This is a genomic window from Pseudoalteromonas undina (assembly GCF_000238275.3).
GTDB lineage: Bacteria > Pseudomonadota > Gammaproteobacteria > Enterobacterales > Alteromonadaceae > Pseudoalteromonas > Pseudoalteromonas undina.
In genome coordinates, this window is the sequence record NZ_AHCF03000003.1 from 173,015 (window position 1) to 403,700 (window position 230,686).

Genomic DNA, 230,686 nt, shown 5'->3' on the forward strand with positions numbered 1-230,686 from the left:
GGGTTAAAGTCGACTTGCTTTAACAATAAACTAAATTCGTTAAAGCAGCCTTGTAAATCACCTATTGCGTAGTCAGCCATTAGTCGCTGTTTTAATCAGTGTAAGATATTAGGGCAAGCTAAACGGAACACATTTATGGGTGCTTCAAACTCAGCACCAAACTCGTTTCGTAAAGTGTAATGCCCTTGCATGGTGCCTACGGGAGTGTCTAATATTGCACCACTGGTGTATTTGTAACTTTCACCAGGGGCTATATCTGGGGTTTCACCCACCACACCTTCGCCTTGCACTTCTACTTCTTTACCGTTGGCATCGGTAATTAACCAATAGCGGCTAAGTAGTTTTGCACTACATAAACTGTGGTTTTTTATAGTAACGGAATAAGCAAATACAAATTTATCAAGTTCAGGTTGCGATTGCTCTTCTACATAAAATGTTTCTACAGATACCTTTACAGGTGATCCCATATTACTGCTTGTTGTCATAAATCCAGTTAGCTATATCAATAAATTGTTGTAACGACAGGCTCTCAGCACGCAAGGTAATATCAATGCCAATGCTGGTTAACTCTTCAGCGGTTAAAAGGTTGCCTAGGCTGTTGCGCAGTGTTTTACGACGTTGATTAAACGCTTCTAAACAGACTGTATTTAGTATTTTAACGCTTTTAGCTGTGCGCTGTTCTGCCTTTTTGGGGATTAAGCGAATAACCGCAGAATCTACTTTAGGTGCAGGTTTAAAGCACTCTGGTGGTACTTCTACTACAGGCATCGCATTACAGTAGTATTGAGTCATTACACTCAAGCGGCCAAAGGTTTTGCTGCCTGGGCCTGCAACCATGCGTTTTACCACTTCTTTTTGCAGCATAAAGTGCATGTGCTCAATATGATCGGCAAATTCAAAAAGGTGAAACAACAAAGGAGTAGAAATGTTGTACGGTAGGTTACCAAATACTTTTAGCTTTTTGTCGTCTTTAACTAGGCTTGCAAAATCAAACTTCATTGCATCGCCTTGGTTTACGGTTAATTTAGGCCCTAAAAAAGGGTGTTCAATTAAACGTTGGGCTAAATCTTTATCTAGCTCAACAACCGTTAAATGGCCACTTAAATCGGCTACAGGCTCAGTAATAGCGCCAAGGCCTGGGCCAATTTCGACTAAATTATCTTGCGGCTTGGGATCAATAGCGGTGACAATTTTATCGATGATTGATTCATCGAATAAAAAGTTTTGGCCAAAACGTTTACGGGCGCGGTGTCCTAAATGTACTTTATCGGTCATTGATTCTGTGCTTTTTCATGGGCGAGCTTAATTGCTTCGCGGATCGCTAATTCAAAACTGCCAACATCAGCATCGCCTGTACCGGCTAAATCAAGCGCAGTACCGTGGTCGACTGAAGTGCGGATAAATGGAAGGCCAAGAGTTATATTCACTGACTTACCAAATCCTTTGTATTTTAGCACAGGTAATCCCTGATCGTGATACATAGCCAGTACTGCATCGGCTTCATTTAGGTATTTATCTTGAAATAATGTATCTGCTGGTAAAGGACCGATTAAGTTCATCCCTTCAGCTCTTAGTATGTCAAGTGTAGGCGTTATCGTGTCGATTTCTTCGCGGCCTAAATGGCCATCTTCACCAGCGTGCGGGTTTAAGCCACAGACTAAAATACGCGGTTGCTCAATACCAAACTTGGTTTTTAAGTCATGATTAAGAATATTAGCCACTTTAACCAGTCGCTCTTGGGTAATAGCACGAGCAACATAAGCAAGCGGGATATGCGTTGTTACTAATGCAACTCGCAGCCCTTCGGTAGCTAATAACATAACAACATCAGCGGTGCCCGACTGTTGAGCAAAGTACTCAGTGTGGCCACTAAAAGAAATACCGGCTTGGTTAATAATACCTTTATGAACAGGGCCAGTAACAACGGCATCAAAAGTGCCGTCCATATTCTTCTCACTGGCGATACGCAGTGTATCTAGTACGTATTGACCGTTTGCGTCATTTAGCTCACCCAGTTCAACTGACTCGGCTAAATCAATCTGTTTTATATATAAGCTGCCAGCCGCTGTAGGCATGGCTTCGGCGCTTTCATCAAATTCAATTAACTTAATGTTTAAACCTAAATGTTTAGCGCGCTGCTTTAGTAGCGATGCATCTGCAATCGCTACTAGCTGTGCATCCCAGCTGTGCTGTGCCAGTTTTAATAGCAAGTCAGGGCCAATGCCAGCAGGCTCACCAGGGGTTACCGCAATTCTTAAGGTCATAATTATTCGTCTGTTGGGAAAATTTCAACATGGGCTTGTTCGCGCATTTCTTGCTGCCAGTTAAAGCTTTCTTCTTTAAATTTACGATTAAACAACATGCCATGTGCACGATTACGTTTAGCTTGCTCGGTTTTATCAGCAACGCGTGTATCTAATAACTGTACAATGTGCCAACCATACTGAGTTCTAAATGGTTCGCTGATTTCGTTTTGATCAAGAGATAGTAATGTATCTCTAAACGCAGGTACGTAGGTAGTTGGATCAGTCCAGTCGTATTGTCCGCCTTTAAGTGCTGAGCCTGGATCTTGCGAGTGCTCTTTAGCTAGTTCTGCAAAGTCAGCATTTCCAGCACGTAAATCCTTAACAAAGCCAGTTAGCATAGTGCGGGCTTTTTCTTCGCTTAAAATAATTGAAGGCTTAATAAGAATATGACGAGATTTAACTTCTGTGGTTTCTACTACTTGGCGACCACGTACGTCTTGCACCTTAATAATGTGAAAACCTGCGCCAGAGCGAAGCGGGCCAATAATCGCATCTTTCTTTTGACCTTTTACAGCTTCTGCAAATAAAGATGGCATTTCGTTAATGCCCATCCAGCCTAATTGACCTCCCTCAAGCGCTTTTGAGCCACTTGATGAAGAAATAGCAATACGCTTAAATTCTTGGCCGTCTTGCAGCAGCTCAATTACTTTGTCTGCGCGTGTTTTTGCAGAGCTTACGTCGTCTGCACTTGCCCCGCTTGGAATATCGATAAGAATATGACCAATATCGTATTCTTCGGCATTTTGGCCTTGGCTATCCATAATTTTTAGTAAGTTATCAATTTCTTGGTCACTTACATATATACGGCGGTCTACGTTTGCACGCGTTACTTGTTGCGTGGTTATCTCTTTACGAATTTCTTCACGGTAAGCTTGAAAGCTCTCACCCGACGCTTCAATAGTACGACGTAAATCAGCAATTGTACCGCCTTGCTCTTTGGCCATGTTGGCAAGTGTTTGGTCAAGCTGGCTATCTGAAATCTCTAAGCCCATGCGCTCAGCCATTTGCATCATTAGCGTTTGATTAACTAAGCGCTCAATTGCTTGTACACGTAGTGTTTCGTCTTTTGGCAGCTGTTGATTTTGTTCTTCTGCTTGCTTTTTAACACGATCAACAATGGTATCTACTTCACTTTTTAAAATAACGCCTTGGTTTACAATACCAATCACTTTATCTATTTCGACCGGTGCGGCGAATGCACTTTGGCATAAGCTAAACGTTAAAACTGCTGATGTTAATAATTTTTTTAAATTCATATTCTTTTTACTACTCTTACTAATAGTACTGTTGTAATGCTAAAAGCGACTAGATTGATATAGTTATTTGTAAATTTTTACTATACAAAATGCAGCTTAGTCATTAAGAAAATACGGCCTACGATAACCAAAAATACCTTGTTGTAATAATTTTTGAGCATCATAACGGCTTTTACTACCAAGCCCTTTTAATACAAAATTCAAACGAATGCTTGAATCAAAAGTGGCTTGGGGTTGCCCAATTGACTGATTTAAATCAGTTTCAATTTGGCGGTGGCCAGTAATTTGGAACGCCCAACAGCACGATTCATACTGTAATCCACTAAATACTTCAATACTGCGGTTATTATCAAGGTCGCGATGGTAACTTGCAATAAATTGCCATTCGTCACTAATAGGGATGCTTGTAAATAAGCCCGCTTGTTCGATTGTATTTCCTGAGACATCATTTGCATAGCGATGGTTCAATTGAACCAGCTGATTATCGTCACCTTTATAATCTAAGGTTAAATTTGACTGGATAATTTGCTTGCCATCCGTGTCGTACTGAATTCCACCCGATAAATACCAGCGGCGATGCCAATGTAACATGGTTTGCGCTGCAAACAAGGCATTGTAGTTACTGTCGCTATTCAGCCCTTGCTCTGTGGGCTTGGCTGAATCACTTAAATAAAATATTTGGCCAGCACTGAAATTAAATACTTCTTCATTTTTATTATCAAATAAACGGGTGGTTGCCCCAAGCGTAAACTGATTTGCAGCGGCAATACGGTCAACACTTGAAAAACGCGCATCTCTAAATAAGCCAAAAAAGTCATCTTGTAATTTAGTGGTATCGTATAAGCCAATGTCAGATTGATCTTTGTTAGGCGTATATAAATACTGAATTTGTGGCTCTAAGGTTTGAATACCATCGTCGATAAAAATTGAGGTATCACGCTCAAAGTTAAGCTGAGAATATAAGCGCACTTTTGGCAATGTGCGCGAAACATTATCGCTATACTGTGTACCCTGTAAATCACCGTCTTGTTTATAGTTAGTTTGCAATAAGCTCACTTCAGATAAAAACGACCAGGCATACTCTTTGTAATCAAAGCGTGCTTTAGGTTCTATATGCACGCGAGTTGCTTGATCAATAACCGCTGAGCTATTAGTAAAGTGGCTCAGCTCCCCTGAAACAGTAAAATCGAAGTAATCAATTTTCCACGGCGTAGTTTGTGTAAAGTTAACTTGCGGTAAGGCTGTATATGACTCTAAGTGGTCACCGAGTACTTCAAAGTTTTGTATTTTTATATCAGTACGCCACATCTCGCCCATATGAGTTAGTGAGCCGGTACGATAAAGCTGAGTATCGGTTTTACTTGCATAAGTTGAGTTTAAATCAGTGAGGTAGTTATCATCACTGACATTGGTAATATCAATACTGGCTCGCCAGTCTTCGCCTATATAGCTTTTTTGTTGCCAATGAAACAAAAAACGCTCGTCAAGCTCAGGCTCTGAGTCATCTTTATTTAAGTATTCGACAGCCACTAAACCTTGGTGTTCTGGAGTTAGATATCTAAATTCAGTTTGTAGCTGTAAACCTTTACGTGACATATAACGCGGCGTAATGGTTGCATCATAGTTTGGAGCAATATTCCAATAATAAGGCGTAATAGTCTCTAACCCATAACGATCTGAACTTGAAAAGCTGGGCGTTAATAAGCCTGACTTACGGCGCTCATCGAGTGGGAAAGTAAAATAAGGTAAATAGAGTACTGGCGTGTCTAAAATACGTAGCACCGCATTGTAGGTTTCACCCCAGCCTTCTTCTCGTGATAAATTAATTTCGTCGGCTTCAATCGCCCACACAGGCGTATTACCAGGGCAAGCAGTAAAGCTTGCATTCATCAGCATTAAGCCAGACTTGTCGATGGTGAGTTTTTCCGCGCCGCCTTTGCCTTGCTGTTGTGTTAGGCTGTATTGTGCGCCTAATAAGCTAAAGGCTGAGTTATTTAAATCGGCGTTTAAGCCCGCACTTTGAACTTTGCTCACATAATCGCGATAGGTAATAGGGCCGGTGGCATTGAGTAAGCCGCGTTGTTTATCAATCAGTGCTGATTGTGCGGACAAACTCATGTTAACGGTGTTAATATCAACATTACCAGTAAATTCAGCGCTTTGTGTGCCTAAAAGCTCAACGTCATCAGCGCTGATATCAACCGTTCCAAGCTCAAGGCCAGCTAGCGGTTGCCAAGCTCTGGTTTGCATTGAAGTGCCACAAAAGTTGTGTGTCAGTTCAGTTTCGGCAAGCGATGGTGCGCTCAGTACGCTTAGCATCAAAATGCCCCAGGTTTTGCTCATTTATCGACCTTTATGCTCTGTGATTAGTTACAAGCTATACATAATAAAGGAAAACAATAGCAAAGTAATTAGTGAAAAATAGATAGCTTATAAAATGACACGTTTTGAGAGTTTACAACAGTTTATTAATACTCACTTTAGTGAGCAATCCTGCGCGCTTAATGCAATAACCGCAGATGCCAGTTTTCGCCGTTATTATAGGTTAAGCGCTGAAAATAAAAGCTTTATTGTGATGGACTCAGATCCAAAAAAAGTTAACAACGTCCCTTATATTGCATTAAATAAGGTGTTTTCTGAGCATGGGTTTTTATTACCATCCATTATTCATAGTGATGAGCAGCAAGGTTTTTTTATTTTAAGTGATTTGGGTAACACCCATTTAGCTGACTTGCTTGATGATGCCAATCGCAGCGAGCATTACCAGCAGCTGATCAGTTTAAGTGCCAAGTGGGCTAAAACGCCTAAAGCTCCGTCAATGAATCCGTATGACCATGACTTTATTGCACTTGAGCTGGATATTTTTAAAAATTGGTTAGTTAATGATTTTATTAGTACAGAGCTCAGCGCTGAGCAACAAAATATATGGCAAACAAGTGCTGCGCTGCTAATCAATACACTGCTTGAACAACCCACAGTGACTATGCATCGCGATTACCACAGCCGTAATATTATGCGCTGCGAGCAGCAATGGGCAATTATTGATTATCAAGACGCGGTACAAGGTCCGTTATGTTATGACTTAGTCTCGCTTTTAAGAGATTGTTATTTTAAATTGCCCAACGACGAGCTGACTCATTTACTTGAGTTTGGTTATGACGAATTTAAGCGCCAAAGTTTAATAACTAACGAGTCATTCGCACAATTTAAGTATTGGTTTGATTTAACCGGCTTGCAGCGCCATTTAAAAGCAGCGGGTATTTTTTGTCGCTTGTTTTTACGGGATGGCAAAAAAGGTTACTTAGCGAATATACTACCGACACTAACTTATATTGTTGAAGTGGCGGCAGAGTACCCAGAGCTTAGTGGTTTGTCTGATTGGGTAAAAAGTTACGTGGTGCCAAAGGTACAGCAGCGGTTAAAAGAGGAACAATTATGAAGGCCATGATCTTAGCTGCTGGACGCGGTAAACGTATGATGCCGCTCACCGCACAGTTGCCAAAACCTATGTTATGTGTAGCAGGTAAACCACTTATTGAACATCATATTATGCGCTTAAAAGCGGCTGGTATAACGCAAATTGTGATTAACCTTGCGTGGCAAGGAGATAAAATAAAAACCTACTTTGCAGATGGCAGTGCATGGGGTGTAAGTATTACCTATAGCCAGGAAGCAACTGGCGGGCTTGAAACTGCAGGCGGTATTATTCAAGCACTTCCTTTATTAGGTGAGTCATTTATTGTTATTAATGGTGATGTTTACAGCGACTACGATATTAGTGCATTAATGCAGCTGCATTTACAGCCAAAAGAAGCGCACATTGTATTGGTTGAAAATCCTGCGCATAACCCAGAGGGTGATTTTACCCTAAGCCACTTACCTAATAGTGAACAGCGCTATACTTTTTCTGGAATTGGCCGTTATCAGGCTGATTTCTTTGAAGGGCTGGCCCTAGGTACCCGCCCGTTAGGGCCTTTACTGCGTGAAAAAATAAATGAACATTTAGTCTCCACTGAACTCTATATTGGCCAATGGGACGATATAGGCACACCAGAGCGTTTATCGACTCTTAACCAACAATTAGCGCCATAAGCTAAATATAAAACACTAGAGGTAAGTTTTAAAATGTGGGGAAAAATTCTCGGTTTCTGTTTTGGTTTTATGTTTGGCAAAATATTTGGCGCCATTTTAGGCTTATACCTAGGTCATATGTTTGATAAAAGCCTAAAGAAAGACTTTGATCAGGCTGGCGGCTTCTCTAACCTTTTTAAGGGCGATGATGTTAACGAGCGCCAAGCACTGTTTTTTTCTAGCTGCTTTGCAGTAATGGGGCATATCGCCAAGTCAAATGGACGAATAAGCGAAACCCATATTAAAGCTGCGACGCTATTTATGGATGAAATGGGCTTAAAAGGCGAAGAGCGCCGTGAAGCTCAACAAGCGTTTCAATCAGGTAAAGACAGCGACTTTTCACTCAAAGACACAGTTTATGACTTTAAAGAACGTTTTGCTAAACGTTACGATTTACTGCAGTTATTTTTAGAAATTCAAATTCAAATGGCGTTTTCTGATGGCGTGCTTGCCGCGCAAGAAAAGCAATTATTACAAGAAGTCAGCAAGCAGTTGGGGGTATCTAAAGCACACTTTGCCTTTGTACTAAAACGTTATCAAGCAGAGTTTAATTTTAGGCAGCAACAACAGCGCTTTAGGCAGCAGCAAAGTCAGAGCAGTAGTTACCGAGAAGGCTCAGGACATCATGTACCGCCAAGTAATGATATGAATCGCTCGCAGGCATTGGCCTTATTGGGATTAAATAAAGACGCGTCGCAACGTGATATTAAAGTAGCGTACCGAAAGCTTATGGCTCAGCACCATCCTGATAAACTGGTATCGCAAGGTTTACCTAAGCATATGATGGAAGTCGCGGTTAAAAAAAGCCAAGATATTCAAGCCGCTTACGAGTATTTAAAAAAGGCGGCGTAAAAAACCGTCTATTTCTTTGCTCAAGCGTGCATGTTGCTGCGGCGCGTCGCGCAATCCAAACAGCTGGCGCTGGCGGTAATCAAACTTTGCATTACGGTTAACCCAACGCTGACGGTTTTTAAGGTTCATTAAAATATCGTTACTGTCTGTAGCAAAATAAATATCCAACAAAGCAGGGGTGACCAAGGATGTTATTTGGCTTAACTTGGCATTGCGTTTTGTATTAGGAAGGTAACTACTCAAACTAATGAAGGCGTTTATTTTTAAGTCTGCAAATTCAGCGTAGTGCTCCAACAACACCCCAGAACTGGTGCCTTGTGCAATAACAACAATATTGTCAGACTCCATTGCTGCCTGCTGATACAAGGCTTCGTAGCGAGCGAGCAGCTTTAACTTGTAGTTATCCACGACCTCGGTATTTACTTGCTCAACATAGTCGGCATGATGAGGCTGTTTTTGTGTGCTGGTGTCAGGCTCAGTATTTGCGTTGGCTGTTTCATTATTTGTGCCCACAGAATCATTAATCGTTTTTGCTGTGTCATCTTGGGCTGCTTGCCAATCTACATCAGGAACTGTCATCGCATAAGAAGTGTACCCATGATTATTCAGCTCTTTACGCAAAAAGTTCATGCCGGAATTGTTTGTGGGCGTTGATTGCCAGTCAGGAATGAGTATGACTACCCCTCTAAAGTCGGCGCTCATATATTCACTGTATAAAGTTAAAAACTCAGTATCACCAACTAAAATAGACTTTACTTCATCACTTTGGGCTAGGCGAGAGATATCCGCATCAATATTTTTTGAAAAGGGAGGAGGAGCGATATACTCAGCACTAAGCACTTGAAAACTGATTAATGCACAGCCAAGCGAAAGAGTAGTAATAATGACTTTAAACATCTGCGTAATAAACATAATAAGCTTTTAATTTAAATCTTATTTATGTATCGGCGTAGCACTCTTAAAGTTTAGCTATTTACTGCAAATAACTAAAAGATTAATCCGTATTAAAAGTCGGGTTCAGCTTCAAAAGTAAGTACTTGCTCCGTTACAGGGTGTTTGAGTTGTAGCATTTGTGCATGCAGCTGTAGGCGAGGAGCCGCAGCAAGTGCGTCTTTGTGGGCATATAAACGATCGCCTAAAATAGGGTGGCCTAAGCTTAGCATATGTACTCGCAGCTGGTGGGAACGCCCTGTAATCGGAGTAAGCTCTACACGGGTTGCCTGTGCTTCACGTTCAAGCACTTTAAAATGCGTGAGTGAAGGTTTGCCATTGTCGTGATCAACCATTTGCTTAGGACGGTTCGGCCAATCACAAATAAGCGGTAAATCAACGGAGCCGGTTTCACTTTCAAGTTGCCCATAAACTCGCGCAATGTAACGCTTTGCCGTTTCACGCTCTTGAAATTGCATACTTAAATGGCGGTGAGCGGCTTTGTTCATTGCCAAGCAAAGTATCCCTGAGGTAGCCATATCTAAACGGTGAACAATTTTAGCCGTAGGAAAAACACGGTTGACGCGATTAATTAAGCTATCGGCATGTTTTGGGTCTTTACCTGGTACGGTGAGTAACTCGCTAGGCTTATTTACAATAAGTAAATCATCGTCTTGAAACAGTATAGTTAAATACGGGCTCATAGGGGGATTGTAATTAACTAACACGGCAGACCTCAGTGATTTTGAAGTGCGCTATTTTAGTGGAGCGAGCGCAAAGGCTCAAGTAAAAAGCGCGATATAAATATCGCGCTTTTTTCAATACACACGCTAGTTAATCTTTAACTAACGACTGACAGCTTATAGCTCACAGCAAGATCCCTTAGTGCGAAACCACAATTAAACGAATGGCATCGAGTTTTAACTGCGCTTTTTCAATATGTGCGGTTAGCTCATTGCGCTGTTTATCGTAAAAGGTAATTTCTTCTTGGCGAATATTTGGGTTTATTTGTTTAAGTGCCTCTAAACGCTGCTGCTCTTCACTCAACGATGTTTGCATTTTAGTTAATGACTCTGCACGAATAACATCCAGCTTTTGTTGAGCCATGTCTTTTGCTGTGTTGATCATTGGATGAACCGCACTTTGTAATGCACCGGCTAATTTACTTGCTGTTTGGCGACCTACCGCAGATAACTGTTGATTAAAGCCATCAAAGCCAACGTTTTCGCCTAAGTTATTACTGCTCTTATCGAGTAAAATACGAATAGGCGTAGGCGGTAAAAAGCGGCCCACTTGCAGTACTTTTGGTGCCATTGCTTCGGCAACAAAGATTAGCTCAACAAAGAATGTTCCTGGTGGTAACTTTTTGTTTTTAAGTAACGCCACTGACGCACTACCAAAGTCATCATCGCAAATCATGTCCATAGTGCCTTGCACCATAGGGTGATCCCAACTAATAAAGTGAACATCTTCTTGTGAAAGAGCGGTATCACGGTCAAATGTCACCGTCATGCCATCTTCTTTTAAAGCTGGGAATGAGGCATTAAGCATATGCTCAGTGGGTTTTAAAATAATGGTGTTTTCACCTTTATCTTCTTGGCTTACGCCAAAGGTGTCGAACACATTGATCATGTAACTTGGTAGCTCAAACTGATTATCGAGTTTTTCAATGTCAGCTACAAGTGAATCAGCAGCGCCTTGCCCTGATGAATGCAGTTCTAGTAGGCGATCTCGGCCACTTTCCATTTGCTTACGTAATACTGCATTCTTTTGTGCTACTTGCTCAAGCAATGGGTCTAGCTCATCTTCGTCACAATTATGAGCTGCAATATATTCAAGTAAGTCTTCGCTAAACTCTTTATATAATAACTGCCCTGTGGTTGAAGTGCTTTCAAATGCATCTAGGCCTTCGTTGTACCAACGTAATAACACTTCCTGAGCCGTATTTTCAAAGTAAGGCACATGAATGTTCACATCTTGTGTTTGTCCTATGCGGTCTAAGCGACCAATACGTTGCTCAAGTAAATCTGGGTTGAGCGGTAAATCAAACAACACTAAATGATGTGAGAATTGGAAGTTACGACCTTCTGAACCAATTTCAGAACACAATAATATTTGAGCATTATCGTATTCATCGGCAAAGAATGCCGCGGCGCGGTCTCGTTCAATTATCGACATGCCCTCGTGGAAAACCGAGGCTTTAATTGCTTCGCGTTCACGTAATATTTGCTCAAGGCTGATTGCGGTTTCGGCTTTAGCACAAATGAGTAATACTTTTTCACGTTTGAGAGTTTTTAGCGTTTCGATTAGCCAATCTACACGGGGGTCAAATAAACCCCAGCTGGCGCTTTCACCTTCAAACTCTTGAAATATTTTTTCAGGGAAAAGTGCACGTTGTGCACTGAGTTCAGCATTTTGAATGCCGCTCATATTACCTAGTACAGTCATTGCTGTTTTGTACTGCTTAGGTAAAGCCATAGGGTAGGCGTGTAATTTACGACTTGGGTAACCATCAATACCACTGCGACTATTTCTAAATAAGATGCGGCCAGTACCGTGACGGTCTAAAAGCATATTTAAAATTTCTTTACGTGCTTCAAGGTCGCCTTGTTGTGCTGTTTCAAGAATATCGGTGATATCCGTTTCTTTTAATAGCTCAATCAAGGTTGCTTTAGCGTTATCATCTAATGATTGCTCTTGCAGTAGTTGGTTAGCAGCTTCGGCTACATCTTTGTAGTTTGCTTCTTCTTCTTTAAATACGTCGTAGTCGTAAAAGCGATCTGGGTCGAGCAGTTGTAAGCGTGCAAAGTGGCTACGATGACCCAGTTGGTCTGGCGTTGCTGTTAATAGAATTAACCCCGGAATGTCTTGGCTTAGCTCAGCCATACGTTGGTATTCGGCACTAGGTTTATTGTTGTTAATGCTTAAATGATGGGCTTCATCAATGACTAATAAGTCCCAGTCGGCCAAAGTAGCTTGTTCAAACCAACGTTTTTTCTTAGTTAAAAACTCAAGACTGGTAAGCACCAGTTGCTCGGTATCAAATACGTTAGGTGAATCAGCAAACGCTTCGTCGCAGCGCTCTTCATCAAAAATAGAAAAACGTAAATTAAAACGGCGTAGCATTTCTACTAACCATTGGTGCTGCAAGTTCTCAGGTACCACAATGAGCACACGGCTGGCGCGACCAGTAATAATTTGTTGATGTAAAATCATGCCAGCTTCGATGGTTTTACCCAAACCTACTTCATCAGAAAGTAATACACGTGGCGCAAAACGTTTACCTACTTCTTGGGCAATATAAAGCTGATGCGGAATAAGGTTGGCACGTTGGCCAATTAAACCTTTAATAGGTGACTGTTGGCGTTCAAATTGGTGTAACCAAGTTTGGTAGCGCAAAGTGTATCGATCAAAGCGGTCTACTTGGCCTGCAAATAAACGGTCTTGTGGTTTATTAAATTTAATAAAATGGTCTAAAAAGGTTTCTTTTAATTGTACTTTTTCACCGTTATCAATACGTTCACCGTGATAGCACAGTAATTCGCCTTGTACTTCAATTGACTCAACTTGTAATTCCCACTCCTCAACGCTTCGGATCACATCACCAGGATTAAATGCTACGCGGGTTACCGGAGCTTCTGCAGAAGAATAAACACGGTTTTCACCACTGGCAGGAAATAAAATGCTGACCTGGCGGCCATCAATGGCAACAACGGTGCCCAATCCTAAATCTGACTCTGTATCACTGATCCAACGCTGACCTAAGGAAAAATTCATGTATGTCTCGTCTATGAAGAAAAAGGCGGCTATGTTACCTGTTAGATAACACCACTGCAAGGCGCTATTTGCCTGACTTTTAATTAATTTTATAAGTGTGAATTATTCCTATCTATAAGCACTGATTAGTGCGCCGATTTTGTAGGAAATTCAAACTAAATGATATTTGTCATAAAACAGACTTTTATGACAAATAGACTAAACTCAAATTATACCTAAGTAATTAATCAAGTTTATTAGTCACACTGATTAGTTTATTGGGTATAGCATAAAAATCATAAAACGTAAGGAAAGTGCTATGGAAAAAGCTTCGAACCTTGATAGTAAAATGTATGTGCTAGATACCAATGTATTGCTTCATGAACCCCTCGCGTATTTGTCATTTCAAGAACACCAAGTGGTTATTCCAATGACGGTATTGGAAGAGCTTGATCACATTAAAGATAGAAAACACGATGTAAGTCGCGATGCCCGAGTGGCCATTCGTGGACTTGATGGAGTGCTCAGCCAGGCCTCTCCCGAGCAAATGTTACAAGGGGTTGCGCTACCAAGTAATAAACAAGGCGGATTAACGGGAAGCTTACTGATTGTAAATGACCATTTATTTGCCGATTCTATTTCCGGCTTACCGGGCAATGAAAACGACCACCGCATTATTAATTGCGCGGTGCACTTACAAAATCAGCACAGTGATAAAAAAGTCATACTGGTTACTAAAGATATCAACATGCGCTTAAAAGCCAAAGGGGCGGGGCTTAAATATGTTGAAGATTACCGTACCGATCAGCTTATTGACGATATCGCCTTACTTACCAGCGGCTATAAAAAAATTACTGGTGATTTTTGGCAGCATGTTGGCGAGTGTAACACTGAGCAACACGGGCGTGAAACAGTCCATCATATCCCTAAAGATTTAATCCCAGATGTGTTTTGTAATGAGTATTTACTTGATGATGGCGATCAGTTTGCCGCTAGAGTCAAATCTTACGATGGTGAGCATATTACCATTAAAGATATTGGAGCAGAGCGACTAATGCATCAAAGTGCTTGGGGAATAAAGCCAAAAAATATTTACCAAGCAATGGCACTAGATGCACTGCTCGATACCTCTATTGAACTTGTTATTTTAACCGGCCCTGCGGGGTGTGGTAAAACCTTACTCGCGCTTGCTTGTGCACTTGAGATGGTGATTGAAAAAGGTGTTTACGATAAAGTGATTGTAACCCGAAACACCCCTGAAATTGCCGAATCGATTGGCTTTTTACCTGGCACCGAGGAAGAGAAAATGGCGCCTTGGCTGGCTGCCATAACCGATACCTTAGAGGTGCTGCATAAAGGAGATGAGAACCCTGTTTCAAGCCGTAATTACATTATGGAAAAAGCCAATGTTCAGTTTAAATCGGTAAACTTTATGCGTGGGCGAAGCATTCAAAATGCGGTGGTGATTTTAGATGAAAGCCAAAACTTAACGGCTTCTCAGCTCAAAACCATAATTACCCGCTGTGGTGAAGGAACTAAACTTATTTGTACCGGAAATTTAGCACAAATAGACAGTAATTATTTAACCGCTGTTACCTCAGGGCTTACCTATATTGTGGAGCGATTTAAGCACTTTGAAGGCGGCGCTACTGTTAATCTTAATGGTGTAGTAAGAAGTCGACTAGCGTCATTTGCAGAGGAGAATTTATAAGTGTTCTTTGGCTCGATAATCTACTATTTTATTATCGAGCCAAAAATTAAGTATTTAATCTAGGTGATTCATCGCTTATTAAAGCGCTTAATTACACGTCAACAGTTTGACGTTTAATTAATACGTATATCTAGCTTGTCAAATATCTACACATCGATCTTCAGAAAAAAGATATGAATTTATTTAAAGCTATGCCAGGTCTATTTAAGTTCATTACTTGTTCATATCTCGTTAGGCATTTTTGATAAATAATAAGCTTTGACTGTATTAAACAGTAATTGATACATTCTTTTTATAGGAGCGTACGTTATTAAATGTGAAGGGGTAACCATACTAGTGAAATGGTACGCTTAGTGCATAGTTTAAAAGGGATAGCAGGAAATTTAGGTTTTAACCGATTATTATTGTGTGCTCAACACACTGAGCAAATATTAAAAGCGGATGGCAAGCACGCTGCAGCTGCAATTAAATAATTAATAATACAGTTAGAGCGAGTGCAAATTTATATAAAAAGTTTAGATGTAAGCAATGATAAATAAAGCAAAAATATTAATTGTAGATGACGATGCGCTTAACCGAATCATTTTAGAAAGAACTTTAAGTGATGAGCATGAGGTTTACTTAGTGGCAAGTGGCGAAGAGGCGTTGACATTTGTTAAGCATACGCAAGTAGATTTAATTATTTTAGACATCATGATGCCTGGCATGAATGGTTACGACGTGCTGGTGGAACTTAAAGAAAGTAGCCTTAGCCATGCGATCCCCATTATTTTTATCTCAGCGAACAGCTCTCATGAAGACGAAGCAAAAGGTTTAGAATTAGGCGCAATGGATTACATTGTAAAGCCATTTTGTGCCTCAATTGTTAAAGTGCGTGTACGCAATCAACTACTTATTAAGCAAAAAAACGATTTATTAGAAATGCTTGCGTCTATTGATGGTTTAACAGAAATACCTAACAGACGTTATTTAGATGAAAATTTGGAGCGAGAGTGGCGAAGAAGTAAGCGTAATAACTCTTCCATGTGTGTATTGCTTATCGATATTGACCACTTTAAGCGCTATAACGATTGTTACGGTCATCGTGCTGGCGATGATTGTTTAAAAGCTGTGGCGCAAACTCTAGCGGCGCAATGTGAGCGCGGCAGTGATTTTGTTGCCCGTTATGGTGGTGAAGAGTTTGTAGCCGTATTACCAGAAACCAATCAGCAAGGGGCTATTGCATTTGCTAATAAGTTACGTGAAGCCATTAATGATTTGAATATAGAGCACAACGCATCGTTAAATGCTTCACACATTACTATTAGCATTGGTATTGCCTCAAGTGAGAGCAGTCAAGCATACACAGAGAAGGCATTGCTAGAAGAAGCTGACTCAGGTTTATATAATGCTAAAAAGTCAGGGCGCAATGCGATTGAATTGGCGCCCATAGGAACATGTGAGCGTTTAGTTTGTCAGCATTGATAGTGCTGAGCTGCCAATCCCCACTAATTTGTCATTTTTAAATACTAATGGTGTGCATTCATCCTTGGTCATTTTTCCATCTGAATGAATGCTGTGTGTTGCGTAAAACAACACTTGGTAAACATCATCCTGTTTTTTTAATAATTCAGTGAAATTAGGTGTTTTTAGTTGGTTTAATACTGACTGATACGAGCTATCCATTGCCAGACCTGAAATGATTTCACGATTGTTTTTATGTGTGGCCTGCCAGCTTGAAGAACTATTGCCTGCCCAATGACCTTCTGCTTCACCATCAGATACAGCGATTACACAACCCGTTAAAAAAGGAGCAGTTAGTGCAGCGATTAAAAGTGTTTTTTTCATTTTGTTATTCCCTAGATGATTAATTAAAAACAATATAGCAAAGACCAAGCCAGTTTTTAAATTCTTAAAAATCAATGGGTTGTTTTTGTTGTGTTTGGTGGGGTGGTGGCTTTTTTAAAATATAAATCTAAAAAGCCACTTTTTAGTAATTTTGACTAAGTTACTTTTATGGCATTAAACCAAGCGGTTACGCGACTCGTGTTGACTAAATGCTGCAATATTTAAACCCACTTCTTTTACTAAGCGCACGATAGATTCAGTGCTCGCCCACGCGATATGTGGGGTAAGTAGTAAATTATCACCCGTATAATTAGCCAGAGGATTGGTCAGCTCAGCGGGCTCTTTGGTCAGCACATCAACGCCGGCACCGGCAATAATATTGGCTTTTAATGCTTCTACTAAGTCAGCTTCATTGATAATCCCGCCGCGTGCGGTATTAATAATTAGCGCAGTTGGTTTCATCATTTTTAATTCATTAAGTGTAATTAAGTCGCGTGTTTCATCATTAAGTGGGCAGTGAACGCTAATAATGTCTGCTGTTTTTATTGCTATTTCAAATGGGGTGCGTCCGTCGCGACACGCTTCGCCTTTGCGCTCTGCAATAATCACCTCAGCGCCAAACGCTTCAGCTACTTTAGATACTGCCTTACCCAAAGTACCTCCGCCAATAATAGCCAATGTTTTACCTTGAATGTCATTAAAGCTGTAATCAAGTCGACAAAACATGTCACTTTTTTGCCATGCGCCTTGCTGGCAATCCGCTTGATAGCGGTGAGTATTACCTAATAAGTTAGTAATCAACGAAAAGGTATGCTGAACAACAGAAGGGGTTGAATAACCGGCAACATTGGTAACTGCAATGCCTAAGTCTTTCGCGGCATCTAAATCAACATTATTAGTGCCAGTTGCACTGACACAAATGAGTTTCAATGATTTTAATTGTGTCATAGTGTCACGATTAATCACTACTTTGTTAGTGATTAACACCTCGGCATTTTGGCTATGTGCCAACACTTGCTCTGGGCTAGTTAGCTGATGCACGGTAAGATCTCCAAGTGCTGAGATACCATCAAGTGAGGTGTTTGCCAGTGTGGCGTTATCAAGAATTGTTATGTTCACGATGTGTCCTAATAGTGTATGTGTAAAAAGAATGATAATCCCAGTACGCGAAGTACTTGTGTTAAAAAGAGTATCATCTATTTGAATATTATTGGGTTTATCAGATTGCGTTTACATTAGCAGTTGTAGAGCTATATTTAAATGTGGTCTGCCCACTGAGGGTTAACTTGCATGTTATTATGGCCAACTGCCTTGCTAAGTTAACTTGAACAAAGTGCAATTAGTAAGGTCTATCCATTTGAATTAATAATTAATAGCTATAGTTTATACACATGAGGCAGTTAGTCTGACAATAATGCTCAGTACTAAACTATAACGCTATGAAAACTCAGTAAATCGAACTTTAGTATTGCTAGTTTCGTACTTTTGCTTGAGTTATAATCAAAATCAGACATAACGGGACGTTTTAACGTGTCGTTTTTAACTTTGTAGATGCAGTAAATGATTGAATTAGAAGATAAGTACGCAGATATAAGACCTTACAATGACGATGAAGTTGCCGCCTCATTAACGCGATTAATTAACGATAATGCGTTTCTTGATGTGATAGCAAAGTACAATTTGCCACGCTTTATATCCGCAGTTGGGTTTTTAGCACGCGCTATAATAAAACATCAGTTGCGTAAAAAGTGGGGCAAAGTTAAAACAGTTGAAGATGTACAAAACGAAGTGGCGCATTATTTAAATAAATTAGTAAGGCGCACCACATCAAACGTTACTTTTTCAGGTTTAGAGGCATTAGACCCTAATCAAGCCTATCTTTTTGTTTCAAATCATAGAGACATTGTACTTGACCCTGCATTAGTTAATTGGGGCCTTTATCAGCATAAAATGAAAACAGTGAGAATTGCGATTGGTGATAACTTATTGCAAATTCCTTACATTACTGAGCTTATGCGTTTGAATAAAAGCTTTATTGTAAAACGCTCAGCTAAAGCCCCAAAAGAGATGTTAAAAGCGTTGACTCAGTTATCGGCTTATATTTATGACTCGCTTACTAGTGGGCATTCTATTTGGATTGCTCAAAAAGAAGGTCGGGCTAAAGACGGTGTAGATCAAACCGATCCTGCACTGTTAAAAATGCTACAACTAAATGGACGTAAACAAAAGAAAGAGTTTGGTGAGTACATTAAAGAGCTAAAAGTGGTGCCGGTTGCAATATCTTACCAATATGAACCCTGTGCAATAGCGAAGGCAAAAGAGCTCTATCATAAACAACACCATGGTAAATACGTGAAATCGGCGGGTGAAGATATTGCTAGTATTGTTGAAGGCTTTAGTTCAGCCAAAGGGCATGTGCACTTATCGTTTGGCCAGCCTATTCAGTCAGATTGCGATAGTGCAGATGAGCTGGCAAAAACCATTGATAAGCAAATAATTGATTCGTTTTATTTACACCCAGGTAACTATATTGCAGGTGGATGTACTGAGGCGGTTATAAATAAAAATGATGCAGCACAATTTGCAGAGCGTTTAGCAAAAGTGCCAGAAGAATTAAGGCCTTTAGTACTAGCAATGTACGCTAAGCCCTACCATAGAAAAACACAAGTAGATGAACAAAGCTGTGAACATTAATTAACAGTTTAGGCGTAGATAAAAGCAGCAATTAATTTGCTGCTTTTTTTTTAAACAAAAATAGCGCTATACTCAAGCTATACTTTTTTATACTGGAGGGTTTGATGCAACAAATTGAAATATTTGATATTCCTAGCCCTTGTAAAGGTATTTGCTTGGTTAATAATCGGGGTTACTGCAAAGGATGTTATCGCAGTCGTGATGAGCGATTTTCGTGGAATTCGTTGACCAATGCGCAAAAAAAGAAAGTATTGAGCCTATGCCAACAACGCTATAAACGTTATTTACAGCAAAAAAAGAAAGCTGCGCAAGCCGCTTCGCCAGCACAACAGCAAGGCTTTGATTTTTAAAATTGTAGTTTGTACTTTGATCTGAGTTTAGCGACCGTGCCATTGTTGTGTAATTTCTTAAGTGTAGCCTCAAGCTGTTGAGCAATACTCGCATGACTGATATGTAAATAATGATAAAGCGGGTAGGTAGCAACCACTTGTTTTTCATAACAGCCTAAAGCGGGAGGAATGGTTTTATTGGCCATCGCAAAATCAATCAGTAATGCAGCTTCTACTTTTTGCTGGATCAGTAAATTTAATTGAGTGGTATTATTTTTTACCTCAATAACCTTGCCTTGAAAATCAATACTGTCTAAATATCGCTGTTGTACAGGGTAGCTGGCTATAATGGCAACGCTATCCATTGTTTTAGTAGAGCTGGGTTCACAGTGCTTATAAAGCTTAAGATTAAATTTGAATAACGGATAGTTAACCCGAATTAAGTTTTTGTATGCACTTTCAATACTAATATCACGAGCAAGCTGCCCATCTAACATGCCACTGTTTGCTGCAAATAATGCATTTTGACGATTAAAATCGATAATATTTAATTTAAAGCCCATATCTGTATACGCTAATTGTAATAGCTCAATAGTATAATTTGCTTGCTGGGTGTTCTGCGGGCGATTAAATGTATAACTGTAACTATGGCCAAATGACGGATTACTAAAAATTAAACCTATTAATACAAGCAACCCTTTACAGTATTTAAACACGTCAGCAGTTCCTGTCTATTGGGGCAAATGGATAGGCGAGTATAATAACAAATTGGCTGTCTTTTGCCCAGTTTCTAGTCATAATCTAGCAGAGCCTATCATTAACAATTATTGATACCCTTAGATTATTTAAAGTAGATTTTTTTTATTCGTTATAAAGTTAGTTTATTATAAGTTTAAACGTATAATCTAAGTTTTATTAGGCCAGTAAAAGAGGGGAATATGAGTTATAACCTGTGTGATTTACCACGAGAGCAAAAATATCAGATTCAGCTAGATTACGAAGCTTCATTTTGGGCATATCAAATTAAGCGTGGCAAGAAAACGCGTGAGCAAGTTTATGATACCCTGCACAGTCGCCCAGTTGCAGAGCAAGGTTTTTTAAAGCAAAAGTTTGAGCAATATTTGGCACTTATGCTTAGTTAGGGTCTGCTTGCTATGATTGTTATTAAACAATTAGAATCAGTGAAAGCGCCTTTAATAAATAAGTTTTATACCTTATATAAAGTCCGGGGTCGCGCCAATAAACAAGACCAATTGTGGGTTGCTTACGATAACCACACTATTATTGCTGCGTGCCGCTTACAGCACAAACCAACTTTTTTATTTTTATCGACAGTTTTTGTGGCTCCTGCATATCGTTCCACTGGTGTGGCAACAAAGCTGCTAAGCACTCTTTTAAGTCAGCAAGCCGACGCTGTTTACACCTTCGCTTACCAACACATTACTGATTTTTATCAGGCACTTGGTTTTAACCAGGTGTTAACATATACTCCTGCATTATTAACGCTATTTGATGCATATAAGCACCGAAATATTATCGCATTGAAATATCAGCAACCCTAAATCAGTAATAGGAAACACATGGGCATCAGTATTAATAGGTTTATCACAGCCATGTTTGTGCTATTTATGCTCATTAGCGTTGCTGCAACAGCGCAAGTAAAACGGCTATCACCAAGCGAAGGGTTATCTCAAAGTTACGTTAATACTATGCTTATCGATAATAATGGCTATTTATGGCTCTCTACCGAAGGAGGGTTAAATCGCTACGACGGCTATCAGGTTATTCCAATTAATGGCCCAAATGGTGAGTTAGAAGAAGCCATTATTGATCGCATATACCAAGATCCAGAAGGGCAAATTTGGATTGCTTCCTTGTTAGCAGGGCTTTTTAGGTATGACCCGCAAACAGATACCTATCAGCAGTATTTAAAAAAACCAGTTACAGAAGAGCAAATTCTTCAGCAGTCTGTTTTTACCATGTTAGCCACAGATGATAAATCCTTGTGGGTTGGTCAAGGCAGAGTGTTTGCAAAACTTGATATAGCCAGTGGCTCTATTACTCCTTTATTTAAGCTGCCTGAGCAATTTGAAAATGCGTTTGTACGTACCTTGTTTCATTACAATGGCTATATCTTTATTGGCAGTACAGATGGTGCTTATGTATTTAATATTGCAACGCAACAAGTACGCCCCTTAGAGCATTTAAGCGAAACCGATGTACACATCTATCAAAACAATGTGAAGTCATTTGCACTGGGTGATAGTAATCAGTTATTGGTTGGAGCTGTTAAAGGCTTATATGCTGTTGATATTAGTAATATAGAGACATTGTTTAATAATAGTGAGCAGGCATTTACAAGTGAAAAGCTACTGGCTGACTTGAATGTTTGGGATATTGATAATCAGCAAGGGATTGTTGATTTAGCAACCGATAAAGGCCTGCTTAGTTTTAATTTAACTACCAAAATAGTGGTTAAAAATAAACGCATTCAACAAAGTAAATACACGCTTGCCGATACCAGTATTATTGATATGGTAAAAGATAAATCAGGTGGTATGTGGCTTGCGACTAAAACTGATGGTGCTTTTTATTTATCGGGTGACAACTATAAATTTTATAATGTAGAGGGCAGTGCTTTAGGAGGGGATGGATTTTCACATCACTCAGTCTGGGCAATTAAACAATTTCAAGATAAGTTATGGCTAGGTACTCATAACGGTTTAACGGCTGTTGATATAAAAAATAACACCTCAAGGGTGTATTTAAAAGATTATAAAGTTGATTTACTAACCACAGAATTTACCGTTTTCAAAATTATGCCTTATAAAAATAAACTCTGGTTACACTCAAACCGAGGACTGTTTATTTTTGACCCGCAAACCCAGCAGCTTACCCAACCTAAAACTGCCAGCCCCAAAAACCAAATATTTATAAACGATTGGATGCATGGTATTACCTTGCTAGAAAATGGTGATTTATATTTTGTTCACCCTGATCATGGCATGTTTAAATATAATGTTGATAGCCAGGTGCTAACTCCATTAAAGGGCGAGTTTTCTCAATTTGACCCGTTTTTAGCCTATGGCTTTTTACCGCCATTACCCTCAAAGCCGCAGAGGCCGTTATTTTTTAGCGGTGGAGTGTTATACCAATTTAACCCGGATGAGCGCAGTTTAAACACCCTTTATAAAGTACCTAAACACCATGACAATGTTGCAGTGAGCATTCTTTCGTATGTTGAAGATAGGCAAGGGATTCTGTGGCTTTCTTTATCTAACTTTGGTTTGATTGGAATTGATGCCAATAGCTATGAATTAGTACATACCATTGATTTAGATAAAAATAAATTAGGCACACTATTATACGATATGGTGCTTGATGAAGAGGGAATGATTTGGATGAGTAGTCATAAAGGAATATGGCGACTAAACCCGAGCACCATCCATTTTCAGCAATTTACTACATCAGATGGAGTGCTTTCTGCTGAATTTAATAGTGGTGCTATGGCCAAATTAAATGACGGACGAATTGCCTATGGTAGCCTTAAAGGCTTTACTTACTTTGACCCTAAAGAGAATAAAAATAGCCAAGGTTTGTTAGATCACGTCAACATAACTCGCATTAACTTAATGTCTCGAGACTTGTCGCTTAACTTACAACAGCCATTAAAAAATATTACTTTAAATCATGATGATATAGGGCTTGAAATTGCATTTTCAGCGATGTCATTTAGCTTTCAAGAACGTATTATTTACGAATATCAGCTCGACAAAGGTAAAAAAAGTTATACCCGTAATAATCGCGTGGTGTTTCCTAAATTAAACCCCGGTAGCTATCAGTTAAAAGTCTGGGCAAAGGATCCGTTGACGGGTGACTATACCCCGCCAGCGACGTTAAATATTAAAGTGAAATACCCATTATGGCGCGCCCCTTACTTTTTAGCACTTTATGCTATTTTGTTATTCACAATAGTGACAGCTTGGGTAATGAGACGTAATAAAATACAGCGTATTTTATTAGCCGCACACAAAGAAAGCCAAGATAGCGAGGCACGTTTAAAGCTGGCGCTAGAGGGAAGTGAGTCGGGTGTTTGGGATTGGCAAGCAAATCAGTTAAATATTTATCAGCCTAGATTGGTCAACGAGTTAGGTTATGAAGACGACTCAGTCAGTTTAGATGACTACTTAGATAAAGTTCATCCACAAGAGCGTGCCATTTTTAGGTTGGAGTGGTTAGAATTTTTATCAACCGACAAAGGATACTTTAACTGTACTTACCGACTACGTCATGCCAAAGGTCATTGGCGCTGGTACAAAGACTTTGGCAAAGTGGTTGAATGGGATGAAACAACACCGCAAAAAGTAGCGGGTACGTATACTAATATGACACGCGAAATGGTGTTTGAAGAACACGCTCGATTATTTACCGCCGCGTTTGAACAAACCCGAGATTGGGTATTTATTTTAGATAAAAACTTTAACATACGTGCTTCAAATAAGTCGCTGCAAACGGCTTTTGCTGTATCGGCAGAGCCTCGTTCAACTCGCTCGCTTAATTTAGGTTTGACTCGCAGTAGCTATTTTGACTATTTACGCATTATGCAAAAGCTTGAAGTAGGCGAGCACTTCTCATGTGAAGACACTGTGGTACTGGCTAATAAAGAGCAGCGTCATGTGTTAGTTAAAATAAGCGCTGTAGCGGATGAAAGTAAAAGGTTGAGTAGCTATGTGGTTATTTTAACGGATATTCATGCGCAGAAATCAGCTGAGAACGAGCTGCATCTATTAACTAATTACGATTCATTAACGGGCTTGCCAAATAGAACCTTGTTTAATGACCGAGCTGTGCATGCCATAGATCAAGCGCGTCGTCATAACAGCAAAGTCGCTCTATTACATGTAAATATAAAACGCTTTAAATACTTTAATGACTCATTTGGTACAGAAAACGCCGATGAAATCATTAAGCTGGTGGCAAACCGCTTAAAAACAGCATTACGCCCCTGTGATAGCATAGCGCGTTTAGGTGGTGATGAATTTGTTATTTTAGTTGAAGACATTCAGCAAATAGAAGAAGTATTACTTATATGCACCAAGCTTATGGATTGCGTGAATATAGACATTGCTATGAATAGCCAAAATGTAAATGTGCACCTTAGTATTGGTGTGGCGCTTTTCCCTGATGACGCTGCGCATTACAAGGCGCTGTTAAAAGCATCAAATGTGGCGCTCTATTATGCTAAAGATGGTTTAGAAGGGTGTTACAAGTTCTATAAACAAGAAATGAATCAAAGAGTTGAAAGGGCCCTGCATTTAGAGTCGCAATTGATCAAAGCGTATCACGAGCACGAGTTTTGTAATTATTATCAGCCTATAATTAGTACATCTACACAAAAAACTGAGGGCTTTGAGGTATTACTACGTTGGCCTGAGAATCAACTAGCCAGTACTCAAGAGTTTGCAAATGTGGCTGAAAATATTGGTTTAATTACCAAAATTATGCTGCAAACATTTAAAAGAGCACTTGTACAGTTGGTGCGTTGGCGCAAGGTGAATCCCGATTTATATTTATCAATTAATTTATCGGCACTTGATTTTGAGTTTGCTGAGCTTATACCTGAAATTCGCCAAGCACTAAATAATGCAGCGCTGCCGCCCGAGGCTATTGTGTTTGAAATAACAGAGTCTATTTTAATGCGAGACTCAGACTATGCACTTAAAAATATGGATGCACTAAAGCAGCTCGGATGTAAGCTATACATGGATGACTTTGGGACAGGTTATGCTTCATTAACGTATTTAAAACGTTTCCCCATCGATGTATTAAAAATTGATCGGAGCTTTGTGCAAGATATTGGTATTGATTCGGATAATGAAGCGATTATTCAATCCACTCTGACTTTAGCCAGCAGTTTAGGTAAAGAGTGTATTGCTGAGGGGGTTGAAAGCGCACATCAGCTGGCCTTCTTAAAAGCTCAAGGTTGCAGCTACTTCCAAGGTTACTTATTTAGTAAAGCTGTGCCTAAAGAGCAAGTGCTTGAGCTCATTGAGCGCGATTGGCACCCTGTATTCTCACAAGCTTAAAGCGCCGTTTATTACATTGTTTTATTAAGGGCGCTTACCACAATGGCGACAAAACAAGTGTGAGCTGCGTTTATTAAGCTCCGCTTTTATCGCTTTATTAGCCTCTAACTTACTTAATCCAAGTTTGTAGCGAAGATCTTCAAGGTGATGTAATTGCTCGTCGGAGAGTTTACCATCGGTTATTTGCTCATGGGTGGCATCTTCAAATAACTGACGACGTTTACGAACTTGCTCTGAAAAGCTCGATGCTAATAAACCAGTGGGTATAGCCACCATGCCCATGCTGACTAGAGTGATGACACCGCCAAACAGCTTACCAATGGGTGTTATTGGCACAACATCACCATAGCCTACAGTCGTAAGTGTTGCCATTGCCCACCACATTGCGGCCGGAATTGAGCCAAACTTGTCTGGTTGAATGTCATGTTCTAATAAATAAATACCGCATGAAGCTAAAATAAGTACTACTGCCATAATAAAAAATGCAGCCAACAATGAACTTGATTCATCAATAAATGCCTGTAATAACAGCTGCATTGCCCGTGAATAACGAGTGAGCTTAAATACTCTTAATAAACGTAGTACGCGTAAAAAACGTAAGTCTAAAGCAAAGAAAAACATTAATAGACTTGGCAAAATGGCGATTAAATCGATGATAGCCAGTGGTGATAAAATATAGCGGATCCGCTTTTGTGTATTGGAGCAATCCATAGAGGCGTATTTTACTCTATCTACACAGGTCCAAGCACGTATTAGGTATTCAGCACTAAATATGGCAACCGATACCAGCTCTAACATTAAAAATTCGTTGTAGTACTCAGTGGCAATGCTGTGCACTGATTCGAGTACGATGGCCACCACATTTATCATAATAATAGTGATTAGTAGGGCATCTAAAAAGTGACCGGCCCGTTGGTACTTACCTGAAGACTCAAATACTTGGTTGATGGTTTGTCTAAGTTTCTGCATAATAATTATTCTAATGTGAGTAACATATTGATACTGCCTTCTTCAAAATCACGACTAATTTTAAATCCGAGTTTACGAGCCAGCTCAATCATGCCAGTGTTTTCAGGTAGGGTGATCCCCTCAACGGTTTTTACCCCTTGGCGCTTACAATGAGAAATTGCTGCATTCATTAAAATACGCCCTAATCCAAGCCCTTGGCAATCAGAACGTACTACAATAGCAAACTCTGCTTGTAAGTTATCTGGGTCCATAATCACTCGTGAAACCCCTAGGGTGTGCTGTTGCTCGTCTTGTGTTTGGGTAACAATAAACGCCATTTCGCGGTCGTAATCAATTTGCGTCATTTTCGCGAGTTGATCGTGGTTAAATTGTGGTAACTCACCAAAAAAGCGTTTATACCTATCTTCTTTGGTTAATGACTGGTCAAACGCTTGATGTGCTTGCTCATCTTCAGGTTTGATTGGTCTGAGCGTTGCTAAGGTATTATTTTTTAAAGTGACTTGTTCAACCAGCTCAATAGGGTAAGGACGAATAGATAAACGTTTTCGATGTGCTTGAGCCTGATACTGATTCAAATTCATGGTGGCATCAAGTACTAAAAACTGGCCATTACTAGCTAGAATAGGATTTAGCTCTAACGAGGTGATATCCGGTTGATCTACGACCAATTGAGAAATTCGAGTTAGTAGTGAACACAAGCGATATTTATCTACTTTTTCTGGCAGAACACGCTCTTTAAGTACGCCTTTATCATGGGCGGCGGCAATTAAATATTTAGCTAGGTTCATATTCAGTGGTGGCAAAGCGACTGCGGCTTGTGCATATTCAAGCCCTGTACCGGCTTCACCTAATAAAATAACCGGCCCAAAATTAGGCTCTGTTTTAATGGCTATACGCAGCTCGTTAGCTCCCGCTCGAGGTGCCATTTTTTGTAACGAAAAACCATCAATTATGGCATCAGGGTAGGTGTTCTTTATTCTTAACAGCATGGCAAATGCGGTTTGCTCTACCTCTTGCGCATCATTGAGGTTTAGTACGACACCGCCGACTTCAGACTTAGAGGGAATACTGGGGCTAATCAATTTCAATGCCACCGGAAAGCCCAGCTCTATTGCTTGCTCTTTGGCTTCGGTTGGAGTGTAGGCAACTTCAGTTTGAATACAGTCAATGCCGTAACTACTTAAAATATGACTTGCTTGATGGGTTGATAAGTAATGTTGTTCATCATTTAAAAACTCTTTTATAGTCGCTTTCGCTGCTGCTTTATTAATAGTGGCATCGTCAGTATTTGATTCTGGCGTTTGAGTTAAATGCTTTTGGTTACGACGGTAGCTTACTAAGTGCATAAAGGCGCCTACCGCCCCTTCTGGGGTACGATAGGTAGGGATGGCGTTATTAGCGCAGATGCGTCTTGCAGCAAAAGCAGCATCTTCTCCCATAAAATTAGTAATTACATACGGGCGTGCCATTTTCGGTAATTTATTTAGTGCCTCAACAATAACCTGAGCGTAATTTTCACTTGGGGCCAAAGCTGATGGAGTGTGGATGATCAGTAAGTTTTTAACTTCTTTAGCATTTAGTAATATTTCTAACGCATGCTTATAACGCACTGGCGCAGAATCGCCAAAAATATCGACCGGATTGGCAGCGGTGTCTGAATGCGGGATCACTTTATTAAGTGCTTCGCGAGTTTCATCACTGAGCTGAGCAAGTTTTCCTGAACTTTGAATGAGTTCATCAACCGCCATCACTCCAGGGCCGCCACCATTGGTTAATATGGTAAGTTGCTCTACTTGCAGTAACTTAGGATGCATTGCCAAGGTTTGGGTGGCGGCAAAGAGCTCACGTAAGTCGTTTACTCTTAGCATACCCGCACGTTGAAACATGGCATCATATACCGCATCTGAGCTTTGTTTTCCGCCGGTGTGTATTTCAGCGGCGAGAGCCCCTGCGCTGGTTCTGCCAGTTTTAATAGCAATAACAGGTTTAGAAAATGCGGCTGCTCGAGCGGCAGAAATAAAGCTGCGGATATCATCAATATTATCGATGTACAGTAAGATGGCTTTGGTTTTAGCATCACGGCCTAAAAAGTCGAGTATTTCGTCAAACTCAATATCTAAACAATCCCCCATAGATACAAAGTATGAAAAGCCAATTTCTTTATTTTTTGCCCAATCAAGAATAGTTGCGCAAACTGCTGCAGATTGCGATACAAAAGCCAGTTTACCTGGCGTGGCAACAGTATGAGAAAAGCTTGCATTTAAGCCTATATGCGGAATAAGTAACCCTAAGCAATTTGAGCCAAGCAGGGTGACTTTATGCTTAGCTGCGCTCTCTTTGAGTGCCTTTTTTTGAACTGTGGTTAAGCCATCCGCAATAATAATGGCACTATGACAGCCAAGTGTACCTAGCTGCTCAATAATTTTCATTAAGGTGTTTTTATTGGTACAGATAACGGCTAAATCAGGCACTTTAGGTAAGGCTTCAATACTGGGGTAAGCCAATACGCCATGTACCGCTGTATGATTTGGGGTAACGGGCATAATAGGCCCTTTAAAGCCACCTTGCAGTAAGTTACGCATTACCACATTACCCGCGCGAGTGGCGGTGTTTGATGCCCCAATAACAGCGACAGAGCTTGGGTTAAAAAACTGGTTAATACGTTTTAGACTCATTGCGTTTCCTTGGCTGATTAAGTTTTGCGTTCTGTACTGTCTCAATGTAACCTGTTTATTGTGTTTTTTCGAGCGTGAACATGCTTATTATTGATATTGGTCAAGGAGAGTGAAGTGAATAAAATATCGAATGTAACCGTTGTTATGGCAGCAGTTTGTTTAAGCATCGGCTTAATTGCATTGGGCTTTATCATCAAAGGAGCTGCGCTTGATATTAAAGGCATGGAGCGCACTGTTCAGGTAAAAGGCTTAGCAGAGCGTGAAGTGGTCGCTGATACTGTTATTTGGCCGCTGCAGTTTAATGACGCCGATAACAACCTTGAAAAGCTTGTTGAGCGAGTTGAGCAAAAAAACGATGCCGTAATTGCCTTTTTAAAGCTACATGGCTTTGACGATGAGGAAATATCGACAGGCACTCAATCTATTATTGATAAGCAAGCGCGTGAATACGCGAACGACAATCAAACGTTTAGATACGTTATTAGCTCAAATATTATTGTTTACTCTAATGCCCCCGATAAAGTTAAAAACGCACTGAGTAAAGTGAGTCAGTTAGCTAAACAAAATATAGCTATAGTCCAAGATAACTATCAAACTCGTATTGAATATATTTTTACTGGGCTTAACGATATAAAACCTGCCATGGTGCAAGAGGCCACAGAAAAAGCCCGTGAAGTAGCAAATAAATTTGCGAAAGATTCAAACTCCCTTTTAGGTAAAATTAAAACCGCACGCCAAGGGCAGTTTAGTATTAGCGATCGGGATTCAAACACACCGCAAATTAAAAATGTACGCGTGGTTACCAGCGTAGAATATTACTTATCAGATTAGTGCCGCAACTTGTTCAGTAGAGCGCTGTAAATATGCGGCGCTTAACAGCAAGGTAATTTCGCTTGGAGGGTCGTTTTTTAATGCCTCAAGCAATTGTAATTTTGCTCTAGGATTTTGTTTTTGTTCTATTTCCATTAATGCCAGTAAGGCTGAAAACTCATGTTTTACCGGTATGTTGGGCTTATGTGCATAAACGATATAGCTGGCCACAGGAGTGAGCCCGTGCTGATTGATTTGCGCCAATGCATGCAGTAGCTCTTCATTAGATTCAAATAACATTAACGAGCGAACATAGTTAAAAGGCAATTGGCTCGGCGCTGCGTGCTTGAACACATTATGTAACACGTTATTGCCATGGCTATCTGTACTAATAAAGCCTTTATTTAATTTAAGCGCAGGAGTAAAAAAGCTCAGTGCATCTAAACTGGTTAGCTGTTCAATAAACGGCGCTGGTGGCGTATTGCTCGCTAAAATTCGCACGGCAATATTTTGCATAAAATCGTATTTAATACTCATGCGTAACGCGCTTTCAAACAGATAATTAAGCTGCATCACTTTTTGTGCGTCAGTGAGCTTTTTAAAGTCGTTATCAAGCTCATCAAACTGTTGTTGTTTAATACGCGCATTGAGTAGCTGTATGCTTAGATCCATTCTGTTCTCCTTGAATACCTACTTTATCCTAGCTTAATTTTTTGCTTTATAAAACAAAAGGCCGCAATTGCGACCTTTTATATGTTTAAGTAGTTACTTGATAATTAAGCTTGTTTGCTAGCAACCCACTCATTAACAAAGTTTTCTAGTACGTTTAATGGTACAGGGCCATTTTTAAGCACTACGTCGTGGAATTGACGAATATCAAACTTGTCGCCAAGCTGCTTTTTAGCCGCTTCACGTAGTTCTAAAATTTTCAGCATACCCACTTTGTAAGCCGTTGCTTGTGATGGCATTACAATATGACGCTCAACCATTTTTACACCGTCAGAAGTGGCGTTAGGAGTGTTGTTAACGTAGTAATCAATACCTTCTTGGCGAGTCCACTTCATTGCGTGAATACCGGTATCAACCACTAGACGACAGGCACGCCATAACTCCATAGCTAAACGACCAAAATCTGAATACGGGTCTTCATAAAGGCCCATTTCTTTTGGTAGTAACTCTGAGTATAAACCCCAACCTTCAATGTAGGCTGTGTAACCACCAAACTTACGGAACTTAGGCACGCCTTCCAGCTCTTGTGAAATAGCAATTTGCATGTGATGACCCGGAATACCCTCATGGTAAGCGAGAGCTTCCATTTGGTAAGTTGGCATTGCTTCCATGTCATAGAGGTTGGCATAGTAAATACCTGGGCGAGAACCATCTGGCGCAGGTTGTTGATAAAACGCTTTACCTGCGGCTTTTTCACGGAAAGCTTCAACACGTTTTACTATCATGTCGGCTTTTGGTTTTACAATAAACAGCTCATCTAAGCGTGTTTTCATGTTATCAATTAAGCCTTTAGCTTCACTTAGGTATTGCGCTTTACCCGCTTCAGTATTAGCAAGGTAAAATTGCTTGTCGGTTTTCATAAACTGCATAAAGGCGTTTAAGTCACCCTCAAAACCAACTTTATCTTTGATGGCACGCATTTCATCATGAATACGTGACACTTCGGCAAGGCCAATGGCATGAATTTCTTTTGCAGTAAGGTCTGTCGTGGTAGTGCGTTTAAGCGCGTTATTGTAAAACGCTTCGCCATCAGGGAATTTCCAAGCACCGTCACGGTCATCAGCACGCTTTTCTAGCTGTGCAATGTAGTTAATTAACTTAGAGTAAGCAGGTTTAACTGCTGTTTTTAATGCATCAGTCGCTTTACTAATAAGTGCATCTTTTTCAGCTTGGTCGATTTCTAAGGCATTTACTTTGCGTTTAAAGTCAGCCAAAAGAGTTGAATCTTCACCTTGTTCAAACGGTGCACCTTTAATAATGTTTTTGCTTGAATCAATCACGTGTGGAAATACAAATTTAGGCGCGATGATGTTTTTATCGGCGCGAATTTCTAAGCCGGTAATCAGTTGATCGAATACACCCGGTACCCCATTTAAACGAGCAATATAATCGTTTGCTTCTTTTACGTTGCTAATTTGATGCTGGTTAATTAAAAAAGCCGGCACCATAGAGTGCGTACCAAACATTTGGTTTACTGGGTAGTTATGGTAACGCCATTTAAAATCAGCAATGCTGGCTTCTAAATCTTGCTTTTTTAAATCATAACTTACTTGAGTAGCTGCATCTAATTGCGCACGGTCAATGCTGTTGAGGGTGACCAAATCGGCTTTAGTTTGTGCCAAGTCTTTAAGCGCTTTTTCTTCGCTGTTGTCATCCCATTTATCGTAATCTTTTTTGATGCCCATGTAGGTTTGATAAACTGGGCTGCTCATTACATCACGATTAAAAGTGTCTTCAAAAAAAGCATTCGCTTTATCAATTTCACTTTGTACAGGTTGAACTTGAACAGCCGGTGCAGGCGTTGATTGTTGTGTTGCTTGTTGGCAACCGGCAAGCAGTGCCACGCTTACCGTGGCAGCAATTAGAGTAAGTTTACGCATTCGTTTCCCTTTTGTTGTTAGAAACCCATTAGGGTATTTTAATTTTTCATGTGTTTACTTTACATGCGTATAACGCCAAAAGCGTTATACGAACAATTCTAGCAGGTCATTTAAAAAGCGATGGCCTTTAAGGCTTACTTGCCAATGGCCGTCTTTTTCTATTAATAAACCTGTGTTAATAGCTTTATTCAAAGCCGCTTGTTGGCTTTGTAATGGCTGATTAGTTAGCGCACTGTAGTCTTCAATCGGGCATGGCTCTGTTAAACGAAAGCGATTCATAAAAAATTCAAACGCTAAGTCATCTTGCTCTACTTGCCAGCTTTTGTACAAGTAGGGCTTAATAATGTCCATGTAGCCCCGTGGGTGTTTAACCTTTTCAGTGCGTGTTATCACCCCTGTTTTCGCATCAGTAACCTTACCATGGGCGCCACAGCCAATACCAAGATAATCGCCAAACCGCCAATAATTCAAGTTATGTTGGCATTGAAAGCCTGGTTTTGCATATCCTGATATTTCGTATTGCTGATAGCCGGCTTGTGCTAATAATGCTTGGCCTTGTTCTTGAATATCCCATAAGGTTTCATCTTGCGGCAACGTGGGCGGTTTTGAAGCAAATTGTGTATTAGGCTCAATGGTGAGCTGATACCAAGAAATATGTGGTGGGTTGAGGGCAATAATTTGTTTTAAATCACTTAGTGCGTCATCGAGAGATTGCCCTGGTAAGCCATGCATTAAATCAAGGTTAAAGCTATTCAACCCTGCTTCAGTAGCTTGTTGTGCTGCATAACTGGCTTCATCGGCACCATGAATTCGGCCTAAGGCTTTTAACTTATCATTTTGCATGCTTTGCACGCCAATTGAGATACGGTTAATCCCTGCTTTTACATAATCTTTAAAACGGCCAGTTTCGACTGTGCCTGGGTTTGCTTCAAGGGTTATTTCACAGTTATCGCTTAAACCAATTAGGCTATCTATTTCATTGAGTAAACGGGTATATGCCGCGCCGGTTAATAGGCTTGGCGTGCCGCCGCCAATAAAAATACTGTGAATTTTCCGCCCTTGTACTAAGTGTAAATCAGCTTTTAAATCGTCAATTAAGTGCTGTACATATTCAGCTTCAGGGATGTCACCTTTTTGCCCGTGGCTATTAAAGTCGCAGTAAGGGCATTTTTGCACGCACCAAGGCACGTGCACATATAAACTCAGTGGAGGAAGGTTCACAGGCCGCCTTTGTGTTGTAACTCTTGTAGTAATTTATTAAGTGCTTGCCCACGGTGACTTAGTGCATTCTTCTGCTCTTTTGTAAGCTCTGCACTGGTACAACTTTCTGATGGTACAAAAAAGATAGGATCGTAACCAAAGCCACCTTTACCGTGTTGGCTAAGGGTAATTTCGCCCTCCCAGCTAGCACTGCAAATAAGTGGAGTAGGGTCGTCGGCATGACGCATTAGTACCAACACACACCAAAAGCGAGCGCTGCGATTAGGGTTGTTGCCTAAATCAGCCAGTAATTTATCGATATTATCTTGATCGCTTGCGCTATTTCCTGCAAAACGAGCAGAGTAAACACCTGGCGCGCCATTCAGGCCATCAACTTCTAAGCCTGAATCATCTGCAATAGCAGGCAGTCCGGTAATTTTAGCCGCATGACGCGCTTTAATTATCGCGTTTTCTACAAACGTGGTGCCTGTTTCGTCTACGTCACTGACATTAAAGTCGCTTTGCGGTACAACATTAATATTAAGTGAGCTGAGCATGTTAGCCAGCTCATTCACTTTTCCGGGGTTGCCGGTTGCAAGAACTAAGGTGTTGGTCATATTTAATCTACGTAAAATTTTTGCTTAAACTTTAATGTTTGAAACTGATTACCTTGTTGGATTTCAATTTCAAAACGTAAAATCTCTTCGTTGGTGTAATCTACTTGTGCTAGGTAATAAATTGAATCGCCTTCAACGACTTCTTTAAAGTTAAGGGTTTGCTTGTTACCTAATAAGTTTTTAGCGGTACCTTGTAATGTCGCTTTTTGAGCGGCTTTATCTGCATTATTTTTTAATATTGAAATATTAACAATGCCTTTATAGCCACTACGCTCAAGGTCATAGGCTTTAGCTATTTGCGGTTGAATAAACGTTGATGGAAAGGCTATGTAATGAACTTGCCAAGGGCCTAGTTCTTTGTATTGGGCGCCTTGTTCTTGAGCGCTGTGCGCATTAAATGCTAAAGCGAGACAAGCAATAAAACAAAACTTTATTAAACGTTGCATGGTTAACTCCTGAGTATGTAAAAAAGAGGCGCTAGGCCTCTTTTATATTACGTTGTGCTTAAGCTAAAAGGTCCATTAGCAGCATTTGTAAAAACTGAATGCCGATGATCAGTACCAATACCGATAAGTCTAAGCCTCCTAGTGGCGGTAAGATTTTACGGATTGGCTTTAGCATTGGCTCAGTAAGCTGATGGAATACCGCTTCAATTGGGTTATAGCCTTGGCTTACCCAGCTTAAAATAGCGCGGATGATTAACACCCAAAAGACTAAATTTAAACCTTCTTTTAAAACAGTTATTAGTGCCTGTATAAGCACAGGTTGAATAGCCCAAGAGCTATAAATAAGCCACATTAATGTACTTATTTTTGCCGCAGCCACTATAAATGCCAGCAACAAAGAGGCTAAATCAAGCCCGCCTAGCCCTGGAATGATTTTTCGCAGCGGGTTAACTGCAAACGAAGTGGCTTTGACCACAAATTGGCTCATCGGGTTGTAAAAGTCGGCTTTTGCCCACTGTAGCCAAAAACGCAGTAGTACCACCATTAAAAACAGATCAAACAAGGTGCTAATTAAAAATTGCATGGCATTCATAGTATAACCTTCAATAAAAAATGGTTTTAAAGTTCTTGTTCCATTTGCACTGCACGCGCAATACACGCATCCATTGCATCACCCACAGTTTGGGTTAAACCTTGCGCTTTTAAATGCTCAACAGCTGCATGCGTGGTACCGCCTTTTGAGGTTACATTGGCGCGCAGTTGCGAAATGCTAATATCTGGTTGGCTAAGTGCCATTTCAGCTGCGCCTAGCGCTGTTTGCTGTACTAAGCGACGCGCGTCTTCATCATTAAAGCCAAGTGCTTTCGCTTTTTCTTCAATCGCTTCCATAAATAAGAAAAAGTAAGCTGGCGATGAGCCTGTCACAGCAATGACATCGTTAATTTGCGATTCTTGCTCTACCCACACAACTATACCTGTACATTCAAAAACTTGTTGTACAAATTCATGTTCGCTTTGCGTTTCGCCAGCGCCATACAAGCCCGATACACCACGGCCAAGTAACGACGGTGTATTTGGCATACAACGCACCATTTTCACATCTTGGCCAAGCATTTCACGTAAGCGTTTAACGGTTAAGCCTGCAGCGACTGAGATAAATAATTTATCACTAAAGTCGATGCCTGAATCTTGAAATGATTGGCACAAGTCGCCCATCATTTGTGGTTTAACAGACAGAACAATGACATCTGCATCGCGCATAGCTTCGTTATTGTCACTGGTGGTTTGCACCTTAAAGTCGGATGCTACCTTGGCTAGTTTTTCTTGGTTGCGGTTAGTTGCAATAATATTGTTTGCGTTAAAGCCGTTTTTTACCATGCCACCAATGATGGCGTAGCTCATATTACCTGTGCCTATAAATGCGATTTTTTTATCTGACATATGTCTGTTATCACCTTTTAAGTTCGTGTTCCAAAAATATCTGTGCCGATCCTCACCATGGTTGAACCTGCCGTTATGGCAGCCTCTACATCGTTACTCATCCCCATCGACAACGTATCTATATGAGGATATTGGGTCTGTAGTTTATCAAAGCAAGTTTGTAATTGCTCAAAATATTGAATTTGCGTGTTAGCATCGTCACTTTTTGCAGGAATAGCCATTAGTCCGCGTAATTTTAACTGTGAACACTGACTTATAAATTGTGCTAGTTGGTCTATTTCCTCTGCGGCACAGCCGGATTTCGCGTCTTCTGCGCTAATATTAACTTGTATCAGTATATTAAGAGCGGGCATTTCCTGTGGGCGCTGAGCGTTTAAGCGTTTTGCTATTTTTAGTCTGTCGACGCTTTGTACCCAGTCAAAGTGGTTGGCCACCAAAGCGCTTTTATTTGACTGTATAGGGCCAATGAAATGCCAAACAATATCGCTAAATGTGGCTAGTTGCGCTATTTTATCTACAGCTTCTTGAACATAAGATTCACCAAATTGGCGTTGCCCTTGCTCATATGCTGCCATAATATCAGAGACGGGTTTGGTTTTGGATACTGCAAGTAACGTAATGTCGTTACTATTGCGCTGTGCATTTTGCGCTGCCTCTGCAATTCTAGCGTAGGCGGATGTGAGTCGTTCTGCTATTGTAACCATATATTTATCAGTTAGTTGTGGAGTCATAAATGGATATCACCGAATTATTGGCATTTAGTGTGCAACATAAAGCATCAGATTTGCACTTATCATCAGGGGTATCACCTATGATACGTGTTGATGGTGATGTGCGACGAATTAATATACCAGCACTTGGAGATAAAGAAGTCAGCAGTCTGGTTTATGACATTATGAACGATAACCAGCGTAAGGACTATGAACAAAATCTCGAAGTGGATTTTTCTTTTGAAGTCCCTAATTTAGCACGTTTTCGTGTAAATGCCTTTAACTCTAATCGTGGTCCTGCTGCCGTGTTTCGTACTATCCCGAGTGATGTATTGACACTTGAAGATTTGGGCGCGCCGGAAATATTCAAACAAATTTCAGATAACCCACGAGGCTTAGTATTAGTTACCGGCCCTACAGGCTCTGGTAAGTCGACTACACTCGCAGCCATGGTGGACTATATAAATCAAAATAAACATCATCATGTACTGACCATTGAAGATCCTATCGAATTTGTGCACGATAATAAACTCAGCTTAATTAACCAGCGTGAAGTTCACCGCGATACACATAGTTTTTCTAATGCCTTGCGAAGTGCATTGCGTGAAGACCCTGATGTTATTTTGGTAGGTGAGTTACGAGATCTAGAAACTATTCGCCTTGCTATGACTGCTGCTGAAACTGGTCACTTAGTGTTTGGCACTTTGCATACCACGTCGGCACCTAAAACCATTGACCGTATTATTGATGTATTCCCTGGTGAAGAAAAAGATATGATCCGCTCTATGCTTTCTGAATCATTGCGTGCGGTTATCTCACAAACACTGATCAAAAAGGTCGGTGGAGGGCGAGTGGCTGCACACGAAATCATGTTGGCAACGCCTGCTATTCGTAACTTAATTCGTGAAGATAAAATTGCTCAAATGTACTCATCGATTCAAACCGGTGCGTCGCAGGGCATGCAAACCATGGATCAATGTTTAACAAACCTTGTTAACAGAGGCATTATCACTCACTCTGCGGCGTATACAAAAGCACAAGATAAGACGCAGTTTAGCGCTTAAGGAATTATTATGACTTTATCTCTAAATCACTTTTTACAAATAATGATCGACAAAAAAGGCTCTGATCTATTTGTATCAAGCCAGCTGCCTATTAGCGCTAAAATTAATGGCGAGCTTATACCCCTTAATGATGACAAACTAACCGATGAGCAAGCGCTGGAATTAGTTGAATCAGCGATGAGTGAAAAGCAAAAGGCAGAGTTTCATAGCACCAAAGAGTGTAACTTTGCAATTGCAACCAGCGAAGGACGCTTTCGTATTTCGGCTTTTTGGCAACGTGACAGAGCGGGGATGGTTATTCGCCGGATTGTGACCCAAATACCTGATGTAAAAGAGCTGGGATTGCCCTCAGTACTTACTGATGTGATTATGTCAAAGCGCGGACTGGTATTATTTGTTGGTGGTACTGGAACAGGTAAATCAACGTCTTTGGCGGCGCTTATTGGTTATAGAAATCGCAATCAACGTGGGCATATTTTAACTATAGAAGATCCAATAGAGTTTGTTCATGAACATAAAAAAAGCATTATTACTCAACGTGAAGTGGGCTTAGATACTGAAAGTTTTGAGTCAGCACTAAAAAGCTCTTTACGCCAAGCGCCTGATGTTATTTTGATTGGTGAAATTCGATCGCAAGAAACTATGGAGTATGCGTTAAGCTTTGCAGAAACAGGTCATTTATGTGTTGCCACCTTACATGCTAACAATGCTAACCAAGCTATTGATCGTATTATGCACTTAGTGCCAAAAGAGAAGCACGATAAGCTTAAATATGATTTAGCATTAAACTTACGCGCTATTATTGCCCAGCAGCTTATCCCTACCTCTGATGGTGAGGGACGTGCTGCTGCTATAGAGGTATTATTGAATACGCCAATGGTGAGTGAGCTGATTAAAAACGGTAACATTGGTGGTATTAAAGAAACTATGGCCAAATCAACTGAAATGGGCATGCAGACCTTTGACCAAGCGCTGTTTGAGCTTTACAGACAGCAACGGATTAACTATGCCGATGCACTTCATCATGCAGACTCGCCAAATGATTTACGTTTAATGATAAAACTACGTAATAACGAGCAGCAAGGGGCAGGCTTTTTGCAAGGTGTAACCATTGATGGCCTTGATGATAAAGGTAATATTACCTAAGGACAATTAACTCGTTGCTGCCTACATGGATGTAAGCCAGTAGAATAACGTAGGAGCAATTATCGAACCCACTAGGTTACAAACCTCGCGCCGCGATTAAATTGCCCCTAGTTTGAACGAGTTTTAATCCGTAAAGACTAACAGACCCTAGTCAAAATCCACACGTAAAAAAAGCGCCTTAGGCGCTTTTTTTGTTAAATCAATTTATTCGCCATAACTGGCTTCAAAAAAGCTCTCTAGAATAATCACCGCAGACATATTATCTACGTTGCCTTTACCTAAGTTTTTATAACCACCACGTTCAAACAACCGTGCTTTAGCATCAGCGGTAGTTAAGCGCTCATCTTGAGTATGAACCGCTATACCGTAATGATTATGCAAACGATTGGCGAACTTTTTGGCTTTAAAGGTAACCTCTTGTGAGGTGCCATCCATATTAAGCGGTAAGCCAACCACCATTAAGTCAGGTTGCCACTCTTTTACCTGTACAGCAATGTCATCCCAATTAGGGATGCCATCTTGAGCTTTCACCGCCTTTAGGCTGGTGGCGCTGCCTGTCAATTCTTGACCAATTGCAATACCAATGCTCTTAGTACCAAAATCAAATCCCATTACGGTGCGCTCACCTTGCGCTTTTACAGTTTTTTTAGTCATGTTTGTCTTTTATGTTATTAGGCATGTCCAGCTTCGGGGCTTAATTGGCTAACATCAAAACCAAGCATAGAGACTGCCATTTCCCAGCGCTTTTCCACTGGGGTATCAAAAATTATTTTGGGGTCGGCTTTTATAATCAGCCAGCTATTATCAAGTAGCTCTTGTTCTAACTGGCCTTGCTCCCAACCTGAGTAACCTAAGGTAATTATAAATTGCTCGGGTGCTTGAGCGGTAGTTAATGTGGCTAATACATCTTTTGAGGTAGTGATCATAATATCACTGCTCAATTTTTGGCTTGCCGAGTACCCAGGTTTTGGTGAATGTAGCACAAAGCCACGATCCGTTTTTACCGGCCCGCCAGCATACACTGTCACTTGCGCGGCATGTTGCGACTTATCGTTATCAATATCAATTTTGTCGAGTAGCTCACCTACGGTAACATCAATCGGCTGATTGATAACAAGTCCCATAGCGCCTTCTTCATTGTGTTCACAAATATAAGTGACGGCACGTTTAAAAAAAGGGTCTTGCATTGATGGCATTGCGATTAAAAAATGATTTTCTAATGACTGCATAATTTTTACCCTTTTAGTTATTGAATCTTGAGTATGGCATAGTCCCATGTTTTAACACTAAAAATTTATTCAACTTTAAGCGGTGGCTATAGAAGCGCCACTGCTTAAATTTTGTTATGGCTTTAATATTATTTACTAAGCTTTCTCTCTATAGCATCAAATAAAATACCGGTAATAGAAATCTCGTAAGCGGCCTCAATCTCTTTAACACAGGTTGGGGCTGTTACGTTAATTTCAGTTAACTTATCGCCAATGATATCTAAGCCAACAAATATTAAGCCTTTTTCTTTCAATGTAGGGGCAACTGCTTGAGCAATTTTAAGATCTGACTCACTAATTGGGCGTGCTTCACCACGTCCGCCGGCGGCTAAGTTACCGCGCGTTTCGCCGTTTTGTGGGATACGCGCTAAACAATAAGGAATAACTTCACCATCAACAACCAATACGCGCTTGTCACCTTGAGTGATCTCTTCAATGTAATTTTGCGCCATCGCAAAGCGACTGCCATGCTCAGTTAAGGTTTCGCATATTACGCCAATATTGGCATCATCTGCTTTTACTCTAAAAATAGAAGCACCACCCATACCATCCAGTGGTTTTAAAATAATATCTTTGTGCTCGGCTAAAAATTCACGGATTTGCTTTTGGCTGCGCGTAACTAACGTATCAGGTGTATGCTCACTAAACCAAGCGGTAAATAGTTTTTCATTGGCGTCACGCAAGCTCTGTGGCTTATTAATAACTAAAGTACCCGCTTGCTCAGCACGTTCTAAAATATAGGTTGCGTAAATATATTCAGTATCAAAAGGCGGATCTTTACGCATTAAAATAACGTCTAAGTCAGCCAGTGCAATGGTGGTTTTTTCTTCAAGTTGGTACCACTTTTCTGCGTTATCAAAAACCTGTGCTTTGGCTGCAGTAGCGTAGGCATTGCCTTGACGCAGCGATAAATCATCCATTTCCATGTAGTAAATTTCGTAGCCACGGGTTTGCGCTTGCATCATCATTGCAAAACCGGTGTCTTTTTTAATATTAAATCCACTAATAGGATCTGAAATAATACCTAACTTAATTGCCATGCGCTGTGCCTTAGTTTATGTGTTTTTTACAACTGTAATCTTGATATGTGGGTGCTTTTAGTTATTTCAATTAGCTAAATCGCCAAATTGTAATTGCAGTGCGCTTAAAACGGTTAACGCTGCTGTTTCTGTGCGAAGTACCCGCGGGCCTAAGCGAATATCTACAAATTCTTGTTGCTTTGTTTGTGCTATTTCATCGTCAGTAAATCCACCCTCAGGCCCTACTAAAAAGCGCACGCCGTCATCGGGAACGGTAATGGTTTTAATACTGTGTTCGGCGCGAGGATGCAAAGTTAATTTAATGGCAGCTGTTTGCTGTTCAAGCCAGGTTTTTAAATCAACAGGTGAGTGTACTTTTGGCACAAAGTTGCGCCCAGATTGCTCTGCTGCGGCAATGGCTATTTTTTGCCATTGCTGGTGTTTTTTTTCTAAGCGGTCGCCACTTAGTTTTACGCCGCAGCGCTGGCTAAAAATAGGGGTGATTTCAGTGATCCCTAATTCAACAGACTTTTGAATGGTAAAATCCATTTTGTCACCACGGGATACGCACTGGCCTAAATGAATTTTTAATGGTGATTCAACGTCATGAGGATTAAATTCAAGCGGCATAACAACCACGCTCTTTTTACTCACCTCAATAATTTCACTTAGAAACTCTCCGCCTTCACCATTAAAAATAGAAACCTGCTCGCCCACTTTCATGCGCAACACACGGCCTATGTGCCCTGCAGCATCATCGTCAAGGTTTAAAGGAGTATTAAGGGCAATTGGTGATGATTGATAAATATGAGGCACTCGCATGGCAAATCACTTTTTTACATAGAAGTTATATCCCTCTATGGTAAGTAAGCAAAGGCTTGGGTGCAATTATTTATTTTTCATATTCAGGGACTGCAAGCTCTGTTAGTTCTTGTGCGGTTTGGGCTATATCGGTATCACAGGACAAATGATTTGAATGGCACTCTTCATTTATGGGGTTAATGTCATAGCCATGATTGGTTTGACTAATAATATAGCGTTTTTCATGTAATGAATTATAAATAAAGCGTTGTGTATCATCAGCGAGCAAATAATCTGTTTGGTTGAATAATACGCCTTGAACATTGTGGTGTTCGTGAAGGTAGCTGGCCAGTTCTGAAATACTGATTTCGTTCTCAATATCGCAATAGCAATAATCTTTAACGAGTTCATCAAACATCATTTTAACCAGCTTTTGCGTGTTCGCACCGGCTATTATGATGTCCTTTTTAGCAGCATCATTAGTATTTATGTAATGTTTTACAAATGCTCGGCTGAACTCGTTATCTATATCGATTAATAGATAACTTCCTGTTTTAATTGCCATATGCCTAAAGTCCCTGTTAATTTACCAAACAATTAAATAGGGACGTTAAGCAACGGCTAAATTTAATGAGTTTGGTACTAAATTGAAAACATACTTATTAATAAATAACCAATAGCACAAAATACAGCAAATTCAATACAGGCAATGCCAATATTATCCTGATGATCGACTTCAAGTGCGGTATCTATATTTGGCATTGAAATAATTTTTATAATATACGTTAAACAGTATAGTAACAGCCACATCACACCGCAATGCATTACCAAAGTAAATAAGTTCTCTACCATTTTACCGTTTTGAAACGCCGCACTCGATAAACCAGCATACGCAGCAAGAGCTAAGCCTATTGATTTACCCGCATAGCGAATACCAATGGAGGTGTTTTCTAAACCAAAGTTACTTTGCAACGAGGCCCCTTGGTTGGCTTTAGCAAAGCGGTTTTCGCGTATTTTACTGTCTAGGGCAAACATGCCTTGTAAAACAAAAAAGCTTACAGAGGCTATTAATAAATTACTAAAGCCTTGAGTGTGTGTCCACGTATATAAACCCAATACTAAAATGCAGTTGGCAATCAGCATGCCTGAATCAACCAACGCAGCACAAACGTTTTGTTTTAATATAGCTGCTTCTTCATTAAAGCGGCGTAAAATCCATTTACGGTGGATTAAATGTCCCATTTTTATAAACGAAAATAACAGCACAATTAATAAAATGACTTTCAGCGGATTTGATTGAGCGGTGCTAATACTAATTTCATCGAACAAAAATGCCATCGTGGCGATCACGACTGATATTTCAGAAGCAAAACTAATTCCCATTGCAAAGTTATCATGTTGCGCTAATTCTTCTTTAAGTGCTTGTTTTGCTTTTATTTGAGTAATAATTCTTAAACTGATGATAATAATACAAATAACCACAAAACTAATAGCAATCGCAACTAAACTAGTGTTAGATAATGACAAGTATGACATGGTGTTCCTAAATAGATTTACCTTGATAGGTTTTTAACCATTCTAGTATGGTTATTGGTGAGATAAAAGAGGGTATTGATGAGTAACGACACGCAGCTTCCTATTGAATTACAAAAACTGGGTGAAACGCGTTTTGCAGCGCTGTATCCCGAACAACAAATCCAGCAGCAAATAGTGCGTTTATTAGCGTTAAGTGATTTTGCTTGGCGCAGTTTAAGCTCTCAACCTTCGCTGTTGTCTTGGTTGCTATGCGAAGTTGAAATTAACAATAGAGAAATTTCAGATCCCTTTGCAACACTTAATATAAATGAAGTAGAAGAGCAGCAATGTCATCAATTACTGCGCCAATATCGTGAAAAGTACTGGCTAAAAGTCGCTTTTTTAGACTTATGTTGTGAAAACTCAATTGCGGATAGCATTAAATACATTAGTGAACTTGCCAATAAACTGATAGATAGTGCTAATCAATGGGCCTACAATAATGTTGCTAAAACTAATGGTGAACCATTAGATGAAGATAAAAACGCTTTACCATTAATGGTACTAGGCATGGGGAAGTTAGGAGGGCAAGAGCTAAATTACTCATCTGATATCGACCTTATTTTTGCATACCCCCGCAACGTTAAAACCCAAGGCGGTCGTCGCTCGCTCGAAGCATCTGTTTTTTATACTAAAGTGGCCCAAAAGTTAATTACAGCCCTGAACCAATGCACCGTGGATGGCCAAGTATTTCGGGTTGATATGCGTTTGCGCCCATTTGGTGAAAGTGGTCCGTTGGTGATGAGCTTTAATGCCATTGAAGACTATTACCAAGAGCAAGGGCGTGATTGGGAGCGCTACGCGATGTTAAAAGGGCGATTAATTGGCACGCCTAATCGTTATTGGCAGGAGTTTAATACCTTGCTGAGACCTTTTGTTTATCGTCGCTACATTGATTTTTCGGTGATTGAATCGCTTAGAAAAATGAAACTCATGATTGCCCAAGAAGTGCGTCGTAAGCGCTTAACTAATAACATTAAATTAGGTGGTGGCGGCATTCGCGAAGTTGAATTTATTATTCAAGCATTGCAAATGGTCAGAGGCGGCAGAGAAGCAAATTTACAAACACAATCTTTATTAACTGCATTAGAGCAGCTAACAGTTAGCCAAGTGATTGATGAGCATGAAGCCAGAGGGCTTAAAAATAACTACCTTTATTTACGTAGGGTAGAGCAATACCTACAAATTTTTGATGATCAGCAAACACAAACTCTGCCTGATGATGAGCTAAATCAGCAACGGCTGAATGTATTGTTGAAGCAAGGTAATTTTGACTCAGCTATTGAAAAAATAGAACAGGTCATGGCGCAAATTCATAATGAGTTTATTCAGGTAATTGGTGAAGAAACTGAACCACTTGATACTTGTGAAGGCGCGTTTATAAGTACTTGGGATCATGGTGATGTTAGCTTTTTGAATGAACCAAGAGAAGAGTGGCAAACACCATTACATGACTTCAAACAGCGCCTATCTAAAGCCAAAGTGGGCAACCGTGGACGCGATATTCTTGATAAATTAATGCCTGCATTACTAAAACAATTAAACGACTTTAATGCTACTGCCAGTGCGTTTACAACGGTATGCCAAATACTAAATAAAATTATTTCGCGCACCGCTTATTTAGAGCTGTTGTATGAAAACCCTGGAACGTTAAAGCAGTTAGTTTTGCTCTGTTGCCATAGCAAGTGGATTGGAGAGCATATTTCATTGTATCCCATTCTACTCGATGAACTTATCGATCCTGCAGTGCTGTATAAACCGACCCCATTAACAGCGTACAAAGATGAAATAAGACAGTATTTTTTACGTATTGAACATGACGATCTTGAACAACAAATGGAGGCATTGCGTCAGTTTAAACAAACCCATCAGTTACGGATTGCTGCCGCAGATGCCACTGGCGTTATTGATGTTATGAAAGTAAGCGATCACTTAACTGCACTTGCAGAAGCGATAGTTGATCAGGCTGTTAATATTGCTTGGTATCATTGTATTAAACGTTTTGGCATGCCACCTAATACCGACGATGAACATAAAGGCTTTGCCGTTATTGCGTATGGAAAAACCGGTGGTTTTGAGGTGGGTTATGACTCTGATCTCGATTTAGTTTTTGTGCATAACCATGACGGTACCAGCTATACCAGCGGCGACAAGGCAATTGACTCAAGGCAATTTTATTTAAAGCTAGCACAGCGTTTAATGCATTTATTTAATACTCGTACTGCTTCAGGTATTTTATATGAATTAGATACTCGACTTCGTCCAGAGGGGGCATCAGGGTTATTAGCGATTAACTTAGAGAGTTTTAATCATTACCAACAAACTCAAGCATGGACGTGGGAGCATCAAGCTTTAGTCAGAGCGAGGCTGATTTTAGGCCAAACTGAATTAGTAACGCGTTTTGCACAAATTCGTGCCGAGATATTGTGTCAAAAACGTGATGTTAAACTGCTAAAAACCGACGTAATTAAAATGCGCGAAAAAATGCGTGGCCATTTAGCTAAAGGCAACGAACAGCAGTTTGATTTAAAACAAGACGTGGGGGCGATGACCGATATTGAGTTTATCACTCAATATTTAGTATTAAAGTACGCTCATGAGTTTACCCACTTATGCGACAATTCTGACAATGTCAGAATTTTAACGGACGCGGCTAAAATTGGTTGCATTACAGACACACAGAAACAGCAACTTATTAAAGCCTATATAGATTATCGCTCACGCTATCATGTGTTGAGCTTAGATCAGCAGGGTCGCTGCGTAAAACGTGAAGATTTTAGTGAAGATATTAAAAATGTCACGTCGATATGGCAGGCTATTTTTGAATTAAATTGAATAAATACATAGGCGCTCGATTATTATTGAGCGCCTATAAAGCCAAGGGTCTGTTGAACTTTGCGGATTGATATTTGTTCAAACTAGGGGCAATTTAATCGCGGCGCGAGGTTTGTAACCTAGTGGGCTAAGTAAGAACCGAGCAACAAAGAGTTAATTGCCCCTAGGCAGAACCCTTCGGGCAGCGCCTGTTTGGCATTTATTCCACGTTATCGCCTATTTATGGGGAATAACCACACTTCATAGGCTCTGCCTTGCCTAAATACCAAACAGACAGCTGCAAATTCAACCTTGAAAGGTCAACAGACCCTAGTTAATTACTTAGCTTTAAACAGTTTGTACGTACAAATTCAGACGGTAGCTCGGTAATAACCGCTGCGCGTTGTTTAGGGCAGAAAAACGCATACACTTCATTTGAAAAATCATCATTTATAGAGCGGCTAACGCGGTATAAAGCGGAGTTAAAACTGCTATCTATTCGAAAGTGATCTTTAACAACGTAATCTTTGTCTAAGTACCACATTAAAGTAATACCTTCGTTATTAGCATATTGGGTTAGTACGGTACGCAAGGTTGAGTCACGTTGGAAGCGACGCGGGCCTACTTCTCCACTCCAATTTAAAGGCATAGGCTCTACTACAAAAGAACGCTGGTTTAGCGCTCTGTCGAGGCTAAGATCGGGTTTTTCGAGTTCAATTACAAATTTGTCATTGTCTTTATTGACAGAAATTCTATCTCGGATTGATGCATAAAACCGCGATAACCCTTCAGCCGCAGCGTTAGTGGTTTGTTGATAATTAAGTGACGACGAACCATTTAGTAGAAAGTAAATGGCTGCGCCAATTAACAATAAAGCTAAAAGTATATATCTAATCCAAAACCACATGGCTGTTACTCATCTTTGTTATTTTAATAACCCATCTTTAATAGAAAGAGGGGGCGTCTTTATCGGGTCGTGTTTTAAAACGTCTATGCAACCACATATATTGTTCAGGGGCGGCATTTATTGATTGTTCCATGCGCTGATTAACACGTGTTACATCGGCTTTATCATCGCCGCTTGGGAAGTTTTCAAGCTCAGGCATGATTTCTAAGTGATACTTTCCGTTTTCATCCCGACGAGTAATTAGGCTCATTGTTTCGCAGTTTTTACTACCTGCAAACATCAGTGTACCAGTGGTTGTTGCTGTATCGGGTACTGCGTAAAAAGGCACAAACTCACAGCGGCTACGGCCATAATCCTGATCGGGTAAGTAATAGCAAACTTTTTTATTTTTTAATGCTTTCAATAGTCCTTTAACATCTTTTTTACCAACCATGTACTCGTTAGATCGAAGGCGTCCATTGGTGGTAAAATATTCCATAAGCGGGTTATTATGTGGGCGATAAAAACCAATACCTTGGCACTTCAATCCCATTACGCGGCTTGCCATTTCAAGGTGAAGTATATGTGGAACAAGTAATAAAACGCCTTTTCCTGATTGTTGTACGCGCTCAAAATGTTCAAGTCCTTTTAGTGACCCGAGTACTTTTTCTACCCGCCACTGTGGCCACCACCAAGCCATACCGGTTTCAACCATTGCAATACCAGTATTTTCCATGTTCTTAAGTACCAGCTGTTGTTGCTCGGCTTCGCTCATTGCGGGGAAACAGCGTTTAATATTAACTTCAGCAATATGCCTTCTACGCTTCATATATTTATGAACCAAGCGTCCTAGCTGCTTACCCATAGCTAATTGTAGTTTTTGCGGTAACCATGAAATGAGATATAAAAACAAAACACCAATCCAGGTTAGCCAATAACGAGGACCTAAAAAAGAGGCTTTAAAAGGGGATGAGTTGACCACAAAAATTTTTCTCTAAAAATAAAACGTTAGTTTAACGCTATGTGTTAAAAAATACAAAAAGCCAGCAAAAAGCTGGCTTTAGTGATTATTTATAATGAAGTCGTCTGCTTAGTTAACGGTATTTAAACCTTGGTTTATACCCACTAAATCTTCACGGCTCAATGTTCCTGTTGCTTGTTTTAAGCGAAGCGTTGAAACAACATAACGATAACGTACATCAGCAAGGTTACGCTTTGCATTGTACAAGTTTTGCGTACTGATCAGTACATCAACGATTGTACGTGTACCTACTTCAAAACCCGCTTCAGTGGCTTTTAATGCGCTTTGTGCTGAGATAACCGCTTGTTCAAGCGCTTTAAATGTTGCAATGTCAGATACCACTTGATTGTAAGAAGTAATTACAGAGCGAGTGACTGCACGATAATCGGTTTCAAAATCTTGGCTAGCAGCAACGTAAAATGCACGTGCTTGATCTGTTGCAGCAACCGTTGCGCCACCTGAGTAAAGTGGGACGCTAAAGTTTAGTCCAATAGAGGTTGAATCAGAACGAGGCTGGTCGTCAAAACTAGCGCCATTTAACTCACTATCTGTTAATGAGTCGCCGTAGCTAGCATTTAACGTTAGTTTTGGGTAATGACCTGCTTTTGCGAGTTCAATTTGTTCTTTAGCTATATCAACCGTTATTTTTGATACTTGCAGATTTAAGTTTTTGTCTTTAGCTATTTTAACTAAATCAGTTGCAGGCGTACTTGGCTTAACAGTAGAAAATGTTTCGGTGTTTAACATATCCAGCTTTGCGTGGTACTTACCAGTGATCTCACGTAGCTGCTCACGGGCTGTTTCTACCGCATTATTAGCAATGATCTCTTGCGCTACTGAATTATCAAATTGTGCTTGTGCTTCATGTACATCGGTAATAGCTGTTAAACCTACAGCGTAACGCTGTTTAGTTTGTTCAAGTTGGCGCTCAATGGCACGTTTTTCAGCTTGTACAAATTCAAGGTTATCAATAGCGCTAAGTACGTTAAAATAGCCCTCAGCAACACGCACAATTAGGTTTTGCTTGGCAAAGTCGTATTGGCCGCTTGCTTGAAGTGCTTGTTTGTCGGCTATACCTAATGAATTCCATGCGCCTAAATCAAATAACGTTTGGCTTAAGCTAATACCACGAGAAAACTCGTCGTTTTCAGCATTAATTTTATCAAGAGAAGATAAATCCTCAGATTGTCTGAAGGAAGTTGAGTCAGACTTTGTGTAACTCATAGTCAAGCCAATTTGCGGTAATAGTGCGCTCATAGCGCGATCGCTTTGGTATGATTGAGCATCAGCTTGGGCTTTTGCTTTTAAAACGGTAGGATCGTTGGCTGTTGCGATTTCAAAAACTTGAAGTAAATCTTCAGCATTGGCTACGGTTGAGCCCAATGCGCATGATAAACTAACCAGTGCTGCAAGGATGTTCTTTTTCATGTGATGTTCGGTCCTTAGACAATTTTTGTACTACAGGCATGTTAACCTGTTTTACTTAATAACTAAAAAAAAAATTAGTAAAACAACGTTCTCAAGTGTAACAGAATATATACCTAACACGCCTCATTCGCTCAATTTAGCGTTTTAATAGGGCTGGTAATCAAAGCGTTGATGTATCTGCGCTTCCAAAAAGGAAATAAAAAATATGGCGAATAAAAGTCGTACTCAATTTACCCATGATGATGTGAGATTAAAACCGGTTGAAAATTTGTATAACGGTTTTTTTAAAATAAACCTTTATCAATTTCAGCATGCCCTGTTTGCTGGTGGAGAGTCTGAGGTTATTCGTCGAGAAATTTTAGAGCGTGGCGATGCGGTCGCGGTATTACCTTATGATCCAGTCACTGAGCAAGTATTGCTTATAGAACAAATTCGAATTGGCGCAATTAAAAGCAAACATACGCCTTGGCTGTTAGAATGTATAGCGGGTATGACCGATGGCAGTGAAGATTACGAAGCGGTTGTTAAAAAAGAAGCGCTTGAAGAAGCGGGGCTTAATTTAACAGAACTTGAGTTTATGTTGTCTTACCTTTCAAGCCCCGGCGGTACTACAGAGCGTTTGTTCTTATATTTAGCTCACGCCGATTTAAGCCAAATGAGTACTGGCATTTATGGGTTAGAAACCGAAGGTGAAGATATTAAAACCCATATTATGCACGTAGACGAAGCACTACAGCGACTTAATAGTGGTGAAATAGATAATGCTGCTACCGTAATTTGCTTGCAATGGTTAGCGCTAAATCGCGATAAGATACGTAAAAAGTGGACATAGTTTTTAATTTTTAATAGTAATGGCGGTATTTTGACAGCACTTTTAACCACTAATCGATACATTCAAAGCCTTCCAAAGTATTTAACGCTTTGTGAGCACAATTACGTACGCCTTTTAAAACTACTGCCTCATGAGCAAGTGATTGGCAATGTAAGAGAAATTAAATTAGGGCACAGTGAATTTGTAATTCACATAGATGATAGTGCTAAGTACACACTTGATGTGTCTATTAAACAGTTAAATGGCATGCTCGTTGGCATTGCACCGTTGTATTTAACGGTACGTTTGTACAATGATGCGAAGGTGGCTGAAATTATTCATCATGACTACCACCAACGAATTAAGCCTTCTTATGGTTACCCTAACCCAAAAATGCATCAAAAAGATGAAAAGTATCAGTTAAATGCTTTTTTGTATGACTGGTTGGTAGCGTGTGTTGAAAGAGGTCAATCAACACTTAATTGGGATGTAAATAATGGCTTGGTTTGATGACATCTATTATTTTGAACAAACTACGCTTCGAATTGCACACCTAACTGATTGCCACCTTTTTAGTGATAAAGATGCTGAATACTTTGGCGTTAATACCGCTGAACATTTTGTTAAAGCATTGGCCGATATAGCAAAGCAGCAGCCTGATGCGTTGATATTTGGTGGTGACCTAACGCAAGATCACAGCTTTAATTCGTATTTATTATTTGCAGAACTTATTCATAATAGTGAAGTTGATTGCCCCGTATTTTGGGTGCCTGGTAACCATGATGAGATTGAACAGCTTAATTTAATTAGTGGTGGGCAAATACAACACGCTAAACACATAGTGGCACAAGGGATTGAGCTGATATTAATTAATTCTAAAGGTAATACGCCTGCAGGGTGGGTCAGTGCCACGCATTTAGATGAAATTATGGCTTGCTTAGTTGATTCAAATAATCGTCACATTGCATTTTGTCATCACAACCCATTACCTATTAATGGCTACCTAGATAAACATATGTTAGAAAATGGGCCGCAACTATTAAATTTATTAGTTAATAATGGTCGCGTTGATGCGCTGTTTCATGGGCATGTCCATAATGACTATCAACAGCAGTTTAGAGGGCTCAATGTTTACGCTACCCCAGCCAGCTGCGTGCAATTTAGTAAACACAGTGCGACTTGGCAGCAAGAAAATAAAGGGGCAGCTTATCGCATGCTGTATTTAAATGCTGAGCAACAACAGGTGCATATACACTCGGACGTGGTATGGTTAAACGAGTAATTTATATTCACGGTTTTAATAGCTCTGAAAAATCATATAAAGCTGTGCGCTTTGGTGAGCTTATGGCACACTATGATGTTGATTATTGTGTGCCGCGTTTAAATCATGAGCCTGTAGAGGCTATTATAGCGCTTGAACAACTATTAACACCGAATACCGTATTATTGGGCAGCTCGCTAGGTGGTTTTTTTGCCACGTATTTATCGCAGCGTTATCAAATTCCTGCGGTGGTAATTAATCCTGCCGTTGCCCCATATACATTATTAGAGCCTATACTTGGGCCTAATTATAATCCGTATCAAGATTATAATTACCAATTACAATCTCGTCATATAGATGCGTTAAAAGCATTAACGGTGACAGAGTTAAAACACCCTGAACTGTTGTACTTATTACAGCAAACAGGGGATGAAGTGTTAAATTTTCAGCACGCAATAAAGTATTACTCACAATGTAAACAGTTAATTGAATTTGGCGGCGATCATAGCTTTAATGGCTTTGAGCGAGCTTTTTCAAGCATTGTAGATTTTCTTAAAATCAGATATTAGCGTATATAAAGATAAAAACTATGACTCAACAAAATTATAACGCCGAAGCCATTGAAGTACTAAATGGATTAGAGCCGGTAAAACGCCGCCCTGGCATGTATACAGATACCACAAGGCCAAACCATTTAGGCCAAGAGGTTATTGATAACAGTGTTGATGAGGCAATGGCTGGGCACGCAACACGTATTGATGTCATTTTACATGAAGATAATTCGCTTGAGGTGAGTGACGATGGCCGAGGTATGCCAATTGACATTCACCCAGAAGAAGGTATTCCAGGAGTTGAGTTAATATTTACTAAGCTGCATGCCGGCGGTAAGTTTTCAAACAAAAACTATCAATTCTCTGGTGGCTTGCATGGCGTAGGTATCTCGGTTGTTAATGCGCTATCTACCCGCGTGGAAGTAACGGTTCGCCGTGATGCGCAGCAATTTAGAATGGCTTTTGAGCATGGCGATAAAGTTGAAGATTTAAATGTTATTGGCTCAGTGGGTAAACGCAACACTGGTACTACGGTACGTTTTTGGCCAGATACCAGCTATTTTGACTCTGCTAATTTTTCTTTGACTAAGCTTAATCACTTATTAAAAGCTAAAGCGGTTTTATGTCCAGGTTTGCGTATTAAGTTTGTAAATAAACAAACGAAAGAAACCCAAGAGTGGTTTTATGAAACAGGCTTAAAAGATTACTTAATTGAAGCCGTTAAAGGTTACGAAATACTACCTAAAGACCCATTTGTGGGTGAGTTTTCAAGTTCTATTGAAGGCGCTGATTGGGCGGTAGTATGGATGCCTGAAGGTGGTGAGTCGATAGCCGAAAGTTATGTAAACTTAATTCCTACCGCGCAAGGGGGCACCCATGTAAATGGTCTGCGCCAAGGGCTTTTAGAGGCGATGCGTGAATTTTGTGAGTTTAGAAATTTATTACCACGTGGCGTAAAGCTGACCCCAGATGATATTTGGGAACGTTGTAGTTATGTGTTGTCGGTTAAAATGCAAGACCCACAATTTGCAGGGCAAACCAAAGAAAAACTCTCATCACGTTCATGTGCTGCGTTTGTATCGGGTGTAGTAAAAGATGCCTTTAGCTTATGGCTAAATGAGCACACTGACACCGCAGAGCTACTTTCTGAACTATGTATTTCAAATGCACAGCGTCGCTTACGTGCGGCTAAAAAAGTAGTACGTAAGCGAGTTACATCAGGCCCAGCATTACCAGGCAAACTGACCGATTGTAGTGCTGCTGATAATGACCGCACAGAATTGTTTTTAGTAGAGGGTGACTCAGCAGGGGGCTCAGCTAAACAAGCGCGAGATCGTGAATTCCAAGCAATTATGCCGTTAAGAGGTAAAATTTTAAATACTTGGGAGGTTGAGTCAGGGCAAATTTTGGCCTCTCAAGAAGTGCACGATATTTCAGTTGCGCTAGGTATAGACCCAGACTCAGCCGATATGTCGGGACTACGTTATAATAAAATTTGTATATTAGCGGATGCTGACTCCGATGGACTGCATATTGCCACCTTACTGTGTGCCTTATTTGTTCGCCATTTCCCACAATTAGTTAAAACCGGCCATGTGTATGTTGCTATGCCACCGTTATTTAGAATTGATATTGGTAAAGATGTTTACTACGCGCTGGATGAAGATGAAAAAACCGGTATCTTAGCGCGCATAGAAGCAGAAAAAAAACGTGGAAAAGTAAACGTACAACGCTTTAAAGGTTTGGGCGAAATGAACCCGCTACAATTGCGTGAAACAACCATGGACCCTAATACTCGTCGTTTAGTACAGCTTACTCTTGATGAAGAGCAGCAAACAATGGAAATGATGGATATGCTACTCGCTAAAAAGCGCTCATCAGATCGCCGTCAATGGCTAGAGGATCATGGTAACAAGGCACAAGTTTAATAAGCCTTTGGGCTTTAAAACAGGAGAGGCAAATGAATAAATTATTTAGCACACTGTTGTTACTGGGCTTAATATCATCGCCAGTGATGGCGAAAAATATACTCGACAAGCTGACCGCTGCACCGGGTTTTGAAATCAGCTTATTTGCTGATGATGTTGAAAATGCACGGCAAATTGCAGTATCAAGCCGAGGTATTGTGTATGCAGGGTCTCGTAAAGCGGGCAATGTGTATGCACTGATTGACCATAACAGCGATGGTGTGGCAGATAAAAAAATAGTGATTGCAGAGGGATTAAATATGCCCTCGGGTTTAGCAATTAAAGGCGGTGACTTATATGTTGGTGAAGTGCACCGTATTATCCGTTTTAAAAATATCGATAAACACCTCAAAAACCCTGAGTATGAAGTGTTTTATAGCGATTTACCGTCAGAGCGTCATCATGGTTGGAAGTTTTTGCGTTTTGCACCAAACGACGAGCTGATAATTCCCGTTGGCGTACCGTGTAATATTTGTGAGGAAGATGCTCGCTTTGGCCGTATTTTTTCGTTAAATACCGATACCAAAGAAATAACGACTTTAGCCAAAGGTGTACGTAATACGGTGGGTTTTGACTTTCATCCTAGTACGCAAATGCTATGGTTTAGCGATAACGGCCGCGACATGATGGGGGATGATATTCCACCTGATGAGCTAAACCGCATTACTAAGGAAGAAGAGCACTTTGGTTTTCCATACGTGCATGGTGGCGTTATTGTTGATCCTGAGTTTGGTGAAGGCAAAAATATTGCTGATTACACTCAACCTGCATTGGCATTGGGGGCGCATGTTGCGCCATTAGGTATTCATTTTTATACCGGCAAACAGTTCCCAGATAGCTACAAACAACAGTTATTTGTTGCTGAGCATGGTTCATGGAATCGCTCTAAAAAGGTTGGTTATAAAGTGGCTGTGGCAACCATAGAAAATGCCAAAGTAACTAAATATACGCCACTGATCACCGGCTTTATGCAAGACGAAACGACATTTGGACGCCCTGTTGCATTTGCACAATTAAATGATGGCAGTCTATTGGTAAGCGATGATTACGCTAACGTAATTTACCGCGTAAGCTATAAGAAAAACTAGGTAAGCTTTAATGAGTGATACAGATACCTTGCTAATGCAAGGAATTGAACAGCAAACAATGGGGCGTTTTACCGAAGACGCCTATTTAAATTATTCAATGTACGTGATCATGGATCGTGCCTTACCGCACGTTGGTGACGGCTTAAAACCCGTTCAGCGTCGTATTATTTATGCGATGAGTGAACTGGGGTTATCGGCAAGTGCTAAATACAAAAAATCAGCCCGTACCGTGGGTGATGTATTAGGTAAATACCATCCTCACGGTGATAGTGCCTGTTATGAAGCCATGGTACTTATGGCGCAGCCGTTTTCTTATCGCTACCCGTTAGTTGATGGTCAAGGTAACTGGGGTGCTGCAGATGATCCGAAGTCGTTTGCGGCAATGCGTTATACCGAAGCGCGTTTATCTAAATTCTCTGAAGTATTACTTAAAGAGTTAGGCCAAGGGACTGTTGATTGGACGCCAAACTTCGACGGCACCATGGATGAACCATTAGTATTGCCATCGCGCTTACCGCATATATTACTTAATGGTGTCACCGGTATTGCGGTAGGTATGGCAACCGATATACCGCCCCATAATGTGCGTGAAGTAGCCAGTGCCTGTTGTTTATTACTTGATAAACCAAAAACAGAACTCGAAGAGTTATTGGATTTAGTGCATGCGCCTGATTATCCAACTGATGCTGAAATAATTACTCCAAAAGCTGATATTCACAAAATTTATAAAACCGGTCGTGGCTCAATTAAAATGCGCGCTGTGTATTGTGAAGAGCAGGGCGATATAGTTATTACTGCGTTACCGCATCAATGTTCGGGTGCAAAAGTACTTGAGCAAATTGCAGCGCAAATGAATGCTAAAAAGTTGCCGATGGTGGCCGATTTACGTGATGAATCTGATCATGAAAACCCGACCCGTATTGTGATTGTGCCGCGTTCAAATCGAATTAAAGCTGAGCCATTAATGGCGCACTTATTTGCCACCACCGATCTTGAAAAAAATTACCGCGTAAACTTAAATATGCTCGGCTTAGATGGTCGTCCACAGGTTAAAGACTTACGTAGTATTTTGACGGAGTGGCTAACCTTTAGACGCGAAACGGTTCGTCGTCGTTTGCAATATCGACTTGATAAAGTACTGGCTCGATTACATATTTTAGAAGGTTTACTGGCTGCCTTTTTAAATATTGATGAAGTTATAGAAATCATCCGCTCTGAAGATAAGCCTAAACCAATATTGATGGAGCGCTTTGATTTAACCGATATTCAAGCAGAAGCCATTTTAGAATTAAAACTTCGCCATTTGGCAAAACTTGAAGAGTTTAAAATTCGTGGTGAGCAAGACGAATTGGCAAAAGAGCGTGACAAATTAGAGCAAACATTGGGCTCAGATCGTCGCATGTCGACCTTATTGAAAAAAGAAATTCAAGAAGCTGCAGAAATGTATGGTGATGATCGCCGCTCGCCTGTGATTGAGCGTGTAGAAGCCAAAGCACTGAGCGAAAAAGATTTAATTCCATCAGAGTCAGTCACCGTGGTGCTATCAGATAAAGGCTGGGCACGGGTTGGTAAGGGTCATGACTTAGATGTGGAAGGATTAAATTACAGAGCTGGTGATGGTTATAGAGCATCAGCGAGAGGTAAAAGTAATCAGCCTGCGGTATTTTTAGATTCAGCTGGACGTGCATTTGCCACTGATGCTCATAGTCTTCCTTCAGCGCGAAGCCAAGGCGAGCCAATGACAGGGCGCTTTAATCTAACCTCAGGCGCCAGCTTTGAGCACGTAGTAATGGGTGAGGATGCTCAAGTGTTGTTAATGGCCTCCGACGCTGGTTATGGTTTTATTACTGACTTTAAAGATTTAGTGAGCAAAAACAAAAACGGTAAAGCGTTAGTGAGTGTGCCAAAAGGTGGTGTGTTACTTTCGCCAATTCGCGTTAACGACGTGGCTACTGACTACTGTATGGCGATTTCTAACGAAGGGCGGATGTTGTTATTCCCACTGCGTGACCTACCTAAGCTAGGTAAAGGTAAGGGTAATAAAATTATTTCTATTCCGGGTGCGAAAGTACAAGCCCGCGAAGAGTTTGTAAAAGTATTAGCTGTTGTGCCGCAAGGCAGCAGTGTAACGCTGCATGCAGGTAAGCGTAAGCTGACCCTTAAACCAAGCGACCTTGAGCATTACCATGGCGAGCGAGGCCGCAGAGGGAATAAGTTACCTCGTGGTTTACAGCGCGTAGATGAAGCTGTGGTAGAGTTAACACCGCAACAAGTTGATGAGCCAAGCTCAGACGCAGAGCCAAGTTAATCTTGAGATAAAATTAGATAAAATTAGAAAACGGCTTACTCAGGTAAGCCGTTTTTTTATGACTGTTTTATTTCAGCGCACGCTTGTGCGCTATTTTCTCGTCTGCGTAACAAAATAACGTTATAATAAAACAATACATGATTGTGGTTATATTGGAGAGGCGCACTTGCTAGCTGTTATACGTATTTTAATAATGCTGTTGTTTATATTATTAAGTTGTTTTTTTGGTTTGTTGTTATCAATATTTAGACCATTTCATCCTAATAATGTGCACGTTATTGCAAGTTGGTTTGGCTCAATGGCTAAAATGCTTGGGGTTAAATTAGAACTAAAATATCATCCCGATGCGCTTAAGGTGGGGCCCGCTGTGTATGTAGCGAATCACCAAAATAGCTATGATTTATTTACTATTCCAGCTATGGTGCCAAAAAATTGTGTGAGTGTTGGCAAAAAAAGCCTGAAGTGGATCCCGTTTTTTGGTCAGCTTTATTGGTTATCGGGTAATATTTTAATCGACAGAGCAAATCGCTCTAAAGCGGCAGGCACTATTTCTAAGGCAGCGGCTAAAATAAAACAAAAAGGCTTGTCGGTGTGGATGTTCCCTGAGGGGACGCGTAGTTATGGTCGTGGTTTACTCCCTTTTAAAACCGGTGCTTTTCATACAGCAATGAGTGCAGAGGTACCTGTTGTGCCAGTATGTATGAACACAACCGATAAAACCATTAAACTAAATCGCTGGGATAATGGTACAATTTACATTGAAATGTTAGCCCCCATAGCACTTGATAACAGTATCAGTGCCCGTGAACATGCTAAAAGTGTGCACAGCATTATGGCTGCTAAAATAACAGAATTAGATGCTCAAGTGAGAGAGAAATAATGGAAAACTGGCGTGAAATAAGTGAAGACATCGTAACTTCATTACTTGAAGATGGTTCCGATCCGGAAATCCTTTATGAAGTAGAGCACCACTTTGTATGTGAAGATTTTACTAAGTTAGAACAAGCTGCACTTGCTGCGTTTAAACTAGGTTACGATGTAGAAGAGCCAGCAGAACTTGAGCTTGAAGACGGCGAAAAGATTTGGAGTTTTGACATTGTTGTTGAAGCCGAATTAGATGTTGACGTTATAATGGAAGACGTTGATAAGCTTGCACAGCTTGCGGTTGAATGCGACGTAGAATACGACGGTTGGGGCACTTACTTTCAAGAGTAAGGGTTACCAATGCAAAAGGCGAACAATTATGTTCGCCTTTTTTGTGTCTTATTGGATCTGTATTGTAATTACAGCCACTTTTTATTTTTAAAGTAAATACCAATCCCACCAGTCAAAACAACCAAAAACACCACAAATGCGGTAAATGCATAGGGACTATCTGTGCCAGGTATACCGCCAACATTGACCCCCAATAACCCAGTTAAAAATCCCAGTGGTAAAAATAAAGCAGCCACCACCGACATCACATACATACGCTGATTTAATTGCTCAGACACTTGGTTAGTAATGGTTTGCTGAATAACGAGTGCACGTTCTATTGAACTATCGAGCTCTTCTAAATAGCGAATAAGTAAATTGGTGGTTTCATTTAGCTTGGCTTTATCATCGTCAAACAGCCATGGGTAATGATTATTAACCATGTTGCTGAGCGCTTCTTTTTGCGGTTTTAAGTAACGTTTTAGCGCGATTGTTTGGCGGCGAAGTTGCGACAAGCCTTGGTTATCAAACTTTTTACTAGGCTCATCAATTTCTTCTTCAAAATCATCTAAGCTTTCATCTAGTTCATCTATTACCGTTTGCATACGTGAAGTGAGCTTTTGCGCTAAGCTACACACTAGTTCAGAAATACTGCTTGGTCCCTCATTATTATTTAACGAGGTTAGAATATCTTGCACTGATAATAACCGGCGCTTACGGGTAGTGATCACCACGTCTTTATTAATAAATAGGCGAATAGACACCATGTCTTCAGGGCTTTGCGCTGGGTTTAAATTGATTCCACGTAAAAACAGCATATGGCCATTCATTGTAGGAGTAATGCGAGGACGTGTTTCATCTGCGGTGAGTGATTCAAGTTCGTAGTCGTTTAATTGGCCGCAGTTTTTTAACCAATCAACGGCTTCTTTTTGACTGTAATCCATATGCACCCACAGCTTTCCATCAGTAGGTTGCCATTGGTGTAACTGTTTACTGTTTTCTATTGGGCGAGCCCCGCCTTGTTCATCAAGAATAAGCGCATGAAGTAAGCCATTGATCATAATAATTTCTCATAGATAGTATATTTTTAATACAGTTGACTGTAGTGTATTTAACTTAGCTTTACTTTGTAGAGTTAATCAACAAAAAATTGTTTTTTAGCCTATGGTTAAGTGCATACGTTAGGGGTGCATTGTTAAACGAGTTAACTTAAAAGGTCAATCAAATCGGCTTATCGAGTAGATGAATTTATTTTGTTGGTGTTTTGTTGGCTGTAGCGTATAAAACACTTTTTTTACTAAGGGCACATTTATGACGACAAAAATAACAGTTGGTTGGCGTGAGTGGTTAAGTTTACCCGAGCTAGGCATCGAGCAAATTAAAGCAAAAATAGACACTGGTGCGCGTACTTCCTGTATTCATGCAATTAATATTGAAGAATACGAAGTCGATGGCGAAAAATGGGTTAAATTTACAGCCCAACCATTGCAAGAAGACGAGCAAACGCAAATTACCTGCAATGCCAAAGTTAAAAAGATGAAGTACGTTACCAGCTCTAGTGGCCAAAAAGAATTGCGTTACTTTATTGAAACTACATTACATGCCGGCGAATTTAGTTGGCCAATAGAAATTACATTAACAAGTCGTGCGTCTATGAAGTTTAGAATGTTGTTAGGGCGCACAGCAATGGAAAATCGCATAGTCGTTGATCCGGCTTTATCACATTTATTATAAGAATTCGTTGAGTAGCAAACATAATTATATCTGCTTGCTCAACATCATTTAGTTAAGGCTTTAATGATGAAAATTGGTATTTTATCTCGTAACAAAAAATTATATTCAACGCGTCGCCTAATCGAAGCTGCTGAGGCGCGCGGACATGAAGTGAAAGTAATTGATGCGTTACGCTCTTACATGAACATAAACTCAGAGCAACCTGAAATTCATTATCGTGGTGAAAACCTAAAAGATTTCGACGCTATCGTGCCACGTATTGGTGCATCGGTTACATTTTATGGTTGTGCTGTATTACGCCAATTTGAAATGATGGGGGTGTTCCCTGTTAATGAATCAGTAGCTATTTCTCGCTCTCGCGATAAATTACGTTCTTTGCAGTTACTATCGCGTAAAGGTGTGGGTATGCCGGTTACAGGCTTTGCCAGCAAGCCCGATGACGTAAAAGATTTATTAGAAATGGTAGGCGGCGCACCGGTCGTTATTAAGTTACTTGAGGGTACTCAAGGTATTGGTGTGGTATTGGCTGAAACACGTAAAGCAGCTGAAAGTGTTATTGAAGCATTCATGGGTTTAAAAGCCAATATCATGGTGCAAGAGTACATTAAAGAAGCCGGTGGTGCAGACATTCGTTGCTTTGTATTGGGCGATAAAGTGATTGCTGCGATGAAACGCCAAGCACAAGAGGGCGAGTTCCGCTCTAATCTTCATCGTGGTGGTAGCGCTACACTGGTACGTATTACCCCAGAAGAACGTAAAACAGCGGTTGCTGCAGCAAAAGCAATGGGTTTAAACGTTGCTGGCGTTGATTTACTCCGTTCATCTCGCGGCCCTTTGGTTATGGAAGTAAATTCATCGCCAGGCCTAGAAGGGATTGAAGTGGCAACTGGTAAAGATATTGCGGGTATGGTGATTGACTTTATTGAAAAAACGGCCTCAGTGAAAGGAACAGCAACTCGTGGCAAAGGTTAAAATTAACCGACCTTTCACCCTGTTAGGTGAAAGCATTGGTGTAGGTGAACGTAAAACACTCGCACTAGAAGCTGCAAAGCTTTATACCCATTCACCGCTTAATATTCCTATTGAAGTGGTCAACGGTGTTATGGAAGGCCCTGTATTGATGGTCTGTGCGGCAATACATGGCGATGAGCTTAATGGGGTTGAGGTTGTGCGCCAGTTACTGGCTAAGATCGATCCTAACCAGTTGCGTGGCACATTAATAGCGGTGCCGATTGTGAATGTATTTGGTTTTATTCATAAATCTCGTTACTTGCCCGATCGCCGTGATATGAATCGAAGTTTTCCTGGCTCTGAACGTGGTTCGTTAGCAGGTCGCATGGCGTATATGTTTTTTAACCAAGTCGCTGTGCATTGTACGCATATTATAGATTTGCATACGGGGGCGATTCATCGTACTAACTTACCGCAAATACGCGCTAATTTAGCCGATGAAGCTACAGCGCAAATGGCTAAGGCTTTTGGCACACCTGCGGTTATTGATGCGTCGTTACGCAATGGCTCATTGCGCAGTGAAGCGGCTAATTTGGGTATACCCGTTATTACCTACGAAGCAGGTGAAGCGTTGCGCTTTGACCCGATTGCGATTGCAGCGGGTGTACAAGGGGTTGATTATGTTATGCGTCATTTAAAAATGATGCGTGGTAAGCGCCCTAAAAAACTACCTGAGCCGGTTATTGCAGGTTCAACAAGTTGGGTACGAGCTGAGGTTGATGGCATAGTAAGAGCGCAAGTATCGTTAGGTGAACGTGTCTCAAAAGGGCAAATACTGGCATACATAAGTAGTCCGCTTGGCGACTCTGAGCTTGAATTGCTTGCTCCACGTAGTGGCATTATTATTGGTCAGCAAACCATGCCTCTAGTAAATGAAGGCGATGCTGTGTTTCATATTGCTTACTTTGCTCACTCAAATAGTTTGGTAGAGCAACAGCTGGAAAGCTTTATTGGTGAAATAAGTGATTTAGATGATGAACTGAAAACGGCTGAGCTGAATAATTAACTTCACCCGTAAGAATTAAAAAAGCCGCTTAAGTTTATTAGCTGAAGCGGCTTTTTTGTAATTGTTATTTAATTACGTGGCTTTGGGCCAATAATTCGTTTAATTTTAGGCGCTTTTGTTGGTTTTGGCTCTGTATTGAGTACTAACACGGGACGGGTAACAAATAGATTATTAGGGTAAATCACTCTATGTCCATCAACGTGTTCGAGTAATACATTCATCAGCCCCATTTCAATAATGCGCCCTTCAATGGCATTGGCCCCATCCACGATTCTAACCCAATAGCCTACACGGCAGTCATTTTGTATAAACATGAGTAAAAAAGCAGTTAAGTTGCTCAATAATGACCAAGCCGCAAACAGCGCAACGCCTAACATGGCAAATAAGGAAGAGCCTAATACCAGTAAACCACGCAGCTCTATTCCCCAAAAAACTAAAACTAAACACAACATAACAAAGGCGAGTATTATTTTTAATAGTAACTCTGCTCGGTATTTTCTGTGTAAATCGATTTTACCTCTAATGGCTTTTTCGAGTAATTTTTTAGTGAGCTTTAACAATAACGGAAAGCTCAACAGTGCAATCACGGTTACGATTAGCTTATATTGTGTGCTCACAAGCTCTAAAAGAGAGATTAATTCCAAAACGTATTCTCACAATAATGATAGGCGCAAAGTGTAACGTGTTAGCTTTGTGCGCAGTAGTGATTTAAAAAGAATTTTTAACGCTCAGTAGCCACTGTACAGAGTCAACATCGTTATATTTATTTAGTGGCGCGGCAATATCAAGGTGGATCATGGTACCTGCATTGGCGCGACTTGGCGCAAGGCGTAAACCGAGTCCAACATTTTTAAGTACAGGTGTGTTTTCAACTTGATACAGGGTATTCGAGTCATTGTTATACCATGCGCGACCTACATCTAGAAAGGCTGCGCCTCCCACTTTAAACAGTTGTAGTAAGTCATACTCCCAATAGTAGCGCTTTTCTAAGCTGACTAAAAAACTCCGATCGCCATGTTGAAACTCCATAGGGTAACCGCGTAAACCGGTTTCGCCCCCGAGGGTGAGCTGCTTATCGTTGGTGAGGTTTTTTGCGTATTGTAGCCTGGCTTTTACATACCAAGACTGATCAATGCTGGTATTTAAATAATATTGAATTTGGCTGGTGGTGATTAAGTTTTCAAGCTGTTTTTGTTCTTTATTCCAATAACCTTGAATATCTGCGTGAAAGCGCCATAGCGTATTATCACCACTAAAGTGTGCTTTGTTAAAATTAAATGAGTAAATAGCGCGGCTATCGTCGTTACTAATCGATTCATCAGAATAACCCAGCGTAGCTTTTATATTCCGGCCTAAATTTAAATCCTCGGTACGGTAAATACTGTCAAAGTTACGCACTTTTATAAAGTTATCTTCAAACCAGTGGCCGCTTACATAAGGATAACTAAGCTGCCTATTTTCAGCTAGCGGCACAGTGGTTTCATCTATGCTTTTAAATGTTTGTTGCTCATCGATATAACCTAGGCTCAAGCGCTGTGTCCAGTTATGGCTAAGGGCTTTAGAGTGACCAAAAAATACCTGATTTAGATCGGTGGTCTGTTCAAACTCACTAAATTTATCGCCCCTAAGGTACAGGGCCTCTTCTCGCTGGGTAGAGTAACTCAGGGCACCATAACTATAGGGTGTATCAATGGCGTAAAATGGGTAAGTAAGCTCAACTAAGTGACTTTTACCGTCACTGTTATCGGCATACTCTATACGACCTCTGTAGCGTGTTGATAGGATATTTGGATCATCGTAAACAAATAAATAGCCATTACGATCACTGTCGGTTTTGCGAGCAAACGATAATCGTTTGCCCCAACCAAATAAGTTAGACTCGCGAAAGCCGATACTTGATTTATTTTCGCCACCACTGCGGCTAAAGCTAAGCTCGGGTAGCAAAGTCCACAAATCGCGAGTCACCACGGTTACATCAATATCGCCATCGCAGTTTTCGTTGGCAACAATTTGTGCGTCATATAAATAGTTTTGTTTACGCAGTAGCCGCTCAGATTCAGCCAAGGTTTTTTGATTAAAAGTATCACCCGCTTTAAACAATAAAATGCTTTTAATAACCTCAGGCTCAGTTTGTATATGTGCACGATTAGCAAAGCGAAACAGTGCGTTGTTTTCAGCTTCGAGTTCGGTATTAAAAACATTAAGTTGTTTAAGATTAATTGAGGCAATTTTAGCGTTACTATTTATCGTAAGCGGTGGAGGTTGAGACTCGATTTGTCGACGCAAGTTAATTTCAGAAGTTTTCAATGAATCGTCATTTTGGCAGCTTTGGGCTAGTGGCGTTTCTTGCGCGCAAACGCTGAGCATAAACATACTCAAAATAGAAAGGCTAAAACAACTACGTGCAATCCATTTTCTATTTAGCATTGACCCTCTTTAGCGCTATTTTGCAAAATAAAACACTTACTCTTAGCTTACATCATTGTTATTAATATGTAAGTAAAAGTGCCAATTTAGTTTATTTTTTATAGCAATTATAAGGTATTAGCGATAAATAGACGTGGCCTTAGCTTAAATAAAATGTTAACGCTGCCAATAGGTTGTCGGCATCTTGACCTTCGCCGTTAATCCACACACTTTGACTGTAATGCTCAAAATTTAAATTAAAAGTGTGGTTAGCATAGTTAAAACGCAGTTGGTGACGATCAGCCCCAGCTGCAAATTCACTAATGCTAATTTCATCGCTGTGCAAAAAAAACGTTCCCCACAACTCAAAGTCTTCATCGTGCGGCAACTCTGTTGGTTTAACAATAATGCATTGATGTGTGTGATCGTATTCAAGTTCGGTCATAAGGGGCTTATTGCGTTGCTAGATAATGTCGAATTGCGGTTAAAAACTCACCGCCATATTTGTTTAATTTAGTAAAACCAACCCCCGACACTTTTAAAAATTCACTGTCGTTGGTAGGCATAAGCTGCGCCATTTCGGCCAGCGTTTTATCGTTAAATACTACATAAGGGGGTACGTCATCGGCATCGGCTAATTCTTTACGTAATGCACGTAGGCGAGCAAATAACTTTTTATCGTAATTAAACTGCGCTAATTTATCCTGATAAACGTGCTTAGCTTGTAGGCGTGGTTCAGCCAGTTGTAGCGCATACTCACTCTTTAAAATAGCGCGTGCAGCTTCGGTAAGCCGTAGTGATGCGCCTTGGGTTATATCTTGGCTTAGTAGCCCTTGGTGAATAAGTTGGCGTAAAATACTGAGCCAAAACTCACTGCTTTTATCTTTACCTATGCCATAGGTGCTGAGTTCATGATGGTTGTTATCACGAATGCGGCTGGTATTTGCGCCGCGTAATAACTCTACAATGTAACCTAAACCAAATCGTTGCTGTGCCCGATACACACACGAAAGAGCTTGTTGGGCCACCAGTGTGCCATCAAAGCTTTTTGGTGGATTTAAGCAAATATCGCAGTTACCGCACGGCTCTCGTTGGTATTCACTAAAGTAGTTTAATAATATTTGACGTCTGCAAGTCTGTGCTTCGGCAAAACTGGCCATGGCATTAAAACGCTGCTCTTCTACACGACGGCGTTGTTCATCGTCAATATCTTCAAAAAAGCGTCTAACCCGACCTATATCAGCGGGGTCAAAATACATAATGGCTTCTGCAGCGAGTCCATCACGTCCAGCGCGACCGGTTTCCTGATAATACGCTTCAATACTTTTTGGAATGTCGTAATGTAATACAAAACGTACGTTAGGCTTGTTAATTCCCATACCAAAGGCAACGGTGGCAACCACAATTTGAATATCGTCGCGGGCAAATCCAGTTTGCACAAATTGACGCTGTTCGTTACTCATTCCCGCATGATAAGCAGCCGCATTAAGGCCTGCATCGGCAAGCTTTTCAGCAATATCATCAACCCGCTTGCGGCTGGTGCAATAAATAATGCCACTTTGACTTTTTTGCTCTTTCAAATAGCGCAGTAATTGCACCATAGGTTTAAATTTCTCTTCTATGGTGTAACGAATATTAGGGCGGTCAAAGCTGCCGGTATGAATATAAGGCTGCTGTAGCTTGAGTTGCTCAACAATATCAAAGCGGGTGGCTTTATCAGCGGTGGCAGTGAGTGCCATCATAGGTACATGTGTAAAGCGTTGCTTTAATTCATTTAACCTAAAATAGTGAGGTCTAAAGTCATGTCCCCAATGAGAAACACAGTGTGCTTCATCAATAGCAAACAAACTGACATTTAAATGCGATAAGCGCTCTAAAAATTCCCTTTGTAGTACTTTCTCTGGGGCAACATAAAGTAATTTTATTAGCCCCTGATGCAACTGCTGATAGACTAACTGCTGTTCTTCACGGGCTAAGCTGTTATTTATATAAGCGGCTTTTACGCCTAGAGCTTGTAACTGAGTTACTTGATCTTGCATTAAAGAAATGAGCGGAGAGATAACAATAGTTACCCCCTCTAATACTAGTGCGGGTATTTGGTAACACACCGATTTACCACCACCGGTAGGCAATAATACTAACGAGTCTTGGCCGTTAATCGCAGCATCAATTACTGCACTTTGACCGTCGCGAAATTCGCTGTAGCCAAACACTTGTTTGAGTACAGTTTCAGGTTTACGCACCAGCGTATTTGGAGAGGGAGTTAGTGTATTCATCGGCGCTATTTTAGTGGTTTTTTATCAGGATGTCTTTAGCTTTCATTATTTGGTGTAAACATCGGTAATGATAATCGAGGAGGTTACAACAGCTTTAAGTTGTGCTTTACTCATCGTACCACCTTAAAACATAGAGAATAATAATGAATAAAGAAATGTTGATTGAACAAGTTGGGGCGTTGTTTGTTAATAATATGCCTTTTAACCAATTTTTAAAAATAGCGGTGGAGTCACTTAGTACTGAACAAGCTAAAATCTCCTTTCCTTGGCAAGATGTATTAATAGGCAACCCCGCGCAAAAAATTCTCCATGGCGGAGTTATTTCGGCGGTACTTGATAATGTCGGTGGAATGCTTGCTGCTGCCAGTGTGATCGGAAAACTAGACGATGCAGATTTACCCAGTGTACATAAAAGGCTAGCCACACTGGGGACTATAGATTTACGCACCGACTATTTACGCCCAGGCAAAGGCGAGGTTTTTATTGCTAGCGCTAAGCTGATTCGCTCAGGAAATAAAGTATGTGTGTGCCGAATGGAGTTACACAATGAGCAGTCAGTACAAATTGCTTTTGGAACGGGCACGTATTTAGTTGGCTAAAAAGTGAGAGGGGGGTAAACTGACGGCCTTTTAAATCACCAAGTGGTTACTATGTCGATTGATACCGAGCAGCGAAAGGGCGCTATTTTTGCCTGCCTCGCTTTTTTTATGTGGGGCCTCGCACCCATTTATTTTAAGATGATCCAACATGTGTCAGCATTTGAAATTTTAATGCACCGTGTTATTTGGTCAGTGGTGTTTCTTATTGTGGTGGTGAGTGTGCTCAGCTACTGGGATAAAATTAAACGCATTTTAATCCAACCTAAACTTATTTTGATGTTAGTTGTTACCTCGACCTTACTAGGGTTTAACTGGGGATTGTTTATTTGGGCCATCAATAACAATCACATGTTGGATGCCAGCCTAGGTTACTACATTAATCCTCTATTAAATGTGTTGCTTGGTATGGTGTTTTTAAACGAGCGATTACGTAAGTTGCAAGGTGCTGCTGTTGCTTTAGCTTTTACAGGCGTGCTGTTACAGCTAATTAGTTTTGGCTCATTCCCCGTGGTAGCGTTTTCATTAGCAACATCTTTCGCACTATATGGCCTATTACGTAAAAAGCTACAAGTTGATGCTCTGCCTGGGATTTTAATTGAGGCATTAATATTGTTACCCGTGGCGCTTACCTATTGGTGGCTAATGGTACCGACTGAAACGTCAAATTTACCAGGGAATGATTGGCTAACCAATGTATTATTGGTGAGCGCGGGCATAGTAACTACGCTGCCACTGCTGTGTTTTACCGGCGCGGCTAAGCGTTTGCAATATACAACGTTAGGGTTTTTTCAGTATATAGGGCCTAGCCTAATGTTTATTTTAGCGGTGGTATTTTATGGTGAGGTGTTTGATGCTGAGCGCGTAATTACCTTTGCGTGTATTTGGAGTGCACTGGCTATTTTTAGTTGGGACTCATACCATCAATCGCGAAAACGCAGAAAAGCGGCCATTGTAGCCTCTGGTGTGGTTTAAAAACTAAACCACTTTATTACGACCCGACTCTTTGGCTTTGTAGAGCTTTAAGTCGGCTTGTTTTAATAGTTCGTCAATTTGATAGGTTTCACTGTGGCTGAAGCCTATCGATAACGTAAACTTGATGTTTGCTTGACTGAATTCATGACTGTTAAGCTCAATAAAAAGCCTGAAGCTCTCTAGTCGTTTTAGCGCTTCCTGTTCGGTTAGCTCAGTAAAAAATACCGCGAATTCTTCTCCGCCTAAACGGGCAACCAATTGGTTTTCAAAATATTTATTAAAGCATATCGCAAGCCCTTTAAGCACTTCATCTCCGGCATCATGGCCATAGGTATCATTAATAGCTTTAAAATGGTCAATATCAAGCATAGCTAACATGGCTGGTGCTTTTGCTTTTTTAAACTGCTTTAATGACTTATTAGCCTCTTCAAAAAAGTAACGGCGATTAGGGAGTTTAGTTAAATAGTCAGTATTGGCTTGGCGCTTTATAGTTTCGATATGCTCTAGCATATCGACGTTTTGGCTTAACCTGCAGTAAAATTCTTCACTATTAAAAGGTTTATACAAGTAGTCATTTGCCCCATTTTTTAAAAATAAGGCAGACAAATTAGACGATGTAGCGCCTGAGATACCAATAATAGCTTTTTCGTCATTACTATAAATGCGCCTAATTTCATTACACAGCTCAATACCGCCCATATTAGGCATTTCTTTATCTATGATAATCACAGAGATGTCAGGGGTATTTTCAAGCTCTTTAAGTGCCTCTAGGCCATCGGCTGCTTGTAATATTTGGTATTTATGACGTGTTAATAAATTACAAATATATTGGCGTGTAGACGCTGAGTCATCAACAACCAGTACTTTAACTTGCTTATTGCGAGGTAGGCGATAAAGCTGCTTTTCTAAATATTCGTAAGCTTGTTTATTGCCTTTGATAATGTAATCAATAATAGGGTACTTTTCGACGGTGTCGCGAGTTTGATTATCGATATTGCCAGTCATAACAATGGTAGGGATATCTGCTGCAATCGTGCAGGGAACCGCTTCCCCTTGCGGGGCATCAGGCAATATAAAATCAACGACTGCGCAAAAATAAGCATGTTTACTTATTAGCTCTTTAGTCTCAGCCAGCGACTGGGCAATATCAACTTCATAGCCAATTTTTTGCGCGATATGCTTTTGCACTCGCGCAATAGTGGGGGTGTCTTCAACAATAAGTATTCTGTGCGTCACGTGGCAGCCTGTTTAAATTTTGCAAAAATGTTTGCTTATACAAGTTGTAACTGCTAAAACGCCAAAAAGCAACTATTGTAATGACTTATAGATTGTCTGCCTCAGAGTAATAATCTTGACTGATTGGTGTTGGCCCTGAAATTTTTGAGCGACCAAATAATGTATGAAATTTTGTTTTGCAGGTTGTTAACTTTAAGTATTTAACCCATGCTCGCTCTATGGGGTTGCTTGGCTCTACTATGCCACTAACCGCATTTACAAATTGTTGCTGATGTTCGTTTTGTGGCTCAACTGCTTTGTTATACAAGCTTTTTAAAACAACACCGTGCTGTTCTAAAATACTTGCCTCTAACAGGGTAAAGTGTCCGCTGCGACTAAATCCGCGTGGAAAGTTTTGATCATCATAAAACTGACGTTGACTAACAAATGCTTGACGAAGTAGTGAAATATCATTGCTCATAGCTGTACCCTCATACCAATTATTAGCTGGAGTATGGTACATAATCGCTATTTTTTTAAACAAAAAATTTTTATCGTGAGGATAAAAAATTGGACATAGATTTATTAAAAACATTTGTTGAAGTGGTGCGTACTCGCCATTTTGGTAAAGCGGCAGAAAACCTATACATAACGCAGTCTGCAGTGAGTTTTCGAATTCGTCAATTAGAGCAGGGCTTAGGCGTAAATTTATTTATTCGCCAGCGCAATAATATTCAACTCACCGCCCCTGGTGAGCGCTTGTTGCCGCATGCTCAAATGATTATTACTGGAATGCAAAGGGCCAAAGTGGATGTTGCACTTGCAGATAATATGCATAAGCAAATCAGCTTGGCTGGGACTCCTAATATTTGGGATGCGTTTTTACAGTTTGGTATTACAAATATAGTATCGGCTATGCCCGGTGTATCTTTGGTGGCAGAGGTAAAAGCACAACAAGAGAGCACTCGATTACTATTAGAGCGCACCCTTGATCTAGCCATTTTATTTGATCCACCAAAAGTAGACGAACTCGTTGTTGAACGAATTTGTGAACTACCTATTATTCCGGTTAGTGGCTACGACACCGCAACAGGCGATAACTTTTTTGATAATCAATATGTTTATGTTGATTGGGGAACTACGTTTTCTCTTTGGCATGCCCGTCAATTTACCGGTAAAACGCCGCCTTATTTTAGAACCAGTACCGGACGTATAGCGCTTGATTTAATACTGCAATGTGGCGGTAGTGCGTTTATTCCACAGGTATTAGTTAAAGATCATTTAGAAAAAGGCGAACTTTTTCATGTAAAAGGGGTAGAAAATACGTCAAGAGATGTATTTGTTGCCTATCATAGAGATAACGAACAGAAAGAGTTAATAGAAACTCTGGTTAATTTGCTGTCGCAAATGACACCGAGTTTATTGAAACAAAGTAAGTAGTCGTTAAGCGGTATATTTTAGATGTTATTTTGATTTCAGATTTAATGCAGTTTTATTAACTTAAAAAGACAAAAATGTGTCCTTTGTAATATTTTTGTCATTTAGTGGTGACACACTGCTGCTGTTTTAAAAATTAGTCTATTGTGATTATCGAGGAAATAACATGAAATTTGCAAAATCGAGCTTATGCTTAGCCTTACTTAGTGGTTTATCTTTTAATGCGCTTGCAGAAGTAGACATTTACGGTAAAGCGAATGTAACCGTTCAATCATCTGACGATGGTGAAGGGTCGTTTACTGAAATTAAAAGTAATGCATCTCGTTTCGGACTTAAAGGGTCTGAAAAAATTTCAGACGGTTTAGAAGCTGTTTATAAGTTTGAATTTCAGGTTGATGTGTCGGATGCTGACTCAAAAGGCGATAAAGATAATATTTCAGCACGTAATCAATATGTAGGTTTTAAAGGTTCATTTGGTCAGGTAGTAATAGGCCGTAACGATACAGCGCTAAAGCAGGCGCAAGGTAAACTTGATTTATTTAATGACCTTGAAGGTGATATTAAAAACACTTTTAAAGGTGAAAACCGCTTAGGTAACTCAGTATCTTACGCTTCAAACTCATATGAAGGCTTTAAAGTATTAGCTTCATTTATTGCAGAAGATGATAAAGATGCCAAAAATGGTTACTCAGTGGCGTTAACTTATGGTGATGCTGGCCTTAAAAAGAGCGCTGTATATGCTGCTGTTGCTGCTGATAGTGAAGTAAATGGTTACGACGTAGTACGTGCAACAGTTCAAGGTAAAATTGAAGACTTTAGACTTGGTGCAATGTACCAAACACAAGAAAAAGTAGACGGTAGCGCTGAAGCTGACGGTTACTTAGTGAATGCAGCTTACCTAATGGGTAGCAACACTTTTAAAGTGCAATATCAAACAATGGATTTTGATGACAGCGATGATAAAAGTGCAGTATCGGTAGGTGTTGATCACAAGCTAAACAAAAATCTTAAGGTGTTTGGCTTTTACTCAAGTTTTGATATGGACAACAACGTTGACCAAGATTACCTAGGTTTAGGTATGGAATATAAGTTTTAACTAAACCTCAGTTAAAACACTCCCTTTTAACCGCACTCAGCTGAGTGCGGTTTTTTTTGCTTTAAATTATTTACTTATCTGCGCATAATAGCCAAGCATTTGGAATGAGGTGAAACTCCTCAACTATACCCGTAACTGTAATCAGTTTTACTGTAAGTCAGATACAAGTGCCTTAAAACTTCATATAACGAGCGGGTTAACTCATTTTCTTTTTGGTACTTGTGGTACTGAGTGTGGGTTTTCCCTGCCTAGGATAATTTTTTGCACACTCAAACCGCTAAAAAAACTGCACTTCTAACCGTTAATAATGTCTCTTGGCGAGTGGGTAACACCTTAATCCTTGAGCAAATTAATTTGAGTATTGAGCGTGGCAAGTTTGTTGGCTTAATTGGTCCTAATGGTGCGGGAAAATCGAGTTTACTGCGTTGCTTGTATCGATTTAATCAGCCGTCAGCGGGAGAGGTTAAATTTAATAACACCGATATTTGGCAACTAAAAAGCGAAGACTACGCCAAGCAAGTTGCCGTTGTGCTACAAGAAACACCGTCGCAATTTAACCTCTCGTTATTCGATGTTGTGGCTCTAGGGCTTACGCCACATAAAACGCTATTCAGTTCGACCACCCAAGCAGATAAACAAAAAATAGCTCAGGCTATTAGCCATGTGGGGCTTGAATCTCATAGTACTCAATTATTTGATTCGCTATCTGGCGGTGAAAAGCAACGAGCCTTTATTGCCCGCGCTATTGTGCAGCAACCGCAACTTCTTATTATGGATGAACCAACTAGTCACCTTGATGTGAAATATCAAATTCAACTGATGGAGCTGGCTAAATCTCTAGGGATCACGGTATTTGCGTCATTTCATGACTTAAATTTAGCTGCTGCTATGTGTGATGAGTTAGTGGTTATTAAAAATGGAAAAGTTGTTGATGCAGGTAAGCCAAATAAAGTGGTCACTGAGCAGATGCTGGATGAGGTGTTTGGCGTTTGTGCACAAGTGAGCACTCACCCTCAATCAGCAGCTTCGGGTGAGGCTATTCCTTATATTACTTATTATTATGGATACCAATAATATGACGGTTTTTTCTAACCATACCGTTGCATTAATCGCTGCGCTACTATGCGCACTATTAAGTTTATTTATTGCACTGAGTTTTGGTGCGGCACCCACGTCGCTCGCTGATGTTTACCAAAGCTTAACCTTTTCAAACGAGGCTTCATTTACCAGCCGTATTATTATTGAATTAAGAATGCCACGTACTTTACTGGCTTTTTTAGCTGGGAGTGGCTTAGCGATTGCAGGTTTAATACTACAAACAGTCACCCGTAACCCCTTAGCAGATCCTTATTTATTTGGTATTTCGTCCGGCGCTTCATTAGGTGTGGTTATACTAATGTCTTTTGTGGGAGCTGGGGCGGGTATAGCGCTATCTGGGGCGGCATTAACCGGTAGTTTAGTGGCGATGGGATTATTAATTTTAATTGCTGGCAGCCAGCGTAATGCCCAAGTTGAATCGATGTTATTGGCGGGGGTAGCCCTATCATTTTTATTTAGTGCTTTTACTAGTTTGCTACTTTATTGGAGCGATCCACAAGCGGTCGCGGCTATTTTATTTTGGACTTTAGGTAGTTTTGCTAAAGCACAGTGGCAGTCGCTGCTGTTACCTGTCTTAGTCATTATAGTTTGTACAATAATCATGTTGGGTTTTAGGCGCCAGCTTAATGCCATGTTGTTAGGCGATGAAAGTGCGACAACGCTTGGCGTAAGAGTACATCGTTTTAGAATTTTAATGCTTATTTTAAGCTCGTTGATCACGGCCGTGTTAGTTGCCAACTGTGGTGGTATTGGTTTTGTTGGCTTGATGGTGCCACACATAGTGCGCTTTTTTATCTCTCAAGGTAGCCGCGTTGGATTATTAATGACCGGGTTAGTCGGGGGAATATTTATGGTGTGGGTCGATGTGCTCGCTCGCTCACTATTAAGTAATCAAGAGTTGCCAATCGGGGTGATCACGGCGGCTATCGGCAGTCTATTCTTTTTAAGTATATTGTATTTTCGTAAGCGCCAGCTGGTGGTTCAATAATGAAAACACTAATGGTACAAGGCACTACCTCAGATGCGGGTAAAAGCACCTTAGTTGCAGCGCTTTGCAGAGTGTTTGCCAATCAAGGTGTTAATGTTGCGCCGTTTAAACCGCAAAACATGGCGCTTAATAGTGCCGTAACTCACGATGGCGGTGAAATTGGTAGAGCCCAAGCATTACAAGCCGTTGCAGCAAAAGTAGCACCTGAAATAGACTTTAACCCGATATTACTCAAACCCAATAGTGATACCGGCGCGCAAGTTATTATTCATGGTAGGGCTATCAGCAATATGGAAGCCGACTCTTACCATGACTATAAAAAAGTGGCTATGGAAGCGGTATTAACCTCGCATAATCGTTTAGCTAAACGCTTTGACTTATTGTTGGTTGAAGGGGCTGGTAGCCCAGCTGAAATTAACTTACGCGCAAACGATATCGCCAATATGGGCTACGCCGAAAAGGTCGATTGCCCGGTTATTATTATTGCTGATATTGATAAAGGGGGTGTGTTTGCTCACTTAGTAGGGACTTTGGCGCTATTAAGCGAATCAGAGCAAGCACGGGTAAAAGGCTTTGTGATTAATCGTTTTCGTGGTGACATTAGCCTATTACAAGGCGGGTTAGATTGGCTTGAAGAGTACACAGGTAAACCTGTGTTAGGGGTGTTACCCTACCTACACGATTTAGCACTTGATGCCGAAGATGCCGTTGCCATAGATAATAATGTGACCGAAGCCAGCATTAATATTGCGGTGCTGCTAGTGCCTCATATTAGTAACCATACCGATTTTGATGCACTGCGATTACACCCACATATAAATATAACCTATGTGCGCCATACTCAAACAATTCCTGATGTTGATTTAATTATTGTGCCTGGCAGTAAAAATGTACTTAGCGATTTGGTATTTTTAAAAAATGAAGGCTGGGATCAGCAAATAAAACGCCATTTACGCTATGGTGGCAAAGTATTGGGTATTTGCGGCGGTATGCAAATGCTAGGTAATACGATTTGTGACCCTAATGCGGTGGAATCATCATTAGGGCAAATAGCTGGGTTAGCGCTTAGCGATTTTGATACGTTATTGGGTGAGCAAAAAGTGCTAAGCCAAGTAAATGCAATACTCAATTTAAACCAGCAGCAGGTTGCTTGTCAGGGTTACGAAATACATGCTGGGATCAGTAAAGGTCAAGCGCTCAACAAACCACTTATTCGCTTTAACAAACACCCAAATGGCTTTGAAACTGATGGTTTTATTAGTGATGATAATGCTATTGCTGGTACTTATTTACATGGCTTATTTGACAACGCAGCCGCTACAGAACTGCTATTAAAGTGGCTAAAACCAGACAGTGAAATTAGTGCTATCAGCATCAATGAACATCGCGAGCGCCAGCTAGAACGCCTCGCTGAAATGTGCCAAACACATTTAAACATTGAACAAATTATTAAAATTTACCAAGGACATAACAATGACTGAATCAACAAACGACAAGCACCAACAGCGCCAGCAAAAAGTAAAAGAACAAGTTGATGCTCGAGTAGCAGCGGCACAGCAAGAAAAAGGCATTTTTCAGGTTATTACTGGTAATGGCAAAGGTAAATCAACCTCTGGTTTTGGTGTGGTTGCACGCTGTGTTGGCCATGGTAAAAAGGCCGCGGTATGTCAGTTCATTAAAGGTACATGGGAATGTGGTGAGCGTAATTTACTACAAGGTGCTGGAGTTGAATTTGCTGTTATGAACACAGGTTTTACTTGGGATACGCAAAATAAAGAGGCCGATACTGCGGCAGCACAAGCAACATGGCAAGAGTCAAAGCGGATGCTAAGCGACAGCAGTATCGATGTGGTATTACTCGATGAGCTCACCTATATGGTGACCTATGGCTATATCGACCTTGAGGAAGTGGTTGCTGCAATTAACAACCGACCTGCAATGCAATCGGTAATTATTACTGGCCGTGCTGCGCACCGTACCTTAATTGAGCTGGCCGATACCGTAAGTGAAGTGCGTAATGTAAAGCATGCGTTTGAGTCGGGCGTAAAAGCACTAAAAGGCTTTGATTACTAATGTTAAAACGCATTATTCTTGGGCTGTTATTGTTTGCTGTTTATGTACCTCAAGTATTAGCCGACAAGCCGCTTCGTATTGTGGCTTTGGCACCACACATAGTCGAAAATTTATATGCTATTGGGGCGGGTGATCTAATAGTGGGCACGCTGGATTACGCAGATTACCCACAAGAGGCGACTAAAATTGAGCGTATCGGCGGCTATAATGGCATTTCTATCGAAAAGTTACTCATGCTCAAGCCTGACATGGTCATTGCGTGGAAAAGCGGTAATCAGGCAGAAGATTTAGCACAAATTAAGCGACTAGGGATTGAATTGCATTTAAGTAATCCACGCTCTATTGAAGGCGTAGCTAAGGAAATACTAAAATTAGGTCAATTAACCGGTCATATTGAGCAAAGTAAAAAAGTAGCTGAGGCATTTACAGTTAAGCTCAACGCAATTAAAGCCGCGCAGCATAATAAAACCATGCTTACTGGGTTTTATCAGCTGTGGCCAGAGCCTATGATGACGGTATCAAAAAATACCTGGATAAATCAGTTAATCGAAACCTGCCAAGTAACCAATGTATTTGCCGACAGCGACACAGATTACCCACAAATCAGCATTGAAAACGTGATAGTGACTAAGCCACAAGTTATTATTATTCCTGATGAAAAATCAAAACGGGTAATACCTACAGTTAATTGGCAGCAATGGCCTGAAATTCCGGCGGTTAAATATGAGCAATTTATTAGTGTTAACGCGGATTTATTACATCGTTTTTCCCCTAGAATGCTTGATGGGTTAGCACAAATGTGTGACAAAATTGAGGTATCTAGAGAACTTATTAAGAGTCAATTATGAGCAACTGGTCATCTTTTTTAAATCACGAACTTAGCCAAGCATATATGCAGCAAACCCTTGAATATGTTGCGAATAAACGATCAAACGGTATTGCTGTGTATCCACCAGAACCGCAGGTGTTTAGTGCATTTGATGCAACTCCACTTAGCGATATTAAAGTGGTTATATTAGGCCAAGACCCTTACCATGGAGAAGGGCAAGCGCATGGCTTGTGTTTTTCTGTATTGCCTGAAGTTAAAAAGCTCCCGCCTTCACTTAAAAATATTTATAAAGAGTTAGTGACTGACATTAATGGTTTTATTACGCCAGAGCATGGCTATTTACAAAGCTGGGCAGATCAAGGCGTGTTTTTGCTTAATACCGTATTAACAGTAGAGCAAGGCCAAGCCCATTCCCATAAACATTTAGGTTGGGAGCAATTTACCGATAACGTAATTACTCATATAAATGAGCATTGCCAAGGAGTGGTGTTTATTTTGTGGGGCGCACATGCACAAAAAAAAGGTAAAAGCATTGATCGCCAGCGCCATCATGTATTGTCTGGACCGCACCCTTCACCGCTTTCAGCGCATCGCGGCTTTTTTGGCTGTCAGCACTTTTCAAAAACCAATGAACTGTTAATAGCGCAAGGAGCGCAGCCCATTAATTGGCAAGTATAGGGTAATTGGTATTAAAAAAGGCTTTCATAAATGAAAGCCTTTTTAGTTGCTGTTGTTGATTAAAACTCTAATTCATCAATAGCAATACTATCAGCAAAATAGTCGAGCTCCTGTAGTTCTTTGCGCAAACGTTGCTTATCTTTTATTGCTTCTATTTCGCGCCATTTTCTTTTTTTATTTTTTTGAGAGGTTTTTTTCGATGTATCAGAACCTTCTAATATCTCTATTATTTCGTTTAGGCTATCCATTGATTATCTCCTATTGACCACTTTTTGAACCTCGGCAGTATCTATACCACAGCTATTAATAAAATAGAATATAAATGTGACGAAACTGTTACTGATGGGTGGTATTTTGATGAAGATCAATACAAAAAGAACGTAAATGGGGACAAGTCGAGTATTTAAAGTAAATCGCAGACATAAAAAAACGCCGCTAAAAGCGACGTTTCTTAACTCATTAAACAGCTGTTAGTTACATCGCTTTAAAGCGTGCCTCTAGTTGCTCTTGCGCATCTGCAAATGAGCGAATACCTTCAGCTAGTTTCTCAGTGGCCATAGCATCTTGGTTATGTAACCAACGGAACTGTGCTTCGCTAAGTGGCTCTGGTTTTGGCTCTTTAGCAATGTCGCTCTCTAGTAAGTACTCTTGTGCGTCTTCTAAATTACCTAGCTCTTCTAAAAGATTAGGACTAATTGTTAGCTTATCGCAGCCTGTAAGGGCAATAATTTCACCGGTGTTACGAAAGCTTGCGCCCATAACAACCGTTTTGTAATCGTGACGTTTGTAAAACTCAAAAATACTACGCACCGATTGTACGCCAGGATCTTGTAGCGGGTCGGTTGGTTTTTCCATACCGTTTGCTACGTGCCAATCTAAAATTCTGCCAACAAATGGCGAAATTAAAAATACGTTTGCATCAGCACAGGCACGAGCTTGAGCATCACTAAATAAAAGCGTTAAGTTACATTTAGTGCCTTCTTTTTCTAACTGTTCTGCGGCTTTAATGCCTTCCCAAGTAGAGGCAACTTTAATTAAAATCTTGTCTTTGCTTACACCTTCTTTCTCGTAAAGGCTTAGTAAAGTATGTGCTTTATTAATTGTTGCTTGGGTATCAAATGATAAACGTGCATCAACCTCAGTAGAAATATAACCCGGAACAATTTCGCTAATTTCTTTACCGAGTAACACTGCAAAATAGTCACAAGCCAGCTCTAGTTGTTTTGCAGGCTGTTGCTCGGTTTCTTTAGCGTATTGCCATGCTTTATCTAGATAAGGTTTGTAAGCTTCAATCTCGCTCGCTTTTAAAAGCAGCGATGGATTGGTAGTCGCATCTTCAGGTTGATGTTTTTTTATGGCTTCTATATCGCCCGTGTCGGCCACGATAGAAGAATGTTGTTTAAGCCTTTGTAGAGCGCTAGTCATTTGCTTTTCCTCATTCCAAGCAAGTTAAAAGAAAATCTAAACTACCTTAATATAGCTATACTGCAACAGTGTGACAATGCTTGATAGGTCTTATGTCCTTATCAATGAAAAAACGGTAACGGTTGAGTTTTAGGTAGGATAATTTTAAACAAAACGTGCTTTTCGTCTCATTTAATGTTGAAATTGACATTAAATAATTTACAAGTCAATAGCTAACTATGATCACTGTTATTTCACCAGCAAAGAATCTTGATTACGACACGCCACCCGCAACAGATAAGTTCACTCAACCTGAATTACTTGAGCACAGCGAAGCGCTCATGAAAGTATGCCGTGAACTAACTCCTGCGCAGATTGGCAGTTTAATGAAAATTAGCGATAAGCTCGCGGGCCTTAATGCAGCACGTTTTAGTGAGTGGGCGCAACCGTTTACTACGAGTAATGCTAAACAGGCTGTGCTTGCCTTTAATGGCGATGTATATGGCGGTTTAGATGCCGACACCCTAACGGCTAAGCAACTTGATTATGCTCAAGAGCATTTACGTATACTCTCGGGTTTATACGGATTATTAAAACCACTTGATTTAATGCAAGCCTACCGCCTAGAAATGGGTACAAAGCTTGAAAACAGCCGTGGTAAAAACCTATATGAGTTTTGGGGCAGTATTATTGCTAATAAACTTAACGACGTTTTAGCGGCGCAAGATGCACAATACTTAGTTAATTTAGCGTCTAACGAATACTTTAAAGCGGTAGATAAAAAATCGCTTAACGCACAAATTATTACGCCACATTTTAAAGACTGTAAAAACGGCCAATATAAAGTGATTAGCTTTTACGCTAAAAAAGCGCGCGGTATGATGGCGCGTTACCTTATCGAAAACCAAGTCACGCAGTTAAGTCAGCTTAAAGAGTTTACCGTGGCCGGTTATTACTTTAGCTCAGAGGCAACCACTAAAGAACTTGAACCGGTATTTTTGCGCGAAGAGCAAAGCTAAATTTAGCGCTATTTGCAGCTAAACACATACCCAAAAAGCTATGCACTGCATGGCTTTTTTTATACTGGCGCTATTTTTGCAAACCTTAGGTTATTAATAGAAACTAAGGTATAAAATAAATGCTCTCAATTCCCTCAATTACAGAAGCCGAAAAACTTATAGAAGAGAAGCTCGGCGGTTGGTTTGATGTTGTTATAAGTCATATCCCTAACTTTATAGTCGCGGTGATTATTGCGATTATATTTTCATTCATTGCCCGCCTTGCAGGCAAAGGAATGAAAAAAGTATTACGTCGCTCGCTCGATTCAACTCAAATTGCCGACTTAATGGCCTCCATTTTTAAAGTTATTGTTCTGAGTGTTGGGGTCTTTATTGCCCTTGATTTTATGGGCTTAAAAAGTACCGTTACGTCACTGCTTGCGGGTGCAGGTATTGTTGGTCTCGCCATTGGTTTTGCTTTTCAAGATATGACCGAAAACCTAATTGCGGGTATTGCTATGGGTATTCGTAAACCGTTCAAAGCGGGTGATGTTATCGAGACCGATAACGTATTTGGTTCAGTGCATTCAATAAACTTGCGCAACACACTAATAGAGAGCTTTTACGGGCAGTTGATACTGGTTCCTAATAAAATACTATTTAGAAATGTACTGCGTAATTACAGCACTTTAGGGGTCAGAAGAATAGAGGTACCTGTAGGTATTTCTTACGCTGATGATATAGAAAAAGCCAGTGAAGTTATTGTCGAAAAAATTAATCAATTCGACTTTGTGATCCGCAAAAATGAGACCGCGGTGTACGCAGAAGGCTTTGGTGATAGCAGTATAAACTTACTGGTATGGTTTTGGATTAAATACCCTGGTGAGCCCGATTTTATGACGGTGCGTCACAAAGGTGTTGTGGCAGTAAAGCAAGCACTCGATGCTGCTGATATAAGTATTCCGTTTCCTATTCGTACGTTGGATTTTGGTATTAAGGGCGGTGAAAAACTCGATGCCATGATAAGCGATAAAATAAGTCAGCAGTCAGCAAACAAAGAGGGTGACAATAATACTGATGCAAGCCAAGGTAAATAAATAATTTAAAACCCGATGGTAAAAGCATTGGGAAATAGTTACTGACTATCAGCGCGTTTTTACAAAGTAAAACGCGCTTTTTTATAATAATTAATTGATGATCTGAAGTAATTAAAGCCTTGCGTTAACTAAGTTAAAGCGTCTTAATTAGAAAACTATATCGATAAGGTTTCTCATCTCAAAATAGATTACTTAATTAATCGAATTTGTGCTCAAGCTTGATGCAAGCCCTATATAGTAAGTGTCTGTGAGTAATAAAGGATTCAATGGTATAAGTAGCTGCAATGAGCGTCGCGATTGGTGCGTAAACGAAAAGGCTTTTAATCAAGCTATTTAAACTGGATTGGGATTATGTCTGTATTGAATTTATATTGTGAAGGCCATAAAAAGCGCCGCTTGTGTTGGAGAAGCAAGCAGCGCTGAAGAATAAGTTAAGAAGGAGGTGTATTAAATAACACTAATTTTGTTGCGAATTACTTTAACTCCATCCATATTTTCTAAAAATTTTTGTGCAAGAGCACGTTCAAAACCGTTACTAGCTTTGCCATTAAGTTCAACGTCGCCATTTTCGACCTGTACGTTCAAATTTTCTAATTCTAAATTTGGATTAGTACGTAACTCATGAGTAATAGATTGTTGTAAATTAGGTTGTGTGGCCACACTACTTACTACTGCTAAATGCGTTGCTGCACTAACTTTAAAAGCAGAGACTAATAAAAATAAACAACAAAACGAAATAAAACCGATAGTAAATTTAATGCGACTCATAACTATATCCTTAGTGTTTTTGAAAAAGCAGCGCCGATACTCGGCGTTTTAATACTCATACACTAGCTTGGGTTACAAGTTTTATTCCAAAATTAACCATTTGAAATAATTGGATATTTTATTAAGTAGTTATTCAGCTAAGTAGTTTTTACATATTACTCTGAATTGCTTACTCACTGTTTTTAAGCCACAAAAAAGCCGACAAACGTCGGCTCAATCAAATGTATTAAAGCTAAAGCTATTTTTTCTTTTTAGCTTTGGCTTTTTTCTTCGCTTTCATTTTTACTGGATCTTTACGCTTTTTAACTGGTGGCTTAGCTTCTTTATGTTTTGGCTCTAATCCTTTAAATACACGGCGTTTTAGCTTCTGTTCTATGTAACGTTCTACTTTGTAAAGGATGCCAATATCGTGCGCTTCAATTAGTGAAATCGCTATGCCTTTTTTACCCGCGCGGCCTGTACGGCCAATACGGTGTACGTAAACATCTGCAGTGCGAGGCATATCAAAGTTAATTACGTGGCTTATATCAGCTACATCAATACCACGCGCGGCGACATCGGTCGCGACTAAAATGCGGGTTTTGCCACTGTGGAAATTTTCCATCGCTTTCATGCGTTTATCTTGTGGCATTTCACCACGTAGCCACGCAGCTTTAACGCCGTTATTGGTTAGTTCACCAATAAGGGTTTCAAGGCGCTCACGAGTTTTTACAAACACAATCGCTTTACTAACATCAGGGCCGTTTAAGGTGTTAACTAATAGCTCAAGTTTATGATGATAATCGTCGGCTAAATGAACCCATTGATGTATTTTAGCTTTTTCTTTGCGTGATGATTCGGCTTCAAGCAGAGCTGGGTCGTTTAAAATACGCTCTGCAAATAATTCTACGCTGTCACCTTCAAGAGTAGCTGAGAATAAAAAGCACTGACGACGGTTTTTAGCTTCATCACAAATACGCAGCATTTCTTTACGAAAGCCCATGTCGAGCATGCGGTCGGCTTCATCAAGAATGAGCATTTCTACGTTTTCTGCGTGGAAGTTTTCAGTTTCCAAATACTCCATTAAACGCCCAGGTGTGGCGATTAAAATGTCGTTATTATTTTCAAAAATTTCTTTGTGTGTACCGTAATTAATACCGCCGGTAACCACCCCAATTTTTAAGTGGGTTTGTTTTGCAAGTAACTCACATTGTTCATGAATTTGATAAGCAAGCTCGCGAGTTGGGGTCATAATTAATACCCGTGCAAAGCCCGGGTCACGACGCGGGAAATCCATTAAATATTGAATTGCTGGAATTAAAAATGCCGCCGTTTTACCCGTACCTGTTGGTGCAGACGCTAAAATATCACGCCCTTGCAACGCCTCAGGAATGGCTTGTTGTTGAATGCTAGTAGGGGTTTCAAAACCCATTTTATTGATAGCATTGAGTAGCTTATTATCAAGATCAAATTCAGAAAATTGCATAGAGTGTCAAAAATAGGGGACAATTGCCGTTAATTATACGCACTTAAACCTACTTGGTGAATGAAAAGGTGAAAAAATGTCTGGTTTTGCATTTAAACAATTTAAGGTTGAGCACGACCAGTGCGCCATGAAGGTATCTACCGATGGTATTTTACTTGGAGCATGGGCTGATTTAAGCGGTGCAAGTTCGTTATTAGATATTGGCACAGGTACGGGGTTGTTGGCGTTAATGTGTAAACAGCGAGTGCCAGATTTAAAGGTGAGTGCGGTTGAGGTTGATAAGGCCGCCTACCAGCAAGCTGTACAAAATTGCCAGCAAAGCCCTTGGCCAGACATTAGCATTTATCACCAGTGTGTACAGCAGTTTGCGGCTGAGACTAAATTTGATTGCGTTATATCTAATCCACCTTATTTTAATCACAGTTTAAAAAGTGATAATGCAGCACGCAATGCCGCTCGCCATACCGATGGTTTAAGCTTTGCAGAACTGATTGCTGCGTTTAAACGCTTAACGCATAAGCAAGCACGTTTTAATTTAATTCTGCCTAGTGAAGAGGCACAGTTATTTATAACCTTGGCGCAGCAGCAAGGGCTGTATTTAAGCGCGCATTGCCAAGTAAAAACCACACCGAGTAAAGTGTTCAGCCGCAGCTTAATGCGCTTTAGCTCAATCAAAACAGAATTAGAGCAATCAGTGCTTTGCATAAAAGATGAAAACAACACCTACACAGCTGATTATGTCGGGCTTTGCAAAGCATTTTATTTAAAGATGTAAGCTATTTGTTGAGCTTGGTTATTTAGGGCGTGTTGATCTTTGATGGTTGGATTTGCAGCAGTATGTTTGGTTTTTAGGCAAGGCAGAGCCTATGTAGTGTGGTTATTCCCCATAAATAGGCGATAACGCAGCATAAATACCAAACATGCGCTGCCCTCTGGGTTCTTTCTCGGGACGATAAACTCTTTGTTGCTCGGTTTTTACTTAGCCCGCTAGGTTACACACCTCGCGCCGCGATTTAATCGCCCCTAGGTTGAACAAACTTCAATCCGCAATGATCAACACGCCCTAGTAAAAAAGGATAATTTACCCATTATGCATACGTATTCAGTTTTTATTTAATCAATCACCAGACTAGTGTTAACCACTTGTAAATAACGTCGAGTATGTTGTTTAACTCGCTCAACACTTGGAACACACACTATGAAGCTGAATAAAATAATCACCACTGCAGGATTGAGCCTTGGCTTAACTTTACCAAGCTTAGCTATGGCTGCACCTACAACATTTGTGCATCTATTTGAATGGAACTGGCAAGATATAGCTCAAGAATGTGAACAGTTTTTAGGGCCCAAAGGATATGCTGCTGTACAGGTATCTCCGCCTAACGAGCATATTACAGGTAATCAATGGTGGACTCGCTACCAACCTGTGAGCTACCAACTGCAAAGCCGTGGCGGGAACCGGACGCAGTTTATAGATATGGTTAATCGATGTAATTCGGCAGGCGTAGATATATATGTTGATACCCTAATAAACCATATGGCTGCAGGTAATGGTACTGGTACCGACGGTAATAACTTTGGTAATAAACAATATCCTATTTACAGCCCACAAGATTTTCACCAAAGCTGTTCAATTAACCCTGAGGATTACGGTAATAATCGCTATCGTGTGCAACATTGCGAGCTGGTAGGGCTTGCCGATTTAAATACCGCTTCAACTTATGTGCAAAATACGTTAGCGGCATATATTAATGACTTACAAGCCTTAGGAGTTAAAGGCTTTAGGTTTGATGCTGCTAAGCATGTTGCTGCAAGTGATATTCAAAGTTTAATGGCAAAAATAAATGGCTCGCCAGTGGTTTTTCATGAGGTGATAGTTCAAGGTACTGAAGCGGTAGATGCCTCAGAGTATTTAAGTACAGGTTTAGTTACTGAGTTTAAATACAGTACACAGCTTGGTAATACATTTAGAAATGGCTCGCTTGCGTGGCTAAGTAATTTTGGTGAAGGTTGGGGTTTTATGCCAAGTTCATCAGCTGTGGTATTTGTTGATAACCATGATAACCAACGTGGGCATGGTGGTGCGGGTAATGTAATTACTTTTGAAGATGGCCGTTTATACGACCTAGCTAACGTCTTTATGTTGGCGTATCCGTATGGGTACCCAAAAGTCATGTCGAGTTATGACTTTCATGGTGATACCGATGCAGGTGGGCCAAGTGTGCCAGTGCACAACAATGGTAACTTGGAATGTTTTGCAAGCAAATGGAAGTGTGAGCATCGTTGGTCGTACATTGCTGGTGGTGTTGATTTTAGAAATAACACTGCCGATAACTGGGTTGTAACCAACTGGTGGGATAACACCAATAACCAGATTGCATTTGGGCGAGGTAGCTCAGGCCATATGGCAATTAATAAAGAAGACTCAACTTTAAATGCAACAGTTCAAACAGATATGGCTGCTGGGCAGTACTGTAACGTATTAAAAGGTGAGCTTTCGGGTGATGCTAAAAGCTGTAGTAGTGAGGTTATTACAGTTAATAGTAACGGCACGATTAATTTAAATGTGGCGCCATGGGATGCCATGGCTATTCATAAAAATGCTAAAGTACTACAAGGCTCGCTCCCTAATAACGGCGGTGATTGGCAAAGAACCGTTGTTTTTATCAATGCGCTAACACAAAGCGGACAAGATATGTTTGTTCGTGGTGGAATAGATCACACTTATGCCAATGCAAACCTTGGTAGAAACTGCCAAACAACGAACGTTGAATGTGCCATGCCTATTCGTCACAACAATTTAAAAAACAACACCACTTTGCCTTGGAAAGCAAACGATAATTACCTAGATTGGTATGGTATTGAGCAAGGTCAAAGCAGTGAGGCGCAGGGTACCGCGATGGATTGGACTACTAATATATGGCCTAGTGAATTCGGGGCGCAAAAAACGGTAGATAATGATGGTTTTGGCGTTACAGCACTTAACATATGGGGCGAACACTACTGGATGCTTGATGTTGATATGGATTGCAGTAAAGCCGTTAACGGCTGGTTTGAACTCAAAGCATTTATAAAAAATGGCCCAGAGTGGGAGGGCGATATAAATCAAGCAAGCATCCCATATGCAAGCACTAACCATATGGCCCAGTGCGGCAAAATTAATATGTTTGAATTTAATAGCTCAAGTGTAGAGGTGCGTGACTTTTAAATATGCACTTTTAATCATGTACTTTAAAACGTGATTATTATTTAAAAACCAAGTGTGTTAAAGGCACTTGGTTTTTATTTTTTACATGCACCTAATTAGCTATGTAATTTCATAGTGTGTTTATAAATCAGCTGGTATTATTGTTTTATTCGCTATTTAAAATCAAAGCAACTCAATGAAAAACTTCAATAAACTAACTTTGCTAAGCACTCTCGCTGCAGCTTTATTTATAAGCCATAGTGCGCATGCAAACATGAGTCCTGTAGGGCTTTGGAAAACCATTAATGAAGACACCAAAGAAGCAAAGTCTTATGTACGCATTACTGAACAAGATGGGGTACTGACTGGCAAAATTGAAACAATACTCAATAAAAATAAGCAAGATGCGCTTTGCAGCGAGTGTGGTGGTGATAAAAAGAATCAGCCGATGCTAGGCATGACCATTATTGAAAACGTAACTTATGCAGGTGACGGTAGTTGGGAAGACGGTGAAATACTCGACCCAAATAACGGTAAAACCTACAGCGTGCGTTTAACACCGCAGCAAAATGGCGAAAAACTTGAAGTGCGTGGTTATGTGGGCTTTTTTTACCGTAACCAATACTGGTTAAAAGTAGAGTAGTTAAATATTAAAAAGCGCTGCATAGCAGCGCTTTTTGCAAGAGTGCACAGTTACAGGGTTTCAGCGTACTCTGTCATCACCTGTTCTACCCAGGTGGCAATACGTTCGTCGCTTAGCTCGTACTGACTATCTTCATCAAGGGCTAAACCAACAAATTGTTTACCGTCTTCGGTAAGGGCTTTAGAGGCTTCAAATTCGTAATTACTGTCGTTAGGCCAAAAGCCAAGTTGAGTAATGGCTTGGGCATTTATTTCATCATGAAGCATGCCTAATGCGTCTTGAAACCACTGGCCATACCCTTGCTGATCGCCCATCCCAAATAAGGCAATGGTTTTACCATTTAGGTCAACGTCTTTTATGTCGTCCCACTTTGATTCCCAATCTTCTTGAATTTCGCCAAAGTCCCACGTAGAAATACCAAAAATGATAAAGTCATATTGCTCAGCGTTTTTAAGCGGCTCGTCTTTAATATTATGTAAGCTGACAATGTCGGCGCCAATAATATCTCGTATTTTTTCTGCCGCCATTTCTGTATAGCAGGTAGTAGAACCAAAAAATAAACCAATCTGCATCGTATTTATCACTGTGTAATTGCCTGTTATGATAGGCTCAAGTTTACCGTAAGGTATTTTTAATTGATACCTTCTCCCGTGGTATTACCAACATGAGATCACAACGTGACAACGCTATCTGACGATTTACCTGAACAAAATAATGAGCTAAGCAGCAATAGCGACTTTTTAGAAACCTTTCTTGATAGCCTCTATTTAGAGCAAGGCGTAAGTGAAAACACACTGAGCGCTTATCGCAGTGACTTAGATAAGTTTTGCCAATTTTTAAAAGGCGAAAACTTAATGACGGTAACCAGCCTCGACGTTGAAAGTTACTTAGCGCACCGTGTTGATTTGGGGTTAAAACCACGCAGTACTGCACGCAGTATTAGTGCATTAAAACGTTTTTATCTGTACTTTGTACGCGAAAAAATAATTAGCGACTCACCTATGGTTAATATTGCTCAGCCTAAAGCGGGGCAGTCGTTACCAAAAACGCTTTCTGAGGCTGAAGTAGAGGCGCTATTAAGTGCCCCCAATATTGAAGAGCCAATGGGGCTGCGCGACAAAGCCATGCTCGAGCTATTGTATGCAACGGGTTTGCGGGTAACTGAGCTGGTAGGGCTGAGAATGGAGCAAATAAATTTGCGCCAAGCTGTGGTGTTTGTAAAAGGTAAAGGAAATAAAGAGCGATTAGTGCCTTTAGGTGAAGAGGCTATGTATTGGCTGGAGCAATTTTTAAAGCTTGGGCGAGCACAAATGATAAAACATGCCACCGATTTTGTATTTCCCTCTAAACGTGGGGTGGGCATGACACGACAAACTTTTTGGCATCGGATTAAACACTATGCTATTTTGGCATCCGTTGAGTCGCCGTTATCACCTCACACCTTGCGACATGCATTTGCAACGCATTTATTAAATCATGGGGCTGACTTGCGTGTGGTGCAGATGATGCTTGGCCACAGCGACCTATCAACTACCCAAATTTATACGCATGTAGCGAATGAGCGATTAAAATCGGTGCATGCTGAGCATCATCCTCGTGCTTAAGCGAATTTTTTTGTCACTAAGCCGGTCATATAGACACGATAAGATAAGTATTTTTAGGATAGAGAACCCGTTATGAAAAAATTAATGTTAGCAGGTGCCATGTTGTGCACTAGTTTGAGCGCTTTTGCTAATGGTGTTGCAGTAACACCCGATGCCAATGATCCTATCGTGACAAAATTTGCCGCGCTAGGAGTAACTGTTAAACAAATTAACCCAAGTCCGGTTGCGGGCTTAAAAGAATTGATCACCAATAAAGGGGTGCTGTATGCAAGCCCTGACGGTCAGTTTTTAATGCAAGGTACGCTAATCGATTTAAACAACCGTAGTAATTTAACTGAGCAAGCACTTAACGGTGTGCGTCAATCAGGGTTAAAAGAATACGAAGATTCAATGATTGTGTATAAAGCGCCAGAAGAAAAACACAGCATTACCGTGTTTACTGATATTAGCTGTGGTTACTGTCGTAAATTACACCGTGAGCTTGATGACTTACTTGAGTCGGGTATTACGGTTAAATACCTAGCATTTCCACGTGGCGGCCTGCAAGGATCAGGTTATGCTGATTTAATGAATGTGTGGTGTGCTAAAGATCAGCAAGAAGCACTTACTGAAGCTAAATCTGGTGCAGATACACAAATTGTAAAAGACTGTAGCGCACCCGTTGCAGAGCATTACCAATTAGGGCAAAGCTTTGGTATTAGTGGTACACCGGCTATTATTTTAGAAGATGGCACGATGATCCCAGGCTACCAACCAGCTGCCGCATTAAGCGCTGCGCTTGAGGCCAACAAAGCAGGTTAATTAAAAACCTGAGTACCTGTTTAAAAAGGCCTTTATGGCCTTTTTTTGTCTTTTTGTTATGAATATCATAAGTTAAAAACCAGCATGAAAAAAATGATCATTGCGCGAGAACCCGTTGACGACTCTCATCTACCTAGTCATCTACATCCTGTTATTAAGCAAATTTATGCCACGCGTAACGTCTGCCATGCTGATGAATTAAATAATAGTGCGGCCACTTTGCTCGACTTTAAGCTATTTAAAGATATAGACAAAGCCAGCCAACTATTAATTGATGCACTGCATGCACAAAGTAAAATACTAATTGTTGGCGATTTTGACGCCGATGGCGCAACCAGCACCGCCACCTTAATGCAAGGGTTGGCCATGTTTGGCTTTACCCATTTAGATTATTTAGTGCCAGACCGCTTTAGTTTAGGTTATGGCTTAAGCCCAGCATTGGCTGAGCAAATAGTCACTATGCAGCCCGATTTAGTGATCACCGTAGATAACGGTATATCGTGTATTGCAGGGATTGATATTGTTAAAGCCGCAGGCATTAAAGTGCTGGTTACAGATCATCATTTACAAGGCGAGCAACTGCCTAGTGCCGATGCTATTGTTAATCCTAATCGTCATGACTGTGATTTTCCCTCTAAGTCGATAGCTGGTGTTGGTGTGGCGTTTTATTTGCTTATCGCATTGAGAAGTGCGCTGCGTGAACAAGGCTACTTTAACCAACATCCTATGCCAAATATTGCTGACTTACTCGATATTGTAGCCCTTGGTACGGTGGCCGATGTGGTGGCTCTGGATGCGAATAACCGTACGTTAGTGCATCAAGGCTTGGCACGTATTCGAAGTGGTAAAACCCGCCCAGGTATCACCGCACTGATTGAAGTGGCTAATCGCAATGCAGCTCGTTTGAGTGCCAGCGATTTTGGCTTTTCATTGGCGCCACGTTTAAATGCAGCAGGGCGTTTAGATGATATGAGCCTAGGTATAGCTTGCTTACTTAGCAACGACATAAATCAAGCAAGGCGCATAGCCGGTGAGCTTGACAGCTTAAACTTTGCCAGACGTGAAATTGAGCAAGGCATGCAAGTAGAAGCGCAAGCCGTGCTCGATAGATTGGCATTTAAAGAAGATAGTGTGCCTGATGCTATTTGTTTGTATCAAGACGATTGGCATCAAGGTGTTATTGGCATTTTAGCGGGGCGCTTAAAAGAAAAGTACCACCGCCCAACCGTGATATTTGCGGGTGGCGAAAACGGTGAAATAAAAGGTTCATGTCGCTCTATTGAAGGTTTACATATGCGCGACCTGCTTGAAGGTTTAAACACTGCGCAGCCTGGTTTAATTAATAAATTTGGCGGCCACGCAATGGCGGCAGGTTTAAGTATTAACGAGCAGCAATTTGCTGAGTTCAAACGCGCATTTGATAGTGCAGTTAGCGAGCAACTCAGTGAAGAAAGTAAACGCTGTATTGTATTTACCGATGGTGAGCTACCTAATGATTGCTTTAGCATGGATTTTGCCCAGCTTTTAAAACAATCGGGCCCGTGGGGGCAGCAGTTTCCTGAGCCGATATTTGAACACACCTTTGAAGTAATCCAACAGCGTATTGTGGGTGAAAAACACTTAAAGCTAGTATTAAAGCATCAGTCTGCACGCTTAGTGGATGCCATTGCCTTTGGGATTGATTTAAAAGCGTGGCCAGATACTGAGGCGCAGTTTGTTAAAGTAGCGTATCAGCTCGATATAAATGAATTTAGAGGTAAATTTAGCTTACAACTTATAGTTAGAGAGCTTGAAAAAGTGGGCTAAAAAATATCTTCAAACCATGCATAAAAGGCTAATAAAACGCGCGGTTTTTTGTTAAAATCGGGCGTTTTTATTATTTAATGATTTTTAATTGCGCTCGGTCTCTTTTTTAAGTGCGCAATAACCTAGCCATTTTGGAGTAATGTACATGTTTGAAGTGAATCCTGTGATTAATCAAATCAAGGAAATTCGCGAACGTACTGAACTGCTTCGGGGGTACCTTTGACTACGCTCTTAAACAAGAACGTTTAGAAGAAGTTAACGCCGAACTTGAAGATTCAGCCGTATGGAATGAGCCTGAGCGCGCACAAGCCCTTGGTCGTGAAAAGTCAGCACTAGAAGCCGTGGTTGAAACAATCGATAACCTTGTTGCTGGTACTGACGATGTTGAAGGATTAGTAGAGCTTGCTGTTGAAGCTGAAGATCAAGACACCTTTGATGAAGCACAAAGCGAACTAGCTGATTTAAACCAGCAGCTTGAAGGGCTTGAGTTTCGTCGTATGTTTTCAGGCTCTCACGATTCAAACGATGCCTACCTTGATTTACAATCAGGCTCTGGTGGTACTGAAGCACAAGACTGGTGTAATATTTTACTGCGTATGTACTTACGCTGGGGTGAAGCAAAAGGCTTTAAAGTAGAGCTTGTTGAAGCGACCGATGGCGATGTTGCTGGTATTAAAGGCGCAACGGTACGTTTTTCTGGTGAGTATGCATATGGTTGGTTACGCACTGAAACAGGCGTACACCGCCTAGTTCGTAAAAGCCCATTTGATTCAAGTGGCCGTCGTCATACTTCGTTTGCATCTGCGTTTGTTTACCCAGAAGTTGATGACAACATTGAGATTGATATTAATCCGTCTGACTTACGTATAGACGTTTACCGTGCATCAGGCGCGGGTGGTCAGCACGTAAATACCACTGAATCGGCAGTACGTATTACCCACGTACCAACCAATACCGTGGTGCAGTGTCAAAACGAGCGCTCGCAGCATAAAAATAAAGCCCAAGCAATGAAGCAGTTAAAAGCGAAATTATTTGAGCTTGAGCTACAACAGCAAAATGCTGAAAAGCAAAGTCAAGAAGACAACAAGTCTGATATTGGCTGGGGGAGTCAAATTCGTTCATACGTACTTGATGACTCGCGTATTAAAGACTTACGTACTGGCGTTGAAAACCGTAACACTCAAGCGGTACTCGATGGCGACCTAGATAAATTTATTGAAGCCAGCTTAAAATCTGGTTTATAACCACCAAGCTAAAAAAGAGCTAAAAAATGACTGATCAAATCCAAGACGAAAATAAGTTAATCGCTGAGCGTCGCGGCAAATTAGACGCTATTCGCGAAAATTGCCCAGCCAACGGTCATCCAAACCAATTCCGTCGTGAGCATTACACGGCAGATTTGCAGGCTGAGTTTGGTGATAAGAGTAAAGAAGAGCTAATCGAATTACAGCATGTGGTATCGATTGCAGGTCGTATTCTTGCTAAACGTGGTCCATTTATGTCTATTCAAGACATGAAAGGCCGTGTACAAGCATATGCCTCAAAAGACGTTCAAAAAGATTTAAAAGCAAAATATGGTCAGCTTGATATTGGCGATATTATTGGTGTTAAAGGCGCATTGAACAAATCAGGTAAAGGCGATTTATACGTAGAAATGACAGAGTACGAACTGCTGACTAAGTCACTTCGCCCATTACCAGAAAAATTCCATGGTTTATCAGATCAAGAAACTAAATACCGCCAACGTTATGTTGATTTAATTACTAACGAAGCAACGCGTGAAACATTCCGTATTCGCTCACAAGTAGTTGAAGGCATTCGTCGCTTTTTAGCAGACCGCGATTTTATGGAAGTAGAAACGCCAATGCTGCAGGTTATTCCTGGTGGCGCGACGGCACGTCCGTTTGTAACACACCACAATGCGCTTGATATCGACATGTACTTGCGTATTGCACCAGAGCTTTACTTAAAGCGTTTAGTGGTAGGTGGTTTTGACCGCGTATTCGAAATTAACCGTAACTTCCGTAACGAAGGGTTATCGACACGCCACAACCCAGAATTCACTATGATTGAGTTCTACCAAGCGTATGCTGACTACATTGATCTAATGAACATCACCGAAGACATGTTACGTACAGTTGCAACTAACGTACTGGGCAGCCCAATTGTGGTTAACACCACTAAAGATGAAAACGGCGAAGTTGTTGATTCAGTCGAGTATGACTTTGGTCAACCGTTCACGCGTTTAAGCATGGCAGATGCTATCTTAAAATATAACCCAGAGTTTGATGCAGCGGTATTTAACGACCCAGAAAACCACTTTGAAGAATTAAAAGCGTACGCTAAACAAGTACACGTTAAAATTCCTGAAAACTGCGTATGGGGTCCAGGTAAATTCTTATGTGAAATATTTGAAGAAACGGCTGAGCATATGCTTATCCAACCTACATTTATCACAGGCTACCCGTGGGAAGTATCTCCACTTGCACGTCGTAACGACGAAAATCCATTTGTAACTGATCGTTTTGAATTTTTTGTTGGCGGTCGTGAATTAGCAAATGGTTTCTCAGAGCTTAACGATGCACAAGATCAAGCTGAGCGTTTTACTCGTCAGGTTGAAGAGAAAGACGCTGGTGATGATGAAGCAATGCATTATGACGAAGACTACATTCGCGCACTTGAGTATGGTTTACCACCAACGGCAGGTGAGGGCATAGGTATTGACCGTTTAGTGATGCTATTTACTGACTCATCAACTATCAAAGATGTTATTTTATTCCCGCACATGCGCCCACAAGCTGACTAAGCTTGAAGGAATAAACTATAAAATTATTAACGCCGCTAATTAGCGGCGTTTTTTTTGCCTTATTGTTTGTGAGACATTGCCTAAACTTTATATTAGGGCTTTTAATTAATAAGTACTACACTGATAATAAAATGTAAGTACAAAGGGATATTAACCTTTAATTCAGTTTCATTATCATAAAGTTGCCTCACTGCTTAGCAACATTAAAGCAGTGCTATAACTTTTTGGTATGATTGTTTTTTAAACATTATGTTGTATTTATGTGAATTTTTTAGCTAAAATATGGCCGAAATTTGTACACGGTCATTCTTAGTCGTAAAAAATAAAAATTTCTAAAGGACTTAGATAAATAATATGAAAGTTAAACAAGTAGAATCTTTACCCGATGAGAGCACCACAGAGCAACAGCGACAAGCTTATTACCGCGCGTGTATTGCCGAGTTTCAAAAGTTGGGCTACCAAGAGCAATATCTTGCTGAACTTACGGATGAACTAGTGCCAGTGATGGGTGTAAACTCAAGCACTCCAAATACCTAACCTGATTAATTTTCAAACTAATTACACTTTAAAACCAGACATGTGTGCAATCTATAGCCATATAGTCACTTTTGTCAGAAAAGTGTTTGACATATTTTCTGAAATCTTTATTATACGCCCCACAAGACGGAGAGGTGTCCGAGTGGCCGAAGGAGCTCCCCTGCTAAGGGAGTATAGAGTTTGTAGCTCTATCGAGGGTTCGAATCCCTCCCTCTCCACCATTTTTTAAATGGCGAAATCTTGTAAATGTAAAGATGGGCGCATAGCTCAGCTGGATAGAGTACCTGGCTACGAACCAGGCGGTCGGAGGTTCGAATCCTCCTGCGCCCACCACTCTTTACACACTCTGCTTAGAGTTAAAACAAGCAAAAATGAAAGTGGGCGCATAGCTCAGCTGGATAGAGTACCTGGCTACGAACCAGGCGGTCGGAGGTTCGAATCCTCCTGCGCCCACCACTTTCAACTCTCACTTAGAGTTTAAATAAGTAAATATGAAAGTGGGCGCATAGCTCAGCTGGATAGAGTACCTGGCTACGAACCAGGCGGTCGGAGGTTCGAATCCTCCTGCGCCCACCACTTTCTATTACTATTAAAGTTAATAGAAAAGAAACCGACGAAAGTCGGTTTTTTTATGTCTGAAATAAAGTGAATATGGAAAAGTAGTAAGCTACGAACCAGACGGTCGGAGGTCCACTCTTACAAGACACGTCCTGCGCCCAGCACTTTCATAAATAAGCCGACATTAAGTCGGTTTTTTTGTGCCTAAAATAAAGTGAATATGGGAAAGTAGCTAGCTACGAACCAGACGGTCAGAGGTTCACTCTTACAAGATACGTCCTGCGTCCACCTCTTTCATAAATAAGCCGACATTAAGTCGGTTTTTTTGTGCCTGAAATTTGAGAAAGCTTTCAGGTATTAGTTAAACCCAATTATGCACACCGCTAAATTTTACATTCAGCCACTTTTCTAAAAGCGCAGCGCCTCTTAACCTCTTTGTGAATAACGGCTTTAAAAACTTAAATATACAAAGAACTTGCTTATATTAGCAGCGCAGCTTCTCATTCCTAAAACCTAAAACCTAAAACCTAAAACCTAAAACCTAAAACCTAAAACCTAAAACCTAAGCTGCTCTTTAAACTCGGCTGTGTTATTTTGAACGTCTTGTTTAAAAGGATCTTGCTGTATGTTTAAAACCGTATTTTTTATATTCTTATTTATTTTAAGCGTACTTTTTACTGTTACCGCACACGTAAATGAGGCTAAACATACAATCGCCGTAGGTGCAGAGCAGTTTGCTTTGTACTTACCGCAATTAAAAAATAAGCGTGTAGGGCTTGTGGTTAATCAAACTTCTGTAGTGGGGCAAACGCATTTAGTTGATAGCTTGCTGGCTAAAAACATCAATATTACTAAAATTTTTGCACCTGAGCATGGCTTTCGAGGCGATCATGACGCGGGAGCGTATGTTAAAAACGCCGTTGATAGCAAAACCGGCATTCCACTGATTTCTATTTACGGTAAAAACAAAAAACCAAGCGCCAAGGTGCTAAGCGATGTTGATATCATTATTTTTGATATTCAAGATGTGGGCGTACGTTTTTATACTTACATTAGCTCTATGCATTACATGATGGAAGCAGCTGCTGAGCTAGGCGTTGAATTTATAGTACTAGATAGGCCAAACCCTAATATTAGCCACATTGACGGGCCAATTTTAGAGCCGCAGTTTAAATCGTTTGTGGGTATGCACCCAATCCCTGTACTGCATGGTATGACGGTAGGCGAGCTAGCTAAAATGATCAAAGGCGAGGGCTGGCTAAATCAAGCGGCTGAGTTACAGCTGAGCGTCATTGCTGTTGATCATTACACCCGCACAACACCATATAGTTTGCCGGTAAAACCAAGCCCTAATTTACCCAACGATCAGTCAATAGCGCTTTATCCCTCGCTGTGCTTTTTTGAGGCAACCCCTGTTAGCATAGGTAGAGGTACCGACTTTGCATTTCAGGTTATTGGTTATTCACCGATAGCACTTGGGGACTTTAGCTTTACCCCTCGCTCAATAAAAGGCGCAGCGCTTGACCCTAAATTTAAAAACCAGATGGTGAAAGGGATTGATTTACGCCATAGTGATACCACTGGCTTAAACTTAAATTATTTAATTAATGCTTACCAGCAACTGACTCAGGCTAAACAGCCGTTTTTTGAACGTGCCGACTTTATGGATAAACTCGCAGGAACTGATCAGCTCAGGCTTGCCATAGAAGCGGGGCGATCAGCTGAGGAAATTAAACAAAGTTGGCAAGCGGGGCTTGAGCAATTTAAACAGCAAAGAGCGCCTTATTTGCTCTACCAATAAAGGAATGGGTGTGTATTTAAATTTTTCCGTGTTAGCAAAGCGTACTTTTTTTAACGCGCTGACAATTGCGCTTTGCTTTATTATTACCGGTTGCAGTGGCGCAAGCAGTGCAATTAAATCTCAGCGCCCGTTTATTCCTAATCAAATACAAAGCCTCGCTCATGCTCAGGTGGTTGCCACCTTTCCTGAGTCCAACCCCAGCAGCAGAGAATATGTAAATAATCGTGGCACCTTTAAAGCGTATAAAGGGCGCGGAAAATTATTACTACAAAATGAAAGTGCCTTAAGTGCTGATATTTATATTAATAATAAAAAGTTAGCGCTTGATACCCTGCAAAAAAATACTGAGTATGCCTTTAATTTAGGGCAGTACACTCACAACGGAGTTAACACTTTTAAGGTTGATAACATTCAACCTGCTGACGGCAGTTTAACTCTGCGATTTGCCTTTGCTACTCTAAATAGCTCAGTGGCTAAAACCATTGATTTTAGTGCGGTAGATAAGCTAATAGAAAAAGATGTAAGTGCGGGCTTTCCTGGTGCGGTATTAGCGGTAATTAAAGCGGGTAAGATATTAAAATTAACCGCTTATGGTGATGCCAAGCAATATCAGCAAAATGACTTAATGTTGTTACGCCCAGAGCCCATGCAAACAAATACACTCTTTGATTTAGCCTCAAACACAAAAATATTTGCTACTAACTTTGCGTTAATGAAACTAGTAAGCGAAGGGCAATTAAACATAAATAACAGAGTGAGTGATTACCTAACAGAATACCAAGGCGATGGACGAGAGCTGCGCCAAGTTAAAGACTTACTCACTCATAAAGCCGGTTACCCACCGGTGTTTGATTTTCATCGAAAAGACACCCGCTATGGCGAAGCTTTTTTTTCACAAGCCAGCGACACCACTAAACAATTACTACTTACCAGCGTACCACTAGCCAGTGAGCCAAGCGCTCAGCATGTTTACTCTGATATTGATTACATGATTTTAGGAGTTTTAATTGAGCGTATTAGCGGCCAACCGCTCGACGAATACCTAGAGCAGCATATTTACGCGCCTTTAAAGCTTAACAACACTTTATTTAACCCGCTTAAAAAAGGCTTTAATCGTCAGCAGTTTGCCGCCACGGAGCTAAGTGGAAATACCCGCGATGGCCGTATTCATTTTGATAATATTCGCACCAATGTATTGCAAGGGCAGGTACATGATGAGCGTGCTTTTTATTCACTTGATGGTGTAGCAGGTCATGCAGGACTATTTAGTAATGCCCCCGATTTAGCCGTTTTATGCCAAGTGTTACTCAACAAGGGCGGTTACGGCGATAAGCAAATTTTTAATGCCAGTAGTTTGGCGCAGTTTTTAACCCCACAAAGTACCGATGAAACCTACGGCTTAGGCTTTCGTCTTGCAGGAAATAATCAAGCGCGGCGCTGGCACTTTGGCCCGTATGCCAGCCCACAAGCTTATGGACACACAGGTTGGACTGGCACAGTAACTGTGATTGATCCCGCTTACGATTTAGCCATCATCTTACTTACCAATGCACGCCATTCACCAATTAAAGGTAGTGAAAAACGTTATCAGTTTGTAGGTAAAAACTATGAAACAGCTCAATATGGTTCTATTGTTTCATTAATTTATGAGGCGCTGTTAAATCAGTAAACTCAGTGAGTGACTTAATGGTGTAAATCTATTAAGTTAACTGCTTACTATTAACTAACCAAGGCTGTTAAAGCCGCGTTTATTATAAAAATTAAAAAGGTTTGTTTATGCATTGGTATTCTATTTTGCCACCGCTGATTGCCATTATTATTGTGTTTTGGCGCAAAGAAGTCATTATGGCACTGCTTGTTGCGGTAATTTCATCGGAATTTTTACTTGCCCTACAAGGTGAAGGAAATAGCGTATTTACTACGTTTTTAAATAGCATTGAGCGCATAGTTGCTGTGGCCAGTTCCCCCGGTAATACCCGTATTCTCATATTTAGTATTTTAATAGGTGCCTTACTTGCCTATATTCGCGAGTCTGGCGGTGTTGCTGCTACCGTTAATTTACTAATGAACAAAGGCGTTGCTAAAAGTAAGCGCCAAGTGGGCTTTTTAACTATGTTTACCGGCGTTGCGGTATTTATAGAGTCAAACTTAAGTGTGCTTACCTCGGGTATTTTATCTCGCGGCCTGTTCGACAAATTTAAAATGAGCCGCGCGCGTTTAGCTTACATAATCGATAGCACCAGCGCCCCTGTGTGTATTTTAATTTTATTAAATGGCTGGGGTGCATTTGTACTGGGCTTGTTAGGTAATTACGAATTAGGCGAGTCGGCGGTATCGGTATTGTGGGGCAGTGTAGGCTATAATTTTTACGCCATAATCACCTTGGTTATTGTTTTTTATACCATTGCCTTTGATAAAGTACATGGCCCAATGAAAGTAGCCGAGCAAAAACTAGAGCTACAAACAACCGAGCTAAAAGAAGAAGTAAAAGGTTCTAAAGCACGCTTTATGTTGGTGCCATTACTTACGCTGATTGTGAGCATGGTCGGTTTTATGTTTTACACTGGTAACGGCGTACTTGCCGAGGGCAGTGGTTCAAAATCGGTATTGTATGCCACGGTGTTGGCTATTGTTGTGGCCTATTGTTTAATGATTAGTTCGCGCCAGTTTACCCACCACCAATTAGTCGATACTGGCTTTAAAGGCATGGGCGAATTACTCCCGCTGGTAAGTATTGTATTGCTCTCACTCACCTTGGGCGCAAGCTTAAAAGAGCTAGGTACAGGGGTGTTCGTGGCATCTTTGGTTGGCGATTACTTACCAATATATTTAATAGTGCCAGTACTGTTTTTAACCGGTGCGGTTATGTCGTTTACTACAGGTACATCGTGGGGCACATTTGCCATACTTATCCCCATTGGCGTACCGCTTATTCAAGCGCTTGGTTTACCGCCATCGCTGGTGGTAGGCGCTATTTTAGGTGGTGGGATATTTGGCGATCACTGCTCCCCTATATCCGACACCAGCGCAGTATCGGCCATCGCCTCAGGTTGTGATTTACTCACCCACGTTAAAACCCAATTACCTTATGCGTTAGTGGGCGGCGGCCTAACGTTTGTAGCTTACTTAGTAACGAGCTTAATTGTTTTGTAGGTTGGCTAGAGCGTAGCGAAACCCAACAAAGTGAGTGAGTTTAAAGCCTGCAAATATGCAGGCTTTTTTGTTTGTCATAGCAGCAATAACACAGCACTCACTGATGAATTAACTTTTTATATTTGGCGGGAGTTATTTGCAAAATGGCATTGAATTCATTGTTTAGATGGGATTGATCAGCAAAACCGCATTCAAGAGCGAGTTGTGCCAAACTTAGCAGTGGGTTTTCTTTTATCAATTTTTTGGCCTGCCTGACTCTGTAAATACGTGCTAAGTGTTTGGCGGTAATGCCGCAGGTATTTTTAACGTAACGCTCTAATTGCCGTCTGCCTTTTGGGCTATCATCGTAAGCAGTAGTAAGTGGAGTAAGATTGATTATTTTATGGATCAGTGTTCGTGTATGCTCAATAGTATGATGATGTACTTCTGGTGCATTGAAGTGTACTGATAATAAATCAATAAATGAATCTAAACTCGCATGTTGATTAAGCGCTTGTGCAATACCCGTTAAAGTGGTTGGGGCAACAAGGGAATGATTAACCTTTTTTAGGTGAGCAAGCCCTGCGGGCTTAAACCTGATCCCACAAAAAATGGAGCCTGCAGTAAATGTCACTTTTTCTGATTGAGTTGATATGGTTTGCATGGAATAGGGGAGATTTAATGGTTTGCCAGCTAAGTTAAGCTGCCCAGAAATTAAAAATATCACCCCTTGGGCACCATCGCAGGGGAGCCAGCTCTCACCTGAAAATTGGGCGCGAGCAAACCAAAGTGCTTGTACATAATTTGCGATATTGCCCGTTGGACTATAAAGCTCAAGTAATAGTTTATCGTTCATTAAACTCAACAGTCGGTTTAAACATTTTCACCATGCGATTCCAGCTATTTATAGCATTGATTGCCACTGTGAGGGTAACTAAATTTGGTTGATCAAATAACTCGGCAAGAACAAGATAAAAGTCATCATCAATGTTCTGTGACAAGGTTAACTTTTCGCAAAGCGCTAATGCAGCACGCTCTTTCTTGTTATAAAGAGGCGTGTCTTGCCACGCATTGAGGGCAATAATACGGTTAATACTTTCGCCATACTCCAGCGCTTGTTTGCTATGCATTGCTAAGCAATACGCACATTGGTTTAACTGTGATGTTCTTAGTTTTAGCAGCTCCCAAATTGTTAATCCAAAGCTTGCTTCGACTTTCCGTTTGATCAGTGCTTCTTGCTTAATCAAGTAGGTCATTAACTCGGGTTCAACTGTATAGTAATTAGCTCTTTGCATAATCGTTCCTAATAGATAAATAACAGTTATCTAGTTTAGTGACGAGTAAATAAAAATAATTGCAAAAAAGCGACTTTCGCTAATAAGTTAATGGTAAAAAAGCTCTGGCAATAGCAAGGATCAGTGTATTAGTTTCTAAAGCTTACCCTTTGGCTCTATATGGTAAATACCTATGGCGTCGATCCCAAGATACAAATCACCATTTGGGTGGCTAGAGTACAACGATAAAATCACTAGGGGATTGTTTAAATTGTAGGAGGAGTAAAAGCGAATTTCACCACTGAGGGCACAGAGGCGCTTCGCTGCACAGAGGTTAAATATTGGTAGTAGGAGACGGCTTTAGCCACGAAGGGTTTAACACCCGTGATAGATTGACCATCTTAGGTACTGAGCTTTCTAGCGCGTGTTACTAACTGTGTAAAAACCTTATTCAAGGTTTTTTCGCGCTGGCGACTACAGCCAAAGAGGGGCTGCCGCTGGCCCCTCTCTGGACTCTCCCAGCGCCACCCGAGCATCACACTTAATCCTTCAAAACATAATTGATGTGAACGTAAACGGCGAAGATACGCCAACTTACACATCCTGTACGCTCCCCAGTTCGGCCATCCATGGCCTCTCGTTCAAAGCTACGCTTTTCACCCATGGCCTAGTTTCGCCTTAACGCGCATTGCCTACATGGATGTAGGTACTTAGGATTTGTCGGGAACAAAATCCTGCCATGCGCGATATTACTCATCAATTACTTATTTTCTGGACGTGATGACGGGGGAAGGGTGTTAAACGTGAGGTTGGTGTTTGGTCTTGGCAAGATGCAAGACCTGACCCTATGCATTTCTTTTGTATGCTACGGTGTTGGCTATTGTTGTAGCCTATTGTTTAATGATTGGATCGCGCCAGTTTACCCACCACCAATTAGTCGATACCGGCTTTAAAGGCATGGGCGAATTACTCCCACTGGTAAGTATTGTATTGCTCTCGCTCACCTTAGGCGCAAGCTTAAAAGAGCTAGGTACAGGCGTGTTTGTGGCATCTTTGGTTGGCGATTACTTACCGATATATTTAATAGTGCCAGTGCTGTTTTTAACCGGTGCGGTTATGTCGTTTACTACAGGTACATCGTGGGGCACATTTGCCATACTTATCCCCATTGGCGTACCGCTTATTCAAGCGCTTGGTTTACCGCCATCGCTGGTGGTAGGCGCTATTTTAGGTGGCGGGATATTTGGCGATCATTGTTCCCCTATATCCGACACCAGCGCAGTATCGGCCATCGCCTCAGGTTGTGATTTACTCACCCACGTTAAAACCCAGTTACCTTATGCGTTAGTAGGCGGCGGCCTTACGTTTGTAGCGTACCTAGTAACGAGCTTAATTGTGTTATAAACACATTTCAGAGCAAGACAGTTCCAAACATTCAAAAGCCTGCTTAATCGCAGGCTTTTTTATTTACACGTAGGTTGGGTTGAGTGACACGAAACCCAACGGAACGCCAGTTTATTTAACAGCTTTAAAGCCGAACGTATACACTGTTTTTTAGGCGCTTAGCTTGCTAGCGCGTCGGGTGTGAGCCCGAAAAGTTAAATATAGCTTAAAATCTTATCCAAGCTTGTGCTTACCATCATTGCTTGTAGTTATTGCAGTTTGTTAACGGACATAATTGTTTAAATAGTCAAAAGGCTTTTATGTAAAGTTAAAGCCTTACGTACTTTATGTTCAGTATGAATTCATATTGACAGTATTTATTAGGGTGGTAATCTAACAGGAGCAGTGGCGCATCGCCATTCCGCTTTAAGTGATTTTTTATGATAGGTACTGTTATCTTCGGATGACTGTTTTAGATGTCTTCGGATCTACTAAAACAACAAGGGGCTGCCCTGCCGCATTGTCTGAGCCGGCAAGCGACTGCAGCCAATATGGTATGCCTGGCAAGTTAGTATTTAGGTCTAAACCTTTCAATATCATCATTTATTTAAAAGCGGCTAGATATTAACTCCTATTGTATGGATTGCCAGGCCTACATCATGAAAAGGATTTTTGTGTCTTTAGATTATCAGTATTATGTAAAAAAACGAGTTTCTCGTTCAATTCCTTCATTAGGCGTATTAAAAAGAACCTTGAGTATTACTGATTCAGAGATAACACAATTTTATGCTTTACTCGAAAATGGTAAGGCGTATAGAAAAGTTGTTGGTACTTTTAAAAGCTCAGGGGTGGAGCGGTTAGTTTATGATCCTGACCCATTAGTTCGTAAAATTCAAAGAATGATTAACTCTCGAATTTTCAACCCTAAAAAACCTAAAGAAGGTCTTATTTTATGGCCAACATATCTATATGGTTCAGTGCCTAATACTTTTTATTTAAACGAGGGGAAGCTAGAGTTACAATCAAGAGATTATATATCTTGTGCGAAAACTCATTGCTTAAGAAAAAGTGTATTAAAAGTTGATATTAGTGATTTTTATGAAAATATTCATAGAGAAGATGTATTTAATATCTTTAAAAATGTTTTAAAGTATAAAGATGACGTTTCCAGCATTTTAGCTGATTTTTGTACTTATGAAGACAAAATCCCTCAGGGTGGACTCACTTCTAGCTTCATTGCTTCTGCAGCTCTTTTTGATGTTGAGCCTAAACTAGTTCAAAGACTTCATAAAAAAAAGTTGAATTACACACGTCTTGTAGATGACATTACAGTATCAAGCTTTCATAGTAATTATGATTTTAGTTTAGCAATAAGCCTAATTAAAGAGATGTTACTTAAAAAAAACCTTCCTATAAATGAAGATAAGTTAATTATCTCGAATCACAGTAACTCTGCAACGTTAGTTCACGGTTTACGTGTTAATTTTAAGGAACCAAGATTACCAGAAAATGAGATTTCAAAAATAAGAGCTTCTGTTAGAGGATTAGAGAGGTTGGCCGAATGCTCTGCTTATCGAGTAAGTAGGGACTATAGAAAAAGCCATGCTATGTGCATGGGAAGAATAAATAGAATGCAAAGAATAGGCCACAACAAAGCCAAGCAACTTCTTGTAAGGGTTCTTAAAATACTCCCTTTACCTTCACACAAAGACATTATTACATGTAATAAACTTGTTTATCGACTAGAAAAAAATCATCCTAATGACAAATATAAATACTCTTATAAACGAATTTATAACTTGGCACATTTCGAATTAAATATTTTACAGAGAACTTTTAAAGCGCAAGCAAAAAGTTTAAGAAATAGATTAAGAGAGGTAAAACCAGGTGAAATTTAAAGATATCGACCCTCTTGAGTCTTTTAAATTAATGATACAGGTATATCTAGTTGCTGCTCTAGTTATATTACTTTGTGTTTTTATCCATATATATAAACAAGAAAACTTTTCTCAAATGCCGATTTGCTTATCTCTTGAATGTATTGGTTCGTTTTTCGAGAAATTTAAGCTTGCTGTTGATGTATTTGATTACCTGATAAAAGCCTTATTAACCGGTGTTACCATTTTTAGTTTTTACTACGCACTAAAAAACTATATAAGTACTACTAAAGCAGCCAAGACTACCATCCACTTGACTAATTTAAATACCTTTAAAGATTATCTAATATCTGAATCTCAGAGTATGAAAGTACTTAATGTAAAAAAAATAGATACTCTAAAATGGTATAATTTGATTTACCCTGACTCTAGAGCTGGAGAGTTAGATATATCAGATAATTATAAAATGCTTATTAATGACATTAACCTTTTGATTGAAGAGTCGAATAATTACTTTTTGGGTGAGTCTACAAAAGCAACTTTTTTTGATTATAAAAATCACCAAACACAAATGATAAAAGTATTAAGAAAAATTGGAATTGAATTAGCTCGTTCACCAAGAAATAATCTAAAGGAAGCTGAAAAGTCTGTTTTTGATATTATTAATAAAGTTAATAAAGAATTTTGTGGTAAAAAAGGCCCTAGTTTAATTAAAAAGCAAAAATATAATTAGAGCCTATTTTAATTTAGTGTTTAAGCCCCACACATCTTAACCTCATCTCCAGCATGCTTCAGCGCAATAATCTGTCCTTTCCTGTTATGTGCCATAGCGAGTATGTCACCCGTATTTATATTACTTTCTACTGCGTGCCTTCCCTTTAAATCACTGAGCAGTGACTGCTTAATTTGTACCAGTACCTCGTCATTGCAGCTGGCTATGTACCAGTCGTTGTCGACCTTTACGAGCGTGCCGTATTCTATATGGTGTTGTTGATGGCGGCGTAAGTCGTTTGCTAGTTGGGTGTCGAGCGCGCGTTTTTGTTGCGTTATAGTGCTTGCGTAGTTACCTGTTTGATCTATTTCATGCGTTGTTATAAACGAGTAGTCGTGTATGTCTATGGTGTTTAATACGGTTTTAGGGACAGTATTTATCACGTTGTTACTGTCGAGCACTATAAAAGCCAGTAAGCCCAATGCGCAGGTAAGGCTTGTGAGTTGCAGGGCAAAGCCAAGCTTTTTAGGTTGTTTTTGGATTACGCTATGTTTTAACGCCTGTTGCTGAGCGTGCGAAAGTCTGGTGCGTGCTTTACGCTCGTTATAATGTTGTGTGAGCTTTTCATCAAACTGCTCATCAGGCTTGTTCATTATAATCTCCTAATAATTGTTTTAGGTTTTGTTTGGCGTAGCGTAGCCTTGTTTTTATGGTTTGGGCGTTGCTTTGCGTTATAAGTTCTATGTCGGCAAGGCTAAAGCCTTCTTGTTGTAAGGTGATGGCTTCGCGCTGCACAAAGCTAAGTTGCTTGAGCGCAGCATTAAACGCTTCATAACTTATGTATGTGTCGCCTATGTGTGAGTCACTACTTGTTAATTCACTTTGATTGTTATTTTGCGCAGGCAGTTGGCTGTTTTCGTCAAGCTCGACAAAATGTTGCTGTTTGCGGTATTCGTCTATCAGAGTGTTACGTGCGAGTCGAAATAACCAGGCTTTAGGCGTGGTTTGCGCTTGGTACAGATGGCGCTTTTCGATTACTTTGAGCCATGTTTGTTGGCTTATATCGTAGGCTAACTGTGTATTAGACTGGGTAACTAGGTAGTGATATAAATCGTTACTGTATAAGGCAATAAGCTGCTCTAAGTGGCAGTTGTCGCCACTTTTTGCATACCGCGCCATGCAGTCTTTGCTTGGCGCTTCAAATAACCATGACTTAATACTCAATAGCATAGGCGCTTATTCCTTTACTGCGAACTGTCTAATTTAAAATCAAGCTGTACGGTTTGACCTGTTTGTAATTGTGCCACACCTTCAATTACTTTTGGACGATATTTCCAGCGTTTAATGGCGCGAAGTGCCTCGCGATCAAATATGCGTTTTGGCTCGGAATTTACTACCGTGGCATCAATCACTTCACCAGTGGGTGAAATATTAAAGCTAAGTTGCACCCAGCCTTCTATACCATCACGAGCTGCGCTAGTTGGGTACTTTGGATTTATGCGCACAATGGGTGAAGCATCTCCCGTAGGACGGGTCAGTGTTTGCTTCATATCGTTACCAAATCCGTCAATTACTATGGGTGGTGCTGTGCTTATTGCTGTTATTGGCTCATTACTAGGTGTTACACGTGGTGGTGCTTTAGGCGGCACTTTAGGTGTGGGTGGTGGCGGTATTCTTTTAATATGCGTGGTTTGTTTATCTTCTGGTGCTTGAAAAATCTCAACAGTAATATCATCACCCAATTTTATAGGTGCTCTTTGTTCGCCACTAATTAAGTATTGCATAAAGGCAAATGCAATAAAGGTCATCACAGCACCGCCAATAACAGCTGTTGATGTTTTGAACATGGGGTTTTTAGGAAATTCAAGTGTGTGCATAAGCCGCTCCAAATTAACTTATTATGTTGTTTCAGAGCTATAACGGCTGAAAAATAGAAAAGGGGTTAAATAGTTTTAAAATTTTATTAAAAATACAGGGGTAGTATTTAACCTATATAAAAGGTCTCTTGATTTTTTTATTTTGGGTTGGCTAAAAAGAATGTAGTTAATTTAAGGTTTGCCTGTTATTTTCTATTTTATTTACTCTAGGTAGATGAAATTTAGAGCTTTAAGTTGCTTCCCTGCTGTTGTTAGATTTTACTTCTCAGTAGTGGCGGTGGCAACATTCAGGCATGCTCATTAAAAAGGATTTTATAAATGAAAAAAGCAATATTCGTTTTTTTATTATTTGTTAGTGCGTGTTCATATTTCGAAAGTGAAACAGAGCAAGCTAATCGTTTATCCAAAACACACCAAGTAGACATTCAAGCTGGTGAACCCCGTTTATTTTTCCCTGAACAATTTGCAGTTAGTGATGGAGAGCCTCCAATTCTTGAAATGGAAATGACTACGCTTGCAGATGCTTCTGAGTCACTCGATGGTATTGAGGCCGCATTAACGACCTATCCTCCAGGGTTTGTTGCTGAAGCAATTGACGCTATTTACCTTTCTGGACCTATGCTTATAGAGGGGGCTGCTGCTGGAGGAACCTATTCAAGTAATTCCATAATTCTAGTTAATCTCTCAGGATGGAATGGCACGAATTTTAATTTCGAAAATTCGTTGAAAGGGGTTCATCATGAATTAAGCTCGTTAGTTTATATACGTTCACCTTTCGTTATTTTTGCATGGCAAGCTTTGCTGCCTAAAGACTGGGAGCCCGCAGCATCTAATTTTGACGCGCTTACAAAGTATAAATCTGCACCCGATTATAACGCAGGCTTTTTGTCTGATTATGGTAAAACCTCTGTCGGAAACGACTTTAATATTTATGCTGAATTTGCCTTTGCTGAACCTGAAAAACTGCGGGAACTTGCCGCTACCTATCCAATAATAGCTAAAAAGTTGAGTTTGTTTATTACCGCGTATACGCAGTTTTCGGCTAAATATCAGCAAGACTTTGAAGATTATTTTGCGAGAACCGGTTTGAGTGATGTTGCTGTACAGCCTGATAATTTTGAAATGACTATCCATTTAGATTTAAGCGATATAAAGCCACAGATAAGCCAATAAAGTTTTGCTTTTTGAGCTGTTATCTCTGATTAGCATTATGCTAGAATCGGGCTTATCATATAATAAATAAGGATATTTTTTTGGATATTATCATTGGTCAAAATGTGCTGAAGAAAAAAGCGCAGCTAACTCAACTTTCCGAGCGCGCTATTGGGCGAGCTTTCAAAGAGCAAGCCGCTTTGGCAATCCAAATGACGCAGTGCAGCGCAGCGGTTTATCGCCGCTTACAACGCACCTATAAATCTACTGTAACTCCTAGGGATCAAAAGCGTGTTAAAGCCGGTGGCTTAACGACACAATCAGTTGTTTTTTCTACCAGCAATAATAGTCAAAAATCTTTTAATAGCTTACTTCCAGCTATGCGTGGCGGCGCTTCAGCGCCTGGTAGTGTTGCAAAAACATCTAACGATGTTGCTATTGCCTCAAATCAGCCCCAAGCAATCAATCTATTAGCTTTATTACACCCAGTGATAAACGAAGATATTATGAAAACAGGTAATAGTGTTGAGAAAGCAGCAACTATTTTAGGCCTTGTTACTACAACTGTTGGTTTTGCTGTTCCTGGTGGCAGTGTTGCTTCTTCAATTGTGAGCTGGGTTGGTAGTGGTGCTACTTATTCAGGGTTTACTATGTCGAGAATTCGCCCTGACGCCCCTGATCGTGCATATCACCAACTAACAAACTATATTACTTGCTTGGCTGCATGGAATAAAAAGGCATGCGAATTAATTGATATTGCAGATCCAAATGGGAAGTGGACTTTTCGAGATATTGAAACAGGGTTTGCTTAAAAGCTAAAACAATTAAGGGAGTATAATTACTCCCTTAATTGATGTTTGCTTAGCGTGTTTTGAAAGCATTAAAAGCAGTATAAGTTAATTTTTCACGTCATCTTCGTGAAGATCTTTAAACAGCTCCCCTTGGGGATGCACAAAAAATTCATCATCATCTTCATCTACTACCAACATTTGATCTTGCGCGGTAGTTTCTTCAATGCGCGGATCCATCGTAGCTGCAAGTGGCGAGTTGGTAACATCGGATGTACCGACCACATAATCACTGGGCTCTGGCTGTTCAACTTTTTGTTTAGAGTTAATAAAGGTTAGTAGTAAGTACATAGCCACGGTTAATAGCGAAATTGACGCATACAATGCTTGGTGACCAAAGTAGGTCATCAGCTGTGCGTTAACTGTTGAGCCTATTGCTGCACCGGCGCCAAAAGCGACTAATAATGCAGATGATACGCCTACGCGCTCTTCGTCCTCAACACGCGAATTAGCTAGCGCCGAACAAAGCGGATATAAAGTAAACGCAAATAAACCAAAGATAAAAGTGAGTATGTAAGCTATTAGTTGTGAAGTAGGCAATAAAAACAATGCCAAACTTACAACACCGATAGCTGCTGCATTAGTTCGAATTAATACGCTACGACGAACGCGATCAGAGAGCATCCCCATTGGCCACTGGGCTAGCAAACCAGCAAAAATAGTCACCGACATAAAAATAGCAATTTCTGCGGCACCAAAGCCAGATAGCTTAGCAAATATAGGCGCTAGGCCATAAAAACTACCATTGATAATGCCTGCAAAGTGCACCGCAGTAAGCGACTGTGGCACTTTTTTAGCGTAATCAAACAGGCTCATTTTTATCGGCTTTAAGGGTTTGGGGTGAATTCTGCGAGTGATAGAAATTGGAATAATACCGATAGCCAACGCCATGCACACTAAAAATAGCGGTGCATACCCTAGCTCAGGAAATTGTGCGAGCGCTAGTTGGCCTAAAATCATGCCTAAGTAAGAGGTGATCATATAAAAAGAGAAGACTCGCCCGCGAGACTCAGGCGCTGATTGTTCGTTTAGCCAGCTTTCTAGCACCATGTAATTACACATCATCCCTAAGCCAACAAAAAGCCTAAGGCCTAACCATATATATAGATTGTCGCTTACTCCGTGTGCGGCCACACAGGCAGTAACCGCCGCAGTACTTGCTGCAAAGGTTCTGATGTGACCCACCGATTTAATTAAATGATAGCCAAGTTTTGAACCCAGTAATAAGCCAAGGTAATAACACGAGGTCATTAGGCCTATCCAAAACGTAGACGTGCCTTGTTTACCTAAGTAAAGGGCTAAATAGGTTGTAAGTAAGCCGGTACCAATAATTAAAAATAAATTGGCAAAATACAGTGATGGAAATGATTTCATTAAGATGCAAATTATGAGCTAAGACAACTAGATACTAGAGCAAGCATGAAGGTTTTCCAAGCTGTAAAAAATGTGCTCTGTAATAATGAATACTCAGTATAAGAATATAGAGCGGTCGATAAATTATTTATTGATAAAAATAGCTTTGGATAAAATAGCGACCTAAAAAATCGGACGGTTAAGTGCGATGCTAGAATAGCGAGTGTATTGCGGGTATTATGCATAAAGATAATTTTCAGCATTACTTACTCTTTAGAGAGGAGCTAATGGCAGCAGTAATATTTTTTGGAATTAAAAATGACCAGTGATAATCAAGCTATAAATAAGCGTAAAAAGAATAATCCGCTTATCGAAATCGTATTTAATATCATCATACCTTCAGTCATTTTAATGAAATTTTCAGGGCCTGAATATTTAGGCAGCGTGATTGGTTTAATTGTGGCGCTTATATTCCCTATTAGTTACGGTATTTATGATTTTATAAAAGCGGGCTCATTAAATTTTATTTCACTTTTGGGCTTTTTAAGTACTTTGCTTACCGGTGGTATTGCGCTGTTTGAGCTTAATGTTGAGTGGTTAGCAATTAAAGAAGCGGCTATACCAGCAATCATTGGTTTTACCGTGCTGATGTCGGGCTTTTTTGGTAAACCCTTGCTAGCCAAGCTCTTATTAAACTCACTTTTATTTAAGTTAGACACTATTTACGATGCCCTTGATGAGCGCGGCAATACGCAAAACTTTAAACAAAAGATTACTAATGCTAATTACTTATTAGCGCTGACCTTTGTGTTTTCATCAACGATGAATTACCTCTTAGCTAAATGGATTGTTACTAGCCCAGCAGGTAGCGTGGAATTTAACGAGCAACTTGGTGAAATGACGCTATTGAGTTATCCAGTGATCGCGATTCCATCTATGATAATGCTGATTGGAATTTTTATTTATGTGATTAAAGTGCTGACCAAGCTGACCGGTATGAAGTTTGAAGATATGGTAAATGCCGAGTAGATAAAACGCATAAAAAAACCGTTGCTTAACAACGGTTTTTTTTGCTATCAATATTTACTTGTAGTGAGAGTAAAGTTGGTAATTAGTTCTGTGGTACGGAATAAGTTTATAGTTTGGTTGTAAAAAAGTGACTAAGTCGGTGAGTTCAGATACGGTCATGGTATCGTTAAATACCGTCATTTTTGAGCTGCCATCTTCATTTCTGGCGTCGGGTCTATAAGGCCTAGAAAACCGATGTGAGGGGTTTATCACTGACGTGACCAGCTCAGCATAAGTAATTATTTTGGTTTTATTACCTCCTAGCTTAATAGAAATATCGTCATGTTTTGTTACGCTGCTATCTTCAACGCCTGCAAGGGTGTGACATGCCAAGCACTTATATTTTAAAAACACGGCTTTACCTTGTTCTGCATTCCCCTCTGGCAAGCTAAAACCTCGTGGAGAATCAACTCCTTTATCACAGCCTGTGAGTGCAATTAAACACACGATTAGTGGAGTGTATTTCATTAGAGCTCCTGTATTCTCAAATTAATTTTACGCATTACTAACGCAAATTCATTTGCGTCAACAAATGCTTCTTTTAAGAAATAGCCTAATTTGAGTGTAGTCAAAGAGTGGCGAATAGCCTAATTGTTGTGCATATATGCTCAAGGAGAATAACTAAAGAATTGAATGATAATTAATGATGGAATGAAACATCACAAGCATGAAAAAGCCCAGCAACTTGCTGGGCTTCGTAAACTAAACGTTTATCTTAAATATTAACTGTTCAATTGACCCGTAGATGATTCTATATGGGCGCGAACAAACCACTGGTATTGCTCAAGCTCTGCAAGTTGCGCAATGATCATATCTTCAGATACCGGATCAAGATCACCGAGTGACTCAATAGCTTTACGGTGATCACCGTTAACGCCGTTATATACTTTATCTAAGGCGGCTAGGTGTTCAGTTACTAAACCTTTGCCGATAGCGTAATCTTCCCATGAACGACGATCGACAATTGATTTTGGTGTACCAACAGGCACGCCGCCTAAAGTGGCGATACGTTCTGCTATGGTGTCGGTCATTTCACGCACAGTTTCAACTTGTGGGTCTAGCATCTCATGTACGCCAATAAAGTTTGGACCTACTACATTCCAATGAATATGTTTTAAAGTTAGCTGTAAATCAATTAGCGCTACCATGCGATCTTCTAGAACAGATATTGCTTTATTTGCTGATTCGTTTTCTACACCGGGAGCGGTAAATTCAGCGACTTTGTTTGCATTATTACTGTTACTCATTATTCCTCCTGCTATTTTAAAATAGTGTTCGCTTTACTCAAGTGAGTGTTTTAATTGCGATAACGAACACGTCTTGTACTAATAGAAGCAATGGGCATGCCGATAGATTATTTAATTTAAGTAATTGAAATTTAAGGGTTTAATTTTTATTTAATAAACTTTTAAGGAGTGTTTAGCTAAAAGGGTATGAAAAATATGCACTTTTTTGTAAATTCTGCAAAATCGAAGTGCTAAAAATTGTTAGCAAATAGCTTGCTCTTTATAGTTGTTCTAATGGAGGTATTGTCATTGTTGATTAATGATCTGTTACATATACTCAACCCAAAGATCTATTAAAGGAGAAGTGTATGCTGAGGTTTTTTTCCATCGAGCAAGGAGTGATCAAAGAGTTAGAGCCGTTGCCCGATACTCCTGTTGAAGTATCCATAAGGAATGCACATTGGATTGATACTATTAATCCAACACCGCAGGAGCAAAATGCGCTTGCAAAAACGCTCAATATAACTTTTCCTGATTCGGTCGATGTAGAAGAGATTGAAACGTCGTCAAGGTGCTTTATCGATAGCGAAGGTTTGCATGTACATGCATTGTTTATGTCACCTAACGAAGGACGGTTCAATACTGTGACTGTAGCTTGTTTGTTGCAAAACAATTGCTTACTTACTATTCGTGATGAAGAACTGGCTGACTTTAGACTATTGCGCTTAAGAGCGCGCAAAGGTCAGGTGGCATGTGATACGGCAAAACAGTTATTAATTACTTTATTTGATCAAAAAGTTGAAAACCATGCTGATATGCTCGAAGACATGCATCATCAATTAGAGAAGCTTAGCGCATATGTACTTGAAGAAGATAACTCAGACCTAGAAGAAGCGGTTGGTCGCATAGCTCGTTTAGAAGATGCTAATGGTAAAGTGCGTTTATGTTTAATGGATACTCGACGCAATATTTCGTTTTTAATACGTCGTTTAGGCGCGCAAAATGATGAGCGCGAGTCACTTCGAGAAATCGTACTTGATATAGAAACCTTAATGTCACACTGTACCTTTCTGTTTGATAAAATAAACTTTTTGATGGATTCAACGCAGGGCTTTATTAATATTGAACAAAATCAAATTATCAAAACTTTCTCTATTGCTTCAGTGGTTTTCTTACCGCCTACAGTAGTGGCTAGTGTGTATGGTATGAATTTTAATATAATGCCAGAGTTACATTGGGAGTGGGGTTATCCATTTGCAATTGGCATTATGTTGCTGTCGGGCTTCGCCCCTTATTTATTTTTTAAACATAAAGGGTGGTTGTAATACTTTAATGTTGCAAGCTGAGCGCTCAAATCATTAACCGGGATACTGATGTGCTTTTAATACTTCAAGCGGAATAATGTCGAGCGCTTTTTGGTTTGTCGCTTCAAGTACCACAGGAGGAGCAACGTTCGCAGCAATGGCATGATACCAACGAATCGCACATAAGCACCACTTATCGCCAGCTTTTAAACCAGCAAAATCATACAAAGGATTAGGGCTAATTAAATCGTTGCCTTGCGCCTTGGAAAACTGCAAAAATTCGTCGGTCATAATGGCGCATACACTATGATTGCCAAAGTCTGAATCTGGTACATAGCAAAACCCCTCACGGGTATAGCCACCGTTACCACAGCAAAGTTGTAAGCGAGTTCCTAGTACATTTAATTGATTAGCCATATGAAAACTTACCTTGTAATAACCATTAAAAGCAGGGTGTTTACCATAACAGGCTGTTAGTGACTTAGCTATCTATGCTGTTAATTTTATATATCTGTTAAGTGAGTAAAAACTGCATTTGGCAAAGCTAAATACAGTTTTCATTAAAGAAGAATATTTACGAGAGCAGTGCTGCAGCTAAACGTACAAAATCAGAAGACGTTAAAATACCTACTAGCTGACCTTGCTCGCTCACAACGGGCATGCAACCGTGGCGATTATCTACAAAAAATTTAACGACATCTGATAGCGGCTGCTCTGGGGTTACACTAATAAAATCACTCACCATAATATCTTCTACTTTTGTGAGTTTTTCTTTGCGTTGTAATGCATTAGCACCAAACGTTGCCATGATACCCATGACTTTGGCGACCATTATTTTTTGTGTGAGCATACCGACAAATGCGCCGTCTTCGTCAATAACAGGAATATGGCGAACGTTTTTTTCTTTCATTAAATTATGTGCGTCATGCAAAGTGCTTTTTACGTTCACTGAAAATGGGTTCGGTGTCATTAAGTCTGTAACGTTTTGACTCATGTTTATTCCTTTATATTATCTGTGGTGTATCAGCTTATATTAGCGCTATTTTTAAGCTTTGCACCTTATTCAGATCAAGGTTTTTACGGATTTTATAAACTGAGGGAGAAGAGGCAACACTTAATTAAATGCCAAAAAGCATTTAATTAAGTGATAAAACTACAGGTAAATGTTATTCATAACCACGTGGTGTTTTTGTTTTAATAACAGCAATGTATCCATGCCAACTAGCGTAACTAAGTAGCGGCATAATAATAATGAATCCAGCGGCACCTGCAGCAAAGCCCAGCGCTACCAGTACAAATATACAAATTGACCACACAACCATGGCTGCAAAGTTTTCTTTAACTGCGTGGATTGAAGAAACGACTGCGGTCATTATATCAACTCGTCTTTCCATCATAATTTGCGGCGTAAATGCAGAAATTGAAAACACACTGACCAGTAAAATCCCACCGATAATGCTGCCTATAGTTAAAAACGCAGAAAGTTCTTCAAAGGTGGGGTTTACATGGTTTGGGTATAACGCATGCACAATTGCAGCTAGGCGCATCCAAATAATCATAATTACCATGAGTAATACCGCAAAACCCCACTCACCTACAGGGTTACGAAACATTGATTTTAATGAATGGCTTAATGTAGGTTTGTGGCCTTTTTCAAGTTCCCAGGCTACATCGTATAGGCCAACGGCGAATACCGGACCGATTAAAGCAAAAGCAACGGTTGCAGGTAAAATAGCTAAGTGGCTGTCGGTAAGTACAACAGAGTAAACAATCGCTACCGGAATAAGCGTGAAGATTAAACCGTAAATTAAACTCAACATGGGCGCGCGCGCCATATCTTTAAACGCTAACGAAAGCCAATGAAAAGCGGCAAATGTATTTACTTTGTTGCACTCTAAACAACGTGCGAATTTAGTGTCTTTGTCTATTGTGTTTGTAGTTGGCATAAAGATGCTCCTTTTTTAGTCACCTTTTAGGTTTAGAACATAGATGTTTTATTTACAACTCATAAACAACTTATACGATTGATTTAGTCGCATTGTTCATTTGTTAGTCATTTTTGTTGGGTTAGCTATTTTGTTTATTTAAATATATGTTTGAGCATGTACTTAAAAAGTGGGTTCGTATTTCTTTTCCACAGTGGTAATCTAAGCCCTGAAGCTAATTTTAAGAGACCGTAATGAAGGAAAATAAACAACAATTTCAGGGAGCTTTACTGGGTAGTAAACGGTTTTTACCTCTGTTTGTGACGCAGTTTTTCTCTGCTTTAAATGACAATGTTTATAAGCAATCAATCCTACTTATTTTAATTTTTCAGGCTGCTACGGTAGCTGATGGTGCCTTTTATTCTAATCTGGCGGCAGGATTATTTATTTTACCGTTTTTTCTATTTTCAGGCATGGCTGGGCAAATTGCAGAAAAGTTGGAAAAATCAAAACTAATCAGCATCGTAAAGTTTTGCGAAATACCTATTATGCTGGTGGGCGTAGTATCGATTTTAACCGAGCAGGTTTGGTTAATGTTAGGTACTGTATTTTTAATGGGTTTACAAAGCACTTTTTTTGGACCGCTTAAGTACTCTATTTTACCGCAGCATGTGGCCCCAAATGAACTAACTAAAGCGAATGGACTGGTGGAGTCGGGTACTTTTGTAGCAATTTTATTGGGCACGGTATTTGGCACCTATTATATAACCCAAGCAGCGGGCCCTATTTATATCAGTATCGCAATAGTAAGCCTTGCAGTTATTGGCTTTTTAAGCAGTCGATTTATTCCTAAAAGTGCAGCCAATGATGCTAACTTAAAAGTATCGATTAACCCTATTACTTCAACCAAAAGTGTTTTTAATGCGCTTAACGCACAAACCGAGTCGGTGGGTAAGTCAGTATTAGGGATCAGCTGGTTTTGGCTTATTGGTGCGGTGATACTAACGGCGCTCCCTAACTACGTAAAACATGTAATGGGAGGCGATGAGTTGGTGGTGACGGCTGCTTTAGTGGTGTTTTCGTTGAGTATTGCATTAGGATCTTTATTGTGTGAAAAGCTATCGCGATCACGTATTGAGTTGGGTATTGTGCCTTTTGGTGCACTGTTAATTACCTTATTTTTATATTTATTAAGTCAAGAACCTGGCATTGAATCTTATCGTTTAGTTAATGAGTTGCAGCTTACTCTTGAGCAAGTAATTAATACTGGCGATATGCTATGGCATTTTGTTTGGATGGCAGGAATTGGTATTGCCGCAGGGTTTTATACGGTACCTTTGTATGCACTCATTCAGCAGCGCACTCACCCCGATAGCCGTTCACGAGTAATTGCAGCTAACAATGTATTAAACGCATTGTTTATGGTTGGCAGCGCCGTTTTAAGTATTGTTACTTTAACGCTATTACACTGGGATATTTCACAATTACTGTTGTTATTAGCAGGGCTTAATTTACTAATATCGCTGTACATATACACCAAAGTACCGGAGTTTTTCTTACGTTTTATTATCTATATTTTAGCGATTTGTATGTATCGTGTGCGCACTAAAGGCCAGCTCAATATTCCCGATGAAGGAGCTGCGGTGGTGGTAAGTAATCATGTTAGCTTTGTTGATTGGATGTTTATTTTAGCGGCGTCACCTAGGCCAATTCGATTTGTTGTATTTGCACCTATTTATTATTCACCTGCACTTAATTGGTTGTTTAAAATGGCCAAAGCTATCCCAATTGATAGTCAAAAATCAAATCCTAAGGCGTTTAATAAAGCTTTTGATGACATTGCACAAGCATTGGAACGTGGTGAGCTGGTGGGTATTTTTCCTGAAGGAAAGCTCAGCGGTGATGGCGAAGTTGATGTGTTTCGCCGTGGTATTGAAAAAATAATTCAGCGCACGCCTGTGCCTGTTATCCCAGTTCATTTAGATGGATTATGGGGCAGTATGTTTAGTCGAAAAACTAAATGGCGACTACCTAGACCCAAATGGTCGTTGGTGAGCGTAGCGATTGGTGAGCCGGTTGCGTCTGAAAATGTGAGTGCCGATGACTTACGTGATCGAGTACTTGCTTTAAAGTAGCTTTACAATAAAAAAGCGCTGCAATTAATTGCAGCGCTGTGGTTGTGTTACTTAATGGTTATTAACGGTCTAAATTCATTACTTTAGTCCATGCTTTAACAAAGTCTTCTACAAACTTTTGTTTTGATGTATCAAAAGCATACACCTCAGCAACTGCACGTAGTTCTGAATTTGAACCAAAAATCAGATCAACCGAAGTAGCAGTGTACTTTTGCTCACCCGACTGACGATCAAAGCCTTGATAAATACCAGCATCAGACGATTTTTTCCATACCGTCGACATATCTAATAAGTTAACGAAGAAATCGTTATTTAGTGTACCTGGCTTGTCGGTAAATACGCCGTAGTCAGTGCCTTTGTAGTTTGCATCAAGTGAGCGTAAGCCACCGACTAATACAGTCATTTCAGGAACTGTTAGGTCAAGCTGATCCGCTTTATCAATCAGCATTTCAGTTGGTGATTTATAGCTTTTCTCTGCATCAAAGTAGTTTCTAAAACCATCGGCAGGCAACTCTAATAAGCTAAATGCATTAACGTCAGTTTGTGCTTGTGTAGCATCGCCACGGCCAGCATTAAACGGCACGTCTACTGAGTAGCCTGCATCTTTGGCTGCTTTTTCAATCGCTGCATTACCACCAAGCACAATTAAATCAGCAAGCGATACATGGCTTTTGCTAAATAAGCTGTCGTTAAAGTCAGCTTGAATTGCTTTTAATACTTTGAGTACTTTTGTGGTTTCTGCTGGATTATTTACTGCCCAATCTTTTTGTGGTGCTAGCGCAATACGTGCGCCATTGGCTCCGCCGCGCATATCTGAATCACGGTAACTGGCAGCCGATGCCCATGCTACACGTACTAACTCAGGTACACTTAGGTTCGAGTCTAAAATAGCCGTTTTAAGCTCTTTTACTGCACCAGCATCAATGTTTGATTTAGTCTCTGCTGAAATAGGGTCTTGCCAAATTAAGTCTTCTTTTGGTACTTCTTTACCTAAAAAGTTACGTGGTGGTCCCATATCTCGGTGAGTTAATTTGTACCATGCTTTAGCAAAGGCTAGTTGATACTCTTTAGGGTCATTTAAAAAGCGTTCAGCAATTTTGCGATATTCAGGATCAAATTTTAACGCTAAATCGGCAGTGGTCATTACCGGTGGGTTAAATTTACCTTTAACGTGCGCATCAGGTACTGACTTATGTAATGATTCATCTGTTGGGATCCACTGAATAGCGCCAGCAGGACTGCGAGTTTGTTTCCACTCAAAGTTAAGTAGGTTGCTTAAGTATAATGATGACCAGCGAGTAGGTGCTTGTGTCCATGCGCCTTCTAAACCACTAGATACGGTATCTTCAGAGTGACCTTTACCACATTTGTTTTTCCAGCCTAAACCTTGCTCTTCAATACCTGCTGCAGCAGGCTCTGCACCTACACAGTCTTTAGGTTTGTGCGCACCATGCATTTTACCAAAAGTGTGACCACCGGCGATAAGTGCTAGGGTTTCTTCATCGTTCATCGCCATGCGAGAAAACGCAACACGAATATTTTTAGCTGAGCCAATAGGATCAGGTACTCCTTTAGGCCCTTCTGGGTTTACATAAATTAAACCCATGTGAGTTGCACCTAACGGACGTTCTAGTTTGCCGCTAGCATCTTCACGGTCGCTGGCAAGCATTTCTACTTCAGGACCCCAGTAAACCATGTCTGGTTCCCAATCGTCAGTACGGCCACCAGCAAAACCATAGGTTTCAAATCCCATGTTTTCTAAGGCAACATTACCGGCTAATACGATTAAGTCTGACCATGAAAGGGCTTCACCGTATTTTTGTTTAATTGGCCAAAGTAAACGGCGCGCTTTATCCAAGCTTACGTTATCTGGCCAGCTATTAAGCGGTTCAAAACGTTGTTGACCACCGCCAGCGCCACCACGGCCATCAAGCGTACGATAGGTACCTGCACTGTGCCAGGTCATACGAATAAAAAATGGACCATAGTTACCAAAATCTGCCGGCCACCAATCTTGAGATTGGGTTAGCAGAGCGTCGATATCACTTTTTACAGTGTCTAAATCTAGGCTGTTAAATGCCTCTGCATAATTAAAGTCACTACCGTAAGGGTTTGAACGTAGAGCATGATCGCGAAGAGGAGATAGGTTAAGTTGATCTGGCCACCAAAATTGGTTGGTTCTGGTTGCACCCATTTTTGCCTCACCCATACCTACAGCACCTTTTGGCTTAGACATTTGTGGTTTTTCTTGACTAAAAGCAGAGCCAGACATAAGTGCCATACTTATAAATCCAACAAGCGCTTTTTTTGTAAATGATCGGTTTTTCATTGTCAGCTTCCTTAAAGTTAACGAATTTCGTTATATACAAAGCGTATTAAAAATAGGGTCTACTCATTTAAAAACAGTAGGCTAAAACTTCATTCAAGTTGTTTTTAAACGAACCTGAATGCACTAAGCAGTGCGAATAGTATAGTAAGGAGGCTAAAAACCGTGTGTGAAATAAAGCGATTGATACAATCTATAAAAATGATTCATTAAAGTTAAATGATTAAATAAACAAATCACTAAAGAGCTTTGAAAGTGGCAGACATAAAAAAGCCCAGCGTAGGCTGGGCTATTAGATTAAAGTGAGTGCTATTGAGTTTTCATTAATTTACTGGTGATTACACCTGAGGTCATAGAGCCCGACACGTTGAGTGCAGTGCGCGCCATGTCTATTAATGGTTCAATAGAAATAAGTAAAGCCACTACCTCTATAGGTAGTCCCATGGTTGGTAATACAACCAACGCTGCGAAGGTAGCACCACCGCCAACACCTGCAATACCAAACGAACTAATAACCACAATACCAATTAGCGGTAAAATAAACTCAAATGTAAGTGGGTCAATCCCCACGCTTGGCGCAACCATCATCGCAAGCATAGCAGGGTAAATACCAGCACAACCGTTTTGACCTATAGTGGCACCAAAAGAAGCCGATAAATTAGCGATTGCAGGTGGCACTTTTAACTGGTTAATTTGCACATCAACATTCATAGGAATAGATGCCGCTGAGCTACGTGAGCTAAAAGCAAAGGTAAGCACAGGCCAAATTTTTTCAAAGTAATTTTTTGGATTAACGCCCACTAAGCTAAGCAATAAACCATGCACAACAAACATTAGTAAAATAGCCACGTAAGAAGCCACAATAAAGGCGAGTAAATTTAAAATATCGCTACTGCTTGAGTTTGCCACAACGCTTGCCATTAGGCCCGCAACACCATAAGGCGTTAGTGCAATTACCATGCGAACTAAGCTCATTACTGTTGCTTGTAGGGCGTTTACACCGTTACGAATTGGGCTAGCAAGTTCTGTTTTTTCAAGCATTACTTTACGTGCAGCTATACCAACAAGTACACCAAATATAACCGTGGCAATAATAGAGGTTGAACGTTGATTACTTAAATCCGCAAATGGGTTTTCAGGGATAAAGCTCAGTAGCATTTGCGGCACACTTAAGTCGGCTACATTCGCGGCTTTGCTTTGTAGGGTGTCCATTCGAGCGGCTTCACGAGTACCCGAAACAAGCCCTTCAATGCTCAAGTCAAATCCATACGTTACAGCAATACCAATTAGCGCAGCAATTGCGGTGGTAAACAGTAAAACAGAGATACTAATAAAGGATATTTTTCCTAGCGAGCCTTGGTTCTCAAGCTTAACCACAGCGGCAATCATAAAGACCAATACCAATGGCATAATGATCATTTTTAGTAACCCGACATAGCCTTTACCTACTATGCTTACCCAGCTGAGTATTTCTTTAATGGTTTCTGGGGAGTGGGCAAACAAAAACTGTAGGGCTAAACCAAAGGCGCTACCAAGCACTAAACCAAATAAAACGGTACGAGATAAAGAGCTGCTTTTTTGCGAAACAAGATAGATGGCGAACAGCAAACCGACAAATAATGCCAACATTAATAATACAGCAAGCGACATGGTACCCTCTTTTATAGCTGTGAATTAGCGCGGCACTTTAACGCTTTGTAAGACGTTAACAAAATACGCTTTCGCTATGGGATAGAATTAAAATGAATATAGTAATAATATTAAAGTATAACGAATGAGCACATTATTGAAAAAAATCAGCCCATATGATTGTATTTTCTTCAAATTATGGGACTTACTATAGATCGTAAGCCTTGTTTAAAGCGTAAGTCTGATACGAATTAATTGGTCAACGTGTTCACTTTAGTTTTATTTAAAGATAGGGAGTAAAGGTATGTTAAAGGCAATAATGGCGCTGGTGATGGTTTTAGTGGTTAGCGGGTGTTCAACCCAATATCCAAACCAAGCATTACTGGGTAAGCAATTTCCCACCGTTAGCGGAGAAAGCTTAGAGCAACAGTCATTCACCATTCCTGATGATTTTAATAACCCAAATACGTTGTTATTAATTGGATATAAACAAGATAGCCAGTTTGATATTGATCGTTGGCTTATTGGTTTAGATATGAGTGCAGTTGATGTGACTGCCTATGAGTTGCCAACCATTCAGGGTATGCTTCCTCGTATGTTTAGTACCTTAATTGATAGCGGTATGCGCAAAGGGATCCCAAAAGAGTTGTGGGGTGGGGTGATCACAATTTACGAAGATGGCGATAAAGTTCAGGCATTTACTGGCAACGAAAATCCTAATAACAGCCGTGTGATACTGCTTGATGAGAGTGGCAAAATTATTTACTTTTACGACCGTGGTTTTTCTGTATCAGCATTAAATAATTTAAAAGCGGTTTTGGAAAAGCAATAAGTTGTAGTTAAATTAGCTGCTTTTGGGCACGCCATTATTAAGTTAGCGTGCCACGTTAAAAGTACTACTCGCTTACGTTATTTCTGCCTTTCTTTTTAGCTCTATAAAGGGCTAAATCGGCATTTTTTAATGCCTCATCAAAGCTTTGTTTTGCCGCTCTTTGCGCTACACCTATAGAAACCGTCACGTTTACCGTTTTATTGTCGCTTGGCTGTTTACCTTTACGAGATTTCTTATCGGTTCGTTTTGGGTTTCTGATCACCATGTCGTAGGTGGCAATATTTTCGCGCAGTGTTTCTAGTTCAGGGATTGACTGCTCGGCTGTTTTACGCGGGAACACCACCGTAAACTCTTCTCCGCCATAGCGATAAATCTTGCCACCCCCTTTAATGCCAGCCATTTTAGCCGCCACTAGCTTTAACACTTGGTCGCCAATATCGTGGCCATAGGTATCGTTGAATTTTTTAAAGTGGTCAATGTCGAGCATAGCAACGGTGTACTTTCGACCTAATGATAAAGCAAGCTGATTAAGAGCTCGCCGCGTTGGTAAGCTGGTTAAATCGTCTCTATAGGCTAAATAATAAGAATCTGTACTTACTGCTAATAAATACAAAGAAGCCATAAGCACGGCTATTACAGACCAAGGAAAATCAATAATGTGTTGCTGATTAAGGCACCACACAATAAAAGTAATTAATAAGGCGGTTTGAGTCAGGTTATGGGCTCTTAAGCTTTGCCAAATAAGCAAGCCGCCAATTATTGAAAGCGGTAAAACAATGGGTAAATAAGGAAGCAGCTGAGTATAAAAAGAAGATTGTATTGTTAGTTCTTGCAAGTGTTGGCTCAGTGCTAACCAAGCAAATGCAGCACCGCCACAGACAATAACGAGTAAACTGCGAGTTACAGTATGTATTGATAAGAGCGCTCTATCTTTTATAACTGCCAATAGCATTAATAAACTTGTAGCGCATAATAAGGTCCATTCAGGTTGCGCTTTAAGCCAGTCAGACCATGGTAAAGCGTAGTCTAATGAAGATAAATAAAGCACCCAAAATGCGCATAGTAGTGCAACTCGACTTCGATTAAACTGAGTAGCAAATACAGCAGTAATAACCAGTAATGGATAAACAAGATTATTAATAAGAGAGAGCTTACTTTGCCATTGAGCTTGAAACTGAACTAATAATAAAAATAAGCCACATAGACCTAAAAGGCTCAAAGAAGTTGATTTAACTCCTGCTAATTTTAACAACCTATGCTCCAAAGACCGATGTCTAAAAAATAAAGGCTTATTGTATTCATATTGAAAAATATTACTACTTTAATGCTTGTTAATTATTTAAAAACAATACTTTAAAACTAATTTTGGCGGCTTTTATCGACACTTTTTAGCCAAATGTATGACATTTTAGCAAATGTAAATATAGTAAGTTAATTAAACCTATTATCCAGAGTTCAGGTTATTTAATTAGTTGGCGAATATCGCTTCCTGTTGGTGCTTCATGGGCACGTAACGAAAAGGCGGGTAAAACCGCTAATATATGATCAAATATATCTGACTGAATATTTTCATATTCACCCCAATTAGTGGTATTGGTGAATGCATAAATCTCAATGGGTAAACCTTGGGTTGTTGGCGCTAATTGCCTTACCATTAAGGTCATACCTTGATGAATATGTGGGTGCTGTTTTAATAGCGCGACCAAATAGTGACGAAATGTACCCACATTAGTTAGCCTGCGGCCATTTAAAGTGCAGCTCATATCTACTTTTTTAGTGGTGTTTTGCTCCTCAATAACCAATAGCATACTTTCAAGGTACTCACTTAGTAAGTCGGCTTTTTTAAGGGCAACAACTGCGGCTTCATCTAAAAAGTGCACACTACTCATTTCAAGGTGAATGCTACGTTTTATTCGGCGTCCGCCAGAGTCTGACATACCGCGCCAATTTTTAAATGAGTCAGAGATCAAGGCATAAGTAGGAATGGTGGTAATGGTTTTATCCCAATTTCTTACTTTAACCGTGGTTAACGCAATATCAATAACATCACCGTCGGCACCGTACTTAGGCATTTCTAACCAGTCACCTACCGCCAGCATATTATTGGCAGAGAGCTGAATACCTGCTACTAATCCTAAAATAGCGTCTTTAAATACCAGTAATAACACCGCAGACAGAGCGCCTAAGCCGCTTAGTAAAATTAACGGTGATTTATTCATTAACAATGAAACGGCTAAAATGGCAGTTAATACACTGGCAATAAGCTTAATTGTTTGCAAAAAGCCGCGCAGCGGAAAGTGAGCGCTCAAGGGGCGCTTATCGGAAATTGCTTGAAATATATCCAGTAAAGAAAATAGCGAAAGTAAGGCAAATAAAATGATCCATTGATCGGTGATCATTTGAATCAAATACAAAAAAGTGGTGCCTTCGGGTACCCACAGTTGCGCCTGAATAACAACGACCGCTCCTTGTAAAACAAATGAGATATTACGAGCGAGCTTTTGTGCTGAATATAAAGGACTTTTGCTATCGGGTTGCGCAGCTTGTTCGCTAAAGCGGTTTTTAACTAAACGCTGAGAAACCAGCCTTAAAATGAGGTGTAATATTAATGCAAATAGCGCAATCCAAGCCAATACAATCAGGTCGTACCATAAAAATGGGCTTCCCGGAAAATAATCGCCAAACCATTGCAGTAAAAAATCTCGCAGCTGTGCGCGTGTTCCTGTCATTAATACTCCATAAGGACGCTATTATTAATTACTGATTGTTAGTTAAGCAGCTGCAATGTAAAAAGTCTATTTAAGACTTTTTACATTATGTAGTTACAGTTTACCATGCTCGAGTTGCTGGCTGAGTTCTTCAAAAATACTTGGATCATCTATGGTTGATGGAATTTGCAGTTCTTCACCATCAATTAACTGCCGCAGGTTTTTACGTAAAATTTTGCCAGAACGGGTTTTTGGTAATCGCTCTACACACATAATATTTTTAAGGCACGCAATAGCACCAATTTGATTACGCACGGTTTGCACCAATTGCTGTTCTACCTCTTTATGTGAGCCATGAAAATCATTTTTTAGCACCACCATCGCCATTGGGTTTTGCCCTTTTAACGCATCACTAATGCCAAATACTGCACACTCAGCCACAGCTGGGTGCGCGGCAACAATTTCTTCCATTTCACCGGTGGATAGACGGTGCCCTGCGACATTAATTACATCATCGGTGCGACCCATAATAAAGAGGTAGCCATCGTCATCAATATAACCGCCATCACCAGATAAATAGTAGCCCTCATATTCAGCCAAATAACCAGCCTTAAAACGAGCCGTATTTTTCCAAATTGTCGGTAAACATCCCGGTGGTAAAGGTCGCTTTATAACAACCGCGCCTTGTTCATTCGGATCACATTCATCCCCATTCATATCTAAAATTCGTACATCAAATCCAGGTGTTGCAACTGTTGAGCTTCCCGCTTTTGTAGGCAGGTGTTCAATGCCAACAGGGTTACACGCAATTGCCCAGCCGGTTTCTGTTTGCCACCAATGATCAAGCACCGGTAAACCTGTTTTTTCTTTGAGCCAATCGTAGGTAGGTGGGTCTAAACGCTCTCCGGCTAAAAATAATCGTTTCAGACTAGAAGTATCATACTTCTTAAATCCTTCGGCATTGGGGTCCTCTTTTTTAATCGCGCGAAACGCAGTGGGGGCACTAAATAAAGCATTCACTTTGTATTCTTCTACTACGCGCCAAAAAGCACTGGCATCGGGGGTTCTAACCGGTTTTCCTTCAAATAAAATAGTTGCGCACCGATACATAAGTGGCGCATACACAATATACGAATGACCCACTACCCAGCCAATATCAGAGGCGGCCCAAAATACGTCACCGGGTTTCATGCCGTAGACGGTTTCCATGCTGTAATGCATAGCAACCGCATGGCCGCCATTTTCACGCACCACACCTTTAGGTGTCCCTGTTGTGCCAGAGGTGTATAAAATATAAAGTGGATGATCGCCACTGACCGCAACGGGATCAACCGGTGTGGCTGTTTGCATTGCAACAGCCCAGTCAATATCACGTTCGGGCATAAGCGGTGCGGTGGCTTGCTCACGCTGATAAATAATACAGTGTTCAACTTTATAGCTAGCAGCTTCAACCGCGTTATCGAGTAATTCTTTGTACTCAATTACAGTATTAACTTCTACACCGCAGGAGGCACTGAGTACCAATTTGGGCTTGGCGTCATCAATCCGTACCGCTAATTCATGCGCTGCAAAACCGCCAAATACAACAGAATGAATAGCTCCAATTCGGGCACATGCCAACATACCAATTACGGCTTCGGGGATCATGGGCATATAAATCACTACGCGGTCGCCTTTAGTCACTCCTAAAGACTGCATTACCCCTGCAAATTTAGCGACCTCTTGCTGTAGTTGTAAATAGCTATAACTGCGTTTGCTATTGGTAACCGGTGAGTCATAAATTAACGCTGTTTCATTACCATGCCCAGCGATGACATGCTGATCTACGGCTAAAAAACAGCTGTTAAGTTGGCCGTCTGCATACCAATGGTGCAGTCCTTCTTGATCTTGTGTGTATGCTGCTTCTGGAGCCTTGTACCAAGGAAAGCGTTTACTTTGCGATAACCAAAACGCTGCCGGGTCTTGTTTAAATTCGTTGTAATGTTGTTTATATTCACCTGACATAAAGGCTCCTGAGTCAAATTTAATCTAACTAAACTAAGCGCTTTTTATCAGCAGTGATATTCGACTATGGTCGGTTAAATAGTAAGCGATGCTTTTAGTTTTTGGCCAACGTAATGATTGTATAGAACTAAAAAGTTCCAACTAATGTAAAATGTTTCAGTAATTAATGAAGAGTAAATGGATATAAGAATGAATCAAATGGTCAGAGTAGGCGTTGCAGTAATAGTAATGCATGATAATAAAATTTTACTCGGTGAACGGATAGGCGCACATGGCGCAAATACGTGGGCAACCCCTGGAGGGCATTTAGAATTTGGCGAAACGGTTGAGCAATGCGCTGTGCGTGAAGTAGTAGAAGAGACAGGGCTCAATGTCACTAATATTCGTAAACTCGATTTTACCAACGATATTTTTAGCGCAGAGAACAAACATTACATTACCTTATATGTGCAAGCAGACTATGAAGGTGGAGAGGTTATAAATAAAGAGCCTCACAAATGTTTACAGTGGCGTTGGTGCGATATTAATGACTTGCCCGCACCTTTGTTTATCTCATTAAAAAATTATCTAGCACAGAATACCTTGCCCGCTGAGTATTAAAGGTTTTTTGGCATAGGAAGTTGCCATTTATTTAAAATTTGCTGATATTCACCACTTTCCTTGATGGCATTTAACCTATCGCTAATAATTTTTGCTGTGTGTGAGTCAAGCTGATTACTGGCTGCAAAATGCAAAGAAGAGGGTAACTCATCTAAATGGATGCGTTTTGAAATTAAATTAGGGTCGAGCCCAGTACGTTTTAATTCGTTTTCAAGTGTGAGCGTATTAGTAACAACAAAGTCGATGCGATCTTTATATAGCATTTTCCAGAGTTGCTGGTAATAACTGACTAATACTAGGTTTTCATTTTCAGTAAAACCTTTGGCTTCTAAATAGGCCTGCGCAGAGTAGCCGCGGATCGTAGCTACTTTGTATTCTTTAGCGAAGTTTAAATGAATCACTTCATCTTTATGGCTGCGTAAGCTAACTAGGTATGCGTCTGCAAAGTAAACTTTACCCAACCACTTAAATTGATGATGCCTGTTTGGTGTTTTTAGCAGTGACAGCATAATGGCATTAGGATTGGCTCGTTGCTGTTGAAACATGCGCGCCATCGGCATTATTTCAAACTTTGCGGTTAAAGCGGTGCCTTTTAATACTGCTTTAGCGATATCAACTAACGCGCCCTGTGTTTCACCTTGAGGGTTTTTAAAATGATAAGGCGGTAAATCTTCAGCGATAAAGGTAACAGGGGTGGCGTTGCAGAACGCACTATAAAAAATCAATACAAAAACAGTTAACATCATACGCAAAAGCATAAATAATTGTCTTTAAAGCAATATCATGAGGCTAGTGTAAATAAAATTAGTAAAAAGGTATATGGTAAGTGTGTTTTTTAAGTAAGTAGAATGTTTAATTATTGTTTTTTATGAATTGGCGAGGTGAACAATGATACCAGCGCTTAAAAGCACGATTAAAAGAGCTTTGATCGTTAAATCCCAGCATAAATGCGATTTTATTTAATGAATAGTGGGGAATATAAGTTAATAAACGTCGTTTTTGCTCTGCTTTAAGCAACGCGGCAAACGTGGTTTTTTCTTTTTTTAGATGGCGCTGTACTGTGCGTGGCGTCATATTTAAGGCCGCAGCTGTCCTAAGTAAAGAGCAATCTTGTAAGTCGTGTTTTGACATTAAAATATGATTAATTTTTTCTGATAATAACTGCTGACTTTTAAACTGGGATAGCTGTTGCTCTGACATTTGCTTAAGCATTGCGTTGATTTGGCTATTATCGGTTTTAAAGGGCAGGATTAAGTAATTACTTGGAAACTCGATTTGATTAAAGCTAGCTCCAGCTTTTACTGGGCAATTAAACCAATTAGTTAATCTGTGTTGTTCGGTGTTTGAAAAGTGTGTTGAAAAATACACACAGCTAGGTGAAAGCTCAGGATTAAGTAGTTGGCGTACCACACTGACCCATGCGGTCATATTTCGTAAAACAGCCTGTGAACTACATTGCGGATCGGCTACCCAGGTTACTTTACACCGTGTTTTTTGTTGCTCAAACTTGGCGCGACCAATATTAGCCACTAGGCTGTCGTAATTAAGTAGTGCAGTAATAGCACTGGCTAAATTAGTACTCGATTCAATTAAATACCCCAATACACCAAAATCAGCGGTGCGTATTTGTTTTCCTAATTCAAAGCCAAATAAGGGATCGTTTAACGCCTGTTGTGCATAACCAAGCAACGCATTGTAGCTTTTTAAGCTGATACGCGGCGCCAATTTTTGTGACTGTTTATTGGTATACTCGTTAAAATCAATAGCGCTTAAAGCCACTTGGCTAGCTAAGCCCTTGGCTTCAAGATAATCCAAACAGCTACAAAAGTAATGATCGGCTAAGGTTTTCATTTGTCGCCTAAAGCTAAAAAATAGTCATCTAATCGCAAGTTTGCCACGGCATATTTTTATATGCTAGTGATCTATAAAAATAATATGGTGAAGGTCATGGTAAAAATAAAGGTTAAGCGTACTGTGGCAGCAACGCCTGAGCAAATACGCAGCGTATTACTAGCACATGCCGATTTAGGACGGTTTTTTAATGCCCACTTTACACTACTAACACCACAAGAGCCGGGTGAAATAACTGGCGGGAAAGGCACTATTAGAGAAATTAAAATGCAAGGCACTACCTTTAAAGAGCAAATAATAGCTGCAGATAACAGTCATATTAGTTACTGTATTATAGGCAGCAAGCCCGTTGCACAGCATCGTGGTGATATTTACTTAAATGCTAATAACAAAGAACCATCGCTCACTGAGGTTAATTACCATATTCGCTGCGTTGCACCTTTATGGCTACCCGATTTTATACTGGCTTTTTTTATAAAAAAAGATGTTAGTCAAGCACTTAAAAAAATAGCCCGTTATTTTCAGGAGCGTGTTGTATGAGCATTGAAATTATTTTACTTGCACTGAGCCCTATTTTTTTACTGTTTGTTGCTATTGAGTTTATTAAATTTAGGCGTTACTACGATATAAAAGACAGCTTTGCCAATGCGTTACTGGCTTTATTACATCAAGGTGCTGATGCTATTGCGTTAATTGTACTAATGCCATTTTTTTACTGGCTGTATCAGTTTCGGTTATTTGATATTGAATTGACGGCACTAACTGTATTAGGTGCCTTTGTATTGCAAGACTTTTTATATTATTGGTTTCATCGTGCATCACACCATATACATTGGTTATGGGCCGCTCATGTCGTACATCATAGCTCTACAAAAATGAATTTTACTACTGCGTTTAGACAAAGTTTAATGTATCCACTTGCAGGTATGTGGCTGTTTTGGATGCCTATGATATTACTTGGTTTTGAGCCTGTGATTGTTTTTGCTGTGGTTGCCCTTAATTTGGCATATCAATTTTTTGTTCACACCCAAGTGGTAAAAAAGCTGGGTTGGTTTGAAAGCGTATTTAATACTCCATCACATCATCGGGTTCATCACGCTATTAACAATGGCTACTTAGATAAAAACTTTGCAGGGGTACTAATTGTTTGGGATAAGTTATTTGGCACATATGTAGAAGAGGATGAAAACAAGCCTTGTAAATACGGAATTATTGGCCAACTACACAGTAATAATCCAATCAAAATTACTTTTCATCAGTGGCAACACCTCTTTAAAAGTACTTACAGGGCAAACGGGTTAAAAGCTAAATTAAAAGTGGTATTTGGTTACCCAACAAGCTCTCAAAGTAGTAATAAGTAAGCCTATTTTTGAATAAAAAAAAGCCAGGAGTAAATAGCATCACTCCTAGCTTATCTCACAGTGAAATTTAATTTATTTGGCCGTTGTGATCACTGTATCTATTAAGTGAACAACCCCATTACTTGTATAAATATCAGTAGTTGTTACATTACTACCCGCTACTTGTAATGATGTAGCCGGTAAGCTTACTTGCCACCAAATATCGTTCACAGCTTGGCCATTATTCTGACCTGCTGCCGTATCACCTGAGAAGGTATATAAAGGACGACCAAGATAAGCGACTTGCATGCTGTCATCTGAGCGAGCAATTAACGATAAACCTGGCACATTTTCAATTGATGCTGCAGTACCAAGAACCGGTGGCCACGTTGTTGCACAAGCTGCTTCACACGTGCTCATTGCCTCGCCTAAATCATTATCAAATACATAAACTGTTTTGCCTGGCATGGCGTCGGCCATACCCGTTACTAAACGATTATTAGTTGAATCGTAAGCAATGCTGTCTGTTGCTGTGTTTTCTGTGCTGGTAAAGTCTACGATGTTTATGCTTAGCATGTTATCAGCAAGGGTGGTCACCGTTTTACCATTGGCTGCAAATGCATCAGTACTGCCCACTTGAGCGCCTAAAACATGTTGAGTCAGTACACCTGTTAGTGCTGTCGTGTCAGCCAATAAAGCCTCTAAATCAGCCGTAGGAATTTTGCTAAATGCAGAATTTGTTGGTGCAAATACCGTAAATGATTGAGTGGTATCGTTAAAGGTATCTACTAGTGATGCTGCTTGTAGTGCAGTGACCAAAGTAGATAATGCGGGTGTTTCAGTAGCCACAGTAGCAATTGTTTTAGTCGGAGTCCCAACTTCTGCCGGTGGCATAATCACTTTATTTAATACATGAATAACGCCGTTACTGGCGGTTACATTTGCCTCTGTGATTGCCGAATCATTGATAAATAGTGAGCTGTCTACATAAGAAATAGCTGCCATGTCGCCATTGGCCATTTCTATCTTGTTGCTGTTGCTATTGGCAATACTTACTGCGTCATCTGATAAAACTGTTGTGTCAGGGAAAACATGGTACAGCAAAATATCACGAAGCGTATCAGTATCAGCCAGTAGCGCATTAATTGTATCCTGACCGAGTGCAGCAAATGCAGCGTCTGTAGGAGCAAATACACTAAAAGTATTATCTGGATCGGCAACTAGTGTATCTAAGCCTGTTGCTGTTAGAGCCGCGAGAAGAGTCGTAAAGTTACCATCAGCGCTCGCTATGTCAGCAATTGTATTGGTACTTTGAGGTAAAGTAACATCAGAAATAATAACCGAATCAATTACATGAATAACACCATTTGTGGTCATAATATCTTTTACTACAATATTGGCTCCGCCAAACGATAGCATGTTTGTTTCTGCGTTTATCGCCACTGGAAGGGTATTGCCAAGTAGCGTTTCTGCTGATTGACCGTTAAGAGACATTGCAGTAACAGAATCAACTGATCCTACAAGCACATGCTGCTTCAAAATATCGGCTAAAACGGTGGGATTAGCCAGTAACGTGTTTAAAAAGTTGCTACCAATTGCCTCGAATGCAGCATCCGTAGGGGCAAATACGGTAAATTCTGATGATTCATCGGCAAGTGCTGAAGTAAGGGATGCAGCATCAAGAGCTGCAAGTAATGTACTAAAATTGCCAGCTTGTTGAGCTGTTTCAATAATATTATTAGTTGGTGCTGTTTCTGGCACTGTTTTTGGCGTGAGCACCGCGTCAATAACATGAATGATTCCGTTGTCGGTCACAATGTCGGTCATTGTTACTGTGCTGGTATTTACTAATAAATTCTCACCATTTAAAGATAAAGCAATGTTTTGCCCGTTAACAGTCTCAACAGTGCTACCCGCTAAGCCAATAGCTGTTTGCGCGTCTACTCTGCCAGCGATCACATGATAAGTTAAAATAGAACTTAGGGTGTCTGTATCAGCTAATAAGCTATTAATGGTCTCTTCGCCTAATAATGCGAATGCATCATCGGTAGGGGCAAATACAGTATAGCTGGTAGTTAAATCATCGAGAGTTTCATCTAGACCGGTTGCTTCTAGTGCTGCAACAAGAGTGGTGAACTCTTCAGAGTCCTGTGCGGCGTCAAAGACTGAGACGGCAGGTTGTGGGTCTACAGTTACTGGAGCGTTGTTATCGTCATCACTACTACAGCCTTGAATCAGTAACAAGGGAAGTATGATAGCACCGAGCTTAAATACTTTATTCATAATTGTTCCTTTAATCGAATGTTACAGTGTTACAGCTTTGTGAATACTACGAAGCTATTAACAGTGTTGATCAAAAAAACATGGGTTATTTTTATACAATTTAATAGGTGTAAGATTTTATTGAATTTTTATTCAAGAAAACGTTTAAATTTTAGTTTTTTTACTGCGTGGTGCGCCAAGTAAAATAAATACATGGCAAATACACACAGATAGAAATGCACTAATTCCCAAAGCGCCACCAAAACCATCAAGAATAGGCACTAGATAGGCAAAAAACAGTGAAAATATAATTGCTGAACTGGCAAGCGTATACACACCAAAACGGTGGGGAGCACTCATTCCAATAAATGTGCCGCCAAAAAAGACGATGCTATATAGCTCAGCGTTAAGGCTCAGCTGCGCAAAAATCAAATAGGCAATAATCGATAGAGCTGCAGAGGCTCGGATCCCATCAAAGCGATTATGTTTAGCCAAGTAAAAGGTTAAAAACGCCCCTAGCAAAGCAAGTAGCGGATAAATAAGCGTCATATTACTAACTCCTTGGCCAAAACAAATAAGGCGACGCTAGCAAATGCAATGCTACCTAATCGTCCGCCAAACCCCGCAAATACATTAATGGTGAGTGTGTATAAAACAGCACCAATGGCAGAAATAATCGCAATTTCCCAGTATTCATTAATTAAACTAGTGGAGCACATACCGGCAAAACTGCCTGCATAAATAGCTGCATAGGGATGGTTTTTGTAATCTGCAGGGAATGGAATAAATGAACCGATAAGCCCCGTTAAACCTGCAGATACAACAATAGGCAATGCGAATGTGGTATGCATTAAAAAACACGACAAGCAGCCGATAAAAAAGGTGATGAATTTTAAAAGTATGAATTTAGTCATGGCGCGCACATCATAATGTATCAGTTTTAGCTTTAATAGTTAAAAACTGATATTTAAGACTAAAATCGATAAACCACAGCTAAAAGGTGAATTATTACTGTTGAAAATTAGCGATATGCAATGAATGACTAAAAATAACACTGTTAATGTTCTATAAATTGCAAATTATGTATAATGCAGCATATTTCATATATTAAAAGTTATAACCTAAGGTAATTTATGTCTAACTGTTTACATCTGGCTATCCCCGCTGGCGATCTTGAAAAAGCGAAAACGTTTTACTGTGACGTACTCGGCTGTAAAACCGGCAATAGTGAAGCGGGACGATGGGTAGACATTGATTTTTGGGGTAACGAATTAACTCTACATCAAAGTGTTGAGCGTTTACCTACGGTACGTCATGATGTTGATATGGGGGCAGTGGCTGTTCCACACTTTGGTATTCATTTATCAGAAAGTGAGTTTCAAGGACTTAAGCAACGTATTGCTGATGCCGGTCTTGAATATTTAGATAAACCTTACCGTCGTTTTGTTGGTGATGAGTTTGAACAAGAAACGTTTTTTATTGAAGATCCTAACGGTAACGTGCTCGAAATGAAAACTATGGTTAATCCTGAGGTTCTATTTAAAAAGGGTTAAGCTAAGGCTATAGCAGAGCTAGCCTTACTGGCTAGCTCTCGTTTTTATGCTTTTAAACGGCGGCTACTACTATTTTTTCAGCTTGCTTTGCCTTTCTTTGCAATTTCTGTTTATACATTGCTTCATCACCTGCTTTTAAAACTGTGTCTAAGTTATCGGGTGGCTGAGTATAGCTAGTTTGCCCAACACTGGCGTAAATAGAAATGGTATGGCCCTGATGCTCTATAGTTAACTGGTTTAATTTTTGTTCTAAGGTGTTAACTCGCTGGTTAATTTTTTCGTTGCTATTAAACAATGCCATGGCCACAAATTCATCGCCCCCTAAGCGACCAACGGCATCTTCACTGCGCATATGTTGACTAAGAGACTCTGCAACTTTGCACAGTACTTTGTCGCCCACATCATGACCATAAGTATCATTAATTGCTTTAAAACGGTCTAAATCTATGTATAAAAAGCACAAAACGCCTCCTCGTTGCTTATGCTCTGCTAGTAAGTCGTTTGCTTTTAAGCTCCATCCGCGACGATTGTATATATGGCACAAATGATCAAAGTTAGCGTGTCGTTCAGCCTGTTTTTTTGCATAACTCAATCTTTGAATTCGTCTACCGACTGCAATAGCAAGTAATAAAGATTCAATTGTAAACGCAATAACAAATCCATAGCGTTGAATGAACGGGCTGTAATCGGTTAGTAGTACCCTAAAAATCATACTAATACACACACTTGCCAGTGCTATAAATACCAAGCTTGCTTCATTAACACCGTACTTTGTTTGTATGGCGCTGAGGATAAAAATAGTGATGACAATAAATAATGATAAATAGCCTGTTACTGCAGAGGTAATATTGGTTATAAGTGGTAGATCGAGCGCTATTTTTTGTAAGCATAAAGTCAGTACGCATAAGGCGGCTACTTTTAGTGTATTACTTATCTTAGGAAAGTATTTAGGTAGCTCCAATATAGCGCTCATAAACCATGTGGCACTCACTATAGTTAAACCGATACTCAACGTATAAAAATGGCTAACGTACGCAGAGTAGTGCTGTTGTGTAAATAAATAAGGCTGTCCTTCTTGAAAGAATATAAAGCTAGCGATGCAAAAAATATAAATGCCATACAGTTTAAAAAGAGGGTCTTTTATGCCGTGACCTATAATTAGTGCATAAAAAATAAGCGTGGCGCAAAGACCATAAAAAATGCCAAAAATAAGGTTGTAGCGTTGAATTTTTTCGACAAAAGGCTGTGTATCTGACCAAGTAAAGCGTGGGGTATAAGCCGCAGAAGTGGTAATCATAAGCTGTGCAGTAAAAACGCCTGGGTCCATTAAAATTGCCATCTGATTGGTTTTTAAAGGTGTTTTATATGCTGAATTTTGCTGCCACGAAAAGTCTTTAAGTGCAGGGCGAGTAAATGAAAATACCCCGCCTTGCTTTAAGTTACAGCTTAATTCAAGATGATTAATACCATTTTTAAGTTTAATATTTGAGGCAACTTCTTTGGATAAAGACACCGAAGTATTGGTTGCTCTTGAGCTGAGCTGACAACGTTCTTGCGCATAAGTAACGCTACTAAATAGCATAGCAAAAGCGCATATAAAAATGCTAAACCTAACCACCTGAGCGCCTAACATGCTAAAAACTCCTTGTCTTTATCGTACAATATATCATTACTAAGTAGACGAATACTTTTAAGTCATATTAACAAAGTCTAATGATAAAGTATTTAAATAATGACTTGCGCAAAAGTAAGTTAGTTTTAATCACACATGTATTTCACTGGGGGCTTTGTTGAAATGGCGTTTAAACTCACGGCTAAATTGTGACGCACTGGTGTAACCTACTTTAAATGCGGCCTCATTTGCTTTACTGCCAGAGGTGGTTATTAATTCTTTTGCTTTAGCTAAACGCACTTTTTTTAAATACTGCAAAGGGGATTCAAACGTAACTTGTTTAAAGGCACGATGAAAAGATGACACACTCATGTTCACTTCTTCAGCTAAGTGCTCTACGGTAATAGGGCTTGCATAATCACTATGTAATGTTGATAAGGTACGCGCTATGCGTGCGTAATGGCCATCGTGCATTGCAAGTCCAATTAAAGTGTTGCCTTGAGGGCCACACAGCACCCTATATACTAATTCTTTAACTATATCGTCACCAAATACCTCAGCCTCAAGCGGATCGTTTAACACTGTTAACAGTCGATGGGTAACTTGCTCCATAGCTAAATCTAAAGTGGCGCTTTGTACGGCTCCGCTTTGTGTTAAAGGAGTTAAAATAGGCTTATGTTGCATCATTTGGTTAACCAGTTTGTGCAGCATGGCTGGGTTTATATCAATTGCTATACCCATTACTGGTAAATCGTTATCAGTAAACGCTTCACATTCTAGTGGTACGGGCACTCCCAGTACTAAATAATCGCCTGCACCATACTGTATTTGATGCTCAGGGAAGTGAATAATTTTATGTCCTTGGCCAACAATAATAATACCTGAATTATAAATAAGCGGCTGACGCGCTGAGCTTTTGGTGGCGCGATGAAAGTACACCCCTGGAATAATTGTTTCCATGGTACCTTCAAAGCTGAGCAACTTATTATGCTCTGCGTATTGTTGTAACAAAGTGGCGATGGTTGTCATAAGAGCGGCTTAAATTAACGGTATTTGGCGTAAAATAACAACGCTGATAGTTTTAGGCAAGCTTTTGGTAGCTATTAGGCTTTTTATATATGTGCTATGCCACTATTATGCATCCATCAACACTTTATTTATTTAAGAATTGATAAGGTGCTTAGTAATTAACCGTCCCCTTTAGGAGCAAAATAATGAAATTTAGCTACGTAAATCCCACTTTAATTCAATTTGGTCAGCAACAAATTGCCGCACTTACTGATTTGATCGCAAAAGATCAAAAGGTATTAGTTGTTTACGGTGGCGGTTCTATTAAAAAGAACGGCGTGTACGATGAAGTTGCAGCAGCACTTGAAGGTTTTGATTGGGTAGAGTTTTCGGGCGTAGGTGCCAACCCAACAATTGAAGTGTTAGACCAAGCAGTAAAAATTTGTAAAGAACAAGACATCGATTTCGTTTTAGGTGTAGGCGGCGGCTCTGTAATTGACGGCGTTAAATACATTGCAGCATCTGCTGTATATGATGGCGAAGGTTGGGATATTCCTACTGGTAAGCATACAATTACCAGTGCATTACCAATTGGTGCCGTATTAACGCTACCAGCTACAGGTTCTGAATCTAACCAAAACTCGGTGGTAAGCAAAGAAGCAACGAAGCAAAAACTACCGTTTGCATCTCCAGAAGTATTACCAAAATTTGCCATTATGGACCCTGATGTAATGAAAACATTACCGCAGCGCCAGCTTGTTAATGGTTTAGTAGATGCATGGGTACATACGTGTGAGCAGTACCTAACATTCCCAGAAGGTGCACTTGTTCAAGAAGGTTACGCAGAAGCACTGTTAAAAGCGCTTAAAACATTGGGTGATAACTTTGAAAACCAAGACGATGCATGGCGTGCAAACCTTATGTGGGCTGCAAACCAAGCACTTAACGGCTTAATTGGTTCTGGCGTATCGCAAGATTGGGCAACTCACATGATTGGCCATGAGCTTACAGCTGCTTACGGCGTTGATCATGCACGTTCACTGGCTATTGTTCAGCCTTCTTTACTGCGAAATCAATTTGCAGTTAAAAAAGCAAAACTAGAACAAATGGGTAAAAACGTATTTGGTCTTGCACAAACAGACGATTTAGCAGAGCAAACAATTCAAGCGATTGAAGCGTTTTACCACAGCCTTGACGTAGCAACTGAGCTTACTGAGCATGGCGATGATAAAGCGGCTGCTATTGATAATATTATTGGCAAGCTTGAAGCGCATGGCATGGTTGCCCTTGGTGAAAACCAAGCTATTACGTTAAAAGAAAGCCGTGAAATTTTAGAACAAGCGGTTGCTTAATAATGATTAATATTGATCCCTAACATTGGTTAGCGGTTTTTTGCAGCAAAATAAGATTGAATGAAATAAAATTTTATTTTGCTGCATTACTTTTTTTGATGTTTTCAGGTACAGTATTGAAGAAAATAATATTTAGATGAGTAATGAGCTTATCTAATCGTGTGTTTCAATAGGGAATTCGTTTAACTGTGCGTTCAAATCGTTTTTTAATTGTAATGTTACTTGTGCTTGTGCATAGCTTTATAAGCTGTGACGGCGCCGCGTACCATTTACAAGAAGACGTTGACCACGTAAATAGCTCATTATCGCAACTAGGTTCATCTGCTGATGATAGCGATAATGCCCCAACAACAGAAATACATGCTCACCAGCATTGCCACAGTGGTTATAGCCACAGCTCAAATCACTCAATAACTCCCGAGAAAAGTAAACCAACTTTAGCGATATGCTATCACGGCTTACATTATCCACCAGACGTACCGCCACCGAATTCATTTAGCTAGTTCTTAATTTAATTTCAATTAATTACTGTGCTTTTAGCTGCCTACACATAAGTGTTTTATGGGCCGTTATAGGCATGTTTAGATTGCTGAGCAATTTACACTGTCGCTATCTTTTGCGTAGGTTGTGAATGGTTTGCAAGTGAACTCTGTTTATTAAAAACGGACAAGCTATATGAATAAAAAATCAATTATGTTGGTGGTGATGCTGTGCACGCTGCCTGCTTTTAGTGCGTTTGCAAATGTTAAAACACTAACTCTAAAACAAGCGTTGATAAATACCGAGCAACAAAATCCGCTATTAAAACGCTACCCTTATCATCAAAAAATACTCAGCGCGCTTAAATCTCAAGCTGCACTTTCGCCTAACCCTATCTTAAATATAGAAGCTGAAAATCTGCTGGGGACAAACGATGCACGTGGTGTGCAAGACGCTGAAATAACCTTGGCATTTAGCCAGCTTATAGAGCTTGGGAATAAACGCCAAAGCCGTATAAATTACGCTACGGCAAACATTAAAGCCCAAGCAATACAATATCAAAATACTCGTTTAGCCTTATTGGCAACCACTGGTGAGCGGTATTACGAAGCGCTTAAATTTCAAACCTTACTTTCTCTCAATAGCGAACGACATCAGGTTGTAAGCCAAGCACTTAAAGCAATAAAGCAGCGAGCTGATGCTGGCGCTGTATCGCAAGCGGATGTAACCCGTATGCGTTATGCGCTTAGCCAAGTTGAGCTTGATAAAGCTAAGCTAAATAGCGAATTTGAGCGAGCACGTTTATCGCTCAATGAGCTGTGGAGTGAGCAACATGATTACACGGATTTAGCTGGGAATATTAATACATTAATGCCGCTTAGGTCTGAGCAAGGGTTACTTGATGCGGTTAACCAAGCGCCTGATTTTGCTATGTTACAGCAGCAATACCTACAGCAAGCGGCCAACTTAACGCTGCAAAAAGCTAATGGGCAAAGCGATATTAATATAGGTGCAGGCGTGAGCTACAACCAGCAAAACAATACCAGTTCGTTGCTGTTTTCGTTTTCAATGCCGTTGCAATTGAGTAACTCAAATAGCGGTAATATTGAAGCAGCTAACAGTCAGTTAGCATTGTTACGTGAGCAGCAAGGACTGTTACGGGTTCAATTACGTCAGCAAGTTCGTACTTTGTATACCTATTACCAAGGTAAGACATTACAGGCACAGTTGTTATCTGGGCAAGTTATTCCCCAAGCCCAAACACTCATTGAGCAAAGTTTAAAAAGCTATCAACGCGGACAAATTTCGGTGTTGCAATTGCTCGATGCTCAACAAGCTCTTTTTGACTCTAAACGCGCGTTGATTAACACATATGCAGCGTTATATCAGACCCATCTCGCACTTGAGCGTTTAACTGGCCAATCTTTAACTGAGACTTTTCAATCATGAACAACACTTTTATCGCATTATTAGTATTTCTCTCGTTTGTAGCTAGCTTAACAAGCACACATGTATTTGCCTCAGCAGAACATGACCAAACAGAGCAAACCCAAAAACAAGGTCCACACGGCGGCTTTTTATTAACTAACGAAAAGCTCACTCTTGAGTTAAAGCTGCAAGAATTGGCAGGTAAAGTTGAGCTGCGCGTATATGGTTATGAGCAAAATCAGCCGGTAGATGTAAACGATTTAAGTATAGAAATAAACTTAAAACGCTTAGTAGAAACGCCGCAAAAAATACAATTTACCCGTGAGAATGGCTACCTTGTTAGCACGCAACCTATAAATGAGCCACATTCGTTTGAGCTTTTGATTACTGCTAATTATAAAGGTGAACGCGTCAGCTTTGAGTACTCTCAGCACGAAGGCCAAACTGTGCTTAGCGAGCGAGCAATTAAAGGCGCGGGCATTAAAACAGAGATAGCACAAAGCGGCGAGGTTGATATTTCCGACACGCTGTTCGGTGTTATTACACCTACACAGCATGGCACAGTAGAAATTATGGCGCCATATACCGGATTGATCAGCGATATTTTTGTCAGTATTGGTCAAACCGTTCAAAAAGGCGATGTACTGGCCAGCGTCACCAATCGCGAAACTTTGCAAAACTACAGCATTAAAAGCCCTATTAGCGGTGTTGTAACCGAACAATATTTAAAGCGTGGCGAACTGGCAAGTACTCGTGCGCTAATGCAAGTCGTGAACCTTGATAAAGTATGGGTTAAGCTCTCAGCCTTTCCTGAAAATATTGAAAACCTAGCCATTGGTCAAAGCGCTGTCGTGTACGATTTACATCATCATTTAAATGCCCAAGGTAAGGTGTTTTTTATAGCACCTATGATGACTGGCGGGCATATTGCACGTGCTCGTATTGAGCTTAATAACCCTGATGGTCATTGGCGTCCAGGTATGCATGTTAATAGTGATGTCAGTATCGATAAGGTTAATGCTAACGTGCGTGTAAAGCCTGAGGCTATTCAAGAGTTTAACGGTATGGCGAGTGTGTTTGTGCGTAAAAATAGTGTGTTTGAAGTACGCCCTGTTACTTTAGGCGCAAAAAGTAGCGAGTGGGTTGAAGTGATCGCGGGTTTAAGCCCAGGTAGCGAGTACGTCACAACCAATAGCTATGTGATCAAAGCCGATATTTTAAAAAGCGGCGCAAGTCACGCTCACTAGGAGGTACCATGATTAACTGGATTGTTTCTTTTGCGGTTAAACGCCGCATGATGGTACTGGCACTGACATTTTTATTTGCTGGGTTTGGTGTGTATAACATCCAAAACTTAGCGGTAGATGCTGTACCCGATATTACCAATGTACAAGTGCAAATTAACTCTAAAGCGCCTGGTTTTACGCCGCTTGAAGTTGAGCAGCGTATTACTTACTTAGTCGAAACAGCGATGGCGGGTATTCCTAAGCTTGATTATACCCGTTCGCTTTCTCGCTATGGGCTTTCTCAAGTAACCATTATTTTTGATGAAGGCACCGATATTTATTGGGCGCGTCAACAAATTGGTGAGCGTATTCAAAGTATTCGCGCCGATTTACCTAATAATGTTGAGCCAAACCTTGGACCTATTGCCAGTGGTTTAGGTGAAATATTTACCTATAGCGTGCATGCAAAACCCGATGCGTTAAAAAGTGATGGTATGCCTTACAGCGCCGAAGATTTACGTACTTTACAAGATTGGGTTATTCGTCCGCAGCTTTTAAAAGTAAAAGGCGTAACCGAAATAAATAGCCAAGGTGGCTTTGAGCGCCAGTACCAAGTTGCGCCCATACCAGAAAAGCTCATCGCTTATAAGCTAACAATCAACGATGTTATTAGTGCACTTGAGCTTAATAACAGCAATCGCGGAGCCGGTTATATAGAGCGCTTTGACGGCCAATATTTAGTGCGCTCCCCTGGGCAATTAAAAACATTAGCGGATATAGCAAACACCGTTATTGCTAAGCGTGATGATGCTCCTGTGCGAATTAAGGACGTGGCAAATGTATACTTAGGAAAAGAACTAAGAACTGGCGCGGCTACCTATAATGGCGAGGAAACCGTATTAGGCACGGCGATGATGCTAATTGGTGAAAATAGCCGTGTGGTTGCCAAAGCCATGGCTGATAAGCTTATACAAGTACAAAAAAGTTTACCTGCAGGGGTTATTGTTGAGCCTGTTTATGACCGCACCAATCTGGTTGATAAAACCATCGCCACAGTACAAAAAAACCTGTTTGAAGGTGCGGTATTGGTCATCGTCATTTTATTGTTATTGCTTGGGAATATCACTGGTGCGCTTATTACCTCCATGGTTATCCCGCTGAGTATGCTATTTGCTATTACAGGCATGGTGGGCAATCGAGTCTCGGGTAACTTAATGAGCTTAGGTGCAATCGATTTTGGATTAATTGTTGATGGCGCGGTGATTGTGGTTGAAAACTGCCTTCGTCAATTAGGGATGGTTCAACATAAACATGGTCGCTTACTTACGCTCAGTGAGCGTTTAGAGGTTGTAACTTCAGCCACCAAAGAAGTGTTTAGCCCCGCAGTATTTGGTATTTTAATTATTATGTTGGTGTATTTACCGCTATTTGCGCTCAGCGGTGTTGAGGGCAAAATGTTTCAGCCTATGGCGTTTACCGTGGTTGCCGCGTTAATAGGTGCACTTATTTTTGCTGTCACCTTTGTGCCGGCGGCTATTGCCGTATTTGTGCGTGGTAAAGTAGATGAAAGCGAAAACGTAGTAATGCGTGGCGTTAAAAAAATCTACAAGCCACTGCTTAACTTATCGCTTAAATTACCGTGGGTGATGGTGAGTATTGCTACTGTTTTGGTATTAGTGCTTGGCTTTAAAGTTAAAAATATGGGCGCCGAATTCTTACCGCAGCTAGATGAAGGTGACATTGCAATGCATGCGCTGCGTATTACTGGCACCGGTATTGAACAATCGGTGCAAATGCAAAAGCAGTTGGAGCAGGCTTTATTAGAGCAACCTGAAATTGCAAACGTATTTTCAAAGATTGGCACCGCGGATGTAGCCAGCGATCCTATGCCACCTAATGTTGCCGACACTTTTTTAATGTTAAAGCCGCGTGAGCAATGGCCAGATCCGTCACTAAGTAAAGACGCGTTAGTGCAGCAAATTCGTCATCGTGTGAATGAGGTACCGGGTAATAACTATGAATTTACCCAGCCTATAGAAATGCGCTTTAACGAGTTAATTGCCGGTGTGCGTGCCGATGTAGCGCTGCGTATTTACGGTGACGATTTAGCCACACTTAAACAGTTTGGCGAAAAAGCCACTGGTTTAATGCGAAATATTACCGGTGCTACTGATGTTCGTTTAGAGCAAATGGAGGGCTTGCCTACACTGTCTGTTACCCCAATGCGAGATCATATGGCGCTATTAGGATTAACCGTAAACGACATTCAACAAACCCTTGCCGCTGCTGTTGGTGGGGTGCAAACAGGGCTAATTTATGAGGGTGATAAGCGCTTTTCGTTATTAGTACGCTTAGATAAGCGTTGGTCTGATGATGTCTCTGTGCTTGCGCGTTTACCTATTGCGTTACCTAAAAGTAGTAACCCTGAGCTTGCATTTGTACCGCTTGGAGAAGTGGCTACAATTAGTATTGAAAAAGGCCCTAATCAAATAAATCGCGAAAGCGGCAAGCGCAATGTGGTAGTAACAGCTAATGTAACAGGACGCGATTTAGCCAGCTTTGTAAGAGATGCCCAAGCGACTATGAACGCACAACTTAACCTACCCAGCGGTTATTGGCTTGAATACGGCGGTACGTTTGAGCAATTACAATCGGCGAGTAAGCGTTTATCGTTGGTAGTGCCTGTGACTTTATTGCTTATTTTTGGCTTACTTTATAGTGCTTTTGGATCGCTGCGTGATTCACTTATTATATTCAGTGGTGTACCACTGGCACTGACCGGTGGGGTATTGGCATTATTGCTACGAGATATGCCGCTTTCTATTTCAGCGGGTGTGGGGTTTATTGCGCTAAGTGGGGTTGCGGTATTAAACGGTGTAGTGATGTTGTCGTTCATTAAGCAATTACGAAATGAGGGGTTAAGCTTATATTATGCAATACATAGCGGGGCACTACAGCGGTTACGCCCAGTGCTAATGACCGCGCTTGTGGCTAGTTTAGGCTTTATACCTATGGCGCTAAATACCGGTACCGGCGCTGAAATACAACGGCCTTTGGCAACCGTGGTGGTAGGTGGAATTATGTCATCCACTTTGCTCACATTGTTAATTTTACCAGCACTTTATAAATTAGTGCATGCAAAATTTAAAAAGCAGCAAACAGCTTAGCTAATTACTAATTAGGTAATAACGTAAAAAGCAGCTGAAGTGTCAGCTGCTTTTTTGTTAAGTAAGGAGTTGCTTAGTTATATTGAAATAGGCTATCCCAGCGCTCATCTAATATGGCTTTTGCGCGCTCTAGATTTACCGCGTTATATAGGGTGTTTGTGCAAGTTACTAAATGCATACGTTCAAGCTTTTCAAGCGCGTCGCTAATTTCAAAATCTAGCTCGCATTGGTACTTGCTTTTAAACCACGTCTCTATCTGCTCATCAAGTGCGTGAGCGCTTAAGCCATTTTCAGATTTTAGTAAAAATGAATAAGCGAGTAGGGCTTCTTTAATGTCTTCTTCTTCGGCGGCGTCTATTAGTGTATGAAAAACACCCGCGTTGTTATCTAGGTTTTTAAAGTACAGATTATCGCTCAGCGCTTTCATAAATTTAATTTTACGGTTTTTAAATTTACTCCACTCTTTAAATACAAAACTGCCAAATACACCAATACCAATGGCTAACGTAATAAAGTGCTGCTGAGTCATGGTAACGACTTTATCACTAAACCCTCCCCAAAATGCAAACAAAGCAAACAATAAAAGTAATGAGGCGCCCAGTTTGGTAACTAACACCACCGCACCGCCAATAAGTGCTGACGAGCCAATAATCACTTTATCAATAGGACGCATCCGTACTTCGCTATTAGGGAATAGCATTTCTAAGTCAGCTTTTGGCACATTTTGAAATAGTTTTACTATGGTTGAGCTGGGCTCAAACCCCATAGGTAGTTTATTTTTTGATTCAAAATAGGCTTTATCTTTAAAACGGATAAATACTGCTACGCGATCGTAGTTGGTAAAATGCAGTGGCTTTTTACGTAACCCCCAAAAACTGGTTATGGTTTCGCTCAGCTGTGACTCGCCACGGCGATAAAAAACCACTTCTTCAAAATCCTCAAACTCTACCTCAAGGCGAACTTTAAAAAGCGATTCTTCGTTTAATGCATCTTGTAGGTCTTGATGGGTGATCACTTCAAAATTAGCCGCATTTAATACGTTGGCGAAATCTTTAGCAAAATCGCGTTGGCACTGGGCTTTTTGCTCATCAGTCACGCTGTTTATTAAACGAGTATCGCTATTTGGGTCAAAAGGCGCGTAATTGTTTTTTAATGACTCAAGTGTGCCATGGTACTGAAAGTGAATTAAGCTGGCTAAAAGTTCACAAAGCTGCTTAAAAGAAGTTTGTTGGTCTTTGGTAAGCTCTTTGGCGCACATTGTAATGATGTCGTGTTTTCTAAAAGGAATGTAGCGAGCAGTTTGCATATTGTGAAAATTTTAAAAGTATAATGGTATATAAAGATAATAAAGCAGTCTTTTACTGATTACTATGTTGACTGTATTTCTTCAGGTAGCATTAACCTAATTATGAGATGATTTAATCACTTACCTAATTGCTAACAGGACGTTTATGGCTATACAAAAAAAGCTCAAGCAAAAAACACGTCAGTTTATTGAGTCTAAAAATATGCTGGGTGGGATTACTATCGCCTCATTTTTAGAATCCACCATAGTTCCCATTCCACTCGAGGCGGTGCTGGTACCGCTTATGCAAGCAAGGCGGGAAAAGCTTTGGCAAATTGCCCTAATGGCAACACTAGGCTGCATTGTAGGTGCGTTATTTGGCTATGCTTTAGGCTATTACTTATTTGATATCATTGGCGATTGGGTTATCAACACATTCTCAAGCCCTGAGCAGTTTGAAAACGTAAAACAAAAAATGCAGGCACAAGGGTTTTGGTTTGTGTTAAGCCTAGGTATCGTTCCTATTCCGTTTCAAATTGCGATGCTGGCCGCTGGCGCAACTAAGTATTCGCTGGCGCTGTTTTTATTAGCAAGCGCTATTGCTCGCTCTATACGTTATTTCGGCTTGGCAATCGTGGTGTATTATGCGGGCAATCAAGCTGAGCGTATTATCAGCAAGCACAAAACTAAGACCATGATTGGGTTAACTATTTTAGTTGCGATTGGCTGGGGTGTTAGCACATTAATTTAAATTAATCAGTTTTAGTTTATGGTATAGTTTTTAGCAACAATAATAAGTTTAAATACAGCCTATGATGAATCCGGAAAAAGTGAGCCTTAAGCTCAGCCGTTTTGTAAAAATTACCAGATTAAACAAACTGTTAATTTTAGCTACGCTGGCGTTTATTATTGGCTTTTCAATTTTTTCGTTAATGCGCTTTCCTTTATTGGATTTCAAGCAAAATCTCTACGGCTTTACCACTGACTTTATTAACTTAGTGGTCATTTTTACTATTTTCTTTGTGGTGCAATGCTCACAGCTAGCTAAAAAAGCCTACGTGTATGTCAGTATCGGTTTAATGTTATGGATTGTTGGCTCTACTGCCGATGTGCTTGATGAAGTGATACGCCAGCCTTATTGGATAAGCAATTACGTAGAGGATTTATGTCGCACATTAGGTATGTTAATTACCGCTTATGGTTTATTTAAAACCATGCACTTTATGCAGCGAATGCATACCCGGTTGGCGCAAGAATTTATTATAGATGATTTAACTAAAGTATATAACCGACGCTGTTTTTATCAGCATGTGAAGGAGGTTGTTAATAATCCTTACACTATTTTAATTATAGATATTGATCATTTCAAACGTATTAATGACGATTTTGGCCATGATGTGGGCGATCGGGTGCTTAAACAGTTCGCAGATAAAGTGAACCATCTTTTTAAAAATGAAAATATTTTTGCTCGCATAGGCGGTGAGGAGTTCGCCGCTTACCTGCCTAGTTATGAGCTTGATGAAGTGCTTAACTTTGCGCAGACTATTCTAGAGACTGCTCGAACTGTTACAGTACAAAACCAACGCTCTTTAACGGTTAGTATAGGTATTGCGCACCGCAGTAGCGAACAGACCTTTGACAATGTAATGAAACGTGCAGATCAGGCATTATACCGAGCCAAAAAAGCAGGCCGTGATCGCCTTGAGGTTGCTTAAACATAGTAATTTTATAAAATAGATTTCGCTCATGCTGTTTTTGGGGACTTGTGTTGCGAGATAAAAAAGGGACTGTATGGATGAGTTAATCGGATTAGCAATTATTGTATCTATTGCGATTGTTGCAGGGGCTATTTGTGGATTAGTGGCCTTAGTGCAATTGAACACCCTTAAACAAGAGGTTGCAGTATTAAAACTAAAACTATTACAGTTCGAGTTAAGCTCAAATGCAGCAAAAAATGAAAAATCCTCCGCTGACCCTCAAGTAGATAACGCAATACCTCTAAACCGCTCAGATATTCCTGCTGCTGTTAATAAACCTGCGAGCATTAAACCTCCACCACCTCGTAAAACGATAACTAAAAAACCATCGAGTATTGAACTGCTTTTTAAACAATTACGTGCAGGCTTCGAGAAAAATTGGATGACCTGGATTGGTGCTATTGCTTTGGCTTTAGGTGGCGTGTTTTTAGCAAAATACAGTTTAGAGGCGGGGCTATTTTCACCTGCAATGAGGCTCAGTGCCGGTGGATTATTTGGCATTGGCTTAATCGCAGCAGCGTATTATTTACATTATAAACGTATCGTTTTTGAAGGCTTTAATAATTACATTCCTGCAGCCCTTGCCAGTGGCGGCTTTATGACTTGTTTTGCCTTAATGTTTTTGGCCTATAACAGCTTTAGCATGCTAAGTGCTGAGTGGGCATTTATTGGCTTAGCAGTTATTACTGTGTGTGCTAGTGCAATGGCAATAAAGCTAGGCCCTTTACTTGCTGTAATAGGCATTATAGGCGCTTACAGTGTCCCTGTTTGGGTAAATACGGGCAGTGGGCAGTTATTTTCTTTGCTTATTTATGTTGCCCTTGTGAGTGTTGCCGCAGCAGTTGTGGCACATAAAGTACAGCGAGTGTGGTTGTGGTATTTACTGTGGGTAGGGCATATTAGCTGGTACTTGGTTGGACTCACTCTATTTAACTACGACACAGTGTGGGTAATAGGCGTTTTTGCGTTGTTAAGTATTTTAGGATTAATCGCTATTGCACGTTTAGGCTTGGGCTTTAATACCCTTGAAGTACGCCCACACAGCTTTAAACGGTTAGTTAACTTATTTCCAGATCACGGATTATTAATAGCCTTTATTGCTCCTTTAATGATTGCCATGCTGTTGAGTGTGTTTAATTTACAATGGCAAATTGTGGCGTTGCTAAGCATCGCTTTACTCCTATTTTTAGTGCTAAAAAATAGCCGTTGGGATGCATGGCAGGGGGTCTCTTTATTAATTGCACTGTTATTAGTGGTCAGTGCTAAACAAACTTATGCCTTTGATGATGCGTTATTTATTTTTAAAAATGAATACGGATTAGGCTTATTACTTGCTCTGGGGCTAAGTGGCTATGGACTCTATTTTGGTAATAAATCCCCAAAACGATTAGCTTTTCATTTGCTTGCTTCATTAAGCATGTTTGCATTAGTTGGCACTTTGTATGCGATGATCCCAAACACGGCTTTAGCAACCGCTTACCCACTTTGGGCGGTGTTGCTATGTTTAATGAGTGCGGTGTTAATTAAATTTACGCAAAATAATACAACCTTATGGCAGCGCTTTAGTTATTGGGTGGGGGCAAACGCCAATATTACCTTAGCAATTACGATGTTACTGAGTGATAGCGGCCTTACCATTGCACTGGCTGTTCAAGTATTACTGCTGAGCTTACTGATAAAAAAATACAATGTGGCTATGCCACACTGGCCAATAAAAGCCCTTGTGGCAGCATTACTTTTACGCCTTACCTTATCGCCGTGGACGCCTAGTTATGATGAGCTAAGCATATTTGGTTTGCATTGGAGCTTAGTTGTTTACCCGCTGTGTATTGGGTTATTTTTTGCAGCGGCTAAATGTTTTAATACTTCAAAACTAAAAATATGGCTTGAAGGAGCAGCACTGCATTGTTTAGCGTTATTTGTGACAACCGAGACCAGTTATCAACTGGTAGGGCACTACCCTCAGCTGTTTTCTTTAAGTTTTTATGAGCAAGTTTTGCTCAGTTGTAACTTGCTTGCTTTAGGCTGCGTTTATTTATATCGCGCGCAAAGTGCTGGGCAGCTGGGTAAGTTATACCGCACTGCAGGTTTGATTTTATCAGCGTTAGCTGGCTTGTTATTAATCAGTACAACGCTGGATAATAATCCGTTATTAATGCGTCTTTATGTTGGTGAAACGCCAATATTTAACTGGGTGATTTTAATTTGGTTGGTACCGAGCCTACTGGCGTTATGGTTAGCGAGTTTAGTTAAATCGTTAAATGCTAAATTGAGTCAAATTACACTCGGAGTGTCTGGTTTATTAGCCCTGTTAGCTATCAATACCTTGATCCGCCAATATTGGCAAGGTGGCTTCATTTATCTTGATAAAGCAACCAGTGACGCCGAACTATATAGCTATTCGGTTATTTGGTTGTTACTCGGCGCACTGGTCGTGATAGCCGGGCATTTAAAACAGCAACGGTTACTGCAAAATGTTGGTCTTGGTATTCTTGGCGCTGTAATTGTTAAGGTATTTTTAATTGATATGGCAAACTTAACGGGACTTCTAAAAGCATTGTCCTTCATTGGTTTAGGGCTGTCGCTGGTAGGGCTAAGTTGGTTGTTCCAAAAACTCAGAAAGCGCAGTCATAGTTAAGTTTAAGCCCAGTACTTACTGGGCTTAAACTCTTATTAATCGTCAAGTACTGTGATTCAGCAGTGCTTTAAGTTTGCCTGGTTTTACTGGCTTACTCAGGTAATGAATATTTTCGGCTTTGGTGGTTTGTTTTAGCTCGGTGTCACGCACAGCGGTAATTAAAATAGCCGGAATATCGCTTTGCCAAATCTCGCGTAGCGCTTTAATTAAAGTAATCCCATCCCAATCATTACCTAATTGATAGTCCATTAAAATAACATCAGGTGCTCTCTGTTCTTTTGCATAAGTTAACACCGCGTCTACTTTATCGAATAGGGTGTAATTTGCCTGCCAGCGCTTCAGTAGGCTGGCCATGGCGGCAAGGTTTTCAGGATCGTCGTCAACGGCAATAATATTTATCGCGGCGCGGTTGTCGACTATATTTTGACTGCTTTGTTTTTGCTGTACTAATTGCGCATCACCATAAGGCACTTCAATGCTAAATCGGCTGCCTTTATTAGGTAATGAAACCACATCAATCGGTAGGCTCAATAAATCAGCCATACGTTTAACCACCCCTAAACCTAAGCCAACGCCTTTATTATCGCCCGCTTCAATTCGGTAAAAGTCGTTAAATATTTTTGCTTGTTCAATATCGCTAATGCCAGGGCCGGTATCCCATACTTCAATCCGTAAACTGTGTTTTCTGTTTCTACAAGCAATTAATACACGGCCATTTTCGGTGTATTTAATCGCATTAGACAGCAAGTTTTGTAGTATTCGGCGCAAGTAAGTAATGTCGCTGTGTACTATTTGTTTATTTGAACGCACTTTAAATGAAAGTCCTTTATCGCTCGATAAAATCGCATATTCGCTTTTAAGGGGATCTAAAATATCATCAATGCAAAAGTGACGAGGATTTGGGGTCATCGCCCCTTGCTCTAGCTTGGCAATTTCTAATAAAGCCGACATTAAATGCACGGTGGAATCGAGGCTATCACCTAGCTTATTAAAGTTATTTTTATTGGTGCTATCTAACTGAGTTTCATCAATGGCGGCGAGATATAATCGTGCCGCATTGAGCGGCTGTAAAATATCATGGCTAGCCAGTGCTAAAAAGCGAGTTTTACTATCATTCGCTTGCTCAGCTTCGCGCTTGGCTAAAGTAAGTGCTTGCTCTGTTTGTACGCGACTATCGATTTGTGCTTGCAGGTTACTATTAATGGTTTGCACCTCTTGGGTACGCGCTTCAATACGGTTTTCTAAGTCCATATTGATTTCTTCGAGCGCATTTTGCGTACTAATATGATTGGTAATATCAGAAAAGCTTGTTACAAACCCCCCATCAGGCAGTGGGTTGCCTATCATTTCGTAAACTTGGCCATTACGACGATGGCGAATAAAGTGATGTGAACTGCCATTTTTTAAATGCTGAACACGCTTATCAACATGGCGCTCGATTTCACCGGGGCCGCATTCACCGCGCTCTGCGTTATAACGGATTATTTCTTCAATGGGCTGGCCAACTTGTAAAAAACCTTCAGGGTAATTAAACATTTCGCTGTAGCGCTTATTCCAAGCAACGAGGTTAAGATCTTTATCTACCACAGAGAGTCCGTGGCTTAAGTTTTCTAGTGAAGTAAATAATAAGTTTTGATTAAACTGCAGTGCCTGTGTGGTTTCATCAAAAAAGTTTACCACTTCTTCAAACGCCATGCGTTTCCCAGGTGATACTGTATGAATAAGTGCTTGCGCAGAGGAAGCACCCAATACACCAGTTAGTGCGCGTTCGCAGTAGGCAATAAAATCAGCGCGAGGGTGTGCATTGTTGTCGTTTAAATCGTGATGGAGTGCGTAATGCGATAAAATTTGTTGGCTACGTTGAATGCCTAAAAAGGTTTGTAGCAAAATTTTAAAGTCGTATACCGTGGCTTTTACGTTTTTATTTAAGCGACGAGATAAAATGGCCTGATCTTTGGGATTAACAAATGCTGCCGCTTGAATTTTATCAATTAAGCGCTCTTCAGCTCCCAAGGAAAAGCTAATATAACAGCCAATATTAGCAAACAACGCAATTAAGGTGCCTCTAGTTATAAGCGTTTGCTGTAGCTCACTGTCTAGTGGGTTAGGGGCTTCTAAAATAGGTAGCATCAAAAATAGCACCCAACAAATGACTCCTGCGAGTAGCCCGGCATAAACGCCGTAAGCATGACCTTTTCGCCAATATAACCCACCCACAATAGCAGGCAATAATTGCGACACCAATGAGAAAGCCACTAACCCCATACTGGCCAGCGCACTGCCACTACCAAACCATTGCTGATAGAAGTAGGCTAAAATAAGCACCCCAGCAATGGTAAAGCGGCGCACCAATAAAATACGGGATTTATAGCTGCTGGTGATTAAATTACGTTTAAATTTACGACGCAACATTAAGGGTAGCACCACGTCGTTGGAGATCATGGTGCTTAGCGTGAGCGTTGCAACAACAATCATGGCTGTGGCAGCAGAAAGCCCACCTATAAACACAAAGGTGGTTAAAAAAGCGTTATCGTGCAGCATAGGCAGTGCCAGTACAAAGCTGTCAGGTGATAAACTACGACCAATTTCTGGATGAATAGCAGCGGTGGCTATAGGTAAAATCATTGCAGCGGTCAATAACAAGTACAATGGAAAAGCCCAGCGAGCAGTAAATAAATGGCGCTTATCTTGGTTATCAACCACGGTGACATGAAATTGCCGTGGCAAACAAATAATAGCGGCCGCCGCCATCAGCGACTGACCTACAAAGTTAAAGCTAAAAAAGTCAAACTGCGCCCAATGCAGCCAAATTGACTCGGCGACTTGGCCAGAACTTTCTGCGGGTAAATTAAATAAGCTATATATTGCAAGCCCTGCTACAGCAGCCAGAGCAAACAGCTTTATTAGCGACTCAAACGCCACAGCAAGCATTAAGCCTGAGCGGTACTCGGTTACATCAACTTTGCGCGTGCCAAAAAATATAGCAAATAGTGCCATCATTAAAGTGGCTGATAACGCCAAAATATCCCCAGATATTTGATTACTATTTTGCAAAAGTAAAAAGCTGGAACTAAGCGCTTTTAATTGCAATGCGATGTAAGGAATAGTGGCCAATAAGGCAATAATGGTCACCATAATTGCAGTGGTTTGGCGTTTGCCGTAACGCGCTGAAATAAAGTCGGCAATAGTGGTGATATTTTGTTTTTTACTCACCAATACCAGTTTACGTAAAAAGCCCTGGCCGAAAAAAAACAGTAAGGCGGGTCCTAATAAAATAGGCAAAAAGCTCCAACTACTAGTAGCAGCGGTGCCTACCGAGCCATAGTAAGTCCACGAAGTACAATAAATCCCCAATGCAAATGAATACACAAATGGATGATGACTAATACGCTTGGCAAGTGGGGTGGTCTTATCACCCCAATTTGCCAGCCAAAACAGCACGCCTATGTAGCCAAAGGCAACAATGAGTAGTACAGCTGTCATGTTTATTTAACCTCGTAGAGTGTTTTTATAATTTGTCATAACTATACCCAAACTATTTCAAGATGCGAGCGCCAGTTGGAGTTTGCTTATTAACAATACCTAGCTGCAAATAAAGTAGGGGGTATACATTTTGTTTATGTTATCTATAAATAAAATAAAACTATGATATTTAAGGGTTAATTTGTTTTTGTCTATTTAGTTAGACTAATGTCTTATTCCCACGGTTTGTTTTAATTTGGCTAAAAACTTGAGCAATAAAAATCTATTAAGCTACTGAAATTTAAGTGGTTCATGAGTTGTTTATTAATTGATCATGCGCAGTTTACGAAAACGTTAATATGTTGTTACGACTATTGTCGCAATTCAATATTTGAATTGCATTGCTAAATTGGTTAACGAATATAAAAAACCACCCATCACAATCGTGATGTTTAAAGGGGAAAATAAAAATGGCTTTTAAAAATGAAGAACAAGCAAAAGCTTATTGGGCAGAAAACATTTCATTACTGTTTAAATTATTAGCAGTATGGTTTGTGGTCTCTTTTGGCTTTGGCATATTACTGGTTGATGTACTTAATGAAGTACGTTTTTTTGGGTTTAAACTTGGCTTCTGGTTCGCCCAGCAAGGCGCGATTTATACCTTTGTGGCTTTGATTTTTGTGTACGTTTTCAAAATGAATACGTTAGATAAAAAATATGGCGTAGACGAATAGGAGCTAGTCAATGGATGTTCAAATACTCACATTTATAATTGTCGGTTTAAGCTTTGCGCTTTATATCGGTATTGCAATTTGGGCTCGTGCTGGGTCAACAAATGAATTCTACGTTGCTGGTGGCGGTGTACCTCCACTAGCCAATGGTATGGCAACTGCTGCGGATTGGATGAGTGCTGCGTCGTTCATTTCAATGGCGGGTATTATCTCGTTTGCGGGTTACGACGGAAGTGTTTACTTAATGGGGTGGACCGGTGGTTATGTACTACTGGCTATGTGTTTAGCGCCTTACTTACGTAAATTCGGCAAGTTTACCGTGCCAGATTTTATCGGTGACCGTTACTACTCACGTACTGCGCGTTTAGTGGCTATTTTATGTGCCATCTTTATTTGTTTTACTTACATTGCGGGTCAAATGCGCGGTGTTGGTGTAGTGTTCTCTCGTTTCTTAGAAGTTGAAATTGAAACCGGTGTGTACATCGGTATGATCATTGTTTTCTTCTATGCCGTGCTTGGTGGCATGAAAGGTATTACTTACACGCAAGTTGCGCAGTACTGTGTACTAGTGTTTGCTTATTTAGTACCGGCTATTTTCATCTCTATGATGGCAACAGGTCACTTTTTCCCACAAACTGGTTTTGGTGCCACGCTAAGTGATGGCTCTGGAATGTATGTATTGGATAAACTTGACGGTTTAAGTGCTGAGCTTGGTTTTGGCCAATACACTGAAGGTTCTAAGAGCATGATTGATGTATTTGCAATCACAGGTGCTCTTATGGTGGGTACAGCCGGTTTACCACACGTAATTGTTCGCTTTTTCACTGTTCCTCGCGTAAAAGACACACGTATTTCAGCAGCGTGGACACTGGTGTTTATTGCTATTGTTTACACAACAGCACCCGCAGTAGCTTCGTTTGCCCGTGTAAACATGATTGACACAATAAATGGTAAAGACGGAAGCGGTACAGCGTATGCAGAGGCACCAGCTTGGATTAAAAACTGGGAACGTACGGGTCTAATCACCTTTAATGATAAAAATGGTGACGGCAAAATGTTCTACACATCAGGTAAAATCACTGACCCTAATAGCGCAAACGAAGTAAATGTTGACCGCGATATTATGGTACTAGCGAATCCTGAAATAGCCGACTTACCAGCCTGGGTTATTGCACTCGTTGCAGCAGGTGGTATTGCCGCGGCGCTATCGACTACAGCGGGCTTACTATTGGTTATTTCAACCTCAGTATCGCACGATTTACTAAAACGGACACTCAAACCGGATATAACCGACAAGCAAGAATTACTTGCAGCGAGGTTGGCAGCGATGATTGCTATTGTAATATCCGCTTACTTTGGGATTAACCCGCCAGGATTTGTGGCCTCGGTTGTTGCCTTTGCCTTCGGCTTAGCGGCGGCGAGCTTCTTCCCTGCAATTATTATGGGTATTTTCTCTAAATCAATGAATAAACATGGTGCAATTGCAGGCATGGTAACGGGTATCACCTTTACTGCTGCATACATCATCTACTTCAAGTTTGTGAGTCCAGAGCTTAATAGCCCAGAAAATTGGTTCTTAGGTATTTCACCTGAAGGGATTGGTTTAGTAGGCATGATCATTAACTTTGCAGTAGCTGCAGGTGTTATGAAAATGACTCAACCGACACCAGTTGAAATTCAAGAAATGGTTGAAGGTATTCGTAATCCTAAAGGGTCTAGTGAAGCGCATGCTCACTAATCCATATATCTAATGATATAACGCATCAAAGCCCGACTTAAGTCGGGCTTTTTATTTGTTTAAATAATGACTACATTAAATAATCGCTATATTAAATAACCATATTTCAGGTTAAGTCGCTTTTTTATTGAGGATGATTTATGAGTAGTGAGCAACAGGAAGTCGCGCAGTTTATTAACAAGCAAGCACCATTTTCAATGTTACAGGACAGCGCCTGCAGTTATTTTGTTAACCATCTCGATAGTATTTATTTGACCCGAGAAAACCAAACGCAATGGCTTAACAGTGAACAGCCTAAATTATTTTTAATTCGTTCCGGGTTATACGATTTAGTGGATGCTCAAGGCGATACGGTAACGCGTTTAACTCAAGGTGATTACTTTGGTTATCCCTCGTTACTGACGGGAGATTCAATACAAAACAGTTTAGAAGTACAAAAAGAGGGCATTGTCTATATGCTCGACCAAACGGATTTTGATTACTTACGTCGAGAATATAAAGCATTCGAGCAATACTTTGTTCGTGCTCATGCTAATCGATTGCTGTCATCACATTATAAAAGCAATAACGACAGCTGGTCTGAGCGTAAAATATCAGAGATCATGACTCGCAAAGCGATTACGCTGCCTCCCGATGCCAGCATCCGTCATAGTGCTAAAAAAATGCAAGAGCATGGGATTTCATCAATGATGATCACCGAAAATTCGCATCTTGTTGGGGTAGTTACAGATCGGGATTTACGTAACCGAGTGCTTGCTGATGAAGTGGATCCCGCGCAAGCTATCAATAGTATTATGACCAATAAGCCTAAGTTTATATTTGAAAATAACCGCGTATTTTCAGCGCTGCACTTAATGCTTAAGCATAATATTCATCATTTACCTGTGCTTGACGAAAACCACAAACCGCTAGGAATGATCACCAGTACAGACTTACTACGCCAACAAAAAAGCGACCCAGTGCAGCTAATTGGTCGTATTTACAAGGCCCATAATGTGGCTGATTTAAAACGTTACGCGAAAGAAATTCCTGAGTTATTAAAAGGGTTTTCAAATAATATTGATGATATTTCGCTGATCGGAAAGTTACTCAGTGGTTTAACCGATGCGTTGACCTCGCGGCTAATTTTTTTATTTCAACAACACCATGGCGCCGCGCCAACCAGTTTTAGTTTTATTTGTTTTGGCTCTCAAGCGCGCGAAGAGCAAACACTGCATTCAGATCAAGATAATGGCTTGTTATTACCTGATGGTCTAAACGATGAACAGCACGCATATTTTAAACAGATGGGCGAATTTGTTTGTGAAAACTTAGTTGAGTGCGGCATTCGTCGTTGTCCTGGTAACATAATGGCTAGCAGTGATGCGTGTCGAATGAGTGTTAGTGATTGGGGGGCGAAGTTTTTAAAGTGGATCACCAGTCCCACACCCCAGGCAATGCTCAACTGTAAAATCTTTTTTGATCTGCGCTTTATTGAAGGCTCAACCACACTCTATAGCCAGTTTTGTGAAGAGTTGACCCATATTTCTCGCAACGATCTTTTTTATGCGGCAATGGCCAGCGATGTTAACGCTAACAGTGCGCCGATTGGTTTATTCAATAACTTTAAAACCGAAAAAACAGAGCAACATCATAAGTACATCGATCTTAAAAAGCGCGGGGTGGTGATCATTAACGATCTAGCGCGACTTTATGCATTAAAAGTAGGCATTCGCCGTGCTAACACCCAAGAGAGGTTGGATGCTTTATTAAAGTATTCACTATTAAGCAAAGAAGATATTTATAATTTAAAAGATTGTTGGCGATTTTTAACTCAGCTTCGGCTGCGCACACAAATAAATGAAGAAGGGTTACCTAGTAATTGCATTAACCCAGACAAACTCAATTCGTTAGAACGTCATCAGCTTAAAGAAGCGTTTTACTTAGTAAAACAAGCGCAGCAAGGCGCGGCGTTTAAATTTGCGCGTGGGAGTTTGTAACAATAATGGTTAAGCAGCTTATTACGCGGTACTTAAAGCGTCGCCATTTGCTTGCGCAAAGTGCTTTAAAGCAACGTTATTTAGTGATTGATTTGGAATTAACAGGGCTTGATCCTAAACAACATGAAATTGTCTCGGTTGCTTGGGTACTGATTGAGAATCAATGTATCAAAAACAGTCAATCGCAGCATATCGTTAATAAAGAGGTTAAAAGCCTAGAGCAAAGCCCTGTTTTTCACGGCATTAGTACTGATTCGGTGGCACAAGGGCAAAGCCTACAGAGTATTTTAATGTCTTTAAGCGCTCACTTTAGTGACTGCATTTTAGTATTTCATAATGCCATGCTCGACTGGGGCTTTTTAAAGTTAGCACTAAAAAATGCAGGGATCACCCAGCGGCCTAAGCTGATCATCGATACCTTACAAATAGAAAAAAAGCGTTTACTGCAACACGCAAGCGATATAAAGTTAGATGATTTAACCTTAAATGAATGCCGTAATCGCTACGATTTACCAAGTTATCATTGTCATCATGCGCTTACCGATGCACAAGCGACCGCCGAATTACTGCTAGCTCAGTGCCATCAAATAAGCCGTGGTAAAGAGCTGCAATTGAGGTCAATAATTTAACAAAACTACAGTATTTACCAATTATTTTTCTAAGTTATTATTTTTTAAAAGGATTTATTATGGTGATTGAAGCCGCCAGTAAGTATTACAACCAGTTAAACAATGACCTCAAAGCAGTTAAAAAGTACATTCACAATAATTTTGGTGTGTTTCTTACTATTCTTTACTTATTAGGTAGTTTATCAGGTGTTGTGTATCTTTACGTTTTAATTAATAACTTCTCTGTTGATGTATTCAATTTCATTGAAATAAGTGACTTTTTACTGGCACTGATTTCAAGTCCTTTACTTATTACTATTTATACTGCGATCATCGTTTTAACAGCTATTTATTTAAATTGGCGCTCAGGACACATGCCAGATCCTAGTAAAACAACCGTGTTAAAAAGACTTTATTATGGCTTTTGTTACCCGTACTATTTATTGAAACCTAGTTATACAGCGGTATTATTTTTAGCACTCATAATACCTACATACCCTACTATATTGGCGCATTTTCATAGTAAAGATATAGTAAACGAAAAAACAATGAGTTATCACTTATCATTAAATTATCCAATTGCTCAGAGTAAAGTAACTCAACTTCAAAATGTGCAAATAGTAGCCTCAACAATTGGAAATTTATTTGTTTATGATAATAAACAAAATAAGTTACTTATTATTTCGCAAGAAAATATTTCAGCATTAATACCTAACGAAAATAAAGGAAAAACGGTTAGCTCAGAGTCAAAAGAATAGCCTCGACATCACCAAAAATTAGTTAATTTAATGGGGATACTCAGGCATGTAAGCATTAAATATTTAGCTGAAATATTATTGAATATTACTTATAGGTGTAGGCATATAATTCACAATTTCACTTTTTCAAGGAACGAATATGAAACTTATCAGTGCTATTTTTATTATCTTACTTCCTCTTATTACATTTGCTAATTCAGGCGTGCCAGCTAATCGTCATATTTCTGTGCATGGCACAGCTGAGGTATTAGTTGAGCCAGATATGGCTCAAATTATATTTGAAGTAAAAAGCATTGAAGATACATTACTTGAGGCTAAACGTGACCTTGATGGCCGGATCAGCGTGTTACTTGAAGAATTAGATAAATACGCTTTTGGGCAAGGTGATGTTCATATATCGGGTTTAAAAAGCAAGGTATACACTAAGGTTGGTACAGAATCTGGGGTTGCTTTAAGCGATAATTATTTAGCTCTGAAAACAGTTAAAGTCACATTAAAAGATATTAAAAAAGTCGATGAGTTTATTGATTTTACTCAACGCTTACAAATAGACAATATCAAAAAAATTAATGGTTTATCCTCCAAGGCCACGCAGTTAGAGGCAGAGGCAACACAACTAGCAATTGATAACGCAAAAGCGAAGGGAAATAAGCTCGCTCAGTCTTTTGGTGCTGAACTTGGCAACGTTTATAGTATTAGTGCAAATTCCAGTAGCTCAGATTACGACGCGAGCGGTGTTAAGCACATTGTTTTATCTAGCCACAGAAATAGCATGGCTACTAGAAATAACGAGAACCCATTTACGCAGCAGCAATATTTAGGTGCAAGAATAAGCGTTAAAGCATCAATAAATGTGGTGTTTGATTTAAAACTAAAATAGCAAATATCGCAAAGCCGAGTTAAAAGTAAAAGCGCATTGCGTGTTGATTATGGCGTTAATTTAAAGTTTCTAATGCTTGGCTCTTATAATCACAGGCAAGGTCGATTACAATACCGCCATCTAAAAGGCGACGCTGCCTTTCTCTGTACGTAACTAGAGTGGATTTTATATTTCATGGCAATCAAACTTGCAATTAATGGTTTTGGTCGTATTGGTCGAAATATTGTCCGTGCACTATACGAATCAGGCTTAAGCGACGAGATCAAAATTGTTGCAATTAACGAACTAGCCGACCCTGAAGCTATTGCCCATTTATTAAAATACGACACCTCTCATGGTCGTTTTACTTTTCCAGTTAAACTAGGTGAAGACACTATCAGCGTTGCTGATGACACCATTGCGTTATTTTGTGAAGAAAATCCAGTTGAATTACCGTGGCAAACGCTAGATGTTGACGTGGTACTTGAATGTACTGGCGTGTACCACTCACGTGAGCATGCACAGTTACATATTGCCGCAGGTGCTAAAAAAGTGTTGTTTTCCCATCCTGCTGATAATGATGTAGATGCCACCATTGTATATGGCATAAACGACGATGAGTTGAAAAACGAGCATACTATTGTCTCTAATGGTTCGTGTACCACCAACTGCGTTGTTCCTGTTATTAAAGTACTCGATGATGCCTTTGGTATTGAGTCTGGCGCTATTACAACTATTCATGCGTCAATGAACGATCAGCAAGTGATTGATGCGTATCACCATGATTTACGCCGAACTCGTGCCGCCAGCCAATCTATTATTCCGGTAGACACAAAATTAGCCCGTGGTATCGACCGTATTTTACCTAAATTTAAAGGCCGCTTTGAGGCTATTGCCGTTCGTGTACCGACTATTAATGTGACCGCCATGGATTTAAGTGTCACGGTAAATACCGATGTAGATTTAAGTGCGGTTAATAGTGCGCTTAAAGCACAAGCTAAAGATAGGCTTGAGGGTATTTTAAGTTACACCGAAGAGCCACTGGTATCGGTTGATTTTAACCACGATCCCCATTCTTGTATTATAGATGGCACACAGACACGTGTTAGTCATAAACGGCTGATAAAATTACTAGTTTGGTGTGATAATGAGTGGGGGTTTGCGAATCGCATGCTTGATACCGCTCGTGCTATGATGGCATTTAAGTAATATTTAAAACGTATTTTTTGGTTCAGTATCGTTAACTAAGGAGATGTTCATGTCGGTCATAAAAATGGCAGATTTAGATTTAAACGGCAAGCGTGTATTAATTCGTGAAGATTTAAATGTACCCGTTAAAGCAGGTAAAGTGACGTCAGACGCACGTATTCGTGCTGCACTACCTACTATCAAACTTGCGCTAGAAAAAGGTGCAAAAGTGATGGTTATGTCACACCTAGGCCGTCCTACGGAAGGGCAATACGAAGACGAATTTTCATTAGCACCCGTTGTTGATTACTTAAATGATGCACTTGAGCAAACTGTTCGCCTAGAAAAAGATTACTTAAACGGCGTTGATGTTGCAGATAACGAAGTGGTTGTTTTTGAAAACGTACGTTTTAACGAAGGCGAGAAAAAAGACGACGAAGCCTTATCAAAGCAACTCGCTGCATTATGTGATGTTTACGTAATGGATGCCTTTGGTACTGCGCATCGCGCACAAGCGTCAACCCATGGTGTGGGTCTGTTTGCTGATGTAGCGTGTGCCGGCCCATTATTATCGGCTGAACTAGACGCCTTAGGCAAAGCACTTGATAACCCAGCCCGTCCGTTAGTGGCGATTGTGGGTGGTTCTAAAGTATCAACTAAATTAACCGTACTTGATTCGTTATCTAAAATTGTTGATCAGCTTGTTACCGGCGGTGGTATTGCCAATACCTTTATTGCAGCTGCTGGTCATCCTGTAGGTAAGTCGCTTTATGAGGCTGATTTAATGGATGAAGCAAATCGTTTATGCGCTGCAGCGAAAGCCAACGATGGCGAAATACCGGTACCGACAGATGTTGTTGTGGGTAATGAGTTTTCAGAGTCAGCTGTAGCCACACTTAAAGATGTAAGTGAAGTCACCAGCGACGATATGATTTTTGATATTGGCCCTGATACCGCTAATCAACTTGCAAAAATTATTGCTAATGCGGGCACTGTTGTATGGAATGGCCCAGTGGGTGTGTTTGAGTTTGATCAATTTGGTAATGGCACTCGCGCTATTGCAAAAGCGATTGCTGATTCAAGCGCATTTTCTATTGCTGGTGGTGGTGACACCCTAGCGGCAATTGATAAGTATGGCATTAGTGATAAAGTATCGTATATCTCTACAGGTGGTGGTGCGTTCTTAGAGTTTTTAGAAGGCAAAAAACTACCTGCAGTTGCAATGCTAGAATCACGCGCTAAATAATACCTAGGGTATTAGCTAGCCGTAAAGCAGATGTGCTAATCCCACATCTGCTACAATTAACGAGTAAATACCTCTCACTTTTATTTAGTCGTTAATAATATGAATTTTAGGTCATTTGCCTTTTAATTCATGGCGCAGTGATTGCGCCAAACTAACAAATCCGTTCAAACTAGGTAGTAAAATAACTACCGATAAATTGGAGAATACCCAATGGCTTTAATCAGTATGCGACAACTTCTTGATCATGCCGCAGAGCATGGTTACGGTGTACCCGCGTTTAATGTAAATAACCAAGAGCAAATGCGTGCAATTATGGAAGCGGCTGATAAAACAAACAGCCCTGTTATTGTGCAAGGTTCTGCGGGCGCACGTGCGTATGCCGGTGCACCTTTTATTCGTCATATGATTTTAGCGGCAGTTGAAGAATGGCCACATATTCCTGTGGTTATGCATCAGGATCATGGTACATCACCGGGTGTATGTCAGCGTTCAATTCAGCTAGGTTTTTCATCAGTAATGATGGATGGCTCATTAATGAGCGATGGTAAAACACCTTCAAGCTACGATTACAACGTTGATGTAACACGTAAAACAGTTGAAATGGCGCATGCGTGTGGCGTATCTGTAGAGGGTGAGCTAGGTGTATTAGGTTCACTTGAAACTGGTGAAGCGGGTGAAGAAGATGGTGTTGGCGCTGAGGGTAAACTTACCACTGAGCAAATGCTAACAAATCCAGAAGAAGCGGCAGATTTTGTAAATAAAACCCATGTTGATGCACTAGCTATTGCCTGTGGTACATCGCACGGTGCCTACAAATTTACTCGTCCACCAACCGATGACATTTTAGCAATTGATCGTATTAAAGAAATTCACGCGCGTATACCAAATACCCACTTAGTGATGCATGGTTCGTCTTCTGTTCCACAAGAGTGGTTAGAAGTGATCAATCAATACGGTGGTGAGATCCCAGAAACTTACGGCGTGCCAGTTGAGCAAATCGTTGAAGGTATTAAATACGGTGTGCGTAAGGTAAACATTGATACTGACTTACGTTTAGCGTCTACCGGTGCGATTCGTCGCCATTTAGCGATGAACCCGTCTAACTTCGACCCACGTAAGTTTTTAGCTGCTGCAACCCAAGCAATGACTGATATTTGTATCGCTCGTTACGAAGCGTTTGGTACGGCGGGTCAAGCAAGTAAAATTAAGCCAATTTCATTAGATGAAATGCACCTTAAATACTTAAGCGGTGAGTTAAACCCAAAAATAAAGTAATGGACCAATAATAGCGATATTATTACACTCATTCAAAAAGCCAGTTGCGTTTGCGCTGGCTTTTTTGATCTATGAGGGATCAGTATTTTACCTAGTTATTAATTAGGGATCACTCGATTACTAACTTGTCATATCTGGGATCATTACTTTACTAAGTAAAAGGCTTAAAGTGACGTATTTTAAACTTTTGAGTGTTACGCATTATAAAGAGTGAGCACAAAACATACAAAAATTCATTGGTTTAGCTTTGTTGGTGGGTAAAATAGTGATCCGTAAAGGGATCTGCTTGATAAAACTCTGATCCCAGCATTTTAGATCATAATAAACCTGATCTAGACTCTATTAAGTGGGTGCTAACTTTTATTATTAAGCGTTAAAATTTATGCTTAGTTAGTAATTTGGTGATCCCATGTTGATACCATAAATAGTGACTTTAATGATTGATTCTTTTTACTGCAAACCGCTTTTTTATTACTGCTCAAGATGATAAAAATATGACAAATTCTATTTTTTGTCACTATTTTGTGTTTTTTTTACACTCATTTTAATTTAGACGTTACACTTTAATAAAAATGTCATACTTAGTCATAATAATGAAACCTACTCAATAGCCTAAGAGATAAATTGGAATGTCACGTAAAGTATTAGTCGTTGATGACGAAGCACCTATCAGGGAAATGTTGGTTTTTGTTTTAGAACAAAATGGGTTTCAAGCCATTGAGGCAGAAGATTATGATTCTGCAATATCAGCAATGGTTGAACCTTATCCAGATATGGTGTTACTCGATTGGATGCTACCTGGCGGTAGTGGAATTCAAATCGCTAAAAAATTCAAACAAAATGAACACACACGCCAAATTCCTATCATTATGCTGACAGCCCGCGGCGAAGAAGAAGATAAAATACGCGGTTTAGAAGTCGGTGCTGATGATTACGTTACAAAACCGTTTTCACCTAAAGAGTTAATGGCGCGTATTAAAGCGGTTATTCGTCGTGTTGCTCCTACCTCACTTGAAGAGGCCATTGAAGTACATGGCTTACGTTTAGATCCTATTTCGCATCGTGTGACATCAGGTGGCAGTGAGCTTGATATGGGGCCAACGGAATTTCGACTATTACACTTTTTTATGACCCATCCTGAGCGTGTATATAGCCGAGAGCAATTACTTGATCATGTATGGGGTACTAACGTTTATGTTGAAGACAGAACTGTAGATGTTCATATCCGTCGCCTGCGTAAGGCAATTGCTACGCTTGGGCATGACCGCTTAGTACAAACAGTTCGCGGTGCTGGTTATCGCTTTTCGAGTAAATTATAAGTTTACTTCGTAAGTCACAATCTATTAACCTAGCACAGTCAAACTTTTGCTAGCGTTTATAAGGTAAAGAGCGTGTATGTATCGAGTTATTAACAAGCAGGCGTTAACCAAACGGCTGTTTGTCTATTTTATACCTTTGCTTTTAATTGGGGTGCTTATTGGTGCCCCATTTTTGATGTTGTTTTTGGGTGCTTTTTCGCTACTTATGTGGCATTACCATCAGCTTTATCGCTTAAGTGACTGGCTGCATAATCAACGCAGCTTTAACCCGCCTGAAGGGGAAGGGTCGTGGGAGCAAGTATTTGAGGGTATTTACCAGCTGCAACACCGCAATCGTAAAAAGCGTAATGAGCTGGCAGAACTAATACGGCGTTTTCGTGACGGCGCTGAGGCCGTGCCCGATGCCGTTGTTGTGCTACAAAACGATTTATCAATTGTGTGGTGTAATCAGCTTGCACTCAAAGTGCTAGGGTTACAGTGGCCGGTTGATCATGGTCAGCGTTTAGATAACTTAATTCGCGATCCTAAATTTGCTAAATATATGCGTCGTAAAGAGTTTAGCGATGCACTGGAGCTTGAAAGTGGTCACAGTGTTGAGCAAGTTCTTGAATTTAGGGTAATGCCCTATGCCAATACACAGTTGTTGGTAGTGGTACGCGATGTTACTCGCTTAAAGCAACTTGAGCAGATGCGTAAAGACTTTGTAGCAAACGTCTCTCATGAGCTTAGAACCCCTTTAACTGTTGTTACCGGCTACCTTGAAATGCTCGATAGTGATTCACTTCCCCCGCCTGCAATGTGGAATAAAGCACAAACTACTATGCTAGAGCAATGTAAGCGTATGGATAGCTTAGTGAATCAGCTGTTGTCGTTATCGCGCATCGAAGGGGGAAAGCGACACAGTAATGACAAAGCGGTGAATGTGCCACGATTATTAAACTTAATTGAAACAGAAGCGCAATCTATTAATCAAGACAAAGGCCATCAACTTATTTTTAAGATTGATGCATCGCTTGATATTACCGGAGCTGAGGATGAACTTAGAAGTGCCTTTTCAAATTTAGTATTTAATGCCATTCATTATACTAAACCAGGCGGTAAAATTGAGGTACTTTGGCAGCGCAACAATGAACAAGCATGTTTTAGTGTTACCGATAATGGTGATGGTATTGCACCTGAGCATATTAACCGGTTAACTGAGCGTTTTTATCGAGTAGATAAAGCCAGAAGCCGCACCACAGGTGGCTCAGGCTTAGGTTTAGCTATTACCAAGCATGTGCTTACTCGCCATGGTAGTCAATTAAAAATTCACAGCGAGCTGGGTAAAGGTTCTTGTTTTTCTTTCGCGTTTTCAAGCGATAGACTTATCGTTATTTCGCCATTAGTAACAAGCAACACAAGCAGTCATAAAAGTGTCATTTAAGAGTCACACCATTGTCATGTACTCACTTTAGAGTGAACCGCAGTTAGGAAATGGGACGAACAAACTGGAGAACCCCAAAATGAAATTTAAAAACTTAGTTGCCGCAATGGGTGTGGCTGTTACAACATTTGTATCTGCACAAGCGGTTGCATTAGAAGACGGTATTCCTGAGTATCAAAAAATTAGCGGTGTATCAGGTAACTTTTCATCGGTAGGGTCTGACACATTAGCCAACATGATGACCTTTTGGGCTGAAGAATATAAGCGCATTTATCCAAATGTAAATATTCAAATTCAAGCGGCAGGTTCGTCTACTGCGCCACCAGCACTAACAGAAGGTACGGCTAACTTAGGTCCAATGAGCCGTGCAATGAAGTCAAAAGAAATTGAAGCATTTGAAAAGCGTCATGGCTACAAACCAACACAAGTGCGAGTAGCAATTGATGCGTTGGCAGTATTTGTACACAAAGATAACCCAATCGAAGGACTACGCATTGACCAAATCGATGCTATTTTCTCATCAACTCGTAAATGTGGTGCATCAGAGCAAGTAAATCGCTGGAGTGATGTTGGTCTAGAAGGTGATTGGGCTGCAAAAGACGTGCAATTATACGGACGTAACTCAGTATCAGGTACTTACGGTTACTTTAAAAAGAAAGCGTTATGTAAAGGTGATTTCCGTAATAACGTGAACGAGCAACCGGGCTCGGCTTCTGTTGTACAGTCAATTTCAGCGTCATTAAATGCGATTGGTTACTCTGGCATTGGTTATAAAACATCGGGTGTGCGTACTGTTCCGTTATCTAAAAAAGGCACTAACTTTGTTGATGCCACGCTTGAAAACGTAGCACAAGGTAAATACCCACTGTCACGTTTCTTATATGTTTATGTAAATAAACACCCAAATAAGCCACTTGGCCCAGTTGAAGCTGAGTTTTTAAAGATGGTACTTTCTCAAGACGGTCAAAAAATTGTAGAAAAAGATGGTTATGTGCCACTTTCTGCAAAGTTAGTTGAATTAGAGCTTAAAAAGTTAGGCTTGAAATAAGCAGCTAGCAACCAAAGTAAATAATAAAAAACCGCTCAATGAGCGGTTTTTTTGTTTTACTTAAGATTATTTAGTTCGTTGCTTTACCTAAATTTTCAGCTTGCACTTTGCATTGATTGTAAGCCTCAATACATTTTGATGAGCAAACCTGCGATTTAAGACTATCGGTGGTTGTTTGCTGCTCACAGCTGGTTTCACATTGATAACTTTGTTGAGCACATTGATTAAGTGCTGGATTACCCGCTTGGCTCTGGCAGCCAGCAACAACCGCAAACGAAAAAGCCACGAGGCTAGTTTTAATAAAAGTTTTCATGCTTATCCTTAAAATGAGGCCACACCAGTATTAAACTTCAACCTGAATATTGTCGATTAATCTAACACTACCTAAAAAGGCGGCAGCTAAAATTACAAATCGTGTATCTTCGAGTGTAGCAGCTTTTAATGTATCTCGTTGAGCTATCGAAAAATAATCTGGTTTTAGGCCCGCGTCTTCTAATGCGCTCTTCGCTTCACTTTCCAGTGTGGCAAAGTCTTTATTACCGTTTTCTAGTTGCTGCGCACAGTGTTTTAAGGTGTTAAATAAAACAGGGGCGGTTTGTCTTTCCTCAGTTGATAAATACCCATTACGAGAGCTCATGGCAAGGCCGCTAACTTCACGCATGGTGGGTACACCAATAATTTCTACTGGTATCGATAAATCAGTGGCCATAGTTTTAACAACTTGTAGCTGCTGAAAGTCTTTTTCACCAAAGCAAGCGTAATCAGGTTGTACTAAATTAAATAGCTTAGTAACAACAGTTGCTACGCCTTTAAAGTGACCTGGGCGTGAACCGCCACAATACCCCATTGAAATACCAGGTACATCAACAAAGCTTTGCACGCCTAAACCATTAGGATAAATAGTTTCTACACTGGGGATAAACAAAATATCTGTTTCAAGATCGGCTAGCCCTTGTTTATCAGCATCTAGAGTACGCGGATAGCTGTCTAAATCTTCGTTAGCGCCAAATTGCATTGGGTTAACAAAAATACTCACGACCACTTTGTCGGCCAGTGTTTTTGCTTTTTCTACCAGTGAAAAATGACCACGGTGTAGATTACCCATAGTAGGCACGAGCGCCACGCTTAAACCTGCCTGGCGCCAAGCTTTAACTTGACTGCGTAATGATTTAATTTCAGTGATTGACTGCATTATTTAAACTCGTGTTCAGCGCTTGGGAATACGCCGCTTTTGACATCGTTACAATACTTTTTAACAGCAGCAGGCATATTGCCTGTTTCGAGTAAAAAGTTTTTTGAAAATTTAGGAATATAACCTGCAGAAATGCCCACCAAGTCATGCATAACCAAAATTTGGCCATCGGTTACATTACCGGCACCAATCCCGATTGTAGGGATGCTCAATGACTCTGTAACGCGTTTTGCTAAGGCACTTGGAATACATTCAAGCACCAGTAGTTGTGCGCCTGCCGCTTCTAATGCTTTTGCATCGGCAATAATTTTTTGTGCTTGAGCTTCTTCACGGCCTTGGATTTTAAAACCACCGAATACATGCACTGATTGCGGTGTAAGCCCCAAATGGCCACATACCGGGATACCTTGTTGGGTTAGCGATTTAATACTGTCATGCAGCCATTCACCGCCTTCAAGTTTGACCATATTAGCACCAGCACGCATCAGCTCTGCAGCATTTTTACATGCGTCGCTTGGGTTTGCGTAGGTCATAAACGGTAAGTCAGCTATAACAAATAAGTCACGGCTTCCCGCGCGCACACAGCGAGTATGGTAGGCAATTTCTTGGTTTGTAACCGCTAAGGTGTCGTCGCCACCTTGTAATACCATACCCAAAGAATCACCAACTAAAACAACATCAACGCCGTTATCATGAAATAACTTAGCAAAACTAGCATCGTATGCTGTTAACGCAGTGATCTTATTACTTTCAGCCTTCATTTTATTCAAAGTTGAAACGGTTATTTTAGACATAATATTCTCGCAGACAATGGCCTTAATTAATTACCGTGGTAATTGTTGTAAGTCGTTAAGCGGTAGGGTATTTGCTATCTGTTGGATAGATGCGCCGCTAGGTAAAATCAGTTCTGGTGCAATTTCTTGCAGTGGGTAAACAACAAATTCTCGCTCAGTTAATCCGTAATGAGGTACGGTTAAACGTTCGGTATTTAAAATGTGTTCACCAAATAATAAAATATCAATATCCAATGTGCGTGCGCCCCAGCGCTCGGCCTTTCTAACTCGCCCATGTTCCAGCTCAATGGCTTGGGTTAAATCGAGTAGTTGCTCTGGCTCAAGTGAAGTGTTAATACAGGCGACAGCATTCACATAATCGGGTTGATCTTGTGGTCCCATAGGCCTGCTCGCATAATAATGCGAGCAGGCTATAAATTCGCTGTTTGGCAAGCTTTCAAGTGCAATAACAGCGTTATCAAGTTGTTTTTTAGGGCTGTTAAGGTTTGCACCTAACCCCAAATAGACACGTTGCATTATTTACTCAGTAGGCTTTTTTGTGGTACGACGGCGAGGTCGCTTACGTGGTTTTGGACCGCCTTGATGACCAAGCTCTCGCACCATTTCTTTTTGGCCATTAATATCTTGGCCTAAGTACTGTGTCCACCACTGTGCCAGCTCTGTATGCTCAGTTTCACCAGCATCAACACGCAATAATAAAAAATCATAAGCGGCTTTAAAGCGCGGCTGCTGTGTTAAACGATAGGCACGTTGGCCAGCACGTTTATCTAAGCGTTGTTGAATATGCCAAATATCACGAGCACCTAAAGTAAAGCGTTTTGGTACGGCAATATGTTGGGCATTCTCACTAAGTACTTTATTAATTGCTTGAGCAAATGCATCGTATTCTGATAGTTGCTCTTGGCGTCGAATTTTTTCAGTTCGTTCAATCAGTGGGAACCACAATAATGCTGCAAATACGAATGCAGGAGTTACTTTCTTATCTGCATTAATACGTATGTCGGTGTTTGCAAACATCTGCTTTATGAAGGTTTCTTCAAGTCCGCCTGGTTTTTTATCTAAAATACGGTCTAGCTCAGGAAATAACGATTTAAATAAACCGTACTGACGCAGCATTATAAAGTTTTGCTGTGCTTTGCCGTTTAAAAATAGCTTGAGTATTTCTTCAAATAAACGCGCTGGCGGAATATTATCAAGCAAGCTCGCTAATTCGGTAATCGGTTTTTCGCTTGCTGGTGCTATTTGCATATCTAACTTAGTGGCAAAGCGCACTGCGCGGAGCATACGTACCGGATCTTCACGGTAGCGTGTTTCAGGATCGCCAATTAACTCAATTTGTTTTGCTTTGATAGCGGCTAAGCCATTTGCGTAATCGTAAACACAAAAATCATTAATTGAGTAGTACAAAGCGTTGATTGAAAAATCACGACGTTCTGCATCTTCTTCAATACTGCCAAATACGTTATCGCGAAGAAGTTGCCCGTGCTCACTTGACTGACTAATTTGATTTTTATCTTCTTGTGCTTCGTGATGGCCGCGCATTGTAGCCACTTCAATAATCTCACGGCCAAAAACAATGTGCGCTAAACGAAAGCGACGACCAATTAAGCGACAGTTACGAAACAGTTTTTTTACTTGCTCAGGAGTGGCATTGGTTACAACATCAAAATCTTTAGGCTGTTGACCTAACAATACATCGCGAATGCAACCACCAACTAAGTAAGCATCATAGCCACCATCTTTTAGGCGGTAGAGTACTTTGATTGCATTTGGGCTAAATTGTTTGCGAGAAATACCATGCTCACCTCTAGGGATCACTAACGGCTCACTGCTGATTGCGACATTTTCGTTATTGGCACTTGGGCCGATAATTTGTCGACAAAATTGAAAAAGCTTGGAAATAATAGTCTGTCTCCTAGAGAAGCGGTTGATTGGCTCGCTATTGCAATCAAAATCACAGCAAGTATTCACTTAAAGCGTCATTCTTACCATTTAATGTAATTAGCATATATTTAGGCGGCTATCATATACCAGCAAGGTAAAAAAATTAAGTTGCAGCGCTGAAATTAAGCCATTTTTAACGATTTTATTTGAATTAATTCCACGTAATACGTAAAGGGAGGTTAAATCTGTATTTCGCGCTTAGCAGGAACAAGGCTTAAGTTAAAATGCGCCACGCCCCAAGCGAGTAATTGTTCGCAGGTTAAATCCATTAGTTGCTCATGTACTGGCAAGCCTAAAAATTTAAATACAGCTATTAAAGTTGGTTTTGGATTTTGTTTGCAAATTGCAGGGGCGTAATTTTGCTTAGACAGTTTAAACCCTGGTTTTGCTACTGCCAAAGGCAAATGAGCAAATTCCGGAATAGCGCAATTTAGTTGTTTAAATAAACTAATTTGACGCGCAGTCGGTTCAATTAAATCAGCGCCTCGTACAATTCGGTTGATCCCTTGCTCAATGTCATCAACCACCACCACGAGTTGATAGGCAAATAAACCGTCACTACGTTTTATTATGTAATCTTCATGAGCGAGAGCTGGATCAACGTCAATATGTCCTTGAATAAGGTCTTTATAATCAACAGTCGCATGGCATTGAGTTAAACGTAGGGCATGACCTTGCTCACTTAGTTGGCTGTGTTTACATTGCCCTTGATAAATACCGCCGAGGGCTTTTATTTGCTTACGAGAGCATTGGCAGGCATAAATAAGCTGTTGTTGTGACAGAGAGTGAACGGCATCTTGGTAAATAGTAAGACGCTGTGTTTGATACACAACGTTTTCATCCCAATTGAGGTTGTAGGCTTCTAAGGTATTTAGGATATCGGTGGCGGCGCCTTTTACAACGCGAGTGGTGTCTATATCTTCAATGCGAACTAACCACTTTCCTTGGTTAGTTTTTGCATCAAGGTAGCTACCTACAGCCGCCACAAGTGAGCCAAAATGTAACGGTCCTGACGGAGACGGTGCAAATCGGCCGCGATAGTTAGATACTTGCGCAGTAACGGCTGTAGAAGACATGGCTATAATTAATTAGCCGCGTCCAGATTGCTTTTCTTTAATTTCAGCAAGTGTTTTACAATCTACACATAAATCAGCAGTAGGGCGCGCTTCTAAGCGGCGAATGCCAATTTCAATACCACAAGATTCACAAAAGCCAAATTCGTCTTCTTTAATTAATATAATTGTTTTTTCAATTTTTTTAATTAATTTGCGCTCGCGGTCACGCGTTCGAAGCTCTAATGAGAACTCTTCTTCTTGTGCTGCACGGTCAACGGGATCAGGAAAGTTAGCAGCTTCATCTTGCATGTGTGATTTGGTACGATCAACTTCGTTACGTAAATCATTACGCCAAGTTTCTAAAATTGTTTTAAAATGAGCACGTTGTGCATCATTCATGTACTCTTCACCCGGTTTTTCTTGGTATGGTTCTAAACCGGCTTGAGCCAATAAACCATGTCTTTTTTGGTCTGGCATAACTCTCTCCTAAATCCTTAATTTAATGCCTCAGCATTAGCCGGCGGTATAAATAACAGAAACTCATACCCTAGGCAAATTTATTTTTAAATAATCGAATTAGCTTAACCCTGTTTGGTGATATAAAAGTAGTAAAAGTATTGTATATACTTTTTATCACAGTATTGGTTTATAAACTGGCGTAGTTATATGGGCAATAACAATAAAAACAACTTATTTTTACTTTTTGGTTAAGTATTTTTTGGGCGTGGCGAAATACTAACGTTTAAATGCGCTTTTTTTACTCAACAAATGCTACTTTCTCAACCAAAGTTACTTCACTGGCAGAAATACGGGCTTTATAAGCTAATACTTCTACGCCTTGCTCAATCGCTTCGCTAAGTAATTGTGCATAGGTTGAATCTATATGTGCCGCCGCACTCACTTGTGTGATCCCTTGATGTAGCACCGCAAATAGTAACACCGCACGATGCCCTTGTTTTACCATTTCGATTAATTCACGAATATGCTTTTGCCCACGAACTGTTTGCGCATCTGGGAAGTAACCTTGGCCGCTTTGTGGATGCTCTTCACTCAGCAGCGTGACTGATTTAACTTCAACATAGCAATTGGCTTTATTGTTGTGGGTAAGTAAAAAGTCGATGCGGCTGTTTTCACTGCCATATTTCACTTCACTTTGGACTTGTTGATAGCCTGTTAGCTCTTTAATTACTTCAGCATTAATCGCCTCCTCTACTACTTTATTAGCAACGGCTGTATTTACACAAATAAGCTGTGATAAGTTATTTTGCGTCAGCTCTAATGACTGTGGGTACTTTCGTTTGGTGTTACTGCTGGTGGAATAAAAGGCATTAAAACCAGAGTCAGCACAGCCCGTCATTTTCCCCGTATTAGCACAGTGAGCGGTAAAAGTGCTGCCATCACTGAGCTCTAAATCAGCTAAAAAGCGTTTGTAACGTTTTAATAACGTAGCAGATTGTAATGGCGGTGTGTACTTCATTAATGACTTCCTTATATAACTAGAATTCAGGTTAAGTAAAATAAGACTTTACGGACTATTTGAGGTTATTTACCGCAAGCAGTTGGGAACTTAAGCGCGCTATAGTAAACTCAACCACACATTTAAGTGCAAGGATATTCTAACATGAGTGAAAAATTTGTTGTTCAATTAAGCGAGCAGTCGGCACCAGGACACTGGGGCGAAAGTGCGTCACTATCTTTTAACGAACACGGCGCAACGGTTCATTTATCTGAGCAAGAAACATTAAAAAACGTGCAAAAAGCAGGTCGTACTATTGCCAGCCAAGGCATTAAAAGTGTTGTGCTTGAAGGCGATGTTTGGTGTACAGAGAGCCAATGGGCCTTTTATCAAGGCTTTGTATCACCAAAAGTACTGCACGGTGTTGAGTTTGTTGATAATGCACAATCTGATTTAAAAGAACTTGCTGATTTAAAAGCTTCAGCAACGTGGGCACGTGAAATGGTTAACGGCACCGCCGATGACATTTACCCAGAGAGCCTAGCAGAAAAAGCGGCTGAATTTATTCAATCACTGGCACCAGAACATGTTAGCTACCAAATAATAAAAGGCGATGCGCTATTAGAGCAGCAATGGATTGGTATTCATGCTGTAGGTCGTGGTAGTGAACGCCCACCAGTGTTACTTGAGCTTGATTACAATCCAACTGGCGATGATAACGCACCAGTAAGCGCTGCACTTGTAGGTAAAGGTATTACGTTTGACTCAGGTGGTTACTCAATTAAGTCTAGCGAAGGCATGTTAGGCATGAAATGCGACATGGGCGGAGCGGCAACAGTTACCGCAGGTTTAGCATTGGCCATTAACCATGGTGTAGAAAAGCGTATTAAGCTGTTTTTATGTTGTGCAGAGAACTTAATTTCCGGTCATGCATACAAACTAGGTGACATTCTTACCTACAAAAATGGCACAAGCGTTGAAATTGTAAACACGGATGCTGAAGGTCGTTTAGTATTAGCTGATGGCCTAATGGCGGCAGGTGAGACAGGTGCACCACTTATTATTGACGCAGCAACATTAACTGGCGCAGCCCTTGTTGCCGTTGGTCAAGAATACAACGCGTTATTTGCCCTTGATAAAGAGTTAGTGCGTGAAGTAGAAGACTTTGCATCACAAGAAATGGAAGCCGCTTGGCCATTACCGCTTGAAAAGTGGCATCAACAAAACTGCCCATCACCGTATGCAGATACAGCAAACAGCCGTGCACAAAAAGGCGGTGGTTATGGTGGAGCTTCAAATGCAGCAGGTTTCTTATCTCGCTTTGTGCCAAACGATGGCAAAGGTTGGGTACACATTGATTTAGCGGCTGCATTTAATATGGGTGGTGGCACTAGTCAGTGGGCTTCAGGTGCAACTACCCAAGGTATGCGTACAGTAGCGCGCACCTTGCTTGAAAAGGCCTAATCAATTCAGATTAAGCAATTAGTAAAAAATAGGTACCTTAAGGTGCCTATTTTTTTATCCGCCATACAAGCAATTTTGTTTTATTTACGGTAAAATCCTTCGCCAATACGTGTTTGAGCATCTATTTTATTTAAACCTCGCTCAAATATTATACATACCACTGGGATCCTTACTATGTCAGAAAAGTGCTATATCACGGCTCAACAATTACTTGAAGATTCATTCCGCGTAGCGGCACAAGTGTATAAAGATGGCTTTCGTCCAGATTTTATTATTGGTATATGGCGCGGTGGTGCTCCAATCGGGATCGCAGTTCAAGAATATTATGACTACAAAGGCATAGAGACCGATCATATTGCGGTGCGTACGTCGTCTTATTACGGTATTGGCAAGCAATCAAAAGAAATCAAAGTACATGGTTTACACTACATTGTTGAAAACGCGAATGCGGGTGATTCATTATTGATTGTGGATGATGTGTTTGACTCAGGTCGGAGTATTGTGGCGCTAAAAGAGAAGCTTTCTGAACTAATGCGCTTAAACTTACCGAGTGATATTCGTATTGCTTGTCCATACTACAAGCCAAAAAACTCAAAAGTAGATACAGTGCCTGATTACTACATTCATGAGTCTGAAGAATGGTTAGTATTCCCGCATGAATTATCAGGGTTAACGCCAGATGAAATTATTGAAGGCAAATCTGATTTAGCTAAAATCCACGATATTTTACTTGAAAAATAAACGTGATTTTGCTTAATAAAAAAGGCCTTAATGGCCTTTTTTATTGTCTTTAAAGCTGTGCAAAGCTATCTACATAGTCACTGAGTTTAGGAATATCGACAGCTTGCAGCCCTTGAGTGCTTCGTTGCACTAGGTTTTTTTCTACTAACTCACTCACTACCCGTCGGTATGCACGTTCAGTGGTTGCAAAGCGCTCTGCTTCTGCATTTACCGTAGGATAAGCACGCAATAAAGTGGGGTTGTTATTCTCCGCACGTAATAAGCAATCTTTAGCAATGTTGTAGCTTAAGGGAAGTAACAGTTTATCTAAGTTAATCTTTTGATTTTCTTGAAACTTAGCGGCAATGGTTTGCGCCGTGTATAGGCTCAGTTCTGGTTTATCGAGCAATAATGAGCGCCAATGCTTTAGCTCAATAAGATTATACGTGACATCACTGAAGCAAGTTACTGTGTAAATACACGGGTTATTATTCAGTGCTTCAATTTCGCCAATCAAGGTGTTGTTACAGTCGAGCTGGCCAAGTAGCAGACGTCGGCCATTTCCTACATCGTAACTAAACGATACAGTACCACTTCGCACCAATACCAACTTAGTGAGTGGTTGGTCTTGCTGTATTAATATTTCTTTTTTTGATTGCTGATAACTACTGCCGGCAAATGTCAGCAGCTGTTCAACAAGGTAACTGGAAAAATGGTATTGAAACATCAATCATGCTCTTCGGACAATTGTCCTATTTATTACACCTTAATGACGATAGCATTAAGATTAAGAATTTACGCTAACTTACCCACGCCGTTATTTAATGGCGTTAAATGACCTTCATTCTACCGTGTAATGATTAAAAAATTGTGGGTAAAACCAGTATATTTTAAGGTTTTATTGGTAAGTTAGCTTTTTTATTTAAACTGCTAAGCAGCAGTTTTTAATAATGTACTAAAATTTAGCTAGTAATATTAACCTAAAGCCTAGGAGAGAACAATTGAGTTGGGAATATTTAGGTTATTTAGCATCCGTTTTACTAGTTATTTCTTTGACCATGACCGATGTAACCAAACTGCGTTGGTTTAATTTATTGGGCTGTATTGCGTTTACTTTTTACGGTACAGCAATCGGTTCTGTACCGGTGGCATTTACTAATGGCTTGTTAGCTCTGGTCAATATATATCACATTATTAAGTTATATCGTCAGTCTAGGGCTGATACAAAAAAGGGTTAACTTTTAAGTTAACCCTTTTTTGTTTTTACTCAGACTTTGCTGAATCTTTTTGGTAGCGTAATTTACCTGCTATCCACGTTTGCAATACCTGAGTTTTATAAAGCTGCTCAATAGGCACTTTAAAGTAGTCTTGATCAACCAGTATAAAGTCAGCCCATTTACCTTGCTCTAAACTACCTACTTTAAACTCTTGATGCGCTGCATACGCGCCGCCAAGGGTAAACGCACGTAATGCATCTTCTCTGCTCAATACCTCACTGGCGCGCCAACCGTTTTCAGGCAGTTGATTATGATCCATGCGCGTTATCGCAGAATATAAACCATCAAATGGGTTCGCTAGTTCGACAGGGTAATCAGATCCCGCCGCAATCGTTGAACCTTGGTCTAAAAATGTTTGCCAAGCATAAGCGCCTTGTAGTTGTTTGTCGGTTAAACGCTGCTCAGCCATATGCATGTCTGATGTGGCATGCACAGGTTGCATAGATGGAATTATTTTCAGGGTTTTAAAGCGCGGGATATCCTCTGGCGAGACTATTTGTGCATGCTCCATACGATTGCGCAGTAGTATGCCACCGGTTTGTTTAAATACATTTTGATAGGCATCTAGCACAATTTTATTTGCTCTATCGCCAATTGCATGTGTGTTAGCGCTAAAACCACTTTTAAAAGTCAGGGTAAATAATTGCTCTAGCTTTTGTTGGGTTTCAAGCATAAGGCCAAAATGGTTGGCTCTATCAGCGTATTCTTCAATAAGCGCAGCACCACGTGACCCTAATGCCCCATCAGCATAAATTTTTACACTGCGGATAGATAAAAAGTCCTGCGCATCTTGATAACGACCGGCTTTAAGCATCATGTTTAAATCTGGGCTTGCTGCACTTAACATCGCTACAATTCTAAGCGGTAATGTGCCTAACTCGGCGCGTTGTTTGTAAACTTGCCATGTGGTTTTATCAATACCTGCATCATGAGTTGAGGTAATGCCTAGGCTTAGTAAGTGTTTACCTGCGGCATCTAATGCATCACTGACCGATTGTGCAGACGTTACAGGCATATGTTGAGTAATTAAGGTTTCTGCTTTATCAATAAAAATGCCGGTAGGTTTACCAAACTCACCTTTTATAATTTCTCCGCCAGCTGGGGCTGGTGTGTCAGCGTTAATATTGGCAAGTTCTAATGCTTTTGAGTTAACCCAAATGGCGTGACCATCTACTCGCGATAAAATAACAGGGCGATCGTTAACGACTTTGTCTAAGTCAGTGGCCGTAGGAAAGCGAGTATTTGACCATAGCTCTTGGTTCCAGCCTCGACCAATGATCCAACCTTCTTTACCTTTGGCAAATTCCTTGAGTTTAGCGATTACTTCATCTACCGACTTTGCACCGCGCACATCAAGTTGCGACAAATTATTACCTAGCCCGATGACATGTCCATGCGCATCAATGAGCCCTGGGAGTAGGGTTTTGCCTTTCGCGTCAATTAGCGTTGCACCCGGAAAGCTATTTTTCAAGCTGTCTGGACCTGTTTTAACTACTTTGCCATCTTTTATAACTAAGGTTGTAAATGTGTTTACTTCGCCATGGCGCATTTTTCCTTTATACAAAGGTGAGTAGCCATTGGCGTTATAAATGACTTTAGTTTGTGCTATTGCCACGCTAGTGACGGCACAAAGGCTTGCTAGCAATATTGGTTTTATTAGTTTTATCAGTTGCATAAGACGCACATTGTTATTATTTGTACTATCACAGTAGCAAACTCAAATTTAGAATACCAATAAGACGATTTTTTGTTGATACAATAGCGTACCTATAGTAGGTTAAACAGTAATCATTTAAAAAATAAAAACTAATTAAAACTTAACTTTCATGCATAAGGAAACGCAATGAAACCACTTTACCTCACAATTCCGTTAACATTACTTCTCTGCGCATGTAGTGCAACATCACCTGAGAATAAGGTTGTTGAAAAAATAGACTATATTGATTTGTCAAGCGCAGAACTTCGTGATTCGGGAAAAGATTACTGGAATATTTTTAAAAGAGTGGAGCCTTTATACCCCATTGAAGCTGCTAAAAAAGGGCTTGCAGGGTGTGTTGAGCTCGTAACTATGATTAATCAGGAAGGAAAGGCGCAAGGCTATAAAATACTTTCTTCATACCCTCAAAAGCTATTTGATAAAGCAGCCGCAAAATCCCTCAATTTATGGAAATGGCTTCCGGCTGAAAATAATAAAAATAAACAACCCATTCTTACGCACATTAGAATGGATTTTATGCTTGAATCTAAAGACGTTAGTAAAAAATATTTGAAAAACTGCCCCCCCACCGAAGAAAAATTTTTGGTAAAAGGAAAAGTATATAAACGTACTTTATAATATATTTTCTTTATTTACTGGCGTACAAGCTGTATTCGCTTAATGACAATTGTGCGTCTTTATCACGGTCATAACTGCCAAAACGTGACCATAAAGCAGGATCACTGGCAGCTTCAGAACGAGTCAAAAAGCCATCTTGGTTGCGGTCAAGTTTTTCAAACTTTTCGGCAATATAACTGCTTGTTGCAAAACTCATGCAGCTAAAAACAGTCAGTGTTAGTAAAATAATATTATGAAAAGGCTTCATATAAATGCTCAGTACAGGTTAGTGGTTAAGTAGTTTTTAAACTCAGTTAAAGAAATTCTGTTGTCTTGATTTTCATCCCAATTTGAAAATGAGTTTAATAGCTGAGGCTGAGCAGCAAGCTCGCTGTGGGTTAAATATCCATCATTATTTTTGTCCAAGTGGTCAAAGCGTTGCTTTACATCAAGTGCGAATGCACTTTGGCTGATAAAAAGTAAAGCACCAATAAAGGGAAGCAGTATTCTCATAGTTGGCGTTCCAGGTGTATTTTAATTGCTGGCAGTATTGAAAGAAAGCACTTGCCATAATTTAACTCCCAACATTAAATCCGTTTACACACTCCCTCAGGGATTATGGCAAATGCTTTTAACTCTATAATATAAAACTTAACTTGAATCTAAACTTAAGGTTTAAAGTTTTCGAACTCTTTTTTAGAAATCATCTCGTTATTGTCTTTGTCTAAATCAGTAAACTGCTTAAGTAGCTGCTTATCTTGTTTGGCCTCAGTGAGCGATATTTGGCCGTCCATATTTTTATCTAAATGCATAAAACGTACATTTAACGACGATGCCAATGCCGTCGCGCTAATAGCTAAAAATAGTAGCGAAAAAGCACCAATTAATTGTTTCATAAATATACTCCTTTATTTTACAAACTGTTTAAATTCATCGAACGATAATTGTCCGTCTTCATTCTTGTCTATTTGTGCAAAATTCTCATGCAGTAATGCATCTTCGCCGGCCTCTGCTTCGCTTAATGTACCGTTGCTGTCTTTATCTAGGCTGTAAAATGCTGTGTTCACATCAAGCGCAAATAAATGGCTACTTGTGAAACATAACGCTATTAAGGCAGTAGATTTTAAATAACCTTTAGTCATTCCTTGGCCTTTAAAAATTAATATTTATAAGCGTATTACAATTATAGTGCCATCTTTAATTTTTATTAAAAATCAATGGTTTAATTTTTTAACTTGTTTTTAATGAGTAATATTTACCGACGGTTGTGTGTTTTATGCAACATTTTCTTAGTTAGAATTTTTTACTATTTTTAAATCAAGTGTTTAACTTGTCGCAATTGTGCGACATTGCAACGGTTTTACTCTCAAAAATGCATTTGGTTCAGCGAGTGTATAAGTTGAGCGCTTAATAATAGAGCGCTTAAAAGTAGTAAAGGATTAGTGTATGCCTGCAATCATGGCTGAAAAATATAAAGCATTGGTAAACTGGCGTCCTAATTTGATTGGCCAGTTTGTAATGAGTATGCTGTTGTCACTTTTGCCTTTGTCTATTGTGGTTATTGTATTTTTAAATGTATTAAATAAACAATTAGCGGTCACACAGCAAATTGTCAGTAATAACTATCAAGTAACCAAGTCGTTTAATGCACTTAAACAAGAGCTCAATAGTTTAGAGAGGGCAACAAGGCAAAACTGGGTTTTAAAAAGCGATTCACTCGATAAACTTATCGTGGATAAATGGCAGTCATCGCTGGACAATATAAATGAGCTTAAACAGCTTTCTAGCAGCCAACAAAGTACTCAACAATGGCAACGGTTAACAGATACGCTAAAAGCAGCGCATACCAAACTGGTGGTTGAAGCTCGTGAGCAAGCAGAGTTGTTTGTGCCAATTAGTGAAATACTGGCAGATCTAACAATGTGGTTGCGCGAAACCAATGAAGCCAAAATCACTCAAAACCAAATTAAACTGACAAATTTACAAGCCTCCTTTATAAACTGGTTAGTGGCACTTACGCCTTTAACCTTACTTGTTGGCGGTGGGTTTTTATGGCGGATAAGTGGCCGTTTAAAAGGTTTAACCTCCGTTATTGATAAATTAGGCCAAGGAGATTGGCAGCAAAAAATATCAGTGCAGGGATCAGCTGAGCTCATTGAACTAGGTAACAAGTTGCAGTGGGTGCAGGCGCAACTGCATATGCTAGAGCAGCAAAAAGATACGTTTTTACGCCATGTTACTCACGAATTAAAAACGCCTTTGGCCTCTATGGTTGAGGGCACTGAGTTATTAGCCGATGAAATTGTTGGGCCAATTAATAATGAGCAAAAAGCAGTGCTTGAGTTAATTAGTCAATCTATGGTGCGATTACGCACTATGATAGACAGCTTGTTAAGTTATAACGCGATTCGAACTAGTAAAGATAATGTGAGTGAAGTGGAATTTAACCAGCTAATAAAAAAGGTAAGTAATCATTTTGAACATAGGTTAAATGCACGAGAGCAGTCGCTTATTTGGCACAATAGCTTACCGACAGTTGCACTTAATTTACCGAGAGAATTAATTGAAATGATTTTAATTCAGTTAATCTCTAATGGTTTAAAGTTTTCACAGCCAAACCAAGCAGTGTCGATTAGCTTAAGTTTAGAAAGCAATAGCTTAATTATACAGGTTGCTGATGAGGGCTGCGGTATTAAAGAGCATGAAAAAGAATATGTTTTTGGCGCTTTTTATCAAGGTAAACACAGTAAAGAGATTAGTCTTCAAGGCAGTGGTTTAGGCCTTACCATAGTAAAAGAATCGGTTGAACAGTTACAGGGTAAGTTAACTATTGAGCATAATGAGCCGCAAGGCTGTCGATTTAACATTGTCATCCCCTATAAAAATAAAGGAGTTAAATAATATGTCTGCGCGTTTAATGGCTATTTTATGGCTAACCAGCAGTCTCGTTTTTTTATCTGGGTGTGAATTAACAAACACTCAAAAAACAGCTAAACCTAAGTTAATAGCTCAAACTCAGCCCGACAATAAAAGCAACCAGCCCAACCCAAAGCCTCGGCCAAAACTAGATCTTATGTATCCGCCCGCAGCGCAAGTTATTGCATGGCATGCCCATCAGTGTGGTGGCTTTAAATTAACGCCTGACAATAAAACTTACTTAGGGGAGCAAGCACTTAAGGCATTTTTTAATACCGCATGCGTCAACCTTAGTCGCGACCCTGATACTGTTATGAGTCAATTGCTTAAGCTAGATCAAGCTTACTATTGGCCAGACGATATAAAACACTATTTATGGCTGCAAAAGCAGCAGGTATTAATGCAAATAAATGCAAAAAAACAACAACAAGCATTAAACGCTGAAATGCAAAAAACCTTATCGTCATTAGCTGCAATTGAACAGCAACTTTTATTACGTGAAGAAACCAAGGAGCAGTAACTATGTCAGTCACACTTCCATCAAGCGCTAAAGTGTTACTCGTTGATGACGATGCCAGCTTACTGCAGTTACTGGCAATTCGAATTCAGTCAAAAGGTTATGAAGTAACAACGTGTGATAGTGGCATGAATGCATTACAAATACTTAAAAGCCAAGTATTTGATGCGGTGATCACCGATTTAAGAATGGATGAAATGGATGGAATGGCACTGCACCGACAATTGCAAAGCCGCTACCCAGCACTACCTGTAATTATGATGACGGCTCATGGTTCAATTCCTGATGCGGTAGAGGCGACTAAGCAAGGTATTTTTGCCTTTATTACTAAGCCAGTTGATAAAGATGAGCTATTCGATAGCTTAGCTAAAGCCATAGAAATACATGGGGTGAATAATGATGATATTACTCCGCAAAGCAATATTGTTACTCGCAGTGGCGCTATGCTGCATTTGCTAGAGCAAGTTAAATTACTAGGCCCTACTCAGGTAAATGTACTTATCTCTGGTGCTAGTGGTACGGGTAAGGAGCTGCTTGCACAGGCAATTCATCAGCACAGCCATGTTAGTGATGGCCCATTTGTGGCTATTAACTGTGGTGCAGTCCCTGGTGAGTTATTAGAATCGGAGTTATTTGGTCACAAAAAAGGCGCATTTACAGGGGCGGTAAAAGATCACCAAGGCCTTTTTCAGCAAGCGCAAGGGGGGACCTTATTTCTAGATGAAATTGGTGATATGCCGCTAAATTTACAAGTTAAGTTATTACGCGTGCTGCAAGAAAAAACCATTCGCCCAGTCGGTTTTCAAGAAGAAATCCCCATTAATGTGCGAATTGTTTCAGCGACCCATAAAAACTTGCCTGAAGCTATTAACAATCAAGAGTTTAGAGAAGATTTATATTATCGTTTAAACGTAGTAAACCTCAAACTTCCTCCGCTGCGAGAGCGCCGTGAAGATATTAGCTTATTAGCTAACTTTTTTAGCGCTAATATTGCAAAACGTATGGAGCAAAAAGAAAAACGTTTTGCAAACGATGCCATGCATGCATTGGTAAGGTATGATTGGCCAGGTAATATTCGTCAATTACAAAATGTAGTGGAGCAGGTGGTTGCCTTAACACCAAGTGACGTTATATCTGAACATTTAGTGCTTAGTGCGTTAAATAGCAATGAAAATAACGTTGAGCCACTTTCGCTTAACGACGCTAAAAAAGAGTTTGAGCGAGATTACGTTATCAATACCCTGAAAATGGCAGGGGGTAATGTGGCCGAAGGTGCCAAGCTTGCCAAGCGTAATCGTTCTGATTTTTATAAGCTGATTAAAAAGCATGAAATTGACGTAGATAGCTTAATGTAATTTTAAAAAAGGAAGTGAGCATGCAGTTATTTATGGTGTATTTAGGTGGGCGTATTCAAGGTTGCCACATAGAAATGCACGACGTACGCTTTGTGGTAGGTCAAAACATTGAGCAAACTTATAGCAAGCTTAAAAGTCAGTGGGTAGGCGACAAAAATAGCGTACACATGGATAGCTACATGGCGGTTAATCACATTGATGGTTATAAAGTCGAGGTAGTTGATAGTTATGTAGAGCAAAATAAGCAGCTTTATTTTGTTAACTTAGGTGCTTACAGAAGCGACTCACTAGCAGAGCAACACGACTTTGCTTTGTATGTTGCCAGCAGTAGTGAAGAAGCAAAACAGCGCGCTAAAAATGATTTACTCGCAGGGCTTAGCCATCTACATAAAGATGATTTACATGACGTTGATGATTGCTTTGCTATCGACTTACTCGATAGCCAGCTTAATATTAAACTAACCCCAAGTGGTCAAGCACAAACAATTAAACCTGACTGGTTTGGTTATCATGTATTATAATAAATGAGGATTTATTAAGTTTATTAGGATGTTGTGTGAAAAAGTATGCGTTTATACTTTTGCTAGTTGGCTTAAGTGGCTGTAAATCACTGTCGGGTTTACCGCCCGTTGTTGATTTAAATAAACTGGTAAAGCAAGTAAAAAACGATCCTACTGACGTAGTTGCAATTCACAAGCAAGCACAAAAAACACACCGTTCTATTAAGGCACAGGTTGGTAGCGTAAAACAGCTTTTAGCCGCATTAGAAAGCGTTGTTGGGCGCAAGTGGGGTAAACAAAACACTCAGCAACCTAGTGCCAAAAAATACGTAAAATACAGTAATGATTACCAAGCTCGTGCCATTATTGATTTTGAGCAAGGCACTGTAAAAGTAGAAACCATCGCGTTAAAAAATACAATAAGCTTGTTACAGCAGGCCATTGTTATGACCTTACTGACCTCTAGCGATCCCGATAAAACCGATATTTTTACTAGCGAAGCGCCAATTTTAGAAGGCGAGCCGTTTTTATATCAACAAGTGCTCGATCAAGATAAGTTACCCATAAAATATAGCTGGCGTGCTAATCGATTTGCGCGTTATTTAGTGAGTAATCGCTTACAAAAAAGGCGTCAGTATGGGCATCTTATTTCGTCGGTTAGCTTTGATTTAGTGGAGCAAAACACCCATTTAAGAAAGCAAAAGTACAGTGATTATGTGCTGGCGGCTGCAAAAAAATATCAAATATCGGCAGCGCTTATTTATGCCATTATTGAAACCGAAAGTAGCTTTAATCCACATGCGGTGAGCTCATCAAACGCATATGGATTAATGCAAGTGATCCCCGCAACTGCCGGGCGTGATGTGTATCAAAAAATTAAAAAAGTACCTGGGCAGCCAACCAAAGCAGTGTTGTTTAATCCAAAGCATAATATAGATATTGGCAGCGCGTATTTAAGTATTTTAAAAAATAATTACTTACATAAAATTAATACCGATAAAAGTAAGCACTTTGCCATGATCTCGTCTTATAACGGTGGGGCGGGTAATGTATTGCGTATATTTAATAAAAATAGAAGTGTGGCGTTTTCACAAATAAATCAGCTTACTTCAAGCCAGTTTTATAACATTCTCACCACTAAGCACTCACGTGCGGAATCAAGACGCTATTTATACAAAGTCACTAAAGCAGAAAAAACCTATCAGTGACTTACTTACTCATCACTTTCTTGTTGCTCACTTTTAGCGGCCATTTTAAAGGCCACTATTACTAAACCAAACATGGCAAATGGAATAGCGGCTAATAGGTATTCGACCAGATGACTGTCTTGAAAATTAGCTTGCAGCAAAAAATGCCCCGCAACACACATAATAATAACGATCAAAAGGATGGGCAGTAACCTAAGTTCTTTTTTTGCTGAGTGTTTTTTCATTAGTTAAGATGAGTTGAGGTATAAAAAAATAATGCACTATTGTAATGAGCTTACTAAAGCTTGGCAAACAACACTGATTTTTAAATTGCGATTAGGTATGATTAACATCAAAGAAAACCTTAAAAGTAGTGGTTGGGGATAAAGTGCAACAAAGCTTAAAACAAGTTTACCTAGTTGGCGGAGCAGTGCGAGATAAACTGCTAAACATACAATCAAAAGATAACGATTACGTTGTTATTGGTGAAACGCCAGAGGTTATGGAAGCGCTTGGTTTTTTACCTATTGGCAGCGATTTTCCCGTTTACTTGCACCCAAAAACCAAAGAAGAATATGCACTAGGGCGTACCGAGCGTAAAAGTGGTAAAGGTTATACCGGCTTTGTGGTGGATGCGAGCCCAAACGTAACCCTTGAAGAAGACTTAGCACGCCGAGATTTAACCATTAACTCTATGGCACTTGACGAAAACGGCACTGTTATTGACCCTTTTAATGGTCAAGATGATTTAAAAAATAAAATACTGCGCCACACCACACACGCATTTGTAGAAGACCCTGTTCGGGTATTACGTATTGCCCGTTTTTTAGCCCGTTATGGTAGTGAATGGTCTATTCATCCAAGTACTACTGCATTAATGCAGGAGCTTAAAAATAAAGGCGAGCTGGAACATTTAGTGCCAGAGCGAGTATGGCTTGAAACAGAAAAAGCGCTTGGTGAAAAGCATCCAGAGCTTTATTTTCAAGCATTAGATGGCTTAGGTATTTTTCCTGAAATTGAACAGATGAAAAACACTCCGCAGCCGGCAAATCATCATCCTGAGGGCGATGTTTTTGTCCATACTATGTTAGTCCTTAGACGAGCAGCCGATTTAAACTTTAACCTAGAAACCCGGTTTGCTGCTTTAACTCATGATTTTGGTAAAGCGCTCAGTTATAAAAAACGCGGTAATTTACGCGGCCATGAACGTGAAGGGGTTGCTGTGGTTGAGGCCTTTTGTGAGCGGCTAAAAGTGCCTAATCGCTTTCGCGATATCGGCGTGCTCACCAGCGATAACCATACCCTTTGTCACACGCTTGAACAATTAAGGCCGCAAACCATTCATAAATTAATCGTCACTAATTTAAATGCACTAGTGCACCCAGAGCGTTTTATTGCCTTTACTCAAGCGTGCCAGTGTGATGCACAAGGACGAGGCGAGACGCTTGTGGATAAGCCCTATCCACAAGCCGCTAAATTACGTGCTATTCACAACGAACTACAAAAAATGGATAAAAAACAGATAGTACAAGACGCGCTTAAAAGCGGCAAAAAGGGCCCTGAAATAGGCGAAACGGTCAAGCAGGCAGAAATAGACTGTATTAAAGCGTTTTTACAGCTTAATGGCTAACTTGTAAGGTTTGTGTAGTTAAGCACTACGAGCTAAAGCCTCAGCTTGCATGGCTTGTTTATTACTTACCTTGTGCTTTTTAGTCGCGCCCTGTTGAGCATGGTTATTGGCTGCATTAGGACGATATAAATCGAGAATAAACTCTATTTCTTCGGGTTCTAGTAACTCTTTCATTTTGACTCCTCCTAGGTGAGTAGACTAAGACTGAGCGAATGAATTAAAAGTGAATCGTTACACTTGAGTGTGAATTAAATTGTAACTGCAAAGCTTTAAAATAAAGCGGTTTATAATTAAACCGCTTTTTGTTTAATTATTTAAAGGCAGGTTCACGGTAAACACCACACCGTTGCTTTGCTCATTATTGTGTGCTGTTACTGTACCGTTATGGTAATCACACACCAACCTGACAATATATAACCCTAAACCCAAATGCGGTTGTTGCTGCATTTGCTGGCTGCGCACCGATACCATAGAGTCAAAAATATGTTCAGTAAGCCCCTCAGGCAATAAAGTACCTGTATTACTTACCGTTAATGTTGCTTTGTTTTCGCTTTGCTTCAGACTGACTTCAATCGCGGTGTTGGCTTCACTAAATTCCAAGGCATTATTTATTAGCTTATCGAGCAGTTGCGCTATAAATTCAGGGGCACCTTGCATTGGCAGTGTGCATTGGCAAATGTTGAGTGTAAATAACTGGTTAGGATAAGTAAGTTGGTAGCCCTGCATACAGCCACTAATTACTTTTTGTAAATCAAACGGCTCTGGCTCATTACTTTGAATGCTTTGCTCAAGTCGGGTTGCTTCACTCATAGTGGTAATTATTTTCCCTAAACGCTCAACTCCTTCACTGGCACGCTCAAGGTATTTTTGACTCAGTTCACTTTGCTGCAAGCTTTGTAAGTTCTCAAGTGATGAACGTACAACCGCAACCGGTGTGCGCAGCTCGTGAGATAAGCGCGACGACATATTTTCTAAATAATCGGTATAGCCACCAAGTCGGCTCACTATATTTGAAAAGCTACGCGACAGGTCGCCAATTTCGTCATTGGCATCGCTGTAATTTATATGGCCTGTTACTCGTCCTTGCGCATCAATGGCTTGCTCTGCTGTATCTCGTAGTCGCCTAATACGGCTCGATATACGCGAAGCAAAAAAGAACAAAGTGACTGTGCCAATTAACATGACCGCTAAAATCACATTAAATAGTTTTTCCAGCGATTTATTACGCAGTGTACGCACGCCATTGGTGGTTTCTTCAGCTATAACTGCCCCAATAACCTTATCCTCGATCCAAATAGGATACGCAGCCGATAATATTACCGCTTTGTTATCGGGAGTGAGTCGCCAAGACGAGGCCGGTTGACCTTTCAGTGCTTTGGCTAAATGAGCGCCTTGCATTGAAGCTACATCGTGTAAGGTATCTATAAATTCATCTTCAGGACGCGTTAAAATTTTATAATACAAAGGATGTAAATAGGCTTGTTCAAAGCGCTGCCACGCAGTTTTTGGCGCTTGATTTTTTAGCCCATCGGCCCATACGCCATCGGCATTTTGAATACTGCCCGATTGCGCTAATACACGGTGATGATTATCGACCACCCATATGCGACTGCCGCTGTGTCCCATGCCTTTTAATATACGGTTTATTTCAGGGGAGGGCACCAGTACCGAACCTAAATCATTCGGGTTATTTAAGTTCGATGTAGACATTATACTAGGGGTTTGGTTTGGTTGTTTACTATCAACATCGGCAATGGCAAATCCCAGTTTATTGCCAAGCATACTCAAAGGAAAGCGCAGCTCAAGGTTGTAACCAGTGTCAGTTTTTTTAAAGAAACCCTGAATTTTAGTAAAAGGCATTTTACTATTGGCATCAAATGCGTTGACCCAGCCATCTTGGCGCGGAGCAATAATATAAGTATTAAATTGCCCATCAGGGTTTTTTAGGCCAATTTTTATGTAATCGTTATTGGTAATGCTGAGGCTGTTTTTGGCACGGTAAACTAAAGCATCGTCAGTGACGTTAAAGAGCGCATATAAGTAATTATCAAACTTACCCACCATGTGGCTAAATGATAAGTTGCTCAGTTGATGGTTATCATCGGCTGTTTGTAAGTAACGTTTGTCATAAAGCCAAAACAGCGATTGGTAAGCGTCCCAATCGCTGAGTTTGCCATCGAGCTGAATTGGGCTTTTTAAATTATAAGCATAGAGATCGCGGCCTTTTACTACCTGATCTAAAAAGTTGGTTTGTTCGTCAAATAAAGCGGGGCGTTCATGCAGGGCCGTGGCCAGTGCGCGTGTAGTGCCTACCAACGTTTTTTCTTGGCCTTGGCGTAAAAACTTTTCCATTTCCCATACATATTCGTAGCCTAACCATGGCAACAAAAACAAAAAGCACGAAAGTAGGATAAATTTACTGCGTAGGCCAAATCTCAGCATGTGGGTTGCTCCCACCTATAGCCCATGCCATACACGGTATCTATACAGTCAAACTGGCTATCGAGTGCTATAAACTTTTTACGAATACGTTTTACATGCGAGGTAATGGTGCTGTCGTCTACATAAATTTTAGCATCGCTCATTAACTCATTACGGCTTTTAACGTGGCCAGGTCGTTGGGCGAGTGAATGCAGCATCCAAAACTCAGTTACGGTTAAATCAACCAACTGTTGCTGCCAAAGCACCTGCATGCGTTGCGTATCGAGTGTTAGTTGACCGCGAATTATTAATGCGTTGGCATCGGCGGGTTGCTCTAATGCTTCCATGCGGCGAAATAGCGCACCAATACGCGCGGCTAAATGCGCTAAGCTAATATCTTTGGTTAAGTAGTCATCGGCGCCCATGCGCAGGCCGCATACGGTGTCTATTTCGCTGTCGCGAGCGGTTAAAAAAATAATTGGTAAGGTTTTAGAAAGTGAACGCAGTGTTTGGCACAGTAAAAAGCCGCCATCAATTTCATGGCCTAAGCCAATATCAACAATGGCTAAATCGGGGAGTGCTTCTTTAAAAGCTACTTCTGCTTGAGGGCGGTTTTCATAACCACTTACCTGATAGCCTTGAGCGCTCAGCATTTCTATGTAGTTTTCGCGAATGGCAGTTTCATCTTCAACGATAGCTATTTTTTTCATTTTTTAATTACTCATATTGACTTAGGCGCACTATAGCGAAGTTTTTGCGCTAAGTACGGTTAAAAACACAATTGCCATTTTTTTGCCACAATTGCTCAGCAGTTTGCCATTTTTACTCCCCTTTATTGCCACTTCATGGTGTTTTAATACAGCTATTGAAATTACCAATACAACGCAAGTGCCAACCAATAGCTTGCCAACCATTATTAATAGTAAGGAATAGACCATGAAGAAAACATTAATCGCACTCACACTTGTTAGCACTTTTTGTACACCAGTATTTGCTGCGGATACCCCATCAAAAGAAGCAAAAAAAGAAACAATAGTTGGCTTGAGCACCGGTGCCATTATTGGTGGTGTTGTTGGTGGGCCAATCGGCGCGTTTGTAGGCGCATTTGCTGGTGGTTTGATTGGCGATGCCAAGGTAGCTGAGCAAACCATTGCTGAGCAGCAGCAAGCTTTAACTGTAATGGCAGAGAAAACCAACGACTACCAGCATGTACTTAATCATAACAGTCACCTAGAGGCGCAACTTGAACTACTGGCGCAACAAAATGAGCAACTAACGCAATCACAGCTTAATAATTTATTGGCGATGACAGTGCAATTTAAAACAGGCTCTAGCGATATTGCTCCTCATTTTGCCAAGCAGCTTGATCAATTGGTAGCGTTATTAAAAAGCCAACCGCAACTCGCACTCGATTTAAGTGGCTTTGCCGATCAGCGCGGTGCAGAGCAAGCGAACTTATTACTCTCAAAAGCCAGAGTAAACGCCGTACAAAGTTACTTAATTAAACAGGGAGTAAGCCATACACGTTTGAGCACACAAGCGTTTGGCGAGCAGCAAAGCATAGCAAATAGTAACACCCTTGAAGATAACTTTTTTGACAGACGCGTTACCCTGACTACCCGTGCGCTTAATCAAACGACTGATCAAACAGCAAGCAATTAATCGCAAGGCGTTCGAGGGAGTGATTTATGTTGAGTAAACCCACCAAAGTGCTTACCAAGGTAAGCCTTTTTATTTTTATTATCATCGTGCTTTTAGCCAGCTTTAAAAGCCATGCACAGTCGCCAAAACTATCCTTGTTTGATAGCCAAGGAGTGGCGGTAAACCCTGGGGTTATTTTAAAAAGCGATGCAAAAATGACCCTAACAGGGCTAATTAATCGTGTTGTAGTAACGCAGCACTACATAAATGAAAACCCTTTTGCCGTAAATGCACGTTATGTATTTCCTTTACCCGATGAAAGCGCCGTGCAAGCAATGACCATGCGTATTGGCGAGCGAGTTATTAAAGGTAAAATAGCAAAAAAACGCCAAGCTGAAAAACAGTACCAAGCTGCCAAAAAAGCAGGCAAACAAGCTTCATTGCTGCGACAGCAGCGTGCAAATATGTTTATTACAAATGTGGCAAATGTAGGGCCAGGAGAAGAAATAGTTATAACGCTTGAGTATCAAGAGATTATTGATTACCAGCACGGAACCTTTGCGATTCATTTTCCAACCACAATTACGCCACGCTATCATGCAATAACAGGTGAAGTTAACGATGAACAAGATACACATGCGATAAAAAACGCTAATGCACCTTCGTTCACTCCACAGGGTTGGTTAAGCCCTGTTTACACAAAACAAACCAATGAGGCGACAAGTTCCAGCGATTTAAGCTTAACAATTAACATGGATATAGGCTTAGAATTGGTTGATATAAACGCTAAGTACCATCAAGTTAATATTGAAAACCCTGCATTTGGGCAATACAGCATTGTGCTAAAACCACAGCAAGCCATAAATAGAGACTTTGTACTTGAGTTTAAGCCACTTCAAATAGCGCAAGCGCAAGCTGCACTTTTTACTCAGCAAGCACAAAATGGTGAGCAGTATGCGTTAGCAATGTTAATGCCGCCAAGCGATAGTTTTACTCAATCTCAGCGTTTACCGCGTGAAATGGTGTTTGTAGTTGATACCTCGGGATCTATGCATGGGCAGTCTATTGAACAAGCTAAAAAAGCGCTGTTTTACGCATTATCATTATTAGATAGTGATGATAGCTTCAATATTGTCAGTTTTAATAATGAGGTTGCAGTCATGAGTGAGACCCCATTAATTGCCAGTGACTTCAATTTACGTCGCGCAGAGCGTTTTATTTATAACTTACAAGCCGATGGCGGAACTGAAATAAAAGGCGCACTTGATGCAGTACTCGATGGTACGCAGTTTGAAGGGTTTGTGCGCCAAGTTGTATTTTTAACCGATGGTAGCGTAAGTAACGAAGATCAGTTATTTAAACATATTGCGCATGCCTTAGGTGATAGTCGTTTATTTACTGTGGGCATTGGTAGTGCGCCTAACCGTTATTTTATGCGTCGTGCCGCTGATATAGGCAAGGGAACTTACACCTTTATAAGCAGTGCTCATGATGTGCAGCCGAAAATGCAGCAGTTGTTTGATAAACTTGCTCATCCGGCGATGACTAATTTAGCGTTAACAAATACAAATGGAGACAGCTTAGATTTTTGGCCCTCACCTTTGCCTGACCTATATTTTGCTGAGCCTATTATGGTGGCTATTAAATTAGACACTACCGATACAATTACTTTTACGGGGCAAACTGCGCATGGGGAGTTTAAGGTTAAGCTTAATCCGCAAGCAAGTTCAAAAGCCACAGGAATTGATAAGCTTTGGGCACGTCAAAAAATAAAGTCGTTATTGTTATACAACCAACAAAGTGTTGTAAAACAGCAAGTGCAGCAGCTCGCGCTTGAGCATCAATTACTTAGCCCATTTACTGCGTTTATTGCCATAGAAGAGACGACCATAAAAGAAGTTGCTAAACAAAGCACACAAGTGGCTAATACTATGCCACAAGGAATGAGTATGCGCTTGCCGCAAACAGATGGGCAAAGCAAAATACATATTGTGTTTGGAGCATTACTACTTCTAGGTGGTCTTTTGTTAGTAAGGCGCTGTAAATGAAAAAGTGGCTAAGCATAGGTTTACTTGCCTTAGGTTTGAGCTTGTTTGGCCATGGTGTATACATGCAGGCAAAGGCGTGGCTTGCACAAGTGTTAATAGAGCAAGCTTGGCAAACAACCCTTAAATCGCCCAATAAAAAAATTAAGCCGTGGTTTTATGCTGATAGCTACCCGGTGGCACAAATAATATGGCCAAAGCATAATAAACGACTAACCGTGCTTGATGGTGCAAGTGGTAGAAACTTAGCGTTTGCGCCGAGCCACTTTTTACCAGCTGGGGAATTAGGTGGGGCTGATTTTGGTAATTCGCAAGGAGCACTTATTGCTGGCCACAACGATACCCACTTTGCGTTTTTAAAAAACGCTAAAGTGGGGGAACAATTTTCTCTACAACTTAAAAATGGCCAAATACAGCATTATTCAGTAACACACGTTGAGGTAATTCATCAGCACAACACCGATTTTTTGCAGCAATCAGGGTTGTATTTATTAACCTGTTACCCTTTTGATTCACTGGCCTCGGGTACCGATTTAAGATGGTTAGTGTCGGCAGAAATATTCTCACCCGAAGTTGAGTTAGGAATATCGACCACTAGTTCTTGATGGCGTTGACTAATCATTACGCCTATAAACACCACAAATATGCTGATCCACTGGCCAAGAGTTAGTACTTCGTTGAGGATAATGGCTGACAAAATTAAAGTGAAAATAGGGATTAAATTAGAGTAAGCCGCGGCGGTTAATACCGACACTTTACTAATCGCATAGTTGTACATGCCGTACCCACCCAAAGTAACACAAGAGCCTAAGTACAATATGCTCATTAGTGCGGTTAAATCGTGTTGGTTTTCACTGGGTAGGTCAATAAACAGTAAAAACGGAGCAAAAAACAAACTACCACTCAAGCCTTGCAGAGCAATTAATGTGAGTGGGGAGTAGCGGTTAGCTAAATGTTTTATACACACGGTATAAAATGCCGCGCACACCATGGCCATTAATTCTAAAAAATTCCCCAGTAATGGGTTTGGAGCTTGGCTTGAACTCGGTGAGAGCAAAGTCAGTAAAATACTACCGCCAATACACAGCGTAAAACCCACCACAATAGCTTTACTAATATGCTCTTTGAGCATGAAAAACGCTAAAAATGCCACAATAATGGGTAAGCAAGACACAATCACCCCCGCCTGAGATGCAGAGGTGTACTCCATTGCGTGGCCTTCAAATAAAAAGTACAAACAAGGCTCTGCCAGCGACATACCTAATAAATACTTCCAATCGCCTTTTAAATATTCAAAACGAATTACGTAACGCCATAAACATAACGAAATCAGTAAAGTGGTGAGCATACGTAAAAATATCACCAAGGCCGGATCATAAATCGCAATCGCGTATTTAAGTGCAATAAAGGAGCTACCCCACAAAAAGGTGGCAATAATTAAACATAAACTGGCAGGCATAAGGTGTAATTTAATCGGTTGAATATAGTGCGATCCTAGCACGCAGAGGGGGTGCTTGAATATTTTTTACTTGTTCAAAAATACCGAACTGGTATAAATAAATTCATCATTTATTGCGCTAAGTAAAAAACATGCAAAGGGATCAGGTAGTAGTTGTAAAGCTAGGTACAAGCGTACTCACTGGCGGTACCGATAAGTTAGACAAAGCACATATGGTGGAACTTGTTCGCCAATGCTGTGACCTAAAAAAGCAAGGTCATCAGGTTATTTTAGTTTCTAGTGGTGCGGTTGCCGCAGGTCGCGAACAGCTATTAAAACCCTGTGGGCGCACATTAATAGACAAACAAATGTTGGCCGCCATTGGACAGGGGCAGCTCATTCATATTTGGCAAAGTTTATTTGCGTTGTATGGTGTTAACGTGGGGCAAATGCTACTAACGCGCGCGGATGTTGACGACAGAGAGCGTTATTTAAATGCCCGCGATACTCTCAATGCCTTATTAAATTATGATGTTGTGCCGATCATCAATGAAAACGACGCGGTTGCTACCAGTGAAATAAAAGTAGGTGACAACGATAACTTATCGGCATTAGTGGCTATTTTGGCCAATGCCGATAAATTACTATTGCTGACCGATCAACAAGGGTTATTTACCAGCGATCCGCGCACCGACATTAACGCCACCTTGATTGACGAAGTTACTCATATTAATGATGAGTTACGCCAACTTGCGGGTGGCAGCGGTACAAACCTAGGCACAGGGGGTATGGCAACCAAACTACAGGCCGCAGATATTGCCAGAAGAGCTGGGGTTGAGGTGATTATTGCCAAAGGCGCTGATGAAAATGTGATTTTAAAATGCATGAGCGAGCAACTACCAGGCACTCGCTTTTTAAAACTTACCGCGCCTAAAGATGGCCGAAAAAAATGGTTATTGGCAGGGCCTAAAAGTAGCGGCCAAATTTTAATTGATGCCGGTGCGGTGCATGCATTGCAATCTAAGGGCGCTAGTTTACTTGCTAAAGGCATTACGCGTGCTATTGGTGAATTTGAACGTGGAGATTTAATTAACTTAATTGATGTAAACGAGCAAATTATTGCACGCGGGTTAACTCGCTTTAGCCATCTTGAAATCGATAAAATAAAAGGCGCACACTCTAATCAAATCAGCCATTTACTTGATTACGATAGCGGCGTGGAAGTGCTACACAGAGATGATATGGTGGTGTTGTAATTAAGCACTTTTTTAACGATATAGCGCAACGTATAATCCGCATATAGTGTTGCGCTTTTTTGTGTTAAAATCTTGCACCTTAAATTTGTTGTAAAGAGTATTGAAGATGAAATTAGTTCGCTGGGTTTTAGGTTGTATCATCTTATTTTTTAATTTTGTTTTTACGCCGCGTAGCAAAAAACGTGATCCGCAAGAGCAAACTAAGCTTGATCAGCAAACCGCACAATTTAAGCTCTATCAATTCAAAGCATGCCCTTTTTGTGTAAAAGTGCGCCGTTCAATTAAGCGTGAAGGCTTAAAAATTGAAACACGCGATGCAAAAAATGATGAGCAATACCGCCAAGAGCTATTAGAGCAAGGCGGAAAAGTTAAAGTACCTTGTTTACGTATTGAGCAAGATGGCCAAGTAAAATGGCTTTATGAATCAAACGATATTATTGCTTACTTAAACAAAGTAGCCGCTTAAAATATTTATTGGTATTTCATACCATCTCACTTATTAAAAGAGACATTACCATGACAATTCGTACCCGTGTTGCTCCGTCGCCAACTGGTGACCCGCATCTTGGCACCGCTTACATTGCCTTATTTAACTACTGTTTTGCTAAACAGCAAGGCGGTGAATTTGTACTTCGTATTGAAGATACTGACCAAGTTCGCAGCACACCAGAATCTGAACAAGCCATCATGGATAGCTTACGCTGGTTAGGCCTTGAGTGGGATCATGGTCCTGATGTAGGTGGTGAGTTTGGTCCATACCGTCAATCTGAGCGCAGTGATTTATATAAAAAATACGCCCATCAGTTAGTTGAAGACGGCAAAGCATTTTATTGTTTTGCAACCAGCGAAGAACTGGACCAAATGCGTGAAGAGCAAATGGCCGAAGGTCTGCGTCCTAAATACGATGGCCGTGGCTTAAACCATACAGAAGACGAAATTAAAGCAAACCTAGCTGCTGGTAAACCGTACGTTATACGTATGAAAATCCCAAGCGAAGGTACCTTTAAGTTCAACGATTACCTACGCGACGAAATTGAGATCCCGTGGGAAAACGTAGACATGCAAGTGCTATTAAAAGCGGATGGTTTTCCAACGTACTTTTTAGCTAACGTGGTGGATGATCACCATATGCAAATTAGCCACATTTTCCGTGGTGAAGAGTGGATAAACTCAGCGCCTAAGCTATTAAAACTGTATGAAGATTTTGGTTGGGAAGCACCCGTACTAGGTCACTTACCATTATTGCGTAATCCAGATAAATCAAAACTGTCTAAGCGTAAAAACCCAACGTCTATTAATTACTACAAAGAAATGGGTTACTTACCAGAAGCGGTACTAAACTACTTAGGCCGTATGGGTTGGTCAATGCCTGATGAGCGTGAAAAGTTCACCCTTAATGAAATGATTGAACATTTTGACATGAAGCGTGTATCACTTGGTGGCCCAGTATTCGACGTAGACAAGTTAAGCTGGTTAAACGGTATGTGGATCCGCGAAAACTTAACTGATGCAGAGCTAATGCAGCGTTTTGTTGACTGGAAATTTAATGGCGACATGCTGGCTAAAGTCTTACCTGAAGCTAAAACGCGTATAAATACACTCTCTGACATGGTTGATTTAGCAGGGCACTTTGTAGGCGGCATCCCGACTTACGACCCAGCGCTATTAACCGCCGGTAAAGCTGACGAAGATGTTATTCGCCAAGCGCTGCAGTTTTTTGTATGGCAGCTAGAAGGCTTACGTAGCTTTGAAAAACCAGCTATTTTTGCAATTGCAAAAGAAGTAGCCACCTTCCACGAGCTTAAAATTAAAGATTTCTTAGAGCCTATATTTGTGGCTATTACCGGCAAAACATCATCAACTTCGGTATTAGATGCAATGGAAATTTTAGGGTCTGACCTATCGCGTGCACGTTTACGTGTTGCGTTGGCTCATTTAGGTATTTCTAAAAAGCAGGCTAAAAAAATAGAACGCGCATACCGCGATTATCCAAGTGCGTAATCGTGTATACAGATTCAAAAGCCGCTTAATTTAAGCGGCTTTTTTGTGCCTGTAATTCTAAGATGGAGTTGCCAGCATAGGGTAAGTAAATAAGAAAAAATGAAACACATTAACGAGCCAATGACACAAAATAGCCCATTCTAATCGGCTTGTTTTATAGTAAATATAGCCATAACCAAAACCTGCTACGGCCGCCACGAGCATATAATGAGTACCCGCTGAAAAGTGTGCTAGCGAAAATACACAAGTGCTGATCACCGGTGCCAGTAATGCAAACCTGCCTGGGGTTATTAGTTTTGAAAGCTTAGTTTGTATCACTCCCCTGAATAATGCCTCTTCTGCAACGCAGGTAAAAAGTAGGTTGATAGCTATAAATAACAACCAAAATTCAGGTACTTTTGGCGCAAATTCAACAAGGTTTAACGTTAAAGCAGTTATAAGCGCCGCTAAAATAGTGATAATTATGATTAAAGCAGGGTAGCCGATAGTCACTGGCTTTATCGTTTTGTTTTTTGCAAAAAAATAAGCGCTCAGCATTAAACCCGCTAATGCTTTATCAAAATTAGCATACAGGGTAAATGCAATTGCGTTACTAGTGACTTGTTCATTAACAACGATAGGCAGGTTATTAAACCCCGCAAACCAGTGTAAGGCTAACCCGAGTGAGGCTGTTATAAATAAAGACGTTAGAACATTACGTTTTAACGCTGAGGTTGCCAATAACGTAAAGTGAAACAATCCCACATAAACAGCTATAACAGCAACGGCGTTTAAATTTATATATTGTTGATAATAGGCACTAATAACACTTAGCAGTAATAAGTATTGCCATAATGGTTGGCGAAATACAGTGAGTTTACACTGTGGGAAAACACATAAAATAGCGGCAGCTAAAAAGTAAAAAGTCATTGGCAAATACAGCTTGTTGTTTGATAGAGGAAATGAGAGAAAACGAATTACATAGCGTTATAGTCTCAATTAGATAATTTTGAGCTATTAATAATTATAGGCTTGTCCGCTACAAATAACGGCTAAATCACAATTGTAGCGGGATACTGATTGGCACTGCTCTAGTGTAAATGCATTGCCACCTAAATAAAGCACATCGTTTTTAAGGGATTCTATAGCTTGTGATTTCAAACGGTTATAGCTAATTGAGGATGTTCGCGTATCATCTGATACATCGCAGCTTTCGCCTTTTATTCCACCAAGGGGGCTTGCACCTCTATCGAGAGCGTCCTGAACACTGTAAAATTGCTCTAGACCACGTTTTTTAATGTGGCTTGAAACGTGTTCTGATAAAACCTCGTCGTCGATATTGGTTGTGTAAGTAACGTTATTACAGCCAGTTAAAAATGAAACCGCACATATTAATAAAGAAAAATACTTCATTAGTTAATCCCTTAAACTCGTATTTGCCTAATTTACTTAGTAAATTAGCGAGTTGCAAATTATCATTTTTCACCTTTATTAAACAGATTCGACCTCTCAAGATTTTTTTTCTGGTAGTATAGCTAGGTTATAAGCAGTTTAAGCAGTGAACACACTATGTTAAGTCCTTACTATCAGCAGCATGCTGATTATGTTTCAATTTCTCGTGAGCAAGGTTGTCGCTTTGCTAAATGTGTAGCCGACGACTACAACCCGCTTCATGATAAAGACGCTAAAAAGTTTTGCGCACCAGGAGACTTACTTTTTTCTCTAGTGTTAGACCGCTATGGCATTAGTGAGCGAATGGAGTTTACCTTTGCCGGTATGGTTGATGAAAATACCAAGCTAAATTTTCCAGAACAACCTGGAGAAGAGTTTGATGTAAACCATGGCGAAAAAGTAATTTTAAAGGTTAAACGCGACGGTAAAACCAGTAAATGCCCAACACTTACAAACAGTTTAATAAAAAATTATGTTGAGTTCTCAGGTGCTGCGTTCCCGCATGTAATTATTCCTTTAATGGGCAAGCAAGAGGTAATGATAAATCCTGCGCGGCCTATGATTATTTATGAATCAATGATCATTAACCTTAATAACATTGATATTAAATCACCGTCCCTTGAGTTTGCAGAGCCAAGCTTTGAATACGCTGGTAAACGCGGCAAAATAACCTTGCGCTTTAATTTATTAGAAAACGGCGAAAAGGTGGGTTTTGGTGAAAAACACATGGTGGTATCGGGTATTCGTGAATACTGTCAAAGCACCGTAGATGATTTAATTGCATTTTATAATGAGCGCAAAGCCACATTAAAACCGGCTTAAATACTTCATTTTACTTAGGCGCTATTTAGCGCCTTTTTTATTACTTAAGCTCAGGTATAATAGCGTTCTTTGTTATTTTAAAGCCAAGCTTATGTCTGCCACATCGTTCTCATCACTAGCCCTAGACCCGTTACTATTAACGGCAATAGAGCAAAATAATTACACTACGCCTACCGCCATTCAGCACAAAACGATACCGCCAATTTTAGCGGGCAAAGACGTTATGGGCAGCGCTCAAACTGGCACCGGTAAAACAGCCGCGTTTGTTTTGCCGCTATTACATAAGCTTTTAAATACCACTAAAAAAGACGAACCAGGCATTGCTCGTGTGGTTATTTTAACGCCCACTAGGGAGCTTGCTCAGCAAGTATTTGCAAGCTTTGAAAAATACGCACAAGGTACAGATATAAAAGGTGCACTTGCCTATGGTGGCGCAAGTATTGGCCCGCAAATCAAAGCACTTAAAACAGCGCAAGTAATAGTGGCAACGCCAGGGCGCTTGCTTGATCATATAGTGAAGGGCAGTGTGGTGCTTTCAAGCGTGGACTCTTTAGTATTTGATGAAGCAGACCGTATGCTGGATATGGGTTTTATTGACGAAATTAGACGAATACTGCGTCATATCCCAGGCGATCGTCAAACCTTACTGTTTTCAGCCACCTTTGATGACAGTGTATTTGAGCTGAGTAAAAAATTGCTCAAAGACCCTGAGCTTATTGAAGTCGATAAGCGCAATTCTGCTGCTGTAGAGGTTGAACAAGTTATTTACGCAGTAGATGAAGACAGAAAGCGTGAACTGGTATCGCACATGATTGGCATGAAAAACTGGCGCCAAGTACTTATATTCACCCGCACAAAACAAATGGCCGATAAGCTTGCCAAAGAAATGTGTAAAGATGGTTTAAAAACCGAATCTATTCATGGTGATAAATCACAAGGTGCTCGCGACCGAGCTCTTCATAACTTCAAAGAAGGCAGTACACGTGTTCTAGTGGCCACCGATGTAGCAGCGCGCGGTTTAGATATACCGGCACTTAAATATGTAATTAACTTTGAATTACCATACATAGCTGAAGATTATGTACACCGTATTGGCCGTACAGGCCGAGCTGGCGAGCAAGGTTTAGCAATGTCATTAGTGAGCTTAGATGAGCAATGGCTACTTGAAGAAATTGAAGTACTGCTTGATACGCGTTTAGCCCCACAATGGCTTGAAGGCTATGAACCTGATTTAAATAAGCCACCCAAAGATAACCGCAAAAACACCAACAAAGCGCGTAAAGATCGCGATAAAAAACGTATTACAGGGCAAAGAGCGCCGAATAGAAGACGTAAATAAAAGCGTTCAGTTTTTAGCTATCAGCTGTCAGTAAAAAAGAGCCCAACACGGCGTTAAATTTAGCGCCGTGGTTTGCTGCATATTCTTAATTCACTACCTCTCCCTGTTAGTTCTTTTTAGCACACAGCTTAAGTATTAAGTCATTGTATTGTTTACATGTAATCAATAAATTGTAATTATTTTGTCGAGAATGAAATCAGGTGATTAAAACGTAAAATATAAAAAAGGAAGTGACATTGAATTATCTCAATTGGTTGAAAAAGGAATACGCTGAGCTAGGTAATGTGTCAGACGAAACTATTAATGCTCATATAAACTCAGCCAAAATGGACTCTCAGCTATTTAGGGAGTTTATCAAAGTCTTAGGATTTTTAATTTTTGTGGTTCCATTCAATTTGTATCTGTCTATTTCAGGGGTGGTCACTTTTAATAGTATTTACTATTGGCTTATTGTGATCTTTTCGAGTTTTATTGGGGTTTTTGTTGCATTGTATTGCGAACAAACCTTAATTAAGAAACAGCTAAAAAAAACAATCCGCGATAAACACAGTAATAAAATATAAATTTAAAAATAAATTGACCGGCGAATTACATTATAAAAATAAAAAGGCAAGCCATATAGGTGTAGTAGCTCATATCTGATCTTACAGCTGAGGAGAATTAGTTTAGATTTCACCTGACAAGCAGCTAAGAGTGATAAGCGGATACTGAAAAAGTTAAATTTTTACTGCTTTTTTGAGTTGAAGCCTAGTTTTGTCTAATAACATTATTAAACGCCGTTTTGGGGCAAAATAACATGCTTAACTCCTAGCTTTTTTAATTACTTGTTTACAAAAGTAATTGTTGGTGAAATTATCATGGTATGTAATATACGCCTTTTTGGTGTGTTATAAACCACCAAAATGGGGTTCAATAAGCTGTTAAGTTTCTAAGGAGGGCTCATGCCAGAATTCAAAATATTAAATAATATTCTTGATTGTATGGAGTCAAATGGAACGACTTATAAAATGGTTGAAATTACCATTAATGAAGCACTTGTCGAAGAAATAAACTCAGATAGTAAAATATCATACACTTTAGAAGAGCTTAAAATGGCAGCGGATAAATGTCTTGCTCATGAATGGTTAAAACATAGCTATCTTGGCTCTGGCAAATATGAACATCTAAGAATAACACCAAAAGGTGTTGGCGCAGCAAGGTCGAAACAAAAATCTGAAGAGTTAAAGTCTTCTCGTTCATTCTTGAAAAAAGCATCGGATTATATTGAAGATCATAAAGGTTTGTTCATTGTTTTAGGCTTCTTTTTAGCTCTAGCTACATTCGCTTTAAAAATATTTGGAGACAGCTAATGGAAAATAAACAGTTTGAAATTTCCCTAAAGTGTTTGTTCTGTGATTGTGAACTACAAGGAGATACAGAAAAAGAATACAGCTCGGGTGACATGCTTGAATGTCAAGAGTGTGGAGAGTTGAATGACTATGATGCATTGATTGATGTGGCAGCCGATGAAGGAAGGGAAGTTGCCGCCAAATATGTAAACGAAGAAATTGAAAAGATGCTAAAAAAAGCATTCAAGTAATCGAAACTTAACAAACCAATTCAAAGGACAAAAAACAGCTGGCTTTTGCTCCTTCGTCGCTAATTTTAGCCAACAGTTTTATTGCCTCTTAACGAGGCATTAAGCCTATTAGGGGGCATTAATGAGTAAGTATGAATTGAAAGATGCTATTGATGAACATATGCCGCATATTGATGAAATTCTCCAAGAGTCAAAAGTAGCTATATTTGATCGGTTTATGCGAGCTGCTTCAATTTTTGTTGATGTTGCAATAACTGATTCTAGTTTTGGAAGCAAGGAAGAGCTTCTTAAAAGTGAAGCTTTTCTTAAGGGAATAATTCCATTGGTAAACGACTGGTATTGGGAGAAATATGGCGAGCTCGCGAAAAATCCAAAGGATATAATTTATTCGGGAATTGTTAATCCCTATGGGCAACCTGTACTAGTAAAAATCCCATCTACAACTAGTAGAGTTGAAGTACCAAATGAAACAGCATGGCTTACTTTTCCAGATTGCCTGCAAGAAAGCGAGTCATTACCCGATATGATTCAAACTCCATTGATACTGGATAAGCTACCCACAAATGAAAAAGAGGTACTACTTTCTGAGTTCGATGAAGTTGTATCTATGACGCGATCGATAAACCTAAATATAATGTCTGCTAGCAAACTTGATGCAGAAACTACTCATATGGCACAGGGAATATGGAGTCATTTTGAAAAAGCTATTACGGATATCCTTTCATTTAAAAATCATCAAGCATCTATTGGGTGTTGGGAGTTACATCTAGCAATAGAAAAAACGCTAAAAGTGTATCTAAAGCAGGCCGATGGAAAGAAATACTTTGGACACAATTTGAACACGCTCGGGAATAAAGCAAGGGACTATATTCCAGAAATTGACTTATCAATGATAAAATCGTTGCCAAGTGACAAAGATGCTATCCAGCTTCGATACTCCGAATTAGTTCATAATGTTGATGAAGCTGTGGATTATTATAAAAAAGCATTGGCATTGGTTTTCTTTATAACTAGCAAACTATCCCGAAAGTATAAGTTCAATAACGCGTCTTTCTTAATAAAAATGGCACCTTGGGCAAAGTAAGGCCTAACAAGTTGCTGCACTCGGAAAAATTAATCGCAGCGCTCCTAATTTTCCGGTGAGCAAGGCGTTAGAAGCAATGCAAACTTTTGAGTACAACCATACTATGATAAACAAGCTTGATAATTCGAATAAAGAAGTTGCCAATCAAATTTTCGAGGTCTTTCAAAATTCTTATAAAGTTGAAGCTAAACTTATTGGTATTCTTAATTTTCCACCGCTATCGCGCAGTGGCAAAGATATAGAAAGTTCCAAAACCCTATTTTACGGTTTTATTGAAAATGGATGTATTGCCGCAGTCATAGAGATTACTTTAAAAGATAAGTATTTAGAGATCGACAGTTTAACTGTTGACCCAAGTTATTTTAGGAAAGGCATTGCAAGCAAATTACTTAATTACGTTCTTGGCTCATTCGAATATACAAAAGCTATTGTAGAAACGGCTGTAGCTAACGAGCCCGCAATAAGGTTGTACAAAAAGCATGGCTTTGCGGAGTTAAAACGGTGGACTCCATCTCATGGCATCGAAAAACTAGCTTTGTTCAAACCTGACAGATCAAGTTAGTACTTATTAAAATAAACGAAGCTAACTACTTGAACTGGCTTATTTTATGTCGCTTATTATTGTTGCCCGAACCTCGAACCTCGAACCTCGAACCTCGAACCTCGAACCTCGAACCTCGAACCTCGAACCCCGAACCCCGCAATTAAGCTATCAGTTTTTCCGCAAGGTTGAGTTCCATTGTTGCTTTTAATAAACGGTATAAGTTAATTGACGCGTCAATTTCTTCTTTACGGTTGGTTAAGCTTTCAATATTTAAGCCCAGCGGCACACCTAAGTGGGCACAGCTTTTTAAAATTGAGTCGAGGTTTTCGCGACAAATACGCACTGATTCGCTTAGTGTATTTTCCGAATCAAGCATGCGCCATTTAGTTGCCTCTGGCACTGAGATGCCTAGCCACTGCATAAACTCTAAGGTTTTTTCACCACCACAAGGCGTAAAGGTTAATATAATTCGATTAGGTGTCAGGCCTTGTGCTTTGCATGTGCGCGCATAACTGGTTATTAAATCTATAGTTGCTTGTGCGTTGTAAACGGCTTGAGAGATAAAAAACTGGCACCCTTGTGCTGTTTTTTCTATTAAGCGTTGGTGCTCGTTACGCTTGTTGGCATGGCGCTCAGCAATGGTTACACCACCTAAAAAGAAGTCTTCAGACTGCTCTGCCAGAGTTTTATAGGCATTCGGTAAGCTCAGCTTTATATCACCTGCTGATGATGGGCTGCCCACTAGCACCACGTTTTTTAAATCGTAGTCATTTTTAGTTTCATCTAACCACGCTTTAAACTCACTCACACCGCGCTGAGCTACACTTTTATAAGTAATTACATCAAGATCAGATAAGCCTCGTAAGAGTTGACTGTACTCGCGCGGATCAACTGTTTGCTTAAATGCAAATGGACGCGCTTGCTCTGTACGGCTGCTTTCATCTTGAATGTCATAAATAATTACGCCGTCATATTCAATTTCGTGTAAACGGCCTAATAACTTTTCGGCAATGATTTTTAATTGCGCTTTATCAGTCCCAATTTTTGGCGGTGTTGTGCCAATTAGGTAAACACCTTGGTTGGTGTCCTGTATTTTTTCTTGAAGTGATAAAGCCATAATCCCCATTCCAGCTTAATTTGTGATGATGGATTTAATATAGCAGCCATTTAGACGTCTAGATAGATTTATTTGTTGAAAGTTTCTCAACTAACGTGAATTATTTTCATAGTTAAATTAAATAACTGACACAGTTGTTTACATAATTAATAGGCTTAGGGCTCTTATATTTAATTACTTTACGGCATACTTAGTTTGGTAAATGTTTTAAAAATTGCTCAATTTAAAAAGGGATAACAATGAAATTTAAATTATTGGCAACTAGCCTAGCGGTATCGCTGGCCTTAACAGGTTGTGCTATGCAGCAAAGTCAAAACACGCAAACAGCAGCTCAACAAGAACAAGTTAATAAAGCAGATGAGCGTGTTTTTTCACAAGATTACCTAATAGAAGAGCTAGATAACGGCCTACGTGTGATGGTAGTTAAAACCGATTACCCAGATGTAGTATCGCTACAAATACCTGTATCTGTTGGCTCGCGTAATGAAGTGGAAGCGGGTAAAACTGGTTTTGCTCACTTTTTTGAACACATGATGTTTAAAGGCTCTGAAAAGTTTCCGCAAGATGTGTATTCAGATATTCTAAAAAATTCAGGGGTTGATAACCGCGCCTACACAACTAACGATTACACTAACTACCACTTAAATTTTTCAAAACAACATCTTGATAAAGTACTTGAGATTGAAGCTGATATTTTTCAAAACTTAAGCTACACCGAAGAACAATTTAGAACGGAAGCGCTAACGGTCAAAGGCGAGTACTTAAAAAATAATGCCAGTCCAATTCGTAAATTATTAAGTGCGGTACGCCAAGAAGCGTTCGAAAAACATACCTATAAACACACTACAATGGGCTTTTTTGAAGACATTGAAGCTATGCCAGATCAAATGGCCTACGGTAAAGAGTTTTTTGATAAGTTTTATAAGCCTGAATATGTATCGCTTGTGATTGTTGGTGATGTTGATCCAAAAGAGACCATGGCGATGGTTAAAAAACATTGGGGTAACTGGCAAAAAGGCGACTATGTTGCTGATATTCCTAAAGAGCCAACTCAGCAAGCGCCAAAATATGTGCATGAGCAAAACGAGGGATTACCAGGCCATTGGTTACTTGTGTCGTATAAAGGGGCCGCATGGGAGCCTCAGAAAAAAGACAGAGCCGCACTAGATTTACTGTCGCAGCTTTATTTTTCGAGCAATTCAGATATTTACCAAGAGCTGGTAGTAGAAAAGCAAATCGCGAGTCAAATGTTTACCTATAACCCTGAAACTAAAGATCCAGGGTTACTGCATGTATTTGTAAAAGTTGAAAATGCCGATGATTTAGCCACAGTGCGTGATGCTATAAACCGTACGTATGCCAAAGCGCGTACCGAGTTGGTTGATAGCCAAAAACTCAGCGATTTAAAGTCTAATCTTAAATACAGTTTTATAAATGGTTTAGATTCGTCGCAAGCAATTGCTTCTACACTTGCCAGCTATATGCATTTTGAGCGCGATCCTGAGGTAATTAATCAGCTGTATAAATCGGCAGACAATATCACTAGCGAAGATATTAGAGCCGTTGCAAATAAGTATTTTGTTGATAATGCCCGCACCACAATTACTATGTCGGCACTTGATAAAGCCCCTGGTTTTGAACAAGAAAGCGATTTAAATGCCTTGGTAGCTAAGTATCAGCAAGTACCGAGTAAGCCAATCTTTAAGGTGCTGGATAAAACTAATAGCTCGCCGTTAATCGATATTAACTTACTATTTAATACCGGTGCCGCTGCCGATCCGCAAGGTAAAAAAGGGGTTGCTGCACTCACTGCCGCAATGCTGGCGCAAGGTGGCTCAACCTCAATGAGTTACAAAGATATTAAAAAGGCAATGTACCCACTGGCGGGTAGCTTTGGTTATCAAATAGATAAAGAAATGCTGTCGTTCCAAGGGCGTATTCATAAAGATAATGCAGCTCAGTGGTATGCCTTAGTGAGTGAGCAGCTGCTAAACCCAGGCTTTAGAGAAGATGACTTTAAACGTCTGAAAAAAGAAATGATCGATGGCATTAAATCAGGTTTAAAAGCCTCTAATGATGAAGAGTTGGGTAAAGAAGTGCTCTACAGTGTGCTTTATAAAGGCCACCCTTATGAAAGCTATAACTACGGTGATTTATCAGATTTAGAAGCGCTCACTCTTGATGATGTTAAAGCATTTTATAATGCTGAGCTTACACAAGCTAAACTTACTGTGGGTTTAATTGGTGCCGTGCCTGAAAAACTTAAAGCACAAATGTTAGCTGACTTGGCGACACTTCCAAAAGGCGAACAAAGCCGCTTAACAATCCCTGATGCGCCAGTGCTTGAAGGTCATCATGCAACAATTGTTGAAAAGTCAGCGCAATCAACGGCTGTATCGTTTGGCTTTCCTATTGATACCATTCGTAGCAGCGAAGACTGGACCGCATTGTGGCTAGTGCGTTCGTATTTTGGTGAGCACCGCAGTTCTAACAGTTACTTGTACGAACGTATTCGTCAAACGCGTGGCATGAATTACGGTGATTACGCCTATATTGAATACTTCCCTAGAGGTATGTTTCAAACTAAACCGGATGCAAACTTAGGCCGCTCTGAGCAAATATTCCAAGTGTGGCTGCGTCCACTGCGCTCAAACAATGATGCGCATTTTGCTACCCGTACCGCATTATTTGAGCTAGATAAGCTAATTAAAAATGGTATGACCGAGGCAGATTTTGAAGCCACACGTAACTTTTTAATTAACTTTGTGCCACAAATGGTTGCTAGTCAAAATCGTCAGTTAGGTTATGCGCTAGATAGCGAGTTTTATAACACCGACAGCTTTGTAAACTACGTCACAAGCAAACTGAAAACATTGACTGTTGACGATGTAAATCGAGTGATTAAAGACAACCTACAAACTGAGAATATTCACTATGTGTTTGTTACCGGTGATGGTGAAGATATGCAAAAACGTTTAGCAACTATGCAAACCTCGCCTATGGTGTACAACACCGATAAGCCTGCCGAGTTAGTGGCTGAAGATAAGGTAATTGCTGATTATAAACTGGCAATTCCTGCGAAAAATATTGAAGTAGTGAAAGTGGATAAAGTATTTCAATAATTTAAGTTTTTAAGTATTAAAAAATGCCCCTGTGCCGTAAGCATTGGGGCATTTTTATATTTTAGGTTGTAAATACTAGTTACTTACTAAAAGTACTGAGGCTGCACCAAGGGCAAAACTAATAACAGAGCTAATAACTAAACCAGCAATAAAACTTTTAGATGGACTGTTATTGGCATCATTTTGGTTGTTTTCATCAAGCTTAATAAGCTCACCTTGGCGTACTTCAAATACCGCACATAAGGCCATGGTGGTTTCTTTTGAGGCTGCACCTTCTTTTTCTACTCGTTGAATGGTTCGCAAGCTTATATCGCAGGCATCGGCAAGCTGTTGTTGTGTCCAATCGAATGTGTGCCTAAGCGACTTTACCGTTGTAGGGTTTAATTGCATGTTAAAGTTTCCCTACAAATAGTTCCATTACTGCTGCAGTGGTATAGCCAAATACTGCACCACCTAATGCACAGCCTAGAATAAATAAAGCTGCTTTTTTAGGATCGCTAGGAAGACTACTTTGAACTTGCTTGGCAAGCACTTCTTGATCTTTATATAGGGTGCATTCAAGTCGCCCAGTCAGTATATTGAGCATGTCAAACTTCACTTGGTACTGCGAGTTTTCAAAATCAAATTTGTGTGAGCTTTTTATATTAACACTGCGTCTACTGCTAACTAAGTCATCGTTAATATAGACTTCTTCTTTACCAGTAAAGTAGCTTCCAAAACAGGCTATTTGGTTATCGCCATCTTGAAAGTAAAATTTATAACCAAGTTTTTTTGTATTTAATATGTCGTTTTTCATCATCGTTATCCTTGTTGAGTTGATGATGCTAATTTAGCGTTTATTATTATTTTTTACGCCGTCAGCAGTACGCCAGTGGCCATTTTGGCACATGACACACGTGCTGTCATATGTTGTTATTTACTGATTTTTATTAACTTATTTTATTTTTGTATGAATAGCTAAATCAGCCTAGCTGTCATATGCTCTAGCTTTAAAAAAGTATTACATAGATAAAACTTAGCTAGTTATATCTAATAACTAGAACAAATAACGAAGGGATTAACACCTAGGCGGCTAAATCCGTTAGAATTAGCGGTAGGCTCTTTGTACTAACTTAAGGCATTATTATGCGTCATGAAATTTGGCAACAGCTTCGTAGCGAAGCAAATGAAGTAGTAACTCGTGAACCCCTTTTAGCGAGCCATGTGTATTCGTGTATTTTAAATCATGAGTGCTTAGGGTCGGCATTGAGTTTTATTGTTGCTAACAAGCTAGCTGATGCTGTGGTTTCTGCTTTTACAATCCGTGAGCTGTTTGACCAAGCTTTTGTAAAGTGTGACCGCATGCTGACACATGTTGCTCATGATATTAAAGCAGTAAAAGATCGTGACCCTGCAGCCGAAACCTACCTTACTGTGATTTTAAATTTAAAAGGGTTTCACGCCATACAAGCACACCGCTTAGCTAACTGCTTATGGCAACAAAATCGTAAAGAGCTTGCGCGCTTTATTCAAAGCCGTACCTCAGAGGTGTTTGGGGTTGATATTCACCCTGCCTGTAAAGTAGGCCAAGGCATCATGTTTGACCATGCTACCGGTATTGTAATTGGCGAAACCGCCGTGATTGAAGATAATGTATCTATATTACAATCGGTTACATTAGGTGGTACGGGTAACGAGCAAGGCGATCGCCATCCTAAAATCAGGGCGGGCGTACTTATTGGTGCGGGCGCTAAAGTGTTGGGTAATATTGAAGTGGGCGAGGGCGCACGTATTGGTGCAGGCTCTGTGGTACTAAGCCCTGTGCCGCCTCACACAACTGCTGTTGGCGTACCTGCAAAAATTATTGGTCGTCCTGATTGTGAGTGCCCGGCAGAAAGTATGAACCAAAACTTTTTAGAATACCCCGAGCCAGAAAACGAATCGCACACCAGTGCAATGCTTTAATTTTTGAGTACCTAGAAATGATATATAAAAGTAACCTTGTGGCTATGCTGCTCTGTTTTTCTTCAGGCGTGGCGTTAGCAAGTGGTTACTTTTTGTTTTTTAAAGATTCCACTCGTGTTTCCTCAGCGCCCAAACAAGCTGTAATCTCTTCGGCTAGCAATCAAGTCAATAATCAAACAACTACTTTGCAAGGTTTAGTGCAGGTTAATAAAGCCCAAGAGGCTGATCAACAAACTCAGCTAGCACAACATGTGGTTGAGCTTAATCAGCGGCTTGAAAAAAAATCAATCCAGCTTAAGCAGTCTCAACAACAGTTAAAGTTAAATCAATCAGAAAGTGTAGAGCTTGATGATGAGCTCGCAATACAGTTTGAACAAGAGGCTGATAATCTCGAATGGAGTTACGAGCTTGAAGTCGCGTTAACTGACTTTTTAATTATTAATGAGTTTGCAGATAGCGCTGAGCTTACAGCGCTAAAGTGTAAGCAAACAATTTGTAAGTTTGAGCTTACCATTAACCAACATGCCGTTAATTATGGAGCTAAATTATGGCGCGAGCTAAACGATAAACTTCATCTTGAACCTTGGTGGCAGCAATTTAAACTCAGTGCATCTCAATCTAACGATGCCCGTATTGAGTTTACTGTTAGTACGCAAGGCTAGCGCTTAGCAATATGGCTAAGCTTCTACCTTTGAAATAACCTGGCCATCTACTAACTCAGTGATCAACACATCACCCACTTTTACATCTTCCACTGATTTAACCACTTTATTTTGCGCCGTTTTCGTTATGCTGTAACCGCGCGCTAATACATTAAGGGGGCTGACCGAATCAAGCCGACTTGCTTGTAAGGCAAGCGTATTATTTGCGTGTTGTAGTTGCTGCTGCATCGCTTGGTGTAACCTTGCATGTAGTTGTGCTAACTGATGGTTTGCATTTGCTAGCTTTTTATCTGGTGATTGGCGCATTAGGCGTGGAGTTAAATTAGCTAACACGCGTTCTTGCTTGTATAAACGCTGACGCATTGCCTGTTGCAGTGCAATACTCAACTCATCTAAGCGTTGTGATTTTTGGTTTAGCTGATTGCGCGGGTGGCATAAATTTAAGCGGTGCTGCAACTGTGTGGCTAGTGCGCGTTTATCGGCAATGTCGTGTTTAAATGCATTCGCTAAACGGCTAATTAATTGGTTAACCTTATTGTGTAATTCTTGCGTATTGGGACTTACGAGCTCTGCGGCTGCAGAAGGAGTTGCTGCACGTACATCAGCGACATAATCGCTAATTGTGGTATCTATCTCATGGCCAACAGCGCTCACAATGGGTAGTGCGCTTTGATAAATAGCGCGAGCAAGGTGCTCATGGTTAAAGCACCATAAATCTTCTAATGAACCACCACCGCGTCCGAGAATGATAACGTCGACTTCATTACGTAAATTTGCCAGCTCTATTTGCTTTATTAAATGGCCATGGGCTTCTTTGCCTTGCACCATAGCGGGGTAAATAACGATTTCTAATTGCGGAGCACGACGTTTTAGTACTGTTAAAATATCTTTAATTGCGGCGCCTGTAGGTGAGGTGATCACCCCTATGCGATTTATGTTTTGGGGTAGGGATTTTTTATAAGCGGAGCTAAATAAGCCCTCTGCAGCCAAACGCATTTTTAGCGCGTCAAACTCTTGCTTAAGTTGTCCTTCGCCGGCAGGCTCCATATGTTCAACAATAAGCTGGTAGTCACCACGGGGCTCGTACAAAGATACACGTGCTTTAACGGTTACTTGTGCGCCGTTAATTGGTCGGTAACTTTGGTTGCGATTATTGCCTCGCCACATGGCGGCTTTAATTTGCGCTTTATCGTCTTTTAACGAAAAATACCAATGCCCAGAAGCAGGCGCAATAAAGTTAGAAATTTCACCTGTGAGTATTAAAGACGCAAAACCTTGTTCAAGTAAGGCACGTATTTCACGATTAAGGCGAGATACGGTATAAACCGTTTGCGAGGGCTTAGAAAACATAAAAACTACCAAAAAACATTTATAAATCTAGCTTATCATAAATAAATACAAAATATTATTTACTAGTGCCTACAACGCTGTTAAAATTTGGCCGCAATTCCTTATCTTAGATCCACATGTGAGAAGTTGCCAAAATGCTTAGAATCGCTAAAGAAGCTCTTACCTTTGATGACGTACTTTTAGTACCTGGTCATTCTACTGTTTTGCCACATACGGCAAATATTTCAACTCGCTTAACGCGTGGTATCAAACTTAACTTGCCGCTCATTTCAGCATCTATGGATACTGTTACAGAAGCTCGTTTAGCTATTGCCCTCGCGCAGGAAGGTGGTCTTGGTTTTATTCATAAAAACATGACCATTGCAGAACAAGCGAAAAATGTTCGTAAAGTTAAAACCTATGAAGCAGGTATTGTTTCATACCCTGTTACAGTAACCGCCGATCTGACTATTGCAGATGCCGTTGAGCTGTCTCAGGAAAAGGGATTCTCAGGTTTTCCGGTCACCGATAGCGAAAATAACCTTGTAGGTATTGTAACTAGTCGTGATATGCGCTTTGAAACTAAGCTTGAACAGCCGGTTTCAACAGTGATGACGAAAAAAGAAAACCTAGTAACGGTTAAAGAGGGAACTGCTCGCGAAGATATCTTAAGCTTAATGCACGAACACCGCATTGAGAAGATTCTTGTGGTTGATGATGCGTTTAAACTTAAAGGCATGATCACCGTAAAAGATTACCAAAAAGCACAAGACAAACCAGATGCATGTAAAGACGAGCAAGGTCGTTTACGTGTAGGTGCTGCGGTAGGCGTTGGCGCAGGCACTGATGAGCGAATTGCTGCATTAGTTGAAGCCGGTGTTGATGTACTACTAATCGATACTTCTCATGGTCACTCTCAAGGTGTTATTGACCGTGTTGCAGCGACTCGTCAAGCTTACCCAGACTTACAAATTGTTGCGGGTAACGTGGCAACTGCCGAAGGTGCTATTGCCCTTGCAGATGCCGGTGTTGATGCTGTCAAAGTAGGTATCGGCCCAGGTTCTATTTGTACTACACGTATTGTTACTGGTTGTGGTGTACCACAAATAACAGCCATTTCAGATGCGGTTGAAGGCCTTAAAGGTCGCGATATTCCAGTGATTGCCGATGGCGGTATTCGTTTTTCTGGTGATATTGTAAAAGCATTGGTTGCGGGTGCATCGTGTGTAATGGTTGGCTCTATGCTCGCGGGTACTGAAGAAGCACCAGGTGAAGTTGAACTTTATCAAGGTCGCTACTACAAGTCTTACCGTGGTATGGGTAGCTTAGGTGCGATGGATCAAAAAGAAGGTTCATCAGATCGCTACTTCCAAAAATCAAACCAAGCTGACAAGTTAGTACCTGAAGGTATTGAAGGTCGTGTTGCTTATAAAGGGCCAATTGCAACCATTATTCACCAACAAGTGGGTGGTCTTCGCAGTGCAATGGGCTTAACCGGTTGTGCCACAATCGAAGAGTTAAACACTAAACCACAGTTTGTACGTGTAACTTCTGCTGGTATGGGTGAGTCGCATGTTCATGATGTGCAAATCACTAAAGAAGCACCGAACTACCGTTTAGGCTAATCAGCCTTAACAACTTGAAATAAGTGGGCTAACCTTTGTTAGCCCTAATATAGTCACACAGCTTAAGCTGGTGGCGTTTAGCACCTGACTTTACGAGATACTTCATGAGCAAAGACATTCACGATTCACGAATCCTCATTTTAGATTTTGGTTCACAATACACGCAGTTAATTGCCCGTCGCGTACGCGAAATTGGTGTTTACTGTGAGCTTTGGGCTTGGGATGTAACCGAAGAGCAAATTCGCGAGTTTAACCCACAAGGTATTATCCTTTCAGGTGGCCCAGAATCAACTACGCTTGAAAACAGCCCGCGTGCTCCTGAGTATGTATTTAATGCAGGCGTCCCCGTACTTGGTATTTGTTACGGTATGCAAACTATGGCAACGCAGCTTGGCGGCCGTGTACATAGCTCAGATAAAAAAGAATTTGGTTACGCACAAGTTGAAAAAGTGGGTAACTGTGCATTATTTGATGCCATTGAAGATCATATTACTGATGGCGGCAATGGTGTACTAGATGTGTGGATGAGCCACGGCGATAAAGTAATGGAAATTCCAGATACTTTTAAAACTACTGCTAAAACATCTACTTGTCCACATGCGGCAATGTCTAACGAAGAAAAACGTTTTTACGGCGTACAATTTCACCCAGAAGTAACACACACACATCAAGGTCAACGTTTACTAGAGCGTTTTGCTATTGATATTTGTGGTTGTGAAAAATTATGGACGCCGGCAAAAATCATTGATGACGCCATTGAGCGTATCAAAGAAACAGTAGGCGACGACGAAGTTATTTTAGGCTTATCAGGCGGTGTAGATTCATCGGTTGTAGCTATGCTTATTCACCGTGCTATTGGTGAACGACTAACCTGTGTATTTGTTGATAACGGGCTACTTCGTTTAAACGAAGGCCAGCAAGTTATGGATATGTTTGGCAATAAGTTTGGCTTAAACATTGTTAAAGTAGATGCCGAAGATCAATTTTTAAATGACTTAGCAGGTAAATCAGACCCAGAAGATAAGCGTAAAGCCATTGGCCACACGTTTATTAATGTATTTGATGAGCAAGCTAAAAAGCTTAAAAACGCAAAATGGTTAGGCCAAGGTACAATTTACCCTGACGTAATCGAATCAGCGGCCTCAGCGACTGGTAAAGCACACGTAATTAAATCGCACCATAATGTGGGCGGCTTACCAGATGATATGCAAATGGGCTTAGTAGAGCCATTACGTGAGTTATTTAAAGATGAAGTACGTAAAATTGGTTTAGAGCTAGGTTTACCGTACGACATGCTTTACCGTCACCCATTCCCAGGGCCAGGTTTAGGTGTGCGTGTACTTGGCGAAATCAAAAAAGAGTACTGTGATTTACTTCGCCGCGCTGATGCTATTTTCATTGAAGAGCTTCACAAAGCAGAGCTTTACCATAAAGTAAGCCAAGCGTTTACTGTATTCTTACCGGTTAAGTCGGTAGGGGTTATGGGTGATGCACGTAAGTATGATTGGGTTGTTTCACTTCGTTGTGTAGAAACCATTGACTTTATGACTGCGCGTTGGTCACATTTACCGTATGAGTTCTTAGGTGTGGTTTCAAACCGTATCATTAACGAAATCGATGGTATCTCACGTGTTGTTTATGATATTTCAGGTAAACCACCTGCAACTATCGAGTGGGAATAATCCTCCCGTTACTGTAATTTCGTAATAACTAACGGCGAATTAGCATGCTAATTCGCCGTTTTGTTTATTTAAAAAGCAAACAAACCAAAAAGTTGATTTTTTACTTTACCTTTGTCAAAAGGTCTTTATAATTCATCGTCATTGCAGGGGCGTAGTTCCAATTGGTAGAACAGCGGTCTCCAAAACCGACGGTTGGGAGTTCGAATCTCTCCGCCCCTGCCATTTCTTCTTTACATCGTTTTGATTACTTCCTATATTATTCATCTTACTAATCCATCGAGTTGTTATGCATTCACGTTACGCATCTGTTTTTGGTATAGAAAAGCTTGAACTTAATCAACACTTTCGCCCAGCTCAAGCTGAGTTGTCAGCGACTTCATCGTTAATACTCTGTGATACATTAAAAGATGATATTGAGCGTGCCTTTGCGCCTGTAACAATAAACTCAATTGTTAAATCATCAACCATTGAGTTTAGTGAGCAACAATTAGGCCTGCCTGATTCTAACCTAACCTGTGCGCAAAAACGTGCGTTATGGGCTTTAATGAGTGAACACCTTGATACACTTTAAGTCGGTTACCGATGAGAATATCAATGAGCTGATGGCCATTGAAAATGCCTGTCATACACACCCTTGGACGTTAAAAACAATGCAGTCGTGTTTGCAGGGGCGCTATTTTAATTTAGCTGCGTTCAAAGACGAGCAAATGATAGGCTTTTACATTGGTGAAAAAGCAGGGCCCGATTTTACCTTAATGGATATTTGTGTCGCCCCGAGCTTTCAGGGACAAGGATTTGCTAAGCAGTTATTAACGCAGTTTATAGCGTACGGCGAGCAACACAGTGCCGAAAACTTATTTTTAGAAGTGAGAGAGTCTAATACGCGGGCGATTGCTTTGTATGAGCGTGCGGGCTTTATTGAAATGTCAGTACGTAAAAATTATTACCCCAGCGATGCGCCAAATAAAAACGGCTTTGAAGATGCGATTTTAATGGGCATGGCACTGGGTTTAAATTTTTAATGATTACTTATTAGCGATGGCTTGTTCTATTGCTGTAATGAGTTCTAAAACGCGTTTTTCTCTTTGAGTCATATCATTGCCTTTTAAACTTTGCTCAAGCGCTGAGGCGCTTTGGTAAATTTCATCAAAGTTAAAACAACCAGCGCTGCCTTTAATACTATGGGCAAGGGCGCGTAATGTCTCACAGTCACGGCTGTTATATAGTGCTTTTATCTGTTGTAAATAATCAGGTAAACTTGCTAAATAATTAGCATTTATTTGCTGAAACTTTTCACTCTTCAATAAGCTATCCCACTTGTTTTGGTTATCACGTTCAAGGTGTAAATAGCTGACTAATACATTTTCTAGTGCGTCTTTATCAATGGGTTTACCCAGCGCTTTATCACAGCCTGCTTCAAGGTAAGTATCAATATCATGATTCATCACATTCGCGGTCAGAGCGATAATTGGGCCATCATAGGCCGCATCTCTGAGCATTTTAGTTGCTTCTAACCCACCCATAACCGGCATTTGCATATCCATGATTATAAGCTGGTAGTCGTTTACCAACGCCATTTCTACAGCTTGTGCACCATTGTTGGCTATATCGGGCTCTAATCCCCATGTTTGTAATAGCAATTTAATCAGTAACTGATTATCGGGGTTATCTTCTGCTACCAAAATATGTGCATCAAAGCTGTTGCTTGCAAAAGATAGCTGCGGATCCTTTTCTGGTGTTAGTTGAGAATGCTCGGTTAATAATAAATTGCCGCCAAGGCTATTATGCAAATGGCAATCTATATCGATGGTAAAGCAACTACCCACACCCACCTCACTGGTTACACTTACATCACCACCTAGTAACTGAGCTAAGTTTTTTGAAATACACAGCCCTAATCCCGTACCACCAAACCGACGTGTCGTTGTAGCATCGGCTTGCTCAAATGGCGTAAATAATCGTTTTATTTGGTTTGACGACATACCAATGCCAGTATCTTCTATAACAAAGGTAAGCGTTTTTGGTGCTTGGTATTTAGCGGTTATTGTAACCTGACCTTGCTCAGTGAATTTAACCGCATTACTGGCAATATTAATCAGTATTTGTTTTAAGCGAGTAATATCACTATTAATGGTATGCGGTAGCGGAAGTGCATAATTAATTGTAAATGACAGCTGCTTCTCTTGTGCTAGAGGTTTAATGATTGATTCAACATCATGAATAAGTTGTACAACATTTAACGGCGTTTGCTCAACCGCGAGTTTTTCGGCTTCAATTTTTGAAAGATCGAGAATGTTATTAATAAGCTCTAACAAATGTTTTGAGTTACGTAGAATAGTGCCTAAATGATGTTTGTCATTGGTTGGTTTTTCGCTATGCAGTAGTTGCTCTGTAAATCCCATAATGGCTGTAAGCGGAGTGCGAATTTCATGACTCATATTGGCTAAAAAGCGGCTTTTAAGCTGGTTTGCTTGTTCTGCTTGGGCGATGGCGGTTTCAAGCTTACTGTTCATCGACTCAAGCGCCTTAGTCCGACTTTCTACTTTGTCTTCTAAGTGATGCTTATATTCTTCTAGTTGCTGTTGATAATGCTTAATTTGGTTAATCATGTGATTAAAGTCGTTAAACAGTATTCCTACTTCATCCGTAGTATATGCAGGGAGTGTAACAGAGAGGTCGCCATCACCAACGCGATGACTTGCTTCACCTAATAATTCTATTGGGTTAAGCAGTAAATTACGCACCACAATAAAAATTAAGATTGGTAGGGTGATCACAGAAATAATTACAATTAGCCCAGTGATCACACTAATTGCTTTGCCTGACTGATACAATACTGCTTTTGGAATGGTCGACACATAATAGTAGCCGCCACTCATTTGGGCTGCAAAAATCAGTCGCTCTATTTTATCCACACTTGAAAGTTCAATGGTTGATAAGCTGCCTATATCCGCTAAATCGTTAATTTTATTTAGTTCATACTCGCTGACATAGTGGCCACGCATTTTATAATCGGAGCTAAATAAAATTTTACCATCGTTGGCCAGTAACAAATTTAAGGTGTTGTTATAAGGCGCTTCTAAAATGCTGGTGTTTAAAATAGAAGGGTCGACTTTAAGAATAATAAAGCCTAATTGTTGTGGGCGTTTTAAATAATAGTCGACGCTATATATGCGCTGCACAAAGTATAAGTTAGTGGTGCCATCTTCTTTTTGCACCATAAACTGCTGCTGGCTTAAATTACTTTGTTTAACTTGATCAAAAAATGGGTAGGATTTGGGCGCTACGGTTAAATTACTGGAATAATAGGCGTCACTTTTACCTGTATTTGAGACTAAGTTAATACTAATAATGTCAGGGTAGGCTTCACTGTAACTGGCAAATACGTCCATTAACGCGCCAAGGCGATAGGTATAGCTGGCGTCTTCAAATAAATTTTTAGCTAAAAAGTCACTTAGTACCGGTGAAGCAGAGAGTAACTTAGCCGTTGCATGAAAAGAATCGATATAGTTGAATACTTTTTGCTGTTGTTGTTCTACAAAGCGACTCATGATCAAGTCGGCCTGCTTTTGCGTAGAGTTGGTCACATTAGTGAGCGTAAAGCCCCCTAAAAATAACAATGGCAGTATAACCAGTGGAGTTATATACCATAATAATCGAATACTTAGCTTACTGGTTTTCATTACCCAACATCAAATCCTCCATGTAATCGACCAATAATATGATTTACAGCCCTATTACTCAAGCTTGGTGTTAAGTTAGTGGGCAATTTATAGCGTTATTGTTAATAATCGCTGAAAACACCAAACTTAAAAAAGATCCGTTAATAACCAACCATTGATTGTTTATAAAGCCAAGATCAGCGAAAATAGTCTTTAATTACGATTAACTTAACGGATAGCGTCACAAGAGCTAATTTGGGTTCTTGTTGGGGTATGTTGAGCTTTAGAGGTTAGCTTATTTTTAGCCTTGAAAGCTCAGCATACTAAAATACAAATACATCCGTATATCAACTAAAAGAACCTTTTTAATGGCAGACCAAAATCTCCTTAGCGAAATTAATAAACGCCGTACCTTTGCGATCATCTCGCATCCGGATGCGGGTAAAACCACTATCACTGAAAAAGTATTGTTGTTCGGACAAGCAATTCAAAAAGCTGGAACGGTAAAAGGCCGTGGCTCTAATCAGCATGCTAAGTCTGATTGGATGGAAATGGAAAAAGAGCGTGGTATATCTGTTACTACCTCTGTAATGCAATTTCCTTATAACAATGCGTTAGTTAATTTACTTGATACCCCAGGACACGAAGACTTCTCTGAAGATACATACCGAACTTTAACCGCGGTAGATTCGTGTTTAATGGTAATTGATGCTGCTAAAGGTGTAGAAGAGCGTACCCGTAAGCTAATGGAAGTAACACGCCTGCGTACCACGCCTATTGTTACCTTTATGAATAAATGTGACCGTGATATTCGTGACCCAATGGAACTACTTGACGAAGTAGAAACAGAGCTAAATATTGCCTGTGCACCTGTTACTTGGCCAATTGGCTGTGGTAAAGAGTTTAAAGGTGTTTATCATATCCATAACGAAGAGACCATCTTATATAAAACAGGTCAAGGTCACACTATTCAAGAAGTACGCAGTATTAAAGGGCTCGATAACCCTGAGCTTGACCAAGCCATTGGTGATGAACTTGCAGCGCAGTTACGCGATGAACTAGAGCTAGTTATTGGTGCATCACACGAATTTGATTTAGATCTATTCTTAGCGGGTGAGTTATCGCCTGTGTATTTTGGTACCGCACTTGGTAACTTTGGTGTAGATCATGTCTTAGATGGGTTAACTCAGTGGGCGCCAACCCCATTACCACGTGAGACAGAAGACCGCCAAGTTGTAGCCACAGAAGAAAACTTCACTGGATTTGTATTTAAAATTCAGGCCAACATGGATCCAAAACACCGTGACCGTATTGCTTTTATGCGTATTGTGTCGGGTAAATATAGCCAAGGCATGAAAATGAATCATGTGCGTATCGGTAAACAAGTCAGTATTTCTGATGCGGTAACCTTTATGGCGGGCGATCGTGAGCGTGCGGCTGATGCTTACGCTGGTGATATTATTGGTTTACATAACCACGGTACGATTCAAATTGGTGATACCTTTACCCAAGGCGAAAAAATTAAGTTTAGCGGTATTCCAAACTTTGCCCCTGAATTGTTCCGCCGTATTCGTCTGCGCGATCCATTAAAACAAAAACAGTTATTAAAAGGATTGGTACAGCTTTCAGAAGAGGGCGCAGTACAAGTATTCAGACCATTAATTAATAATGACTTAATTGTAGGTGCGGTAGGTGTGTTGCAGTTTGACGTGGTTGTAGCGCGTTTAAAAGCTGAATATAACGTTGATGCAATTTACGAAAGCGTTAATGTAAATACAGCCCGCTGGGTTAGCTGTGATGATGTTAAAAAGTTTGAAGAGTTTAAGCGTAAGTGCGAAAGCAACTTAGCACTCGATGGTGGCGATAATTTAACTTATATCGCACCGAGTCGTGTAAATCTTAACTTGTCGACTGAGCGTTACCCTGAAGTGACATTTAACCACACGCGTGAGAACTAACACTTAGCCACTAGAATTAACACAAAGCCTGCTTTGGCGGGCTTATAAAGGTAAATAATATAATGAATATTCGTACTATTTTAGTAGAAAAAGCCATTGCCGCTATGACCGCTGCAGGCTTGCCAGAAGATACTAACCCAGCGGTTACGCAAAGCACACGTCCACAGTTTGGTGATTACCAAATTAATGGCGCGATGGGCGCAGCTAAAAAAATGAAAAGTAATCCGCGTGAATTGGCGCAAAAAATTATTGATCAGTTAGATGTAAGCGACATTGCCGAAAAAACGGAAATTGCTGGCCCTGGTTTTATTAATATTCACTTAAAGCCAGAGTTTTTAGCACAAAGCGTACAAGCCGCTAATAACCACGCAAAACTTGCAGTAAATGAGCACGCCAAACCACAAAAAGTAGTGGTTGATTACTCATCGCCGAACCTTGCAAAAGAAATGCACGTAGGTCATTTACGCTCAACTATTATTGGTGATGCGGTAGTACGCGCACTTGAATTTAGAGGCGATACCGTTGTTCGTCAAAATCACATGGGTGATTGGGGCACACAGTTTGGTATGTTGATTGCGCATTTAGAAGATCAAATTAACCAAGGTGTTGACTTAGATACTGTTGCGCTTGCTGACTTAGAAACTTTTTACCGCGATGCTAAAAAGCGTTTTGATGACGAAGAAGGTTTTGCCGATAAAGCACGTAACTACGTAGTTAAACTGCAAAGTGGCGACGCTCACTGTGAAAAACTGTGGAAGCTATTTATTGCCACTTCAGTGAAACACTCAGAGGAAGTATATAAGCGTTTAAACGTAACCCTTACGCCTGCCGATATTATGGCTGAAAGTGCTTATAACAGTGAACTTAACGATATTATTAGCCTGTTAAAAGATAAAAATATTGCAGTAGAGTCGCAAGGCGCACAGGTGGTATTTTTAGATGAGCTGGCAAATAAAGACGGTGAGCCTTCAGCGTTTATCGTGCAAAAATCAGGTGGCGGCTTCTTATATGCAACCACAGATTTAGCCGCGTGTGATTACCGTTCAAACAAACTAGGCGCTGAGCGTATTTTAATATTTGTTGATGCGCGCCAAAGTCTGCACTTTAATCAAGTGGAACTTACTGCGCGTAAAGCTGGTTTGTTACGTGATGAAACCAGTTACGAGTTTTGCCCATTTGGCACCATGATGGGCGCTGATGGTAAACCATTTAAAACCCGTACAGGCGGTACGGTAAAATTAGCTGATTTACTTGAAGAGTCAATTACTCGCGCAGCAGCTAAACTCGCTGAGCGTGAATCAGATTTATCTGACGAAGATCGTAGTGAAATTGCCCGTAAAGTAGGTATTGGCGCGGTTAAATACGCTGACCTTTCTAAACACCGTACCAGCGATTACATATTCAACTGGGACAGCATGCTAAGTTTTGAAGGTGCAACAGCCCCTTACTTACAATATGCGTATACGCGTGTTCGCAGTATTTTCCGTAAGTCAGGTGTTGATGCTGCAAGCTTAAAGGCTGATGTGAGCATTATTGAGCCGCAAGAGAAAACGCTCGCGCTTAAATTATTGCAGTTAGAAGAAGTTCTTGATCTGATGATCAATGAAGCCACACCGCACGTATTATGTGGTTACTTATACGAACTAGCTAGCCTATATATGACATTCTACGAAGCTTGCCCAGTACTTAAAGAGGGCGTAGAGCCAAGTGTTCGTGATAGCCGTTTAGTATTGTGTAATTTAGTGGCAGATACGCTGAAAACAGGGTTAGATCTACTAGGTATCGAAGTCATGGAGCAAATGTAATCACCGTCGTATTTTAATCTAATACTGCGTTGTCCACTCGACTGACCCTAATCACATACAACTACGTATGCTCATAGGGATAAGTCGAGTGTCCGCCTTATCTTAGACTAAACTACTTAGGTGAACGTCTGCTGCGTGTAGTTCGCTTTAGCTGCGTTGGTAAAATTATTTAGCCTAAGTCACATACAAAAGTAACAAGGTACTAGGAAGAAATAGGCTTTAGGCACTAGGAAAAGTGTGACACGTATTACAGAGCGCTTATAAACTTTTGACGAACCTAGAACCTAGAACCTAGAACCTAGAACCTAGAACCTAGAACCTAGAACCTAGAACCTAGAACGAACCTAAGAACCTAGAACCTAGAACCTAGAACCTAGAACCTAGAACCTAGAACCTAGAACCTAGAACCTAGAACCTAGAACCTAGAACCTAGAACCTAGAACCTAGAACCTAGAACCTAGAACCTAGAGGGAATTTTATGAAACTCGAAGATATTCGTCGTGAATACCTGCAAGATGCGCTTAGTGAAGACAACTTGCTTGATGATCCGTTTAAGCAGTTTGAAACTTGGCTAGAGCATGCTGTTGGTAGTAACTTGCCTGATCCTACAGCTATGGTGGTCGCTACGGTCGATGAAACCGGTCAGCCTTCACAGCGTATTGTATTGTTAAAACATTTAGATGATAACGGGTTTGTATTTTTTACTAATACCGGCTCACGTAAAGCGCAAGAACTAAGAAGCAATAACAAAATATCGCTGCACTTTCCGTGGCACCACATGGAGCGCCAAGTGATTGTATACGGCGAGGCAAAACCATTACCTACATCGGCAGTCGCTAAATACTTTTTATCTCGCCCTAAAGAAAGTCAATTAGCCGCATGGGCGTCGCAACAAAGCCGTCCAGTTTCATCGCGCAAGGTGCTAATGGAGACCTTTGCCAACATGAAAAACAAATTCGCTAAAGGCGAAATTCCGCTCCCTGATTTTTGGGGCGGGTATTGTGTTGTGCCGCAAAAAATCGAGTTTTGGCAAGGCGGAGCGCATCGCCTGCATGATCGCTTTATGTATCAGCGTCAAGCCGACAATAGCTGGCAAATAACCCGCTTAAACCCTTAGTTGGCTGCTAGCTTTGCAATTTATAGACTCGCACTGTCATCTCGATTTTAGTGAGTTTGATACAAATCGCGAATCGCTTATTAATGCCTGTGTAGCAAAGGGCATTAATCAATTTATTGTGCCAGGTATTAGCTTGGCGCAATCTCAAAAATTACTCGAGTTTAAAGCAACCTACCCACAAATTAGAATAGCTGCAGGGCTACATCCTTACTTTTTAGCGCAACATCAGCAATCGCATTTAGAATCACTGTATAACTTTGCTAAAACAAACAAAACTCAGCTAGTGGCTATTGGGGAATGCGGGCTAGATCGCAGTATCGAAAATCTTGAAAAACAAACCTTTCTGTTTGAGCAACAAATAGCGCTTGCTAATGAGCTTGAGTTACCGCTGATTGTGCATCACAGACAAAGCCATGATTTAATAGCGCAATCGTTTAAGCGTTGTAAGCCTAAGAATGGCGGTGTGATCCATGCTTTTTCAGGCTCAATACAACAAGCACAGTACTACATAAAAATGGGCTTTAAGCTTGGAGTGGGTGGGGTTATCACCTATGAGCGGGCTGCTAAAACTCGTGCGGTTGTAGCAAAGCTTGAGTCACAGCATTTAGTGCTTGAGACTGATTCACCTTCAATGCCGCTAAATGGTTATCAGGGAGAAATAAATACCCCATTGCATATTCCTAACGTGTTTGATGCGCTCTATGCTTTAAAGCCAAATAGCGATAAATATCGATTAGCTGAGCAGCTTTATGATTCGTGCTCTGACGTTTTTTGTATATAACGATTTACTTGCCAGCGTTTTAACCCTCGGCCTAATTGCCAAGTAAAAATACAAGCAATCACTAGCATAAGTAATACTTGGCGGCCTAAATCGTGAAAATGGTTATGGCTTGAAGATACCGCAGCACGCGTTAAATAGGTAATAGATACAAAGCCAATAGGGCGATTGTCGTCAGAAATAACTTGTTCAACAAACGGTGTTTTTAATTTACTAATGCCTGGTGATGAGTCTGGTAATAAACCATATACATGATGTGATTGCCAGTTATCGCTGCTTGCAAGCACTACACCTTGTTTATCATAAATGGTGGCTGAAAGAACAAACTCATCTTTACTGATATTGTTGCATAAGGTGGTGAGCTGCGATTTGTTTTTTTCTATTAGCGGTTTTTTGGCATTCAGTGCCATAAACTGAGTGAGTGACTTGGCTGCACTATTGGCACTATCGTAAAGTAGTTGATGGCTTTGGTGGCTACTGTTTATTCCTACCCAGCTTAATAATACAAAGCAACCCGCGGCCAATAACAAACGAATTAAACGCTTTTTTTGCGAGGCTGTAAGTGGATTTTTAAGATGGTTATTTTTCATAGTCACCGTATATGCTGCTGACAGCATTTTGATTTGATGTTACAACTACACTATAACCCTAAATCCCCCCTGATGGCGAATTTTGTATCTCATATCCTTATTATCAATGAGCTAAATGTCAGGAAATATAAACGGAGATCCCATGTCGAACGCGAACATGGCACAGCAAAGCGCTGAGCTATTATCATCATCACTTATTCTTAATAAATGGTTTAGCTACCAACAAGGTGTTTTTACACCACTAAATACAACACCAAACAGAAACCAAGGGTTATTTAGTATTGCCTTTGGCCGTGATTTTAATATTCAGCATATCAATAGCATTATTGAGTTTTTTGCGTCTCACCAGCAAAAAGTAACGGCTATTTGTCAATATCAGCCAGATTTAGGGTTATCTCCGGCATTATGTTTTTATATAGAAAATGCAGAGCGCGCAATAAACCCACTTGAACTTCAAACTTTTGCAAATACCTTGGCGTGTCAGTTAGTGCAAGTAACTAGCCCCCCAGATTTACAAAAACCAGGATTATTGGTAATGGATATGGATTCAACGGCCATTACTATTGAGTGTATTGATGAAATTGCACGCTTAGCGAATGTATACGACGAGGTTGCCAACGTAACCGCGCAGGCAATGGCAGGTAAGCTTGATTTTAGCGAAAGCTTACACCAGCGTGTTGCCAAGCTCGAAGGCATTGAAAAGAGCTTAATTGATGAGCTTAAAAGTGCACTGCCTTTAATGCCAGGTATTAAAGCGTTATGCCAAATTTTAAAACACCACGATTGGTATTTAGCGATTGCATCGGGCGGCTTTGTGCCGTTTGCTGAGCGAGTGCAGGAGCTGATTAATTTAGATGAAGTGCATGCTAATGTGCTGGAATTTAAAGACAATAAACTAACTGGTAAAGTGTTAGGTGGGATTGTTGATGCTGAGCAAAAAGCGGTTGTTTTAAACGCGCTACAACA

Annotated in this window: 212 protein-coding genes, 5 tRNA genes, 1 pseudogene and 1 riboswitch (2 of these 219 cut by a window edge); of the genes and pseudogenes, 123 read left to right on the top strand and 95 right to left on the bottom strand. The window is 40.4% G+C overall.

Going from position 1 to position 230,686, the window contains the following annotated elements; translation table 11 throughout:
- From PUND_RS04365 to lptD, 6 genes are all read right to left on the bottom strand, one after another.
- On the bottom strand, nt 1-80 hold the 5' portion of the coding sequence (locus PUND_RS04365; RefSeq protein WP_010391634.1) for a symmetrical bis(5'-nucleosyl)-tetraphosphatase. 739 nt of this gene lie to the left of the window's left edge; 80 of the gene's 819 nt are visible here — the first part of the coding sequence; its start codon is at nt 78-80; its stop codon lies off the left edge, out of view.
- A 15-nt stretch (nt 81-95) separates the two neighbouring features.
- Nucleotides 96-485 carry a Co2+/Mg2+ efflux protein ApaG gene (gene apaG / locus PUND_RS04370; protein WP_041709470.1) on the bottom strand — a complete coding sequence of 130 codons (390 nt, stop codon included), beginning with the start codon at nt 483-485 and terminating at the stop codon, nt 96-98.
- The gene (gene rsmA, locus PUND_RS04375) at nt 469-1,275 is read right to left on the bottom strand and encodes a 16S rRNA (adenine(1518)-N(6)/adenine(1519)-N(6))-dimethyltransferase RsmA (protein ID WP_010391631.1); all 807 of its coding nucleotides are present in this window, start codon (nt 1,273-1,275) and stop codon (nt 469-471) included. The genes apaG and rsmA overlap by 17 nt, the downstream gene beginning before the upstream one ends.
- Entirely contained in the window at nt 1,272-2,264 is a 993-nt protein-coding gene (gene pdxA, locus PUND_RS04380) for a 4-hydroxythreonine-4-phosphate dehydrogenase PdxA (RefSeq protein WP_010391630.1), read from the bottom strand. The genes rsmA and pdxA overlap by 4 nt, the downstream gene beginning before the upstream one ends.
- Before the next feature lie 2 nt (nt 2,265-2,266).
- A complete protein-coding gene (surA, locus tag PUND_RS04385) occupies nt 2,267-3,562 on the bottom strand; it encodes a peptidylprolyl isomerase SurA (protein WP_010391628.1) in 1,296 nt (431 codons plus the stop codon).
- Nucleotides 3,563-3,658: 96 nt separating this feature from the next.
- Nucleotides 3,659-5,905, bottom strand: a complete 2,247-nt coding sequence (gene lptD, locus PUND_RS04390; protein ID WP_010391627.1) for an LPS assembly protein LptD — start codon at nt 5,903-5,905, stop codon at nt 3,659-3,661.
- Nucleotides 5,906-5,999: 94 nt separating this feature from the next.
- Here lptD and PUND_RS04395 point away from each other — a divergent pair, with 94 nt between their 5' ends.
- The 3 genes from PUND_RS04395 to djlA are packed head-to-tail and all read left to right on the top strand — an operon-like array spanning nt 6,000 to nt 8,545.
- Nucleotides 6,000-7,001, top strand: coding sequence for an aminoglycoside phosphotransferase family protein (locus PUND_RS04395; RefSeq protein WP_010391626.1), 1,002 nt, complete (start codon nt 6,000-6,002; stop codon nt 6,999-7,001).
- Nucleotides 6,998-7,654, top strand: coding sequence for an N-acetylmuramate alpha-1-phosphate uridylyltransferase MurU (gene murU / locus PUND_RS04400; RefSeq protein ID WP_010391625.1), 657 nt, complete (start codon nt 6,998-7,000; stop codon nt 7,652-7,654). The genes PUND_RS04395 and murU overlap by 4 nt, the downstream gene beginning before the upstream one ends.
- 33 nt (nt 7,655-7,687) lie before the next feature.
- Entirely contained in the window at nt 7,688-8,545 is an 858-nt protein-coding gene (gene djlA, locus PUND_RS04405) for a co-chaperone DjlA (protein ID WP_010391624.1), read from the top strand.
- Here djlA and PUND_RS04410 read toward each other — a convergent pair.
- The 3 genes from PUND_RS04410 to rapA all read right to left on the bottom strand — a co-directional run bounded on the left by PUND_RS04410 (nt 8,528) and on the right by rapA (nt 13,252).
- On the bottom strand, nt 8,528-9,457 hold the full coding sequence (locus PUND_RS04410) for a DUF3530 family protein (RefSeq protein ID WP_010391623.1): 930 nt from the start codon (nt 9,455-9,457) through the stop codon (nt 8,528-8,530). The genes djlA and PUND_RS04410 overlap by 18 nt on opposite strands.
- Before the next feature lie 92 nt (nt 9,458-9,549).
- Nucleotides 9,550-10,203 carry a bifunctional tRNA pseudouridine(32) synthase/23S rRNA pseudouridine(746) synthase RluA gene (gene rluA / locus PUND_RS04415; RefSeq protein WP_010391622.1) on the bottom strand — a complete coding sequence of 218 codons (654 nt, stop codon included), beginning with the start codon at nt 10,201-10,203 and terminating at the stop codon, nt 9,550-9,552.
- Nucleotides 10,204-10,357: 154 nt separating this feature from the next.
- The gene (gene rapA, locus PUND_RS04420) at nt 10,358-13,252 is read right to left on the bottom strand and encodes an RNA polymerase-associated protein RapA (RefSeq protein ID WP_010391620.1); all 2,895 of its coding nucleotides are present in this window, start codon (nt 13,250-13,252) and stop codon (nt 10,358-10,360) included.
- A gap of 298 nt (nt 13,253-13,550) precedes the next feature.
- Here rapA and PUND_RS04425 point away from each other — a divergent pair, with 298 nt between their 5' ends.
- From PUND_RS04425 to PUND_RS04435, 3 genes are all read left to right on the top strand, one after another.
- On the top strand, nt 13,551-14,942 hold the full coding sequence (locus PUND_RS04425) for a PhoH family protein (protein ID WP_010391619.1): 1,392 nt from the start codon (nt 13,551-13,553) through the stop codon (nt 14,940-14,942).
- 341 nt (nt 14,943-15,283) lie between these two features.
- A complete protein-coding gene (locus tag PUND_RS04430) occupies nt 15,284-15,415 on the top strand; it encodes an Hpt domain-containing protein (RefSeq protein ID WP_010391617.1) in 132 nt (43 codons plus the stop codon).
- A 55-nt stretch (nt 15,416-15,470) separates the two neighbouring features.
- On the top strand, nt 15,471-16,406 hold the full coding sequence (locus PUND_RS04435) for a GGDEF domain-containing response regulator (protein WP_010391616.1): 936 nt from the start codon (nt 15,471-15,473) through the stop codon (nt 16,404-16,406).
- On the opposite strand, the gene PUND_RS04440 is transcribed toward PUND_RS04435, so the two are convergent.
- The gene (locus PUND_RS04440) at nt 16,389-16,769 is read right to left on the bottom strand and encodes a DUF3192 domain-containing protein (protein WP_008113368.1); all 381 of its coding nucleotides are present in this window, start codon (nt 16,767-16,769) and stop codon (nt 16,389-16,391) included. The genes PUND_RS04435 and PUND_RS04440 overlap by 18 nt on opposite strands.
- A 174-nt stretch (nt 16,770-16,943) precedes the next feature.
- Nucleotides 16,944-17,888, bottom strand: a complete 945-nt coding sequence (locus tag PUND_RS04445) for a D-2-hydroxyacid dehydrogenase (protein WP_010391615.1) — start codon at nt 17,886-17,888, stop codon at nt 16,944-16,946.
- 441 nt (nt 17,889-18,329) lie between these two features.
- On the opposite strand from PUND_RS04445, the gene PUND_RS04450 reads away from it, so the two are divergent.
- Complete coding sequence (locus PUND_RS04450) at nt 18,330-19,463, top strand: 1-acyl-sn-glycerol-3-phosphate acyltransferase (protein WP_008113364.1); 1,134 nt, start codon at nt 18,330-18,332, stop codon at nt 19,461-19,463.
- A gap of 104 nt (nt 19,464-19,567) precedes the next feature.
- Complete coding sequence (locus PUND_RS04455) at nt 19,568-19,813, top strand: DUF1289 domain-containing protein (RefSeq protein ID WP_010391613.1); 246 nt, start codon at nt 19,568-19,570, stop codon at nt 19,811-19,813.
- Here the strand turns inward: PUND_RS04455 and PUND_RS04460 are convergent.
- Entirely contained in the window at nt 19,810-20,508 is a 699-nt protein-coding gene (locus PUND_RS04460) for a type 2 periplasmic-binding domain-containing protein (protein ID WP_010391611.1), read from the bottom strand. The genes PUND_RS04455 and PUND_RS04460 overlap by 4 nt on opposite strands.
- A gap of 222 nt (nt 20,509-20,730) precedes the next feature.
- Here PUND_RS04460 and PUND_RS04465 point away from each other — a divergent pair, with 222 nt between their 5' ends.
- Genes PUND_RS04465 through PUND_RS04475 form a run of 3 tightly spaced genes read left to right on the top strand, consistent with a single transcriptional unit; the run spans nt 20,731 to nt 25,878 of the window.
- A complete protein-coding gene (locus PUND_RS04465) occupies nt 20,731-20,934 on the top strand; it encodes a DUF3283 family protein (protein ID WP_008113353.1) in 204 nt (67 codons plus the stop codon).
- A gap of 12 nt (nt 20,935-20,946) precedes the next feature.
- Nucleotides 20,947-21,354 (top strand): GNAT family N-acetyltransferase, encoded by a 408-nt coding sequence (locus tag PUND_RS04470; protein WP_010391610.1) that lies wholly within the window; start codon nt 20,947-20,949, stop codon nt 21,352-21,354.
- Between the two features lie 18 nt (nt 21,355-21,372).
- Nucleotides 21,373-25,878 (top strand): EAL domain-containing protein, encoded by a 4,506-nt coding sequence (locus PUND_RS04475; protein WP_010391608.1) that lies wholly within the window; start codon nt 21,373-21,375, stop codon nt 25,876-25,878.
- 24 nt (nt 25,879-25,902) lie between these two features.
- Here PUND_RS04475 and PUND_RS04480 read toward each other — a convergent pair whose 3' ends face one another.
- A complete protein-coding gene (locus PUND_RS04480) occupies nt 25,903-26,847 on the bottom strand; it encodes an ion transporter (protein ID WP_008113346.1) in 945 nt (314 codons plus the stop codon).
- Nucleotides 26,848-26,852: 5 nt separating this feature from the next.
- Nucleotides 26,853-29,522 (bottom strand): bifunctional acetate--CoA ligase family protein/GNAT family N-acetyltransferase, encoded by a 2,670-nt coding sequence (locus PUND_RS04485; protein WP_010391607.1) that lies wholly within the window; start codon nt 29,520-29,522, stop codon nt 26,853-26,855.
- A 114-nt stretch (nt 29,523-29,636) separates the two neighbouring features.
- Here PUND_RS04485 and PUND_RS04490 point away from each other — a divergent pair, with 114 nt between their 5' ends.
- The gene (locus PUND_RS04490; RefSeq protein ID WP_010391605.1) at nt 29,637-30,353 is read left to right on the top strand and encodes an SIMPL domain-containing protein; all 717 of its coding nucleotides are present in this window, start codon (nt 29,637-29,639) and stop codon (nt 30,351-30,353) included.
- Here the strand turns inward: PUND_RS04490 and PUND_RS04495 are convergent.
- The 8 genes from PUND_RS04495 to PUND_RS04530 all read right to left on the bottom strand — a co-directional run bounded on the left by PUND_RS04495 (nt 30,345) and on the right by PUND_RS04530 (nt 37,375).
- The gene (locus PUND_RS04495; RefSeq protein ID WP_010391603.1) at nt 30,345-31,004 is read right to left on the bottom strand and encodes a hypothetical protein; all 660 of its coding nucleotides are present in this window, start codon (nt 31,002-31,004) and stop codon (nt 30,345-30,347) included. The two genes, PUND_RS04490 and PUND_RS04495, sit on opposite strands and share 9 nt — an antisense overlap.
- Before the next feature lie 104 nt (nt 31,005-31,108).
- On the bottom strand, nt 31,109-32,941 hold the full coding sequence (locus PUND_RS04500) for a DUF885 domain-containing protein (protein WP_010391601.1): 1,833 nt from the start codon (nt 32,939-32,941) through the stop codon (nt 31,109-31,111).
- A gap of 84 nt (nt 32,942-33,025) precedes the next feature.
- A complete protein-coding gene (gene hemW, locus PUND_RS04505) occupies nt 33,026-34,162 on the bottom strand; it encodes a radical SAM family heme chaperone HemW (RefSeq protein WP_010391599.1) in 1,137 nt (378 codons plus the stop codon).
- Nucleotides 34,159-34,758 carry an XTP/dITP diphosphatase gene (locus PUND_RS04510; RefSeq protein ID WP_010391597.1) on the bottom strand — a complete coding sequence of 200 codons (600 nt, stop codon included), beginning with the start codon at nt 34,756-34,758 and terminating at the stop codon, nt 34,159-34,161. Before PUND_RS04510 ends, hemW begins: the two co-directional genes overlap by 4 nt.
- Before the next feature lie 2 nt (nt 34,759-34,760).
- A complete protein-coding gene (locus PUND_RS04515) occupies nt 34,761-35,204 on the bottom strand; it encodes a DUF4426 domain-containing protein (RefSeq protein WP_010391596.1) in 444 nt (147 codons plus the stop codon).
- Nucleotides 35,205-35,262: 58 nt separating this feature from the next.
- Nucleotides 35,263-35,796: a YggT family protein gene (locus tag PUND_RS04520; protein ID WP_008113334.1), complete on the bottom strand. Its 534-nt coding sequence runs from the start codon at nt 35,794-35,796 to the stop codon at nt 35,263-35,265.
- 26 nt (nt 35,797-35,822) lie between these two features.
- Nucleotides 35,823-36,644, bottom strand: a complete 822-nt coding sequence (proC, locus tag PUND_RS04525; protein WP_010391593.1) for a pyrroline-5-carboxylate reductase — start codon at nt 36,642-36,644, stop codon at nt 35,823-35,825.
- Nucleotides 36,645-36,661: 17 nt separating this feature from the next.
- Nucleotides 36,662-37,375, bottom strand: a complete 714-nt coding sequence (locus PUND_RS04530) for a YggS family pyridoxal phosphate-dependent enzyme (protein WP_010391591.1) — start codon at nt 37,373-37,375, stop codon at nt 36,662-36,664.
- A gap of 2 nt (nt 37,376-37,377) precedes the next feature.
- Here PUND_RS04530 and PUND_RS04535 point away from each other — a divergent pair, with 2 nt between their 5' ends.
- Both PUND_RS04535 and PUND_RS04540 read left to right on the top strand, forming a co-directional pair.
- Nucleotides 37,378-38,418, top strand: coding sequence for a type IV pilus twitching motility protein PilT (locus PUND_RS04535; protein ID WP_010391590.1), 1,041 nt, complete (start codon nt 37,378-37,380; stop codon nt 38,416-38,418).
- A gap of 9 nt (nt 38,419-38,427) precedes the next feature.
- Nucleotides 38,428-39,564: a PilT/PilU family type 4a pilus ATPase gene (locus PUND_RS04540; RefSeq protein ID WP_010391589.1), complete on the top strand. Its 1,137-nt coding sequence runs from the start codon at nt 38,428-38,430 to the stop codon at nt 39,562-39,564.
- 204 nt (nt 39,565-39,768) lie between these two features.
- Here the strand turns inward: PUND_RS04540 and ruvX are convergent, their stop codons facing one another.
- From ruvX to PUND_RS04570, 6 genes are all read right to left on the bottom strand, one after another.
- The gene (ruvX, locus tag PUND_RS04545; RefSeq protein WP_010391588.1) at nt 39,769-40,218 is read right to left on the bottom strand and encodes a Holliday junction resolvase RuvX; all 450 of its coding nucleotides are present in this window, start codon (nt 40,216-40,218) and stop codon (nt 39,769-39,771) included.
- A 17-nt stretch (nt 40,219-40,235) separates the two neighbouring features.
- A complete protein-coding gene (locus tag PUND_RS04550; RefSeq protein ID WP_010391585.1) occupies nt 40,236-40,793 on the bottom strand; it encodes a YqgE/AlgH family protein in 558 nt (185 codons plus the stop codon).
- 128 nt (nt 40,794-40,921) lie between these two features.
- A complete protein-coding gene (gene gshB, locus PUND_RS04555) occupies nt 40,922-41,872 on the bottom strand; it encodes a glutathione synthase (RefSeq protein ID WP_010391584.1) in 951 nt (316 codons plus the stop codon).
- Nucleotides 41,873-41,938: 66 nt separating this feature from the next.
- Entirely contained in the window at nt 41,939-42,673 is a 735-nt protein-coding gene (rsmE, locus tag PUND_RS04560; RefSeq protein WP_010391583.1) for a 16S rRNA (uracil(1498)-N(3))-methyltransferase, read from the bottom strand.
- Nucleotides 42,674-42,743: 70 nt separating this feature from the next.
- Nucleotides 42,744-43,217, bottom strand: coding sequence for a hypothetical protein (locus tag PUND_RS04565; RefSeq protein WP_010391582.1), 474 nt, complete (start codon nt 43,215-43,217; stop codon nt 42,744-42,746).
- Nucleotides 43,218-43,294: 77 nt separating this feature from the next.
- The gene (locus tag PUND_RS04570; protein ID WP_010391581.1) at nt 43,295-44,188 is read right to left on the bottom strand and encodes a DUF350 domain-containing protein; all 894 of its coding nucleotides are present in this window, start codon (nt 44,186-44,188) and stop codon (nt 43,295-43,297) included.
- Nucleotides 44,189-44,266: 78 nt separating this feature from the next.
- Here PUND_RS04570 and glnE point away from each other — a divergent pair, with 78 nt between their 5' ends.
- Nucleotides 44,267-47,062: a bifunctional [glutamate--ammonia ligase]-adenylyl-L-tyrosine phosphorylase/[glutamate--ammonia-ligase] adenylyltransferase gene (gene glnE / locus PUND_RS04575; protein WP_010391579.1), complete on the top strand. Its 2,796-nt coding sequence runs from the start codon at nt 44,267-44,269 to the stop codon at nt 47,060-47,062.
- 313 nt (nt 47,063-47,375) lie between these two features.
- On the opposite strand, the gene PUND_RS04580 is transcribed toward glnE, so the two are convergent.
- The 3 genes from PUND_RS04580 to tolC all read right to left on the bottom strand — a co-directional run bounded on the left by PUND_RS04580 (nt 47,376) and on the right by tolC (nt 50,376).
- Nucleotides 47,376-47,948: a toxin co-regulated pilus biosynthesis Q family protein gene (locus PUND_RS04580; RefSeq protein ID WP_010391576.1), complete on the bottom strand. Its 573-nt coding sequence runs from the start codon at nt 47,946-47,948 to the stop codon at nt 47,376-47,378.
- A 37-nt stretch (nt 47,949-47,985) separates the two neighbouring features.
- Nucleotides 47,986-48,909: an LpxL/LpxP family Kdo(2)-lipid IV(A) lauroyl/palmitoleoyl acyltransferase gene (gene lpxL / locus PUND_RS04585; protein ID WP_010391573.1), complete on the bottom strand. Its 924-nt coding sequence runs from the start codon at nt 48,907-48,909 to the stop codon at nt 47,986-47,988.
- A gap of 108 nt (nt 48,910-49,017) precedes the next feature.
- Complete coding sequence (tolC, locus tag PUND_RS04590) at nt 49,018-50,376, bottom strand: outer membrane channel protein TolC (protein ID WP_010391571.1); 1,359 nt, start codon at nt 50,374-50,376, stop codon at nt 49,018-49,020.
- Nucleotides 50,377-50,581: 205 nt separating this feature from the next.
- Here tolC and PUND_RS04595 point away from each other — a divergent pair, with 205 nt between their 5' ends.
- From PUND_RS04595 to rraB, 9 genes are all read left to right on the top strand, one after another.
- Nucleotides 50,582-51,208 carry an NUDIX domain-containing protein gene (locus tag PUND_RS04595; RefSeq protein ID WP_010391569.1) on the top strand — a complete coding sequence of 209 codons (627 nt, stop codon included), beginning with the start codon at nt 50,582-50,584 and terminating at the stop codon, nt 51,206-51,208.
- Nucleotides 51,209-51,238: 30 nt separating this feature from the next.
- Nucleotides 51,239-51,697 carry a DUF1249 domain-containing protein gene (locus PUND_RS04600; RefSeq protein WP_010391567.1) on the top strand — a complete coding sequence of 153 codons (459 nt, stop codon included), beginning with the start codon at nt 51,239-51,241 and terminating at the stop codon, nt 51,695-51,697.
- Entirely contained in the window at nt 51,684-52,469 is a 786-nt protein-coding gene (locus tag PUND_RS04605; protein ID WP_010391566.1) for a metallophosphoesterase, read from the top strand. The genes PUND_RS04600 and PUND_RS04605 overlap by 14 nt, the downstream gene beginning before the upstream one ends.
- A complete protein-coding gene (locus PUND_RS04610; protein ID WP_010391565.1) occupies nt 52,454-53,017 on the top strand; it encodes a YqiA/YcfP family alpha/beta fold hydrolase in 564 nt (187 codons plus the stop codon). The genes PUND_RS04605 and PUND_RS04610 overlap by 16 nt, the downstream gene beginning before the upstream one ends.
- A gap of 20 nt (nt 53,018-53,037) precedes the next feature.
- A complete protein-coding gene (gene parE, locus PUND_RS04615; protein WP_010391564.1) occupies nt 53,038-54,927 on the top strand; it encodes a DNA topoisomerase IV subunit B in 1,890 nt (629 codons plus the stop codon).
- 32 nt (nt 54,928-54,959) lie between these two features.
- The gene (locus PUND_RS04620; protein WP_010391562.1) at nt 54,960-56,054 is read left to right on the top strand and encodes a PQQ-dependent sugar dehydrogenase; all 1,095 of its coding nucleotides are present in this window, start codon (nt 54,960-54,962) and stop codon (nt 56,052-56,054) included.
- 10 nt (nt 56,055-56,064) lie between these two features.
- Nucleotides 56,065-58,362 (top strand): DNA topoisomerase IV subunit A, encoded by a 2,298-nt coding sequence (gene parC / locus PUND_RS04625; protein ID WP_010391560.1) that lies wholly within the window; start codon nt 56,065-56,067, stop codon nt 58,360-58,362.
- Between the two features lie 166 nt (nt 58,363-58,528).
- A complete protein-coding gene (locus PUND_RS04630) occupies nt 58,529-59,242 on the top strand; it encodes a 1-acylglycerol-3-phosphate O-acyltransferase (RefSeq protein WP_010391558.1) in 714 nt (237 codons plus the stop codon).
- Complete coding sequence (gene rraB, locus PUND_RS04635) at nt 59,242-59,577, top strand: ribonuclease E inhibitor RraB (RefSeq protein WP_008110603.1); 336 nt, start codon at nt 59,242-59,244, stop codon at nt 59,575-59,577. Before PUND_RS04630 ends, rraB begins: the two co-directional genes overlap by 1 nt.
- Nucleotides 59,578-59,645: 68 nt before the next feature.
- On the opposite strand, the gene PUND_RS04640 is transcribed toward rraB, so the two are convergent.
- On the bottom strand, nt 59,646-60,617 hold the full coding sequence (locus PUND_RS04640) for a zinc transporter ZntB (RefSeq protein ID WP_010391556.1): 972 nt from the start codon (nt 60,615-60,617) through the stop codon (nt 59,646-59,648).
- A gap of 250 nt (nt 60,618-60,867) precedes the next feature.
- Here PUND_RS04640 and PUND_RS04645 point away from each other — a divergent pair, with 250 nt between their 5' ends.
- The 3 genes from PUND_RS04645 (at nt 60,868) to PUND_RS04655 (ending at nt 63,307) form a co-directional block, all read left to right on the top strand.
- On the top strand, nt 60,868-61,290 hold the full coding sequence (locus PUND_RS04645; protein ID WP_010391555.1) for an ATP-dependent zinc protease family protein: 423 nt from the start codon (nt 60,868-60,870) through the stop codon (nt 61,288-61,290).
- Nucleotides 61,291-61,356: 66 nt separating this feature from the next.
- Complete coding sequence (gene rimK, locus PUND_RS04650) at nt 61,357-62,262, top strand: 30S ribosomal protein S6--L-glutamate ligase (RefSeq protein ID WP_008467750.1); 906 nt, start codon at nt 61,357-61,359, stop codon at nt 62,260-62,262.
- Nucleotides 62,249-63,307: a succinylglutamate desuccinylase/aspartoacylase family protein gene (locus PUND_RS04655; RefSeq protein WP_010391554.1), complete on the top strand. Its 1,059-nt coding sequence runs from the start codon at nt 62,249-62,251 to the stop codon at nt 63,305-63,307. Before rimK ends, PUND_RS04655 begins: the two co-directional genes overlap by 14 nt.
- A 68-nt stretch (nt 63,308-63,375) precedes the next feature.
- Here the strand turns inward: PUND_RS04655 and PUND_RS04660 are convergent, their stop codons facing one another.
- The 4 genes from PUND_RS04660 to recQ form a co-directional block, all read right to left on the bottom strand.
- Nucleotides 63,376-63,951 (bottom strand): mechanosensitive ion channel domain-containing protein, encoded by a 576-nt coding sequence (locus PUND_RS04660; protein ID WP_010391553.1) that lies wholly within the window; start codon nt 63,949-63,951, stop codon nt 63,376-63,378.
- A gap of 64 nt (nt 63,952-64,015) precedes the next feature.
- The gene (locus PUND_RS04665) at nt 64,016-65,734 is read right to left on the bottom strand and encodes a POTRA domain-containing protein (protein ID WP_010391551.1); all 1,719 of its coding nucleotides are present in this window, start codon (nt 65,732-65,734) and stop codon (nt 64,016-64,018) included.
- A gap of 139 nt (nt 65,735-65,873) precedes the next feature.
- Nucleotides 65,874-66,158 carry a DUF3630 family protein gene (locus tag PUND_RS04670; RefSeq protein ID WP_010391549.1) on the bottom strand — a complete coding sequence of 95 codons (285 nt, stop codon included), beginning with the start codon at nt 66,156-66,158 and terminating at the stop codon, nt 65,874-65,876.
- A gap of 7 nt (nt 66,159-66,165) precedes the next feature.
- Nucleotides 66,166-67,989 (bottom strand): DNA helicase RecQ, encoded by a 1,824-nt coding sequence (recQ, locus tag PUND_RS04675; RefSeq protein ID WP_010391548.1) that lies wholly within the window; start codon nt 67,987-67,989, stop codon nt 66,166-66,168.
- A gap of 143 nt (nt 67,990-68,132) precedes the next feature.
- On the opposite strand from recQ, the gene PUND_RS04680 reads away from it, so the two are divergent.
- Together PUND_RS04680 and rarD are read left to right on the top strand one after the other, a co-directional pair.
- A complete protein-coding gene (locus PUND_RS04680; RefSeq protein WP_008467759.1) occupies nt 68,133-68,588 on the top strand; it encodes a thioesterase family protein in 456 nt (151 codons plus the stop codon).
- Between the two features lie 51 nt (nt 68,589-68,639).
- Entirely contained in the window at nt 68,640-69,560 is a 921-nt protein-coding gene (gene rarD, locus PUND_RS04685; RefSeq protein WP_008467760.1) for an EamA family transporter RarD, read from the top strand.
- Between the two features lie 3 nt (nt 69,561-69,563).
- Here rarD and PUND_RS04690 read toward each other — a convergent pair whose 3' ends face one another.
- Nucleotides 69,564-70,796: a GGDEF domain-containing response regulator gene (locus PUND_RS04690; RefSeq protein WP_010391545.1), complete on the bottom strand. Its 1,233-nt coding sequence runs from the start codon at nt 70,794-70,796 to the stop codon at nt 69,564-69,566.
- An 85-nt stretch (nt 70,797-70,881) separates the two neighbouring features.
- Nucleotides 70,882-71,256: a MaoP family protein gene (locus tag PUND_RS04695; RefSeq protein ID WP_010391544.1), complete on the bottom strand. Its 375-nt coding sequence runs from the start codon at nt 71,254-71,256 to the stop codon at nt 70,882-70,884.
- An 89-nt stretch (nt 71,257-71,345) separates the two neighbouring features.
- On the opposite strand from PUND_RS04695, the gene PUND_RS04700 reads away from it, so the two are divergent.
- The 8 genes from PUND_RS04700 to ung all read left to right on the top strand — a co-directional run bounded on the left by PUND_RS04700 (nt 71,346) and on the right by ung (nt 78,974).
- Nucleotides 71,346-72,215 (top strand): LysR family transcriptional regulator, encoded by an 870-nt coding sequence (locus tag PUND_RS04700; protein WP_008467766.1) that lies wholly within the window; start codon nt 71,346-71,348, stop codon nt 72,213-72,215.
- 163 nt (nt 72,216-72,378) lie between these two features.
- On the top strand, nt 72,379-73,308 hold the full coding sequence (locus PUND_RS04705; protein ID WP_010391543.1) for a porin: 930 nt from the start codon (nt 72,379-72,381) through the stop codon (nt 73,306-73,308).
- A gap of 49 nt (nt 73,309-73,357) precedes the next feature.
- A riboswitch (cobalamin riboswitch) is annotated at nt 73,358-73,495 on the top strand.
- A gap of 74 nt (nt 73,496-73,569) precedes the next feature.
- Nucleotides 73,570-74,382 carry an ABC transporter ATP-binding protein gene (locus tag PUND_RS04710; protein WP_010391541.1) on the top strand — a complete coding sequence of 271 codons (813 nt, stop codon included), beginning with the start codon at nt 73,570-73,572 and terminating at the stop codon, nt 74,380-74,382.
- Between the two features lies 1 nt (nt 74,383).
- Nucleotides 74,384-75,394: a FecCD family ABC transporter permease gene (locus PUND_RS04715; protein ID WP_010391540.1), complete on the top strand. Its 1,011-nt coding sequence runs from the start codon at nt 74,384-74,386 to the stop codon at nt 75,392-75,394.
- Nucleotides 75,394-76,875, top strand: coding sequence for a cobyric acid synthase (locus PUND_RS04720; RefSeq protein ID WP_010391539.1), 1,482 nt, complete (start codon nt 75,394-75,396; stop codon nt 76,873-76,875). The genes PUND_RS04715 and PUND_RS04720 overlap by 1 nt, the downstream gene beginning before the upstream one ends.
- Nucleotides 76,868-77,467 carry a cob(I)yrinic acid a,c-diamide adenosyltransferase gene (gene cobO / locus PUND_RS04725; protein WP_010391538.1) on the top strand — a complete coding sequence of 200 codons (600 nt, stop codon included), beginning with the start codon at nt 76,868-76,870 and terminating at the stop codon, nt 77,465-77,467. Before PUND_RS04720 ends, cobO begins: the two co-directional genes overlap by 8 nt.
- Nucleotides 77,467-78,315: a cobalamin-binding protein gene (locus PUND_RS04730; RefSeq protein WP_010391536.1), complete on the top strand. Its 849-nt coding sequence runs from the start codon at nt 77,467-77,469 to the stop codon at nt 78,313-78,315. Before cobO ends, PUND_RS04730 begins: the two co-directional genes overlap by 1 nt.
- Nucleotides 78,312-78,974: a uracil-DNA glycosylase gene (gene ung / locus PUND_RS04735; protein WP_010391534.1), complete on the top strand. Its 663-nt coding sequence runs from the start codon at nt 78,312-78,314 to the stop codon at nt 78,972-78,974. Before PUND_RS04730 ends, ung begins: the two co-directional genes overlap by 4 nt.
- Nucleotides 78,975-79,033: 59 nt before the next feature.
- Here the strand turns inward: ung and PUND_RS04740 are convergent, their stop codons facing one another.
- Nucleotides 79,034-79,222 carry a DUF3545 family protein gene (locus PUND_RS04740; protein ID WP_008110646.1) on the bottom strand — a complete coding sequence of 63 codons (189 nt, stop codon included), beginning with the start codon at nt 79,220-79,222 and terminating at the stop codon, nt 79,034-79,036.
- Nucleotides 79,223-79,448: 226 nt separating this feature from the next.
- A complete protein-coding gene (tal, locus tag PUND_RS04745; protein ID WP_008110647.1) occupies nt 79,449-80,399 on the bottom strand; it encodes a transaldolase in 951 nt (316 codons plus the stop codon).
- A gap of 218 nt (nt 80,400-80,617) precedes the next feature.
- On the opposite strand from tal, the gene yaaA reads away from it, so the two are divergent.
- Together yaaA and PUND_RS04755 are read left to right on the top strand one after the other, a co-directional pair.
- Nucleotides 80,618-81,397 (top strand): peroxide stress protein YaaA, encoded by a 780-nt coding sequence (yaaA, locus tag PUND_RS04750; protein ID WP_010391532.1) that lies wholly within the window; start codon nt 80,618-80,620, stop codon nt 81,395-81,397.
- Between the two features lie 119 nt (nt 81,398-81,516).
- A complete protein-coding gene (locus PUND_RS04755) occupies nt 81,517-82,473 on the top strand; it encodes a mechanosensitive ion channel family protein (RefSeq protein WP_010391531.1) in 957 nt (318 codons plus the stop codon).
- A gap of 447 nt (nt 82,474-82,920) precedes the next feature.
- Here the strand turns inward: PUND_RS04755 and PUND_RS04760 are convergent, their stop codons facing one another.
- Together PUND_RS04760 and srmB are read right to left on the bottom strand one after the other, a co-directional pair.
- Nucleotides 82,921-83,241: a BON domain-containing protein gene (locus PUND_RS04760; RefSeq protein ID WP_010391530.1), complete on the bottom strand. Its 321-nt coding sequence runs from the start codon at nt 83,239-83,241 to the stop codon at nt 82,921-82,923.
- A 238-nt stretch (nt 83,242-83,479) separates the two neighbouring features.
- Nucleotides 83,480-84,706 carry an ATP-dependent RNA helicase SrmB gene (gene srmB, locus PUND_RS04765; protein WP_010391528.1) on the bottom strand — a complete coding sequence of 409 codons (1,227 nt, stop codon included), beginning with the start codon at nt 84,704-84,706 and terminating at the stop codon, nt 83,480-83,482.
- A gap of 76 nt (nt 84,707-84,782) precedes the next feature.
- Between srmB and PUND_RS04770 the strand changes: the two genes are divergently transcribed.
- The 3 genes from PUND_RS04770 (at nt 84,783) to PUND_RS04780 (ending at nt 88,536) form a co-directional block, all read left to right on the top strand.
- Nucleotides 84,783-85,481 carry a tRNA1(Val) (adenine(37)-N6)-methyltransferase gene (locus PUND_RS04770; RefSeq protein ID WP_010391527.1) on the top strand — a complete coding sequence of 233 codons (699 nt, stop codon included), beginning with the start codon at nt 84,783-84,785 and terminating at the stop codon, nt 85,479-85,481.
- Nucleotides 85,482-85,904: 423 nt separating this feature from the next.
- Nucleotides 85,905-87,914, top strand: a complete 2,010-nt coding sequence (locus PUND_RS04775; RefSeq protein ID WP_010391526.1) for an alpha-amylase — start codon at nt 85,905-85,907, stop codon at nt 87,912-87,914.
- Nucleotides 87,915-88,089: 175 nt separating this feature from the next.
- Nucleotides 88,090-88,536, top strand: a complete 447-nt coding sequence (locus tag PUND_RS04780; RefSeq protein ID WP_010391523.1) for a DUF2147 domain-containing protein — start codon at nt 88,090-88,092, stop codon at nt 88,534-88,536.
- 50 nt (nt 88,537-88,586) lie between these two features.
- Here the strand turns inward: PUND_RS04780 and fldB are convergent, their stop codons facing one another.
- Nucleotides 88,587-89,108, bottom strand: a complete 522-nt coding sequence (gene fldB / locus PUND_RS04785; RefSeq protein WP_008467792.1) for a flavodoxin FldB — start codon at nt 89,106-89,108, stop codon at nt 88,587-88,589.
- A gap of 105 nt (nt 89,109-89,213) precedes the next feature.
- Between fldB and xerD the strand changes: the two genes are divergently transcribed.
- From xerD to PUND_RS04850, 13 genes are all read left to right on the top strand, one after another.
- The gene (gene xerD, locus PUND_RS04790; protein WP_010391521.1) at nt 89,214-90,140 is read left to right on the top strand and encodes a site-specific tyrosine recombinase XerD; all 927 of its coding nucleotides are present in this window, start codon (nt 89,214-89,216) and stop codon (nt 90,138-90,140) included.
- 72 nt (nt 90,141-90,212) lie between these two features.
- On the top strand, nt 90,213-90,941 hold the full coding sequence (gene dsbC / locus PUND_RS04795; protein ID WP_010391520.1) for a bifunctional protein-disulfide isomerase/oxidoreductase DsbC: 729 nt from the start codon (nt 90,213-90,215) through the stop codon (nt 90,939-90,941).
- Nucleotides 90,942-91,025: 84 nt separating this feature from the next.
- Nucleotides 91,026-92,747, top strand: a complete 1,722-nt coding sequence (recJ, locus tag PUND_RS04800; RefSeq protein WP_010391519.1) for a single-stranded-DNA-specific exonuclease RecJ — start codon at nt 91,026-91,028, stop codon at nt 92,745-92,747.
- Between the two features lie 145 nt (nt 92,748-92,892).
- Nucleotides 92,893-93,991 (top strand): peptide chain release factor 2 gene (prfB, locus tag PUND_RS04805; RefSeq protein ID WP_109874146.1). Its coding sequence is split into 2 segments (ribosomal slippage): nt 92,893-92,967 and nt 92,969-93,991, totalling 1,098 coding nucleotides; the frame shifts between segments, so codons are not numbered across the junction.
- A gap of 26 nt (nt 93,992-94,017) precedes the next feature.
- On the top strand, nt 94,018-95,553 hold the full coding sequence (gene lysS / locus PUND_RS04810) for a lysine--tRNA ligase (RefSeq protein WP_010391516.1): 1,536 nt from the start codon (nt 94,018-94,020) through the stop codon (nt 95,551-95,553).
- A gap of 354 nt (nt 95,554-95,907) precedes the next feature.
- On the top strand, nt 95,908-96,090 hold the full coding sequence (locus PUND_RS04815; RefSeq protein WP_010391514.1) for a hypothetical protein: 183 nt from the start codon (nt 95,908-95,910) through the stop codon (nt 96,088-96,090).
- Nucleotides 96,091-96,218: 128 nt separating this feature from the next.
- Nucleotides 96,219-96,311: transfer RNA gene (locus tag PUND_RS04820), tRNA-Ser, on the top strand.
- Between the two features lie 35 nt (nt 96,312-96,346).
- Nucleotides 96,347-96,423 (top strand) — tRNA-Arg (locus PUND_RS04825).
- 46 nt (nt 96,424-96,469) lie between these two features.
- Nucleotides 96,470-96,546: transfer RNA gene (locus PUND_RS04830), tRNA-Arg, on the top strand.
- Nucleotides 96,547-96,589: 43 nt separating this feature from the next.
- Nucleotides 96,590-96,666: transfer RNA gene (locus PUND_RS04835), tRNA-Arg, on the top strand.
- Nucleotides 96,667-97,273: 607 nt separating this feature from the next.
- Nucleotides 97,274-98,449, top strand: coding sequence for an exo-beta-N-acetylmuramidase NamZ family protein (locus tag PUND_RS04840; protein WP_010391513.1), 1,176 nt, complete (start codon nt 97,274-97,276; stop codon nt 98,447-98,449).
- Between the two features lie 4 nt (nt 98,450-98,453).
- A complete protein-coding gene (pbp4b, locus tag PUND_RS04845) occupies nt 98,454-100,118 on the top strand; it encodes a penicillin binding protein PBP4B (protein ID WP_052024234.1) in 1,665 nt (554 codons plus the stop codon).
- 107 nt (nt 100,119-100,225) lie between these two features.
- Entirely contained in the window at nt 100,226-101,602 is a 1,377-nt protein-coding gene (locus tag PUND_RS04850; protein WP_021033151.1) for a Na+/H+ antiporter NhaC family protein, read from the top strand.
- A gap of 97 nt (nt 101,603-101,699) precedes the next feature.
- Here PUND_RS04850 and PUND_RS04855 read toward each other — a convergent pair whose 3' ends face one another.
- Nucleotides 101,700-102,437 (bottom strand): helix-turn-helix domain-containing protein, encoded by a 738-nt coding sequence (locus tag PUND_RS04855; RefSeq protein WP_010393061.1) that lies wholly within the window; start codon nt 102,435-102,437, stop codon nt 101,700-101,702.
- Complete coding sequence (locus PUND_RS04860) at nt 102,427-102,876, bottom strand: carboxymuconolactone decarboxylase family protein (RefSeq protein WP_010393059.1); 450 nt, start codon at nt 102,874-102,876, stop codon at nt 102,427-102,429. The genes PUND_RS04855 and PUND_RS04860 overlap by 11 nt, the downstream gene beginning before the upstream one ends.
- A gap of 834 nt (nt 102,877-103,710) precedes the next feature.
- On the opposite strand from PUND_RS04860, the pseudogene PUND_RS04865 reads away from it, so the two are divergent.
- The 3 genes and pseudogenes from PUND_RS04865 to PUND_RS04875 form a co-directional block, all read left to right on the top strand.
- Nucleotides 103,711-104,259, top strand: a pseudogene (locus PUND_RS04865) (Na+/H+ antiporter NhaC family protein); the annotation flags it as partial.
- A 653-nt stretch (nt 104,260-104,912) separates the two neighbouring features.
- Nucleotides 104,913-106,136 (top strand): reverse transcriptase family protein, encoded by a 1,224-nt coding sequence (locus PUND_RS04870; protein ID WP_041709636.1) that lies wholly within the window; start codon nt 104,913-104,915, stop codon nt 106,134-106,136.
- A complete protein-coding gene (locus PUND_RS04875; RefSeq protein ID WP_010387545.1) occupies nt 106,126-106,848 on the top strand; it encodes a retron Ec48 family effector membrane protein in 723 nt (240 codons plus the stop codon). The genes PUND_RS04870 and PUND_RS04875 overlap by 11 nt, the downstream gene beginning before the upstream one ends.
- Nucleotides 106,849-106,868: 20 nt before the next feature.
- On the opposite strand, the gene PUND_RS04880 is transcribed toward PUND_RS04875, so the two are convergent.
- Genes PUND_RS04880 through PUND_RS04890 form a run of 3 tightly spaced genes read right to left on the bottom strand, consistent with a single transcriptional unit; the run spans nt 106,869 to nt 108,704 of the window.
- Nucleotides 106,869-107,480: a hypothetical protein gene (locus PUND_RS04880; protein WP_010387546.1), complete on the bottom strand. Its 612-nt coding sequence runs from the start codon at nt 107,478-107,480 to the stop codon at nt 106,869-106,871.
- Nucleotides 107,467-108,057: a sigma-70 family RNA polymerase sigma factor gene (locus tag PUND_RS04885; protein ID WP_010387547.1), complete on the bottom strand. Its 591-nt coding sequence runs from the start codon at nt 108,055-108,057 to the stop codon at nt 107,467-107,469. Before PUND_RS04885 ends, PUND_RS04880 begins: the two co-directional genes overlap by 14 nt.
- Nucleotides 108,058-108,071: 14 nt before the next feature.
- Complete coding sequence (locus PUND_RS04890; RefSeq protein ID WP_008111380.1) at nt 108,072-108,704, bottom strand: energy transducer TonB; 633 nt, start codon at nt 108,702-108,704, stop codon at nt 108,072-108,074.
- 318 nt (nt 108,705-109,022) lie between these two features.
- Here PUND_RS04890 and PUND_RS04895 point away from each other — a divergent pair, with 318 nt between their 5' ends.
- Together PUND_RS04895 and PUND_RS04900 are read left to right on the top strand one after the other, a co-directional pair.
- Complete coding sequence (locus PUND_RS04895; protein WP_010387554.1) at nt 109,023-109,877, top strand: hypothetical protein; 855 nt, start codon at nt 109,023-109,025, stop codon at nt 109,875-109,877.
- An 80-nt stretch (nt 109,878-109,957) separates the two neighbouring features.
- Nucleotides 109,958-110,668: a hypothetical protein gene (locus PUND_RS04900; RefSeq protein ID WP_010387555.1), complete on the top strand. Its 711-nt coding sequence runs from the start codon at nt 109,958-109,960 to the stop codon at nt 110,666-110,668.
- 84 nt (nt 110,669-110,752) lie between these two features.
- Here PUND_RS04900 and PUND_RS04905 read toward each other — a convergent pair whose 3' ends face one another.
- Nucleotides 110,753-112,078: an MFS transporter gene (locus PUND_RS04905; RefSeq protein ID WP_010387556.1), complete on the bottom strand. Its 1,326-nt coding sequence runs from the start codon at nt 112,076-112,078 to the stop codon at nt 110,753-110,755.
- Nucleotides 112,079-112,375: 297 nt separating this feature from the next.
- On the opposite strand from PUND_RS04905, the gene PUND_RS04910 reads away from it, so the two are divergent.
- Nucleotides 112,376-113,086 carry a VC0807 family protein gene (locus PUND_RS04910; protein WP_010387557.1) on the top strand — a complete coding sequence of 237 codons (711 nt, stop codon included), beginning with the start codon at nt 112,376-112,378 and terminating at the stop codon, nt 113,084-113,086.
- 54 nt (nt 113,087-113,140) lie between these two features.
- Here PUND_RS04910 and PUND_RS04915 read toward each other — a convergent pair whose 3' ends face one another.
- Both PUND_RS04915 and dps read right to left on the bottom strand, forming a co-directional pair.
- Nucleotides 113,141-113,593, bottom strand: coding sequence for a c-type cytochrome (locus PUND_RS04915; protein WP_010387558.1), 453 nt, complete (start codon nt 113,591-113,593; stop codon nt 113,141-113,143).
- A 254-nt stretch (nt 113,594-113,847) separates the two neighbouring features.
- Nucleotides 113,848-114,372 (bottom strand): DNA starvation/stationary phase protection protein Dps, encoded by a 525-nt coding sequence (dps, locus tag PUND_RS04920; protein WP_010387559.1) that lies wholly within the window; start codon nt 114,370-114,372, stop codon nt 113,848-113,850.
- A 347-nt stretch (nt 114,373-114,719) separates the two neighbouring features.
- Here dps and corA point away from each other — a divergent pair, with 347 nt between their 5' ends.
- Nucleotides 114,720-115,676, top strand: a complete 957-nt coding sequence (gene corA / locus PUND_RS04925) for a magnesium/cobalt transporter CorA (protein WP_010387561.1) — start codon at nt 114,720-114,722, stop codon at nt 115,674-115,676.
- A 33-nt stretch (nt 115,677-115,709) separates the two neighbouring features.
- Here corA and PUND_RS04930 read toward each other — a convergent pair whose 3' ends face one another.
- The 3 genes from PUND_RS04930 to PUND_RS04940 form a co-directional block, all read right to left on the bottom strand.
- Entirely contained in the window at nt 115,710-116,072 is a 363-nt protein-coding gene (locus tag PUND_RS04930) for a DUF2237 family protein (protein ID WP_010387563.1), read from the bottom strand.
- Nucleotides 116,073-116,229: 157 nt separating this feature from the next.
- Complete coding sequence (locus tag PUND_RS04935; protein ID WP_010387564.1) at nt 116,230-116,649, bottom strand: CBS domain-containing protein; 420 nt, start codon at nt 116,647-116,649, stop codon at nt 116,230-116,232.
- Between the two features lie 172 nt (nt 116,650-116,821).
- Complete coding sequence (locus PUND_RS04940; RefSeq protein ID WP_008111401.1) at nt 116,822-117,601, bottom strand: DUF2189 domain-containing protein; 780 nt, start codon at nt 117,599-117,601, stop codon at nt 116,822-116,824.
- Nucleotides 117,602-117,834: 233 nt separating this feature from the next.
- Here PUND_RS04940 and PUND_RS04945 point away from each other — a divergent pair, with 233 nt between their 5' ends.
- A complete protein-coding gene (locus PUND_RS04945; RefSeq protein ID WP_010387565.1) occupies nt 117,835-119,715 on the top strand; it encodes an MFS transporter in 1,881 nt (626 codons plus the stop codon).
- Nucleotides 119,716-119,776: 61 nt separating this feature from the next.
- On the opposite strand, the gene katG is transcribed toward PUND_RS04945, so the two are convergent.
- Both katG and PUND_RS04955 read right to left on the bottom strand, forming a co-directional pair.
- Entirely contained in the window at nt 119,777-122,044 is a 2,268-nt protein-coding gene (gene katG, locus PUND_RS04950; RefSeq protein WP_010387566.1) for a catalase/peroxidase HPI, read from the bottom strand.
- A 306-nt stretch (nt 122,045-122,350) separates the two neighbouring features.
- Nucleotides 122,351-123,691, bottom strand: coding sequence for an L-cystine transporter (locus tag PUND_RS04955; protein WP_010387567.1), 1,341 nt, complete (start codon nt 123,689-123,691; stop codon nt 122,351-122,353).
- 283 nt (nt 123,692-123,974) lie between these two features.
- On the opposite strand from PUND_RS04955, the gene PUND_RS04960 reads away from it, so the two are divergent.
- Nucleotides 123,975-124,502 carry a hypothetical protein gene (locus PUND_RS04960; RefSeq protein ID WP_010387570.1) on the top strand — a complete coding sequence of 176 codons (528 nt, stop codon included), beginning with the start codon at nt 123,975-123,977 and terminating at the stop codon, nt 124,500-124,502.
- 64 nt (nt 124,503-124,566) lie between these two features.
- On the opposite strand, the gene PUND_RS04965 is transcribed toward PUND_RS04960, so the two are convergent.
- The 3 genes from PUND_RS04965 to PUND_RS04975 form a co-directional block, all read right to left on the bottom strand.
- On the bottom strand, nt 124,567-125,754 hold the full coding sequence (locus PUND_RS04965; RefSeq protein WP_010387572.1) for a GGDEF domain-containing protein: 1,188 nt from the start codon (nt 125,752-125,754) through the stop codon (nt 124,567-124,569).
- 208 nt (nt 125,755-125,962) lie between these two features.
- A complete protein-coding gene (locus tag PUND_RS04970; RefSeq protein ID WP_010387573.1) occupies nt 125,963-127,231 on the bottom strand; it encodes a mechanosensitive ion channel family protein in 1,269 nt (422 codons plus the stop codon).
- 93 nt (nt 127,232-127,324) lie between these two features.
- Nucleotides 127,325-129,214, bottom strand: coding sequence for an AMP-binding protein (locus PUND_RS04975; RefSeq protein ID WP_010387574.1), 1,890 nt, complete (start codon nt 129,212-129,214; stop codon nt 127,325-127,327).
- A gap of 189 nt (nt 129,215-129,403) precedes the next feature.
- Here PUND_RS04975 and PUND_RS04980 point away from each other — a divergent pair, with 189 nt between their 5' ends.
- On the top strand, nt 129,404-129,814 hold the full coding sequence (locus PUND_RS04980) for a nucleotide triphosphate diphosphatase NUDT15 (RefSeq protein WP_010387575.1): 411 nt from the start codon (nt 129,404-129,406) through the stop codon (nt 129,812-129,814).
- Here the strand turns inward: PUND_RS04980 and PUND_RS04985 are convergent.
- The gene (locus PUND_RS04985) at nt 129,811-130,572 is read right to left on the bottom strand and encodes a substrate-binding periplasmic protein (RefSeq protein ID WP_010387576.1); all 762 of its coding nucleotides are present in this window, start codon (nt 130,570-130,572) and stop codon (nt 129,811-129,813) included. The genes PUND_RS04980 and PUND_RS04985 overlap by 4 nt on opposite strands.
- A 94-nt stretch (nt 130,573-130,666) precedes the next feature.
- Entirely contained in the window at nt 130,667-131,665 is a 999-nt protein-coding gene (locus PUND_RS04990; RefSeq protein WP_010387577.1) for an AraC family transcriptional regulator, read from the bottom strand.
- 96 nt (nt 131,666-131,761) lie between these two features.
- Between PUND_RS04990 and PUND_RS04995 the strand changes: the two genes are divergently transcribed.
- Together PUND_RS04995 and PUND_RS05000 are read left to right on the top strand one after the other, a co-directional pair.
- Nucleotides 131,762-132,205 (top strand): SRPBCC family protein, encoded by a 444-nt coding sequence (locus PUND_RS04995; protein ID WP_010387578.1) that lies wholly within the window; start codon nt 131,762-131,764, stop codon nt 132,203-132,205.
- Nucleotides 132,202-133,026 (top strand): sterol desaturase family protein, encoded by an 825-nt coding sequence (locus PUND_RS05000; RefSeq protein WP_010387582.1) that lies wholly within the window; start codon nt 132,202-132,204, stop codon nt 133,024-133,026. The genes PUND_RS04995 and PUND_RS05000 overlap by 4 nt, the downstream gene beginning before the upstream one ends.
- A 72-nt stretch (nt 133,027-133,098) precedes the next feature.
- Here PUND_RS05000 and PUND_RS05005 read toward each other — a convergent pair whose 3' ends face one another.
- The 3 genes from PUND_RS05005 to PUND_RS05015 form a co-directional block, all read right to left on the bottom strand.
- Nucleotides 133,099-135,288, bottom strand: coding sequence for a fasciclin domain-containing protein (locus PUND_RS05005; RefSeq protein ID WP_010387585.1), 2,190 nt, complete (start codon nt 135,286-135,288; stop codon nt 133,099-133,101).
- 144 nt (nt 135,289-135,432) lie between these two features.
- Nucleotides 135,433-135,816 (bottom strand): hypothetical protein, encoded by a 384-nt coding sequence (locus PUND_RS05010; protein ID WP_010387586.1) that lies wholly within the window; start codon nt 135,814-135,816, stop codon nt 135,433-135,435.
- Nucleotides 135,813-136,181 (bottom strand): hypothetical protein, encoded by a 369-nt coding sequence (locus PUND_RS05015; RefSeq protein ID WP_010387588.1) that lies wholly within the window; start codon nt 136,179-136,181, stop codon nt 135,813-135,815. The genes PUND_RS05010 and PUND_RS05015 overlap by 4 nt, the downstream gene beginning before the upstream one ends.
- A gap of 219 nt (nt 136,182-136,400) precedes the next feature.
- On the opposite strand from PUND_RS05015, the gene PUND_RS05020 reads away from it, so the two are divergent.
- On the top strand, nt 136,401-136,820 hold the full coding sequence (locus PUND_RS05020; RefSeq protein ID WP_010387589.1) for a VOC family protein: 420 nt from the start codon (nt 136,401-136,403) through the stop codon (nt 136,818-136,820).
- A gap of 52 nt (nt 136,821-136,872) precedes the next feature.
- On the opposite strand, the gene PUND_RS05025 is transcribed toward PUND_RS05020, so the two are convergent.
- Together PUND_RS05025 and PUND_RS05030 are read right to left on the bottom strand one after the other, a co-directional pair.
- Nucleotides 136,873-138,453, bottom strand: a complete 1,581-nt coding sequence (locus PUND_RS05025) for a sensor domain-containing diguanylate cyclase (RefSeq protein WP_010387591.1) — start codon at nt 138,451-138,453, stop codon at nt 136,873-136,875.
- Nucleotides 138,454-138,582: 129 nt separating this feature from the next.
- Nucleotides 138,583-139,461 (bottom strand): AraC family transcriptional regulator, encoded by an 879-nt coding sequence (locus tag PUND_RS05030; RefSeq protein WP_010387592.1) that lies wholly within the window; start codon nt 139,459-139,461, stop codon nt 138,583-138,585.
- A 185-nt stretch (nt 139,462-139,646) separates the two neighbouring features.
- On the opposite strand from PUND_RS05030, the gene PUND_RS05035 reads away from it, so the two are divergent.
- The 5 genes from PUND_RS05035 (at nt 139,647) to PUND_RS05055 (ending at nt 147,093) form a co-directional block, all read left to right on the top strand.
- Complete coding sequence (locus PUND_RS05035) at nt 139,647-140,792, top strand: iron-containing alcohol dehydrogenase (protein WP_010387594.1); 1,146 nt, start codon at nt 139,647-139,649, stop codon at nt 140,790-140,792.
- A gap of 188 nt (nt 140,793-140,980) precedes the next feature.
- The gene (locus PUND_RS05040; RefSeq protein WP_010387596.1) at nt 140,981-141,295 is read left to right on the top strand and encodes a hypothetical protein; all 315 of its coding nucleotides are present in this window, start codon (nt 140,981-140,983) and stop codon (nt 141,293-141,295) included.
- Nucleotides 141,296-141,467: 172 nt separating this feature from the next.
- On the top strand, nt 141,468-142,721 hold the full coding sequence (locus PUND_RS05045; RefSeq protein WP_010387599.1) for a TolC family protein: 1,254 nt from the start codon (nt 141,468-141,470) through the stop codon (nt 142,719-142,721).
- Nucleotides 142,718-143,947: an efflux RND transporter periplasmic adaptor subunit gene (locus tag PUND_RS05050; RefSeq protein ID WP_010387600.1), complete on the top strand. Its 1,230-nt coding sequence runs from the start codon at nt 142,718-142,720 to the stop codon at nt 143,945-143,947. The genes PUND_RS05045 and PUND_RS05050 overlap by 4 nt, the downstream gene beginning before the upstream one ends.
- An 8-nt stretch (nt 143,948-143,955) precedes the next feature.
- Nucleotides 143,956-147,093, top strand: a complete 3,138-nt coding sequence (locus tag PUND_RS05055; protein WP_010387601.1) for an efflux RND transporter permease subunit — start codon at nt 143,956-143,958, stop codon at nt 147,091-147,093.
- Nucleotides 147,094-147,166: 73 nt separating this feature from the next.
- Here the strand turns inward: PUND_RS05055 and PUND_RS05060 are convergent, their stop codons facing one another.
- Nucleotides 147,167-148,399 (bottom strand): TMEM143 family protein, encoded by a 1,233-nt coding sequence (locus PUND_RS05060; RefSeq protein ID WP_010387602.1) that lies wholly within the window; start codon nt 148,397-148,399, stop codon nt 147,167-147,169.
- A 145-nt stretch (nt 148,400-148,544) separates the two neighbouring features.
- Here PUND_RS05060 and PUND_RS05065 point away from each other — a divergent pair, with 145 nt between their 5' ends.
- The 3 genes from PUND_RS05065 to PUND_RS05075 all read left to right on the top strand — a co-directional run bounded on the left by PUND_RS05065 (nt 148,545) and on the right by PUND_RS05075 (nt 152,773).
- Complete coding sequence (locus tag PUND_RS05065) at nt 148,545-149,129, top strand: YqaA family protein (protein WP_010387603.1); 585 nt, start codon at nt 148,545-148,547, stop codon at nt 149,127-149,129.
- Nucleotides 149,130-149,193: 64 nt separating this feature from the next.
- On the top strand, nt 149,194-150,093 hold the full coding sequence (locus PUND_RS05070) for a GGDEF domain-containing protein (RefSeq protein ID WP_010387604.1): 900 nt from the start codon (nt 149,194-149,196) through the stop codon (nt 150,091-150,093).
- 76 nt (nt 150,094-150,169) lie between these two features.
- Nucleotides 150,170-152,773: a DUF2339 domain-containing protein gene (locus tag PUND_RS05075; protein ID WP_010387606.1), complete on the top strand. Its 2,604-nt coding sequence runs from the start codon at nt 150,170-150,172 to the stop codon at nt 152,771-152,773.
- 42 nt (nt 152,774-152,815) lie between these two features.
- Here the strand turns inward: PUND_RS05075 and PUND_RS05080 are convergent, their stop codons facing one another.
- Complete coding sequence (locus tag PUND_RS05080; protein ID WP_010387610.1) at nt 152,816-156,256, bottom strand: hybrid sensor histidine kinase/response regulator; 3,441 nt, start codon at nt 156,254-156,256, stop codon at nt 152,816-152,818.
- Between the two features lie 449 nt (nt 156,257-156,705).
- Here PUND_RS05080 and PUND_RS05085 point away from each other — a divergent pair, with 449 nt between their 5' ends.
- From PUND_RS05085 to PUND_RS05140, 12 genes are all read left to right on the top strand, one after another.
- A complete protein-coding gene (locus tag PUND_RS05085) occupies nt 156,706-156,969 on the top strand; it encodes a DUF4212 domain-containing protein (protein WP_008464847.1) in 264 nt (87 codons plus the stop codon).
- Between the two features lie 10 nt (nt 156,970-156,979).
- Entirely contained in the window at nt 156,980-158,704 is a 1,725-nt protein-coding gene (locus PUND_RS05090) for a sodium:solute symporter family protein (protein WP_010387613.1), read from the top strand.
- Nucleotides 158,705-158,844: 140 nt separating this feature from the next.
- Nucleotides 158,845-160,683 carry a DUF294 nucleotidyltransferase-like domain-containing protein gene (locus tag PUND_RS05095; protein ID WP_010387614.1) on the top strand — a complete coding sequence of 613 codons (1,839 nt, stop codon included), beginning with the start codon at nt 158,845-158,847 and terminating at the stop codon, nt 160,681-160,683.
- A 5-nt stretch (nt 160,684-160,688) separates the two neighbouring features.
- Complete coding sequence (locus PUND_RS05100; protein ID WP_010387616.1) at nt 160,689-161,312, top strand: 3'-5' exonuclease; 624 nt, start codon at nt 160,689-160,691, stop codon at nt 161,310-161,312.
- 59 nt (nt 161,313-161,371) lie between these two features.
- Nucleotides 161,372-162,049: a hypothetical protein gene (locus PUND_RS05105; protein WP_010387619.1), complete on the top strand. Its 678-nt coding sequence runs from the start codon at nt 161,372-161,374 to the stop codon at nt 162,047-162,049.
- Nucleotides 162,050-162,188: 139 nt separating this feature from the next.
- The gene (locus PUND_RS05110; protein WP_010387621.1) at nt 162,189-162,929 is read left to right on the top strand and encodes an SIMPL domain-containing protein; all 741 of its coding nucleotides are present in this window, start codon (nt 162,189-162,191) and stop codon (nt 162,927-162,929) included.
- Nucleotides 162,930-163,103: 174 nt separating this feature from the next.
- Entirely contained in the window at nt 163,104-164,117 is a 1,014-nt protein-coding gene (gene epd, locus PUND_RS05115; RefSeq protein WP_010387623.1) for an erythrose-4-phosphate dehydrogenase, read from the top strand.
- A 49-nt stretch (nt 164,118-164,166) separates the two neighbouring features.
- Nucleotides 164,167-165,342, top strand: coding sequence for a phosphoglycerate kinase (locus PUND_RS05120; protein ID WP_010387625.1), 1,176 nt, complete (start codon nt 164,167-164,169; stop codon nt 165,340-165,342).
- Nucleotides 165,343-165,552: 210 nt separating this feature from the next.
- Entirely contained in the window at nt 165,553-166,617 is a 1,065-nt protein-coding gene (gene fba, locus PUND_RS05125) for a class II fructose-bisphosphate aldolase (protein WP_008111197.1), read from the top strand.
- 629 nt (nt 166,618-167,246) lie between these two features.
- A complete protein-coding gene (phoB, locus tag PUND_RS05130) occupies nt 167,247-167,936 on the top strand; it encodes a phosphate regulon transcriptional regulator PhoB (protein ID WP_008111196.1) in 690 nt (229 codons plus the stop codon).
- A gap of 76 nt (nt 167,937-168,012) precedes the next feature.
- Complete coding sequence (gene phoR / locus PUND_RS05135) at nt 168,013-169,359, top strand: phosphate regulon sensor histidine kinase PhoR (RefSeq protein WP_010387634.1); 1,347 nt, start codon at nt 168,013-168,015, stop codon at nt 169,357-169,359.
- A gap of 79 nt (nt 169,360-169,438) precedes the next feature.
- Nucleotides 169,439-170,407, top strand: coding sequence for a PstS family phosphate ABC transporter substrate-binding protein (locus PUND_RS05140; RefSeq protein WP_010387635.1), 969 nt, complete (start codon nt 169,439-169,441; stop codon nt 170,405-170,407).
- A gap of 70 nt (nt 170,408-170,477) precedes the next feature.
- On the opposite strand, the gene PUND_RS05145 is transcribed toward PUND_RS05140, so the two are convergent.
- The 8 genes from PUND_RS05145 to sfsA all read right to left on the bottom strand — a co-directional run bounded on the left by PUND_RS05145 (nt 170,478) and on the right by sfsA (nt 176,869).
- Entirely contained in the window at nt 170,478-170,720 is a 243-nt protein-coding gene (locus PUND_RS05145) for a hypothetical protein (protein ID WP_010387636.1), read from the bottom strand.
- Nucleotides 170,721-170,750: 30 nt separating this feature from the next.
- On the bottom strand, nt 170,751-171,599 hold the full coding sequence (gene panC / locus PUND_RS05150; protein WP_010387637.1) for a pantoate--beta-alanine ligase: 849 nt from the start codon (nt 171,597-171,599) through the stop codon (nt 170,751-170,753).
- Nucleotides 171,599-172,393 (bottom strand): 3-methyl-2-oxobutanoate hydroxymethyltransferase, encoded by a 795-nt coding sequence (gene panB, locus PUND_RS05155; protein ID WP_010387638.1) that lies wholly within the window; start codon nt 172,391-172,393, stop codon nt 171,599-171,601. Before panB ends, panC begins: the two co-directional genes overlap by 1 nt.
- A gap of 30 nt (nt 172,394-172,423) precedes the next feature.
- Entirely contained in the window at nt 172,424-172,909 is a 486-nt protein-coding gene (folK, locus tag PUND_RS05160; protein WP_010387639.1) for a 2-amino-4-hydroxy-6-hydroxymethyldihydropteridine diphosphokinase, read from the bottom strand.
- Between the two features lie 3 nt (nt 172,910-172,912).
- Nucleotides 172,913-174,262: a polynucleotide adenylyltransferase PcnB gene (gene pcnB, locus PUND_RS05165; protein ID WP_240539514.1), complete on the bottom strand. Its 1,350-nt coding sequence runs from the start codon at nt 174,260-174,262 to the stop codon at nt 172,913-172,915.
- Between the two features lie 254 nt (nt 174,263-174,516).
- Entirely contained in the window at nt 174,517-175,413 is an 897-nt protein-coding gene (gluQRS, locus tag PUND_RS05170) for a tRNA glutamyl-Q(34) synthetase GluQRS (protein WP_010387641.1), read from the bottom strand.
- A 12-nt stretch (nt 175,414-175,425) separates the two neighbouring features.
- Nucleotides 175,426-175,869: an RNA polymerase-binding protein DksA gene (dksA, locus tag PUND_RS05175; protein WP_008111170.1), complete on the bottom strand. Its 444-nt coding sequence runs from the start codon at nt 175,867-175,869 to the stop codon at nt 175,426-175,428.
- A gap of 280 nt (nt 175,870-176,149) precedes the next feature.
- On the bottom strand, nt 176,150-176,869 hold the full coding sequence (sfsA, locus tag PUND_RS05180; protein ID WP_010387643.1) for a DNA/RNA nuclease SfsA: 720 nt from the start codon (nt 176,867-176,869) through the stop codon (nt 176,150-176,152).
- A gap of 144 nt (nt 176,870-177,013) precedes the next feature.
- Between sfsA and pepB the strand changes: the two genes are divergently transcribed.
- Together pepB and PUND_RS05190 are read left to right on the top strand one after the other, a co-directional pair.
- Nucleotides 177,014-178,312 (top strand): aminopeptidase PepB, encoded by a 1,299-nt coding sequence (gene pepB, locus PUND_RS05185; RefSeq protein WP_010387645.1) that lies wholly within the window; start codon nt 177,014-177,016, stop codon nt 178,310-178,312.
- A gap of 174 nt (nt 178,313-178,486) precedes the next feature.
- Entirely contained in the window at nt 178,487-179,053 is a 567-nt protein-coding gene (locus tag PUND_RS05190) for a phosphoribosyltransferase (RefSeq protein WP_010387648.1), read from the top strand.
- A 49-nt stretch (nt 179,054-179,102) separates the two neighbouring features.
- Here the strand turns inward: PUND_RS05190 and PUND_RS05195 are convergent, their stop codons facing one another.
- Nucleotides 179,103-179,759 (bottom strand): Crp/Fnr family transcriptional regulator, encoded by a 657-nt coding sequence (locus PUND_RS05195; protein ID WP_008111159.1) that lies wholly within the window; start codon nt 179,757-179,759, stop codon nt 179,103-179,105.
- A gap of 274 nt (nt 179,760-180,033) precedes the next feature.
- On the opposite strand from PUND_RS05195, the gene PUND_RS05200 reads away from it, so the two are divergent.
- Complete coding sequence (locus PUND_RS05200) at nt 180,034-180,270, top strand: YgjV family protein (RefSeq protein WP_010387650.1); 237 nt, start codon at nt 180,034-180,036, stop codon at nt 180,268-180,270.
- Nucleotides 180,271-180,295: 25 nt separating this feature from the next.
- Here the strand turns inward: PUND_RS05200 and PUND_RS05205 are convergent, their stop codons facing one another.
- Nucleotides 180,296-181,984 carry an amidohydrolase gene (locus PUND_RS05205; RefSeq protein WP_010387652.1) on the bottom strand — a complete coding sequence of 563 codons (1,689 nt, stop codon included), beginning with the start codon at nt 181,982-181,984 and terminating at the stop codon, nt 180,296-180,298.
- A 168-nt stretch (nt 181,985-182,152) separates the two neighbouring features.
- On the opposite strand from PUND_RS05205, the gene PUND_RS05210 reads away from it, so the two are divergent.
- Nucleotides 182,153-182,644, top strand: a complete 492-nt coding sequence (locus PUND_RS05210) for an energy transducer TonB (RefSeq protein ID WP_010387653.1) — start codon at nt 182,153-182,155, stop codon at nt 182,642-182,644.
- 10 nt (nt 182,645-182,654) lie between these two features.
- On the opposite strand, the gene PUND_RS05215 is transcribed toward PUND_RS05210, so the two are convergent.
- From PUND_RS05215 to PUND_RS05230, 4 genes are all read right to left on the bottom strand, one after another.
- Nucleotides 182,655-182,891, bottom strand: a complete 237-nt coding sequence (locus PUND_RS05215) for an EF-hand domain-containing protein (RefSeq protein WP_010387654.1) — start codon at nt 182,889-182,891, stop codon at nt 182,655-182,657.
- An 8-nt stretch (nt 182,892-182,899) separates the two neighbouring features.
- Entirely contained in the window at nt 182,900-183,136 is a 237-nt protein-coding gene (locus PUND_RS05220) for an EF-hand domain-containing protein (RefSeq protein ID WP_010387655.1), read from the bottom strand.
- A 155-nt stretch (nt 183,137-183,291) separates the two neighbouring features.
- Entirely contained in the window at nt 183,292-183,519 is a 228-nt protein-coding gene (locus tag PUND_RS05225) for an EF-hand domain-containing protein (protein ID WP_008111149.1), read from the bottom strand.
- 12 nt (nt 183,520-183,531) lie between these two features.
- The gene (locus PUND_RS05230; protein WP_010387657.1) at nt 183,532-183,765 is read right to left on the bottom strand and encodes an EF-hand domain-containing protein; all 234 of its coding nucleotides are present in this window, start codon (nt 183,763-183,765) and stop codon (nt 183,532-183,534) included.
- Between the two features lie 304 nt (nt 183,766-184,069).
- Between PUND_RS05230 and PUND_RS05235 the strand changes: the two genes are divergently transcribed.
- Genes PUND_RS05235 through PUND_RS05255 form a run of 5 tightly spaced genes read left to right on the top strand, consistent with a single transcriptional unit; the run spans nt 184,070 to nt 189,119 of the window.
- A complete protein-coding gene (locus PUND_RS05235) occupies nt 184,070-185,524 on the top strand; it encodes a HAMP domain-containing sensor histidine kinase (RefSeq protein WP_010387658.1) in 1,455 nt (484 codons plus the stop codon).
- 1 nt (nt 185,525) lies between these two features.
- Nucleotides 185,526-186,059 (top strand): hypothetical protein, encoded by a 534-nt coding sequence (locus tag PUND_RS05240; RefSeq protein WP_010387660.1) that lies wholly within the window; start codon nt 185,526-185,528, stop codon nt 186,057-186,059.
- A 2-nt stretch (nt 186,060-186,061) separates the two neighbouring features.
- A complete protein-coding gene (locus PUND_RS05245; protein ID WP_010387661.1) occupies nt 186,062-187,411 on the top strand; it encodes a sigma 54-interacting transcriptional regulator in 1,350 nt (449 codons plus the stop codon).
- Nucleotides 187,412-187,431: 20 nt separating this feature from the next.
- Nucleotides 187,432-187,932, top strand: coding sequence for a DUF1543 domain-containing protein (locus tag PUND_RS05250; RefSeq protein WP_010387662.1), 501 nt, complete (start codon nt 187,432-187,434; stop codon nt 187,930-187,932).
- A 35-nt stretch (nt 187,933-187,967) separates the two neighbouring features.
- The gene (locus PUND_RS05255; RefSeq protein ID WP_010387663.1) at nt 187,968-189,119 is read left to right on the top strand and encodes a murein transglycosylase domain-containing protein; all 1,152 of its coding nucleotides are present in this window, start codon (nt 187,968-187,970) and stop codon (nt 189,117-189,119) included.
- A 5-nt stretch (nt 189,120-189,124) separates the two neighbouring features.
- Here PUND_RS05255 and PUND_RS05260 read toward each other — a convergent pair whose 3' ends face one another.
- Nucleotides 189,125-189,343, bottom strand: coding sequence for a hypothetical protein (locus tag PUND_RS05260; RefSeq protein ID WP_024602373.1), 219 nt, complete (start codon nt 189,341-189,343; stop codon nt 189,125-189,127).
- Between the two features lie 143 nt (nt 189,344-189,486).
- Here PUND_RS05260 and PUND_RS05265 point away from each other — a divergent pair, with 143 nt between their 5' ends.
- Nucleotides 189,487-190,728 (top strand): multifunctional CCA addition/repair protein, encoded by a 1,242-nt coding sequence (locus tag PUND_RS05265; RefSeq protein ID WP_021033148.1) that lies wholly within the window; start codon nt 189,487-189,489, stop codon nt 190,726-190,728.
- An 18-nt stretch (nt 190,729-190,746) separates the two neighbouring features.
- On the opposite strand, the gene PUND_RS05270 is transcribed toward PUND_RS05265, so the two are convergent.
- From PUND_RS05270 to pdsR, 3 genes are all read right to left on the bottom strand, one after another.
- Nucleotides 190,747-190,902 carry a hypothetical protein gene (locus PUND_RS05270; RefSeq protein WP_010387666.1) on the bottom strand — a complete coding sequence of 52 codons (156 nt, stop codon included), beginning with the start codon at nt 190,900-190,902 and terminating at the stop codon, nt 190,747-190,749.
- A gap of 132 nt (nt 190,903-191,034) precedes the next feature.
- Complete coding sequence (gene pdsS, locus PUND_RS05275; RefSeq protein WP_010387667.1) at nt 191,035-193,170, bottom strand: proteobacterial dedicated sortase system histidine kinase; 2,136 nt, start codon at nt 193,168-193,170, stop codon at nt 191,035-191,037.
- Nucleotides 193,164-193,859 carry a proteobacterial dedicated sortase system response regulator gene (pdsR, locus tag PUND_RS05280; RefSeq protein ID WP_008111124.1) on the bottom strand — a complete coding sequence of 232 codons (696 nt, stop codon included), beginning with the start codon at nt 193,857-193,859 and terminating at the stop codon, nt 193,164-193,166. The genes pdsS and pdsR overlap by 7 nt, the downstream gene beginning before the upstream one ends.
- 226 nt (nt 193,860-194,085) lie before the next feature.
- Here pdsR and pdsO point away from each other — a divergent pair, with 226 nt between their 5' ends.
- The 3 genes from pdsO to PUND_RS05295 are packed head-to-tail and all read left to right on the top strand — an operon-like array spanning nt 194,086 to nt 197,440.
- Complete coding sequence (pdsO, locus tag PUND_RS05285) at nt 194,086-194,811, top strand: sortase-associated OmpA-like protein PdsO (protein WP_008111114.1); 726 nt, start codon at nt 194,086-194,088, stop codon at nt 194,809-194,811.
- 26 nt (nt 194,812-194,837) lie between these two features.
- Nucleotides 194,838-196,838, top strand: a complete 2,001-nt coding sequence (locus PUND_RS05290) for a marine proteobacterial sortase target protein (RefSeq protein WP_010387671.1) — start codon at nt 194,838-194,840, stop codon at nt 196,836-196,838.
- A complete protein-coding gene (locus PUND_RS05295) occupies nt 196,835-197,440 on the top strand; it encodes a class GN sortase (protein ID WP_021033147.1) in 606 nt (201 codons plus the stop codon). Before PUND_RS05290 ends, PUND_RS05295 begins: the two co-directional genes overlap by 4 nt.
- Here the strand turns inward: PUND_RS05295 and PUND_RS05300 are convergent.
- Nucleotides 197,335-198,294 (bottom strand): DMT family transporter, encoded by a 960-nt coding sequence (locus PUND_RS05300; RefSeq protein WP_010387673.1) that lies wholly within the window; start codon nt 198,292-198,294, stop codon nt 197,335-197,337. The genes PUND_RS05295 and PUND_RS05300 overlap by 106 nt on opposite strands.
- Nucleotides 198,295-198,425: 131 nt before the next feature.
- Here PUND_RS05300 and proB point away from each other — a divergent pair, with 131 nt between their 5' ends.
- The 3 genes from proB (at nt 198,426) to gltX (ending at nt 201,530) form a co-directional block, all read left to right on the top strand.
- On the top strand, nt 198,426-199,529 hold the full coding sequence (proB, locus tag PUND_RS05305; RefSeq protein ID WP_010387674.1) for a glutamate 5-kinase: 1,104 nt from the start codon (nt 198,426-198,428) through the stop codon (nt 199,527-199,529).
- A gap of 106 nt (nt 199,530-199,635) precedes the next feature.
- Complete coding sequence (locus PUND_RS05310) at nt 199,636-199,995, top strand: glutaredoxin family protein (RefSeq protein WP_008111110.1); 360 nt, start codon at nt 199,636-199,638, stop codon at nt 199,993-199,995.
- A 50-nt stretch (nt 199,996-200,045) separates the two neighbouring features.
- Nucleotides 200,046-201,530 (top strand): glutamate--tRNA ligase, encoded by a 1,485-nt coding sequence (gene gltX, locus PUND_RS05315; RefSeq protein ID WP_008111109.1) that lies wholly within the window; start codon nt 200,046-200,048, stop codon nt 201,528-201,530.
- 57 nt (nt 201,531-201,587) lie between these two features.
- On the opposite strand, the gene PUND_RS05320 is transcribed toward gltX, so the two are convergent.
- Together PUND_RS05320 and PUND_RS05325 are read right to left on the bottom strand one after the other, a co-directional pair.
- Nucleotides 201,588-202,439, bottom strand: coding sequence for a CPBP family intramembrane glutamic endopeptidase (locus tag PUND_RS05320; RefSeq protein WP_010387676.1), 852 nt, complete (start codon nt 202,437-202,439; stop codon nt 201,588-201,590).
- An 87-nt stretch (nt 202,440-202,526) separates the two neighbouring features.
- A complete protein-coding gene (locus PUND_RS05325; RefSeq protein ID WP_010387677.1) occupies nt 202,527-202,922 on the bottom strand; it encodes a hypothetical protein in 396 nt (131 codons plus the stop codon).
- Nucleotides 202,923-203,078: 156 nt separating this feature from the next.
- Here PUND_RS05325 and PUND_RS05330 point away from each other — a divergent pair, with 156 nt between their 5' ends.
- The 6 genes from PUND_RS05330 (at nt 203,079) to PUND_RS05355 (ending at nt 208,347) form a co-directional block, all read left to right on the top strand.
- A complete protein-coding gene (locus PUND_RS05330) occupies nt 203,079-203,783 on the top strand; it encodes a DUF3581 domain-containing protein (RefSeq protein ID WP_010387678.1) in 705 nt (234 codons plus the stop codon).
- A gap of 91 nt (nt 203,784-203,874) precedes the next feature.
- A complete protein-coding gene (locus PUND_RS05335) occupies nt 203,875-205,122 on the top strand; it encodes a DEAD/DEAH box helicase (RefSeq protein WP_010387679.1) in 1,248 nt (415 codons plus the stop codon).
- Nucleotides 205,123-206,063: 941 nt separating this feature from the next.
- Nucleotides 206,064-206,471, top strand: a complete 408-nt coding sequence (locus tag PUND_RS05340) for a hypothetical protein (RefSeq protein WP_010387683.1) — start codon at nt 206,064-206,066, stop codon at nt 206,469-206,471.
- Nucleotides 206,471-206,701 (top strand): hypothetical protein, encoded by a 231-nt coding sequence (locus PUND_RS05345; protein WP_010387685.1) that lies wholly within the window; start codon nt 206,471-206,473, stop codon nt 206,699-206,701. Before PUND_RS05340 ends, PUND_RS05345 begins: the two co-directional genes overlap by 1 nt.
- A 121-nt stretch (nt 206,702-206,822) precedes the next feature.
- Nucleotides 206,823-207,785: a HEPN domain-containing protein gene (locus PUND_RS05350; RefSeq protein WP_010387686.1), complete on the top strand. Its 963-nt coding sequence runs from the start codon at nt 206,823-206,825 to the stop codon at nt 207,783-207,785.
- 103 nt (nt 207,786-207,888) lie between these two features.
- On the top strand, nt 207,889-208,347 hold the full coding sequence (locus PUND_RS05355; protein WP_041709633.1) for a GNAT family N-acetyltransferase: 459 nt from the start codon (nt 207,889-207,891) through the stop codon (nt 208,345-208,347).
- 142 nt (nt 208,348-208,489) lie between these two features.
- On the opposite strand, the gene PUND_RS05360 is transcribed toward PUND_RS05355, so the two are convergent.
- Nucleotides 208,490-209,446 (bottom strand): methylenetetrahydrofolate reductase, encoded by a 957-nt coding sequence (locus PUND_RS05360; protein ID WP_010387688.1) that lies wholly within the window; start codon nt 209,444-209,446, stop codon nt 208,490-208,492.
- Between the two features lie 239 nt (nt 209,447-209,685).
- On the opposite strand from PUND_RS05360, the gene PUND_RS05365 reads away from it, so the two are divergent.
- Nucleotides 209,686-212,568, top strand: coding sequence for a M16 family metallopeptidase (locus tag PUND_RS05365; RefSeq protein WP_010387689.1), 2,883 nt, complete (start codon nt 209,686-209,688; stop codon nt 212,566-212,568).
- 75 nt (nt 212,569-212,643) lie between these two features.
- Here PUND_RS05365 and PUND_RS05370 read toward each other — a convergent pair whose 3' ends face one another.
- Nucleotides 212,644-212,958 carry a helix-turn-helix transcriptional regulator gene (locus PUND_RS05370; protein WP_010387692.1) on the bottom strand — a complete coding sequence of 105 codons (315 nt, stop codon included), beginning with the start codon at nt 212,956-212,958 and terminating at the stop codon, nt 212,644-212,646.
- A 1-nt stretch (nt 212,959) separates the two neighbouring features.
- Nucleotides 212,960-213,367 carry a hypothetical protein gene (locus PUND_RS05375; protein WP_041709745.1) on the bottom strand — a complete coding sequence of 136 codons (408 nt, stop codon included), beginning with the start codon at nt 213,365-213,367 and terminating at the stop codon, nt 212,960-212,962.
- Between the two features lie 326 nt (nt 213,368-213,693).
- Between PUND_RS05375 and cysE the strand changes: the two genes are divergently transcribed.
- Both cysE and PUND_RS05385 read left to right on the top strand, forming a co-directional pair.
- Nucleotides 213,694-214,512, top strand: a complete 819-nt coding sequence (gene cysE / locus PUND_RS05380) for a serine O-acetyltransferase (RefSeq protein WP_010387694.1) — start codon at nt 213,694-213,696, stop codon at nt 214,510-214,512.
- Nucleotides 214,513-214,529: 17 nt separating this feature from the next.
- Nucleotides 214,530-215,174 (top strand): hypothetical protein, encoded by a 645-nt coding sequence (locus tag PUND_RS05385; RefSeq protein WP_010387695.1) that lies wholly within the window; start codon nt 214,530-214,532, stop codon nt 215,172-215,174.
- Nucleotides 215,175-215,189: 15 nt separating this feature from the next.
- On the opposite strand, the gene xseA is transcribed toward PUND_RS05385, so the two are convergent.
- Nucleotides 215,190-216,524, bottom strand: coding sequence for an exodeoxyribonuclease VII large subunit (gene xseA, locus PUND_RS05390; RefSeq protein ID WP_010387696.1), 1,335 nt, complete (start codon nt 216,522-216,524; stop codon nt 215,190-215,192).
- A gap of 134 nt (nt 216,525-216,658) precedes the next feature.
- Between xseA and guaB the strand changes: the two genes are divergently transcribed.
- The 5 genes from guaB (at nt 216,659) to rimI (ending at nt 220,832) form a co-directional block, all read left to right on the top strand.
- Nucleotides 216,659-218,128 carry an IMP dehydrogenase gene (guaB, locus tag PUND_RS05395; RefSeq protein WP_008110278.1) on the top strand — a complete coding sequence of 490 codons (1,470 nt, stop codon included), beginning with the start codon at nt 216,659-216,661 and terminating at the stop codon, nt 218,126-218,128.
- 104 nt (nt 218,129-218,232) lie between these two features.
- Nucleotides 218,233-219,810 (top strand): glutamine-hydrolyzing GMP synthase, encoded by a 1,578-nt coding sequence (gene guaA / locus PUND_RS05400; RefSeq protein ID WP_010387703.1) that lies wholly within the window; start codon nt 218,233-218,235, stop codon nt 219,808-219,810.
- Between the two features lie 145 nt (nt 219,811-219,955).
- Nucleotides 219,956-220,032 (top strand) — tRNA-Trp (locus tag PUND_RS05405).
- A 64-nt stretch (nt 220,033-220,096) separates the two neighbouring features.
- Nucleotides 220,097-220,381 carry a hypothetical protein gene (locus PUND_RS05410; protein WP_010387704.1) on the top strand — a complete coding sequence of 95 codons (285 nt, stop codon included), beginning with the start codon at nt 220,097-220,099 and terminating at the stop codon, nt 220,379-220,381.
- On the top strand, nt 220,368-220,832 hold the full coding sequence (rimI, locus tag PUND_RS05415; protein ID WP_010387705.1) for a ribosomal protein S18-alanine N-acetyltransferase: 465 nt from the start codon (nt 220,368-220,370) through the stop codon (nt 220,830-220,832). The genes PUND_RS05410 and rimI overlap by 14 nt, the downstream gene beginning before the upstream one ends.
- Nucleotides 220,833-220,835: 3 nt before the next feature.
- Here rimI and PUND_RS05420 read toward each other — a convergent pair whose 3' ends face one another.
- The gene (locus tag PUND_RS05420; RefSeq protein ID WP_010387706.1) at nt 220,836-223,493 is read right to left on the bottom strand and encodes an ATP-binding protein; all 2,658 of its coding nucleotides are present in this window, start codon (nt 223,491-223,493) and stop codon (nt 220,836-220,838) included.
- A gap of 347 nt (nt 223,494-223,840) precedes the next feature.
- On the opposite strand from PUND_RS05420, the gene prfC reads away from it, so the two are divergent.
- From prfC to PUND_RS05440, 4 genes are all read left to right on the top strand, one after another.
- Nucleotides 223,841-225,430, top strand: a complete 1,590-nt coding sequence (gene prfC / locus PUND_RS05425; RefSeq protein WP_010387708.1) for a peptide chain release factor 3 — start codon at nt 223,841-223,843, stop codon at nt 225,428-225,430.
- 62 nt (nt 225,431-225,492) lie between these two features.
- Nucleotides 225,493-227,235 carry an arginine--tRNA ligase gene (argS, locus tag PUND_RS05430; protein ID WP_010387709.1) on the top strand — a complete coding sequence of 581 codons (1,743 nt, stop codon included), beginning with the start codon at nt 225,493-225,495 and terminating at the stop codon, nt 227,233-227,235.
- Nucleotides 227,236-227,713: 478 nt separating this feature from the next.
- A complete protein-coding gene (gene pdxH, locus PUND_RS05435) occupies nt 227,714-228,352 on the top strand; it encodes a pyridoxamine 5'-phosphate oxidase (RefSeq protein WP_010387710.1) in 639 nt (212 codons plus the stop codon).
- A 13-nt stretch (nt 228,353-228,365) separates the two neighbouring features.
- A complete protein-coding gene (locus tag PUND_RS05440; RefSeq protein WP_010387712.1) occupies nt 228,366-229,133 on the top strand; it encodes a TatD family hydrolase in 768 nt (255 codons plus the stop codon).
- On the opposite strand, the gene PUND_RS05445 is transcribed toward PUND_RS05440, so the two are convergent.
- Nucleotides 229,100-229,720, bottom strand: a complete 621-nt coding sequence (locus tag PUND_RS05445; protein WP_021033158.1) for an AhpA/YtjB family protein — start codon at nt 229,718-229,720, stop codon at nt 229,100-229,102. The two genes, PUND_RS05440 and PUND_RS05445, sit on opposite strands and share 34 nt — an antisense overlap.
- Nucleotides 229,721-229,862: 142 nt before the next feature.
- Here PUND_RS05445 and serB point away from each other — a divergent pair, with 142 nt between their 5' ends.
- Nucleotides 229,863-230,686: the 5' portion of a phosphoserine phosphatase SerB gene (gene serB / locus PUND_RS05450; RefSeq protein WP_041709674.1), read on the top strand. It continues 202 nt past the right edge of the window; the window shows 824 of its 1,026 coding nt (coding positions 1-824); the start codon lies at nt 229,863-229,865; its stop codon lies off the right edge, out of view.

Bases quoted from the DNA above. Each gene is read 5' to 3' on its own strand.
- PUND_RS04720 (WP_010391539.1), top strand. From the start codon at position 75,394: ATGAAAACACTAATGGTACAAGGCACTACCTCAGATGCGGGTAAAAGC.
- PUND_RS05270 (WP_010387666.1), bottom strand. From the start codon at position 190,902: ATGAAAGAGTTACTAGAACCCGAAGAAATAGAGTTTATTCTCGATTTA.
- PUND_RS05225 (WP_008111149.1), bottom strand. From the start codon at position 183,519: ATGAAACAATTAATTGGTGCTTTTTCGCTACTATTTTTAGCTATTAGC.
- PUND_RS04640 (WP_010391556.1), bottom strand. From the start codon at position 60,617: ATGATCAATGGCTTACTTCATGCGCTTATTCTTGATGAACAAGGCGGG.
- guaB (WP_008110278.1), top strand. From the start codon at position 216,659: ATGCTTAGAATCGCTAAAGAAGCTCTTACCTTTGATGACGTACTTTTA.
- PUND_RS04430 (WP_010391617.1), top strand. From the start codon at position 15,284: ATGGTACGCTTAGTGCATAGTTTAAAAGGGATAGCAGGAAATTTAGGT.
- PUND_RS05095 (WP_010387614.1), top strand. From the start codon at position 158,845: ATGAGTAGTGAGCAACAGGAAGTCGCGCAGTTTATTAACAAGCAAGCA.
- PUND_RS04990 (WP_010387577.1), bottom strand. From the start codon at position 131,665: ATGAAAACCTTAGCCGATCATTACTTTTGTAGCTGTTTGGATTATCTT.
- rimK (WP_008467750.1), top strand. From the start codon at position 61,357: ATGAAAATTGGTATTTTATCTCGTAACAAAAAATTATATTCAACGCGT.
- PUND_RS04760 (WP_010391530.1), bottom strand. From the start codon at position 83,241: ATGAGTCGCATTAAATTTACTATCGGTTTTATTTCGTTTTGTTGTTTA.
- apaG (WP_041709470.1), bottom strand. From the start codon at position 485: ATGACAACAAGCAGTAATATGGGATCACCTGTAAAGGTATCTGTAGAA.
- rraB (WP_008110603.1), top strand. From the start codon at position 59,242: ATGGAAAACTGGCGTGAAATAAGTGAAGACATCGTAACTTCATTACTT.
- recJ (WP_010391519.1), top strand. From the start codon at position 91,026: ATGAAAAAAATGATCATTGCGCGAGAACCCGTTGACGACTCTCATCTA.
- lysS (WP_010391516.1), top strand. From the start codon at position 94,018: ATGACTGATCAAATCCAAGACGAAAATAAGTTAATCGCTGAGCGTCGC.
- PUND_RS04855 (WP_010393061.1), bottom strand. From the start codon at position 102,437: ATGAACGATAAACTATTACTTGAGCTTTATAGTCCAACGGGCAATATC.
- PUND_RS04910 (WP_010387557.1), top strand. From the start codon at position 112,376: ATGACCAGTGATAATCAAGCTATAAATAAGCGTAAAAAGAATAATCCG.
- PUND_RS04980 (WP_010387575.1), top strand. From the start codon at position 129,404: ATGAATCAAATGGTCAGAGTAGGCGTTGCAGTAATAGTAATGCATGAT.
- PUND_RS05080 (WP_010387610.1), bottom strand. From the start codon at position 156,256: ATGACAGCTGTACTACTCATTGTTGCCTTTGGCTACATAGGCGTGCTG.
- ruvX (WP_010391588.1), bottom strand. From the start codon at position 40,218: ATGACTAAAAAAACTGTAAAAGCGCAAGGTGAGCGCACCGTAATGGGA.
- PUND_RS04465 (WP_008113353.1), top strand. From the start codon at position 20,731: ATGAGTTATAACCTGTGTGATTTACCACGAGAGCAAAAATATCAGATT.
- PUND_RS05100 (WP_010387616.1), top strand. From the start codon at position 160,689: ATGGTTAAGCAGCTTATTACGCGGTACTTAAAGCGTCGCCATTTGCTT.
- proC (WP_010391593.1), bottom strand. From the start codon at position 36,644: ATGTCAGATAAAAAAATCGCATTTATAGGCACAGGTAATATGAGCTAC.
- panC (WP_010387637.1), bottom strand. From the start codon at position 171,599: ATGCAGTCAATCACTGAAATTAAATCATTACGCAGTCAAGTTAAAGCT.
- PUND_RS04565 (WP_010391582.1), bottom strand. From the start codon at position 43,217: ATGGCAATTAAAACAGGAAGTTATCTATTAATCGATATAGATAACGAG.
- PUND_RS05365 (WP_010387689.1), top strand. From the start codon at position 209,686: ATGAAATTTAAATTATTGGCAACTAGCCTAGCGGTATCGCTGGCCTTA.
- PUND_RS04580 (WP_010391576.1), bottom strand. From the start codon at position 47,948: ATGTGGTTTTGGATTAGATATATACTTTTAGCTTTATTGTTAATTGGC.
- PUND_RS05370 (WP_010387692.1), bottom strand. From the start codon at position 212,958: ATGCAATTAAACCCTACAACGGTAAAGTCGCTTAGGCACACATTCGAT.
- argS (WP_010387709.1), top strand. From the start codon at position 225,493: ATGAATATTCGTACTATTTTAGTAGAAAAAGCCATTGCCGCTATGACC.
- PUND_RS05320 (WP_010387676.1), bottom strand. From the start codon at position 202,439: ATGACTTTTTACTTTTTAGCTGCCGCTATTTTATGTGTTTTCCCACAG.
- PUND_RS05340 (WP_010387683.1), top strand. From the start codon at position 206,064: ATGCCAGAATTCAAAATATTAAATAATATTCTTGATTGTATGGAGTCA.
- PUND_RS05065 (WP_010387603.1), top strand. From the start codon at position 148,545: ATGGCTATACAAAAAAAGCTCAAGCAAAAAACACGTCAGTTTATTGAG.
- proB (WP_010387674.1), top strand. From the start codon at position 198,426: ATGCAAAGGGATCAGGTAGTAGTTGTAAAGCTAGGTACAAGCGTACTC.
- PUND_RS04740 (WP_008110646.1), bottom strand. From the start codon at position 79,222: ATGGATAGCCTAAACGAAATAATAGAGATATTAGAAGGTTCTGATACA.
- PUND_RS05010 (WP_010387586.1), bottom strand. From the start codon at position 135,816: ATGACGCTTATTTATCCGCTACTTGCTTTGCTAGGGGCGTTTTTAACC.
- fba (WP_008111197.1), top strand. From the start codon at position 165,553: ATGGCTTTAATCAGTATGCGACAACTTCTTGATCATGCCGCAGAGCAT.
- PUND_RS04595 (WP_010391569.1), top strand. From the start codon at position 50,582: ATGGCGAATAAAAGTCGTACTCAATTTACCCATGATGATGTGAGATTA.
- pdxH (WP_010387710.1), top strand. From the start codon at position 227,714: ATGAAACTCGAAGATATTCGTCGTGAATACCTGCAAGATGCGCTTAGT.
- PUND_RS05360 (WP_010387688.1), bottom strand. From the start codon at position 209,446: ATGGCTTTATCACTTCAAGAAAAAATACAGGACACCAACCAAGGTGTT.
- PUND_RS04435 (WP_010391616.1), top strand. From the start codon at position 15,471: ATGATAAATAAAGCAAAAATATTAATTGTAGATGACGATGCGCTTAAC.
- lptD (WP_010391627.1), bottom strand. From the start codon at position 5,905: ATGAGCAAAACCTGGGGCATTTTGATGCTAAGCGTACTGAGCGCACCA.
- PUND_RS04495 (WP_010391603.1), bottom strand. From the start codon at position 31,004: ATGGATCTAAGCATACAGCTACTCAATGCGCGTATTAAACAACAACAG.
- PUND_RS05250 (WP_010387662.1), top strand. From the start codon at position 187,432: ATGCAGTTATTTATGGTGTATTTAGGTGGGCGTATTCAAGGTTGCCAC.
- PUND_RS04485 (WP_010391607.1), bottom strand. From the start codon at position 29,522: ATGAGTCTAAAACGTATTAACCAGTTTTTTAACCCAAGCTCTGTCGCT.
- sfsA (WP_010387643.1), bottom strand. From the start codon at position 176,869: ATGAAGTACACACCGCCATTACAATCTGCTACGTTATTAAAACGTTAC.
- cobO (WP_010391538.1), top strand. From the start codon at position 76,868: ATGACTGAATCAACAAACGACAAGCACCAACAGCGCCAGCAAAAAGTA.
- panB (WP_010387638.1), bottom strand. From the start codon at position 172,393: ATGTCTAAAATAACCGTTTCAACTTTGAATAAAATGAAGGCTGAAAGT.
- PUND_RS04885 (WP_010387547.1), bottom strand. From the start codon at position 108,057: ATGCTATTGAGTATTAAGTCATGGTTATTTGAAGCGCCAAGCAAAGAC.
- dps (WP_010387559.1), bottom strand. From the start codon at position 114,372: ATGAGTAACAGTAATAATGCAAACAAAGTCGCTGAATTTACCGCTCCC.
- PUND_RS04915 (WP_010387558.1), bottom strand. From the start codon at position 113,593: ATGAAATACACTCCACTAATCGTGTGTTTAATTGCACTCACAGGCTGT.
- PUND_RS04985 (WP_010387576.1), bottom strand. From the start codon at position 130,572: ATGCTTTTGCGTATGATGTTAACTGTTTTTGTATTGATTTTTTATAGT.
- PUND_RS04905 (WP_010387556.1), bottom strand. From the start codon at position 112,078: ATGAAATCATTTCCATCACTGTATTTTGCCAATTTATTTTTAATTATT.
- PUND_RS05085 (WP_008464847.1), top strand. From the start codon at position 156,706: ATGGCTTTTAAAAATGAAGAACAAGCAAAAGCTTATTGGGCAGAAAAC.
- PUND_RS05045 (WP_010387599.1), top strand. From the start codon at position 141,468: ATGAATAAAAAATCAATTATGTTGGTGGTGATGCTGTGCACGCTGCCT.
- PUND_RS05345 (WP_010387685.1), top strand. From the start codon at position 206,471: ATGGAAAATAAACAGTTTGAAATTTCCCTAAAGTGTTTGTTCTGTGAT.
- epd (WP_010387623.1), top strand. From the start codon at position 163,104: ATGGCAATCAAACTTGCAATTAATGGTTTTGGTCGTATTGGTCGAAAT.
- PUND_RS05120 (WP_010387625.1), top strand. From the start codon at position 164,167: ATGTCGGTCATAAAAATGGCAGATTTAGATTTAAACGGCAAGCGTGTA.
- PUND_RS05025 (WP_010387591.1), bottom strand. From the start codon at position 138,453: ATGTTAGGCGCTCAGGTGGTTAGGTTTAGCATTTTTATATGCGCTTTT.
- recQ (WP_010391548.1), bottom strand. From the start codon at position 67,989: ATGAATACACTAACTCCCTCTCCAAATACGCTGGTGCGTAAACCTGAA.
- PUND_RS04470 (WP_010391610.1), top strand. From the start codon at position 20,947: ATGATTGTTATTAAACAATTAGAATCAGTGAAAGCGCCTTTAATAAAT.
- PUND_RS05060 (WP_010387602.1), bottom strand. From the start codon at position 148,399: ATGCAAACTGCTCGCTACATTCCTTTTAGAAAACACGACATCATTACA.
- PUND_RS04780 (WP_010391523.1), top strand. From the start codon at position 88,090: ATGAAAAACTTCAATAAACTAACTTTGCTAAGCACTCTCGCTGCAGCT.
- PUND_RS04670 (WP_010391549.1), bottom strand. From the start codon at position 66,158: ATGACCGAACTTGAATACGATCACACACATCAATGCATTATTGTTAAA.
- PUND_RS04510 (WP_010391597.1), bottom strand. From the start codon at position 34,758: ATGACCAACACCTTAGTTCTTGCAACCGGCAACCCCGGAAAAGTGAAT.
- PUND_RS05245 (WP_010387661.1), top strand. From the start codon at position 186,062: ATGTCAGTCACACTTCCATCAAGCGCTAAAGTGTTACTCGTTGATGAC.
- rapA (WP_010391620.1), bottom strand. From the start codon at position 13,252: ATGAATTTTTCCTTAGGTCAGCGTTGGATCAGTGATACAGAGTCAGAT.
- PUND_RS04850 (WP_021033151.1), top strand. From the start codon at position 100,226: ATGCATTGGTATTCTATTTTGCCACCGCTGATTGCCATTATTATTGTG.
- dsbC (WP_010391520.1), top strand. From the start codon at position 90,213: ATGAAAAAATTAATGTTAGCAGGTGCCATGTTGTGCACTAGTTTGAGC.
- PUND_RS04705 (WP_010391543.1), top strand. From the start codon at position 72,379: ATGAAATTTGCAAAATCGAGCTTATGCTTAGCCTTACTTAGTGGTTTA.
- PUND_RS05000 (WP_010387582.1), top strand. From the start codon at position 132,202: ATGAGCATTGAAATTATTTTACTTGCACTGAGCCCTATTTTTTTACTG.
- djlA (WP_010391624.1), top strand. From the start codon at position 7,688: ATGTGGGGAAAAATTCTCGGTTTCTGTTTTGGTTTTATGTTTGGCAAA.
- rsmE (WP_010391583.1), bottom strand. From the start codon at position 42,673: ATGCGAGTGCCTCATATTTATCAATCATCACCAATTGCCCTTAATACT.
- PUND_RS05220 (WP_010387655.1), bottom strand. From the start codon at position 183,136: ATGAGAATACTGCTTCCCTTTATTGGTGCTTTACTTTTTATCAGCCAA.
- PUND_RS04930 (WP_010387563.1), bottom strand. From the start codon at position 116,072: ATGGCTAATCAATTAAATGTACTAGGAACTCGCTTACAACTTTGCTGT.
- rsmA (WP_010391631.1), bottom strand. From the start codon at position 1,275: ATGACCGATAAAGTACATTTAGGACACCGCGCCCGTAAACGTTTTGGC.
- PUND_RS05295 (WP_021033147.1), top strand. From the start codon at position 196,835: ATGAAAAAGTGGCTAAGCATAGGTTTACTTGCCTTAGGTTTGAGCTTG.
- PUND_RS04540 (WP_010391589.1), top strand. From the start codon at position 38,428: ATGACTTTATCTCTAAATCACTTTTTACAAATAATGATCGACAAAAAA.
- PUND_RS05195 (WP_008111159.1), bottom strand. From the start codon at position 179,759: ATGTTTCAATACCATTTTTCCAGTTACCTTGTTGAACAGCTGCTGACA.
- PUND_RS05335 (WP_010387679.1), top strand. From the start codon at position 203,875: ATGTCTGCCACATCGTTCTCATCACTAGCCCTAGACCCGTTACTATTA.
- PUND_RS04620 (WP_010391562.1), top strand. From the start codon at position 54,960: ATGAATAAATTATTTAGCACACTGTTGTTACTGGGCTTAATATCATCG.
- PUND_RS05260 (WP_024602373.1), bottom strand. From the start codon at position 189,343: ATGAAAAAACACTCAGCAAAAAAAGAACTTAGGTTACTGCCCATCCTT.
- PUND_RS04680 (WP_008467759.1), top strand. From the start codon at position 68,133: ATGAATAAAGAAATGTTGATTGAACAAGTTGGGGCGTTGTTTGTTAAT.
- tal (WP_008110647.1), bottom strand. From the start codon at position 80,399: ATGACTAGCGCTCTACAAAGGCTTAAACAACATTCTTCTATCGTGGCC.
- rarD (WP_008467760.1), top strand. From the start codon at position 68,640: ATGTCGATTGATACCGAGCAGCGAAAGGGCGCTATTTTTGCCTGCCTC.
- gluQRS (WP_010387641.1), bottom strand. From the start codon at position 175,413: ATGTCTTCTACAGCCGTTACTGCGCAAGTATCTAACTATCGCGGCCGA.
- phoB (WP_008111196.1), top strand. From the start codon at position 167,247: ATGTCACGTAAAGTATTAGTCGTTGATGACGAAGCACCTATCAGGGAA.
- PUND_RS05330 (WP_010387678.1), top strand. From the start codon at position 203,079: ATGTTAAGTCCTTACTATCAGCAGCATGCTGATTATGTTTCAATTTCT.
- PUND_RS04715 (WP_010391540.1), top strand. From the start codon at position 74,384: ATGACGGTTTTTTCTAACCATACCGTTGCATTAATCGCTGCGCTACTA.
- PUND_RS05350 (WP_010387686.1), top strand. From the start codon at position 206,823: ATGAGTAAGTATGAATTGAAAGATGCTATTGATGAACATATGCCGCAT.
- PUND_RS05090 (WP_010387613.1), top strand. From the start codon at position 156,980: ATGGATGTTCAAATACTCACATTTATAATTGTCGGTTTAAGCTTTGCG.
- PUND_RS04410 (WP_010391623.1), bottom strand. From the start codon at position 9,457: ATGTTTATTACGCAGATGTTTAAAGTCATTATTACTACTCTTTCGCTT.
- PUND_RS04450 (WP_008113364.1), top strand. From the start codon at position 18,330: ATGATTGAATTAGAAGATAAGTACGCAGATATAAGACCTTACAATGAC.
- PUND_RS05410 (WP_010387704.1), top strand. From the start codon at position 220,097: ATGCATTCACGTTACGCATCTGTTTTTGGTATAGAAAAGCTTGAACTT.
- PUND_RS05420 (WP_010387706.1), bottom strand. From the start codon at position 223,493: ATGAAAACCAGTAAGCTAAGTATTCGATTATTATGGTATATAACTCCA.
- PUND_RS04975 (WP_010387574.1), bottom strand. From the start codon at position 129,214: ATGTCAGGTGAATATAAACAACATTACAACGAATTTAAACAAGACCCG.
- PUND_RS04515 (WP_010391596.1), bottom strand. From the start codon at position 35,204: ATGCAACGTTTAATAAAGTTTTGTTTTATTGCTTGTCTCGCTTTAGCA.
- PUND_RS04570 (WP_010391581.1), bottom strand. From the start codon at position 44,188: ATGTCATACTTGTCATTATCTAACACTAGTTTAGTTGCGATTGCTATT.
- pbp4b (WP_052024234.1), top strand. From the start codon at position 98,454: ATGGGTGTGTATTTAAATTTTTCCGTGTTAGCAAAGCGTACTTTTTTT.
- PUND_RS05035 (WP_010387594.1), top strand. From the start codon at position 139,647: ATGAAATTTAGCTACGTAAATCCCACTTTAATTCAATTTGGTCAGCAA.
- PUND_RS04530 (WP_010391591.1), bottom strand. From the start codon at position 37,375: ATGACTCCACAACTAACTGATAAATATATGGTTACAATAGCAGAACGA.
- PUND_RS05310 (WP_008111110.1), top strand. From the start codon at position 199,636: ATGAAATTAGTTCGCTGGGTTTTAGGTTGTATCATCTTATTTTTTAAT.
- PUND_RS04815 (WP_010391514.1), top strand. From the start codon at position 95,908: ATGAAAGTTAAACAAGTAGAATCTTTACCCGATGAGAGCACCACAGAG.
- PUND_RS04895 (WP_010387554.1), top strand. From the start codon at position 109,023: ATGAAAAAAGCAATATTCGTTTTTTTATTATTTGTTAGTGCGTGTTCA.
- pdxA (WP_010391630.1), bottom strand. From the start codon at position 2,264: ATGACCTTAAGAATTGCGGTAACCCCTGGTGAGCCTGCTGGCATTGGC.
- PUND_RS04995 (WP_010387578.1), top strand. From the start codon at position 131,762: ATGGTAAAAATAAAGGTTAAGCGTACTGTGGCAGCAACGCCTGAGCAA.
- PUND_RS05020 (WP_010387589.1), top strand. From the start codon at position 136,401: ATGTCTAACTGTTTACATCTGGCTATCCCCGCTGGCGATCTTGAAAAA.
- PUND_RS04610 (WP_010391565.1), top strand. From the start codon at position 52,454: ATGGTTAAACGAGTAATTTATATTCACGGTTTTAATAGCTCTGAAAAA.
- PUND_RS05355 (WP_041709633.1), top strand. From the start codon at position 207,889: ATGATAAACAAGCTTGATAATTCGAATAAAGAAGTTGCCAATCAAATT.
- PUND_RS05325 (WP_010387677.1), bottom strand. From the start codon at position 202,922: ATGAAGTATTTTTCTTTATTAATATGTGCGGTTTCATTTTTAACTGGC.
- PUND_RS04440 (WP_008113368.1), bottom strand. From the start codon at position 16,769: ATGAAAAAAACACTTTTAATCGCTGCACTAACTGCTCCTTTTTTAACG.
- PUND_RS05290 (WP_010387671.1), top strand. From the start codon at position 194,838: ATGTTGAGTAAACCCACCAAAGTGCTTACCAAGGTAAGCCTTTTTATT.
- glnE (WP_010391579.1), top strand. From the start codon at position 44,267: ATGAGTAACGACACGCAGCTTCCTATTGAATTACAAAAACTGGGTGAA.
- PUND_RS04455 (WP_010391613.1), top strand. From the start codon at position 19,568: ATGCAACAAATTGAAATATTTGATATTCCTAGCCCTTGTAAAGGTATT.
- PUND_RS04605 (WP_010391566.1), top strand. From the start codon at position 51,684: ATGGCTTGGTTTGATGACATCTATTATTTTGAACAAACTACGCTTCGA.
- PUND_RS04645 (WP_010391555.1), top strand. From the start codon at position 60,868: ATGACGACAAAAATAACAGTTGGTTGGCGTGAGTGGTTAAGTTTACCC.
- PUND_RS05235 (WP_010387658.1), top strand. From the start codon at position 184,070: ATGCCTGCAATCATGGCTGAAAAATATAAAGCATTGGTAAACTGGCGT.
- PUND_RS04755 (WP_010391531.1), top strand. From the start codon at position 81,517: ATGCTCTCAATTCCCTCAATTACAGAAGCCGAAAAACTTATAGAAGAG.
- xseA (WP_010387696.1), bottom strand. From the start codon at position 216,524: ATGTTTTCTAAGCCCTCGCAAACGGTTTATACCGTATCTCGCCTTAAT.
- gltX (WP_008111109.1), top strand. From the start codon at position 200,046: ATGACAATTCGTACCCGTGTTGCTCCGTCGCCAACTGGTGACCCGCAT.
- murU (WP_010391625.1), top strand. From the start codon at position 6,998: ATGAAGGCCATGATCTTAGCTGCTGGACGCGGTAAACGTATGATGCCG.
- cysE (WP_010387694.1), top strand. From the start codon at position 213,694: ATGCGTCATGAAATTTGGCAACAGCTTCGTAGCGAAGCAAATGAAGTA.
- PUND_RS05145 (WP_010387636.1), bottom strand. From the start codon at position 170,720: ATGAAAACTTTTATTAAAACTAGCCTCGTGGCTTTTTCGTTTGCGGTT.
- PUND_RS04775 (WP_010391526.1), top strand. From the start codon at position 85,905: ATGAAGCTGAATAAAATAATCACCACTGCAGGATTGAGCCTTGGCTTA.
- ung (WP_010391534.1), top strand. From the start codon at position 78,312: ATGAGCAACTGGTCATCTTTTTTAAATCACGAACTTAGCCAAGCATAT.
- guaA (WP_010387703.1), top strand. From the start codon at position 218,233: ATGAGCAAAGACATTCACGATTCACGAATCCTCATTTTAGATTTTGGT.
- gshB (WP_010391584.1), bottom strand. From the start codon at position 41,872: ATGGCAATTAAGTTAGGTATTATTTCAGATCCTATTAGTGGATTTAAT.
- PUND_RS04840 (WP_010391513.1), top strand. From the start codon at position 97,274: ATGTTTAAAACCGTATTTTTTATATTCTTATTTATTTTAAGCGTACTT.
- parE (WP_010391564.1), top strand. From the start codon at position 53,038: ATGACTCAACAAAATTATAACGCCGAAGCCATTGAAGTACTAAATGGA.
- yaaA (WP_010391532.1), top strand. From the start codon at position 80,618: ATGATCACTGTTATTTCACCAGCAAAGAATCTTGATTACGACACGCCA.
- PUND_RS04945 (WP_010387565.1), top strand. From the start codon at position 117,835: ATGAAGGAAAATAAACAACAATTTCAGGGAGCTTTACTGGGTAGTAAA.
- fldB (WP_008467792.1), bottom strand. From the start codon at position 89,108: ATGCAGATTGGTTTATTTTTTGGTTCTACTACCTGCTATACAGAAATG.
- PUND_RS04500 (WP_010391601.1), bottom strand. From the start codon at position 32,941: ATGCGTAAACTTACTCTAATTGCTGCCACGGTAAGCGTGGCACTGCTT.
- pepB (WP_010387645.1), top strand. From the start codon at position 177,014: ATGAGTGAAAAATTTGTTGTTCAATTAAGCGAGCAGTCGGCACCAGGA.
- PUND_RS05205 (WP_010387652.1), bottom strand. From the start codon at position 181,984: ATGCAACTGATAAAACTAATAAAACCAATATTGCTAGCAAGCCTTTGT.
- PUND_RS05375 (WP_041709745.1), bottom strand. From the start codon at position 213,367: ATGATGAAAAACGACATATTAAATACAAAAAAACTTGGTTATAAATTT.
- PUND_RS04520 (WP_008113334.1), bottom strand. From the start codon at position 35,796: ATGAATGCCATGCAATTTTTAATTAGCACCTTGTTTGATCTGTTTTTA.
- PUND_RS05240 (WP_010387660.1), top strand. From the start codon at position 185,526: ATGTCTGCGCGTTTAATGGCTATTTTATGGCTAACCAGCAGTCTCGTT.
- prfC (WP_010387708.1), top strand. From the start codon at position 223,841: ATGGCAGACCAAAATCTCCTTAGCGAAATTAATAAACGCCGTACCTTT.
- PUND_RS05105 (WP_010387619.1), top strand. From the start codon at position 161,372: ATGGTGATTGAAGCCGCCAGTAAGTATTACAACCAGTTAAACAATGAC.
- PUND_RS04425 (WP_010391619.1), top strand. From the start codon at position 13,551: ATGGAAAAAGCTTCGAACCTTGATAGTAAAATGTATGTGCTAGATACC.
- PUND_RS04970 (WP_010387573.1), bottom strand. From the start codon at position 127,231: ATGACAGGAACACGCGCACAGCTGCGAGATTTTTTACTGCAATGGTTT.
- phoR (WP_010387634.1), top strand. From the start codon at position 168,013: ATGTATCGAGTTATTAACAAGCAGGCGTTAACCAAACGGCTGTTTGTC.
- PUND_RS05385 (WP_010387695.1), top strand. From the start codon at position 214,530: ATGATATATAAAAGTAACCTTGTGGCTATGCTGCTCTGTTTTTCTTCA.
- PUND_RS05075 (WP_010387606.1), top strand. From the start codon at position 150,170: ATGGATGAGTTAATCGGATTAGCAATTATTGTATCTATTGCGATTGTT.
- PUND_RS04880 (WP_010387546.1), bottom strand. From the start codon at position 107,480: ATGAACAAGCCTGATGAGCAGTTTGATGAAAAGCTCACACAACATTAT.
- corA (WP_010387561.1), top strand. From the start codon at position 114,720: ATGCTGAGGTTTTTTTCCATCGAGCAAGGAGTGATCAAAGAGTTAGAG.
- PUND_RS05050 (WP_010387600.1), top strand. From the start codon at position 142,718: ATGAACAACACTTTTATCGCATTATTAGTATTTCTCTCGTTTGTAGCT.
- pdsS (WP_010387667.1), bottom strand. From the start codon at position 193,170: ATGCTGAGATTTGGCCTACGCAGTAAATTTATCCTACTTTCGTGCTTT.
- PUND_RS04935 (WP_010387564.1), bottom strand. From the start codon at position 116,649: ATGAGTCAAAACGTTACAGACTTAATGACACCGAACCCATTTTCAGTG.
- PUND_RS04535 (WP_010391590.1), top strand. From the start codon at position 37,378: ATGGATATCACCGAATTATTGGCATTTAGTGTGCAACATAAAGCATCA.
- PUND_RS05110 (WP_010387621.1), top strand. From the start codon at position 162,189: ATGAAACTTATCAGTGCTATTTTTATTATCTTACTTCCTCTTATTACA.
- PUND_RS05030 (WP_010387592.1), bottom strand. From the start codon at position 139,461: ATGACAACCATCGCCACTTTGTTACAACAATACGCAGAGCATAATAAG.
- surA (WP_010391628.1), bottom strand. From the start codon at position 3,562: ATGAATTTAAAAAAATTATTAACATCAGCAGTTTTAACGTTTAGCTTA.
- PUND_RS05055 (WP_010387601.1), top strand. From the start codon at position 143,956: ATGATTAACTGGATTGTTTCTTTTGCGGTTAAACGCCGCATGATGGTA.
- PUND_RS04395 (WP_010391626.1), top strand. From the start codon at position 6,000: ATGACACGTTTTGAGAGTTTACAACAGTTTATTAATACTCACTTTAGT.
- PUND_RS05190 (WP_010387648.1), top strand. From the start codon at position 178,487: ATGTCAGAAAAGTGCTATATCACGGCTCAACAATTACTTGAAGATTCA.
- PUND_RS04955 (WP_010387567.1), bottom strand. From the start codon at position 123,691: ATGTCGCTTGCTGTATTATTAATGTTGGCATTATTTGTCGGTTTGCTG.
- PUND_RS05005 (WP_010387585.1), bottom strand. From the start codon at position 135,288: ATGAATAAAGTATTTAAGCTCGGTGCTATCATACTTCCCTTGTTACTG.
- PUND_RS05445 (WP_021033158.1), bottom strand. From the start codon at position 229,720: ATGAAAAATAACCATCTTAAAAATCCACTTACAGCCTCGCAAAAAAAG.
- PUND_RS04695 (WP_010391544.1), bottom strand. From the start codon at position 71,256: ATGAGCAATGATATTTCACTACTTCGTCAAGCATTTGTTAGTCAACGT.
- PUND_RS04475 (WP_010391608.1), top strand. From the start codon at position 21,373: ATGGGCATCAGTATTAATAGGTTTATCACAGCCATGTTTGTGCTATTT.
- folK (WP_010387639.1), bottom strand. From the start codon at position 172,909: ATGCAACGTGTCTATTTGGGGTTAGGTGCAAACCTTAACAGCCCTAAA.
- PUND_RS05015 (WP_010387588.1), bottom strand. From the start codon at position 136,181: ATGACTAAATTCATACTTTTAAAATTCATCACCTTTTTTATCGGCTGC.
- PUND_RS04480 (WP_008113346.1), bottom strand. From the start codon at position 26,847: ATGCAGAAACTTAGACAAACCATCAACCAAGTATTTGAGTCTTCAGGT.
- PUND_RS05230 (WP_010387657.1), bottom strand. From the start codon at position 183,765: ATGACTAAAGGTTATTTAAAATCTACTGCCTTAATAGCGTTATGTTTC.
- PUND_RS05300 (WP_010387673.1), bottom strand. From the start codon at position 198,294: ATGCCTGCCAGTTTATGTTTAATTATTGCCACCTTTTTGTGGGGTAGC.
- PUND_RS05140 (WP_010387635.1), top strand. From the start codon at position 169,439: ATGAAATTTAAAAACTTAGTTGCCGCAATGGGTGTGGCTGTTACAACA.
- PUND_RS04730 (WP_010391536.1), top strand. From the start codon at position 77,467: ATGTTAAAACGCATTATTCTTGGGCTGTTATTGTTTGCTGTTTATGTA.
- dksA (WP_008111170.1), bottom strand. From the start codon at position 175,869: ATGCCAGACCAAAAAAGACATGGTTTATTGGCTCAAGCCGGTTTAGAA.
- PUND_RS04550 (WP_010391585.1), bottom strand. From the start codon at position 40,793: ATGCAGTCATTAGAAAATCATTTTTTAATCGCAATGCCATCAATGCAA.
- PUND_RS04940 (WP_008111401.1), bottom strand. From the start codon at position 117,601: ATGCCAACTACAAACACAATAGACAAAGACACTAAATTCGCACGTTGT.
- PUND_RS05210 (WP_010387653.1), top strand. From the start codon at position 182,153: ATGAAACCACTTTACCTCACAATTCCGTTAACATTACTTCTCTGCGCA.
- pdsR (WP_008111124.1), bottom strand. From the start codon at position 193,859: ATGAAAAAAATAGCTATCGTTGAAGATGAAACTGCCATTCGCGAAAAC.
- srmB (WP_010391528.1), bottom strand. From the start codon at position 84,706: ATGCAATTTTCTGAATTTGATCTTGATAATAAGCTACTCAATGCTATC.
- parC (WP_010391560.1), top strand. From the start codon at position 56,065: ATGAGTGATACAGATACCTTGCTAATGCAAGGAATTGAACAGCAAACA.
- PUND_RS04890 (WP_008111380.1), bottom strand. From the start codon at position 108,704: ATGCACACACTTGAATTTCCTAAAAACCCCATGTTCAAAACATCAACA.
- katG (WP_010387566.1), bottom strand. From the start codon at position 122,044: ATGAAAAACCGATCATTTACAAAAAAAGCGCTTGTTGGATTTATAAGT.
- PUND_RS04860 (WP_010393059.1), bottom strand. From the start codon at position 102,876: ATGCAAAGAGCTAATTACTATACAGTTGAACCCGAGTTAATGACCTAC.
- PUND_RS05070 (WP_010387604.1), top strand. From the start codon at position 149,194: ATGAATCCGGAAAAAGTGAGCCTTAAGCTCAGCCGTTTTGTAAAAATT.
- PUND_RS05215 (WP_010387654.1), bottom strand. From the start codon at position 182,891: ATGAAGCCTTTTCATAATATTATTTTACTAACACTGACTGTTTTTAGC.
- pdsO (WP_008111114.1), top strand. From the start codon at position 194,086: ATGAAGAAAACATTAATCGCACTCACACTTGTTAGCACTTTTTGTACA.
- PUND_RS04665 (WP_010391551.1), bottom strand. From the start codon at position 65,734: ATGCTAAATAGAAAATGGATTGCACGTAGTTGTTTTAGCCTTTCTATT.
- tolC (WP_010391571.1), bottom strand. From the start codon at position 50,376: ATGAAAAAGAACATCCTTGCAGCACTGGTTAGTTTATCATGCGCATTG.
- PUND_RS04960 (WP_010387570.1), top strand. From the start codon at position 123,975: ATGTTAAAGGCAATAATGGCGCTGGTGATGGTTTTAGTGGTTAGCGGG.
- PUND_RS04770 (WP_010391527.1), top strand. From the start codon at position 84,783: ATGTCTGGTTTTGCATTTAAACAATTTAAGGTTGAGCACGACCAGTGC.